This window comes from Thermogemmatispora argillosa (assembly GCF_059696725.1).
This window is the reverse complement of record NZ_AP019377.1, coordinates 5,126,986-5,357,671: the sequence shown is the minus strand read 5'-3', so window position 1 is coordinate 5,357,671 and position 230,686 is coordinate 5,126,986. Positions and strand designations below refer to the sequence as shown.

The 230,686-nt window shown below is 60.3% G+C and carries 173 protein-coding genes, 2 rRNA genes and 1 pseudogene (2 of these 176 running past the window's edge); 106 read left to right on the top strand and 70 right to left on the bottom strand.

The features are described 5' to 3' along the window. Positions 1-1,339, top strand: partial view of a xanthine dehydrogenase family protein molybdopterin-binding subunit gene (locus AC6H1L_RS20880; protein ID WP_497599380.1) — the 3' portion only. Its footprint begins 995 nt before the window's first position; the window shows 1,339 of its 2,334 coding nt (coding positions 996-2,334); the start codon falls outside the window, past its left edge; its stop codon occupies positions 1,337-1,339. Between the two features lie 191 nt (positions 1,340-1,530). Here the strand turns inward: AC6H1L_RS20880 and AC6H1L_RS20875 are convergent, their stop codons facing one another. The 7 genes from AC6H1L_RS20875 to AC6H1L_RS20845 form a co-directional block, all read right to left on the bottom strand. Continuing rightward, the gene (locus tag AC6H1L_RS20875; protein ID WP_497599379.1) at positions 1,531-2,577 is read right to left on the bottom strand and encodes a DUF929 family protein; all 1,047 of its coding nucleotides are present in this window, start codon (positions 2,575-2,577) and stop codon (positions 1,531-1,533) included. A 668-nt stretch (positions 2,578-3,245) separates the two neighbouring features. Further along, positions 3,246-4,367, bottom strand: a complete 1,122-nt coding sequence (locus tag AC6H1L_RS20870) for a tagatose 1,6-diphosphate aldolase (protein WP_497599378.1) — start codon at positions 4,365-4,367, stop codon at positions 3,246-3,248. Positions 4,368-4,406: 39 nt separating this feature from the next. After that, positions 4,407-5,426: an inositol 2-dehydrogenase gene (gene iolG, locus AC6H1L_RS20865; RefSeq protein WP_497599377.1), complete on the bottom strand. Its 1,020-nt coding sequence runs from the start codon at positions 5,424-5,426 to the stop codon at positions 4,407-4,409. 142 nt (positions 5,427-5,568) lie between these two features. Next, positions 5,569-6,513 (bottom strand): TIM barrel protein, encoded by a 945-nt coding sequence (locus tag AC6H1L_RS20860; protein WP_497599376.1) that lies wholly within the window; start codon positions 6,511-6,513, stop codon positions 5,569-5,571. Between the two features lie 335 nt (positions 6,514-6,848). Then, entirely contained in the window at positions 6,849-8,735 is a 1,887-nt protein-coding gene (gene iolD / locus AC6H1L_RS20855; RefSeq protein WP_497599375.1) for a 3D-(3,5/4)-trihydroxycyclohexane-1,2-dione acylhydrolase (decyclizing), read from the bottom strand. A 202-nt stretch (positions 8,736-8,937) separates the two neighbouring features. Continuing rightward, positions 8,938-9,984, bottom strand: coding sequence for a 5-dehydro-2-deoxygluconokinase (iolC, locus tag AC6H1L_RS20850; protein ID WP_497599374.1), 1,047 nt, complete (start codon positions 9,982-9,984; stop codon positions 8,938-8,940). Between the two features lie 496 nt (positions 9,985-10,480). Next, positions 10,481-11,599 (bottom strand): LacI family DNA-binding transcriptional regulator, encoded by a 1,119-nt coding sequence (locus AC6H1L_RS20845; protein ID WP_497599373.1) that lies wholly within the window; start codon positions 11,597-11,599, stop codon positions 10,481-10,483. 223 nt (positions 11,600-11,822) lie between these two features. On the opposite strand from AC6H1L_RS20845, the gene AC6H1L_RS20840 reads away from it, so the two are divergent. From AC6H1L_RS20840 to AC6H1L_RS20825, 4 genes are all read left to right on the top strand, one after another. Then, positions 11,823-12,692, top strand: a complete 870-nt coding sequence (locus AC6H1L_RS20840; protein ID WP_497599372.1) for an SPL family radical SAM protein — start codon at positions 11,823-11,825, stop codon at positions 12,690-12,692. 253 nt (positions 12,693-12,945) lie between these two features. After that, positions 12,946-16,920, top strand: coding sequence for a protein kinase domain-containing protein (locus AC6H1L_RS20835; protein WP_497599371.1), 3,975 nt, complete (start codon positions 12,946-12,948; stop codon positions 16,918-16,920). Positions 16,921-16,941: 21 nt separating this feature from the next. Further along, positions 16,942-18,648: a methylation-associated defense system protein MAD7 gene (gene mads7 / locus AC6H1L_RS20830; protein ID WP_497599370.1), complete on the top strand. Its 1,707-nt coding sequence runs from the start codon at positions 16,942-16,944 to the stop codon at positions 18,646-18,648. Between the two features lie 29 nt (positions 18,649-18,677). Continuing rightward, positions 18,678-23,846 carry an ATP-binding protein gene (locus tag AC6H1L_RS20825; protein WP_497599369.1) on the top strand — a complete coding sequence of 1,723 codons (5,169 nt, stop codon included), beginning with the start codon at positions 18,678-18,680 and terminating at the stop codon, positions 23,844-23,846. 175 nt (positions 23,847-24,021) lie between these two features. Here AC6H1L_RS20825 and AC6H1L_RS20820 read toward each other — a convergent pair whose 3' ends face one another. The 3 genes from AC6H1L_RS20820 to AC6H1L_RS20810 form a co-directional block, all read right to left on the bottom strand. After that, on the bottom strand, positions 24,022-25,161 hold the full coding sequence (locus AC6H1L_RS20820) for a pentapeptide repeat-containing protein (RefSeq protein WP_497599368.1): 1,140 nt from the start codon (positions 25,159-25,161) through the stop codon (positions 24,022-24,024). Between the two features lie 5 nt (positions 25,162-25,166). Beyond that, a complete protein-coding gene (locus AC6H1L_RS20815) occupies positions 25,167-25,796 on the bottom strand; it encodes a DUF4388 domain-containing protein (RefSeq protein ID WP_497599367.1) in 630 nt (209 codons plus the stop codon). A gap of 244 nt (positions 25,797-26,040) precedes the next feature. Next, positions 26,041-27,633, bottom strand: coding sequence for a sodium:solute symporter family protein (locus AC6H1L_RS20810; RefSeq protein ID WP_497601580.1), 1,593 nt, complete (start codon positions 27,631-27,633; stop codon positions 26,041-26,043). Positions 27,634-28,041: 408 nt separating this feature from the next. Here AC6H1L_RS20810 and AC6H1L_RS20805 point away from each other — a divergent pair, with 408 nt between their 5' ends. Continuing rightward, on the top strand, positions 28,042-28,248 hold the full coding sequence (locus AC6H1L_RS20805) for a DUF3311 domain-containing protein (RefSeq protein WP_497599366.1): 207 nt from the start codon (positions 28,042-28,044) through the stop codon (positions 28,246-28,248). A gap of 474 nt (positions 28,249-28,722) precedes the next feature. Then, entirely contained in the window at positions 28,723-30,954 is a 2,232-nt protein-coding gene (locus AC6H1L_RS20800; protein WP_497599365.1) for a S9 family peptidase, read from the top strand. Between the two features lie 219 nt (positions 30,955-31,173). Here the strand turns inward: AC6H1L_RS20800 and AC6H1L_RS20795 are convergent, their stop codons facing one another. The 4 genes from AC6H1L_RS20795 to AC6H1L_RS20780 all read right to left on the bottom strand — a co-directional run bounded on the left by AC6H1L_RS20795 (position 31,174) and on the right by AC6H1L_RS20780 (position 35,217). After that, positions 31,174-31,575, bottom strand: coding sequence for a hypothetical protein (locus tag AC6H1L_RS20795; protein ID WP_497599364.1), 402 nt, complete (start codon positions 31,573-31,575; stop codon positions 31,174-31,176). Between the two features lie 554 nt (positions 31,576-32,129). Next, the gene (locus tag AC6H1L_RS20790) at positions 32,130-33,164 is read right to left on the bottom strand and encodes an NAD(P)-dependent alcohol dehydrogenase (RefSeq protein WP_497599363.1); all 1,035 of its coding nucleotides are present in this window, start codon (positions 33,162-33,164) and stop codon (positions 32,130-32,132) included. Next, on the bottom strand, positions 33,161-33,970 hold the full coding sequence (locus tag AC6H1L_RS20785; protein WP_497599362.1) for an iron-sulfur cluster assembly protein: 810 nt from the start codon (positions 33,968-33,970) through the stop codon (positions 33,161-33,163). The genes AC6H1L_RS20790 and AC6H1L_RS20785 overlap by 4 nt, the downstream gene beginning before the upstream one ends. A gap of 155 nt (positions 33,971-34,125) precedes the next feature. Then, positions 34,126-35,217 (bottom strand): amidohydrolase family protein, encoded by a 1,092-nt coding sequence (locus AC6H1L_RS20780; protein WP_497599361.1) that lies wholly within the window; start codon positions 35,215-35,217, stop codon positions 34,126-34,128. A 518-nt stretch (positions 35,218-35,735) separates the two neighbouring features. Here AC6H1L_RS20780 and AC6H1L_RS20775 point away from each other — a divergent pair. The 4 genes from AC6H1L_RS20775 (at position 35,736) to AC6H1L_RS20760 (ending at position 40,963) form a co-directional block, all read left to right on the top strand. Further along, the gene (locus tag AC6H1L_RS20775; protein ID WP_497599360.1) at positions 35,736-36,638 is read left to right on the top strand and encodes an IclR family transcriptional regulator; all 903 of its coding nucleotides are present in this window, start codon (positions 35,736-35,738) and stop codon (positions 36,636-36,638) included. 319 nt (positions 36,639-36,957) lie between these two features. Next, entirely contained in the window at positions 36,958-38,838 is a 1,881-nt protein-coding gene (locus AC6H1L_RS20770) for a pentapeptide repeat-containing protein (protein ID WP_497599359.1), read from the top strand. Between the two features lie 296 nt (positions 38,839-39,134). Then, positions 39,135-39,902, top strand: coding sequence for a 3-oxoacyl-[acyl-carrier-protein] reductase (gene fabG, locus AC6H1L_RS20765; protein ID WP_497599358.1), 768 nt, complete (start codon positions 39,135-39,137; stop codon positions 39,900-39,902). Between the two features lie 200 nt (positions 39,903-40,102). Further along, positions 40,103-40,963 (top strand): class I SAM-dependent methyltransferase, encoded by an 861-nt coding sequence (locus AC6H1L_RS20760; protein ID WP_497599357.1) that lies wholly within the window; start codon positions 40,103-40,105, stop codon positions 40,961-40,963. 197 nt (positions 40,964-41,160) lie between these two features. Here AC6H1L_RS20760 and AC6H1L_RS20755 read toward each other — a convergent pair whose 3' ends face one another. Then, positions 41,161-41,844: a thiaminase II/PqqC family protein gene (locus tag AC6H1L_RS20755; RefSeq protein ID WP_497599356.1), complete on the bottom strand. Its 684-nt coding sequence runs from the start codon at positions 41,842-41,844 to the stop codon at positions 41,161-41,163. A 140-nt stretch (positions 41,845-41,984) separates the two neighbouring features. On the opposite strand from AC6H1L_RS20755, the gene AC6H1L_RS20750 reads away from it, so the two are divergent. Next, positions 41,985-42,287, top strand: coding sequence for a hypothetical protein (locus AC6H1L_RS20750; protein WP_497599355.1), 303 nt, complete (start codon positions 41,985-41,987; stop codon positions 42,285-42,287). Positions 42,288-42,487: 200 nt separating this feature from the next. Here the strand turns inward: AC6H1L_RS20750 and xylB are convergent, their stop codons facing one another. Next, entirely contained in the window at positions 42,488-44,035 is a 1,548-nt protein-coding gene (xylB, locus tag AC6H1L_RS20745) for a xylulokinase (RefSeq protein WP_497599354.1), read from the bottom strand. A gap of 172 nt (positions 44,036-44,207) precedes the next feature. Next, complete coding sequence (locus AC6H1L_RS20740) at positions 44,208-45,272, bottom strand: sugar phosphate isomerase/epimerase family protein (protein WP_497599353.1); 1,065 nt, start codon at positions 45,270-45,272, stop codon at positions 44,208-44,210. Positions 45,273-45,857: 585 nt separating this feature from the next. Here AC6H1L_RS20740 and AC6H1L_RS20735 point away from each other — a divergent pair. The 6 genes and pseudogenes from AC6H1L_RS20735 (at position 45,858) to AC6H1L_RS20710 (ending at position 52,323) form a co-directional block, all read left to right on the top strand. After that, complete coding sequence (locus AC6H1L_RS20735; RefSeq protein ID WP_497599352.1) at positions 45,858-47,183, top strand: branched-chain amino acid ABC transporter substrate-binding protein; 1,326 nt, start codon at positions 45,858-45,860, stop codon at positions 47,181-47,183. 374 nt (positions 47,184-47,557) lie between these two features. Then, a complete protein-coding gene (locus AC6H1L_RS20730) occupies positions 47,558-48,511 on the top strand; it encodes a branched-chain amino acid ABC transporter permease (RefSeq protein WP_497599351.1) in 954 nt (317 codons plus the stop codon). A gap of 46 nt (positions 48,512-48,557) precedes the next feature. Continuing rightward, the gene (locus AC6H1L_RS20725; protein WP_497599350.1) at positions 48,558-50,555 is read left to right on the top strand and encodes a branched-chain amino acid ABC transporter permease; all 1,998 of its coding nucleotides are present in this window, start codon (positions 48,558-48,560) and stop codon (positions 50,553-50,555) included. An 86-nt stretch (positions 50,556-50,641) separates the two neighbouring features. Then, a pseudogene (locus AC6H1L_RS20720) lies at positions 50,642-51,223 on the top strand (ABC transporter ATP-binding protein); the annotation flags it as partial. Positions 51,224-51,229: 6 nt separating this feature from the next. Beyond that, positions 51,230-51,523 carry an ABC transporter ATP-binding protein C-terminal domain-containing protein gene (locus AC6H1L_RS20715; protein ID WP_497601579.1) on the top strand — a complete coding sequence of 98 codons (294 nt, stop codon included), beginning with the start codon at positions 51,230-51,232 and terminating at the stop codon, positions 51,521-51,523. Between the two features lie 80 nt (positions 51,524-51,603). After that, complete coding sequence (locus tag AC6H1L_RS20710) at positions 51,604-52,323, top strand: ABC transporter ATP-binding protein (protein WP_497599349.1); 720 nt, start codon at positions 51,604-51,606, stop codon at positions 52,321-52,323. A 303-nt stretch (positions 52,324-52,626) separates the two neighbouring features. On the opposite strand, the gene AC6H1L_RS20705 is transcribed toward AC6H1L_RS20710, so the two are convergent. Next, positions 52,627-53,493 carry a class I SAM-dependent methyltransferase gene (locus tag AC6H1L_RS20705; RefSeq protein ID WP_497599348.1) on the bottom strand — a complete coding sequence of 289 codons (867 nt, stop codon included), beginning with the start codon at positions 53,491-53,493 and terminating at the stop codon, positions 52,627-52,629. Positions 53,494-53,784: 291 nt separating this feature from the next. Continuing rightward, positions 53,785-54,192: an Hsp20/alpha crystallin family protein gene (locus tag AC6H1L_RS20700; RefSeq protein WP_497599347.1), complete on the bottom strand. Its 408-nt coding sequence runs from the start codon at positions 54,190-54,192 to the stop codon at positions 53,785-53,787. A 222-nt stretch (positions 54,193-54,414) separates the two neighbouring features. Between AC6H1L_RS20700 and AC6H1L_RS20695 the strand changes: the two genes are divergently transcribed. The 5 genes from AC6H1L_RS20695 to AC6H1L_RS20675 are packed head-to-tail and all read left to right on the top strand — an operon-like array spanning position 54,415 to position 62,067. Then, positions 54,415-55,794: an SWIM zinc finger family protein gene (locus AC6H1L_RS20695; RefSeq protein ID WP_497599346.1), complete on the top strand. Its 1,380-nt coding sequence runs from the start codon at positions 54,415-54,417 to the stop codon at positions 55,792-55,794. A gap of 18 nt (positions 55,795-55,812) precedes the next feature. Then, positions 55,813-57,423: a DUF5691 domain-containing protein gene (locus tag AC6H1L_RS20690; protein ID WP_497599345.1), complete on the top strand. Its 1,611-nt coding sequence runs from the start codon at positions 55,813-55,815 to the stop codon at positions 57,421-57,423. Next, on the top strand, positions 57,420-58,607 hold the full coding sequence (locus AC6H1L_RS20685) for an ATP-binding protein (RefSeq protein WP_497599344.1): 1,188 nt from the start codon (positions 57,420-57,422) through the stop codon (positions 58,605-58,607). The genes AC6H1L_RS20690 and AC6H1L_RS20685 overlap by 4 nt, the downstream gene beginning before the upstream one ends. Before the next feature lie 3 nt (positions 58,608-58,610). Then, positions 58,611-60,884, top strand: a complete 2,274-nt coding sequence (locus AC6H1L_RS20680) for a DUF5682 family protein (RefSeq protein ID WP_497599343.1) — start codon at positions 58,611-58,613, stop codon at positions 60,882-60,884. Beyond that, positions 60,874-62,067, top strand: coding sequence for a VWA domain-containing protein (locus tag AC6H1L_RS20675; protein WP_497599342.1), 1,194 nt, complete (start codon positions 60,874-60,876; stop codon positions 62,065-62,067). Before AC6H1L_RS20680 ends, AC6H1L_RS20675 begins: the two co-directional genes overlap by 11 nt. Before the next feature lie 100 nt (positions 62,068-62,167). Here AC6H1L_RS20675 and AC6H1L_RS20670 read toward each other — a convergent pair whose 3' ends face one another. Continuing rightward, the gene (locus tag AC6H1L_RS20670) at positions 62,168-63,586 is read right to left on the bottom strand and encodes a mercuric reductase (protein WP_497599341.1); all 1,419 of its coding nucleotides are present in this window, start codon (positions 63,584-63,586) and stop codon (positions 62,168-62,170) included. Positions 63,587-63,814: 228 nt separating this feature from the next. Next, positions 63,815-64,630: a class I SAM-dependent methyltransferase gene (locus tag AC6H1L_RS20665; RefSeq protein ID WP_497599340.1), complete on the bottom strand. Its 816-nt coding sequence runs from the start codon at positions 64,628-64,630 to the stop codon at positions 63,815-63,817. A 652-nt stretch (positions 64,631-65,282) separates the two neighbouring features. Between AC6H1L_RS20665 and AC6H1L_RS20660 the strand changes: the two genes are divergently transcribed. From AC6H1L_RS20660 to AC6H1L_RS20595, 14 genes are all read left to right on the top strand, one after another. Continuing rightward, positions 65,283-66,839: an isochorismate synthase gene (locus AC6H1L_RS20660; RefSeq protein WP_497599339.1), complete on the top strand. Its 1,557-nt coding sequence runs from the start codon at positions 65,283-65,285 to the stop codon at positions 66,837-66,839. Further along, positions 66,820-68,667 carry a 2-succinyl-5-enolpyruvyl-6-hydroxy-3-cyclohexene-1-carboxylic-acid synthase gene (gene menD / locus AC6H1L_RS20655; RefSeq protein WP_497599338.1) on the top strand — a complete coding sequence of 616 codons (1,848 nt, stop codon included), beginning with the start codon at positions 66,820-66,822 and terminating at the stop codon, positions 68,665-68,667. The genes AC6H1L_RS20660 and menD overlap by 20 nt, the downstream gene beginning before the upstream one ends. Beyond that, positions 68,667-69,557, top strand: coding sequence for a 2-succinyl-6-hydroxy-2,4-cyclohexadiene-1-carboxylate synthase (gene menH / locus AC6H1L_RS20650; RefSeq protein ID WP_497599337.1), 891 nt, complete (start codon positions 68,667-68,669; stop codon positions 69,555-69,557). The genes menD and menH overlap by 1 nt, the downstream gene beginning before the upstream one ends. Before the next feature lie 45 nt (positions 69,558-69,602). Further along, positions 69,603-70,421, top strand: coding sequence for a 1,4-dihydroxy-2-naphthoyl-CoA synthase (gene menB / locus AC6H1L_RS20645; protein WP_297160881.1), 819 nt, complete (start codon positions 69,603-69,605; stop codon positions 70,419-70,421). A 35-nt stretch (positions 70,422-70,456) separates the two neighbouring features. Continuing rightward, positions 70,457-71,563 carry an o-succinylbenzoate synthase gene (gene menC / locus AC6H1L_RS20640; protein ID WP_497599336.1) on the top strand — a complete coding sequence of 369 codons (1,107 nt, stop codon included), beginning with the start codon at positions 70,457-70,459 and terminating at the stop codon, positions 71,561-71,563. A 47-nt stretch (positions 71,564-71,610) separates the two neighbouring features. Then, positions 71,611-73,173, top strand: coding sequence for an o-succinylbenzoate--CoA ligase (locus AC6H1L_RS20635; RefSeq protein ID WP_497599335.1), 1,563 nt, complete (start codon positions 71,611-71,613; stop codon positions 73,171-73,173). Between the two features lie 112 nt (positions 73,174-73,285). Then, the gene (locus tag AC6H1L_RS20630) at positions 73,286-73,600 is read left to right on the top strand and encodes an L-rhamnose mutarotase (RefSeq protein ID WP_497599334.1); all 315 of its coding nucleotides are present in this window, start codon (positions 73,286-73,288) and stop codon (positions 73,598-73,600) included. 234 nt (positions 73,601-73,834) lie between these two features. Continuing rightward, positions 73,835-74,008, top strand: a complete 174-nt coding sequence (locus tag AC6H1L_RS20625; protein WP_497599333.1) for a hypothetical protein — start codon at positions 73,835-73,837, stop codon at positions 74,006-74,008. A gap of 586 nt (positions 74,009-74,594) precedes the next feature. Continuing rightward, the gene (locus AC6H1L_RS20620) at positions 74,595-76,103 is read left to right on the top strand and encodes a CoA-acylating methylmalonate-semialdehyde dehydrogenase (RefSeq protein ID WP_497599332.1); all 1,509 of its coding nucleotides are present in this window, start codon (positions 74,595-74,597) and stop codon (positions 76,101-76,103) included. Between the two features lie 594 nt (positions 76,104-76,697). Further along, positions 76,698-78,380 (top strand): ABC transporter substrate-binding protein, encoded by a 1,683-nt coding sequence (locus AC6H1L_RS20615; RefSeq protein WP_497599331.1) that lies wholly within the window; start codon positions 76,698-76,700, stop codon positions 78,378-78,380. 342 nt (positions 78,381-78,722) lie between these two features. After that, a complete protein-coding gene (locus AC6H1L_RS20610) occupies positions 78,723-79,724 on the top strand; it encodes an ABC transporter permease (protein ID WP_497599330.1) in 1,002 nt (333 codons plus the stop codon). A 5-nt stretch (positions 79,725-79,729) separates the two neighbouring features. Continuing rightward, entirely contained in the window at positions 79,730-80,728 is a 999-nt protein-coding gene (locus tag AC6H1L_RS20605) for an ABC transporter permease (RefSeq protein WP_497599329.1), read from the top strand. 5 nt (positions 80,729-80,733) lie between these two features. Continuing rightward, positions 80,734-81,951: an ABC transporter ATP-binding protein gene (locus AC6H1L_RS20600; protein ID WP_497599328.1), complete on the top strand. Its 1,218-nt coding sequence runs from the start codon at positions 80,734-80,736 to the stop codon at positions 81,949-81,951. Further along, on the top strand, positions 81,948-83,126 hold the full coding sequence (locus AC6H1L_RS20595) for an oligopeptide/dipeptide ABC transporter ATP-binding protein (protein WP_497599327.1): 1,179 nt from the start codon (positions 81,948-81,950) through the stop codon (positions 83,124-83,126). The genes AC6H1L_RS20600 and AC6H1L_RS20595 overlap by 4 nt, the downstream gene beginning before the upstream one ends. Here AC6H1L_RS20595 and AC6H1L_RS20590 read toward each other — a convergent pair. The 3 genes from AC6H1L_RS20590 to AC6H1L_RS20580 all read right to left on the bottom strand — a co-directional run bounded on the left by AC6H1L_RS20590 (position 83,117) and on the right by AC6H1L_RS20580 (position 86,805). Further along, positions 83,117-84,550 carry an amidohydrolase family protein gene (locus tag AC6H1L_RS20590; RefSeq protein WP_497599326.1) on the bottom strand — a complete coding sequence of 478 codons (1,434 nt, stop codon included), beginning with the start codon at positions 84,548-84,550 and terminating at the stop codon, positions 83,117-83,119. The two genes, AC6H1L_RS20595 and AC6H1L_RS20590, sit on opposite strands and share 10 nt — an antisense overlap. Positions 84,551-84,685: 135 nt before the next feature. After that, complete coding sequence (locus AC6H1L_RS20585; protein WP_497599325.1) at positions 84,686-86,041, bottom strand: dihydroorotase; 1,356 nt, start codon at positions 86,039-86,041, stop codon at positions 84,686-84,688. A gap of 128 nt (positions 86,042-86,169) precedes the next feature. Then, positions 86,170-86,805, bottom strand: a complete 636-nt coding sequence (locus AC6H1L_RS20580) for a cysteine hydrolase family protein (RefSeq protein WP_497599324.1) — start codon at positions 86,803-86,805, stop codon at positions 86,170-86,172. Positions 86,806-87,180: 375 nt separating this feature from the next. Between AC6H1L_RS20580 and AC6H1L_RS20575 the strand changes: the two genes are divergently transcribed. From AC6H1L_RS20575 to AC6H1L_RS20500, 16 genes are all read left to right on the top strand, one after another. Beyond that, on the top strand, positions 87,181-88,026 hold the full coding sequence (locus AC6H1L_RS20575) for a TIM barrel protein (RefSeq protein ID WP_497599323.1): 846 nt from the start codon (positions 87,181-87,183) through the stop codon (positions 88,024-88,026). A 119-nt stretch (positions 88,027-88,145) separates the two neighbouring features. Continuing rightward, complete coding sequence (locus tag AC6H1L_RS20570) at positions 88,146-89,168, top strand: BMP family protein (protein WP_497599322.1); 1,023 nt, start codon at positions 88,146-88,148, stop codon at positions 89,166-89,168. Positions 89,169-89,505: 337 nt separating this feature from the next. Then, a complete protein-coding gene (locus tag AC6H1L_RS20565) occupies positions 89,506-90,693 on the top strand; it encodes an ABC transporter permease (protein WP_497599321.1) in 1,188 nt (395 codons plus the stop codon). Positions 90,694-90,703: 10 nt separating this feature from the next. Then, positions 90,704-93,397 carry an ATP-binding cassette domain-containing protein gene (locus AC6H1L_RS20560; RefSeq protein ID WP_497599320.1) on the top strand — a complete coding sequence of 898 codons (2,694 nt, stop codon included), beginning with the start codon at positions 90,704-90,706 and terminating at the stop codon, positions 93,395-93,397. Between the two features lie 98 nt (positions 93,398-93,495). Then, the gene (locus tag AC6H1L_RS20555) at positions 93,496-94,278 is read left to right on the top strand and encodes an SDR family NAD(P)-dependent oxidoreductase (RefSeq protein ID WP_497599319.1); all 783 of its coding nucleotides are present in this window, start codon (positions 93,496-93,498) and stop codon (positions 94,276-94,278) included. A gap of 139 nt (positions 94,279-94,417) precedes the next feature. Then, positions 94,418-95,404, top strand: coding sequence for a thiamine pyrophosphate-dependent dehydrogenase E1 component subunit alpha (locus AC6H1L_RS20550; protein WP_497601578.1), 987 nt, complete (start codon positions 94,418-94,420; stop codon positions 95,402-95,404). Then, the gene (locus tag AC6H1L_RS20545) at positions 95,401-96,429 is read left to right on the top strand and encodes an alpha-ketoacid dehydrogenase subunit beta (RefSeq protein ID WP_497599318.1); all 1,029 of its coding nucleotides are present in this window, start codon (positions 95,401-95,403) and stop codon (positions 96,427-96,429) included. Before AC6H1L_RS20550 ends, AC6H1L_RS20545 begins: the two co-directional genes overlap by 4 nt. A 132-nt stretch (positions 96,430-96,561) precedes the next feature. Continuing rightward, positions 96,562-96,825 carry a biotin/lipoyl-containing protein gene (locus tag AC6H1L_RS20540; protein ID WP_497599317.1) on the top strand — a complete coding sequence of 88 codons (264 nt, stop codon included), beginning with the start codon at positions 96,562-96,564 and terminating at the stop codon, positions 96,823-96,825. Between the two features lie 145 nt (positions 96,826-96,970). Next, positions 96,971-97,825 (top strand): FadR/GntR family transcriptional regulator, encoded by an 855-nt coding sequence (locus AC6H1L_RS20535; protein WP_497599316.1) that lies wholly within the window; start codon positions 96,971-96,973, stop codon positions 97,823-97,825. After that, entirely contained in the window at positions 97,813-98,073 is a 261-nt protein-coding gene (gene thmT, locus AC6H1L_RS20530; RefSeq protein ID WP_497599315.1) for a 2-hydroxymuconate tautomerase, read from the top strand. The genes AC6H1L_RS20535 and thmT overlap by 13 nt, the downstream gene beginning before the upstream one ends. Beyond that, a complete protein-coding gene (locus AC6H1L_RS20525; RefSeq protein ID WP_497599314.1) occupies positions 98,073-98,441 on the top strand; it encodes a VOC family protein in 369 nt (122 codons plus the stop codon). The genes thmT and AC6H1L_RS20525 overlap by 1 nt, the downstream gene beginning before the upstream one ends. A gap of 299 nt (positions 98,442-98,740) precedes the next feature. Then, positions 98,741-99,856 (top strand): M24 family metallopeptidase, encoded by a 1,116-nt coding sequence (locus tag AC6H1L_RS20520; RefSeq protein ID WP_497599313.1) that lies wholly within the window; start codon positions 98,741-98,743, stop codon positions 99,854-99,856. A gap of 16 nt (positions 99,857-99,872) precedes the next feature. Continuing rightward, positions 99,873-101,033, top strand: a complete 1,161-nt coding sequence (locus AC6H1L_RS20515) for a mandelate racemase/muconate lactonizing enzyme family protein (RefSeq protein ID WP_497599312.1) — start codon at positions 99,873-99,875, stop codon at positions 101,031-101,033. A gap of 159 nt (positions 101,034-101,192) precedes the next feature. Next, on the top strand, positions 101,193-102,287 hold the full coding sequence (locus AC6H1L_RS20510; protein WP_497599311.1) for an NAD/NADP octopine/nopaline dehydrogenase family protein: 1,095 nt from the start codon (positions 101,193-101,195) through the stop codon (positions 102,285-102,287). A 128-nt stretch (positions 102,288-102,415) separates the two neighbouring features. Next, positions 102,416-103,378 carry a dipicolinate synthase subunit DpsA gene (dpsA, locus tag AC6H1L_RS20505; RefSeq protein ID WP_497599310.1) on the top strand — a complete coding sequence of 321 codons (963 nt, stop codon included), beginning with the start codon at positions 102,416-102,418 and terminating at the stop codon, positions 103,376-103,378. Beyond that, a complete protein-coding gene (locus AC6H1L_RS20500; RefSeq protein ID WP_497599309.1) occupies positions 103,371-104,630 on the top strand; it encodes an amidohydrolase family protein in 1,260 nt (419 codons plus the stop codon). Before dpsA ends, AC6H1L_RS20500 begins: the two co-directional genes overlap by 8 nt. Here AC6H1L_RS20500 and AC6H1L_RS20495 read toward each other — a convergent pair. Beyond that, on the bottom strand, positions 104,589-106,724 hold the full coding sequence (locus AC6H1L_RS20495; protein WP_497599308.1) for a heavy metal translocating P-type ATPase: 2,136 nt from the start codon (positions 106,722-106,724) through the stop codon (positions 104,589-104,591). The genes AC6H1L_RS20500 and AC6H1L_RS20495 overlap by 42 nt on opposite strands. Before the next feature lie 184 nt (positions 106,725-106,908). Between AC6H1L_RS20495 and AC6H1L_RS20490 the strand changes: the two genes are divergently transcribed. From AC6H1L_RS20490 to AC6H1L_RS20470, 5 genes are all read left to right on the top strand, one after another. After that, a complete protein-coding gene (locus tag AC6H1L_RS20490) occupies positions 106,909-107,250 on the top strand; it encodes a CU044_2847 family protein (RefSeq protein WP_497599307.1) in 342 nt (113 codons plus the stop codon). A 137-nt stretch (positions 107,251-107,387) separates the two neighbouring features. After that, complete coding sequence (locus AC6H1L_RS20485) at positions 107,388-108,962, top strand: trypsin-like peptidase domain-containing protein (protein WP_497599306.1); 1,575 nt, start codon at positions 107,388-107,390, stop codon at positions 108,960-108,962. 7 nt (positions 108,963-108,969) lie between these two features. Then, positions 108,970-112,029: a DEAD/DEAH box helicase gene (locus AC6H1L_RS20480; protein ID WP_497599305.1), complete on the top strand. Its 3,060-nt coding sequence runs from the start codon at positions 108,970-108,972 to the stop codon at positions 112,027-112,029. A 24-nt stretch (positions 112,030-112,053) separates the two neighbouring features. Continuing rightward, entirely contained in the window at positions 112,054-113,304 is a 1,251-nt protein-coding gene (locus AC6H1L_RS20475) for a hypothetical protein (RefSeq protein WP_497599304.1), read from the top strand. A 434-nt stretch (positions 113,305-113,738) separates the two neighbouring features. After that, the gene (locus tag AC6H1L_RS20470) at positions 113,739-115,856 is read left to right on the top strand and encodes an AfsR/SARP family transcriptional regulator (RefSeq protein WP_497599303.1); all 2,118 of its coding nucleotides are present in this window, start codon (positions 113,739-113,741) and stop codon (positions 115,854-115,856) included. Here AC6H1L_RS20470 and AC6H1L_RS20465 read toward each other — a convergent pair. After that, positions 115,846-116,118 carry a hypothetical protein gene (locus tag AC6H1L_RS20465; protein ID WP_497599302.1) on the bottom strand — a complete coding sequence of 91 codons (273 nt, stop codon included), beginning with the start codon at positions 116,116-116,118 and terminating at the stop codon, positions 115,846-115,848. The genes AC6H1L_RS20470 and AC6H1L_RS20465 overlap by 11 nt on opposite strands. Before the next feature lie 62 nt (positions 116,119-116,180). On the opposite strand from AC6H1L_RS20465, the gene AC6H1L_RS20460 reads away from it, so the two are divergent. From AC6H1L_RS20460 to AC6H1L_RS20445, 4 genes are all read left to right on the top strand, one after another. Continuing rightward, positions 116,181-117,473 carry a hypothetical protein gene (locus tag AC6H1L_RS20460; protein WP_497599301.1) on the top strand — a complete coding sequence of 431 codons (1,293 nt, stop codon included), beginning with the start codon at positions 116,181-116,183 and terminating at the stop codon, positions 117,471-117,473. 184 nt (positions 117,474-117,657) lie between these two features. Next, positions 117,658-117,873 (top strand): hypothetical protein, encoded by a 216-nt coding sequence (locus AC6H1L_RS20455; RefSeq protein WP_497599300.1) that lies wholly within the window; start codon positions 117,658-117,660, stop codon positions 117,871-117,873. Then, positions 117,870-118,733 (top strand): class I SAM-dependent methyltransferase, encoded by an 864-nt coding sequence (locus AC6H1L_RS20450; protein WP_497599299.1) that lies wholly within the window; start codon positions 117,870-117,872, stop codon positions 118,731-118,733. Before AC6H1L_RS20455 ends, AC6H1L_RS20450 begins: the two co-directional genes overlap by 4 nt. Beyond that, entirely contained in the window at positions 118,730-119,263 is a 534-nt protein-coding gene (locus AC6H1L_RS20445; protein WP_497599298.1) for a hypothetical protein, read from the top strand. Before AC6H1L_RS20450 ends, AC6H1L_RS20445 begins: the two co-directional genes overlap by 4 nt. Before the next feature lie 282 nt (positions 119,264-119,545). On the opposite strand, the gene AC6H1L_RS20440 is transcribed toward AC6H1L_RS20445, so the two are convergent. Continuing rightward, positions 119,546-121,642 (bottom strand): alpha-ketoacid dehydrogenase subunit alpha/beta, encoded by a 2,097-nt coding sequence (locus tag AC6H1L_RS20440; protein ID WP_497599297.1) that lies wholly within the window; start codon positions 121,640-121,642, stop codon positions 119,546-119,548. Positions 121,643-122,017: 375 nt separating this feature from the next. Here AC6H1L_RS20440 and AC6H1L_RS20435 point away from each other — a divergent pair, with 375 nt between their 5' ends. Further along, positions 122,018-122,959: a thiamine pyrophosphate-dependent dehydrogenase E1 component subunit alpha gene (locus AC6H1L_RS20435; RefSeq protein WP_497599296.1), complete on the top strand. Its 942-nt coding sequence runs from the start codon at positions 122,018-122,020 to the stop codon at positions 122,957-122,959. A gap of 6 nt (positions 122,960-122,965) precedes the next feature. Beyond that, positions 122,966-125,002 carry a beta-galactosidase gene (locus tag AC6H1L_RS20430; protein ID WP_497599295.1) on the top strand — a complete coding sequence of 679 codons (2,037 nt, stop codon included), beginning with the start codon at positions 122,966-122,968 and terminating at the stop codon, positions 125,000-125,002. 41 nt (positions 125,003-125,043) lie between these two features. On the opposite strand, the gene AC6H1L_RS20425 is transcribed toward AC6H1L_RS20430, so the two are convergent. From AC6H1L_RS20425 to argF, 5 genes are all read right to left on the bottom strand, one after another. Continuing rightward, positions 125,044-125,574, bottom strand: coding sequence for an NUDIX domain-containing protein (locus AC6H1L_RS20425; protein ID WP_497599294.1), 531 nt, complete (start codon positions 125,572-125,574; stop codon positions 125,044-125,046). A gap of 92 nt (positions 125,575-125,666) precedes the next feature. Continuing rightward, positions 125,667-126,806, bottom strand: a complete 1,140-nt coding sequence (locus AC6H1L_RS20420; RefSeq protein ID WP_497599293.1) for an amidohydrolase family protein — start codon at positions 126,804-126,806, stop codon at positions 125,667-125,669. A 225-nt stretch (positions 126,807-127,031) separates the two neighbouring features. Further along, positions 127,032-127,250 (bottom strand): TOBE domain-containing protein, encoded by a 219-nt coding sequence (locus tag AC6H1L_RS20415; protein ID WP_497599292.1) that lies wholly within the window; start codon positions 127,248-127,250, stop codon positions 127,032-127,034. Between the two features lie 179 nt (positions 127,251-127,429). Next, on the bottom strand, positions 127,430-128,926 hold the full coding sequence (locus AC6H1L_RS20410) for an aldehyde dehydrogenase family protein (protein ID WP_497599291.1): 1,497 nt from the start codon (positions 128,924-128,926) through the stop codon (positions 127,430-127,432). A gap of 336 nt (positions 128,927-129,262) precedes the next feature. Then, positions 129,263-130,276, bottom strand: a complete 1,014-nt coding sequence (argF, locus tag AC6H1L_RS20405; RefSeq protein WP_497599290.1) for an ornithine carbamoyltransferase — start codon at positions 130,274-130,276, stop codon at positions 129,263-129,265. Between the two features lie 356 nt (positions 130,277-130,632). On the opposite strand from argF, the gene AC6H1L_RS20400 reads away from it, so the two are divergent. Next, a complete protein-coding gene (locus AC6H1L_RS20400) occupies positions 130,633-131,754 on the top strand; it encodes a competence protein CoiA (protein WP_497599289.1) in 1,122 nt (373 codons plus the stop codon). Positions 131,755-131,912: 158 nt separating this feature from the next. Beyond that, entirely contained in the window at positions 131,913-132,236 is a 324-nt protein-coding gene (locus tag AC6H1L_RS20395; RefSeq protein ID WP_497599288.1) for a YtxH domain-containing protein, read from the top strand. A gap of 155 nt (positions 132,237-132,391) precedes the next feature. Here the strand turns inward: AC6H1L_RS20395 and murA are convergent, their stop codons facing one another. The 3 genes from murA to AC6H1L_RS20380 form a co-directional block, all read right to left on the bottom strand. Continuing rightward, positions 132,392-133,819 (bottom strand): UDP-N-acetylglucosamine 1-carboxyvinyltransferase, encoded by a 1,428-nt coding sequence (murA, locus tag AC6H1L_RS20390; RefSeq protein WP_497599287.1) that lies wholly within the window; start codon positions 133,817-133,819, stop codon positions 132,392-132,394. A 287-nt stretch (positions 133,820-134,106) separates the two neighbouring features. Beyond that, entirely contained in the window at positions 134,107-135,468 is a 1,362-nt protein-coding gene (locus tag AC6H1L_RS20385) for a glutamine synthetase family protein (protein ID WP_497599286.1), read from the bottom strand. A 179-nt stretch (positions 135,469-135,647) separates the two neighbouring features. Next, positions 135,648-136,616 (bottom strand): LLM class F420-dependent oxidoreductase, encoded by a 969-nt coding sequence (locus AC6H1L_RS20380; protein ID WP_497599285.1) that lies wholly within the window; start codon positions 136,614-136,616, stop codon positions 135,648-135,650. Positions 136,617-136,938: 322 nt separating this feature from the next. Between AC6H1L_RS20380 and AC6H1L_RS20375 the strand changes: the two genes are divergently transcribed. The 4 genes from AC6H1L_RS20375 (at position 136,939) to AC6H1L_RS20360 (ending at position 141,186) form a co-directional block, all read left to right on the top strand. Further along, positions 136,939-137,790: a TetR/AcrR family transcriptional regulator gene (locus AC6H1L_RS20375; RefSeq protein WP_497599284.1), complete on the top strand. Its 852-nt coding sequence runs from the start codon at positions 136,939-136,941 to the stop codon at positions 137,788-137,790. 86 nt (positions 137,791-137,876) lie between these two features. Further along, positions 137,877-139,508 (top strand): MDR family MFS transporter, encoded by a 1,632-nt coding sequence (locus tag AC6H1L_RS20370; RefSeq protein ID WP_497599283.1) that lies wholly within the window; start codon positions 137,877-137,879, stop codon positions 139,506-139,508. A 143-nt stretch (positions 139,509-139,651) separates the two neighbouring features. Beyond that, positions 139,652-140,377 (top strand): HlyD family secretion protein, encoded by a 726-nt coding sequence (locus AC6H1L_RS20365; protein WP_497599282.1) that lies wholly within the window; start codon positions 139,652-139,654, stop codon positions 140,375-140,377. A gap of 407 nt (positions 140,378-140,784) precedes the next feature. Next, positions 140,785-141,186, top strand: coding sequence for a hypothetical protein (locus AC6H1L_RS20360; protein ID WP_497599281.1), 402 nt, complete (start codon positions 140,785-140,787; stop codon positions 141,184-141,186). A gap of 128 nt (positions 141,187-141,314) precedes the next feature. Here AC6H1L_RS20360 and AC6H1L_RS20355 read toward each other — a convergent pair whose 3' ends face one another. The 5 genes from AC6H1L_RS20355 to AC6H1L_RS20335 form a co-directional block, all read right to left on the bottom strand. Beyond that, positions 141,315-141,842, bottom strand: coding sequence for an NUDIX domain-containing protein (locus AC6H1L_RS20355; protein ID WP_497599280.1), 528 nt, complete (start codon positions 141,840-141,842; stop codon positions 141,315-141,317). 71 nt (positions 141,843-141,913) lie between these two features. Beyond that, positions 141,914-142,750 carry a M55 family metallopeptidase gene (locus tag AC6H1L_RS20350; RefSeq protein WP_497599279.1) on the bottom strand — a complete coding sequence of 279 codons (837 nt, stop codon included), beginning with the start codon at positions 142,748-142,750 and terminating at the stop codon, positions 141,914-141,916. Positions 142,751-142,784: 34 nt separating this feature from the next. Then, positions 142,785-144,107, bottom strand: a complete 1,323-nt coding sequence (gene galK, locus AC6H1L_RS20345; protein ID WP_497599278.1) for a galactokinase — start codon at positions 144,105-144,107, stop codon at positions 142,785-142,787. Then, positions 144,094-145,014, bottom strand: a complete 921-nt coding sequence (locus AC6H1L_RS20340; RefSeq protein ID WP_497599277.1) for a galactose-1-phosphate uridylyltransferase — start codon at positions 145,012-145,014, stop codon at positions 144,094-144,096. Before AC6H1L_RS20340 ends, galK begins: the two co-directional genes overlap by 14 nt. Positions 145,015-145,042: 28 nt before the next feature. Further along, entirely contained in the window at positions 145,043-145,624 is a 582-nt protein-coding gene (locus AC6H1L_RS20335; protein WP_497599276.1) for a hypothetical protein, read from the bottom strand. 233 nt (positions 145,625-145,857) lie between these two features. Between AC6H1L_RS20335 and AC6H1L_RS20330 the strand changes: the two genes are divergently transcribed. From AC6H1L_RS20330 to AC6H1L_RS20290, 9 genes are all read left to right on the top strand, one after another. Beyond that, complete coding sequence (locus AC6H1L_RS20330) at positions 145,858-146,157, top strand: hypothetical protein (RefSeq protein ID WP_497599275.1); 300 nt, start codon at positions 145,858-145,860, stop codon at positions 146,155-146,157. A gap of 51 nt (positions 146,158-146,208) precedes the next feature. Beyond that, positions 146,209-147,195, top strand: coding sequence for an HhH-GPD family protein (locus AC6H1L_RS20325; protein ID WP_497599274.1), 987 nt, complete (start codon positions 146,209-146,211; stop codon positions 147,193-147,195). A gap of 226 nt (positions 147,196-147,421) precedes the next feature. Then, positions 147,422-148,234, top strand: a complete 813-nt coding sequence (locus tag AC6H1L_RS20320; RefSeq protein ID WP_497599273.1) for a PIG-L deacetylase family protein — start codon at positions 147,422-147,424, stop codon at positions 148,232-148,234. 250 nt (positions 148,235-148,484) lie between these two features. Then, positions 148,485-150,470, top strand: coding sequence for a protein kinase domain-containing protein (locus tag AC6H1L_RS20315; protein WP_497599272.1), 1,986 nt, complete (start codon positions 148,485-148,487; stop codon positions 150,468-150,470). 198 nt (positions 150,471-150,668) lie between these two features. Continuing rightward, positions 150,669-152,180: a GTP cyclohydrolase MptA gene (gene mptA, locus AC6H1L_RS20310; protein ID WP_497599271.1), complete on the top strand. Its 1,512-nt coding sequence runs from the start codon at positions 150,669-150,671 to the stop codon at positions 152,178-152,180. A gap of 345 nt (positions 152,181-152,525) precedes the next feature. Continuing rightward, the gene (rsfS, locus tag AC6H1L_RS20305) at positions 152,526-152,834 is read left to right on the top strand and encodes a ribosome silencing factor (RefSeq protein ID WP_497599270.1); all 309 of its coding nucleotides are present in this window, start codon (positions 152,526-152,528) and stop codon (positions 152,832-152,834) included. 27 nt (positions 152,835-152,861) lie between these two features. Continuing rightward, positions 152,862-153,035, top strand: a complete 174-nt coding sequence (locus AC6H1L_RS20300; protein WP_497599269.1) for a hypothetical protein — start codon at positions 152,862-152,864, stop codon at positions 153,033-153,035. A 229-nt stretch (positions 153,036-153,264) separates the two neighbouring features. Beyond that, positions 153,265-154,227 (top strand): hypothetical protein, encoded by a 963-nt coding sequence (locus AC6H1L_RS20295; RefSeq protein WP_497599268.1) that lies wholly within the window; start codon positions 153,265-153,267, stop codon positions 154,225-154,227. A 316-nt stretch (positions 154,228-154,543) separates the two neighbouring features. Continuing rightward, positions 154,544-156,028: an FAD-linked oxidase C-terminal domain-containing protein gene (locus AC6H1L_RS20290; protein ID WP_497599267.1), complete on the top strand. Its 1,485-nt coding sequence runs from the start codon at positions 154,544-154,546 to the stop codon at positions 156,026-156,028. Between the two features lie 236 nt (positions 156,029-156,264). Here AC6H1L_RS20290 and AC6H1L_RS20285 read toward each other — a convergent pair whose 3' ends face one another. After that, entirely contained in the window at positions 156,265-156,822 is a 558-nt protein-coding gene (locus tag AC6H1L_RS20285; protein WP_497599266.1) for a DinB family protein, read from the bottom strand. Between the two features lie 348 nt (positions 156,823-157,170). Between AC6H1L_RS20285 and AC6H1L_RS20280 the strand changes: the two genes are divergently transcribed. The 3 genes from AC6H1L_RS20280 (at position 157,171) to AC6H1L_RS20270 (ending at position 161,414) form a co-directional block, all read left to right on the top strand. Continuing rightward, complete coding sequence (locus tag AC6H1L_RS20280) at positions 157,171-158,505, top strand: FAD-binding oxidoreductase (protein WP_497599265.1); 1,335 nt, start codon at positions 157,171-157,173, stop codon at positions 158,503-158,505. Positions 158,506-158,511: 6 nt separating this feature from the next. Further along, entirely contained in the window at positions 158,512-159,672 is a 1,161-nt protein-coding gene (locus tag AC6H1L_RS20275; RefSeq protein ID WP_497599264.1) for an SAM-dependent methyltransferase, read from the top strand. A gap of 194 nt (positions 159,673-159,866) precedes the next feature. Then, positions 159,867-161,414, top strand: a complete 1,548-nt coding sequence (locus AC6H1L_RS20270) for a (Fe-S)-binding protein (RefSeq protein ID WP_497599263.1) — start codon at positions 159,867-159,869, stop codon at positions 161,412-161,414. 234 nt (positions 161,415-161,648) lie between these two features. Here AC6H1L_RS20270 and AC6H1L_RS20265 read toward each other — a convergent pair. The 15 genes from AC6H1L_RS20265 to AC6H1L_RS20195 form a co-directional block, all read right to left on the bottom strand. Further along, a 23S ribosomal RNA gene (locus tag AC6H1L_RS20265) occupies positions 161,649-164,794 on the bottom strand. Between the two features lie 406 nt (positions 164,795-165,200). Beyond that, positions 165,201-166,724, bottom strand: a 16S ribosomal RNA gene (locus tag AC6H1L_RS20260). The 16S and 23S rRNA genes sit together here, the layout of an rRNA operon. A 598-nt stretch (positions 166,725-167,322) precedes the next feature. Further along, positions 167,323-168,591 carry an MFS transporter gene (locus AC6H1L_RS20255; RefSeq protein ID WP_497599262.1) on the bottom strand — a complete coding sequence of 423 codons (1,269 nt, stop codon included), beginning with the start codon at positions 168,589-168,591 and terminating at the stop codon, positions 167,323-167,325. 434 nt (positions 168,592-169,025) lie between these two features. Then, positions 169,026-169,922 carry a DUF1932 domain-containing protein gene (locus AC6H1L_RS20250; RefSeq protein ID WP_497599261.1) on the bottom strand — a complete coding sequence of 299 codons (897 nt, stop codon included), beginning with the start codon at positions 169,920-169,922 and terminating at the stop codon, positions 169,026-169,028. A gap of 3 nt (positions 169,923-169,925) precedes the next feature. Then, positions 169,926-170,624 (bottom strand): 4-carboxy-4-hydroxy-2-oxoadipate aldolase/oxaloacetate decarboxylase, encoded by a 699-nt coding sequence (locus tag AC6H1L_RS20245; protein ID WP_497599260.1) that lies wholly within the window; start codon positions 170,622-170,624, stop codon positions 169,926-169,928. Next, a complete protein-coding gene (locus AC6H1L_RS20240; RefSeq protein WP_497601577.1) occupies positions 170,621-171,346 on the bottom strand; it encodes a PIG-L deacetylase family protein in 726 nt (241 codons plus the stop codon). Before AC6H1L_RS20240 ends, AC6H1L_RS20245 begins: the two co-directional genes overlap by 4 nt. Positions 171,347-171,504: 158 nt before the next feature. Further along, positions 171,505-172,422 carry a DUF6282 family protein gene (locus AC6H1L_RS20235; RefSeq protein ID WP_497599259.1) on the bottom strand — a complete coding sequence of 306 codons (918 nt, stop codon included), beginning with the start codon at positions 172,420-172,422 and terminating at the stop codon, positions 171,505-171,507. 159 nt (positions 172,423-172,581) lie between these two features. Further along, positions 172,582-173,229, bottom strand: coding sequence for a GntR family transcriptional regulator (locus AC6H1L_RS20230; protein WP_497599258.1), 648 nt, complete (start codon positions 173,227-173,229; stop codon positions 172,582-172,584). 5 nt (positions 173,230-173,234) lie between these two features. Then, the gene (locus tag AC6H1L_RS20225; protein WP_497599257.1) at positions 173,235-174,182 is read right to left on the bottom strand and encodes a VOC family protein; all 948 of its coding nucleotides are present in this window, start codon (positions 174,180-174,182) and stop codon (positions 173,235-173,237) included. 456 nt (positions 174,183-174,638) lie between these two features. Further along, positions 174,639-175,559 carry a prephenate dehydrogenase gene (locus tag AC6H1L_RS20220; protein ID WP_497599256.1) on the bottom strand — a complete coding sequence of 307 codons (921 nt, stop codon included), beginning with the start codon at positions 175,557-175,559 and terminating at the stop codon, positions 174,639-174,641. 170 nt (positions 175,560-175,729) lie between these two features. Continuing rightward, positions 175,730-176,515 (bottom strand): hypothetical protein, encoded by a 786-nt coding sequence (locus tag AC6H1L_RS20215; RefSeq protein WP_497599255.1) that lies wholly within the window; start codon positions 176,513-176,515, stop codon positions 175,730-175,732. Positions 176,516-176,683: 168 nt separating this feature from the next. Further along, positions 176,684-177,814 (bottom strand): GTPase, encoded by a 1,131-nt coding sequence (locus tag AC6H1L_RS20210; RefSeq protein ID WP_497599254.1) that lies wholly within the window; start codon positions 177,812-177,814, stop codon positions 176,684-176,686. A 533-nt stretch (positions 177,815-178,347) separates the two neighbouring features. Next, positions 178,348-179,250 carry an LLM class F420-dependent oxidoreductase gene (locus tag AC6H1L_RS20205; RefSeq protein WP_497599253.1) on the bottom strand — a complete coding sequence of 301 codons (903 nt, stop codon included), beginning with the start codon at positions 179,248-179,250 and terminating at the stop codon, positions 178,348-178,350. A gap of 56 nt (positions 179,251-179,306) precedes the next feature. Continuing rightward, entirely contained in the window at positions 179,307-181,376 is a 2,070-nt protein-coding gene (locus AC6H1L_RS20200) for an arginine--tRNA ligase (protein WP_497599252.1), read from the bottom strand. A gap of 454 nt (positions 181,377-181,830) precedes the next feature. Beyond that, a complete protein-coding gene (locus AC6H1L_RS20195) occupies positions 181,831-182,418 on the bottom strand; it encodes an acetate uptake transporter (protein ID WP_497599251.1) in 588 nt (195 codons plus the stop codon). 727 nt (positions 182,419-183,145) lie between these two features. Between AC6H1L_RS20195 and AC6H1L_RS20190 the strand changes: the two genes are divergently transcribed. The 4 genes from AC6H1L_RS20190 (at position 183,146) to AC6H1L_RS20175 (ending at position 186,490) form a co-directional block, all read left to right on the top strand. After that, a complete protein-coding gene (locus AC6H1L_RS20190; RefSeq protein WP_497599250.1) occupies positions 183,146-184,333 on the top strand; it encodes an acetyl-CoA C-acetyltransferase in 1,188 nt (395 codons plus the stop codon). A 225-nt stretch (positions 184,334-184,558) separates the two neighbouring features. Next, positions 184,559-184,915, top strand: a complete 357-nt coding sequence (locus AC6H1L_RS20185) for a hypothetical protein (protein ID WP_497599249.1) — start codon at positions 184,559-184,561, stop codon at positions 184,913-184,915. After that, positions 184,912-186,198: an outer membrane protein assembly factor BamB family protein gene (locus tag AC6H1L_RS20180; RefSeq protein ID WP_497599248.1), complete on the top strand. Its 1,287-nt coding sequence runs from the start codon at positions 184,912-184,914 to the stop codon at positions 186,196-186,198. Before AC6H1L_RS20185 ends, AC6H1L_RS20180 begins: the two co-directional genes overlap by 4 nt. A 31-nt stretch (positions 186,199-186,229) precedes the next feature. Beyond that, positions 186,230-186,490: a hypothetical protein gene (locus AC6H1L_RS20175; protein WP_497599247.1), complete on the top strand. Its 261-nt coding sequence runs from the start codon at positions 186,230-186,232 to the stop codon at positions 186,488-186,490. An 81-nt stretch (positions 186,491-186,571) separates the two neighbouring features. On the opposite strand, the gene AC6H1L_RS20170 is transcribed toward AC6H1L_RS20175, so the two are convergent. Further along, complete coding sequence (locus AC6H1L_RS20170; protein ID WP_497599246.1) at positions 186,572-187,495, bottom strand: prenyltransferase; 924 nt, start codon at positions 187,493-187,495, stop codon at positions 186,572-186,574. An 898-nt stretch (positions 187,496-188,393) separates the two neighbouring features. On the opposite strand from AC6H1L_RS20170, the gene AC6H1L_RS20165 reads away from it, so the two are divergent. The 7 genes from AC6H1L_RS20165 (at position 188,394) to AC6H1L_RS20135 (ending at position 196,962) form a co-directional block, all read left to right on the top strand. Continuing rightward, positions 188,394-189,230 carry a heme NO-binding domain-containing protein gene (locus tag AC6H1L_RS20165; RefSeq protein ID WP_497599245.1) on the top strand — a complete coding sequence of 279 codons (837 nt, stop codon included), beginning with the start codon at positions 188,394-188,396 and terminating at the stop codon, positions 189,228-189,230. A gap of 1,032 nt (positions 189,231-190,262) precedes the next feature. Continuing rightward, complete coding sequence (locus AC6H1L_RS20160) at positions 190,263-190,904, top strand: Chromate resistance protein ChrB (RefSeq protein WP_497599244.1); 642 nt, start codon at positions 190,263-190,265, stop codon at positions 190,902-190,904. Between the two features lie 250 nt (positions 190,905-191,154). Beyond that, positions 191,155-191,322, top strand: coding sequence for a hypothetical protein (locus tag AC6H1L_RS20155; RefSeq protein WP_497599243.1), 168 nt, complete (start codon positions 191,155-191,157; stop codon positions 191,320-191,322). A 604-nt stretch (positions 191,323-191,926) separates the two neighbouring features. Continuing rightward, positions 191,927-192,796: a hypothetical protein gene (locus tag AC6H1L_RS20150; protein ID WP_497599242.1), complete on the top strand. Its 870-nt coding sequence runs from the start codon at positions 191,927-191,929 to the stop codon at positions 192,794-192,796. 190 nt (positions 192,797-192,986) lie between these two features. After that, entirely contained in the window at positions 192,987-193,568 is a 582-nt protein-coding gene (locus AC6H1L_RS20145; protein ID WP_497599241.1) for a cob(I)yrinic acid a,c-diamide adenosyltransferase, read from the top strand. Between the two features lie 122 nt (positions 193,569-193,690). Next, on the top strand, positions 193,691-194,281 hold the full coding sequence (locus AC6H1L_RS20140; RefSeq protein WP_497599240.1) for an RNA polymerase sigma factor: 591 nt from the start codon (positions 193,691-193,693) through the stop codon (positions 194,279-194,281). Then, positions 194,278-196,962, top strand: a complete 2,685-nt coding sequence (locus AC6H1L_RS20135; RefSeq protein ID WP_497599239.1) for a TolB family protein — start codon at positions 194,278-194,280, stop codon at positions 196,960-196,962. The genes AC6H1L_RS20140 and AC6H1L_RS20135 overlap by 4 nt, the downstream gene beginning before the upstream one ends. Positions 196,963-197,149: 187 nt before the next feature. Here AC6H1L_RS20135 and AC6H1L_RS20130 read toward each other — a convergent pair whose 3' ends face one another. The 4 genes from AC6H1L_RS20130 to AC6H1L_RS20115 all read right to left on the bottom strand — a co-directional run bounded on the left by AC6H1L_RS20130 (position 197,150) and on the right by AC6H1L_RS20115 (position 204,699). After that, positions 197,150-197,929, bottom strand: coding sequence for a PHP domain-containing protein (locus AC6H1L_RS20130; protein WP_497599238.1), 780 nt, complete (start codon positions 197,927-197,929; stop codon positions 197,150-197,152). Between the two features lie 18 nt (positions 197,930-197,947). Further along, complete coding sequence (locus tag AC6H1L_RS20125) at positions 197,948-199,180, bottom strand: NAD(P)/FAD-dependent oxidoreductase (protein ID WP_497599237.1); 1,233 nt, start codon at positions 199,178-199,180, stop codon at positions 197,948-197,950. Continuing rightward, a complete protein-coding gene (locus tag AC6H1L_RS20120; protein WP_497599236.1) occupies positions 199,177-199,899 on the bottom strand; it encodes an O-methyltransferase in 723 nt (240 codons plus the stop codon). The genes AC6H1L_RS20125 and AC6H1L_RS20120 overlap by 4 nt, the downstream gene beginning before the upstream one ends. 270 nt (positions 199,900-200,169) lie before the next feature. Next, positions 200,170-204,699, bottom strand: coding sequence for a DUF6788 family protein (locus tag AC6H1L_RS20115; protein WP_497599235.1), 4,530 nt, complete (start codon positions 204,697-204,699; stop codon positions 200,170-200,172). Between the two features lie 452 nt (positions 204,700-205,151). Between AC6H1L_RS20115 and recD2 the strand changes: the two genes are divergently transcribed. The 3 genes from recD2 (at position 205,152) to AC6H1L_RS20100 (ending at position 209,552) form a co-directional block, all read left to right on the top strand. Further along, a complete protein-coding gene (recD2, locus tag AC6H1L_RS20110; RefSeq protein WP_497599234.1) occupies positions 205,152-207,518 on the top strand; it encodes an SF1B family DNA helicase RecD2 in 2,367 nt (788 codons plus the stop codon). Positions 207,519-207,858: 340 nt separating this feature from the next. Then, entirely contained in the window at positions 207,859-208,749 is an 891-nt protein-coding gene (locus tag AC6H1L_RS20105; protein ID WP_497599233.1) for a sulfurtransferase, read from the top strand. Positions 208,750-209,135: 386 nt separating this feature from the next. Continuing rightward, the gene (locus tag AC6H1L_RS20100; protein WP_497599232.1) at positions 209,136-209,552 is read left to right on the top strand and encodes an iron-sulfur cluster assembly scaffold protein; all 417 of its coding nucleotides are present in this window, start codon (positions 209,136-209,138) and stop codon (positions 209,550-209,552) included. 266 nt (positions 209,553-209,818) lie between these two features. Here the strand turns inward: AC6H1L_RS20100 and AC6H1L_RS20095 are convergent, their stop codons facing one another. Together AC6H1L_RS20095 and AC6H1L_RS20090 are read right to left on the bottom strand one after the other, a co-directional pair. After that, on the bottom strand, positions 209,819-210,508 hold the full coding sequence (locus AC6H1L_RS20095; RefSeq protein WP_497599231.1) for a uracil-DNA glycosylase family protein: 690 nt from the start codon (positions 210,506-210,508) through the stop codon (positions 209,819-209,821). Further along, the gene (locus tag AC6H1L_RS20090) at positions 210,498-211,130 is read right to left on the bottom strand and encodes a flavin reductase family protein (protein WP_497599230.1); all 633 of its coding nucleotides are present in this window, start codon (positions 211,128-211,130) and stop codon (positions 210,498-210,500) included. Before AC6H1L_RS20090 ends, AC6H1L_RS20095 begins: the two co-directional genes overlap by 11 nt. A 360-nt stretch (positions 211,131-211,490) precedes the next feature. Here AC6H1L_RS20090 and AC6H1L_RS20085 point away from each other — a divergent pair, with 360 nt between their 5' ends. The 4 genes from AC6H1L_RS20085 to AC6H1L_RS20070 all read left to right on the top strand — a co-directional run bounded on the left by AC6H1L_RS20085 (position 211,491) and on the right by AC6H1L_RS20070 (position 216,202). Further along, positions 211,491-212,615 carry a FecCD family ABC transporter permease gene (locus AC6H1L_RS20085; RefSeq protein ID WP_497599229.1) on the top strand — a complete coding sequence of 375 codons (1,125 nt, stop codon included), beginning with the start codon at positions 211,491-211,493 and terminating at the stop codon, positions 212,613-212,615. Then, positions 212,615-214,009 carry an ABC transporter ATP-binding protein gene (locus AC6H1L_RS20080; protein ID WP_497599228.1) on the top strand — a complete coding sequence of 465 codons (1,395 nt, stop codon included), beginning with the start codon at positions 212,615-212,617 and terminating at the stop codon, positions 214,007-214,009. The genes AC6H1L_RS20085 and AC6H1L_RS20080 overlap by 1 nt, the downstream gene beginning before the upstream one ends. A gap of 211 nt (positions 214,010-214,220) precedes the next feature. Next, entirely contained in the window at positions 214,221-214,544 is a 324-nt protein-coding gene (locus AC6H1L_RS20075) for a ubiquitin family protein (protein ID WP_497599227.1), read from the top strand. Between the two features lie 128 nt (positions 214,545-214,672). Next, positions 214,673-216,202, top strand: coding sequence for a YifB family Mg chelatase-like AAA ATPase (locus AC6H1L_RS20070; RefSeq protein ID WP_497599226.1), 1,530 nt, complete (start codon positions 214,673-214,675; stop codon positions 216,200-216,202). A gap of 142 nt (positions 216,203-216,344) precedes the next feature. Here the strand turns inward: AC6H1L_RS20070 and AC6H1L_RS20065 are convergent, their stop codons facing one another. Then, positions 216,345-216,596: a helix-turn-helix domain-containing protein gene (locus AC6H1L_RS20065; protein ID WP_497599225.1), complete on the bottom strand. Its 252-nt coding sequence runs from the start codon at positions 216,594-216,596 to the stop codon at positions 216,345-216,347. 304 nt (positions 216,597-216,900) lie between these two features. On the opposite strand from AC6H1L_RS20065, the gene AC6H1L_RS20060 reads away from it, so the two are divergent. Then, positions 216,901-217,290 (top strand): hypothetical protein, encoded by a 390-nt coding sequence (locus AC6H1L_RS20060; RefSeq protein WP_497599224.1) that lies wholly within the window; start codon positions 216,901-216,903, stop codon positions 217,288-217,290. Between the two features lie 94 nt (positions 217,291-217,384). Further along, positions 217,385-218,332 (top strand): diacylglycerol/lipid kinase family protein, encoded by a 948-nt coding sequence (locus AC6H1L_RS20055; protein WP_497599223.1) that lies wholly within the window; start codon positions 217,385-217,387, stop codon positions 218,330-218,332. Positions 218,333-218,496: 164 nt separating this feature from the next. Here AC6H1L_RS20055 and nth read toward each other — a convergent pair whose 3' ends face one another. Beyond that, positions 218,497-219,234: an endonuclease III gene (nth, locus tag AC6H1L_RS20050; RefSeq protein WP_497599222.1), complete on the bottom strand. Its 738-nt coding sequence runs from the start codon at positions 219,232-219,234 to the stop codon at positions 218,497-218,499. A 152-nt stretch (positions 219,235-219,386) separates the two neighbouring features. Here nth and AC6H1L_RS20045 point away from each other — a divergent pair, with 152 nt between their 5' ends. Together AC6H1L_RS20045 and AC6H1L_RS20040 are read left to right on the top strand one after the other, a co-directional pair. After that, a complete protein-coding gene (locus AC6H1L_RS20045) occupies positions 219,387-220,667 on the top strand; it encodes a cysteine desulfurase-like protein (protein WP_497599221.1) in 1,281 nt (426 codons plus the stop codon). A gap of 365 nt (positions 220,668-221,032) precedes the next feature. Further along, positions 221,033-221,590, top strand: coding sequence for a hypothetical protein (locus AC6H1L_RS20040; RefSeq protein WP_497599220.1), 558 nt, complete (start codon positions 221,033-221,035; stop codon positions 221,588-221,590). Between the two features lie 177 nt (positions 221,591-221,767). Here the strand turns inward: AC6H1L_RS20040 and AC6H1L_RS20035 are convergent, their stop codons facing one another. Then, positions 221,768-222,649, bottom strand: a complete 882-nt coding sequence (locus AC6H1L_RS20035) for a DUF6081 family protein (RefSeq protein ID WP_497599219.1) — start codon at positions 222,647-222,649, stop codon at positions 221,768-221,770. A 412-nt stretch (positions 222,650-223,061) separates the two neighbouring features. Between AC6H1L_RS20035 and AC6H1L_RS20030 the strand changes: the two genes are divergently transcribed. Continuing rightward, positions 223,062-224,288, top strand: coding sequence for an acetate/propionate family kinase (locus AC6H1L_RS20030; RefSeq protein ID WP_497599218.1), 1,227 nt, complete (start codon positions 223,062-223,064; stop codon positions 224,286-224,288). Positions 224,289-224,306: 18 nt separating this feature from the next. Here AC6H1L_RS20030 and AC6H1L_RS20025 read toward each other — a convergent pair whose 3' ends face one another. The 4 genes from AC6H1L_RS20025 to AC6H1L_RS20010 all read right to left on the bottom strand — a co-directional run bounded on the left by AC6H1L_RS20025 (position 224,307) and on the right by AC6H1L_RS20010 (position 227,652). Beyond that, positions 224,307-225,245, bottom strand: coding sequence for a dihydroorotate dehydrogenase (locus tag AC6H1L_RS20025; protein WP_497599217.1), 939 nt, complete (start codon positions 225,243-225,245; stop codon positions 224,307-224,309). Beyond that, the gene (pyrF, locus tag AC6H1L_RS20020) at positions 225,246-226,109 is read right to left on the bottom strand and encodes an orotidine-5'-phosphate decarboxylase (protein ID WP_497601576.1); all 864 of its coding nucleotides are present in this window, start codon (positions 226,107-226,109) and stop codon (positions 225,246-225,248) included. 5 nt (positions 226,110-226,114) lie between these two features. Further along, on the bottom strand, positions 226,115-226,726 hold the full coding sequence (pyrE, locus tag AC6H1L_RS20015; protein WP_497599216.1) for an orotate phosphoribosyltransferase: 612 nt from the start codon (positions 226,724-226,726) through the stop codon (positions 226,115-226,117). 206 nt (positions 226,727-226,932) lie between these two features. Beyond that, positions 226,933-227,652 (bottom strand): FKBP-type peptidyl-prolyl cis-trans isomerase, encoded by a 720-nt coding sequence (locus tag AC6H1L_RS20010; protein ID WP_497599215.1) that lies wholly within the window; start codon positions 227,650-227,652, stop codon positions 226,933-226,935. Positions 227,653-228,117: 465 nt separating this feature from the next. On the opposite strand from AC6H1L_RS20010, the gene AC6H1L_RS20005 reads away from it, so the two are divergent. Then, positions 228,118-230,686, top strand: partial view of a S41 family peptidase gene (locus tag AC6H1L_RS20005; protein WP_497599214.1) — the 5' portion only. It continues 803 nt past the right edge of the window; 2,569 of the gene's 3,372 nt are visible here — the first part of the coding sequence; it begins with the start codon at positions 228,118-228,120; its stop codon lies beyond the right edge, outside the window.

Genomic DNA, 230,686 nt, shown 5'->3' with positions numbered 1-230,686 from the left:
GCGGATGATCCTTGATTCAGGCGCCTATCCTTATCCTCTTGCTGGGCTGAGTGGCTTCCATTTTAGCAACCTCTATCGCTGTCCCCATATCGATGTTCGCTGCTATTTAGTGCAAACCAACAAGCCTGGTAGTGCTGCCTATCGGGCCCCCACCGGCCCACAGGCGTATTTTGCCCTGGAGTCGACTATCGACGAGCTTTGTCGCAACCTTGAGCTTGATCCGCTGGAGTTTCGTCTGCGCCATGCGCTGCGCGAGGGTGACCCGCGTGTTCCGGGAGGGCAATGGCCACGTATTGGCCTGGTGGAGTGCCTGGAGGCGATTGGTCAGCAACGGCTGTGGAGGGAGCGCGAGCGCGCTCGCCACGAGCTGCCGGAAGAGCTACGCGGCTGGCGAGTGGGCATCGGTTTGGCGGCGGGTGGCTGGCCGGGAGCCACGGAGCCGGCGGCGGCGCTGTGTCGCCTGGAGAACGATGGCAGCGTCACGGTGATTGTTGGCAGTGTCGACATGTCAGGTTCCGATAGCTCTTTAGCTTTGATTGCGGCTGAGATTCTGGGCTTGCCGGCGCGGGCCGTCGCGGTGGTCCATGAGGGCACTGATACGATGCCCTACAGCGGCCTGACGGCTGGCAGCAAGACGACTTATGCTGTCGGTTCGGCTGTTCTGGCGGCAGCGCAGGATGCTCGGGAGCAAATTTTGACGATTGCTGCGGAGCTGTTGGAGGCCGCGCGCGAGGATCTCGAACTGCGCGATGGGCGAATCTCTGTCCGTGGTGCTCCCGATAAATATGTGACGCTGCAGCAGGTGGCCGCCAATTCGACTGGTTTTGGCGCTCGCTATGCCCCTGTCTTTGGCCGTGGCCGTTCAGCGAATGTGGCGTCAGGCCCGATGTTCGCTGTGCATCTGGCGAAGGTGGCGGTTGATCCCGAGACGGGCGAGGTACGGGTGTTGGACTACGTCGCAGCCCAGGATGTGGGTCGTGCGCTGAACCGCGCCGAGGTGGAGGGCCAGATCTATGGGGGAGTGGCTCAGGGCATCGGCTGGGCCTTGCTTGAGGGAATGGCCTATGGTGAAGAAGGCCAGTTGCTCACGGGAACGTTGATGGATTATGCCCTCCCGCATAGTCAGGATGTCCCTGCGATTACGCCGCTCATTATCGAGGTGCCCTGCGAGCTGGGGCCTTTCGGAGCCCGGGGAGCTGGCGAGCCGCCAGTGGTTCCAGTGGCTGCCGCTATCGCTAATGCTCTGCGCGATGCCCTTGGATTGCGCTTAACGGAGTTACCAATGACGCCCGAGCGTATCGTACGCGCCTGGCAGCAGGCCCGGGGTCGTGCTTTGTAGTGGTCCTCTGCCTCCCGCTGGCGCTACGGTCGCTTATTCACCCGCAGGCCGATCACGGGGAGAAGCCCAATCAGTCGCCGCAGACCGGGGGTATAGCTCCCCCCCTGCTAGCGCTGGTTGGGCCTTTCCCTGTTCTGCCACTTTCTGGCTCTGCTACTTCCTCATCTATCCCTTTTAGTACTGTCTGCAGGCTATGACTCGCCTCGCCGATGTCGCAGAGAGGCAGGCAGCAGGGCCATCAGCCCAAGCGTCGTTGCTAGTGGGTCAGAAGGCAGACTCGCTGATGGCGTTGGCGTAGGAGCGTAAGGTGAGCGTGGCAGTTGCTTTTCGATAAACTGGATATAAGAAGCTTTGCAGACGCGCGCCGGCTGATCGCCTGTTGCTACGCAAATGGCCGCGGTGAGATAGTTGGCAACGCCCAGAATATTCTTAGCGACAGGTGTACCCGGATCGGTGAGCTGGAGAGCGATATCGCGCTGGGACATCCCTGTGAGAATGCCCGGATCGAAGCTTTGACCACGTACAAGGTAGAGATTGGCGATGTCCAGGAATGGGATGCTGCCGTCAGGGTTGAGTGAAGCGATGATCTGCTGTTGCTCGACGGTCGGCCCTTCCAGGGGATGGCCTTCGCGGTCCTCTAGCTCAACTGGGGCGAAGTCCAGGTAGTCGCTTTGGTAGACACTCCCATGAAAGGTAAAGGTGGCGGTATTTGGATAGGCATCGGTATCGGAGGAGGTTGTCTCTGGCAGCTTGCTAAAGGTGCCAAAGCGATTGAGGGCCACGACAACTGGCCAGCGCTCTGCCGCACAGTAGGGACAGAATTCAGCGCCCCAGTAGAAGAACTCGGGCTTGCCGCTGGGGCCGCGCAGCATTGGGCGATCGGCAATGACGCGCAGAGGACTCGACAGGTTGCCGGTGCCTACCTTAGAGAACTGGCTATCGCCGATCAGGGCCAGATCGCTCATAACCTGGGGATCTGTGGGCACACGGCTGCTGCTCGTAGGACTGGTCGCACTCTGATGGGCGAGGACAACGAAGAGGCCAATTATCGCTCCAATGAGGATCAGTGCGCCGCCAACAAGCCACCAGCGATAAGCTCGCCAGGTTCTCGGTCCACGCCGCTGGTTCATGCGTCGGGTGCGCTTAGCAGGACTAGCGGAGGTGCCGGTTGCGGGCCCGCGTGAGCGCTGGGCCGAGGTCGGAGGGTTTGTCTGCTTCTTTGCCGCGGATGAAGACATAGTTCTCTCTTCCTTGATGCAGATAGTAGACTGTCCTTCCTTGAACAAGAGTGGCTGCCGCCTGCCAGGTCTCTGAGCTATCCTGACTGACGCGGAGCCGGGAACGCCATATTTATAAGGATATCCACATTATAGCATGAAGGCCCGCGCCGGCACTGCCCTGGTCACCTCGATCTGCTGCCTGCAGAGCACAAGATGATCCTCTCTCGCTTTTCCTGCCTGTCGACAATGAGAAGAAGCCTGGCCGCAAATGATGAGGGCGTCAGGGCGAGGTGATGCTGTCGCCCGGGAGAAAACTATCTCCCGTCGTGGAGCTGGCTCGGCTTGTCGCCTTCGACGTACTGAGAAAGGGCAGACAGGGCTGGCATGTTCTACGATAAGCGACCGCGCCATAAGCCAACCAACTCATCAATTTGACAGCTTCCTCACCCTGCAACCCGCTTGACTCTTCTCTCTGGGCCGCAGCCCAGTAGTGAGGTCTGTACAAGGCTTGCTAAGATGGTGCGCTGCCTGCGCTTTTCCATCCTGGCCTCTCCTTGGCGCCGACTCATTACGATGCCAGGCCAAGAGAGCGCCCAGAAACAAGCCCGGTTTCGGCTGTCTCTCTTCGTCCTCCCTACTCACTTGTGCTTGCCCCTTGGTCCCTGATGCTAAGGGTTGCGCCTACCCTACCCAGAGTAATCCGACTCGCGCATTTGCTGGTACAGACTGGAGGTGCTCAGTTGCCACCAGGGAGTAGCGCAGCGACGTAGAACGCGGGCGATTGCCTGGATTGCGGCGACTCCTTCTCTGGCCAGCCAGCGCTCTAGGGCGGCGGCACCCTCTTGGGCGTAGATAGCGATACCCTCCTGCCAGAGGGCCCGCCCGCAGACTACGCCGCAGAAGGGGACCCCGGCTTCGGCTGTCAGTTCCAACAGTTCGCAAACCGTGGCGGAGCTGTAGCCCGCACTCAGATACACGAGAGGCTTCGTGGTAGCCATCCCTACCATGCGAAGCTGCTCAATGGCTTCTTCGCGTGAATAAGCTGGGGTTGGAGCTTCACAGCTATGCAGTCCAGCGATGTAGGTCGGCACCACGGGCCACTCTATTTTCAGGACATCGACACCGTAACGTGGTTGGCCAAACTCTGCTACTGTGCGTGCGACGTAGGTCGGCTTCAGGCGCGCAAAATCCAGCTCAGCGGTCTCGCCAGCCAGTTCCTCGCCGGGGTAGACGAGCGGCTCCAGAAAAAAGGGAACCTCTAGAGCCTGGCACTCAGCTCCTATGCGCTCGACATATGCCTGCTTCACGCTATTGACTTGTGGGTTATCGAAGGGATTATAGTAGAGCAGGACCTTGACGGCCTGGGCGCCGGCCTCCACTAGCCGCCGAACGCTATAGTGTGGGATTACCTCGGGAGGCAGAATACGTCCATTGGCGCTATAGCCCGAGCGCTCGTAAGCGAGAATCACACCTGTGCCAGGGTGGCGTAGCGTCAGTGCCTCCAGGCCATATTCGGGGTCGAGCAGGACAGCGCTGGCATAAGGGGTCAGGACCTGCGTGACCAGGCGCTTGAAAGTACGCAGGTCGGAGGCGCTGGCCACTTCCTGAGAGCCGCGAGCTGCAGCCAGAGCTTGGGCCAGATTCGCTCGGTGATCAACAGCCAGGGCGATAATAATGCCATGCTCATCAGAGCAGGCCTGAAGCCGACTCCGCTTATCCTGCCTGGCGCCAGCGGCGCTGGCGCTTACGCCTTCCCTTTCCCTTCCATACACAGTGATCGCTCCTCCTTCGATAAAAGACCTCTCCATCTCGTTGCTACCTCACCTTGTTTGGCCCATGTTCTTCCGCTAGGCCACTTCGCGTAAGGAGACTGGACGATGCTCAAGCAGAGAGAGCTGAGCCGCCAGGGCAATGGCTACCGGAACACGGCCATCGTATCCGCTGACTGGCACTGGACGATCATCAAGCACGGCTTCGACAAAGGCTTGCAGCTCAGTGGCGAAGCTCTCGGCGTAGCGTTCCATAAAGAAGTGAAGGGGGAGATCGCGCCGCACGCTGCGGTGATCGCTGATCACCGCCGTATTGGGATAGGCATTATCGATGGCGATGCAGCCATCACTGCCAAACAGCTCGACGCGCTGGTCATAGCCATAGCTGGCGCGGCGGCTATTGCTGATGGTCGCGATGGCACCACTGGTAAAACGGAGCATTACAGCAGCGTGGGCAACGTCCCCAGCCAAGGCAATCTCAGGCTCATTCAGGCTATGAGCGAGGGCGAAGACCTCTTCGACTTCGCTGCCAAGCAAAAAGCGGGCCATGTCGAAATCATGGATAGTCATGTCGAGAAAGAGCCCGCCCGAGACCCGGAGATAGGCAGCCGACGGAGGAGCAGGGTCACGGCTTGTAATATGAAGCATCAAGGGTAGGCCAATCTCTCCCTGCTCAACGGCCTGCCTGACGCGGCGGAAATTGGCGTCAAAGCGCCGGTTAAAGCCCGTCTGCAGCTTGACCCCTGCTTGGGCAACGACAGCCAAAGCCCGGTCAATCGTTGCCAGATCAAGCGCTAGAGGCTTTTCGCAGAAGATATGCTTACGGGCTTGGGCAGCCTCTTCAATCAGCTGAGCATGGGTATTGGTTGGCGAACAGATCAGAACTGCCTCAATCCGGGGATCTGCCAGCAGCTCACGATAATCTGAGCAGAAGTGAGGAATACCATATTCGCTGGCACAGGATTCAGCGGCCTCCATAGAGGCATCGGCTACAACGAGCAAATGAGCACGCGGGATACGTGTTGTCAGATGGTGAGCATGGAGGCGCCCGATCCGTCCTGCACCGATCAAGCCGACGGTCAGTTTTTCAGCAGTCATCCCGTCATCCTCTCCTATTTCTTAGCTTGCCCGTCGTGTTGTTGGCTACCGCCAGCAGCACGGCGGGCATTGCATTTCTGAGATCAGCATCTTGCGCCTTCCTTAAGCCAGGCCTTGCTTGAGGGTATAGCCGCTGCTCGGGCTAGAGGCCAAGGTCGCGCAGGTACTGACGGTTACGCAGGGCACTGAGGTAGGGGCTGCCCATGCCCGGAAGTACATCCTGTTCGACGACAATCCATCCCTGATAGCCCCGGTTCAGGAGCCAATCCACTACGGCGGCGAATGGGACCGCCCCCTGTCCAAGCTCACAGAAGACCCCGCGACGCAGAGCAGTGAAGTAGTCCCATCCCTCAGAACGAGCCTGTTGGGCCACTGCCGGCGAACAGTCCTTAAAATGGACGTGCCAGATCCGTGAATCGAAGCGACGGAGGGCCTCCTCAATCAGCCCCGGCTCAGCGGAGCCGCTGCCATACAGATAGTGACCGGTGTCGAAGGTCAGACCGATAATAGTGGGATCGGTGAGATCCAAGAAGCGGGTGATCTCCTCGGGCGTTTCGACATAGCCAGCGCAGTGATGATGGAAGGCCGTACGCAGTCCTGTGCTTTCATAAACAGCGCGAGCAATCGTCTCGCTATTGCGTGTAAAGACCCGCCACTCGTAGGCATCTAGCCCTTGACTTGGGGAGATTCGTCCGGCGCAGGAGGTTCGCAGAGGATCACGGCCATTCTCATCGGCCAGCAGCAGCAGCGGTTTCCAGGTGTCTCCCTTGAGCTGAGCCACTGTAGCGAGTAGGTTAGCAGTGCGCAGAGCCTGATTAAGGCCCGCCTGCAGCGCGCCCGGTTCTTTGAGCATTACAGGAACGAAGGCCGCCACGAGCGTCAGTCCGCGCCTGCGCAGCTCTGCAGCCAGGCGCTCTGCCTCGGTGGGAAGATAGCCCCAATCACCCAGTTCGGTGCCTTCATAGCCACTGGCGCGCAGTTCGTCAAGCATCTGCTCCCAGGGGACTGTCGACCCTGGCGCCTCCTCAAACTCCAGCGTTCCCCACGAGCATGGTGCATTTGCCAGATAAATCCTCTCCATTGCCATGTCCTACCTACCTTGTAGCCACCAAACCAAAGAATCGATCCTAGATCAAGATCGCCTTCGAACCTCAGCGAACGATGCATTAGCTGTCGCGCATTACAGGCATCGCTCGCCTCTTGCCCTTCCAGCTCTGCGCGGCAACGAGCAGCGACTCGCTTCCGCCAACGACCAGAATCGCCCACTAGTTCCCTCTAGAGACGCGATACGAATAAGATCAGCCATGATTCCCGCCTCCTTTGGCCCAGCCCTTCCTCCTCGCCCTGATCCTGAAGGTCCTCATCTTGACCTCCAGGCAGACCCAGGGCGCTGCCCTCCCTTACAACCTCGCGCCTTTATGACTATAGGAAGTATCGTTCCTCAGCGCGCATTCTTTCCCACTCGCGGCGAGCGGCCTGAACCTGGGGATTCGAGCTCACCTCAGCCACAGCCACATCCCACCAACTCTCATAAGAGGGCACACTCTCGTAGCGATCGCACGGCACATAAATCACCGTTGTGCGCTCCAACGAGCGAGCGGTTTCCAAAGCGGCGATCACATCAGCCGTATTGCGACAGCGAATCACATAGGCCCCCAGACTACGAGCATTCTCGGCCAGATCGACAGGTAGCGGTGCCACCTCTGCGCCCGCCTCATCGCCAGGCAGAATACCATTGCGAGGATAGACGTAGCGTGTTCCAAAGCCACCCTGACCGAGCGAGCGGCTGAGCGAGCCAATACTCTTGAAGCCCTGATTATCGAAGAGCACAATCACCAGCTTATAGCCCTCCTGGATCGAGGTCACGATCTCCCCATTCATCATCAGATAGGAGCCATCGCCGACCAGGACATAGACCTCGCGTTCAGGAGCGGCCATCTTTGCCCCCAGGCCACCCGCAATCTCATAGCCCATGCAGCTATAGCCATACTCCAGATGGAACTGCTTGGGATGACGAGCGCGCCAGAGCTTATGCAAATCGCCGGGCAGGCTGCCAGCGGCACAGACCATGATTGCCTCTGGAGAGCCATATTCATTGATGGCTCCGATCAACTCGCCCTGGGAAGGAAGTGGCGCGTGACGCAGGCCGTAGATGCGCGTTACCTCGGCCTCCCACTCGCGATGCAGCCTCTCGGCGCACTCCCGATATTCAGGAGCGACCTGATAGCCCGCCAGCAGTGGCAGCAGCTCCTCCAGCGTTGCCCGGGCATCGCCCACCAGCGAGAGGGCCAGATGCTTTGCGGCATCGAACTCCGAGATATTGATATTGACAAAGCGTACAGCCGGATGACGGAAGGCCGTCTTTGAAGCCGTAGTAAAGTCGCTATAACGCGTACCGATTCCGATAATCAAATCGGCCTCGCGAGCCACACGATTAGCCGCAAACGTTCCCGTAGCGCCGATAGCACCCAGATTAAGCGGGTGGTCAAAGCGCAGGCTACCCTTGCCGGCCATTGTCTCCGCCACAGGAATTCCTGTCTCCGATACCAGGCGCTCTAGCAGAGAGCAGGCCTCAGCATAGATCACACCGCCGCCAGCAATAATCATTGGGCGCTCGCTGGCCCGAATCCATCTGGCGGCCTCCTCCAAGCGTCGTCGATCTGGGCGCGGACGAGGGATATGCCAGATCCGTTTACGGAAAAACGATTCAGGATAGGTATAAGCCTCCGTCTGGACATCCTGGGGCAAGGCCAGGGTCACTGCCCCTGTTTCTGCAGGGCTTGTCAGTACACGCATTGCCTCGGGCAAGCTTGTCAGTAGCTGCTCTGGGCGCGTGATACGATCCCAGTAACGACTGACCGGCTTAAAGCAGTCATTGACCGAGATATCCTGAGTATGCTCTGACTCCAACTGCTGCAGGACCGGGGCCACGTTGCGGCGAGCAAAGAAATCGCCAGGCAGCAGCAGAACCGGAAGCCGGTTAATAGTGGCCGTGGCCGCGCCAGTAACCATATTGGTAGCTCCCGGCCCGATTGAAGAAGTGCAGGCAAAGGTCTGTAAACGGTTCTTTACCTTCGCGTAGGCAATTGCAGTATGGACCATCGCCTGCTCGTTACGGGCCTGATAATAGCGAAAATCAGGCATCTCCTGGAGAGCCTGGCCAATGCCCGCGACATTGCCGTGACCAAAGATCCCGAAGCAGCCAGCAAAAAAGGGCTGCTCCACGCCGTCGCGCTCCACATATTGATTGCGTAGAAACGCAATCAGAGCCTGAGCCATTGTCATGCGTCGGCCAGCGTGCTCGCTCATAGTCTTCCTCCGGGTAATCAGCTCGCTCACAGTCAAGGTGACCATCAACAGCGAAGAGAGTGGGACAGGTAAAGTATGGCGAGAGGCCTGGGGTCCGCGCGGCAGCTTCCACCTATTCACTCAATCATCCCATTCCTGCCCCGCCAGCAGCCCTGTCGCGCCCTGGCTCTATCTGCCAGCCTTCTCCCTCTAGCGCAGGCCACTAGAGGCCACCATGCTCTTCAACAAAGGCCATCACCTCGGCATAAGTAGGCATAAAATCGGCACAGCCATGCCGTGTCACCAGGATCGCGCCGCAAGCGTTGCCGAAGCGCGCGGCGATATACCAATCCCAGCCCATCAACAAGCCATAGAGCAGACCTGCAGCAAAGGCATCGCCGGCGCCTAGAATATTCTGCACGCTCACCGGGAAACCAGGCACTTCCAGACAATCAGGGGAGGCATGCGAGTCAGCCGACCCCGCCAAATGCACCCGCGAACCTCGGGCGCCTCGCTTCTCCACGAGAGTACGCGGGCCTCGACGCAGCATCTCCCGAATCGCCTGCTCCACATCACCACTGACGCGCGCGTCGGAGATCTGAGAGTGGGCTACCTGGACCTGCCCGGGATCGCGCAGCATCGCCGCCTTAATCTCATCCTCGGTGCCGATTACCAGGTCAACCAGCGGCAAAACCGAGCGAATAGCCACCCCGAAGGCACGCTGGTCATGCCACTGATCGGGACGATAATCGACATCCAGCGCCACCATTGCTCCCAGCTCGCGGGCCAGTTCCGCCGCAAAAATCGTCGCGCTGCGGCTTGGCTCTTTGCTCAAGCCGGTACCAGTGATTAACAGCACGCGGCACGCCTCCAGCGGCGTCGCCAGCACATCATCGATCGTCAACTCCACATCGGCACAGTGGTCGCGATAGTAAGTCAGCGGAAAGCGATCTGGCGGCTGAATCCCCAACACCACAGCGCTGCTGCGGTAGCCAGGCTTGCGTACGATATAGCGCGTCTCGACTCCTTCGCGCTGCAAGAAGTGCAGGATAAAATTGCCGACCTGATCATCTCCTACAGCAGTTAAGAGCGCTGAGCGCAGTCCCAGCCGTCGGGCACCGACACAGATGTTTGTGGGGCAGCCGCCAACATAGGCCGCAAAGCTTTTGATTTCCTCGAACGGCGCTCCTATGTCATTCGAGTACAGATCCAGAGAGGAGCGGCCCATCGCGATGAGGTCATATGAGCACTGCTGCTGTTCCGGTCTCATCGGCGGTCCTCCCGTTCTTCAACACTAAACCATCCAGACGTCTGGCTAAGCAGTTGCTGGCTGTCGCAGGCTGGACACCTCCCCTGCTCCTGCTACGGTGTGGCGCGTCCCTGAGCGGAGCCGTTTCGCTCATGCTCCAGCCATTCCTGTGGTGGCGCAAGTAACGTTCAGCAGGGCTGATGGCGCCTTTTTTTGCGGGCGGCAGAATCCAGCCCATTCATAGCTTGCGCAGCCTGGCCCCGCCTTGTCTGCCTTACTACGCGCTGGCCTCGGGCGAAGAAGAGCAGGCTAGCCGTCTCCAAGCGCCTCTCACGTGTATCCCCCAGCTCCCGTCAGGCATACAGCCCTTCGCCCACCTCATCTTTGGCAGCAAGCAGCCTGCTTGATCCGTCCTGCGGACAAGCGTCTGTAAGGCTAAGCGGTCAAGCTTCTAAACCCAGGAACACATCTCGCGCTTGACTTCCGCAAAGGCGCAGCCAGCTCCCTGGGGACTTCTTCAACCTGCCGTTCTAGAGGCGGGCGGCCTATCGGGCGAGGTTGGTGGTGGAGCAGTGCTCTCACGCACCACCAGCGTTGGAGCGAGCACATGGTTATGTCCTTCCTGCTCATGCAGCAGATCAAGCAGCACCTGCATGGCCAGACGACCAAGTTCGATGCGTGGTTGGCGCACCGTCGTTAGCGGTGGAATGATGCAATTGGCCATTTCGATATCGTCGAAGCCGGCCACACTCAGCTCACGCGGCACCGCTATCCCGCGACGGTAGCAGGCCATCAAAAGGCCGATCGCCATCATATCATTCTGACAGAAGGCCGCAGTGACCTTAGCATCAAGCAGGCGCTGGAGCGCCCGGCGCCCACACAATACATCCTCCTGGGGAGAAGCTTCCTCCGCCTTCATAATCGTCACCCACTCGTCCCGCGGAGCCAGGCCGGCATCCGCCAGAGCAGCCCGATAGCCTTCCAGGCGCTGGCGACAGGAGCGTGGGCGGCTGCTTGTACCCACATAGCCAATGGCGCGATGCCCGAGAGCCAGCAAATGCTCAACAGCCAGCCGCGCTCCCAGCACATCATCGACTGCCACCCAATGCAGCAGCTCGTACTGCGATTCGGCCTGACTATTGATCAGCACCGTCGGCACGCGAATCTGGTCCAGGCGCTGCTTGTATGCGCCCGTCATACGCGATGAAGCCACCAAAATGCCATCAACACGCCGGCGGTGAAAGGTTTCGATCACCGCGATCTCCTGCTCAGGATCATTATGAGTGGCGCTCAAGAAGACACTCAGGCCAGCAGAGCGCGCAACCTCTTCGATCCCGCGTACCACCTCACTTAAGAACGGATCAGCGATTGAGGTCACCGCCAGACCGATCGTCTGGGTCCGACGCGTTTGGAGGCTCTGGGCGATGGCGTTAGGAGTGTAGCCCATTTCCAGAGCCAATTGCTGGATACGCTTGCGAGTCTCTTCGCTGATCAGGGGGCTATCGCGTAAGGCCCGCGAGACGGTGGTATGGGAGACGCCAGCCACACGCGCGATATCGGCAATTGAGACCTCACGCGAGCGCTTCGCGCCAGCCGGGCGAGGAGCGGCGGCAAGCGGGCCATGTGGAGTATTCACAGTGCTCCTGTTCCTCCTGAGCATTAGGGTGAGCTGGGCTGCTCTGGCCTGGATGTTTGCACACGTGTGCATTAGCAGTATAGTGGATGGCCTAGGTGGCTGTCAAGGGGGAGTGGCCCTCGTGTGATTGCATAGCTGTTTTTCTTGAGGAAGAGTGTGCTATCCTGAAGAGGTGGGTTTTTTAGGAGTAGGACCAAGCAGAAGAGAAGAAGAGAGAGGAGCTATGCACACTGTTTGCGTGGAGGCCAGAAGTATTCTCACGCCGCAGCGCGGGGGATTTTTAGTCACGCCTCCTTATCCGTTCACGCACGCTCTGTCGGCTTATATCGGCTGTGCTTATGGCCAGACAGCCTGCGGCCAGTACTGTTATGCGCGCTTTTTACCCAACTGGATTGCTGCTGGTCTGGGTGCTCCCTGGGGCCTGGCCGTACAGGTCAAGGTTAACGCGCCCGCGCTGCTCGAACGCGAGTTAGGCCGCATGTCTCCTGAGCGACGCCGCCGCCTGCGCATTTTTATGAGTACGACCACTGATCCATACCAGCCGCTGGAACGGCGCTATCAGGTGACACGTCGCTGCCTGGAGGTCTTCGCTGCCTTTACTGACCTCGACCTGCTGGTAGTGCAGACACGCTCGCCGCTGGCGGAGCGCGATCTTGATTTGCTGCGGCAGCTTCCCTACGCCTGGTTATCGGTCACTATCGAGACGAATGACATGGCCTATCTGCAGCGCTTGCAGGGAGGGCCACCGCTGGAGCGACGCTGGCAACTGGTACGCCAGGCCAGTCGCCTGGGGGTAAGGACACAGATTACAATTAGCCCTTGTCTGCGTTTTACTGATGTCAAGGCTTTCGGGGAGCGGCTCCTTGAGAGCGGGGCTCGCCGCCTGGTAGTGGATACGGTCGAGGGTGATGGAGCCAGTGGTGAGCGCACAGCTCGCACGCCTTTTGCTCGTCAGGAGCCTGCCTGGTCGGATACCCAGCCCGCGCGTGAGCTTTATGCATACCTCTGCGCTCATAGCTCTAGGTGCGGTGTGGCTGTCGGCTGGGGTGCAAGTGGCTTTTGCGGGATTGCTCCCCGTCAGCAGCCAGCCTAGCTTGTGCTCACTGTAGCAGAGCAGGTGAAGAGGTTCTTTCTCTTCCCTTTTTCCGGCGGCAGCGTGTTGCTGCCTGCCTTGTGCAGGTGGGCCAGGGTGCCTGTCGAGCACTTGGAGAAGAGGCTTTTCTCTGGCTCATTTTTACACCGAGATGGTCAAGCATTCGACTACAATGGGGAGCTGGTCCTGAGAGGGCAGGAATGGCATTGCTGTTCTTGGCTCTTCTCCGACCAGCCAGTTAGGAGGCACAGCCGTGGCCGAGCTGATCAGTACGAGTAGCTTCGCCAGCGATGGAGAGCAGCAGGCCGCTCAGGTTCTGCGCGAGGGGCTTCCCTCTTCATGGTTGGTTATTTGCAACAAGATTCTTCCCGCCCCTAATGACAGATCGTTTGAAATTGATTTTCTGGCCATCGGTGAACGCTGGGCCTTTGTCATTGAGGAGAAATCTTGGGGCGGTTTGCTGCGCGGCAATGAGGAGTTCTGGATTCGCGCTGATGGCTCGTCGGAGCCTAGCCCGCTGGCCAAGGTTGATCTGGTGTCCAAGCTCTTGGCTGGTTATCTAAAGCAGCGTTTTCCTTCTCTGAAGAGCGGTGGGCATTGTGTCCGCGGGGCCGTGTTGCTTTCTTCTCCGAGCGCCCAGCCCCAGATTCACGATATCCGGGCAACTACGGCCTTGTTCAGATTAGACGATATCTGCGCGCGTCTGCTGGAGTTGGATAGAGAGCATGGTAATCCTATGCTGGGCCAGTTGCATACGCAGCTCCGCACGGCCCTGACGGGTCTGCCAACGCGTCCCCCTATCCCGCGTCGCATTGGCGAAGTGCTTCAGATCGAAGAGGTGGAGCGGGTACGTCCGAAGCTCTATCGCTGCCGCGCAGTGGAGAAGGTTTCTGGAGCCGACCGGCCTCGCATTGTTATGCTCTATGAGCTGGATCATGATCCCTTGGAGCAGCAGGCGGCGAAGGAATTCTACACACGGACCTATAAGGCGTTAGGGAAACTGCAGTCGACAGGTCTGGTGCCGTGGGCCGAGACCCCCTTCGAGTGGTCCAGCACGTTCATGGTGGTGCCTATCGTGCCCCCCGAGGGTCGGGCACTGAGCACGCTGCCTTTGCCGGAGACGCGCGAGGAGTTTTTACAAGAGCTGCAGATGGCAGGCGCAGCCTTTCGAGGGCTGGCTCAGATCCATGCTCAAGGCGTGCTTCATCGCGCCTTGACCCCCGCCGCGCTGATCGTGCAGTTTCCAAAGGGTCAGGCTCCTCGCGTGCTGTTCAGTGATTTTTATGCGGCCCGTGTGGGTGGCGGGGTATCGATCGCCGCTAAGCTGGATGCTACGGCTGTGGATGATCGCTACGCTGCCGAGGATGTGCTGATTGGCTACGAGTTTGCCTCGGAATATACGGATACTTTTAGTCTGGCTCTGGTTATGCTTGAGCGCCTCGCGGGCGCTCCTATTTCTGTGCTGCGGCCTTCAATTAATGAGCCGCCGCGTCTGCCAGATGCTCCCCGCTGGGAAATGTTCCTTTCGCCTGAGCAGTCGGCTGCTCTCTCGGAGTTGTTCCGCTCGGTACTGCTGCCCTCCAAGCAGGCAGCCCCTCTAAGGGCTGAGGAGGTGGCGCGTCGTCTGGAGGAGCTTCTGCGCCAGGCTCAGCAGGCGGAGGTTAGTGAGCTACCTCAAACGCTGCTCAACGGTGAATTCGTTGTTCATCGTTTACTCGGTCAGGGATCAACGGCCCGTACTTATCTGGTAAGCTATAAGGACTTGCCTGGGCTGGGCCAACTGGTGCTGAAGCAGTTCTTGAATCCAGCTCTCGTCTATGATCAGGCCGTTCAAGAATACAAAGCGCTTAAGGATATCAAGAGCAAATATTTTCCAACGATTAGGAAAATCTACAAGCCGGAGGAAGATGCTCATATTGAAATGGAGTACATCCCCGGCCCGACGCTGCAGCAGCTTGAGGAGGAGTTTCCCTGGCCGCTGGAACGCTGGTGGCCCTTTGCTCAGGACCTGCTCCGCGCATTGGAGGTCTTGGAGGAGCGGAGCATTCTCCACCGCGATATCAAGCCCGCTAATATTATTCTGCATGAGGTTGATCAGCATCCGGTTCTAATCGATTTCGGGTTCGCGATTCGCCAGGGCGAGGAGCGGAGCTTGGCCGGTACGCCGCTCTATCTGCCACCCGAGGCGCTGACCGCCACCAGTCCCCCTGCCGATTGCGATCGTTATGCAGCGGCGGTAGTGCTTTTTAAGGCCCTGATCGGTCAGCTACCCTTTTCTTACGCCAAGGATGGTCAGCGCCTCTTGCGTGCGGTGGAGGAATTGCCCATCACAGATGAGCAGGTGCGGCGCCTGGCAACGGTCCTGCTTGGTGCGCTTGATCCAGATCCAGCGCGGCGACCGTCCAGCGCCCGCCAGCTTCTGAGCGAGCTGGAGCAGGCCAGGTTAGCCGCGGTGGTGGCAGAGGAAACGGCTCCAGTGCTTGAAACCGACCAGGAGCGAGCGGCCCAGATCAATCCCTGGGTGGAGCAGGTGCGGGGTCTCTATCGCAAGAGCGCCAGCGGGAATGCTGATAACCGCGGTCTAGACAGCGACTTCGTGCGCCGGACCTATGTGCCAACGGCTCTTGATAATAAGTTGCTCCCGCTGGTATTGAAGCAGCGTCCGCTTGCGCTTTTCCTTTCGGGCAATCCTGGCGATGGTAAGACAGCATTCTTAGAGCAGGTGCGTCAGAGGCTTGTTGAGCTAGGCGCGAGGCCCGTCGAGGAGCGTTCTGATCAAAGTGGTTGGGAGCTGGTCTATGAGAACCATGTCTTTCGCAGTTGTTATGATGCTTCCGAGGCGCACCGCGGGCTAAGTGCTGATGAGCAGCTTACGCGTCGGCTGCAGGGACTGGAAGGCTCAGAGCGTCCGGCAGTGGCGCTGACGGTGTTGGTGGCTATCAATGATGGTCGCTTAGCCGATTATTTTGAGCGCTATGGGGAGCGCTTCGCCTGGTTGAAAGCGCAGTTGCATCAGACACGCCGTAGCCAGTCGTTGCGGGAGCAGGATGTCTGGCTGGTGGATTTGAAGCGGCGTGCCTTTGTGACTTTGCCAGGCGAGCAGGAGAGTTCGCTTTTTCGCCGTGTGCTGGATAGACTGGTGGCAAAGGAACATTGGAAGATCTGCCAGCATTGCACCGCTGAGGCTATCTGTCCGATTTATCAGAATGCGCGGACATTGCGGCGGAATCGCACTAAGCAGCGTCTAGAGTTCCTTTTGCTCCTACATCATTTGCGTCATCAGCGCCATGTGACGATGCGCGATTTGCGTTCTGCTCTGGCTTACTTGATCACTGGCAATTTAAGCTGCCGCGAGGTCCACGTGGCACGCCAGAGTGAGGATGGCGGGGCCTCTTTGATTGAGCGGGCTTGCTGGCAGAGCGCCTTTGCGCCGGCGGAGGCTGATGATGAGCTGCTGCGTGATCTGCGTGTGCTTGATCCGGCGCGCTTTCCTCAGCCTCACCTGGACCGCTTCTTGCATTTCCATCAGGGGTCAGGGGATAGCTTGCTGCGCACTGAGTTGATGGCCGATGGTAAAGATTTGCCACGCCAGCGCTTCCGCGAGGAGCGTGATTGGTTGGCTGCTTGGAAGCGCCGCCTGTATTTCTACGGTCCGCGCCTGGATGAGGAGGTTTCTCGTCCTGAGCTGCCTGCTGTGCGTTGGCCCGAGCTCCTGCCGTATCGCTATGCTCTGTTGTACTTGCAGTTGCTGAAGGGCGAGCAGGAGCAGTTGGAGGAGGCACGCCGCAAGCTGGCCCTTGGTATCTTGCGTTCGGATGGGATCAATGCCGATCTGCCAGGTGGCTATTTGAGTGTGGTGGTGCGCGCTTCGGAGGAACAGCAGCTGATTATTCTGAAGCAGCTTCCGCTGGAGCAGTTCATTCTGGAGCCGGTTGGAACGAGCGCGAATGAGGTAGTTGAGACGCTGCCTGAGTTTCTGGTGTTGCGACATTGTTCGGGAACGCCTCGCCTGGAGATTTCTCTTGATCTGTTTGAGCTGCTGCTGCGCCTGGCGGATGGCCTGCAGCCGGAGGCCGTCGAGTTGCAGCCTCTGCTAGAGGATCTGCGCCATTTCAAGCACGCAGTGCTGTTGATGGAAACGCGCGACCTGGTTTTGATCGAGAACGGCAAGCGTTTGCATCTCCTGACGCAGCGGGAGGGTAAGGTCGTCAGAACAGCTATTGCTTGACCCGATGGAAGGAGTGGACCTGTGAAAATTAAGCTTCCAAAGGAGTTACGCGGGGTACGTTTTACTCTGGCGCAACCTATCGAGTTGAACGATTTCGATATCGACTTGCTGTTGCCTCTCTTATTTTTCAGCATTCTGGCTGGGGGACGCGGTCGATCGGGGATGAAGAATGACCCTGGTGCTATTAGCCTTTACAGTGACAAGCTGAGCCAACACCCGGCGGTCGAAGGCTTTGCTGATCCCGAGGGACGTCGCTTACTGGAGCGCCTGGTCCGTACAGCTCTGATCACTGTAGGGCGCGTCGGTCGCGGGCATAGGGATGAGCAGATTACTTCGATTGTCCCCTATAGCCTCCTCTGTTATAAGCCAGGCTTCCCAGAGAAATCCAGTCGCCTGCGCAGCGCAGACCTCTTTCTTTACCAGGTGCTGCGCAGCTACATGGGAAGCGATCAGGCATTGCGCCAGTTCTTTAAAGAGGTTTTTGGCCGTGGTGTCAAGCTCGGTAAGGCGGGCGAGTTGGGTGGCGAATACGATGGGATCACAGAGGTGGATACCCTGACCCGTCTTTCGCTGGCCTTTCTTGATGGCTTCGAAAGTGTCAAGCCGGGCTTAAGCCGTGAAAAGGATGCCCATCTCGGTGCTTGCCCCGGCCTTACCCGCGAGCTGGCGGCTGACCTTGTGCAGTACATGTCGGCCTTCCACGCGGCCATGCCGACCCCGGCTTTTATTCACCATCTCCTGATCTTGATCAATCTTGAGTTGTTTATCTATACCTTAAAGGTAGTCTATGCCGTAAATGCTCTCATTGATAATCCAGAGTCACTGCCGCCAGCCATGCGCGAACCGCTGCAATCTTCGCCGCCAGTCATCTATGTGGACTTCACCGGTCAGCCTGGCCCCAGTCAGGAGATGGCCCATGCCTGCGTGCGCCGCGATATTGAAGCCTACCAGAGCTTCCTGTCGGCGAATCTGCTACTGCGCCAACTGCATAGCTATGTCGGACAGCTTCAGCGCAATCTTCGCCGTCAGGCTCTCATAGAGAGCGAGCTTGGAGGCGAGACCTCTGGCCCTCTTTATCTGCAACGCCTGCTACGGCTCAGGAATTTGCCTGCTTTACAAGCCGATCTTGAGGCCCAGGCTCGCCAGGATATCGATCGGATCTTTGAGGAGAACCGCGATCCAGAAGATCCAGAAAGCACGCTGGCGACCAGGCATCTAGAAGAGCTACTCGCCAGCGCCGAAAGCGATTTGGAGGGTCTGGTACGCTTGCTGACAGAGGGCCAGCGCGACGCCACACAGAATTTTGTGCGCTGGTATTGGAGCAGTGGGGGGCTGACACGCGCTGAAGGGCTGCTTCGAGGGCAAGTGAAATATCGCTCATCCTGGCAATATGCCCCGACTAACGATCTCTTAGCGGTTCTGGTGCAACTCGCTGCCGCCCGCCTGAGCAGGAATGAGCCGGGCCAGAATGGAGAGCAGGGTGGCCTTACGCCCATCCGTTTGCAGGATTTCTTGCGCTTTCTTGACGAGCGCTTTGGCCTGCTGGTTGATCGTCCACCTGCTCCTTTCGTAGGCGCCGAGTACACCGCCGCAGCTCAGGAAAACCTGCGTGCCATGCTGCGCCGCTTGCGCCAGATGGGTATCTTCCGCGACCTCTCTGACGATTTTACGGTGCAGCGTCTACATCCACCGTATGCTGCGACATCTGTGCTGACCAGCCACTACTAAATGCGTTGAGCCTGGAAAGGGTTTGACCTATGGTAATCTCTTCTCCACAAAGCGAGCTGAAGATTAGCCTACTTGCTGAAGCGCTGCTAAAAGAAATCAGGGGAACGAGTGCCGGCCACTGTGCCCGTATTGACTTTCTAGAGCTGGATGATGCCCTGCCTCTCTGTCGGCGATTACGCGCCAGCAAGCAGGCCGAGCAGGGGGCACTTTTCCACATCCTGACCACTGAGCGAGCGCATACCCCTGATGACCCGCTCTTTATCACTCCTGATCGCGCTATCGAGCTGCGCAACCGCAAAGTAGGATGTTTCTGCCTCTTTATCCCCGCTGGCAGCGTAGATGCTACGGCCAGCTCGCTGGCCAACGCTTTTGCTCCTATCGATGGGCGCCGTCTCTATGAGGCCGCCCTCCAGGAGCTGCGACAGCGCCTTCAGGACGTCTCGCCCGAGGCTGCCGCTCAGGTCCAGACAGTCTTGAGCCGCCTGCGCAACTGGCCTGGCCTGAGCCACGAGCGGCGTCTAGATTTCGTGGCCGCCGCTTATGAGCATGTGCTGAACGGCACTGCCAACAAGATCGGCCTGGAACTCTGGCGCGTTGGTCTCATCAGCGATGCGCGCCCTAATTTCACCGATTTTCTGGACCGCAATCGGCGACTGACAACCCTGCTGGCACGTCCCAAGAAATTCGATGCCACCCTGGTTGAGCGTGTGCAGGAGCTCAAGGTTGAGAGTAGGACAGCGCGAGAGCTGCTGCGTTTCTTGCAAGGCAAGGCTCTCAGTGATGTGCATGATTGGTCGCGCGCCCTGGTGGAGAAAGGTCTGACGCTCGATCGCTGGGAATTCATCCAGTATGAAGAGAGCGACCTGCGCGATTTCGAGATCGAGCCTTTCGCCAATGCCAAAGGGGAAGTTGATCGCTTCTGCCACCTGGCCCAGCCCGATGGGGCCGGCGGTGCCCTTTACGCCTACTATGGCGGGAAAGGCGATGTGGTGGTGCGCTGGAAGTGTAAGCCAGATAAACCACGTAACCTCGGCGGCTGGCGTGTGGCCATTGTGCCCGAGGAAAGCGAGCCGGGCTTTCGTGATAGTCTCTGGGAACAGGACCTTACGCCTGGACGCCGTAAGGTCACCATCAAGCTGGAGAAGCTGGGACTTGATAGCGAGGAGCCGCCCGACTACCCGGTCTGTGTACGTATCGCTCCACTGGGACCTGATCACAATGAGCTGGTCAAAGCCAGCGATGGCGAGGAACAGATCTTCTATAAGGACAGTTTGCCTTTCTACCTGACCCTTGACCCGGCAAGCCTGCCGCCAGAGACAACAACGCGCGAAAAGCGCCAGACGGTCCCCACGCTCTCCTACGGCAGGCTCAAGATCGGCAGCGAGGTCCGCGAAACGATCCTTGAAGAAAGCCAGCCCCAGTGGCAACAGCGCGAGTGTACCTATTTTAGTGTCCTGGTCAATGGTCGGCAGCGGCTCATGCTGGCCTTGAGCCAGACGCTGCTGCAATTAGAGCGGCGCGTCTTGAAGGAACCTCTTCAGGGAGGCTGCTTTATCCTGGAGCTTGACGATCCACGTCCTGTCGATGAGGAAGCGATTCAGCCATTCCGGCTCACTCCCGGGGAAAGTGAAAAATGGCAGCATTTCTGGCGCCAGCGTGAGCTGTTCTTTCGACGTCTGCGCCAGTCCGAAGCGCGGGACGTCATCGAGGTTGCCGACTGGAGCAGCGGCCCCGAGCTGGCCGATGCCGCCGTCCGCTACGCTCAGGCTTACCATGAGCTACTCCAGCATCTGCGCGAGAGCGGCGCAGATCTCCACGAAATCAAGCAGGCGCTTTCTGTCGATAGCCTGTTGATCCGCTTTCTTGACCAGCAGCAGCAGGTCGAAGAAGCCCTTGTTATTCTTCCTACCCATCCCTTGCGTGCCGCCTGGTTCGCTGGCTACACACGCCTGCTTGCCTCTTGGGAAGAGCAATTGTTAGAGCAGCAAAAGAAGCAGCGTAAGCACAAGATCGATCTGGAAGCGCTACGCCAGCTTGTGCCGGCCAACGTTCCGCCGTTCGGCTATCACGCTGCCACCTCAACCGTTTTCCTTTTCTTCCAGAATTTGCTTTTCTTCTACGGGGTGGCGCTCCCCGCGGACGCTCCCGATCCTCACCGGCGTTACACGGACATCGCCACTGTGCTCAAGGCCAGTCCCGAGCAGGCCGATCCTGGCGATATCCGGCCTGAGCGTCTGAGCGAGCACCTCAAACTTTTCCAGGCCCTTCATCCCTATGCCAATCCGCTGGTCCTGACACTGGTCAACCCGGATCGTGGCGCACTGCTGGGCGAGGCCTTGAAGGGTTTGGCTCCTTCGCAAAACGAAGAGGAAGACGCAGAGCTGCCAGTCGGCACGTTGCCAGTGCTTCAGATCACATCGTACAGCGAAAGCTGGCAGAGCGGGACCTTGCAGGCGCTCACGCAGGCACTGCAGCAGAATGGGAGCCGGTTCTCCCACGGTCCAGATCAGCAGACTGACCATTTCCTGCCGGCGCTGGCAACGACCGCCCGCCCGCTTCGCCTCTTGCAAGAGGAGGAGCAAGAGCCACCCGAGGCTCACCTGGCCATCGTCAGCGATCTGATGCGTCCGCATCTGGTAGCCGTGCCAATCCGCGGTACGCTCTCCTTGAATAGTGAGATGGGGAGCTTCTCACTCTATGGCCTGCTCGCGCGCTTTGTCCCCCAATTCAACCAGGAGAACGCTACCTTGCTCTGGCGCTATCAGATCAACACCTTCGGCGGCAGACCGCTCCCCCATCCGGAGGGGCCCCGCTATAGCGAGACGTTGATCAATCTCCATACAGCGCTGCTAAAGGCCGGCGGCTACCTGCTTAGCGGTAGGGAGGAGACCCAGCCCGCTTTACAGGTCGCTCTAACATCTGAGCGCCGCGCTCTGCTGGAGAAGCTGCACCAGCGCACGAATTGGGTCATTACCCTGGACCGCTTCTTTACACTGGACTACTATGACTCGCCTTACCTGCCCGGCCTGGAGGAGATGGCCCGCAAGTATGTGCTGGACTATTTACCAGAATTCACTGAAGGATTGGGCCATCGCATGATGGTCACTACCTCCTGGCACGAGGAAATTAGCGCGATGCTCACCCAGGCTATGGCAGAGCTGGGCTTCTCCCGCATCGAGGAGAGCGTCAGCCACTTGTTGCGCTACTTGAAAATTATTTCTGGGCGCCTGGCCCTGGAGGCCCTGGAATCACCAACTAGCGCCGCCGCTGCTCTGGGTCTCGGCGTGGTCACCGTCTGGCTTCACCGTCAGAATCGCCTTAAGCAAGCAGTCTTGCTACCGGTTGATCTGTATCCACGCATCTTCTCGCTGAGCGGCACAGGACAGCCGGCACAGGGAGAGCGTCGCTGTGATCTGGCGCTCATAGCCCTGAAGCGCAATATCGTGGAAGCCACCTTTATCGAAGTCAAGTGGCGGCGCGGCACTGTCCCCCTTGAGCGCCTGGCCGCTGATATGGCCTTGCAGATGCAAGCTACCGCGGCAACGATGCGACAGCGCTTCTTCGATCCCCAGCAACTCGACGGAGCGCTGCAGCGCGCTTACCTTGCCAACGTGCTGCGCTTCTCTTTCGAGCGCTCCCGCCGCTATCAACTCTTCGATCCTGACGCGGAGGCTACCTTTCTGGAAAATCTGGCCCGCTTCGAAAAAGAAGAGCTGGACTTTCGTCCCAGCTACGAAGGCTATATCGTCAGCCTCGATAGCGAGCCTCGCAGGCCACTGATCGTCGAGGGCGCGCGCATCCGTGTGCTGACTGCCAGCGACTTCCAACAATTGCCCGAGCTTTTGCAGTTACCTGCTCCCGATACCCAAGGAGAGGGGCCAGGACCTGTCTCCGAGACATGGGCAGAGACATCGATCGACGAGTTCGCCGAGCCCATAGATAGAGAGTCGACGCCCGCTGCTCTTGCTGGCAGTTCACCCTCGGGCCAGGCACCGACTCAGCCCACCTCTCAGACGGCGGGGTTGCAGCCCAAGCTTGAGCAACAGTTAGAGCGCATTGGAAGGGAAGAGGCTGAGGGCACTTTGCTGATCCGAGCGGACCAGGAGCAGGGCCAGGCCAGGCCTTCAGGCTCTGCGCCTATTCGGGTGCTGCTGGGACAGGCAGCCAGCGGCTCAATCTATTGGACCCCCGGCATTGAGAGCAGCCCTCATCTCTTTATTCTGGGCATTCCTGGCCAGGGGAAATCGTGGACGATTGAGCATATTCTGTGCGCTTTGGGCCAGCAGGGCGTACCGGCCCTGGTGTTGGACTTCCACGGCCAGTTTGCTGATTCCCAGGGGCGATACTACCAGAGCATTCACCCCACTGTTCTTGATGCCGCCAGGGGCCTACCCTTCAATCCCTTCGAGTGCTCCGCCTCCGGCCAGGCATGGCGCGCCAATGCGCTGGCGGTCTCTGAAATCTTCGCCCAAGTCGCCGGCCTGAGAGAAATGCAACGCGACACGGTTTTCACTGCCATCCGCGACGCCTATCAGGTCCACGGCTTCGAAGATGAACTGAGCGAAGAGGAACAGAGGGACCTGACTTATCCCTCAATTCAGGAGGTTTTTCGCCGCATCGCCCAGCAGGAGCAGCGGCATCATTCCATCAATGTGACTGCGCGTTGTCGGCCTCTGCTTGAAATGAACCTTTTCCGTCCTGTAGAGCCTCCCGTCAATCTGCGCTCCCTCATCGGGCAAGGACTGGTGATCGACCTCCACCAGCTTTACGCCGAGCTGCTGCAATTGAGCGCTGGAGCCTTTGTCCTGCATAAAATCTACAAAGACATGTTTCAGTGGGGACCTGCTGAGCGGCTGCGTCTGGCCATTGTACTCGACGAAGCTCACCGCCTCGCCAAAGATAAAACGCTCCCCAGATTAATGAAAGAGGGGCGCAAGTTTGGCATCGCAGTAATCGTCGCCAGCCAGAGTCTCAACGACTTCCATCCAGAGGTCCTCAGCAACGCTGGAACGCGCATCATCTTTCGCATGAACTACCCCGAGTCGCGTAAGGTAGTGGGCCTGATTCGGACCGGCCAGAGCAACCAGACCCTCGCAGAGCATGTCGAGCAGCTCTCGGTCGGCACGGCCTATGTCCAGACCCCTGCGATGCGGCAGGCTCTGATTGTCCGCATGGGGACGGGGGCAGGTTCCTCCTAGCAAAGCGAGGGAGGATAGCAAAACAGCAGGCGGACCTGTCGGTAACCTGGCAGCAGTCTACAGCGACTGCCTTTCCAGCGCCTGGCAGCATCCGCCTGCCTGCTATCTGATCCCTCCCCAGTCTTCTTGTCCACGCCGGCAGCGTCCCCGCTCGCCAGCCAACGAGCGCGCTCATTCACAATGGTCGGCGCACCACAGTGGAGCCGATCCCCAAACGCCAGCTTGTATAGGCATCAATTACGATCTCCTCCAGGGCACTACGGTCAAGTCCGCTAAACTGCTCAGGCTCTGCCTGGATCTGCTGCAAATCGGCTCGCCCAAAGAGGCTGTTGGTCAGTATCGCCCCGGTCAGGCGCGCTTGCTGCAGATTGGCCCCACGACAATCGGCGGCATACAAATAGGCGTTAGAGAGATCTGCCCCTTTGAGCAAAGCCTCAACGAGCGAGGCCCGACTGAGATCACAGCCGCTCAGATCGGCTCGGGAGAGATTCGCTCGGGAGCAGTCGACCTTGCTCAGATCGGCATTTCTCAGCACGGCCTGGAAGAGATAGGCGCGGTTCAAACTGGCCCCGCGGAGATTAATCTCATGAAGAGCCGCATCGACCAGATTGGCGCCGTAGAGCGAGGCTCCACAGGCATAGACACCGTTCAGGTTGGCCTTGCTCAGGACAGCCAGATTAAGCCGAGCTCCGCTCAGGTTCGCCCCGCTCAAGTTGGCTTCACGCAGATGAGCCCCAACCAGGTTAGCCCCACTCAGATCGGCGCGACTCAAATCAGCCTCATCCAATACGGCCCCGCTCAGATCAGCCCCGCTCAGATCAGCCCCGGCCAGATTAGCACGGCTCAGATTGGCCATGCTCAGACGAGCCTGGCTCAAATCACAGCGCCGGAGATCGACGGCAATGAGGCCGGCCTCTATCAGCATCGCCCCGTGAAGATCAGCTCCACGGAGATCGACTCCTCCTAGATCGGTTGAGCGCAGATCGGCCTCGCGGAGCGAAGCTCCCAGCAGATTGGCCCCGATCAGGTTGACGCCGATCATGAAGGCCTTGCTTAGATTGGCGCGGCTCAGATTAGCATGGCTGAGATCAGCTTTGCGGAGATAAGCGCCGCAGAGATAGGCGCCGCTTAAATTCGCTTCCGAGAGATTAGCCCCGCGGAGATTGCCTCCACTCAGATCCACCTTCTGCAAATCGAGTCGGCTCAGATCGGCCCCATCAAGCATAGGAACACGCTCCTGCCGATACGCTTCTACAATTTCCACCAGGGCCTCTTCCCGCCCAAGTCCCCCTAACTGCTGCTCAATCTCAAGCATACTGCCTACAATCCTTTCCTCTGAATGATGCCACGCTGCTCCAGATCGCTCAGTAGCTGATTCACCACTTGCGGCTCCTTCCCCATCAGCTGAGCCAGATCAAGCACTCGGCGCCGACCATCAATCAGTAGAAAAAGCTGGCGATGGGCGCGCGAGAGACGCTGCTGCTCAATCAGTGACAGCGCTTGCTGGAAGGGCAGCAATGGACAGGGTACAGCATAGTAGGAAGCATCGGACGTGCGAGCTTGCTGCACACGCCCGCCAGCACTTGCCCCCGGCTGAGAGCCACGAGTAGTAGTGGGCGGCCCTTGGGAGGACGCCGGCGTCGTCGGGCGCGGCGGCTGAGTAACTCCCGCCGCCAGCCAGGCCAGTAACTGCTTTGTTGCTTCGTCGAGTACTGCTGGAGTAAAATTATAGCGACACCGCCCCCAGGTACTCAGCCAATTGAGCGCAGCATGATCCTTGCGACGACCGGCGCTGGCCTGGGTCACCTGACCCTTCACGAAAGTGATCGCTCCTTCTTCGAAGAGTTCGCCCGTTCCGCGCCAAACCGTCAGGGTGCCACTGCCTCGTGCAAGCTGGATCAGCTGAATAATCGTCACCAGGTGATCCGTCACGCCTTCCTGCTCTGACATAAGCTTGCTCCCCAGAGAAACCAGCCATAATCGTCACACCCCAGATCGAGAAGACCTCCCTGTCCCAAAGAGCGTATAAGCTTGGATAGCGCCCCCATAGCGGTCCCAAACCATCCGGATGGAAGAGAAGAAAGGGAAAGCGATACCCATATCTGTCAAGCAATCCCAAGCGGAGCAAGCGGCTCCTGTCCGACTCTCCGACAGTCCGTTGACATCGGCGCCTCAATGAAGATACGGTCAGGTCCTAGCGCTTGGCTATACGCTCGTCCTCTAGAGAGAACGCCTTGGCAGGAGCAGTTTGACGGAGTTGCTGGGCCTGCTGCAAGAGCCGTTCCTCTGAGAAGCCAGTCACTGGACGGATCGCATAGTCAGTCGGACTGGTGCTATCCTGGCCACGTGGCAAGCCAAACAGATCAAAAAGGGGTGTTAGAGCACAACACAGGACCAGATTCAGCACAAGCCCGGCGAGCGCAGCGTAGACATGGAGGGAGAGACCACCCAATTCGAGCGGGTAAACCGTGGAAAAATTCTGCGTCAGCACCATCCAGGTGCCAAGCAGCATGCCTCCTGCCCAGCCGCAGATCAGGGCCAGATGGTGAAACCAGCGTGTATAGAGACCCAGGAGCACCGCCGGCAGGATCTGAATGATCCATACATTGGCGAAGAGCTGGAGATTGATCGCGAAGTCGGTCGGGAAGAAAAGGATAAATAACAGTGCTCCGAACTTAATCACTAAGGAGGCCGTCTTGGCAACTGCCGATTCCTCTCGCTCTGTGCAGTTGGGATGGAAATACTCTCGATAAATGTTGCGCGTAAAGAGATTCGCCGCGGCAATCGACATTACGCCTGCAGGAACCAGGGCCCCAATTGAGATGGCCGCGAAGGCGAAGCCGGCCAGCCACGGGGGCAGCATGCTGGCAAAAAGTGCCGGCAGCGCGCTATTGGCCTTGTAGAGCGGCGATGGCTTGATACCAGCAGCAATGGCCATAAAGCCAAAAAGACCGATCAGCGACTGCAGGAAGGTGTAAGCCAATAGGAAAGGTAGAGTTCTCTTCAATGTGCGGCGACTATTCGCACTCATCATCGCAGTAAAGGCATGGGGATAGAGAAAGAGCGCAATGGCAGAACCGAGAATAAGGGTTGAAAAGGCGCTGTACTGAGCGGGGGACAGCGTCAGTTTGTTGGCCGGTACAGCAGCGAAGACGCGCGACAAGCCTCCCAGACGCAGAGAGATGATGATAAAACTGACAATGGCGACCAGCCAGATAGAGAGGTCTTTAAAGATAGCGATGAGCGCCGGACCACGCAAGCCGCTGATATAGGTGTAGAGGGCCAGAATCAGGAAAGCGATGAAAAGGGCCAGCTCGACGTTGATTCCCATCTGGGCGATACAGACCTGGATGCCGTAGATCTGAATGGCGATATAGGGCATGGTAGCCATGATGCCGGTAACGGCCACCACGAGCGCTAGCGCGCTGCTGCCGAAACGCTCGCGCACAAAGTCTGCTTGTGTGACATAGCCACGATGGCGCGCAATAACCCAGAAGCGCGGCATCATGAGGAGAGCAAAAACGAAGGCCAGCGTCAGATAGGGTGAAGCAAAGAAACCCTGGGCCCCTTGGGCATAGACCAGGGCCGGCACAGCCATGAAGGTGTAGGCAGTGTAAAGGTCGCCCCCAATCAGGAACCAGGAGACTACTGGTCCAAAGCGCCTCCCCGCTAGGGCCCACTCCTGGAGCCTGTTGAGGTCACCAGGCCGCCAGCGCGAGGCCAAGAGGCCCATGATTGTCATGAGGATGAAAACGCCTACGAAGACCGCCAGCATTCCCCATTGAATCATATGTCTCTTCTCCTATGGCACAAGTCTTTCAGGAAACAACTCTCTCACAACGCTGTGTATGCCAAATGAAGCTGACCCGCTCCTTCTATCCTCTTGCTTGAAGAGCTATCCAACTGCGATGCTTCATTTCATGAACTGTAGCTTGTGTACCATGTATCTAGGTAATTCGATCTGTTCCACTGTCTTTCTGACTGGTTCGCTTTTGTTCACTTGTATCCTCTTCGATAAGTGTCAGTATAGCACTACATCAAAATACGATGCGGGGGTCTAGCCTTTTTTTCCTAATCGAGACAAATTAAAGCCGCTTGAGCTTCTCCCATGAGGCTATACTAAGTCCTGGTGGCAGTTGGGTCTTTGCTCCGGCAAGGCCTGGCAAGCAACGACGATTTGAGAGAGTGACCGACAATGCAACCCAGGGAATCAGTTGAAAGGCGCGGGCGTCTCTGGCCCTTCACACTCTTGCTTATCCCTTTCCTCACTGCCGTTTGTCCGGCCCTCTATAACCAGGTGGAACCGACCCTGTTCGGGGTGCCCTTTTTCTACTGGTTTCAGATGCTCTGGATCATGGTCACCGCTACCATCGTGGGTCTGGTGGCGCTGCTGAGCGAGTGATCTCGCGCCAAGCTCTGCCGCGCGTCTTGAGCTGGTCCGGCGCGCTGTCGATGGGCGCCATGTCGATCGTGTGCAATGCTTGCAGGCTCTTCGCTCCCCGCCTGCAAGCGTGTGGTTTTTGTGCCCCCGTCGGCCATCAGCCTCCGGCATCGACCTGGATGGCAGGCTCTTGCCCCGCTGGCCTCTTCTCCTCATCAGGCCAGTCCTGCCATGCTTGCGCGACAGCCAGCGATGTGATATCACATTCCTAGTGATGTGGCTGCATAGGGTGCCTGCCATTCCTTGAGAGGCGAGGTTTGTCGGCTGCCTGTTCGCTCACGAGACATCCTTTTTCTCTTAACGCCTGACTATGTGGCCTCTCCTGCCCCTCTTATACGAGTACGAGATTAGCATTAGTAAAAGCTTGCGATGGCCTTTCCTCCTCGCTGTCCTGAGCTGTCTTCTCACAAGCTAGCTTGAACAAATATGGAGTAGATGATGATAGAAGAACAAGATGAGAATAAAACGCAGCCGCGCCCGGTGCCAGCCTCAACGGCTGCGCCTTCCGAGATTCCCAGTCAGGCAGAGCCAGAGCAAGATGAGAGCGGCGCTGAGGCGACAGCGCTGAGAGACGCAGACACCGCGGCTGGCAGAGTGCTCTCTCAGCTTGAGGAGGGGACCGCTGGTCGGGTGGGGGCCTCCGCTGCTGATATCCCGTCTTCGACCGCAGCTTCAGCGCCGGCGGGACTCGCCTATGTTAGCGTGGAGGAGCTGCTTGAGCTACAGATTGCTTCCGATCCTCAGCTCTCGCCCGATGGCTCTCTTATTGCTTTCACCCTTCAGTGGAATGATCGCGGCAGCCAGAGCAGCAGGAGCGCTATCTGGGTGGTTCCCAGCCGAAAAGAGGCTGCCGGGGGAGCACGTCAGGTGACTGCCGGTGATCAGCAGGACTTCGCTCCCCGCTGGTCACCCCGAGGTGATTTTCTAGCCTTTCTGAGCACTCGCCATGGTGGTCAGCCTCAGCTTTTCTTGCTCCCTCTTGAGGGGGGCGAGGCGCGTCAGTTGACCGATCTGCCTCATGGGGTGAGTGAGTATAGCTGGCGTCCCGATGGCCAGGCGCTACTTGTCCATAGTCCCTGGAAGCCCAGCGATGATCAGTCTGGAGAACCGGCAGATGAGGAGACGGCGCTAATTTATACGCGTCTCGATGAGCACTGGGATGGCATAGGGCACTGGCATGGAAGGCATATCCAGCTCTGGTTAGTGACTCTGGACGGAGAGGTCTTACGCCTGACTGCCGAGCCGGTGCATCTGGTACAATCGTGCTGGTCGCCCGATGGCAGCGCGGTCGCTTTTTGCGCCAATCGTCGTCAGCAACCTGACCTTAGTACGAGCATGGCCCTCTGGGTGCTGACGCTGGCAACGGGGCACCTCCGCCGCTTGACTCCCGAGGAAGGGCTAGCTCAGATGCCCGCCTGGTCACCCGATGGACGCTATCTTGCTTACTACTATGCCCCCGATCAGAGCGAGACCTGCAATATTACGCCGTGGGTTGTGGCCGCCGATGGTCACGAGGCACCGCGGCCCGTCTTTCCGGCGCAGGCCGATTGTACGTGCCAGGTGACGATTATTGATGAGCTACGTCCGACGAATGAGTGGCTTAGCCGCCCACAGTGGTACCCTGATAGCCGCCATCTTCTGGTGACGATCCATGAGCGGGGCCAGGCACACCTCTATCGCGTTGACTGCGAGACGCAGCAGATGACGCCTTTGACCAGCAGTAGCGGGCGCTATCTGAGCCCCCACCTTGCTCGCGATGGCTCGCTCATCGCAGTCGTGCGCGCCGATTGGTTTACGCCGGGTGACATCTGGTCCCTACGCGGGGATGGTTCACAGCTCCAGCGTTTGACAGGCGTCAATGAGCGTTTCCTGCGCAGCCATCAGTTGATTCGGCCCCGCCGCCTGACGTGGCAGGCTCCCGATGGGCTAACGATCGAGGGCTGGCTGTATCTGCCTCCGCTGGCAGCGGATCAACAGGCTCCTCTGATTCTGGCCGTACATGGAGGACCAAGCTGCGCTTGGGGCGATGCCTACGTCCATGAGTTCCAGGTATTGGCCGGTCAGGGCTTTGCGGTGCTGGCCGCCAATCCGCGCGGTAGCGATGGCTACGGCGAGGCTTTTCGTCGTCGTATTCTCAATGATTGGGGCGGTGAGGACCTGCGCGATCTGTTAGCGGGGCTGGATTATGTGATCAAGACTGCTCCCGTTGATGGGAATCGTCTGGGCATTACTGGCCTCAGCTATGGCGGCTATATGACTGTCTGGGCGATCACGCAGACGACGCGCTTTAAGGCCGCCGTCAGCCGCAATCCGGTGACGTATCTGCCGGTCTGCCGCTTGCTATCAGACCAGGCTCTCTGGTTCGATCTGGCTATGAGCGGAGCTGGAGAGGAGCGCTTACATGAGCGCTCACCGCTGGCTTTCGTGGATCGCATCACGACGCCACTCTTGCTGCTGCATGCCGGTGACGATCTGCGTTGTCCCTTTAGCGAGTCGCTCCAGATGTTTACGGCCTTGCGCAAACGCCGCCAGATCGTTGAGCTGGTGCGCTACCCCGGTGCCAGTCATACCATGGATTGGCCGACGGTTGGCACCCCAGCCCAGCGCACCGATCGGCTCCAACGGACTGTAGCGTGGTTTCAACGTTTCCTGCTCCAGGAAGGGTAGCGACCTCCCTCCATCGATGCTGATGCTGCGCTGGCTGTGAGCAGGCCGTTATAGGCCCAAAGCCGTTGAACTGCCAGTCGATAGCGAGAGGGGGGCCAGTCCTCCCCCCTCTGTTTAGCCATGCAGTTGTCCCGCCGAGCCTGCCTGAACAGCTCCAGCCCGCGTTTGCTGACGGACAAGGCCGCGTCCCGAGGAGGAGGCTCCTGCCAGGCAGACAGCTTAGCGACCCGGCAGAAAGATGAGCACCATACAGACGAGGGCCGCAACTATCAGGAGCAGGCAGTAGAGACCTGCCAGCAGGCGAGAAAGCGTCTGGGCGCTTGGACTCCAGCCGAGGCTGCGCCAGGCTGTTCCCCCAGCTACAAGGACTATGCCTAACAGGAGAAGGATGGATAGGGCACGGCCCTCTATGGTTTCTACTGTGCTGCCAGTTAAGAGGACAAGCGGGGTCGCCACTGCTGAGAAGAGAAGAATACCCGCGACGATATCAAGGGCCGCCATACCAAGAAAGCCAGCTTCGTCAATGCGATAGTAGCGCAGCCGCCTGGTAGCTCTGGCAAGAATCACTAAAGCGACGATATATACGAGTAAGCCGAGTAAAATAAACAGAAAAGTAGACATACCTGACACTAAATCACAGAAGGATCTCGCTTTCGGAACGTCCTTCGTTACAAGCGCGTTCTGGTCGTATGAAGCCAAAACCTAATTCACTAGAGTAGACGCGCGAGCAATGGCCAGGGTTTCTGTTAGCCCTCTTTTCCTGACCTGCTTGCTGATGTTCAGTCGCTGCCGTCGCTCCAATCTGCAAGGCTTCTCATAGCGGGTGCAGCAAGTCTCACCCCAAACTAGGCGAGGTCTGGAAGCTGCTGGCCGGCATCCTGGGTTTTTGCATTGTACCTTCTCTATGTATGTCACACTCCCGGATGCAGGAGAGAGATGGTGTTAGGGCATCGAGAAAGAGAGGGAGGGAGGAGGAAGAGAGACGGCGGTCGCATCTACGAGGCCCCGCCAGTACTAAGGCCCGGCTTCTCTATCTGAGAAGGTGACCCAAGTCTGCCTTGTCAAGCAAAAGGAGAGGGGACCGGTCAGAGGCTGGCCTCCCAGCATGATGATAGGCCGCTGACCGATCCCCTCTCTCCTGCTTTGTCGGCGCCTGGTCAGCGGCTGGTCCCCTCTCAGGAGCCTTCTGGCACCAGAATGCCGCGCCCATGCAGGCGCCCACTCTCCAGGTCGTGAATGGCATCAAGGGCTGCTTCTAACGGATAGACCGCCGTGTGTAGGCGGACCTTCCCCTGCGCAGTCAGGGCCATCAGCTCGACCAGATCATTATAGGTGCCGACCAGATTACCGATAAAGTTGATCTCGGTTGAGATAATATCGATCGTCGGCACAACCAGCCGGCCCCCATAGCCGATGACATAGTAGTAGCCGGCACGGCGCAGCATGGCGATCCCGCTCTCCACAGCGCCGCCCTCGCCTACGAAATCCAGGATCACTTCGGCCCCCTGGCCTTCGGTTATCTCGCGTACTCGGCTCACTTCCTGGCCATCGGCCAGCACTGTGTGATCAGCCCCCCAGCCGCGCGCCAGCTCTAGTGCCTCTGCCGACTTGTCAACCACAATCACGTCGGCAGGGGTCAGCGCCTTGAGGCATTGAACCCCGATATGGCCCAGCCCACCAGCGCCGATCACCACCGCCTTGGTGCCAGGGTAGAGCACAGGCACAGCCTTCTTGACGGCATGGTAGGCCGTCAGACCGGCATCGGCCAGAGCGGCAATGTCCTTGGGAGCCAGCGAGGGATCAAGCTTGACCACGGCGCGCGCCGTCGTTTTGAGGAAAGTAGCCATACCACCATCGGTCGAAATCCCTGGGAAAGCTGAGTTAGCACAGTGCATATCGTTCCCAGCTCGACACGCCCGGCAGAAACCGCAGGTGATGAGCGGATGCACGATCACCGTGTCGCCGACGCTGACATTGCTGACCGCTGAGCCGACGGCATGCACCCAGCCAGCGTTTTCGTGGCCGAGCGTGTACGGCAACTTTACCCCTGATTTCTCGGCCCATTGCCCTTCGATAATGTGCAGATCAGTGCGGCAGAGGCCGGCTCCACCAATGCGCACAATGACGTCGAAAGGGCCGCTGATGGTCGGCTCAGCCACTTCCTCAACTACCGGCGCTTGATTGTAGGCATGGAGACGAACGGCTTTCATAGGGAATCCTCTCCTTCCTCGTTATGCGCTGTCTCTGCGCTGGCATGCTGGTAACGGGTGCGGAAAAGGGCACTGCACATGGCGGTATTGAAGAGCAAGCTCAGACGTACAGAGCGCAGGCGACGCAGAAAGCTCTGTAACCCACCGGCAGGTATAGGCTCCCCGTGCTCGTCGACAAAGAGGGGACAGCCCTCCCGTAACAATCCCAGCGCCTGGCCCCGTTCAATATAAGCCCTGGCAGCTTTGCCTAGCGCTGGTAGCTGCAGGGTGGCCCCTGGCAGACTCAGGCGAGCCACATCGTCCCCCTCATCCCAAGAGAGATCTTCCAGGCGTCGAGTCCGTAGGGCCTCCTCGCTCAGACCAGCCCGGAGCAGGCGACGCAGCAGCAGGTCTTGACGCATCAGAAACCCTTTGCGCAAGAAGATGCGACGCAATTCTTGCAGATCGCTGTCCGTGGTGACCTCATCGGGAAAAGCGGCGGCAAAGCTGAGACCACGATTGACCGCCGCCGAGATGGCCTCGCCAGCACAATGGTCAAGTAGCTGTACCTGAACGCTGGTCACGCCCGGCACAGTTCTGGCCCGTTCGACCAGGTCGGAAGCCATCAAGTAGGCGAAGTTGGGCGCACACCAGAACGTTGGTAACTTCAAAAAGATGCGCACCTCCGCGCCGCTGACCTCGATGCGATCGATAAAGCCCAGGCGCACCAGCGGGGTATCTAACTCGGGATCAAGCACATCTGCAATGGCCGCCCAGATCTGTTCTGGCCTGACAGGGGGCGCGCTCACAGCATCCTGGATCGGCATGGTTCTTCTCCTCTCCATTCCGTCAGCGGCAGAGCCTGGCCACTAAACGCGCCGGCTCACTGATGGGCCAGGTCACAGCCTGCCTTTGTCACGGTCGCTCTCGCCGTCATCAGTAACCAGGCTGGAGCCTGGCCGCTTTCGGTCAGGGCCTCAGCTCAGGCGCCCGTCTCAGCTGTGGTAGAGCTGCCGGTTGCATTCGCGTGCGATGGACTCAGGCCCTCTGAACTAGCCGCCTGCTTGGCCAGTTCGTCGTTCCGCAACTTCTTGAGTTGCTCCTCTGGATCTATACCATAGAGTCTTGCAGCATTTAATCCCATAATCTGGCGCTTTACCTCAAGCGTCAAATCAACCTTGAACTCCTCTTTGAGATCCTGCGGTAGCTCGAAGGCCATGAAGCGCTCAACTAACCAGCGAGGTTCCCAGATGGCGTAGTCGCTACCGAAGAGGATCTTGTCGGGTCCGACCCAGAAGAGCAGATTAGCCATGATCTCGGCAAAGTAGCGCGGGCGCGGATAAATAAAGGGCAGGGCTACAGCCAGACCAGCGTAGACGTTTTTCTCCTGAACGGCAATCCAGCAGAAGTCTTCCAGGCGCGGCAGGCCGACATGCTCGACAATAAAATTCAGCTCTGGGAAGTGAGAAGCGGCATCGTCCACGTCGGCCACATCGAAGGCGTCGCGGTTGAGCGGGTAAATGGTCGGGCCTTTATGCACGTGAATATTGGTGATCCCCAGCTTAGCGCATTCCTCTAGATAGCGGTACGCCTCGGGACTGGAGAGCTTGTAGCCTTTGGAAGAGCCGCGCCACTCTGCCGTGTAGAGCTTGACCCCCTTGATGTTCCATTCTTCCTTCTGGCGACGCAGATACTCCAGGCCAGCATCACCATCACGCGCATCCCAGGCGCCGTTGAGGATAAAGCGCTCGGGATAGCGCTGCTTCATGACGCTGTTCTGCTCGATGGTGTTGAAGCCATTGATGAAGAATTCAGTGAGGTAGGTGGGCTGGAGAATAGCCATATCAACATAGCCCTTGACGAATTCATCGTGGGCCATGCGCTCGGGAGTGTAGCGCTCGAAGTCACTCAGTGGCCAGACATACTCAGCCGGGGAAAGGTTCCGATGATAATCATAGAAACAGTCAATCCAGCCACGCCCGTACTGGTTGCGCTGATTGGCGGGACTGGCATCCCAGAGGTGGGTATGGGCGTCAATGATAAAGATTTCTTCGCCCGTCGAGGTGCGGAACATCAGCAGGCCTCCTTTGTCTCCAGTGGGTCAGCGGCGACCCAGCCAGTCAATCAGTGACTTCCTCGCTCGGCTCATACGGCCTCGTTCTAGGGCCAAACTCAGCCGTTTCCTCCGCTGGATGCGTTAAGAACATGAGCTAACGAGAGAGTCAGAACGCACGACGCTGCCTATGTCTTCAAAACAGGTGCCTCTTCTGGCTTGCTGCTGCCTTCTTCTGCCGCGGTCTGCGCTGCGACCGGGCCGACGCAGACTGGCCCGGCCACTCAAGTGGATCTAAGCCAGTCCACGCCAGACATCGAGTAGTTCCAGCCCACTCGCTTACGCTGCCAGCATAGCATAAAACCGTATCAGTGTGTAGATCAGGATTTCATTATTTGAAATCGTGTCTTACTCTGCTTGACACAGAGACGCTGCTCAGTATAATCCCAGGTAAAGGAGTGCCCCGCTTCAGGGGACGCGTTCTAATAACCAGGTCGCCACGACAAACGTCCCCACCTGCGCAAAGGAGCAACAGAGTCATGGCTAACCACTCTCACGCCCACCTTCAGGCCTCGGCCTCGTCACCCTCCGAGCCTAAGCGCGATATTCTGCGCTCCGCACAGCGCGTGCTTGCTATCCTGAACCTGATTGCCAGCACTCCTGGTGGACTGACCGCGCGTGCCGTGAGCAGCCTGCTCCACCTGAATATCAGCACCTGCTATCACTGCCTGAACACGCTGGCAGCGGCTGGTTACGTCGAGCGCCTGCCTAACGGTCACTATGTGCTTGGTCCGCAGATACCGTACTTGAACGATGCCTATTTGCGCACCCTCAGTCAGGACTGGCCAGGCGCAGAGCCAGAGGAGCGCTGGTCAGCCATAGCAGCGCCGGCTCACGGGCCTTCGATCTTGCAACGCTTGCGTCCTATCCTCCACAGTCTGAGCGAACGCTGCCAGGAGCCAGCCTATCTGGCCAGTTGGCGCTACGGCGAGGTGGAGTTACAGGCCATTGTTGAGCCGGCTCACGCTGAGCGCATTCCTGGCATCTATGTCGGCTACCGTGGTCAGGCTCACGCTCATGCCCTCGGGAAAGTTCTCTTAGCCTACAGCCCTCCAACCTTCGTCGAGGACTACCTTGCTCGTCATACGCTAGTCCGTCTGACCCAGCAGACGATCGTTGAACGCTCTCTTCTCTGCGAGGAGCTTCACAGCGTTGCTCGCCAGGGCTACAGTGTTGATCGCGAGGAGCTGCACGCGGGCACGGCCTGTCTGGCAGCCCCAGTTAGAGATGCGCAAGGCCGGGTGACAGCGGCCATCGCTCTCTCGTTTCGCTGCGATCTGCTTTCTCGCCGCGGCGAGTGGCTTACTGCCCAGGTTCTGCGCGCAGCTCACCAGGCCAGCGCCGAGCTGCGCCGGATCAGTCGCTGTGAGTGTGAGCATTGACAGCTCATGCCGCGCTGGCTAGATCGCTGGAGAGGATGGGAACCCGTGGACGAGTGGCGCGACTCTCTTCGTTTCCCTACCTTGCTGACTGGCCTGTCTCTCCGCCAGTTCAGGGAGAGAGGCTTAGTCTACCTATACCTACCCGGCTACTCGCCTTTCCTACGGCGTCCAGCCCTCCGCTTGCTCTTCCCTCGCAAAAGTCCTGGTGAATGGACAAAAATAGACCGGGACGTACGTAGTTGTTTATAATAAGGGACACAGGAGCTGCTACCATCCACAATAGTGCGGAGAAGAGAGATCAAGCCAGGAGTCTAGTGCTATGGTCGAAACGTTGATTATCGGGGGCATTATCGTCTTTGTGCTGGCAGGGGGCCTGGGAGTCTTCCTCGGCTTGCGTGTTCAGCGCCTGTTCATCGAGAGCGTCCGCAAGCAGCAAGCCGCCTGGGAACGCGCAGAGGAGGCACGCCGTCAGGTCTGGGAGCAAAAGCAGCAGCGCGAGATGGCCGCCCAGAAACAGAGCCTGGCCAATCAGGTTGAGCAGCTACGCAAGGCCTATGAGGAGCGCCTTAATCAGGCCATCAATCAGTTCGGCGTGGAGCTGGAGCTTGCGCGTCTACCCCGCGTGGATGAGACGCCCATTCTCTCGAAGGCGGCAGAAGAAGGGGCGGCGATGCCTGCCCATTGGCGGCCCGCCAACCTCTACAAGGCTGATCTTTCGCAGCGCGATCTTTCCCATCGTTACTTAGGGCGCGCTGATCTGCGTGGGGCTCGCCTGGTAGGTGCTAATCTTTCGATGGCCGATCTCTCGCGCGCCTGCCTGGCAGGCGCAGACTTGACCCGGGCAAATTTGACAGGGGCGAATCTCTCCTACGCCGATCTGCGCGATGCCAATCTGAGCGAGGCCACCTTATTGGTCGCTGATTTGCATCAGACAAATCTGACAGGGGCTCGGTTGGATAACGTCTATAGCCTGACAGAGGAGCAACTACGCTCAGCTATTCTTGGTCCGCAGAGCCGCAGCGAGGTTGAGGTGGAGGAGACCTCGCCGCGCATGCCGGCAGTTCGTCCAACGAGAATTATTCCGGAGCGTCCTGCTCCTTCTACAGGGGGTAGCAGTAGCTTACGCCCGCGTGCTCAGGAAAGCTCTGCTTCAGCAGTGGAGGCCGCTCCTACCGCTGGCTCCGTCAGTTCCAGCAGTCAGCGATCCAGCTCCCCCAACCGTGTGGAAGAGGCCGCCTCTTCCTTTGCCAGCGCTGTCACTGCGCCAGGGACGGCCCAGCCCGTTGATCAGGAGACATCGACACCGCCTGCTGTTTCGCCTTCATTCACCGCTCATCCATTGTCTGAGGTGGCCTCGATCGCCGCTTCCCCATCGCCTGAAGAGGAGCAGGCAGAGGATGCGCCGGCGGCGCCAGCAGCCGGTGATGAGGTCGAGCAGGCTACCGAGAACACTGAGGAAGACTATTTTTCGCCCGAGAGTCTGGCCTATATGATGGAGGAGCCTCCGGCTGGGCGGCAACCTGAGATTCCTGCCTGGCTGAAGGCGCTTGAGACTTCAGCCGGTGGCGTCTCCTTGAATTTCACAGCAGGCCCAGAGGCCGAGCCTCAGCACTTTGGCTCCTCACTCGCTGCCGATGAGGAAGCACAGCACACGCCCGCAGAGGGAGGAGAAACCTCGCCCTACACGGCTGAGAGCTTCGACCAGCAAGAGGAGTTTCCCTCTTCTTCAAGTCTGCCGTGGACGGCTTCCACCTGGGAACGCGCCTGGAAAGAGGCCGTTGAGCGCGCGGCCGCCTTCTCTACGCAAGAGGAAGGTTCCGACGAAGACAGCGATAGCGATCAGGCCCTAGAGAAAGGTGCTACAATCAAGCCGACTCCTTTTGCGTTCCGCATCCCAGATACCTCCTACGAGACGCCGACTACCGGCAGTAGTCAGTCTGAGGAGGTGACTCAGGAAGCCACTGTTTCCTCTGCTAGTGAGCTGCCACAGGTCCCAGAGACGCCTTTCTCTGTTCCTACCCTGGATACCTTGCCTTTCATTGAGCAGTTGGTTGATCCGCTGCCTCAGTCGGAGCGCACCAGTGCAGAAAGCCTGCTTGATCCCCAGGTCACTGATCACATCGTTGACACCCAAGAGCTACGCGCGCTGAAGCAGCTGAAGCAGAAGTCACCAGCTCCTGGGGAGCAAACCTCCTCGTGAGAACGGGCCTGCTCGCAAGGAAGAGGTCCTTTCTTCTTGCTCGACTTTGCGGTCCGCCGGGTAGAGCGGAGCGAGACGGGCGAGGTTACTTGCGTCACCCTTCGTTTATGAGTGCGCTCGTTGAGTAGCTCGCTTGTTAGCCGGTCTGGGGTCAGTTTAGCCTGGCTTATTCTCTCTTCTCCCCAGCACCGGCTTGGAGCAAGCTATTCTGGCACTTCACAGGCGGCACAAATATGCTATACTAGAGCGGCAAACGGGCGGGGACGCCAAGGTATTCGACAAGGAGTAGACGTTCTATGGCCAATGAACAGCATCTGCCACTGGAAGGCAAGATCGCACTTGTGACCGGAAGTAGCCAGGGTATTGGGCGAGCAGTGGCTCTGCGTCTGGCCCAGGCGGGAGCTGATGTCGCCGTGAACTATTATCGCCATGCTGAGGCTGCTGAGGAGGTACGCGCCCAGATCGAAGCCCTCGGCAGACGCGCCATCGCTGTCCAGGCGGATGTTAGCCAGGAAGAAGATGTCAGCCGGCTCTTTGAGCGGATCAATAGTGAGCTGGGGCCGGTTACTGTCCTGGTGAATAATGCCGGAACCACACGCGATAAGCTGATTCTGCAGATGTCGCTTGCTGACTTTGAAGATATTTTGAATATCAATCTTCGTTCAGCCTTTCTCTGTACCCGCGCCGCCCTCCGTTCGATGATGAAGGCACGCTGGGGCCGCATTGTCAATGTGACCTCGGTGGCCGGTCTCCTCGGTAACGCCGGCCAGGCTAACTATAGCGCTTCGAAGGCCGCCATCATTGCGCTGACGCTGAGCACCGCGCGCGAGATGGCCAGCCGCAATATCACGGCTAACGCTGTGGCGCCCGGTTTCGTCCCGACAGAGCTGACCGCTAAGCTGACCGAGCAGCAGCGCAAGCAGATGCTCGATCTCACCCCCCTTGGTCGCTTCGGGACTCCGGAGGAGGTCGCCGCCGCTATTTGCTTCCTCTGCTCACCTGAAGCCGGCTACATCACCGGCCAGGTCATCTGCGTCGACGGAGGCATGGCTATGCATATCTAATTAGCCGGCCTCTTGTTCTCTCCGCTGGTTCCTCGGTTTCTATCATCCCCTCTGTTGCTGGCCTCCTTTTCCGTTGCTTTGCCCAGCTCTTCCTGCGCCAGCCAGGAAGATTTTTAGCGCAGGCCCAGTGGCCTGAAACAATTTTGGGGCGAACCTTCTCTAATTCAATAACACCGACACCAGCTCAGGAGGCTCAACTGATGGGCTTGATTGAAACCGAGGAAACCAACCAGTTCACCTTTGAACCGTTCGCCGCACACCATTTTTATACCGAGATTAATCGAGCGCTCGTGCAGCAAGCCCTGGCTCACCTGAAAGAGCTATCGCACGAGCAACCGCTGACCATTGTCGATATGGCTTGCGGGACCGGCGCCGTTACGCGCTTGATCGCTGAGGAGCTATCTCGCCAGGGACGGCAGGCACGCCTGATCGGCGTTGATCCTTCAGCGGAGGCTCTGCGGAGGGCTCGCAAGAGCATGGCAGCCCTGGGCATGCAGGCTGAGTTCGTTCAGGGCGAAAGCGAAGATTTGCCGCGCATCGTGCAAAATGCCGATATGGCCTTCTTCTGCAATGCTATCCATCTGGTCGCCGACAAACTGGCCGCTTTCCGTCAAATCGCCACTATCCTGCGTCCGGGCGGTATCTTCGCCTGCAACAGCGCCTTTTACGAGGGTACCTATGTCCCCGGTACCGAGCGCTTCTATCGCATGTGGACGCGCCGCGCTGTGGGCTGGCTGCGCAAGACGCACCCAGACATTCGCCCTTCACGCGAGACGAAGGCTCAGGCGATGCAGTGGCTGACTCCCGAGGAATATGCTGCTCTTTTCCGCGAGGGAGGCTTCAGCCGTGTGGAGATGACGCAGTCACAGGTGTCGATCTCGCTTGATGCCTGGAAAGATCTGGGTCAGTATTGGCTCTTCATTGAGGGGGCACTGCCAGGTGTGCCGTTGCCCATTGGCGCCCAGGCGCTGGCAGTGGCTGTCTACGAGGCCGGCCAGGAGCTTGGACTGCAGGAGGTCCCGCGTATGTGGCTTCAGATGGTAGCCGTGAAGGACGCTTGAACTGCCTGCCTGCAGGCAAGCAGGCAGCATGCTGCTGCGGTTCGTCTTTCCCAGGCCAGTGCAGCGAGCTGCTTCGGCTATCTTCTTTCGCCTCCCCACCGTTGTCGCGCACCGGACCGAACGGGCCTGCGGCTCTGCTCGTTGCCTCTCCTGGATAGTACCCTCAAGATCTGCGGCTCCACCAGTCTCGCCGCAACTCAGGGTGAGGCAAGCGGCGCCTGCAGCAGCGCATCGTAGAATTGTATTTCATATTCGTAGCTGAGACGCATTACGCGAATGAGGCGCTGTTGCTCTGCAGGCCCAAAGCTTTGTCTACTAAGCCAGCGCTGCAAAGGAGTAATCTGTTGACCGATGGCATCGTGGGCGCTGAAAAAGGCGGCTTGGGAGGCTTCCAGACCATAATGATGGAGAAGCGCCGGATAGACGCGCAGGCAGAGCCGGGCAAAGATCTCCTCACTGGCCCCCACCGCTACGAGCCACTCTCCAGGGCTGCCCGTTTCTAAGACCCAGTAGAAGAAGTTGAGCAGAGCCTGGCAGCCTGCTAGCGGTACGACTCGGGCAAAGGCGGTTCGAGGTACGCCGACCGCCTCCCCGAAACGTATCAGTAACTCAGGTCCGCCTTTTTTAGCAGCCAGTTTATCGATCAGCATTTCCTGCAGTTCTAGATCGGGAGCGGCCTGTGCGATAGCCAACCCATCAAGACGATAGGCATCCTGGACAATGAGCCAGTCCTGCAGGGCAAAGAGGCCCAGCCTCTCCCTGGCAAGCGTGCCTGTTTCTACGCCGCTCCAGAAGGGATGGCGAAGAATACCTTCGCGAAGGGCGCGTAGCGCCGCCCGCTCCGGTAAGTCTGCTGTAAGCAAGTGATCGAACCATTCCATTGACTGTCTCTTTGTCTGTTTCTTCTCTTGTCACCCTGACAGGCTGTTGTCAGAGAGGCCTCTGATCAGCTACACTTACAGTGTAGCAGCCGCAAGATGCTCGCACCTGAGCAGGATCGGGAGGAGGCGGGAATAGAAGCATGCTAGATAAGCTGACGCTTATCCCACTGTTCGCCTTTACCCTGGCCGCGGTCATTTTCATGGGCCTGGCCATTGACAGCTTTGTGGAGCGCGGCCTTTCTTTCTCCAGCCTGGCCCGCTTCTGTCTGGAGCTGGCCTTAAGCTGTCTGCTGCTCTTGCCCGTGGCTTATGTGTTGCTCGACAGCAGCGGCGAATGGTACACTTTCGTTGGAATCACCGTTCTGCTGCTGTTGGCGTCACTCTGCGCCCTGCTCGGACAGCTTGTCCGTCTCAGCGGCCAGAGACGCAGAGTGACGCGCTAGCGAGCGCGCCGGTACAGGGCCAGCCGCCAGAACGGCTCCGCCAGATGCTGGCCGTCGCCTTAGCGTTGACCTTGACCGGCGCAGCGCTTGCTGCAGATCCTGGCGCTTGCCCACTTTCGACCCTTGGCGCAAGCGCCGTCTGTTGGGGTGTCCTGAGCCGCCAGAGGCCTCACAGCCACGCTGAGCAGCAAACTGCCCACCTAGCTGAGACCGGCCAGGGCATGAAAGACGGTCCTCAGCGCCGGATAGAGGCTGCGATACTGCTCATAGAAGCGGGCGTAGAGCGCAACCTGCTCGGGCTGGGGGGCAGTGCTCTCGATGACCCTGACCGTGGCCTCACAAGCTGCCTCCACCGATGGATAGATACCCGCTGCCACACCAGCCAGCAGGGCGGCCCCAAAGGCCGGTCCCTCGCTGGCATTGGTAACGGCCAGTTCCACGCCCAGGATGTCGGCGATGATTTGGCGCCAGAGAGGACTCTTTGCGCCGCCACCCGTGGCCCGTACCTGCTCTAGCTGCAACCCCTGAGCGGTAATGATGGAGAAGCAGTCTTTGAGACTAAAGGCCACTCCTTCCAGTACAGCACGGATCAGGTGACGACGGTCATGGGCAGCCGTCAGGCCAATCCAACCGCCACGAGCATAGGCATCAAGGTGCGGCGTACGTTCTCCTTGCAGATACGGGAGAAATAGCAAGCCCGCGCAACCGGGCGGAGCCCCAGCCGCTTCACGCGTGAGCAACTCATAGGCATCCAGACCTGTCCAGCGCTCTAGAGCACGCTCAGGCAGGCCCAGATAATCGCGTACCCAGCGGAGCGAGAGACCGGCCCCTTGAGTCACTCCCATCAGGTACCAGGCCCGCGGCACAGCGTGATTAAAGGTATGAATACGAGGTGTTGGCCCTGAGCGATCGACATGAGGCGCCTCGGCATGCGCTAGCACGACTCCACTCGTACCAATCGAGACCAGGGCCAGACCTGGCCGTACTACACCGTTGCCTACAGCTCCACAGGCGTTATCTGCTCCGCCACCGGCAACGGGCGTACCGGCCGGCAGGCCTGTGAGCGTAGCCACCTCCTCAGTGATCGTACCAGCGACGGCATCCGCCGGCACCACCTCCGGTAAAAGAGCAGGATCAAGCCCAATGGCCTCCAATACCTCATGCGACCAGCTTCCCTCAGCCACGTTCAGCAGACAGGTTCCAGCGGCATCGGAGATCTCCATTGCCATCGTCCCTGTCAGGCGGTAGCGGATATAGTCCTTGGGCAAGAGCACAGTCCGTACGCGAGCGAACAGGTCCGGCTCATGCTCACGCACCCAGAGGATCTTAGGCGCCGAGAAGCCCGGCAGAGCCGGATTAGAGACCAGCTCGATGAGGCGCGCGGCCCCCACCCGCTCGGTCATCCAGCGACACTGCGGCTCGGTACGCTGGTCCGCCCAGATGATGCAGGGACGTAGCACCTGGGCCGCCTCATCCAAGAGGACGATGCCATGCATTTGACCGGAAAGCCCGACGCCACGTACGTCGCTGGGCTGCACGCCGGCCCTGGCCCCTTGCTCCAGGCAGGTGCGAATCGCCTGCAGCGTTGCCTGCCACCAGTCAGCAGGATTCTGCTCAGCCCAGCCTGGGCGCGGATGATAGAGCGGATAATCGACAAAAGCGGAGGCCAGAGGCCGACCATCCGCCGCATCAAAGATGGCCGCTTTCACGCCAGTAGTGCCCAGATCAATACCAAGTAGTGCATCCATTGGCATGCATCCTGGAAAAGCAGATCAGTCAGCAGAGCAAGGACTCTCGTCCGCAGACCACACCAGGCCCAGCCCCCAGGGCAGCGTAGAATAGCCCCCCTTCTGGATGATGAGCCTGGCGCAGTCAAACGAGACGAGGATCTCTCCGCTGCTGGCACGGAACGATCAGCCGCTAGCGCTTCTTCCGCTGCTGAATGATGCGATCGATGTAGGCCTGATCCAGACCCAGCGTTTCGTAGACGATGCGGTAGCCCTCGACAGCATCAGCCCGCGCCCGCGCCTCAGCAAGCGCCTGGCGATCGATCTTACGGGCCAGATCGTCAATGAAGGCCCATTGTAGCACTGAGCGGCGCACCGCCGCGATCTGATCCTCAGTATAGGGATAGAGATCGTAGCCGATTCGCTCGCCATGCTGACCATAGCCAACATCCTGCAGCGTCATGGCCAGCTCCAGGGTCTGCATAAAGAAAGAAGCGCCAACCATGTTATCGTCGTCAAAAGTCCCCCAGCCAGAGTTCGCATGCTGATGGCCGAGGCGCCCTTCAGCATGCAAGAGGGCGGCGTACTCCGCCAGGTTCTCCCCGTTCATAATCAGATGCTGCCAGTCCATATTGACGAGCAGCCGGGAAGTATCAACGCCCAGACGCCCGATGCGCTCGATCGTATAGAGGCAGGCGGCGATATTGCGCATCAGGATATTCATAGCAGGCTCGCTATTCTTATGCTCCAGAAAGACCTTGACGCCCTTGGAGGCGGCATGAGCGACAACCTCGGCCACGCCCTCAATGAAGAGGTCCCAGGTGCGAGCGTAGTCGCGCTGGAAGTTATAGTTATAGCCCTCAGCTCCGGGCCAGATAATGAAATTAGCGCCCAGAGCAGCGGCCAGGTCGACACCGCGCTTGAGCGTCTCGATGCCACGGCGGCGCAGAGCGGGATCGGGGTTAATGAAGGCACCAAGCTTATAGGTGGGGTCGGTATGGAGGCCGGCGGCAATGCAATAGATGTCCATCGGGCCTAGAGCGGCCTTGATGGCCTCGACGGTGTCCTCATTGATCTCTCCAGGATAATGATATTCAAGGCCATCGACCAGATCGGCCAGTCCATCAACCACGCGCTTCGTGCGCGTTACCATGTCCTCGTTGGCCACCTCGGGGTGATAGCCAGGCGGGACAAAGCGGGTGACGTTGGGGCCAAAGGCCCAGATCCCAACGCTGTTTTTGATGGCTTGATGTTCCACTGCTCCCTCCTTAGAATGAGATTCCGGTGGACTGTCTCCCGGTACGGTTGTGTTTGTCTGGCCCCTCGTTGCCCAGGAAGCAATCGCCGATCCACCTTTAAGTATACACCCGGCGCGCCTGAAAAGGCGATGGGAAGGCAAGCCTAACGAGGTGGATCAGGCAGGAAGAAGCCGGCCTGACTGAGCCGGCGTGTACTGCACGCCGTAGAGCCACGCAGCGAGGCCAGGCGGTCAGAAGGCCCCCTGAAGCGCTGTGGGAAAGTATAGAGCAGAGTGAAACAGAAGTTCCAGAAGGGAAGCATAAAGAAGGTATTGACAGAGAAAACCGGGGTTCTTTATAATCAGCCCATCTACCAGCCTGGTTGATCTTGCAAGCCACATATCCTGCTGGTGGCAAATCCAGGTTACGTCAGCAGAAGGATAGTGGGACGGTGAAAGCAAGGCCGTGTGAGTTTTTACCAGGACCATAGCGTAATGTCTCGTAGGGGGTGAATTTGTGCGCTCCCCAAAAAGTTGCGCTCACCGCCCTGCTGTCACCCGCCTTGCGCGGTGCAGACCTGGTATTTGCGAAGGAGGCTGTCTTCCATGAAGAGAAACTGGCTGCGCTTCATGGCTCTTACGATGGGCATACCCTTGCTGATAGCAATGCTGGTAGCCTGCGGAGCCGGTACGACGACAACAGGCACGGGCACCAGCACGACGCAGGGGTCCACCATCATTAAGGTTGCCACGGATTTTCCGGTCAGCGGCGCAGATGCCGGTATTGGAAAATCGACAGAGAACGGGGCGCATCTGGCCGTTGATGAGGCCAATACCAATCATGTGATCCCCGGCTATACGCTGCAGTTCGATCCCCAGGACGACGTTGGCGCCTCGGGTGTGCATGATCCGACCAAGGGCGCGAACAATATGAAGGCTCTGGTTGGCGATGCTCTGGTGGCGGGCGTGGTCGGACCGCTCAACAGTAACGTGGCTCAGGCCGAAATGCCGATCGCTAATCAGGCCCCGCTGGCAATGATCAGCCCGGCGAACACCAACCCTTGTCTGACGAAGGAAGGGGCCGATGTGGGCTGCACCGGCGCGAATGACCTGGTGCCCAAGCTGCGCCCTACAGGCAAGGTGACCTATTTCCGCGTCGCGGCCACCGATGACCACCAGGGGCCCGCTATGGCGGACTACCTCTATAATACGCTGCATCTGCGCACGGCTTACGTCATCGATGATACAGAGACCTATGGCGCCGGCCTCGCTAAGTACTTTGTCCAGGAGTGGACAAAGCTGGGCGGTACGGTGATCGATGGCAAGAGCCATAGCGTTAAGAGCACTACGTCCTATTTGAATCTGCTGACGGCAGCCGCAGCCTCCAAGCCCGACGTGATCTACTTCGGCGGCAACTACTCGACCGGAGGGCAGTTGATCCAGCAGCAGATGATGACTATCCCCGCGTTGAAGAATGCAGTCTTCGCGGGCGGCGATGGTCTGACCGGTAGTTCAGATTTCTACAAGCAGATCGTTACTTCGGGTGGCAAAGCCTACATGACGGTGGCTGCGCCTGATGTGTCGAAGATCCCCGCCGCGCAGACGTTCATTAAGAACTATACGGCGAAGTACGGCGATGTGGGTCCCTATAGCGCCGCAGCCTACGATGCCATGAATATCCTCATTCAGGCCATTAAGGTGGCGCTGACTAAGACCCATACGCCGAAGGATTCAAGCGACGCAGCTCAGGCTCAGGTCTTCCGTCAGGCGGTCATCGACGCTCTGAAGACGATCACCTATAACGGTATTACTGGCAAGATTTCCTTTGACCAGAATGGCGATACGACGAACAAGATCTTCACTGTCTATCAGGTTGCCAATGTGAACGGCAAGCCAGATCTGGTGGCCAAGGAAGTCGTTACCGTCCAGTAATACGGCCTAAGAGCAGGCAGGCCAGTGAGGCTCGCCCCGTCTGGTTGGTTCAGCCTCTCGCTGGCCTGCCCTTTAGACTCCTACTTGCCGCAGTAGCTGTTGCAGTCCTCGGTTGGCTGAAGACTCTCCCCAGGCTGGTGTCCCTGTGGCTCCTGTTGCTCTTGTAGTAGTGTTCGCTGTTTCTGTAGTCCTCATCGCCCACTTCAGCCGACCATTTTGGATAAGGCAGGAGAGAGCCAGTCAGTCAGGCAGTGTGTCAGCCCATCAGCCAACCAGCTCTACGTAGTGATCCTTGTGCGCTTGCTTTCTCTTGCCTTGCCCCTACTCGTCAGATGCTGGTATCATAAACTGGCAAAAGGTGAGGTGCAGGTTCTATGACCCTGTTTTTACAACTGCTCGTCGAAGGGCTTGTCATCGGGTCGATCTATTCTCTGGTCGCCCTGGGCTATACGATGGTCTACGGGATCATCGAGCTGATCAACTTCGCCCACGGCGATATTTTCATGATGGGCACGCTTGTGAGCCTGTTCATGGTCCTGAATGTCTTTCACCTGTCCGACGTTACTAAGATGCCTCTAGGTAGCATGCTACTGATGCTGGTCATTACCTGCCTGGCATCAATCGTCGTCTGTGCCCTGCTCGGCGTGCTCATCGAGCGGATAGCTTACCGTCCGTTGCGCAATGCCCCTCGCCTGGCACCGCTGATCTCGGCTATTGGCGTTTCGCTGGCACTAGAGGACATCGCAAAGGCCATCATTGGCCCTAATCCCGTGGCGGCTCCTTACATGGTCCCTCTGGTCCACTATAGCCTCGGCTCGGTCGATATTACGAATACTGATATCATCGTGCTGGTCGTGGCCCTGGTGCTCATGGTGGGCTTGCAGTGGCTGGTCACCAGGACTCGCATCGGGCGTGCCATGCGCGCTGTGGCCCAGGATCGTGAGGCGGCGGCCTTGATGGGGGTCAATGTGGATCGCGTGATTGCCATCACCTTTCTGATCGGCGCCGGTATCGCTGGAGCCGGCGGCTTTGTCTACCTGCTCTCGACGAACAACACTTCCTTCTACATTGGCTTCGAGTTGGGGCTGTTCGCCTTTACTGCCGCCGTACTGGGAGGCATTGGCAATCTCGTTGGCGCTATGCTCGGCGGTCTAGCGATCGGTCTGATCCGCGCCCTGGTGACCTATATCCCTGATCGCGATCTTCCCTTCGGTTTACCGCACGGCGGTGTTGCCTGGCAGGATGCCGTGGTCTTCGCTATCCTGATCTTGATCCTGGTCTTCCGTCCCACTGGCCTTCTTGGGCAACAGCTAGCAGAAAAGGTCTAGCCACGAAGCGTGAACACACGCACGTTGCTATAAGAGGTAGAATACGATGGCTATGTTGGTCCCTTCCCAGATCCTGCCACAGACAGGCGAGACCCGCCGGCTGCTCGTGAAATGGGTCGTCGCCTTTTTGGTACCGCTCCTTGTCTTTACGCTCATTTGGAGCGGCGAGGCCATTTTGAATGCTGCCTTGCTGGCGATCTTCGTCCCTGGGAACTTCTCAGGTTCGACGCTGGGCGCCGGCCTCTTTATGCTGCTCTTTTATGGCATCATTCTGGGGCTGGTCGGCTACCTGGTGGCCGCTGATAGCGGGCGACAGGGCATGCTGGATCTGTGGATCTCGATGTTTTTCTTCACGGTGGTACCGATTCTGCTGATCTCAGCTACCGCCAACCTCTTTGTGGGCCTGGCCGCTTCGGTAGTGGTGTGGGCTATCTACTACTATGGGCGCCAGCTTGTGCAGCGCTTCCGCCCGCCTGCTCCCCTCCCCCCTTTGCCAAGCTTGAAAGTGCTCGACGCCGAGATGCGCGCAACCTTGATGACGCGCGCTCGCCTTGGCAGCTTCTGGTTCGCCCTCTCCTTCTCTCTGCTCTGGCTGCTCGCTGACCTGCTCTTCTACTTCGCTGGCCAGTATGGTCAGGCTTCGCTGGTGTTCCTGGTCTGGATCGTGCTGCGCAGCGTGCTGCTGCCAGTGGCTGGCTGGCTACTGGGAGGCGTGGGAGGCCGGATCGCGCTACGCCATGCGGTCCAGGCTAATGGCAACGGTAGTAATGGCGATCGCTCCGGCGCAGCAGTCAGTACACGCCGCTTGCGTCTGCTATCCGCTACCCGCGCCCGTGAGGAGGCTCGTGATCTGGTTCCTAACGATCTGCCTCTGCGCAGCACAGGCGCGCGCAATTTCTACATACTGCTGCTCGTTGCCTTGCTGCTCTTTTATCCGATGATCGATCCCTTCCTCTTCGGCTCGGGCACGGATGCGCGTCTGGATAACTATGGCAATGCCGGCTATTACGTGATCCTGGCTTTGGGACTGAATATCGTGGTTGGTTTCGCTGGCTTGCTGGACCTGGGTTACGTGGCCTTCTTTGTGATCGGGGCCTATGTCTGGGCTATGGTCGGCTCACCTCAGTTGACGGTACTGACAGGGATTCATATCAACCCTGACATCTGGCCCTGGCTCTTCTGGCCGATGCTGATCGTGGCTGCCGTGATCGCCGCTCTTTGGGGCGTCTTGCTAGGTGCCCCAACTCTACGCTTGCGCGGCGACTATCTGGCCATTGTGACCCTCGGCTTTGGCGAGATCATCCCCATCGTGGTCCAAAACCTGGATAAGTATACGAATGGTACCAATGGCCTGACGGGTATTTACTCGCCGGCGTTCTTCGGGGTCCACTGGAGCGTTTCAACCTCGGAGCCGTACTACTATCTGATTCTGGTGCTGATTGCCCTTGTGCTGGTAGCTAATCTACGTCTGCGGGACTCGCGCATTGGACGAGCCTGGATCGCGATGCGCGAGGATGAGATCGCCGCTGCCTCTTCGGGCATCAATTTGACACGGACAAAGCTGCTGGCCTTTGCCGCCGGGGCTTTCTTCTCTGGGATTGCTGGCGCTTACTACGCCGCCAAGCTGAGTACGGTTGCGTCCGGCAACTTCAGTTTTAGTGACTCGGTGATCTATCTGGCTATGGTAGTCCTTGGCGGCCTGGGCAGTATCCCTGGCGTGGTCGTCGGCGCGCTGGCGGTCTATGCCATCAATGTTCTGGTCCTGCCGCAGCTTGATGCTCTGGGGAATGATCCTAGCAGTATCATTCACCCGATCTATGCCCAGATTCTCCAGGTGATCCCTAATTTCTCGTTCAGCAATATTCGTAACCTGATTTTTGGGATCATCCTGGTCTTGCTGATGATTTTCCGGCCAGAGGGCTTGATTCCCAGTACGCGCCGACGTCGTGAGTTGCACCGCGCCGAGTCCGAGGGAGTGGAGATTACCTCGCTGGATACTCCTCCCGGCGCTCCCGGGTTTGAGTCAGAGATGCGTGTCGAGTGAATAGTGATTCCTAGCGGTGAGCAAGTGAGAGAGATGGAGATGCATGCTGTCAAACATCGGTTTCGTCCTTACTGGAGGCTGCGATCATGACTGCTGAGCATGAGGAGGTCCCTCAGTCCACGCGCCAACCCTTGCTAGAGCTGAAGAAGGTGACGAAGCAGTTCGGCGGCCTCGCTGCGGTCCAGGATCTGGACCTGGTCGTCTATCCTCAGGAAATTGTGAGCATCATCGGGCCTAATGGCGCGGGCAAAACAACGGTTTTTAATCTGATTACGGGCATCTACCAGCCCACGTCGGGGGAGATCCTTTTTGATGGCCAGCCTCTCAGGAAGCTGTCCCCCGATAAGGTGGTGGAGCGCGGCATCGCACGCACGTTCCAGAATATTCGTTTGTTCAATAATATGACGGTTCTGGAAAATGTACTGGTGGGCGAGCATCTGAGCTTGAAAGCCTCAATTCTGGATGCGGTTTTCCGTCCCCCCTGGGTGAAACAGGAGGAGGAGGCAGCCCGCCAACGGGCAATTGAGCTGCTCAGTTTCTTCGGTCAGCATTTGGTTGATCGCCAGGATGAGTATGTGATTAATCTTTCCTATGCTGACCGCCGCCGCGTGGAGATCGCCCGCGCGCTGGCCTCACGTCCTAAGTTGCTGCTGCTCGATGAGCCAACCGCCGGCATGAACGAGGCAGAGACCTTGGAGGCCGTGCAGTATATCCGCCGCCTTCGCGATGAGCTGCATTTGACGATCTTGCTGATCGAGCATAAGCTAATGGTGACTATGGGCATCTCTGACCGGATCGCCGTGCTCGACTACGGACGCAAGATCGCTGAGGGGCTGCCCGATGAGGTCCGTCGCGACGAGCGGGTAATTACCGCTTATCTCGGCAATGCGGCGACTTCCGTGCGCCAGACATGGCAGGTGACGCTCCGGCGCCAACCCGAAGGGGAGGCAAGTAACCACCATGAGTAAGAGAGTGATTGGCCATGCGCTCTGCTGCTACTGCTGCTGTTCGCTGCTCTCCAATCTGCTAGCTGGGGGGGGAGATCACGATGAGTGATGTGATGCTGCAGTTGGAGCATGTCGACACGTTCTATGGCCCCATCCAGGTGCTCCACGATATTAATCTGGAGGTGCGCCGCGGCGAAATCGTCTGCTTGCTCGGGGCCAATGCCGCAGGGAAAACTACCACGATGAAGACGATCTTCGGTCTGGTCCGCCCCCGCCGGGGCCGGATTCTGTTCGATGGGCAGCGGATTGATCATCGGGCCCCGAGTGACATCGTGCGCATGGGCCTGGCCCTGGTCCCCGAAGCACGTCGCATTTTTCCGCGCATGACCGTGCTGGAAAATTTGCAGATGGGCGCCTATATACGGAACAATAAGGCCGAGATTGAGCGGGACCTTGACCATGTCTGCCAGATCTTCCCGCGTATTAAGGAGCGCCTGAAGCAGATCGCCGGGACGCTCTCAGGCGGCGAACAGCAGATGCTGGCTATGGCTCGCGCTTTGATGTCGCGCCCACGCATGATGTGCATGGATGAGCCTTCGATGGGTCTTTCTCCTATTCTGGTAGAGACGGTCTTTGAGACGATCGTGCGTATCCGTTCGGAGGGCGTGACGATCTTTCTGGTGGAGCAGAATGCCTCGATGGCGCTGAGTCTGGCTGATCGCGGCTATGTCCTGCAGACCGGTAAGATTGTGCTCAGCGACACCGCGGCTAATCTGTTGCAGAACGACCTGGTGCGGCAGGCTTACCTTGGTGGCGCCTGAAGCATAGCCGCTCTAGCCAGCAGGCCTCTTTAGAGTCTGTTCCCTGGCTTCGCCTCTTCATTATTATGGATGGAAGACAAGGCAACGGTTCGGTCCATACAGCCCCATCAGGAGGACTTTCCTGGGGCTGTATGGGCCGCTTCGTTAAGAAGAAGGCTGGATCGGTGGCCTAGTCCCCCCTATGGATCTTACAGACAGTAAGAAGAGAAGAAAGGGACAGCTTGTCTATGGTGCATAGCTATGATTATAGACGCCGGCGCGGCATACGGTCGCTGTCATGGGAAGAATTCAGCTGCTCGCTTGCTAACCAGGGTTGACGGCCCAGGCCGTCAGCCCAAAACCGACGATGGTGTAGTCTTCAGCCGCCATCTCTTGGAGCATCTGCTGATAGACTTGCTCAAATTCCGTTTCGTCGATGACGCCGCTGGCCAGCAAGAAAGGCTTTGTCAGGCAAAAGAGAGCTTGCATATCTCTATAGCCGCTCTCATGCATCGGCATACCATAGGAGCCGTCATAATAGAAGGCGCGGCGCTGAATATTGATAAAGCCTGCCTCGCGCAGCAGGCGGGCTAGCATGTAGACAATCCCGGTTGAGTTGCCGTCGACGGAAAAGGTCCGCTTCTGGAGGGCCAGCGCCCGGTTAAGGCAGGTATAGAGGCGTTGATAAGCCGGACTATTGCTGACCGGTGTTTCAATCTCGGTGAGACGTATGATGCCGCCAGGGCGGAGAATGCGTCGGCATTCCCGGAGCAGAGCTGGCCAGCTCTGTTGATCCATAAAGGCCATAATCAGCCGCGCATTGACCAGATCAAAAGCCGCATCGTGGAAGGGCAGCCGTTGGCGGGCATCGGCAACCTCAAAGGTCACATTCGGTAGTGCACGCACCCGAGCGGTAGCGAGCGCATAATCAATCATGGTCGGGTTGATATCGATCCCCACGACCTCCAGATGCGGGTAGCGCGCCGCCAGTTCTAAAGCCCACCCCCCGGGGCCACAGGCGATGTCGAGCACGCGCTGTAGTTGGCTAAGATTATCCAGCTCAGGTAAGAGCCCCCCCATTGCTTCGCTGAAGAGCCGCTCTTGCTCAAGCAGCCTGGCTGTTTCCGCCCCCTGCTCAATGTCAATGAAATAGCGATTCTCTCCTGTCGAAGAGGCAGAATCGGCAGACACGATGCCTCGATCCTCCTTTCTCCTTGCATCTCTACAGTTGGCTGCCCGCCCAGCGAGCAATCTTCAGTCGAGAAAGCAGGCTAAGACTGTTTGCGGACGCTAGCTAGACTATGCAAGCGGCGCATGAGCTATCGCGAAGGAGACACCCGCGGACAGACACGCTTCACCTGCCTATATACTACAGCAAGGGAGGTGAGCACCGCCAGAGAAGGGCAGAGGGACGACGAGCCTCGCGGTTACAACATGAGAGCGAGGCGAGCTTTGGGCCTCGCTCTGTCTGCTCCCTACGAACTACGGTGAGGTCCAGGTCGTCGGATGCCCAGCTCCCCCCTGGCGAAGACCACGAGCCTGACCGTGGGCCTTCAGGGTAAGATGAGCCGGGCGCATAGTCGTGCTCACCGGTAGAGCCACAACCAGCACCCCATTGCCGTAGGTAACGTTGGCGTGTTCACCATCGACAGGCTGCTCTAGTTGTAGCTCGCGATGGTAGGCGCCAATGCTCCATTCATCGATCAGCAGCTCTTTGACGTCTTTGAGCAGGGCCCGCAAATCTCCATGCAGAATCAGGCGACCATCTCCCTGCAGCTCGATATGAATGTCATCCGGCTCCATGCCTGGCATGGGAGCGGCAATGACTAGACGGTCTTCGCTCCGGTACATTTTGACCGGGACATGGTGGATCTTCAGTCGTTCCTGCATTGCGATCCTCCTGCAAAGGAACACATCCGATTGCGTTTCTTCATTAACTCCCCTGGTCAGCCCTCTTCTCTAAGGGGCACGGGATGTAGCCACTCAGAGTGTCAGGCCCGGCTTTCAAAGCAGCCTGTTCCATTTTGGCCCAGCGCGAAAAGAATCTTTCTACAGAACAGAGCATGATCCTCATCAGATGCTTCACAGGATGGACGAAGGAGAGAGAAAAAAGTGGAGATCGCCCTCACACTTGAGGCGCTGAAAGCTCTGGCCCCCGATTACCAGGTGCTGAAGGCCGGGCAGGACCTCGCCAGCCAGGGACAGTGGCGTGCCCTCGGTCAGGATGAGCAAGCTCTCTGGGGGGAATGCCAGGGTAGTGCTCTCTACCGTGTCTGCGTGGATAAGCTGTCGCTGAGGACCTTCTGTACCTGCCCGAGCCGTAAGATTCCCTGCAAGCATAGCATCGGACTGCTCTATCTGAAGTTATTAAGCGCCGATCGCCTGCCAGCGTCACCAGCCCCACAGTGGGTCGAGGTGTGGCTTAAACGCCGCACGGCAGCGTCGAGACCGGTGGGCACTCAGCAGTCGGCAGGGGCCGAACAGGCTGGACCCGCTCGGACCGAGGCCAGGCAGCAGGAACGTCAGCAGCGCAGTTACCGACGGCAGCAACGTATGCTACAGGGTTTGGAGCGCTTCGATCTGTGGCTCACTGATGTCCTGCGCACTGGCCTGGCCGATTTGCAGGGCGAGACGCTGCGTCAGTGGGAACGGGAGGCCGCCGCGCTGGACGATGCCCAGATCCCCGGCCTGGCTTCTCGCCTGCGCAGTCTGACTACTGTCCCCTATAGCCGCCCCGACTGGCCAGAGTTCCTGCTGCGTCAGCTCGGTAGGCTGGCCCTCTTGAGCGAGGCTTTCCGCCATCTGGGGCGTTTGGACCCCGGACTGCAAGAGGATGTTCGCCAGGCCCTGGGTCTCTCCCTGCAAGCAGACGAGTTGCTCACTCGCGGGGAGCGCGTCCGCGATCGCTGGCTCTTCCTCGGTCAACGCCTGGAGCAAAGAGATCAGCTGTGGCAGCAGCGCACCTGGCTTCTCGGAGAAAGGACAGGCCGCCAGGCCCTGCTTGTGCAATATTCACCAGCAGGCAGAACGCCGATGTTTGCCGAGCGCTATCCTCTTGGCTGTCAACAGGAGGCAGAGCTGATCTTTTGGCCAAGCGCTTATCCGCAACGCGCCCGGTTGTTAGAGTATGTCAGCCCCGCAACTGCGCTGAGCAGCTCGCCAGGGGCCGCTAGCTTCGCCGCGTTTCTGGAGACGGTAGCCGCCGCCCTGGCACGCCAGCCCTGGCTTGAGCGCTTCCTGTGTGTGCTCAGCGAGGCAACGCCCATTTGTCTCGATGAGGGACAGCTTTGGTATCTACGCGATCAGGACGGGCAGGCTCTGCCCCTAAGCCGAGGCCAACACTGGCAGCTACTGGCTCTCTCGGGCGGCCATCCTCTGACCTTCATCGGCGAGTGGGACGGAGATGAGCTGTTTCCGTTGGCCGTGATTAGCCCAGGCACGGGCTTCCACGCGCTCTTCTCTATCGAGAGGTATTTGCTGCAACTACGCTAGGGAGATCAGGTCAAGTTTATGAGCCGCCTTGAGCCATTGATCCACTATGCCTTGATTGGCACACGTCAGGAGCAACCTCCCCACGAGCTTGCTCCAGCGCCTTTCGATCGGCTGCTTGAGGAGCTGCCGACAGCCCTGCCTTTGGAGCGCAAGCTCCTTTTACTGGCCGGCGCGGAGGCCCTCTATGGGCTTGCGGGGATCAGTCCCTTCCCTTTGGGTGTGATGATCACTGCCGCGCCTCCCGAGAAGCTGCCTCCCTGTTCCCCACAAGCGGCAGCCATGATCCAGCGTGTCCTGGAGCAGCCTGGCTCAGAGCAGCGGCTTCAGGCCCTGGAGCTTCTGGCTCGACACGGTTACCGTCTGCCTTTTGCCCTGTTGCCCAGGATGTTTGAAGTGGAGTCCGGCTCGGCCAGGACAGCAATGCGCTCCGTCTTTGCTCAGGTGATCGGGGAGCGTGGGCGCTGGCTGGCTCGCTTTCAGCCTGCCTGGCGCAGGCTGCTGATCAGTAGCCTGCCTGTGACCGAGCTGAATGAGCAGGAAATGGGCCTGCTCTGGCAGGAAGGAAGCCCTTCCGAACGGTTGGCCCTCCTGCGTCAGCTCCGAGTTCATGATCGCCCCCTGGCTCGCCAATGGCTTGAAGAAGCCTGGCCCAAGGAGGAGCTAGAGCGGCGGCTGGCCCTGCTTGAGACCTTTGAGATCGGGCTTGAGGAGGCCGATGAGGCTTTCCTGGAAAGGCTACGCGATCAGCGTAGTTATCATGTGCGCCGCCGGGCTGCCGGGTTGCTGGCGCGTTTGCCTTCCTCAGCCTGTCGCCGCGAGCTGCTCTCGGCGGCTCAGGGCCTGCTGCGTCGAGAGACCGGCCCCGAGGGCCAGTGTGTACGCGCCGTCCCACCAAGGGCATACTCAGAGGAGTGGCGGCGCTTCGGCATCGAGCAGAAGGAGGCCTCGCAGGAACAGCGCGCCGCGTGGCTGCAAGCTTTGATTAGCCTGGTGCCACCCAGCTATTGGGAGCAGCAGCTACAGCTCTCGCCTGCAAGCATCGTGCATGGACTTGCGAGTGACTGGCGCGCTGCGGTGCTTGTGGGCCTTATGCAAGCGACTCTGCTTCATCGCGCGCCCTCCTGGGCACGCGCGCTGCTCTCCTGGCTTGACCCGGAGACGCAGCAGCCCCTCCCTGGGGCTGAGGATCTCCTCCGTTGCCTGGATCAGCAGGAGGCAGAGGAGTTTTTGCTGCACGTGTTGGCCTCCCCTGAGCAGCGCTGGTTTGAGCGCTGGCCGGAGCTCCTGAGCAGACTGCCTGGACCGTGGAGCGCTACCTTTGGATGCCGCTTGCTTGAGTACCTGCAAAGCCGGCTTGAGCACTTGGCAAGGCTCGCAACCAGAAAGTCGCCGCTGATAGATCCTCCCAATCTCGCGGAGGAATGGCAGCAGTGGGAGAAAGGGCTTAGGATCACAAGCGGGGCTCTGCCTGAAGCTTGCTTCGACCACGCCCTGCAAGTGATCCAGGCGTCGCCTCTGCAAACCATCAGCATTTACTATGTTCAATATACTGTCATCCCATCCATCAATGCTTTTCTTGAAAAGGTAGCTTTTCTTCGAGATCTACAGCAGGAGCTGAGAAACCAATGAAAAAAGATGCGCAGCAACAGCCTCGCCGCCGAGAGCCGGCGGCCCCCACCTCCTCCGTTGAAGGGAAGGCTCAGCCTTCCCTTCAACAAGTAGCAGAGCAGAGTGTCAGTACTATCCTGCGCCAGCATGCAGAACAACAGTTTGCTGAGGAATTGGAGGCGCTGGCGAAGGTAGACAGGCGTCAGCGTCCGCCCAATTGGCTTCTTTCGCCGTGGGCCGTGCGCATCTACCTGCTCGGCGGACGCCTTGCCAACGGCTTTGAGATCTCGCCCAAGTATATCGGCAATGCGCGCCTGATTGAAATTGCCATCAGTACTCTGGCAACAGACCGCGCGCTGCTGCTTTATGGCCTGCCCGGTACAGCTAAGTCCTGGGTCAGCGAGCATCTGGCGGCGGCTATCTCCGGTGACTCAACTCTGCTCATCCAGGGGACCGCAGGTACAGATGAGAGCGCGCTCCGCTATGGCTGGAACTATGCCCGGCTACTCATCGAGGGGCCAACGCCGGCGGCCCTGGTGGCCAGCCCGCTGATGAAAGCCATGCACGAAGGAAAGCTGGCCCGCATCGAGGAGCTGACGCGTATCTCCAGCGAGGTGCAAGATACGCTGATTACCATCCTTTCCGAGAAGACGCTGCCCATTCCCGAGCTGAATACGGAGGTGCAGGCACGCAAGGGCTTCAACGTGATTGCAACCGCCAACAACCGCGATAAGGGCGTCAACGATCTCTCAAGTGCCCTGATGCGTCGCTTCAATACGGTAGTGCTTCCCCTGCCCCAAAACCTGGAGGAAGAGGTAAAGATCGTAGAGCGGCGTGTGGCAGATCTGGGCCGGGCCCTGGAGCTACCCGCTGAGAAGCCGGCTCTAGAGGAGATCCGGCGCGTGGTGACTATCTTTCGTGAGCTGCGCGAAGGGAGAACTCTCGATGGGAGCCTGAAGCTCAAGGTACCCAGCGGCACGCTCTCGACGGCGGAGGCGATTTCAGTGATTAACAGTGGCCTGGCATTGGCTGCCTATTACGGCGATGGAACGCTCAGGGCCGGCGATCTGGCCGCTGGCTTGACAGGAGCCATTGTGAAGGACCCGGTACAGGACCGCGTTGTCTGGCTGGAGTACCTGCAGACGGTGATGAAGGAGCGCAGTGGCTGGCAAGACCTCTATCGCGCCTGCCGGGAGGTGGTTTGAACAGTGAGCTTCTATCTCTTCGGCATTCGTCATCATGGCCCCGGCTGCGCGCGCAGCCTGCGCACTGCTCTCCAGGAGCTGGCTCCTGATGTGGTCCTTGTCGAAGGCCCGGCTGACGCGCAGGAGATTCTGCCGCTGCTCAATCATCCGCGTATGTGGCCACCGGTGGCTCTGCTCATCTACCGGCCCGACCAGCCCCGCCAGGCCAGCTACTACCCGCTGACGATCTTCTCTCCGGAATGGCAGGCCCTGCGCTATGCCCTGGAGCGGGGCATTACGGCCCGCTTCATTGATCTGCCCCTGGCCCTGCGCCTCGGCAGCAAAGCCCAGGAGAGAGAGCATGAAGAAACATCCCCGCAGTCATCTTGCGAAGGCAGAACTGAGGAGGAGAAAGAAGAAGAACCAACAGAGGATATCGCCGACGATCCCCTGAGCCTGCTCTCACTGGCTGCCGGCTACCACGATCATGAACTGTGGTGGGAGCAACAGATAGAGCAACGACGCAATGTACAAGGCCTCTTTGAGGGCATCCGTGAGGCCATGCGGGCGTTACGCGGCGGCAGCCCCCCACGTAGCCGGGAAGATACCTGGCGTGAAGCCCATATGCGTCAGATGTTGCGTCAGGCGCGTGCAGAGGGGTTCCAGCGCATTGCTGTCGTCTGCGGCGCCTGGCACCTGCCCGCCCTTGAGGATCTCGATGCTTTCTCCGAAGCCGACGACGGCGCCCTGCTGCAAAGCTTGCAGCCGGTACCTGTCACGGCGACCTGGATTCCCTGGAGCAACGACCGTCTGACGTATGCCAGCGGCTATGGCGCTGGCATCGCCGCCCCCGGCTGGTATGAGCTTCTCTGGTCGGCACCGGCTCAGGCCGGAACACGCTGGGTGCTCCGCGCCGCCGAGCTGTTGCGCCAGGAGGGATTTGATGTCTCCCCTGCCAGTGCGATCGAGGCTGTGCGCTTGGCCGAGGCCCTGGCAGCACTGCGTGATACGAGCGCCCCAGGTCTGGCAGAGCTGCAAGAGGCCATTCAAAGCGTGCTCTGCCGGGGAGAGACAGCCCCCATGCGCCTGATCGAAGAGCGGCTGATCATTGGCTCGCGTATGGGTAAGGTTCCCCCGGAAACGCCCGTCGTTCCTCTGCAGCGTGATCTAGAGCAACAACAGCGGCGCCTCCGCTTGAAACCTTCTCCCGAGGCCAAAGAGATTGAGCTAGATCTACGCAACGAGACAGACCGCGCCCGCAGCCGTTTGCTGCATCGACTGCGCTTGCTCGGTATTGATTGGGGGAAGCCGCAGGCCATTGGAGCCAACAAGCGCGGCACCTTCCATGAGCGCTGGTGGCTGCAATGGCAGCATGAATTTCTCCTGCTCGTGATCGAAGCCAATGTTTGGGGCAACACCCTGGAAAGTGCCGCCACGAGCTTTGCGGTCAAGACGGCAGAGCGCTGCGAGCAGTTGACGCAGCTCACCGAATTACTGGATCAGGTCCTGCTGGCTGAGCTGCCCTCAGCCGTGGCCCGGCTGCTGGAACGGATTCACGCCTGTGCCGCTCTGGCCAGCGATGTGCGTTCTCTCATGGAGGCCATGCCCGCGCTGGCCCGCGTCGCCCGCTACGGCGACGTGCGCGGGAGCGATAGGCGACAGGTGCGCGCGGTCATTGAGGCTTTCTTTGCTCGCACCGTGATCAGCTTGCCGGGCGCCTGCTTGGCTCTCGATGAGGAGGCGGCACGTACCCTGCTTGCCAGTATTCAGCAGATGGACGCTAGCATCCTCACACTCGCCGACGAACAGATGCTTGAGGAATGGTACGCCTTGCTGGAACGCTTGAGCGAGGAAGAGCATTGCCATTCCCTCCTGCGCGGCTACTTCTGTCGGCTCCTCCTGGATCGGGAGGCAATGGAGGCGGCTGCTTTGTCTAAACTGGCCCGCCGCCAGTTGTCGCCCGCTGTGCCCCTCGAAGAGGCCGCCCTTTGGCTAGAGGGCCTGCTTAGTGGGAGAGGCCAGCGCTTGCTTACACTCGATGAGCTGTGGAACACGCTCGATATCTGGTTACAGTACTTGAGTGATGAGCAGTTTATACTGCTTCTGCCGCTACTAAGGCGAGCCTTTCGAGATTTCACCGCTTCGGAGCGGCGCGCTATGGGCGAGAAGGTGCGCTATCTTTACCGCCCACGCCCAAGCCAGAACAGGAGCGACGCCGCCAGGTTCGATGAGAAGCGCGCCCGTCTGGTTCTGCCTATCTTGAGCCGTTTGCTGGAGGTATCTCTGCATGCCGATTGAAGAAAGGGAACGTCTGCGTCGCTGGAGACTCATTCTTGGCCGCGAGGCCGCCACCGCACTAGGACTGGAGGCCGGCCAGTCAGCAGAGGATCAGCTTTCTCTCAGCCCTGACGATCAGAGGATCGATCGGGCCCTGGAATTTCTCTATGACGCTGAACGCTCCGGCGGTTCGGGCGCATCAGCTCCCTACGTCCCGCACTGGCTGGAAGACATCCGTACCTACTTTCCTACTCCAGCCGTGCGCATCCTTCAGCAAGATGCCATCAAAAAACTCAATTTCCGGCAATTATTGCTAGATCCAGATTTACTGGAATCGGTCGTAGTCGATATGCAGCTCGTTACGACCCTGCTTTCTTTGAAGAGCGCCTTGCCCGAGCGCACGCGCGAGACGGCACGCTGTGTAGTGCGCAAGCTGACAGAGGAGCTGGAGCGCAAACTGGCCTATCGCCTGGAGCAGGCGGTACGCGGCAGCCTTGGCCACAGCAGCCGAACTATACGCCCGCGCTTTCCCGATATCGACTGGGACCGCACGATTCGCGCCAATCTCAAGCACTACCAGCGCGAGCGCCAGACGCTCATTCCAGAGCGCCTCATCGGGCATCAACGGCGACAGCGACGCGCCTCTCTGCGCGATATTGTGCTCTGCGTTGATCAGAGCGGCTCAATGGCGTCCTCGGTTGTCTACGCCTCGATCTTTGGGGCAACTCTGGCCTCGCTGCGAGCTGTTTCGACACGCATGATTGTCTTCGACACCGCCGTAGTTGACCTGAGTGAGCACCTGCAAGACCCGGTCGATCTGCTCTTTGGGGCGCAGCTCGGCGGCGGCACCGATATCAACCGTGCCTTGAGCTATTGTCAGCAGATTATTACGCGCCCGCGCGAAACGATCCTGGTGCTGATTACGGACCTCTACGAGGGTGGAAACGCCCAGCAGATGCTGAAGCGTGCTGCCTCGCTGCTCGACAGCGGCGTCCAGGTCATCTGCTTGCTGGCTCTGAGTGATCAGGGGACACCGGCATACCACACAGAGCTAGCGGGACGCCTGGCGGCCCTGGGCATCCCGACCTTTGCCTGTACGCCGGAGCTGTTTCCTGAGCTGATGGCCGCCGCTCTGCAGCGCCGCGACCTCACTATGTGGGCCGCCCAGCAGAATATCGCCGTCATCCGAGCAACCTCGTCCTGAGACAGCTCAGAAGGCTCCCAGCCACCTGCAGGGCGCGCGCAGCCCTTTCTCCTCTGCACGCCCTGCAGGTGGCTGTGTCCGCCGAGGCAGAGAGGAGCGGTTACTCAGCTTCTCCATCATCAGGTAAGGAGCTAAAGAGATTGTTGAGCGCTTCGGCTAAAGTGGGGTGGGCAAAAATGGCATCGCGTAGAACCGTGTAGGGGAGTTTGCCGAGCATGGCGATCTCCAGCATGGCCATGATCTCACCGCCTTCAAGGCCGAGAACAGCCGCCCCGAGAATTTGCCCGCTGTCGGCCTCAATGATGGCTTTTATGAAGCCACGCGCTTCATTGACCTCCAGAGCGCGCGCAACGGCATTCATGGGCATCTTGGCCACCCGAATGCGCAAGCCTCTAGCCCGGGCCTGAGCTTCGGTCAGTCCAATGCGCCCAAGCTGGGGATCGAGAAAGATGGTATAGGGGACGAGCCGATCACGGGTGCTCGCCTGACCGCCTTTAAGAAGATTGGCGCGCAGAATACGAAAATCATCATAAGAGATGTGAGTGAAGGCCGGGCCCACTCGGGCGTCGCCAATGGCATAGATGCCCGGCACAGTGGTTTCAAGCCGCTCGTTCACCAGGATACGCCCACGCTCGTCGGTTCGCACGCCGCAGGCTTCCAGGTTGAGCGTATCGGTATTGGGCACGCGACCAGCGGCCAGCAGCAGATGAGAAGCCCTGATCTCTCGCTCGCCTTCAGGCGTGGTTACGCTCAGCTCAAGCTGGCTGTCCGCGGCTGGCTTTACCCGCTGGGGGACACTTTCTAGCAGCAGTTCAATGCCATCCTCGCGAAGAATCTGAGCGACCGCCTCCGCTACATCCTCGTCTTCATGGGCAAGCAGGCGCTTCCCACGATGGACAATGGTAACGCGGCTGCCGAAGCGGCGAAACATCTGGCCAAATTCGAGGCCAACATAGCCCCCTCCGATGATCAGCAAGTGGGCAGGAAGATGCTCTAGCTCCATGATAGTGGTTGAATCGAAGGCGGGGACCGTTTCTAATCCTGCGAGCTTTGGCCGGGCCGGCCTGGCCCCGACGTCAATGACAATAATGCCGGCTTGCAGGCGACGGGTCGTCCCGCCGGTCAGGCGCACCTCGATCTCCCTGGGGGCCACAAAGCGGGCCTCGCCGTTGAACAGATCAAGGCCGGAGGCTCCTCGGATTCGCCGCTCGCTTCCTTGACGAAAGCTCTCGACAATGGCCCGCTTGCGCTCGCGCACAGCCCTCATGTCGACCAGCGGTTCCGTCGCGCTAAGCTCTACCCCATAGCTGGCGGCTCGGCGTGCCAGGGCTGCCATGCGAGCACTGGCAATCATGGTCTTGGTCGGTGTGCAACCAGTATTAATACAGGTGCCACCAAGATGCTCGCGCTCGATGAGAGCGGTTCTACGCCCAGCCGCAGCCAGTGCCGTGGCAAGCGGGCCCCCTCCCTGGCCGGACCCGATGATGATGGCATCGTAGGTTGCAGTTAGCTCTGTCATGCTGCCTCCTCTCTCGTCGCTGTGCACTTTCGCCGGCCCCGGCTTCTGCGGGCCGGCCGCCTTGTCTACCTACCATTCCTTGGCTGCTGGATGCATGCTACAGCCAACACGCATGGCAGCTCGCAGCCGTGTCAATGCGCCTGCTCCTCCTTCATGGATATGCAGGACCAGGACCGTGCTCCTGCCCGCGCGCTTCCCGGTGGAGACGGCAGAGAGGAGGCCTTCGGCTCAGACGACCTGAGCCCAAATGGCAATACAGAGCCAGCCTGTGCGATAGCGCTCCCACTCCCCGGGCAGTTCGCTGAGAGCTTGGGCTACCTCCGCTGGGGCAAGCCCGAGATGTCGCGTCAGCAGCGGCTGTAGATGTTGCAAGGCCTGCACTACGTCGCGGCAGAAGAGTTTGCCGGTCTGCGCTCCCCACAGAGGAGCGATGATTTCCCGCACCTGCGGAACCAGGCCAAGTTCGGCGAAGCGCTCGGGGAGTTCCAGGGCGAAGGAGAGCTGAATGCCGTGACCGAGAAAGAGCCGGCGCAGCCAGTGTTGTATCTGCAGGGTGCGAGGGCCTGGGTTGAGACACTGATCGCTCAGCTCCACCAGCTCAATCCAGCCGGCCAGCGCCGTCACGCGCTTTAACTCCGTAAGCGCCTGCCTCCAGGCAGTCAGGGGAATCGCTTCGGCCAGAAAGCGCTGATGGGTATAGTCACTGATGCCATCCTCCAAGGGTAGCCCTTCGAGCAGACTGGCCCGGAGCGCCCGACAATTGCGAGGCAGCTTGCGCAGAAGCGTCAGATTGCTATCGACGGTCACGACGCTGGACTGAGGCCAGCATCGTGCTGCCTCCTTAGCCCAGATCCCTGTACCTGTGCCCACATCTACAATGACGCGCGGATGTTCGACCGGGGCCAGAAAGTGGGTTCCCAAGAGACGATAGAAGGTATAATGCTGAAATTCCAGGCGATCCTGTTCGCCGAGGGTGCGCGGCAACAGGTAGCAATCCTGAACGTCGGGCCGGGCCTGTTCGTCCTGATAATGATTATTCAACATTAGCCTGACCTGCCTCCCTATGTTCATCACTGCCAGGACCAGATGAGAGGTCCAAGCCACAGGAGCCATTAGAATTACTGCACCGCTATTCGCGCACTTCACACGCCCACAGGTATAGCGGTGGCATCTGGCCGGTGACAGGCTGCTCATGCAGTTTCGCGCTAAGGGTAGCCAGGGAAGAGAGGAGGAGTCAAGGGCGTTATTACCGGTACGGTGCGCCGGTCCTTTCTCACTGTGCTGCCTGGTTGGCTGAGGCGGTCAGCACCTGTTTTCACCGGCATCGGCCAAGCCTATGTATGCCCGAGCCGTATGGTGAGGGCAATAGGCTCTCTCTCCTTGCTTTCTTGTTGAGAGCTGGGCTGGACCATGCGCCAGCCTGCCTTTGCCTGGATAGCCACGACGCTCTATAATACTACAAGGCAGTGCTTTCGGACGGAGGGCCGCTCGCTTTAGCGCAGCGGCCCTTAGCTTGCCGCTCCGACGTCGTGCCACAATCAGCCCCCGCGCTCCCAAGCAAGCAACGCATGGGGCGACTGCGCCACTATTTCTGCTGGATAGGAATGATTCTGAATTGATGAGGAACGCCTTTAGCAGCACTCTGGGCACAAGTACAGAGTCCGAGCCTGCGTTTTTTTCCTGGCAAGAGCGCTTATTGCCACTGCTGAGGGAGGCTCGCGAACGCGCCTTACAGAGAGGGCGCGCTGTGCTGGTCAGCGTCAGTGGTCCTCTGGCGCTCACCAGGCGACCTTTCCCTAGCGGTCCGCAGCTCGGGCGGAGCGAGGTCGCCGCTGCTGACCCAGACCGCCCAGGCGGCGCAGAGCAGCTTGCAACCTGGTCCCTCGCTTCGCCTGATCCCCTCCTGTGCTTTGCGCTCGGCCCTTCGCTTGGTTACACAGAGCGCTTCTTCTGGCAAGAGCCAGGGGAAGGACGGATCTTAGTCGGTCTGGGGAGGGCCGCCGCACTGCAGGCCCAGGGGCCAGAGCGCTTCCGACAGCTGGCCAGCGCCTGGCAGCATCTGGCGGCGGAGGCACTTGTTGAGCAGGTTCCCCCAAGCAGCGCCTCTGGCACCTGCAAACAGCCCCTGTTGTTTGGAGGTTTTGCCTTCGATCCAGAGCAGCCACGCTCAGATCTCTGGGAAGGCTTTCCCGACGGCTTGCTTGTGCTTCCCGCCTTCTTATTCATGTTCGTAGCTCCCGCGCCGACTCTTACGATCAATGTGCTGGTCGAGGCCGACAGCGATCCCCTGCAGCTAGAGACGACGATTTCGGCGCAGTTAGAGGCCCTCGCTCACACCTTGACGGCTGACGCCAGTAACACCTTTTCTCTATCCATAGCTACCGCAGCACTCCCCCCCTCTTCTCTGCATTGTGAGCCACTACTGCCGCCGGATGTCTGGATGGAGCTGGTGGCCCAGGCCGTGTCTCAAATCCGGCGCGGCGCCTATGAGAAGGTGGTCCTTGCGCGAGCCATGCGCCTACTTCGTCAGCAGGGGAGCTTCGAACCAGAGCTAGCTTTGCGGCGCCTGCGTGAGAGCTACCAGGAAGCCTATCTTTTTGCATTCAGCCACGCCGGTCGCTGCTTTCTCGGCGCCACCCCCGAACGCCTCGTACAGGCTCAAGACGGTGGCCTTGAGACGATGGCCCTGGCTGGTTCCGCTCCTCGCGGTCGCTCTCCCGAGGAGGACGAGCGCTTCGCTCGCGAGCTGCTGCAGAGTCGCAAGAATCAGAGCGAACATCGGATTGTGGTGCAGATGCTCAAGCAGGCGCTTCAGCATCTGTGTACAGAGATCAATACAGATTCAAAACCACATCTGCGCCGTCTGCAGAATATTCAGCATCTGGAGACACGTATCACTGGCAAGCTGCTGCCAGGCCGTTCCGTGCTGGAGGCCCTGGAGGAGCTGCATCCTACGCCGGCAGTCGGTGGCTTCCCGCGTGCGGCGGCTATGGCGGCGATCCGCGCCGGAGAGCGGCTCGACCGCGGCTGGTACGCTGCGCCGATCGGCTGGGTGGATGCGGCTGGTAACGGGACGTTTGCAGTGGCGCTACGCTCGGCCCTCATTCGGGATCAGGAGGCGACGCTCTTCGCCGGCGGCGGCATTGTAGCTGATTCTGATCCGGCCAGCGAGTATGCTGAGACCTGCTGGAAATTCCGCGCCATGTTAGGGGCGCTGGGAGTGAATGAAGACGATGACGAGAGCAGTTTCTAAGAGGTCGACGCCGGCCAACCCGCTCTATGCCTATGTCGGAGCCTTTGTCTCTGAGCTGCGGCGGGCAGGTATCGCCCATGTGGTGATCTGCCCCGGTTCGCGCTCAACGCCGCTCGCGCTGGCTTTCGCAGAGGAGCAGGGCATACGCGTCTGGATGCACATCGATGAGCGCGCCGCGGCTTTCTTCGCCCTCGGTATGGCCAAACGACTGGCTTCGCCTGTGGCCTTGCTCTGTACTTCGGGCACAGCGGCGGCGAACTTTTTCCCTGCCATCATCGAGGCCAAATTGACACGTGTGCCGCTAGTGGTGCTGACCGCCGATCGCCCACACGAGCTGCGCGATTGCGGAGCTCCCCAAGCGATCGATCAGAATCGCCTCTATGGTGTCTATGTGAAATGGTTTGTGGATGTGGCGCTGCCCGAGGCCACAACGCCCGCTTTGCGCTATATTCGTACGCTTGCTAATCGCGCAGTGGCCCTGGCTCGGGCCACGCCCGCCGGCCCCGTTCATCTCAATCTGCCTTTCCGCGAGCCGCTGACGCCCGAACCACAGCCCCAGCTACTTCCACCCATCAGCGAGCGCGATCCTCTGGCCTGGGAGGGACGCAACGAGCAGATCCCCTATGTGCGCGTGACCACAGCTCAGCAGGGCGGCCTGCCGCCAACCGAGATAGACCGTCTGGCCAGGCTGCTGCGCCAGCATCAGCGCGGTCTGATTGTCGCCGGACCGCAGAGCGACCTTCGTCTTGCCCCAGCGCTGCGACGCCTGGCCGAGCGCTGCGGCTATCCTCTGTTGGCCGATCCCCTCTCTCAGGTACGCAACACTGGCCAGCCTGCCGGCCCCGTTATCAGTAGCTATGACGCGTTTCTGCGCAGTGAGCGTTTCGTAGCTGAGGCCGCTCCCGATCTGGTGCTGCGTTTCGGCGCTATGCCGACCTCTAAGCCACTGCTGCTCTATCTGCAGCGCTATGCGGCGCGCCCTCTCCTGGTCATCGACGGCTCAGGTAGCTGGGAGGAGCCAACTCAGCTCGCCTGCGAAATGCTCTATGCCGATCCCGTGGCCGTCTGCGAACAGCTTGCCGAGGCGCTGGCCAATGGTGGTGAGGAGGCTGCGGGCGAGGAGCGTCAGAGCTGGCTGGCGCTCTGGCAACAGAGTGATCGCTTGACGCAGCAGGCGCTCTGTCAGACGATGGAGACCTTCACAGAGCTGTTTGAGGGCCGGGTCTTCAGCGAGCTGGCAAGCTTGTTGCCAGACGGCAGCACGCTCTATGTTGGCAATAGTATGCCTGTACGCGATCTAGATACCTTCTTTTGGAGTGAACGGCGCATCCGTTGCCTGGGCAATCGGGGCGCTAATGGCATCGATGGCGTGCTTTCGAGCGCGCTGGGTGTCAGCGCCGCTCATCAGGTGCTGGCTGATAGTGGGCCTGTCGTGTTGGTGATCGGTGATCTGGCTTTTCTCCACGATCTCAATGGCCTGATCGCCGCCCATTTGCACAAGCTGCCGCTGTTGGTCATCTTGATCAATAACGATGGGGGCGGCATCTTCTCATTCTTACCCCAGGCAGCTTACCCAGAGCACTTCGAGCAGCTGTTTGGCACCCCTACCGGCCTGGATTTCGCCCCCGCGGTGGGCATGTACGGGGGACATTTCCGCCGCGTTGCCTCGTGGGAAGAGTTCCGCAGCGCCTGCCAGGAAGGGCTGAGCCATCCCGGTCTGCAGGTGATTGAGTTACCAAGCGAGCGCACGCGCAATGTGCAACTCCATCGCCAGCTCTGGCGAGCGGTGGACCAGGCCTTGTATCCTGCGGTCAGCGAGGGAGTATAATGAAGGTACAGGTTGAGCGCCTTTTTCTCTCAGTCAATGGACTGCAGCTGAGTCTGCTCCAGGCCCACCCGGCAAAACAGGAGCGCTATCCCGTGTTAGTGCTCCTGCACGGTTTCACAGGGAGTGCTCTCGGCTGGGGTTCCTTGCTGGAGGAGCTGGCCGCTGCAGGCCTGAGAATACTGGCTTTTGACTTACACGGCCACGGCCTCTCAGATGCTCCTGCTGATCCCCAGCGCTACAGCATGGAGCATTGTCGCGCCGACCTGCTGGAGGCCTTGCGCCAGCTCGGGATTGCTCCCAATGAGGCAATCCTGTTGGGCTACTCGTTAGGCGGACGCATTGCTCTCTATTGCGCCTTCTCCGGTTTCTTCCGCGCACTCATTCTGGAAAGCGCCTCACCAGGCATCGCCGCCCCCCAGGAGCGCGAGCAACGCCGCCGTCGCGATGAGGAGCTGGCTGCCAGTATCGAGCGCGAGGGAGTGGCGGCCTTCGTAGCCCAGTGGGAGCGGCAGCCGCTCTTTGCCAGTCAACAGCGGCTGCCGGAGGCGCAGCGCGCCGCTCTGCGTGCCCAGCGCCTCGCCAACCGGGCTGAGGGGCTGGCCGGCAGCCTGCGCGGGGTGGGAACCGGCGTGCAGCCTCCTCTGCATGCCCGGCTATCAGAGCTTCGGCTCCCGGTACTCCTCATTTGTGGGTCCCTGGATGAGAAGTTCTGCGCCATCGGCAGAGAGATGGCAGCTCACCTGCCATCTGCCACGCTGGCAATTGTTCCCGAGGCCGGTCACACGGTCCATTTGGAACAGCCAGATCGCTTCCTTGAGCTGGTTCTCTCCTTCTGTTCGGCGCTACCAAGCACCTGCGAGCCGCAGTCTAAGACAGCCGCGGCCTCGTAGCACTGAGCAATCATTAATTGCAACGAAAGGGGAACAGTCAAAGCTATGCCTGTCAACTGGCAAAAGGTCTGCGATTATCAGGACATTATTTTCGAGAAAGCTGAGGGTATCGGCAAGATCACCATCAATCGCCCAGAGGTCCATAACGCCTTTCGACCAGAGACCTTGAGCGAGATGATCGACGCCTTCAACCGCTGTCGCGAGGACCCCGAGATCGGCGTGGTGATTCTGACCGGAGCCGGAACAAAAGCGTTCTGCTCGGGCGGCGATCAGCGCGTGCGCGGTGAGGGCGGCTATGTCGATCAGAGCGGTGTGCCACGCCTGAATGCCCTTGATCTGCAAAAAGTCATCAAGTATCTTCCCAAGCCTGTGATCGCCATGGTCGCCGGCTACGCCATCGGCGGCGGGCATGTTCTGCATGTGCTCTGCGACCTGACGATTGCCGCCGATAACGCGCGTTTTGGTCAGGCCGGGCCACGCGTGGGCAGTTTCGATGCTGGCTGGGGCGCAACTATGCTGGCCCGCATCGTGGGACATAAGAAGGCTCGCGAGATCTGGTATCTCTGCCGCCAGTATACCGCCCAGGAAGCTTATGAGATGGGCCTCGTTAATAAGGTCGTGCCTCTGGAGCAACTGGAGGAGGAGACGATTAAGTGGGCAAAGGAGCTGCTGGAGAAGAGTCCCACAGCCCTGCGCTTCCTGAAGGCGGCCTTCAACGCTGATACCGATGGCCTGGCCGGCCTGCAGGATCTGGCCGGCAATGCAACTATGCTGTTCTACATGACCGACGAGGGCAAGGAAGGGCGCAACGCCTTCCTCGAGAAGCGTAAGCCGGACTTCTCCAAGTTCCCGCGTTTGCCCTAGCTCGCCCGCCTTGATCAAAGGCAGGTTGTGCGCCAATGATCGCCGATCTCACGCTTGAGCGCATTGACTGGCAGGTCTACCGGTTACCGCTGCGCGCCCCTTTTCGTACCGCTCACGCTCTATTGACCGAGCGCCAGGGAGCGATCGTCAGGGTGACCAGCAGGCATGGCAGCCTGAATGGCTATGGGGAGCTGGCGCCGCTACCACCCTTTAGTCCACCGCTGAGCCACACCTTAGCTGCCCTGCCAGAGCTGGTCAGGCGCCTGGAGGGTCTCCCTCTGGCTGCCGCCCTGGCACTGCTTGACGAAGCTCAGCAGCAGGCGGAGCAGCCTTGGCCAGCGCCGGTGATGTTCGCGCTGGAGGTGGCCTTGCTTGATCTGCAGGCGCGCGCCCGGGGAGAGAGCTTGCTCTCTCCCTATGCACGGCAAGCCGTGCCTGTTAACGCTGTCATTGGGGCCGCTGCTCCCGAAGAGACGGCCCACGCCGCTCGTCAGGCAGTGGCTGCCGGCTTCCGCTGTTTGAAGCTGAAGCTGAGCGGCGACGAGCAGCAGGATAGTGCACGCCTGGCAGCGGTGCGCTCTAGCGTAGGTGACGCCATTGCCCTGCGCCTGGATGCGAACGCGAGCTGGAACTTTGCTCAGGCCGAGCGCTTGCTACGCGCCTGGGCCTCCTACGCGATCGAGTACGTCGAGCAGCCGCTTGCTGCCACTGACCTGGAGGGACTGCGCCAGCTACGCCGTCGCTCACCTATACCTATCGCAGCGGATGAGAGCCTGAGCAGCCTGGAAAGCGCCCGTCAGATCATGGACCTGGAGGCTGCCGATGTGCTGATCCTCAAGCCGCAGTTTCTGGGCGGCCTCCGAACCGCTCTGCGGCTCGTCGAGGAGGCCTCGGCCCGCGGGGTGGGCTGCGTCATCACCAGCGCCCTGGAGGCCGGCATCGGCGTCTGCGCCGCTCTGCACCTGGCCGCCGCTCACCCCGCCCTGACTCAGGCCGCCGGCCTGGGGACGCTCACCTTGCTGACAAGCGATCTACTCAGTAAACCGCTGACGCTTGAGGCCGGCCTGCTGCAGGTGCCAGTAGGGCCAGGCCTGGGCGTCAGCCCCGATCAGGCCGCCCTGGCACACTATTCTGTACTATAAGAAGCACGATCTGAAGAGCAGAGGAAAGGAGGGGCAAAGCAAGCAGCATGTCCGTCGACCTGCTCCCGAGCACAGCGAGTACTCAGCTTATGCCCGACTGGCTGCAGCGCTGTGCAGAAAATCGCCCCCAGCATCTGGCCGTACAGAGCGGAGCCGTGCGCTGGAGCTTCGCCGAACTAGCCCAGCAGGCCACGCGTCTGGCAGAACAACTAGCCGCCCTTGGGGTCACCACTGGCAGCCGTGTTGCCCTGCTTGCGGCGAACAGCCCCGCCTTTGTCGCCTGTGTTCATGCCCTGACGCGTCTGCGCGCCATCCTTGTACCGCTGAACATCCGCCTGAGCGAGGCAGAGCTACGCTGGCAGCTTCAGGACGCCCAGGTCAGCCTTTTACTGAGCGATGCCACCCAAGCCTCCCGTGCCCAGCGTCTGGCCACAAGCCTGCCGCACCTTGCCCATGCCAGCCTGCGGCTCCAGCCCAATGGCTCCGTCGAGCTTGATCCCCCTCCCGAAGGGGCAGCGTCAACAGGGTTCACCCCCTCACTGCTGATCGACCTCAACGCCGTCCAGGCTATCATGTATACCTCGGGCACCACGGGAGAGCCGAAAGGCGTCCTCATCACCTACGGGATGCAATGGTGGAACGCTGTTGGCTCAGCCCTCAATCTAGGGCACCATCTCGACGATTGTTGGCTGGCCTGCCTCCCCTTCTTCCATATTGGCGGCCTGACGATCATCATGCGCAGCGTCATCTATGGCATCAGCATCAATGTTCACGAGAAATTCGATCCTCTGGCCGTCAACCGCTCTATTTTCAGCGAGGGCGTCACCATTATCTCAGTAGTGGCCGTGATGCTGCAGCGCATGCTAGACGCCCTGGAGCACGAGCGACCCGGGGAGCGCTACCCGGAGCACTTGCGCTGCGTGCTGCTTGGGGGCGGACCGGCGCCGCGCCCTTTGCTGGAAGCCTGTGCCGCGCGCGGCATTCCCGTCGTTCAGACCTACGGTCTCACCGAAGCCTGCTCACAGGCGGCGACGCTCTCGCCCGCTGATGCCCTGCGTAAACTCGGTTCCGCCGGGCGCCCACTACCGCCAGTTCAGCTAGAGATCCGCCAGGACGGTCGGCGAGCCGCCCCCGGCGAGGCAGGCATGATCTATCTCAAGGGACCAACCATTACGCCGGGCTATGCTAACCGCCCAGAGGCCACCCACGAGGCCCTCCAGGATGGCTGGCTGGCAACAGGCGATATCGGCTACCTGGATGAAGAGGGCTATCTGTACGTCCTTGACCGCCGCTCCGACCTGATCATTTCTGGCGGCGAGAATATCTATCCGGCAGAAATCGAGGCGGCCCTACTCAGCCATCCCGCCGTTGCAGAGGCCGGCGTTTGCGCTCAGCCCGATCCCCAATGGGGTCAGGTCCCGATCGCCTTCGTACGCCTGCGGCCCAACCAGACAGCCAGCCCCGAAGCGCTGCTCGCCTATCTGCAGACACGCCTGGCGCGCTATAAGCTGCCGCGCGCTATCCATTTTGTGGCCGAGCTACCCCGCAACTCCTCCGGCAAACTGCTGCGCCGCCAGCTTCCCTCTCTGCTCAGTCATGCGGTAGACTGATAGCAGAGAGGCCGCCTGAGTACAGTGGCTCTCGCGGCATGGCAGCCGTCTCCATATCCCGCGCCACACAGCAAAGGAGACACAGGCAGCAAAGACGAAAGGAGCTTGAGCGATGCAGCGTATTGCCTTCTTGATGAGCGTAAAGCCCGGCTACGAGGAGGAATATAAGCGCCGCCACGATGAGATCTGGCCAGAAATGCTGGAGGCATTGCGCCGCGCCGGCGCCCGCAACTACAGCATCTTCCGTCACGGTACTCAGCTCTTCGCCTACCTGGAGACCGACGATTTTGAACGCATGGCCAAAACGCTGGCCGAGGACCCGGTCAATCAACGCTGGCAGCAGTGGATGGCTGAGATCATGACCCAAGAAATCGATCCGCACACGCATTGGCCTCCGCTATTACCCGAAATGTTTCACATGGATTAGCTCACCCAATCGCGATAGCCACCTGGTGTAGGGCCGTTTGAACCCCGGAGCGTTCTACGGCCCTCCTTGCCCTCATCTCTTCCTCGCTCTGCAAGGCCCTTGAGCCTTGCCTGCCATCCTCTGCAGCTACTGTATCCCCCGGCCAGAGTTCATCGTGTCTCAAAGAGACGGGGCTCTACCCGCAGAAACGTAAGTGGGATCACCTTGTCAGCATCCCAGTGAATGACGGAGGCTATGATGCCAGACAAGCAGCCCCTCAAAGGGGTCAGCGAAAAAGAAGAGCGACAGTACGAACACATCAAAGAAGAAGCGGAGAAGAGCGGGCGCTACGGTAAGCGCGCCCGCGAGGTAGCCGCACGTACGGTAATGAAGCAACATCGCGAGAAGGGGCATAAAAAAGGCGAATAACCTTCTGCCCACCATTCGCCAGCCACAGGCCGCTCGTTGGCGGAGAGAGGGAAGCCATCTGCCTGTTCCCAGGCAGAGGAGAGCTTTCCTCTCAGCCAGGGCCAGCCCTGCTCAGAGACAGCGGAGGAAGTTGCCCAAACAGATTAACACCGGGTCCCCGACAAATCCTGCTCCGCTCCCGTCCCCTCCTCAGCAAGACGGCTTCTGAAGCCATCTCCTCTTGACACCCCAGCCGTTATCACCTATAACTAAACCAACAACAACCTGTAAGGTTTCAGTCCCCTCCTGGGCGGACGGGACCGGCGAGGCACGTTCTTCCTTGCAACTACCATCCTTACTGGTCTGCAGGGCAAGCAGGCGTCAACCAGACCAAGTGAAAGCCTGTCCCTCTGTCCCCACCAGGAAGGCCACCAGAGCAGAGCAACCAGGGCAGGCAGTGCGGCCAGAGCAGGCAATGCCGACAAGCCAAGAGCCAGCGCAGGCGGAGGCCTATCCCCCAGCGCCCTTCAACTTCAGAGAGAGCAGCAACACAAAGCACAAGCCAAGCAATGCCAGATAGCTAGCAAAGCGACAGGAGTAGAAAGCGATGGTCCCATCAGCAACACCGGTACCAGTCCTGCGCAACTACATTGGCGGCACCTGGCGCCAGGCCGACGCCAGCGAGACCCTCGAAGTGCGCAATCCTGCTACAGATGAAGTGCTGGCCTATGTTCCCCTCAGCAATGCCCACGACGTTGATGCTGCCGTTGCCAGCGCCACCGCCGCCTTTCCCGACTGGCGCGCCACGCCACCCCAGGAGCGCGCCCGCTATCTCTTCAAGCTGCGCGCGTTGCTTGACGAGCAGCGCGAAGAACTGGCGCGCCTCATCACCACCGAAATGGGCAAAACCCTCGACGATGCCCGCGGCGAGGTCCAGCGCGGCATCGAGAACGTCGAAACCGCCTGCGGCATTCCCTCACTCATGATGGGCTATGGACTGGAGGACGGAGCCGCGCGCGGCATCGATGAGGAAGTCATCTACCAGCCCCTAGGCGTCTGCGCCGCCATCACCCCCTTCAACTTTCCCTTCATGATCGCCTTCTGGTTCTGGCCTTACGCCGTTGCCTGCGGCAATACCTTTATTGTCAAGCCCTCCGAACAAGATCCTCTTGTCCAACAACGAGTCTTTGAACTCATTGACCAGGTCGGTTTTCCACCAGGCGTCATCAACCTTGTCAACGGCGGCAAAGAGACCGTCAACGCCCTGCTCGACCATCCCCAGATCAAGGCCATCTCCTTTGTCGGCTCAACCAAAACCGCCGAGTATGTTTACGCCCGCGCAGCCGCCCAGGGCAAACGCGTGCAGGCCTCTGGAGGAGCCAAAAACGCCATCGTCGTCATGCCCGATGCCGACCTCGATAGTCACCTGGGCACGATCATGAACTCCTGTTTTGGCGCCGCCGGTCAGCGCTGCCTGGCGAACTCGCTCATCATGCCCGTTGGCGAGGCCCACGCCGGCACGCGCCAGCGCCTGACAGAAGCAGCCTCCCGCCTGCGCCTCGGCAACGGCCTTGAGCCTGGTGTCGATATGGGGCCTGTCGTCTCGGCCCAGGCCCGCGATCGCATCGTAGCCATGATCAGCCAGGGAATCGCCGAAGGCGCTCAGCCAGCCCTCGACGGGCGCCACATCCGTGTCCCCGCCTATCCCCGCGGCTACTTTGTCGGTCCAACTATCCTGGATGAGGTGCGCCCCAGCATGCGCGTTTACCGCGAGGAGATCTTTGGCCCCGTCGTCAGCATCACGCCAGTCTCAAGCCTCGACGAGGCCATCGCCCTCATTAACGCCGGCGACTACGGCAACGCCGCCTCAATCTTTACCCGCAGCGGGGCCGCAGCTCGCGAATTTCGCTATCGCGTCGAGGTTGGCAACGTCGGCATCAATATCGGTGTAGCGGCACCAATGGCCTACTTTCCCTTCAGCGGAGCCAAGCGCTCCTTCTTCGGCGCCCTTCACCCCCAGGGACGCGACGCCGTACGCTTCTTCACCGAGAGCAAGGTGGTGATCTCGCGTTGGGTCAGCGGCGATGGCAGCCGCGTCAGCGGCATCGGACGCTAGCCGAAGACCCATAGCATGGCCAGCTTGCGACCGGCCGTTCAGCCGCCAGCCGCTCCCCCCAGCGGGAGGCGGGCGCCAGGAGTAAAGGCGTCCGCCAATTTTTGGTCTAGTGGTCTAGATGTCTTGACAGATCGCGGCGGAGTGAGTATAGTTTCTAGAGAACTGGTCTAGACGATTGATCATATTTCTCAAGAGAGGGGTCGGAGGCAGAGCAGAGCTGCACCGACCGGGAAAGGAGTGAGCAGAGGCGGGCACGGCGCGAGCAGCGAGCGCGAGAAAAGAGGAGAGGACGAAGAGCAAGCGCCCGTGAAACCGATCCGCAGAGACACGAGAAGGGCACAGATCACCCCCAAGCGATCGACAACCCAGAGCGGCTCAGCTTGGCCGCCCGGGGCGAGGCGAAGCCAGCAACGTTCCCGGAGGTGGCAAAAGCGAGAGAGCACAGACACCCTTCTTCCCAGAGGGAGAGCAAGCGAGGGCAGGTTAACGCCCAATGACGGGGCGCGACCATTTCAGTGTCGAGCAGGCCCACGCGGAGCATTACCAAGCGGTAGAAACTCACCGTATTTCAAGAGCCGTTACAGGAGGTTCTTTGTGTTTGGCAACCCAGCACGCACAACTGGCATGAAGCTCAAGGCCGGCACGCTGTGTCTCAGCCTCCTGGCCGTTCTCGTGCTGCTGCTCACAGCCTGCGGCGGGAGCAGCACACAGAGCAGCCAGTCCGGCAAAAAGGTCCTCACCCTGGCTGCTCAAGCCAGCGCCTTTACCGACCAGGGTTTCAACCCCTATGCCTCCACGCCCAACATCGGCATCAATGGCTTTGTCTACGAGCCACTCGAATTCTGCAACGTCAACGACAACACCTATCATCCCTTGCTGGCACTCAGCCACCAATTCAACAGCGACTACACCCAGGTCACCTTCCACCTGCGGCAGGGAGTGAAATGGAACGACGGCCAGCCCTTTAGCGCCGACGACGTCGTCTTCACCTTCAACGCCCTGAAGCAATACCCCGCCGCAGACCTGAACGGCGACTGGGGCTATCTCAAGAGCGTCACTGCTCCCGATGCCAACACAGTCGTCATGACCTTCCAGAAGCCCTTCCCTGGCGCCCTCTACTACATCGCCGGCCTCACGGTCATCATTCCCAAGCATATCTTCGAATCGGTTGGCGACGTCACCAAGTACTACAACAGCAAGCCTGTCGGCACCGGACCTTTCGTCGTCGCCAAATACACACCAGATCTTCTGGTGCTTGACAAGAACCCCAACTACTATCAGGCCAACCTCGTCAAGGTTGACGAAATCAAGGAGCCGCGCTACAAAGACAACGACGCCTTCAAGCTGGTCATGCCCACGGGCCAGGTCGACTGGTCGGGCTACTATGCAGATAACCTGCAGCAGAACTTTGTCGCCAAGGACCCGCAGCACTTCCACTACTTCATGGCGCCGGTGGACGAGTTTGGCATTTTCATCGACGTGCATGATCCGCTGCTAAGCGATGTGGCAGTGCGCAAGGCGATCAGCGTGGCCATTGACCGGCAAGCGGCGGCTCAGCAAGGCGAGTCAGGTCTCGTGCCCCCTGTTCCCCAGAGCGGGCTGCTGCCCACGCCAGGCAACCAGCAATATGTTCTGCCAGAGTACGCCAACCTGCCTACTACACCAAACCCCAGCCAGGCCCAGCAGATTCTCAAGAGCGCCGGCTACACCCAGGGGAGCGATGGCATCTTCACCAAGAATGGTCAGCGTCTCTCCTTCGAGCTGATCTCGGTCGCTGAATACTCTGACTGGAACAAGTGGGCCCAGGTAGTGCAGAGCAACCTGAAAGCTGCCGGCATTGACATCCACATCAAACTCATGCCGGAAGCGCAGTATCTAACCTTCCGCGCGGGAGCCAAGCCCTACCAGTTGATGATCAGCGGAGTGGGCGGCGGCCCAACCCCCTACTTCATCTACAACGGGACCCTGAGCAGCCAGAGCATTCCGCCCAACGGGCGCAACAGCAGCTACTGGAAGGACGCCCAGACCGATAAGCTCCTCCAGCAGTTCGCCTCGACGATGGACCCGACGGCCCAGAAACAGGCTATTCAGGGTCTGGAGCGCATCATGGTCGAGCAGGTGCCCTGGATTCCGGTAGTGGCCGGCGCCCGCTGGTTCGAGTACAATACCATGCGCTTCACTGGCTGGCCTGATCAACAGAACCAATACGCCGTCGGCTCACCCTACTCTTATCCCGATAACGAGATTATCGTCATGCATCTACAGCCCGTTTCGTAGGCTCTCTTCCCTACTTCCGGGACCTGTCGAGCAGCGGAATGGCCTCTCACCCCTACCCCAGAGAGGCCATTCCCTTGTCTGAGGGAAATCAGACCAGATGGAGGGCAGGGAGCTGCGATTGATCACTATCTTGACTGTTGTTCTGCTTCGATCTTGATGGTATACTCCCCCCAGATGGGGAGAATCCCAAAGAGCGCACCGCGCTTTCGGCGCCGCCCGACACGGCAGGGAGAGGCCTAGCCGTCGCTCTTCGTTAGGGGCAGGCTGCAAGAGACTGCCGCCGGCGACAACCCTGCCTGGCTGGCCTGGCGCCGCTAGTGACGGGTACGAAGGAGTCCCTGAATGCGTCACTTGCTTCGTCGCATTCTGTTTTACCTGTTTGCTGCCTGGGCAGCAATTACGCTCAATTTTATCATTCCGCGCCTGGCCCCAGGTGACCCGGCAGCCGTGCTGCTGGGCAATCTGCAAAGTCGCGGGATTCACGTGGGTGCCGCTTACCTGAAGGCCATCCAGGCCGAGCTGGGCTACAATACCGGCGATCCGCTCCCCATCCAGTATCTTGACTATCTGAATAGTCTGTTGCATGGCAATCTGGGCGTGGCCGTGACCTCCTCCTTCGAACCGGTGACGAACGTCATCGGGCGCGATATCCTGTGGTCGCTGGGCCTGGGCCTGGTTTCGGTGGTGCTGAGTTTCTCTCTCGGCTGTTTGCTGGGCATCATCATGGCCTGGAAACGCGGTTCGCTGCTCGACACCATCCTCTCGCCGCTGCTGAACTTTTTGTCGGCAATCCCCTACTTCTGGATGGCCCTGCTGATCCTCTACATCTTTGGCTTCGAGTTGCGCTGGTTCCCTCTGACCGGCGGCTACGATGAGCTGAACGTCGATCCAGGATGGACGCTTGATTTCATTGCAAGCGTAATATATCATGGGATCTTGCCAGCCCTGACGATTGTCATCGCTTCCGTCGCCGGCTGGATGCTCACCATGCGCAATTCGATGATTACTACGCTCTCAGAGGACTACGTGCTGATGGCGAAAGCTAAGGGCTTACGGACGAGTCGCATTATGTTCGCCTACGCGGCCCGCAATGCGATTCTGCCCAATATTGCCGGCTTCGCTATCTCGCTGGGCTTCATCGTCGGCGGCCAGTTGCTGACGGAGATGGTCTTCTCCTACCCCGGCATCGGCTACTCCCTGCTGCAGGCGGTCCAAAACCAGGACTATTCCCTGATGCAGGGCATTTTCCTGGTCGTCGCCCTCGGCGTGCTCGGCGCCAATTTCCTCGCCGAGTTGAGTTACGCTTTCCTCGATCCCCGCGTCCGCCTCGAAAGGAGTGCCTGACCACTATGAGCCTGGGCAAGGATCTCAAGCACGTAGCTACTCTAGAGCCGGAAACGATCCCGTCAACGTTTCCAAAAAAGTTTCCACGCAGGGATTCGCGGCTTGCTCGCCTGGGCGAGAGCCTCCGGCTCGTCTGGCGAGTCCTGACGAGCAATCGCAAGGTAGCGATTGGCAGCAGCATTGTCGCCTTCTTCTTCCTGGTGGCCATTTTTGGGCCACTGCTGGCCCCCTATGATCCCACCGCGACCTCCAAGCTTTCAGAAACGCCGCCCTCGGCGGCCCACTGGCTAGGCACGACGGCAACGGGTCAGGACATCTTCTCGCAACTGCTCTACGGCACGCGCAGCAGCGTCTTTTGGGGTTTCCTGACCGGCCTCCTGGTGACCCTGGTCTCGGTGGTAGTTGGCCTGGTAAGCGGCTACTTCGGCGGGATCATCGATGAGATACTCTCGCTGGTGACCAATGTCTTTCTGGTGATCCCTGCGCTCCCGCTGGCCATTGTGGCAGTTGGCTACTTCCCCAAGGGGCCGCTGACGATTGCTCTGGTGATCACGCTCACCAACTGGTCATTCAATGCCCGCCTGCTGAGAGCACAGACGCTCTCGATGCGCAGCCGAGAGTTTGTGACGGCGGCACGTGCCAGCGGGGAAAGCGTGTGGCGTATCATCTTCTTCGAGATTTTCCCCAACGAGATTGGCATTGTGGCGGCGGCTTTTGTAAGCACCGTGATCTTTGTGCTGTTGGCCTGGACGGCACTGGAGTTTCTGGGTCTGGGCGATATCAACACCGTAAGCTGGGGAAGCATGCTCTATTGGGCGCAGCAGTCCGACTCGATCTTCTCTGGCCTCTGGTGGTGGTTCGCGCCCCCAGGCTGCTGCATTGCCTTGCTTGGTGCCGCCCTGGCACTGATTAACTTCGGTATTGATGAGATTGCCGATCCGCGTCTGCGCAGCGAGATCAGCGAGCATGTGCCGAAGGAACTCAAAGAGAAGGCGGTAACGTAATGCCTATGACGGACAATCAGTCTCACCATACCCCCAACACGCACAGCAACGGCAATGATGTCCTCCTGGAGGTCCGCGATCTGAGCGTTGACTACTATGCGGTCAACGGCATCGTACACGCGGTCAAAGAGGTGAGCTTCGAGCTGCGGCGGGGTGAGATCCTGGGGCTTGCGGGCGAGAGTGGCTGCGGCAAGTCGACGCTCGCTTACGCGATCTCACGCCTCCTGCGCCCGCCCGCCTACATTACTGGCGGCCAGGTGCTCTATCATCCGCGCAAGCGTGAGAAGCTTGAAAAAGCCACCCAAATCGTTGCGGTTAGCGATCTGGAGGCCAGGCAGCCGGCTTCCAACGGCGCTGCGGCGGCTGCCTCCGCGCTCTCGCCGGAGACTATCGATGTGCTGCGCCTGTCTCCGGCTCAGCTGCGGGCTTTTCGCTGGAATGAGATGGCCATTGTCTTCCAGAGCGCGATGAACGCGCTTAATCCGGTGATGACCATCGGCACACAGATCATGGATGTGCTGAAGACGCACTGTCCTGAGATGAGTGCCGCGCAGCGCAAGGAGCGCGCTGCTGAGCTTTTGAGGATGGTCGGTATCGCTCCCGATCGCCTCCGCAGCTATCCTCACGAGCTGAGTGGCGGTATGCGTCAGCGTGCGGTGATCGCCATCGCTTTGGCGCTGACTCCTGAACTGATCATTATGGATGAGCCAACGACGGCCCTCGATGTGGTGGTGCAGCGTGAGATCCTCGATCTGATCAGCTCGCTCTGCCGCGAGTTTTCAACGGCGCTGATCTTTATCACGCACGACCTGTCGCTGCTGCTGGAACTGGCCGATACGATTGCGGTGATGTACGCCGGCAAGATGGTGGAGAAGGCCAGCAGTAAGGAGTTTTACGCTCACCCGCGCCATCCCTATAGCTATGGTCTGCTGAATTCTTTCCCCAAGTTGCACGGTCCGATTCGCCGTATGGCTGGGATTCCTGGCTCCCCTCCTGATTTGCGCGCTGTCCCCTCAGGTTGCGCTTTCCACCCACGCTGTCCCTTTGCCTGGGACGCTTGTCAGCGCCTTGAACCCCAGTTGCTGCCTTCGACGGCGGAGACGCCGCGCCAACTGGTGGCTTGCCATCTCTATGATGCTCATCTACGACCAGAAGGGCCGCCGAGCAGCGCCGAGTTCGCGGCTCGCTATGAGGCTCTGGCTGAAGGGAGTGCAATCGCATGAGCGTTTCTGAGCAGCTGACTGTGCAACAGATTCCAGAGAAGGTATTACAACCGGTGTTGGAGGCGGAGCATCTGCGCAAGGATTTCCCGCTGCGTTCTATCCGCCTCTTCGGTCCACCGCGTGCTGTGCATGCGGTGGAAGATGCCTCGCTGGCCCTGTATCCAGGGCGCGCAACGGCTGTGGTGGGCGAAAGCGGCAGCGGCAAGACGACGATCGCCCGCATGCTGGCCCGTCTCTATGACCCAACTTCGGGGGTCATTCGCTTTCATGGTCAGCCAATCGATCTGAAGGCGCGCGGTCAGGCTCTGCGCGCTTATCGCCGTCATGTGCAGTTGATCTTTCAGGACCCCTTCGCTTCTTTGAACCCGATCCATAGTGTCCGCTACCATCTCAGCCGCCCGCTGCGCGTGCACGGCCATGTTCATAATCGCCAGGAGGAGACCGAGCAGATTCTCGCTCTGTTGCGCCGGGTGAGTCTGACGCCCGCTGAGCAGTTTATTGAGAAGTATCCGTATCAGCTGAGCGGTGGCCAGCGTCAGCGCATCGCGATCGCTCGCGCGCTGGCTGTGCGTCCAGAGGTCTTGCTGGCCGATGAGCCGGTTTCGATGCTGGATGTGTCGATCCGCCTGGATATTCTGAACCTCCTGCTGCGCCTTAAGGACGAAGAGCAGCTCGCTTTACTGTATATTACACATGATATTGCTAGCGCCCGCTACTTCGCTGAGGAGACACTGGTAATGTACGCGGGACAGATGGTAGAGGGTGGTCCTAGCGAGGAGGTGACGCAGCGTCCGAAGCACCCTTATACTCAGTTGCTGTTGTCGGCTGCTCCCGATCCCGATCGCATGATGGCCGGCCAGAAGGTGCAGCTACCAGCGCGCGGCGAAATTCCCAGCCTGATCAATCCTCCCAGTGGCTGCCGCTTCCATCCGCGTTGTCCTCATGCGATGGAGATCTGCCGCCAGCGCTTCCCGCGCCGCACTCATCTGGGAAACGGCCACTGGACCCATTGTTTTCTCTATGGCGACGGCGATGGCGAGCCGGTGGTCAGTCCTCGTTTGAAGGCTGCCAGCAGCCAAGGTGTAGCGGCCTCGCCCGCTATGGGCAGTACTGACCCCGGCTCTTCTTCCTCTTCTGTGCCAACCTCCCCCAGCGGGGCCGGCCCTCAATCGTAGAGACTGGTCGTGATGGGAATCTGACCGCGTTTGAGGCCAGAACGCGCGACGACTCGCTCTGTGAGTCGTCGCGCTTGCTCGATGACTTCAGCTTCGTTCAGGGTAAGGACGCGGCGATTCTCCATGACCAGGGTGCCGTTGATGATGCTATGCTTGACGCTGCTACCGGTGGCGGCATAGACCAGCGTTTGGACAGGATCATTGCAAGGGACCCATTCGACCTGGTTGAGGTCAAAGAGGATGAGGTCGGCTCGTTTGCCAACTTCGACGGAGCCGATTTCGTCGTCCCAGAGAAGGGCACGCGCTCCTTCGATAGTGGCCATGCGAATGGCTTGCCGCGCCGGGATCATGGCGGCGTCCATGCGCGCGTCTTTGAAGAGGCCCGCCGCCAGGTAGAGTTGACGTGTCATGTCGAGGGCCCCGGAGGCAGAGACGCCGTCGCAGCCAAGGGCAACGGTAACGCCGGCGGCGAGCATTTCGGGATATTTGCCGATACGTGTCGCTCCCTTGGCGATCTTGAGTGAGGTCCCGGGACAAAAGGCGACTTTGGTCCCTCGCTGGGCCAGCAGGGCAATTTCGTGCTCTTTGATGGCGACTACATGCGCCAGGACAAGATTCGGTCCGAGGGCCCCGATGCGCTCCAGGCGTTCGACTGGCCAAAGGCCATATTTCTGCTCGCTGAGGCGGGCTTCTTCGATGGAGGAGGCAATGTGGTAGGTGGTGCCTACTCCGAGCCGCTCGGCCAGTTCACGAGCGCCGCGATGCAGTTCGGGGCTGCATGGCTCTTTGCCTTCGATGTTGACCCAGCAGCGGATGCGTCCGTCGGCGTAGCCGTTCCAGCGTTTCACGCAGGTTTCAAGGGCGGCCAGGGCTTCGTCGGCGTCGCGGAAGAAGTGATGGGCGACCATCTCCGGGGTCCAGTAGGGGGGGATGACTTCCGGTTTGACGTCGGCGGCATGGCGGCCCGTGATGCCACGCATGCCAGCCTGGGCCGCCGCTTGAACGGTGATGCCGGCGTCGTTCTGAGACCCCATGTCCAGAAAACAGGTGGTGCCTGTTTTGATCATTTCAAGACAGGCTAAGAGAACGCTCCAGTGTTCGGCCTCTTCGTCGACGGCAGCGTAGAAGGGTTTGGCCCAGTTGAACACCCAGGGCCGCGTGGTGAGACTGTCGGGGAACAGGCCACGGCTGAGCTGCTCAGAAAGGTGAACATGGGCTTCAATCAGACCAGGCATGAGCAGGGTGCGCCGCCCGTCGATGACGCGATCGAAGTGGCTCCCCTGGTAACGGGCAGCGATTGCGTCGGCGCGATCGACGGCAGCGATGCGTGTGTCTTCAATGACGACAGAGGCATGCTCCAGGATGTTATCATGTTGGTCGACGGTCAGTAGATAGTCGACGTTATCGATGAGGATGCGTGTCATCGCTTCTCTTCCCTCGCTGTTCTCTCTTCTACTCTCTTCCTCATTGATCGCCAGGCGGGCTATTCGCTGGTTTCGGCGCCGAGAGCTGAATGGCGAGACTGGTCACCAGCGTTGGTCAGCGCGCCCGGGCCATGCTCAGGGGTAGGAGCGTAGAACACGTCCAATGCCTGGCTTGACAAGGAGTTGTCCGTCGCGATAGACAACCTGGCCTCCTTTGATGGTGAGGATCGGCCAGCCTTTCACGGTCATGCCGTTGGCTGGCGTCTTGAGCTTGGAGAAGGTGGTCTCGGGACTAACTACGCGCTCGGCCTCCATGTCGACAAGCACAAGGTCGGCGTCTTTGCCAATGGCGATGGAGCCTTTGCGGTCGTCAATATGGTAGAGGCGGGCCGGGTTAAGGGCCGCTACGTGGACCAGTTGCTGCAGGCTGATGCGCCCTTTGTGAACGCCTTCGGAGAGTAGGAGCGGGAGGGCAACTTCAATGCCAGGCATGCCCGCAGTGACGCTCCAGAGATCGTCGGTCTCGTGCTTTTCGCAGGCGATGTGGTCGGTGCCGACGGTGGCTATGGCCCCACGGCGAATGGCTTCCCAGAGGCGTTCTCCGTTGGCGCGGTCGCGCAAGGGTGGATTCATTTTGCCGATGGCGCCGATGCGCTTCCCGGCCTCCTCGGGGAAGACTGTCAGAAATTGGACGAGGGTTTCGAGGATGGGCGGGACCTTCGTCCAGCGGGCGGCAGCGTCGACGCCGTCGGCGGTGCTGAGATGCAGGACGACAATGCGGCAGCCGGTTAGTTCGCTGAGGTAGGCCATGGTGTGGATGTCGGCAACTTCGCAGAAGGCTGGCCGCCCGTCGCTCCAGGCTTGCAGGTCTTTGCGCCCTGTGGCCTGGATGGCCGGCAGGGTGTAGCGCACAATTTCGACGTCCTCGCAGTGGAGCGCCACCAGCCCATTGAAGGGTGCACATTGCTTCATGGTGAGATAGGCATCGCCATCGTCCAGTGGTTCGATGTCTAGCTCGGCTACTTCGCGGGCGCGGTAGTCAAGATGGAGCTTGTAGCAGAGGACGCCAAAGCGCTCGTGATAGAGAGGGATTTCGTCGATATGCTGCCGATTCTGGATCTGCAGGTGAATGACGACGTCGCAGTAGGAGTGCTCGGCTATGCTGCGCTCCCAGCGCGGGTAGACCTCTAAATAGGAGGCTTTGGCGCGGTTGTGTGGCATCATAACGGTGGTGCCCCCAGCGATCGCCGCAGCGCTGGTCTGCTCGACATCCTGGTCAAAGGGATAGTGCACGCCGAGGTGAATGTGTGGCTCGACACGCCCGGGCAGTAAATAGTGACCGCGCCCATCGATGGTTTCGTGGGCCGCCGGAGGACTGTCATCGTCGCCCAGGGCGCTGATTTTGCCTTCGCGCACAGCGAGCCAGCCAGTAAAGGTGGTCGTGGGGGTGACGATCTGGCAGTTCTTGATGACCAGGTCCGCTTTTGCCATGATGCTTCTCTCCTCTCTCTGATGAACTTGCTGCTATTACTCGATAGCAGAGAGTTTTCTCACCGATAAGATGCTTGTATGCCAGGGGCGGCTTTCTTCTCTCCCACGCCCCATATAGCCTGTGTATGTTATTGCCCCTTGAAGGCCAGGGGCTGGAGAGCAGGCAGGAGTTCCTCCAGTGAGACGACAGCGCCGATATAGCGCTCCCAGACAGCAAGGGCCATAGCGTGCCAGGCCGGGTCGATGCCGCCAACGCATTCGCGGACCACAACGACATCGTAGTCGCGCATGTAGGCCTCGCGGACGGTGGTGTCGATACAGGCGTTGGTGGTCGTGCCGGTGATGAGAAGGAGGCGTCGCCCAAGAATGCGCAGCAGGACCTCTAGCCGTGTGCCGTAGAAGGCGCTGAATTTGTGCTTCTCGATGAGATGGCTGCGCTCATCGATGAGCGGCTTCAGCTCGGCAACGATCTCGGCGTCCCAGGTGCCGGGCTGACAGGCAATGCGGGCCCGCTTCTGCGTGTGGGGAGTGATACGGTGAAGCTCGCGGGTGTGATCTTCGACAAAGTGATGCTGGATGGTCCAGATGTCTGGGATGCCGCAGGCTTTGCAGGCCTCTACTAAACGGCGAATGTGGGGAATGATGGCCGCCAGCGGTCCGGTGTCGACACCACTCAGCCCAAGTGTCCCCTGGGGATGACAGAAGGCGTTCTGCACGTCGATGACGAGTAGGGCGGTCTCGCGAGGATCGATCTGAAAGTTCATCCCGCTTCCTCTCCTTTCTTGCTTGCAGCACGGCTGGGCCTGGCTCGCTGGTCAGCAGCGCCTTCCGCCAGCCGATCGCTGGATAGCGCCGAACCAGCCTTATGCCCCTGGAGTGGAGCCGGCTGGCCCAGCCCTAACTTTCTCGTGTTGATCCGCCTTGCTCCGCTCTTTGCTGGCTCGTCAGCCCAGGGAGGCTTGACGGGTCTGGCAAAAAGTGGTATAGTGATTATACCACATTGGCAGCGGAGAAGAGAGCGCCCACCCCGGTCCTCCTGCTTGGGACCGGGTCAATCGCTGCCAGAAGTGGTATAATCACTATACCACAAGCATGGAAGGCCCGGCGCAAGTAAGGAACGCCAGCGAGAGGATGGCACTATGCAGTACATAGCCATGATCGAAGCGATCGCGGATGCGCCGCAGTACCAGTTTCTCTGGCGGGAGTTGCCGGTTGAGGAGCGTATACAAGAGGCGGCGCGTGCGGGTTTTGCCGGAGTTGATTTCTGGGACTGGATCGATAAGGATATTGATCATCTGGCGCGTGTCGCTGCTGACCAGGGTATCTTTATCAACTCAGTTTTCGGCTCGCGGCATGGCTCACTGAGCAATGTCGCTGATCATGCCCGGGTCCTCGACCAGTTTCGTGAATCGCTGGAAATGGCGGCGCGTTGTGGCATTCGGGCCCTCTTTGTCCAGAGCGATGAGGTTGGACCAGGGGGGCAAGTGGTGCCGTCGGCCCGTTCTCTGAGCGAAGCGGAGCGCTGGCAGGCGCTAGAGGAAGGTCTTTGGCGCCTGGTGGAGCTGGTCGACAGCTCCGGGCTAGAGGTGACGCTCCTGATCGAACCGCTCAGCAAGCTGCACGTTCACGGCTATTTGTTGCGCAGTGTGCTTGATGCTGCCCGCCTGGTTCGCCGCCTCAATTCTCCCCGGCTCAGGCTCGTCTTTGATCTTTTTCACCAGCAGATTAACGAGGGGAACCTGATCAATAATTTGCGAGCGACGATTGATCTGGTTGGGGCAATCCACATTGCCGATGTCCCCGAGCGTGGTGCTCCAGGTACGGGGGAGATCAATATTGCTCGGATCTACCGCGAGATGCTTGCTCTTGGCTATGACGGCCAGGTTGGTTTCGAGTGCGTGCCGGGCGATAGCTCAACGGCGGAGGTATTGGCGGCCATTCGCGCAATTTTCCCCTTCCCTGATCCTGACACTGAGGGGCGTTAGCTGGCACGGTCAGCGCGCCTTCATCTGCTGTCGTTGTCCGTGCCTTCCGCTCCGTTCGGTTCGGTTCGTCCTGTCAGAAGTCGCTGGCTCCAGCTCATGGAGCGAAAGGTTGGCTGGCTATGCTGAAAGGTTCTCGGCTTCCCCGACTTCGGCTCTTCGGGATACCGCTATTTCTCCTCCTCATGCTTCTCCTCAGCGCCTGTGGCAACCAGGGGTCTTCTTCTTCGGGAACCTCTGGCGGCTCGCAGCCAATTCGCGTGGCTATGGTTACCAGTGGCCCAGTCAATGACCACAGTTGGAATGAGGACGCCCTCAAAGGGGTGCAACTGATTAAGGAGCAGTTAGGCTGGTCGTTCGCCTACTCGGAGAATGTTTCGCAGGCGGAACAGGCGAACGTTCTGCGCCAGTATGCGCGCCAGGGGTATAATCTGATTTTCGCCCACGGCTTCGAGTATGCTGACTCGGTGAAAGCTGTGGCGCCGGAGTTCCCCAATACGCATTTTGTGATCATTAATGGCAAAGGGTCGCTGGCCAATCTGAGTGGAACGGAATTCCGCTATGGTGAGTTGGGCTATTTTACTGGCATGGCCGCCGGGCTGGTGACGAAGAACAATAAGATTGGTATTGTGGCGGCAGTGGATGCGCCCCAGGTAACTGCCGATATTGATACCTTTAAGAAGGGAGTGGCGGCAGTTAACCCGCAAGCCAGCGTTAGTGTAGCTTTCGTCGGCTCGTATGACGACGTGGTCAAGGGTCAGCAGGTGACGCAGGCTCAGCTTGATCGCGGTGTGGATGTGATCACGATTATGGGCAACGCCTTCGACGGACCGGCCATTAAGCTGGCCCAGCAGAAGGGGGTGAAGGTGATCGCTGGTTGGTCCACGGATGCTTATTCGCTGGCACCCAACACGATTGTGACGAGTGGTGTACAGGAGGTGCCCGGTCTCTATCTGCAGATCGCCAGGCTCTTTAAGGAGGGCCAGCTCAAGGGCAATACGACCTATCAATTCGGATTTAAGGAGCAGGTGCAGCATCTGGGAAAGTGGGGCGATTGGGTGCCCCAGGATGTGCGTAGCCGTGTAGAGGCTGCTGTTCAGCAGTACCTGGCTGGTAAGCTGAATATCGGTCTGCCCGCGTCCTAGGGCCGTGGCTATCTTGTCTGTCGTGTCGTGATGGCTCTTGACTTGAGACGTTGGTGGCTCCTCCTTCCGGCCTGTCTGCCTGCGGCTTGAGCGGACAGTTGGCAGGCACTGATCCATCCAGGGGGCTGTGATTGGCAAGAGGATCAGGGCCAGAGCAGGTCAAGGCGGGGACGCAGGCAAGGCTAGCTGGGGGAGGTGTCAATTCCCTGCTTCGCCTTTGGATGCTCCTCCAGTCTGAGCAGTGGGGCGAGGGGACAGGAGGGGTAGGCGCTGCAGCTTGCGCGGGCAGCGGTATGTTCCCTTACTTGTCTCCCTCGCTCCTTGGGAGCAGTTCGCTATGGCTATGATGCGCGTTGTGACAGGTGCTCGCTTCGGTCTTGGGCGGCTAAAGCGCTCGTGGCTCTCGCTGGCGCTGCCTGTGGTGGCCATTGGGCTGGCGCTGCTACTCGGGGCCGTGGTCATGCTCATCAGCGGCTTTAGTCCGCTTGATGCCTACTCGGGCCTCTTCCAGGGTGCCTTCGGGACCTTACCCCAGTTCGCTGAGACGCTCAATGAGGCGACACCGCTGCTGCTGATTGGGCTGGGCATCGCGGTGGCTTTCCGCGCTGGGGCCTTCAATATCGGTGGTGTAGGTCAGGAGTATCTGGGGGCGCTGGCGGCGGTGGTGGTGGGTGGTAAGTTTGCTGGCCTACCTGGCGGTCTTCATCTGGCCCTGGCCACGCTGGCTGGCTTTATAGCTGGGGGCCTGTGGGCGGCCCCGGCGGCTTTGCTGAAGGTCCGCTTCGGCATCAATGAGGTCATCACAAGCATCCTGCTCAACTACATTGCCATCTATTTTATAGACTATATGATCTCTGGCCCGATCCATGCCCCAGGCTTCACAGCGGCCCCGACCTCGTTCCCTGTCCAGCCGGATGCCACTTTTCCCATTTTGGTGCGGGGCAGCGACCTCAACGCCGGTTTCTTTCTGGCCCTGCTGGCCCTGCTGGTGATTTTTATCCTGCTGCGCTACACAACCTGGGGGTATCGCATTCGCCTGGTGGGCTTGAATCGCGAGGCGGCTCGTCATGCCGGGGTGCATGTTGATCGCGTCTACCTGCTCTCCTTCTTCATCAGCGGGGCGCTAGCCGGCCTGGCCGGGGCGATCGAGATCCTGGGCTATCGCTACCAGTTGATCACCGGTTTTGCTCCGAATACGGGCTACGATGCCATTGCGGTCGCGCTGCTTGGCGGCTTGAACCCCGGCGGCGTGGGGCTGGCGGCTCTCTTCTTCGGGGCTTTGGCCAATGGCGCTTCGGCTATGGAGGCTATCGCCCAGCTGCCATCACAGCTGGCGGATATTGTGCGAACGCTGGCCATTCTGGCGGTGCTGGCCGTGTCGTCGCCGCTGATTCTCGATGTGGTGCGCCGACACCAGGGAGAGAGCGAGGCGGCGAGCGGGGATAGCTCGTCGCTGACTACCGTTGGTTCAGAGAGGCAGCCGCCGACGAGTAGCCTTGAGCCTGATACTCCTGTTGCAGAGTGAGGAAGTGCGTATGCGCAAGCGACAGTCGCGACGCTGGCTCTGGATGAGCCTGGCCCTCTTGCTGCTGCTGGCCTGTCTGATGGTGCTTAATCTGGTGACGGGCCGTCGATCCGCTGCTGGTCAGGGCAGCGGTGGCCTGATTGCGCTCCTCACTTCGCCTGATTTTGTGGTGGCCTCGCTGGTGGCCATGACGCCGCTGTTACTGGCTGCTCTGGGCGGGCTGTTCAACGAACTGGCGGGAGTGCTGAATCTGGCCCTGGAGGCCATTATGCTTTGCGGGGCCTTGGCGGCTTATATGGGGGCCCTGGCCGGCCATAGTCCCTGGGTGGGTCTGCTGTTGGCGATCGCTGTGGGCATGCTGATCGCTCTGGTCCATGCCTGGTTCTCGGTCACCTTGCGGGTCGACCAGATTGTGAGCGCGGTCGGTCTCAACCTCTTTGCGCTGGCGGCCACAGCCTATGTTTTTCGTCTGCGCTTCGGCAACGTCTCGCAGTTTCCTTCAGCCCCCGGTTTCGGTCCGCTCTCTTTTCCCTTGCTCAGCTCGCTGCCCTACATCGGTCCGGCTTTCTTTCAGCTCAATGCGCTGGTCTACATTGCGCTGGCTCTGGTACCGGTGACCTGGTTTGTGCTGTACCGCACGACTTGGGGTCTGGCTCTGCGGGCGGTTGGTGAGAAGCCACTAGCGGCGACGACTGTCGGGATCGACGTGCAGCGTGTGCGCTATCTGGCTTTGCTGGTCTGCGGGGCCCTGGCCGGGGCTGGTGGTGCGGCTTTGGTGAGCGCCAGCGGCGTGAATGCCTTCCAGGAAAATATGTCTGCCGGGCGCGGCTATGTGGCCTTTGCGGCGATCGTCTTCGGACGCTGGCATCCGCTCGGCATCCTGTTGGGAGTCTTGCTCTTCGGCTTCGGCGACGCCTTGCAGATCCGTCTACAGGCCTATGGTGTCAATGTGCCTTACCAGTTGCTGGAGACGTTGCCTTATGTGATCACGCTCCTGGCGCTGATGCTGTTGATGCGCAACGCGCGTGGTCCGGCAGCCAGCGGTCAGCCCTACAGTAACGAGGGAGCGCGCGCGTTGCTCAAAGGGGCTTCCCCGCCCGAGGAGGATGAGGAGAAGGTAGCACCAGCCTCAGCGGGGGCTATATTGGAGCTGCGTCGAATTGTGAAGCGCTTTCCAGGAGTGGTAGCTAACGACCATGTGACGCTCACCATCCGCGCGGGTGAGATCCACGCTTTGCTGGGTGAGAACGGGGCCGGCAAGACGACGCTGATGAATATTGTCTATGGCCTCTATCGTCCCGATGAGGGCCACATTCTGGTAGAGGGGAGGCGCGTGCAGATCAGAACACCCCGCGAGGCCATGCAGCTTGGCATTGGCATGGTGCATCAGCATTTCATGCTCATTCCCGCGCTCTCGATCCTGGAAAATATTGTGCTGGGGACGAGGCCGGAGCGGGCCCCGCTGCTTGATCTGCGGCAGGCTGAGGAGCGCATCGCCCAGCTCTCGCGCAGTCTGGGGCTAGAGATCTCGCCCTATGAGCGTGTCCAGAATCTGACGCTCGGGCAGCAGCAGAAAGTCGAGATCATGAAGGCGCTCTATCGTGGGGCCCGCCTGTTGATCCTCGATGAGCCGACGGCAGTGCTGACACCCCAGGAGAGCGAGGAGCTGTTTACCCTGTTGCGTCGGCTGCGCGCCGAGGGCGTGACCATCATCTTCATTAGCCACAAGCTCAAAGAGGTGATGGCGATCAGCGACCGTGTGACGGTGATGCGCCTGGGGCGCGTGGTACGTACGTTGGAGACGCGGCAGGCGACCCCGCCTGAGCTAGCGCGTTTGATGGTGGGGCGTGCTATAGCGCTGACGGTAGTCAAGGAGGCGGCCAGAGCGGGCGAGGTACGCTTGCGCCTGGAGCAGGTGCAGGCGCGCGGGAGCAATGGGCAGGAGGCTTTGCGTGGCATTTCGCTGGAGCTGCGCGCCGGCGAGATTCACGGCCTGGCAGGAGTAGACGGGAATGGGCAGAGCGAGCTGTTGGAGGTCCTGATGGGACTGCGCCGCGTCGAGACGGGCCGCATTCTGTTCGAGGGACGCGATATTACGGCCCTTGATACGGCGGCGCGCCTCGATCTGGCGCTGGCGCATATTCCCGAAGATCGTCATCAGCAGGGCCTGATTCTGGAGCTGACTGTAGCCGAGAATATGGTGTTAGACGTCTTTGACCATCCGCCCTATGCGCGCTATGGCTGGCGGCGTTTCGGGCCGGTAGTGGCTCGGGCGCAGCAACTGATGGCCGCTTTCGATGTACGGGCGCCGAGTCCGTTGACGCCGATGCGGCATTTATCGGGCGGCAATCAACAGAAGGCGGTCCTGGCCCGTGCCCTGGGCCGCGAGCCACGCTTACTGATCGCCATGCAGCCAACGCGTGGTCTGGACGTAGGGGCCATCGCCTATGTCCATCGGCGGATTGTCGAGGCGCGCGACCGCGGCTGCGCGGTCTTGTTGATCTCCTCCGACCTCGATGAGATCCTGGCCTTGAGCGATCGCATCAGTGTGATCTACGAGGGGCGCATTCTGGAGACCCTGCCCGCGGCGGCGGTCGACTTGACCTATCTGGGTCTGCTGATGGCGGGAACCCGTCCAGAGCAGGTGCTGCAGCCGCAGCCGCAACCGCAGTGGCTGGTCAGCGGCGATTGGCCGGTGACCTAGTCGAGGCGCAGCGGCCGGCGGGCCGCTCAGTATTGACTGATTGCTAGAGCGAGACTGCGCGTGTTGCGTGCGGGATCTCTTTGCAAAGGGGGAAAACGATGACGTTGACGCTGGAAGGACATACGGCTTTAGTGACCGGCGCCGGGCGCGGGATGGGTCGCGCGATTGCTCTGCGTCTGGCGCGAGAGGGCGCCCGGGTCGCGGTGGCCGATATCGATGAGCAGGGGATCGCCACGGTGGCCGAGGAGATCCGTTCCGCTGGCGGCGAGGCGCTCCCGGTGCGCCTGGACGTCAGTCGTGAGGAGAGTGTCAATGCAGGAGTTCAGCAGGCCCGCGCGCGGCTGGGCCCGATTACGATCCTGATCAATAACGCCGGCATTTTTCGCGATACGCCTTTGCTGGAATCGCCCCTTGAGGACTGGTATCTGAGCCTGGCCATCAATTTGACCGGTCAGTTGCTCTGCGCGCGCGCTGTCGTGCCCGATATGATCGCTCAGCGCTGGGGACGCATCGTTAATCAGGCCTCGATGATGAGCAAGGTGGCCTTTGGTCGTGACTATGCATACTGCGCCTCAAAGACCGGCGTATTGGGTCTGACGCGCTCGCTGGCGGCAGAGCTGGCGCGCTACAACATCTGCGTCAATGCTCTCTGCCCGGGCAATATCATGACCGCTATGTTGGAGGAGGTCGATCGCGCGGTGGCGCTGCGCGAAGGTAAGCAGCCTGGCCAATTTCTGAGCGAGCGCCCGCGTGATATTCCTCTCGGGCGCCTGGGCCGACCGGAGGATATCGCCGGCGTGGTGGCCTTTCTGTGTGGGCCTGACGGCAGCTACATCACTGGCCAGGCGATCCATGTCGATGGCGGCCTCTATATGGCCTGATGTTCGCCTGGCTTGAGCCGTCTGGCCTGCGACCGTCTACGCTACGCTACGATCAAGCAAGCCAGGCAAGGAAGGAGCAGAGAGCGTGCAATCGTTGGCTGGCTATTCGCCTGCTTTTCTGAAAGAGCTGTACCGCAAGATGGTGCTGATTCGCCGCTTCGAGGAGCGGGCGGCGGAGCTGCGTAGCCTGGGCTATATTCCCGGCTTCCTGCATCCCTACATTGGTCAGGAGGCGGTGGCCGTGGGCGCCTGCGCGGCCCTTGGCCCCCACGACTACATCACCAGCACGCATCGTGGACACGGCCATATTTTGGCGCGCGGGGGCGATCCGCGCTACATGTATGCCGAACTCTTCGCCCGCCGCGATGGCTACAACCGCGCGAAAGGCGGCTCGCTGCATATTGCCAATATTGAGCTAGGGATCATCGGCGCCAATGGTATCGTGGGCGGCGGTATTCCGATCGCTGTCGGCGCGGGCCTGGCCCTTAAGCAGGCGCGCCTGATCGGCGCCCATCACCCCGACGACCCCCGGGCGCGACGTGCCGATGGGGTGGCAGTGACCTTCTTTGGCGACGGCGCTTCCAATCAAGGCGCTTTCCACGAGTCGCTTAATCTGGCCGCACTCTGGCGCCTGCCGGTGATCTTCATCTGTGAGAACAACCTCTATGGCGAGTTCACGCCGCAGCATAAGCACCAGACTATTCGCGATATTGCCACGCGGGCCAGCTCCTATGCCATTCCCGGGCTGATTGCCGATGGTAATGATGTGCTCGACGTCTATCGTGTGGTCAGCAAGGCCGTCGAGGATGCGCGCAAAGGACGCGGTCCCACTCTGGTGGAGTGCAAGACCTACCGCCAACGCGGCCATTACGAGGGAGACATGGGCCAGTATCGCCCCGCCGAGGAAGTGGCCTTCTGGCTGGAGGCCGACCCGATCAAAAACTATCGGCGCCTGCTGCTGAGTGGCAAGATCTGCTCTGAGGATGAGCTGCAGGCCCTTGATCAGGCAGTTGAGCGGGAGCTAGAAGAGGCGATCGCTTTTGCGAAAGCCTCGCCGCACCCGGCGCCCGAGGAGGCGCTTGAAGATGTCTTTGTTGAAAGCTACGGGGGGAGGGCCTTACTATGACTGCTACGCCCAAGGTAGAGAAGGAACGGCGTCTGACCTACGCGCAGGCGATCCGTGAGGCGTTGGCCGAAGAGATGGAGCGCGATCCCTCGCTGTTGCTCCTCGGCGAGGACATTGGCGAGCCTGGCGGTGTCTTCGGGGTGACCCAGGGGCTCCAGCAGCGCTTTGGGGCTGAGCGTGTGCTTGATACGCCAATCTCTGAGGAGGCCGTTATCGGGACAGCGCTCGGGGCGGCGCTCCTCGGTGTGCCTACAGTAGCGGAAATCATGTTTAGCGATTTCGCGACGCTGGCGATGGATCAAATCGTGAACCAGGCGGCCAAGTTTCGCTATATGACCGGTGGGCGTACCAGCGCGCCGTTGGTGATTCGTATGGTAACGGGCACGGCAGGCGCAACAGCCGCCCAGCATTCTCAGAGTCTGGAGGCCTGGTTTACGGCAACGCCCGGGCTGAAGGTGGTGACAGCTTCCACTCCTGCCGACGCCAAGGGATTGCTGAAGAGTGCTATCCGCGATCCTGACCCCGTGCTCTTTTTCGAGCATAAACTACTCTACAATAGCCGTGGCACGGTACCGGCAGGGGACTACCTTGTCGCCTTGGGGGAGGGGCGCGTTATGCGTGAGGGGAACGATGTGACGCTGGTCGCCTATCTGTATATGGTGCCGCGCGCGCTCAAGGTCGCCGAGGAGCTGGCTCATGAGGGCATCTCAGTCGAGGTATGGGACCCGCGCACCCTGGTGCCGTTTGATCGGGATGGTTTGCGCCGCTCGCTAGAGAAGACGGGGCGCCTGGTAATCGTTCAGGAGGCACCGCGCCGCAATGGCTTCGGCGCGGAAATCGCCGCCATTGCCGCTGAGGAATTTTTCCCTCTCTTGAAAGGGCCAATCAAGCGCGTCTGTGGCACGAATACGCCCATGCCTTACGCTCCCGAGTTGGAGCAGTTTGTTATTCCCGACGAGGCTCGTATTGCTGCTGGGGTGCGTGAGGTGCTGCGTAGCGCGGTACGCAGCGCGTCGGGTGGCTGATGATCAAGCAGCCGCGGTGCTGCCAGGCCAGCCAGTGACGGCCAGGGAGCGGCGGCGGTAGAGGATGGTGAGGCACCGCGCCGGATGGGTGAGGAAGCAAGGGAAGCAAGGAAGGAAGGAAGGAGCAGCCTAATGGCAGAAACCATTGCCATGCCCAAGTGGGGGTTGACGATGGAGGAAGGCACGATCGTCGAGTGGATGGTAGGCGAGGGCGATCCGGTGCAGAAAGGGGATGTGCTGGCGATCGTGGAGACAGAGAAGACCTCTGTTGAGCTAACGTCGCCTTTCAGCGGCGTGGTAGCCCGCGTTCTGGTGGCCGATGGGGAGACGGTCCCAGTGGGCACGCCGCTACTGATCCTGGCAAGTAGCCCGGAGGAAGCCGCTCAGCTTCGCTGAGCAGAAAGCGAACGAGGCCAATTCAAGGCGTGCCTCATGGCGATGAGTCGCGGGAGTCTGTACGTTTCGCGGGGAGACATATTAAGATATATCCGCTAAGGAGTATAACCGAACATGAGACTACACAGATAGAGGAATCTCAGAGATGAGCAAAACTGAAGCGGAAGCGGCTATCAGGCCACTTCATTTGTCCACTGCGCGCAGCAGCGCAGCCGAGCAGTTACGGCAACTGATCGAGAGCGGCCACTTTGCTCCCGGCGACCGCCTGCCAAGTGAGCGTAAGCTAGCGGAGCTCCTGGGGGTCAGTCGCACGATGGTGCGAGAAGCCATCAGCACCCTGGAGGCCATCGGCCTCATAGAAGTGCGCCACGGCAGTGGCAGTTATGTGACCGCGGAAGTCCCTCAACAGAGTGTTTCCGCCATGTGGAGCGCCTGGTATATTGCCCATCGTCAGGATTTGATCCATCTGCTCCAGGTACGCGAGGCGCTGGAAAGCAAGGCCGCCGCCCTGGCCGCGCAGCGGGCTCGTCCGGCGCTGGCGACGCGACTGCGCAAAATCCTGGAGAAGATGCGCAGCGCCGGTGAGCGCGGCCAGATGGACGAGGTGTCGGCCCTCGATAGCGAGTTTCACAGCGCGATCGTCAAGGCAAGCGAGAATCCGATTCTGATCCAACTATTACTATCGCTCAATGCCGTGCTCGATAACGATCGGCTGGCCGTCTTTAGCCTGCCCGACCGTCTCCAGCGCTCATTACACGATCACGAGTGTATCATTCGCGCTATCGAGGAGCGCGATCCCTTGGCGGCGCAGGCTGCGCTCCACGAGCACTTTGAGAGTGTGCTGAAAGATGTTGAGTCGCCGCGACGGCAGGGACAGGCCGGCCTGGCCCACCCTGGGCCTCAACATCAGGAGCAGCCGCAGGCCTGTTCGCAACCAACGGCCCCAACGGCGCCTGAGCCTGTCCCAGCAACAGGAGGGCGAGAGCCATGCCAGTCGTGATTATCGAGATGTATCCGGGGCGCACGCCCGAGCAGAAGCGGGCTTTAGTGAAGGCCGTGACAGAGGCGATGGTCGAGCACGCGGGCGCCCGACCCGATCATCTGCATGTCATCCTCCACGAGGTGGCGCCCGAAAACTGGGCCCTGGCCGGGCGTCTGGGTACTGAGCGCGAGGCCGAGACCCCTGCCGCGAGCCGTCCCGCCAGCGATGGCGAGGCGACCTCTTCGGCGGAGAAAGGAGGAAGCTAATGGCGACGATTCGCGGGGTTTCCCACCTCCTGTTACAGACCCGCGATCTGGTGCGCGCCGAGCGCTTCTATGTGGAGGTGCTTGGTTTCCACGTGCGCGAACGGACAACCTTTCGCGATGGGCGCCCCTTGGTGGTCATGCATGAGGGCTTGGGCCTGACCGAGCTAACCGAGGAGGGGAAGCGCCTCCGCCAGGAGGCGGGTCAAAGTCTGGAGCATGTGGCCTTTCGCGTCGAGAATATCGCCCAGCTTGAGCAGGAGCTGCGCGCCGCCGGCGTGACGATCGTCGATGGTCCCAAGCCAACCGCGTACGGGACATCGCTCTACTTTCTCGACCCGGATGGCGTGCGCATCGAGTGTCACGATTAGGCCGCTGCCTGCCAATCAGACCGAACGCGCGTAAGGTGGCAGCCAGGGTTAGCTGTCCATAGGTGGTCACAGTATACATATGGTCAACCCGGACTATTGGCTAGCCTGATGGGCAGACAATCGGCCTTGTGGTCCGGGCCAGCAATGGCCTCAGGGGCCTCACCAGCTCAGGACAATAGACAGGCAAACAGCAGCAGCATCATACATAGACAATACCACGCACATCGCCTCTCCTGTGGGGCGCTGGCGCCCTAGCACGAGGACAAAGGCGAGGTGCAGTCTTATTGAGGAACAGCTCTATGTCCAGCGAGATTATTGCCAGGCAGCGCGTCGCCATGCAGGAGCGCGGGCTAGACGCACTGGTCATCGCCTCACCCGAGAATATTGCCTACACCGCCGATGTGGTGGTACCTTCGCAGACCATCGTACGCCATCGCCTGGTCTACTGCCTGGTACCGCTGCAGGGCGAGCCCGAAATGATCGTTGTTGACATCGAGGAGAGTTTCGTCAGAGGGACAGCCTCCATCGCCTCGGTTTTTGCTTACAACGAATTTACCGAAGACCCCACGCGCCTGCTCGCCGAGCGCTTACGCGCTGCTGGCCTGGCTCAGGGACGCATCGGCCTTGAGTTGACTGCCATTTCGCAGAAGAGCTATGCAACTCTATGTGAGGCCCTGCCACGGGCGACATTTGTGGCCAGCGATGCTCTCTTGAGCGAGCTGCGGATGATCAAGACGCCGGGCGAGCTGGCGAAGTTGCGCGCCGTTGGCAAGGCGGCGGAGCGTGCAGCTCGTCAGGCTTTCGAGCAGGCCCGCGCCGGGATGACGGAGATAGAACTAGGCCAGTTGATTACCGATGCCTATCTGGCCAATGGGGGAGATCGCTTGACAATGCTGGTGGTGGGAGCCGGTGAGCGCAGCGGCCTGGCCAATGCGGCGCCGACGCGTCGTCCTCTGCGCTACGGCGATCTCGTACGGATCGACGTCATCGGCACCGGCCAGCTCTACTACTCGGATGTGGCGCGGACGGCTGTTGTCGGGAAGGCCAGCGAGGAACAGTTACGGACCTGGGCGCATATGGTCGAGGCGCGCAAGGCCGCTCTTGACGGGATTCGCCCAGGCCAGAGTACGCGCGCCCTCTATCAGCACTATGCGGCCCAGATGGAGCGCTGGGGACTGCCTCCGATCAAGTTCCTCGGGCATGGCCTGGGTTTGACCCTCCATGAGGAGCCATATCTTGGTCCCTATACCGATATCACGCTGCAGCCGGGTATGGTGCTTTGCATCGAGCCGCTTTGCTGGTATCCCGACCGCTGGGGCGTACAGTACGAGGATGAGCTGATCGTGACTGAGGATGGCTACGAACTGATTACGGATCAGTACGATGCCTCACAGCTCTTCGTGATCCCCGCTTGAAAGGACGAGCTGATCGGTGAAGATTACAGGTTATCGCTGCTATTTGGTAACTCTGCCGCCGCGCCGGGTCCATAACTGGGCGAGTAAGATGGAGACTCCGATCGGGAGCCATCTCTTGCTGCGCCTGGAGACCGATGAGGGCCTGATCGGCTGGGGAGAGGCGCCGGCTATCGCGACCTGGGGCGGTGCCCACATGGCTTACTTCGGCGAGACGCCGCGTACGGTCCACCACATGATCGCCGACTACCTGTTCCCGGTCATCGTCGGTCACTCGCCGCTGGAGATCGGCCCACTGCATGCGGCAATGGACCGCGTGGTCAAGGGGCACCCCTATGCGAAAGCGGCGGTCGATATGGCGCTCTACGATCTGGCGGGTCAGGCCCTGGGAGTGCCGGTCTATCAATTGCTGGGCGGGGCCTACCGCGATCGTCTGCCGATCGCTCACAGCCTGGGCATTATGGACAACCGTCAGGCGGTCGCCGAGGCCGAGCGCGCTGTGGCTGAGGGCATACGCACCATTAAGGCTAAGACGGGTCTTGACCCTGCGCGCGATATCGAGTTGGTGCGTCTGCTGCGCGAAGCTCTGGGGCCAGAGGTGCAGATTCGGGTCGACGCCAACGAGGGCTACCGTTCGGTGAGCGAGGCGGTGCGGGTGACGCGCGCTATGCAGCCTTTTGATCTGGCCTTCACGGAGCAGCCGGTTGCAGATGTAGAGGCGCTGGCCCTGATCGCCCGTCAGGTGGCGGTGCCGGTAATGGCCGATGAGAGCGCCTGGACGCCGCAGGATATCCTGCGCATTCATGCTTTGCAGGCCGCAGAGCTGATCTCGCTCTATGTGACTAAGCCGGGCGGCCTCTTCCGTGCGCGCGAGGTGGCGACGGTGGCTGAGGCCGTTGGCCTGCGCTGCGATATCGGTGGCTCGATTGAGATGGGGGTGGGCAATGCGGCGAATCTGCATCTGGGAGCGGCGACGCGCATCGCTGAGCTAGCCAGTGTCTGCCCGGTCAGTCGCCCGGCGGAGGCTCTGGAGGGGCAGATTGCCGGCGTCTACTATCTCGACGATATTATCAGTGAGCCGTTGGTTTACGAGGATGGGGCGGTACTGGTGCCCCAGAGACCGGGCCTGGGCGTGCAAGTTGATGAGCGTAAGCTGATGAAATACGCTGTGGCGCTCTGACCTTCTGACGCGCTGTTTAGTCGGCCCGGCCTTTGCCGCTGGCGGTCCGGTTCCCCCAAGGCCGGGCCGGCTGTGGCGAGCAGGGGTTGGCCTGGCTCGCTGGCAAGGCCGAGAAAGTGTGAGAGAGTGCGTGAGCAGTCTGAAAGGAGCGCGTTCAGGATGGCAACGATTGCAGTGCTTGGCGGGGGCAATGGGGGCTTTGCCGCCGCTGCCCATCTTACCGTCCTCGGCGAGCGGGTCCATTTGTACAGTCGTTCAGCGGAGACATTGCACATGGCGCGTGAGCGCGGTGGCATCGCCTACAGTGGCGTTGCCGGCGAGGGTCTGGCTCCGGTAGCCTGTCTGACCAACGACCTGGCTGAGGCCGTGGCTGGGGCCGATCTGGTGATGCTTTGCGTGCCAGCCACGGCTTTCGCCGACCTGGCGCGGGACCTTGCGCCCTTGCTGGCTCAGGCTGGTGGGCCGCCTGTGCTGCTCAATCCCGGCAATACTGGCGGCAGCCTGGTCTTTCGCCGGTTGCTGAGGGAAGCCGGCTGCGCTGCTCCGCCGCCCATCGCTGAGACCAATACGCTGACCTATATCTGCCGCAAGCAGGGTGAGGGACAGGTCTACATCTCTTCTCTGGTGCAGCACGTGCGCCTTGCCACGCTGCCGGCCGCGGCAATCGAGCAGCTCTGGCCCCTGCTGAGCCGCCTCTACCCGTCGCTGCGACCTGTGGAGCATGTGCTCGTGACGGCCCTGAGCAATGTCAATGCGGTGCTGCACCCGCCGGGTATGGTGCTGAGCGCGGCCTGGATTGAGCACAGCGGCGGCGATTTTCGCTACTACTACGATGCCGGGACGCCGGCGGTGGCCCAGGTGATGGCTGATCTCGATGGTGAGCGCCTGGCAGTGGCGGCAGCCTGGGGCCTGACGCTGGAGCCATTCCCTCAGCTTTTCGCCGACCTTGGCTCGACTTCGCCGGAGGCAGGAGCCAGTGGCTCGTTTCTCCGCATGCTGCGCGAGAGCGTCCCGAACCAGTTCATTAGGGCGCCGGCCAGTTTGGACAGCCGCTATCTGCATGAGGATATTCCTTTTGGCCTGGTCCCGATGAGCGAGCTGGGGCGAGCCGTGGGAGTGGCGACGCCAGTGATGGACGCCTTGATTACGTTGGCCTCTTCCATCAGCCGACGCGATTACCGGGCCGAGGGCTGGACGTTGGCGCGTTTAGGTGTGCCTCCTGTGCGTGAAGCCGCCCTGGCTTTGTTGCGTTGAGGTGAGGGAAGCGGCAGGCTGGGAGCCGGAAAGCCAGGGGGCCGACGATGGTAGGGTTGGGTCGAGCGGGTCCCTGTCACAGGTTCGAGCAGAGTGCAATGCGTTGAATAAGGGATTGTCTGATAACTATGGAGCATCTGACGATGGGAGCCGCAGCAGGAGAGGAGCGACGTGATGAACAGCCGGCCCTGAGTGGGCTGCAGGTTGCTGTAATCGGGGGAGATGGGCGAGAGTTGGAGGTCCTGAAAGGGCTGTTGGCCGATGGGGCTACGGTGCGCGCCTGTGGCTGCCCTCCGGGGGCAGCGGAGATCATGGGACGCCCTCAGTGCCGGACACTGGCGGAGGCGATCGCCGGTAGCGATGTGATCATTGCGCCGGTGCCGGTAATTGCCCCGGATGGTAGCCTGTACGCGCCTGAGTGGCCGGAGCCGCTCTTTTTGGACGAGACGGCCCTGGCTTCGTCTCGGCCAGGGGCGCTTTTGCTGATTGGTACCAGTACGCCGCAGTTGAAGGTACTGGCGCAAGAGCGCGGTTTGCGCATTCAGGAGTATGGCGACGATGATGAGCTGATGATCCTGCGAGCGCCGACGATCGCCGAGGGGGCGATCGGTCTGACCATCGCCAATACAGAGGTGTCCATTCATGATGCACAGGTGCTGGTAGTCGGCTTCGGGCGCATTGGTTTTACGTTGACGCGCCTTTTGCTCAACATGGGCGCTCATGTGCGTGTGGCGGCGCGCAATCCAGTGCAACGGGCGCGGGCCTGGGAGTTGGGAGCGCGTCCGTTGCCGCTGGAGGAGCTGGCGACGGCGGTGGCCGACTGCGATATGGTCTTCAACACGGTGCCCGCTCTGGTGCTGACGCGCACAGTTCTGGAGCGGATGCGGCGCGATGTCTTTGTGCTGGATATTGCTTCGGCCCCAGGCGGCACGGATTTCGCCGCTGCTCACGAGCTGGGCATTAAGGCTTTGCTGGGGCGTGGTCTCGGTAGCCGGGCCCCACGGACCGCCGGGCGCAGTCAGTGGCAGGGGTTGCGCAAGTTGATATTGGCGGCGTTACCCAGCCTGCGACGAGGTGAGGGGCATGGCTGATTTGCTGCTGCGTCGGGCCCGCCTGGCCCTGGACCCGGCAAGCTGGTCTGCGCCTGTCGACTTGCTGATCCGCTCCGGTCAGATCGCCGCTCTGGCGCCTCATCTGACCGTCGCCGAGGCGGACATACCGACGCTTGATCTGGCCGGGCGCCTGGTGTTGCCGGGCCTGGTTGAGGGTCACATTCACCTCGATAAGGCGCTGACGCGCGATCGCGTTCTCAATCGCTCGGGCACCCTGGCTGAGGCGATCCGCTGCAATCTGGCGCTGTCGGCAAGCGTCAGCGAAGAGGATATTGTAGAGCGGGCGACGGCGACGGCTTTGTGGGCGCTACGCTGCGGCACAACGACTTTGCGTACACATGTCAATGTTGATCCGCAGATTGAGCTGCGTGGTCTGCATGCTCTGCTGCGGGTGCGCGAGCAGTTACGCTCGTTGCTGGATATCGAAATTGTTGCCTTGCCGAATCGCTTGCTGGGAGAGCCGGGACGGCGCGGGCGCGAGCTGTTGGCGGTGGCGCTGGAGGAGGGGGCTGATGCGCTTGGGGGAACGCCGCTGGTGGAAGAGGATCAGCGGGGCCTGATCGATGAGGTCTTTCGTTTGGCCCTGCGTTACGGTCGCCCGCTGGATTTGCATATTGATGAGTCGGAGTCGCCCGCCGATTTTGTGCTGCCCTATCTGGCGGAGCGCACGCTCCAGGAAGGGTACGAGGGGAGGGTGATCGCTGGTCATTGTTGCTCGCTGGCGGCCGTTGACGATGCCACGGCGATGCGCACTATCGAGCTGGTAGCGCGGGCGCGTATTGCGGTCGCCACTTTGCCAGCGACGAATCTCTATTTGCAAGGTCGCTGCGACCGTCAGCCGATTCGTCGAGGGATTACGCGTGTTAAGGAGCTGCTGGCGGCGGGGGTGACGGTCTTCTGCGGCTCGGATAATATCAAGGATATGTTTAACCCCTTTGGCAGCCCCGATTTGCTCCACATGGCGCAGTTGCTCGGTTACGTGGCGCAGATGGGGAGCCCCGAGGAACAGCGCTGGCTGCTGGAGAGCGTTACGACGCAGGCGGCGATAGCGCTGGGTCGGCATGCCGGGCTAGGGGTGGGCGAGCCTGCCGATCTGGTGGTGCTCGATTGTGAGCGCGGCGAGGATATTCTGTCGGATCTGCCGCCGCGTCTCTTTGTGATCAAGCGCGGGCGCATCGTCTGGTCGGCGTCAGGGATGGGCGTCGATCCGCTGGCGCAGGAGGCGCGTTGAGTTGGCCAGAATGCCCAGGTCGGGCAGCGACTGAGCCGCTGCGGCGACGATAGGCGGGAGCAGGCCCCAGACGGCCAGGCTCAGCCCGAGCAGGTTGTAGAGGAGGGTAAACGCCAGGTTGAGCCGGACAACGCGCATGGTACGTCGGGCGATCCGCACCAGTGCCGGTAGCAGGCGCCAGTCCTCACGCAGCAGCGCTACATGGGCTGCTTCTAGTGCGACATCTGTGCCTATTACGCCGAGTGCAATGCCGATGTCGGCCTGAGCCAGGGCCGGGGCGTCGTTGATGCCGTCTCCCACCATGATGACCGTCTGGCCCTGGGCCTGGTAGGTTTTGACGATTTGCAGCTTGTCCTCGGGTAGCAGGCGGGCGCGATAGCTGATTCCAAGCGGCTCGGCCAGGCTGGCAGCCGCCTTCTCATGGTCGCCAGTGAGCAATTCGATGCGCTTGAGACCAAGGGCCTGCAATTGGGCAAGGGCTTCTCTGACCTCGGGGCGCGGCGTATCGCTGGCGGCCAGAAGGCCGATCAGTTGCTCCTGACAGGTGACAAAGAGCAGGGTTCGACCGGCCGCGGTCAACTCCTGAGCCACTGGCGGCGGCTGGAGATCGGGCGGGAGCAGGCCGGCATTGCCAACGGCGACGCTCTGGCCATCGATGGTGGCCCGTACGCCCAGCCCGGGCAGTGCCTCAAAGGTCGTGGGGTCGCTTAAGGTCAGGCCTTCGTTGCGCGCCGCCTGTCGCACTGCTTCGGCAAGGGGGTGCTCCGAGTAGCGCTCGGCGCTGGCCGCCAGATAAAGCAGGTGCTGGCGCGCTATTCCCGCCAGTGGTATGACCTCGCAGATGGTTGGTTTGCCCGTGGTGACCGTGCCGGTTTTGTCGATGAGCAGGACGTCGGCCTGGGCCAGCAGTTCCAGATAGGCGCCGCCTTTGATCAGCAGGCCGTGCGCCGCGGCGGCGGTGATCGAGGCCAGCATGGCGATCGGTGTCGCCAGTGCCAGCGAGCAGGAGCAGGCAACGGCAAGCACTGCCGCCGCCGCCAGTGGGTCACGTCTCAGCAGGAGAGCCAGTAAGGCGACGGCCAGAACGATCGGTAGGAACCAGGCGGAGAAGCGATCGGCCAGGCGCTGGACGGGGGCGCGCTGAGCTTCGGCTCCTTCGACCAGCTCTACAATGCGGGCGAAGGTGGTGTCGCGGCCAGCGCGGGTGGCCCGAATGCGCAGGCTGCCGGCTTGCACGAGGCTGGCGGCAAACACCTGGCTGCCGGGCGCCGCTTCCAGGGGGAGGGCCTCGCCCGTGATGGCCGCCTGGTTGACCGTGGCCCGGCCAGCTATGACCTCGCCGTCGACGGGGATGGCCTCACCTGGACGCACGACGACGATGTCGCCTGGTGCCACGTCTTCGACAGCGATCATCTCTTCGGCCTCCGCTCCGCTCCCCTCCCGGACGACGCGCGCCTGCGGGGGTGCCAGGCTGGCCAGGCGTTTGAGGGCCTGGCGTGAGCGTTCGCTGGTCAGGCGCTCGCTATATTTGCCGACGTGCATGAAGAAGACTACAACGGCAGCCGTAGGCCACTGGCCGATGAGCAGGGCCGCCAGGACGCCGAGCGACATCAGTGTATGCGAGATCACGCGCCCGCGCCGGGCCGCCTGCAGTACATCCCAGAAGATGGGGGCTCCAGCTAGCAGGGTCAGGCCGACCCCAAGGGGCCAGTGCAGGCGTGCGGTGAGATGTTCGAGCAGGCCCAGCCATTCGCCAGCGATGATCAGCAACAGGGCAGCCCCGAAGAGGAGCGCGTAGAGCGTGAAGAGGGTACGCGTCAGGCGCTGCGGCTGCCGGGACCGCCCGGCTGAGCTTCTCTCTGGCTGGAGCAGGGGGCGAGCCTGGTAGCCAGCCTGTTCTACTGCCCGGCAGAGTGCTGGCAGGTCAATGCACTTGGGGTCGATCGTGAGCAGGGCTTTTTCGGCGGTCAGGAGGACGGTCACTTCGTGCACGCCCGGCAGAGCCTCTAGCGCTGCGCGCACATGGCCAGCGCACTCGGGGCAATCCATTCCTGTCACCAGCAGTTCGAGTCGGCGCCCTCTTGCTGGTTCCATCTGCTGTCTCCTTCGGTCCTTTGAAAGCAGTGCTCTCATCCGTCTCTTCTATAGATAGAAGCACAGCCCGGGCCGGTCAGGCAAGGCTTACTTGCAGCCCGGGATATCCCTGCCGCGATTCGCAGGCCGTCGCATTCGTCGCCGTTAGAACGCTTGGAAAGATGTTTGAGGAGAGAGAAAGCGTATGAAGAAGCTGATCGCCTTCCCCCTTGAGGATGGTGGGCAGGTTGTGATCGAGGTTGAGGAGCCGGAGCCGGAAGGGGGTGAGCGGGTACCGGTTGCGCGCCGCCTGGCGAGGCCAGAGCAGGCGTCGGAAACGCTTGAGAAGGCGCTGCAGAGGGTCTTGCCGGCCATTAAGGCTATTGCCCTGAAGCTGCACAGTCTGGATCTCAAGCCTGATGAGGTTGAAGTGGCCTTTGGTATCAAGCTCAGCGCCTCACTGGGTGCCATTCTGGCTGCTGCTGGCAGTGAGGCCAATTTTGATATTACTCTTCACTGGTACGGTAAAGATCGCCCGCTACGCTAGCAACGCTTTGAGGGCCGCAGGCACGGTGTAGCAGTTCCTGCGGCCCATTGACAGATTTACTGGCAGGCTGTATATTTGAAACCGAAACGCGTTTATCGATAGCGGCACTGAGCTGCCTGGAATGCCGAGCGGTCTTGATGCCAGTTTTTGAAGAAGCCTTTCGGCGCGCCATTGTCCGCATCCTCGTTTCGCTCGAGCATAAACATGTCTGCGGCGCCGGTTTTCTGATCGCTCCGCGCCTGGTTCTGACCTGCGCTCATGTGGTGAGCACAGCGCTGAATTCCAGGGAGCCAGCAAGGCTCAAGGACCATTTGGTGGCGCTTGATTTTCCTTTCCCTCGTGCCTCGCAGACGCTGCATGCGTCCATCCTCCACATCGATCTTGCTACAGAGCATGATCTGGCCATCCTTGAGTTGTGCGATCGGGCACCGGGGGAGATCCACCCTATGCCGCTGAAGCTGCTTGGTAGCTTCTGGGATCACCCTTACCGCGTGCTGGGTTTCAGCGATCGGTCAGGAGCAGGCGTTTGGGCTACTGGCCGTTTGCTGGCAGAGGATCAGACGGGCATGATCCATATGGCCAGCGCTTCCGGCTCCGAGGAGATCATTCAGGAAGGTTTCAGTGGTGCTCCTGTCTGGGACGAGCAAGAGGAGGCTGTGGTCGGGATGGTGAGCAGGGTCATTGCGTGGACCTCGCCGCCCTCTAGCCGTCCTCTGATGATGCCGCTGCGGCGCCTGTGCGAGAGCTGGCCACCTCTTGACAACTACATTGCTCGTCCGCCGGCCGCGCCTGTCATAGTGACGCAGGCCCCTGCAGAGCCTTTCATCGAGCAAGAGTGGCAGGCTGGTCAGCTTGTCACCATCGCCGGCGGCCAGTACTTGCTGACAGAGCGCCTGCGAGAAGAGAGAAGGGCCGATCCTCCAGCCCTGGAGCGCTGGTATTTGGCCCGCCCTTTTCCGCCGAAGCAGCGAGGAGGGGGCCGCGGGGTTCAGCGTGTGCTCATCAAACAGATTGTTCTTCGCCTCCCAGTGGCAGAGGGAAGGCGCTTAGTGCAACAATTGCGGGATGAGAGTAAGCTACTGAAGCGGCTTCCAGCGCATGCGATTTTCCCCGCTCTCCTGGTGGCCGAGAGCGGCTCTCAGAGCTTTACGCTCGTACAGCGCTATCCCCCGGGCCAGCCGTTAAGCCGCTGTTTCCCGGAGCAGGATCAGCCGGCAGACCTCTTTCGGGCGCGGGCGCTGTTGCGCGCATTGCCGCCTTTCTGCCGCCAACTGGCCGCTCTTCATCGGCTCGGAGTTGCCCATCGCTATCTCTGCGGCGAGAGCCTGATTGTGGAGCTACGCCAGCATGCCAGGCCTGTTCTGCGTCTGCGCGATCTTGGGCTGGTCACGCGCCCCGCCTGCCCCGGTGAGGGACCTGTAGGATACGCTGCTCCCGAGCAGCGCTCTGGCAGGTATAGGGTACCGGGAAGCGATCTCTACCAGCTTGGGGCCTTACTCTACCATCTGTTGACCGGCAAGAGGCCCAGTGCTTTCATGTACGAGCTTCCACCTCCCTCTAGCCTCCAGTCGCAGCTTCCCCAGGCGCTTGACCCCGTCTTGCTGCGCGCGCTTGAACAGGAGCCAGAACGGCGCTGGCCTGATCTGGAGGCTTTTGCCGCTGCGCTCGATGCTGTCTTGCAAGACTGGCATTTGCTAGCGGGGAGGTGCTAGCAAGGGCATGCAGGACAACAGCCTCTCACTCCGCATCATGGTGCTGGCGGTTGGCCGGCTCTCCCTGACCTTGCCCGAGCAGCGACGGCGCTATCCCGCCTGGCCCGCCAGTGTGGGACATCTTCAGCAGGAGCTGCAAGGCTCCTACCACACGATCCCCGTCCTGGTGCGCCATGACCAGACGCGCGGGCAGCCGTATCTTTTGCTCTGTACCAGGGCTTATGCCTTGAAGGTGGTTCCCTCGCCCAAAGGTGATGCGTATATAGTGCTGGGCATCCAGCCACTCGGTCATCGTGATCACGATGCCCTGGCTCGCGGTGAGGCACTGCTGCTGCAGATTGAACGGTGGCTGCTTGTCAATGAGCTGGCGGACATCCCGCGCGCGTGGCAGATCTGGCTGCGCAATGGCTATGAGCAGATCATCGCGGCTAGCCAGCAGCAGCGGGCAAGTGTCCGAGCTCAGCAGGCCGCGCTGGCCTCTCAGCAAGGCGAGCCTGCGACGATTACTCCGGCTCAGGAGGCGCTCCTGACAACTCTGGAGCGCACAATTCAGCTGATGCGCAAGGCAGAGAAGGCCAGCGAGCAGAGTAAACAGCCTGTCTTCTATAGTGCGGTCGAGCCTGCTGGTCAGGTTCGCTACAGCGGTCGCGATATCTATCGCTTCCGTTTGGCTGACCAAGCTCAGGCGGCTCAGTTAGAGCATGGTCTTTTTCTGGCGCTGGAAGAGCACCGGGAGCTACGCGGTCATGTGCAGGATGTCGAGGGCGATCACTTCATCGTGCATTTCGAGCGTGCCGTTGATCTCGATGATCTGCGTGCTCCCCAGGCTTTTGTCCCTCTCGGGAGCGAGGCGGCCTTTCGTGTCCAGCAAGAGGCCATCGAGTTGCTGCGTGCTGGCCAGGCAGAGAATCCGTTTCTGCTGGCGGTCCTGGCGGAAGATCGCTATCAGCCCTACCCGGAACCTGCGCCCAGGCCTTATCCGGGCCTCAATGCGGACCAGGCGCGCGCCTTTCGGCGGGCCTTTGCCGTGCGAGATTTGCTGCTGGTTCAGGGGCCGCCGGGGACAGGGAAGACGCATACGATCAGCGAGATTGTGCGCGAGTGCGCCCGCCGCGGCGAGCGTGTACTCGTGACGGCACGTACGCATAAGGCGGTCGATAATGTGCTTCAGGGCCTTCCCCGTGAGCTGGATATGCTGCGCGTCGGTCAGGAGCTGCTGGTTTCGCCGGAGGTGCGACCGCTGTTGATCGATGAACGCGCTCGCTCGCTGCAGGGCAGTTTGCTCAAGGCAACGGCGGAACTGCGCAAGGCTCTGGAAAGGCTGGTTGCCCACGCAGGAGAGATCGATCGCTTCGCGGCGCTGTGCCCTCAGCTTCAGGGGCAGCTCGCAGAGCTGAATGCCGCCTGTAGAACGGCCTGGTTGCGCTATAGCCAGGAGCGGCAGCGTCTACAGGCAGCGTTCAGCCAGGAGCGCGAGTCTCTCCAGCAGCGCTACGCCGCAAGCCGGGAGCAACAGAAGCAGATCCGTCGGCGCGGTGAGCGTCTGACTCGCAGGGCCGCCAGGGCCCGCAGCCGTCAGCATTGGCCGCTGCTGGGCGCTTTCTGGCGCTGGCGCCTGTCGCACTTGCAGCAGCGCTTTATAAAGCTGCAGCGAGCCTTTCAGGCAGCGACGGCACAGGAGCAGCAGCTCGCCTTTGATCTGGCTGTCCTTGAGAGGCGCTTTGATCGGCTTGAGCAGGATGAGCCGCTCTGCTCTTTGCGGCACCAGTATGAGCAGGCGGTGACCGCTTTGCAACGCGAGCAAAAGCGTGTCTCGGAATCGCTCAAGCGCTTCCAGAAGGAATTACAGGCGGTACTTCCGGCTCAGGAACTGCCCGCGCCGGCCAGTGATTATGCCTCGCTGCTGCAGTCGCTGCAAGACTTTGCGAGTCGCTGGCCCACTCGTCTGCGTCCACTCCTTACCCTCCGCCTGCGCCTGTTGCAGGATTGGCATGCTACGCTAGAGGTTCGCTATCAGGACCTCTATCCGTTGTTGCTGCGCATGGCCAATGTGATCGGGGCCACCTGTATCGGGTCGGCGACGGCGCGTATTCTCTCTGATGTGACCTTCGATCTGGTGCTTATCGATGAGGCGGGCCAGATCAGTCTTGCTGACCTGCTGGTCCCGCTGGTGCGTGGCAAGCGCGCGGTGCTGGTCGGGGATCATCAGCAATTGCCGCCGATGGTCGATCAGACGCTGCGTCAGCATCTGGCAGCCTTGAGCCAGCAGGCAGAGCCAGGCGAGGAGGAGAACGCTGGGGAAGCGCTGAGTGATATTGAAATGCTGCTCTCGAAGAGCATGTTTGAGCTGCTGGTTGAGCGCGTCGATGAGCAGCATTTTGTCTTGCTGACTGAGCAGTATCGCATGCCTGAGCGCATTGCTTGCTTTGTCTCGAAGCAGTTCTATGGCGGCAAGCTGCGGACCGCCGATCTCACGCGTTTGCGACGCGCTCGCTGCGAGAGCAATCCGCTTTTTCCTGCTCCTTTTACGCTGATCGATACAGCGGAGATGAAAAGTTCCGCTCGTAAGGAGAGCGGCCACTATTATAATGAGGCCGAGGCCCGCATCATCATTAAGCTGGTACAGCGGGCACAGCAGCGGGGCCGGGATTGGCGCATTATTGTGCCATACCAGGAGCAGGCCGCCTTTATTCGTCGATTATTGGAGCAGGTGGCAGGCGCATATGGTCTTGAGTTGCCGCAGATGCAGGCGCTGATCGCGACGGTCGATTCATTTCAGGGAGGTGAAAGCGATCTGGTGCTCTACAGCTTTACACGCAGTAATCCCCGCCACGCTGTTGGTTTTTTGCAAGAGCATCGGCGCCTGAATGTGGCGCTGACGCGGGCTCGTGAGCAGTTGATCCTCATTGGGGATTGCACGACGCTGCTGAATGCGACGAGTGGAGGCCGGCCCGCCGAGGATTTTCGCCGGTTGATGCGGGATCTACTGGAGCATGCTCGCAGCCAGGGAGAGTATCTGAGTTTCCAGGCCTATCGGGACCGGCTGGCACGTGGAGACGTGGTCTAGCGCCTCACGGTGGGAGGCCGTGCTATGGAGACGAAAGGGGAGCGTCTCAGGAGTCTTTTTATTTCTCCGAACCGTGTTGTTGAGACGGTGCAGGCTGTCAGGGGCCTGGTACCGCTGCGTCAGTTTCGCCTCTTGTTTCCGCTCTGGCGGGTGAGTATCAGTGGTCGCCAGTATGAGCGGCGCCCTTATGAGTTGCTGGAGCGTTTTTTTGAGCGGGCCATCGGCGAGGCGGAGCTGCGGACGGCGACGGAGCTGGAGCGCTTTTTTGGGCTGCCGCCAGCGGCAGTGACGAAGATGCTGACATTTCTACGGACGATGGGTCATGTCAGCGGCGATGATGAGCATCTGAGTCTGAGCGAGCTGGGACGGGCTTCGCTCCAGAGCGGGCAGTTTCTGCGTCCGTTGGAGAGTCAGCGCCTGCTCTATTTTGAAGCCTTCAATTCGCAGCCATTGCCACGGAGTTACTATGAGCATGAGTCATTGATCCTCTCTGAGGTGGAGGCGGCACGGTTGAGTGACCGCACGATTACGCGCCTCTATAGCGGTCCGCAGGGCTTGTACTTTGATCCTGACCGGCTGCGAGAACTGGCCCACCGTGCTGATCGGGAAGAATATAATTTGCCGTCTGAGCTGGAGCTAGGGACTCATCCGATCAGGCAGGTGGCGCGGGCGTATTTTCCGCTGACGGTGGTCGAGGCTCATGCTTATGATGAGGGGTATCGGCATGTTATGGAGAGGCGTTTTCTGGCGCTCTCTCCTGTTGCTGGTTATCGTGATCTCTTTTTCGAGCGCTTGATTGAGAGCCAGCCGGCGATCGCCTATGCGTTCCCTGAGCTGGATGAGAGGAAAGTCTGCGAGGCGATTGAGCGTTACGCTTCGCGCCAGGGGCTGCAGCTTCCACAGGAGGCGCAGATTATGCGCAGCGCCGCTGGTTTGTGGCAGCTTGTGCTCTCCCCCGACCTTTTCAAGGCGGCGAATGCAGAGCGGCAGGGACTGCGTGTGAGTGATGTGGGCAATGTGCGCCAGGAGGAGGGGTATTTTTTTCAGCTCTGGTGCGAGGAGAGGGAGCTGCGGTATCGCAGTGTTCTGGAACAGACGCTGCTCTTTGTCGAGCGCCAGCAGCGCAGGAGACAGGCGCTTTTCCGTGGGTCTATTCTTCAGGTTATGAGGCATGTCTGTCAGCGTCTGGCGGTGCCGGTGCCGGCGTGGTCGGAGCTGGAGGCGTTTGCGCGGGCGCAGGGGCGCGCGGATCTCCTAGAGGAGCTGGAAGCCTAAACTGTGTCTCTGGCACGTGCCGAGGGTGCTGGGGGATTGGTGGGGCGCTGGCCAGGCGGCGAGAAATTTCTTCCTGCTTTCTTTCTTTTAGTATCCTCGTTCGGGTCATCCCCTCTGTAACCGCAGCTAAGCGAGGCGCAATAGCCTCGCCCTCTGTTCCCTGCCTCATCCCCCGACCAGCACCAGGGCCCGCCTCCGCCAGGCCGGCGCCGCACTTGCCTCCTCCTCTAGCGCTCCCTCCTCTTCCACACCCCTTGCTTGCTTTCCTCTCTCTCTCCTCTTCTCCCTCCAGATCTTGACAACCCCTCTCCTCCTCCCTTATCTTATGGCCAGACTGCTCTTCGTCTATCTATCTATCTCTATCATCATCTTTCCCGGGAGCGCCCCCTCTCTTCCGGCTCTCCCGGGCCTGCCATCTTGCGAGGAGGTTCACTATGGTCTCGGGTCAGCCTCTCTCTCCTCCCCCCTGGGAGCCGGCCTCTTCCTGCCGGCTCCGCGTCTTCCTCTACGGCCCCTTGCTCGTCTACCAGCGCTCCTCTGACCTCTCCTGGCTCCCCCTCCCTAAGCACGCCTGGGGCAAAGGGCGCCCCGCCCGCTCCGTCTTCAAACGCCTCTTGCTCGCCCCTTCCCGCCGCCTTTCTCGCTGCACCCTCCAAGACGACCTCTGGCCTTCCCCCGATGATGCCCTCTCTCTCGACAAAACCCTCTATAACGCTATCAACCAGCTCCGCCGCGCCATCGGCAAAGAGCTGGTGCTCACCATCGAGTCCTCCTATGCCCTGGCCGACCAGTCCCTCATCTGGACCGATCATGACGCCGCTCAGGCCCTCCTGACCGCCGCCGAACATCGGGGCCGCACCACCGATGCGGCTCTCCCCCTCCTGGAGCAGGCCCTCCTTTACCTCACCCGCGGCGAGCTGGTGGAAGGGGAAAGCGGTCTCTGGGTCCACGGCGCTCGTCTCCACGGCGAGGCGATGCGCCGCCAGTGCCGCCGGTGGCTGGCTCAGATCTACGCGCGTCAGGGTCGCCTCTGGCTCGCTGGCGAGCAGTATCGGGCCCTGCTGCAGGTCGATCCCACTGATGAAGCGTCTCTGCGCGCCTGGATCAGCCTGCTGCTCCTGCACGGCCAGGAGCACGATGCCCGCCGCTGCTACCAGGAAGTGCACGCGCTCGCTGCCCAGCAAGGCGAGTCCGTCCCTCTCTGGGAACACCTCCGGCTGGCCAAGCCACCCGCCGATATGGTATGCTTGTCTCAGACAGAAGATGCAGTAGAGGAAGTTCGGCCCGACCTGCTCAGCCCTACCGCGTCCGTGCACCAGCCTGGCCGTCTCTGGCTCGCCGCCTCTCCTGAGCCGGCGCTGCCGCCCTTACCTCTGCCTGTGGGCAGCCCGCTGTGGTTCGTCTGGCAGCAACGCCGCATCGAAACCCTGCTCGCCTGCTTTCAAGCGCGTAGCCGGGATGGCCTGGACCCCAGGACCTGGGCGGAGCTGCGTCGCCGTCTGCATGAGGAGCTTGCCACCGTGCCACCACACGAGCATGATCGCGATTATACTCTCTCGCGCCGACAGATGCTGAGCGCGTTCGCCGTTTTGCCGCTGACTACCCTGACAGGCACGCGCCACGGCCTGCCACCCGCTGAAGAGCTGCTGCCTCTATGTGCGGCGGCCAACACCGCCTGCTGGCAATTAATCAACAGCCAAGGCCTCGGCATTGTTCAAGAGATTCTTCCCCGCTATCTGCCGTTGCTAGAACGCCTGTCCCAGCCCGGTGCCCCACAGTGCACCCGGGCTGCTCGTTTAGCTGCCGAAGCAAATCGTATTGCAGGCATTGCTACCAGCCATCATCAGGGAGATCTACGGGCTAAACAGTTCTTCTCACGGAAAGCGGTGCATCTGGCGGCCCTTAGCGGCCATGCTCCGGCTCAGGTAGCAGCCTTGCGCGATTTGAGCTTAGCTTTCTACTATGATGGCCTCCAGGTCCCTTCAATGCTGGCCCATCTAGAGCAAGCCTTACCGCTGCTACCCGCTTGCCCCTCAGCTATGCAAAGCAGTGTTCTCTGTCTCCAGGCAGCAGCCTGGGCCTATCTAGGCCGTGAAGAGACCGCGCTGCACTTGCTTGGAGAGGCCCATGAGCGATTTGAGTCGCGAGCCGAGAGTGAGATTCTCCCCGACTTCCGTTTTCGCGAGGATAACCTCATGCTATGGACAGGTCGGGTATATCTCTATCTCACCATGCGTTTTCCTGAAAAGGGCTATAGTCGGCAGGCGTGGGAAACTTATAGCCAGCTCAAGACCATGCCCGCGATGGTAATGACTCCTAGCCGCCTACGAGTGGAGATCCTCCTAGATGAGGCCAAAACAGCACTCAGCCAGCAGGAGCAAGAGATATTTACCTACTTGCTGATAGAGTGCCAGCAGAAGGCGACCGAGTTAGGGAGCCTTGGCTTGCAAAGAGAGGTCCTGGCCCTATATCGCCAGGTATCTGCAGAAGATCATCCCTGGCATAATGAACGCTCCCTGAAAGAACTGGCTGATTTGTTCGTCAACCGCTAAGGGAGAGCGTTCGCTCTCGACTATGGAGGCCCTGGCGCGCAGGGAGCTGCACACCTGGACCCAGCGTTCTGCGCCGGCGGATCAGCACCGGCGCTAGGACAACTGGGAAGCCTGTCGGCAGGTCCTGCCTGGGACCCTGCTGCAGGTCGATCCCACTGACGAAGCGTCTCTGCGCGCCTGGATCAGCCGGCTGCTCCCGCTCGGCCAGGAGCACGATGCCCGCCGCTGCTACCAGGAAGTGCACGCGCTCGCTGCCCAGCAAGGCGAGTCCGTCCCTCCCTGGGAACACCTCCGGCTGGCAAGCCCCCCACCGATATGGTATGCTTGTCTCAGACAGAAGATGCAGTAGAGGAAGCTCGGCCCGACCTGCTCAGCCCTGCCGGGTCCGCGCACCAGCCTGGCCATCTCTGGCTCGCCGCCTCTCCTGAGCCGGCGCTGCCGCCCTTACCTCTGCCTGTGGGCAGCCCGCTGTGGTTCGTCTGGCAGCAACGCCGCATCGAAACCCTGCTCGCCCGCTTTCAAGCGCGTAGCCGGAATGGCCTGGACCCCAGGACCTGGGCGGAGCTGCGTCGCCGTCTGCATGAGGAGCTTGCCACCGTGCCACCACACGAGCATGACCGCGATTATACTCTCTCGCGCCGACAGATGCTGCTGGCACTTGCCACTATCCCGCTCAGTAGCGTCGGCCCCATTCTTCGGGGGGAACAGACACAGCACCTTGAGCAGTTCCTCTCGTCGGCAACAGTAGGCATTACTGCTTGCCGGTCACTGATGCATGGACCTGACTGGCACCTTGCAGAGGCCCCTTTGCTACATCTTGTCCCTGCACTGGAAACCCTCGTCGCTCGCCAGTCTCCTTCCACTATAGCAGATATTGGCAGCCGCTTGCTCATCCAGGCCCATTGGATGCTTGCTTACCTGGCCTGGAATCACCTTGACAGCTCAGGACGCTTCCTACACCTGCGCGCAGCTCTTCAGATCAGTCGGAGGCTAGGCGATGCCAGTCTCCTTCTTGCTCTTCTGAGCTATCAGATGAATACCTTCACCCACGCCAGACAACCTGACCGAGCGCTGCTGCTCCTTCAAGAAGCCACCCGCGTCGAGAAGAATGCTTCTCCTCTCGCCAGAACCTTGCTGCTGAGCAGTGCAGCATTGGCATACGCCCAGCAAGGGAGGACACGCGAGACCCAAACGGCGCTGGAACATCTGCAGGAGCAGCAAGCTCAGACCAGCGAGGAGGACCCGCTCCTCACCGTGATAGAAGGACGCCCCTTTCTTCCCGAAGCCAAAGCTTATCTTGAGCTCGCGCAAGGGTTGCACGCACAGGGTCGCCCCGATCCCCGTCTGCTCGAACGCGCCTGGAACGTGCTGACCGCTCTCCCTTGGGAAACGCTCAGTTTACGGGTACAGGTGGAAACCTTAAACTGGCAGGCTCGCCTAGCTTTGACAGAAGAGGATCTAGAGCGCTGTGCTTTATGCTTGCTTCAGGCTGCTCAGCAGGCACGGGTACTACAGAGTGGTCGCCGTCTTCAGGAACTGCGAGCAACTTGGCAAGCAGCTAAGGAGCTATGGCCCTATGAGCGGCGATTGCTAGAACTGGCTGACGTGCTCCTCTAGCAGGCCACCCAGCCTCGATCGACGGAGAGCCGGCTCAGACTCACCGGCTCTCTTCCTGTCTGGAAAAAGTTCGAACTCCTTCTGAAAGGCCTCCTTTCCCCTCCTGGCTATCCTGTTCCAGGAGCTTGCAGTGAGCCTGTCTTGAGCCTGCAAGCAACTCAGCCCGAAAGGAGGCATACCACCTATGGCCACGGCACCCCAGCCTTTGAGAGGCGCGCGCGAACAGTCTTCCCGTTCCTGTCCGCGCTGTCGCCGGCGCCCAGGCCCGAACCACACCACCTATCACCTTATGCCGCCATCCCTGATCATCCCGCCGCATCCCCCCTCTTCACCTTGGTCCCAGCAGCTACGCCGCCTGCTCTTCTATCCAGAGCAAGCCCAGAAGGAGGCCCGCGCATGATCCGGCACTGGCTCAGCCACCTGCGAAACGCCATCTCCACCCCCATCGTCACAGCCGCCGGCGCCCTCACCCCGACCGGTCCCGGAGAAACCTACGTTCTGCCGCGCACCCACCAGGAACAAGACCGCCTCGACCTGCAACACTTCGCCCTGCGCCAGTTCCTCGGCAGCCACTTCCTGGCCCCCGTCCACGAGCCGCGTGCCATCCTCGACGTCGGCGCCGGTACCGGTATCTGGCTGCGCGAGGCCGCCCGTCGCTGGCCCCAGGCTCGCCTTGTTGCCCTCGACAAAGACCTCTCCCTCTTGCGCACGCCTCTGCCGCCCAACTGCCAGGCGATGCAAGCCGACCTGCTTAGCGGCCTCCCTTTTCCCGACGCCTCCTTCGACTACCTCCATCAGCGTCTGCTCGTTGCCGCCATCCCGCTCACCGCCTGGCCTGGCGTTCTCAGCGACCTCCTGCGCGTCACGGCCCCGGGCGGCTGGCTCGAATTCGTCGAGGCCACCGGTCAGGTCTTCCATGAGGGACCTCTCCAGGCCAGAGTACGCGCCTGGTTCGAAACTCTGGCCGCCCGCCGCGGTCTCCATCTGACCGCTCCCCTCCAGATCCCTGACTGGCTGCGCGCCCTTGGCCTCCATCCCACCGTGCGCACCTATGAGACCCCGCTCTTTGGCAAAGCCCAGGGCGCCCCCCTCTTCCGCCGCGACCTGCTCGCCTCCCTGCAGAGCGTCGCCCCCATCCTGGCCAGCGTCAACCAGGTCCCCCTGAGTCTGGTCGAGGAGACCCTGACCGCCCTGCCCACCGAATGGGAGCGCCACCGCACCTGCTGTGGCCTCCTGACTGTCTGGGGGTGCAAGCCATGAGCCGCCGCCATCGCCGCCGACAGTCGCCCAGGCGCCGCCGCTCCACCAATGCCCTGCTGGTCGGCCTCTCGCCCATGCTCATCCCCGGACCGCTGGAGTGGGCCCTTGCCGGGCGCACCATCGAAGATCTCCAATTCCTCACCGTCGTCCTACTCTCGCCACGGGCTCGGCAACTCTGGCAACGCTGGCAAGAGGAACGCGCCCCCCACTTTCCCGAATCCATTCCTTCAGACCTTTGCTCACGCGACCGGCACCTGCTCAAGCTCCTGGTCGAACTGCAACAAGGCATCGACCTGCTCCAGGTCCACTGCCAGCAAACCCTTGCTCACGACCCCGAGCAGCCCATCTATTTCCACACCAGCGAGATCCCCCGACTGCGCCGCCTGCTCAGCCTGACAGAGCGCATGCTGCAACAGGTGCGCAGCGTGAGACCCGAACTGGCCACCCTGCAGCTACGGCTTGGCCAGCGACTCATTCGCTACCTTGCCCGCAACCTGAGCGACCACCCCCGCCGAGAGCTTCTGAACTGAAGCGCCGACAAGAGGAAGCCGAGAGAGATGAGAGCAAAGCCCTTGAGATGGCTTAGTGCCGCACCGGCCATGTGGGAAGCGCTTCCCCAGCCGGCCCCACCGCCAGCGCCGAACAGGCACCAAGTCACCTCAACAAACAAACAACAAAGGAGCTACCTGCCCACAGGCCATCTGAACCACAGATCGCCGTGAGCAGATAGCTCCCCTTTCTGACCCTTCTTGCCTTGTAGCGAAAGCGAGCCACCTGATCACCACCAGCCAGAGCGCGCGCCTTCCTCCCCCCTATTCGGCCAGTAGCTCTTCTAGACAGCGCTCAATCGTCCTGGCCGAAGGATAGTAAGCCGTCTCCTCCGGCTCATTATAGGGGGCCGCCGGCGCAGGCAAGGCCGAGATCAGACGCGGCGTCGCATCCAGATCATAGAAACAATGCTCAACAATCCATGAATGTACATGGCGAGCAAAGCTTGTCAGATCCGGCTCCTCCGTCACGACCACCACCCGATTCGCCTCGCGCACCGCCGCCCGCAAGGCCTCCTCATCAAAGGGCATCAGCGTCCGCAGATCCACAATCTCGATCGCCCCACCATGCTGCTCAACCACCTGAGCAGCAGCGATACAGGCCTCCAGCACCATCGTCCCCCAGCTCACGATCGCCACCCGCGGCGCTCCCTCGCCCAGGCGCATGCGGCGAGCCTTGCCGATCGGCAGCGTATAATAGCCCTCGGGCACCTGCCAATACTGGGCAATCACCTCAATCGGGCGCCCGTGGCGATCCTTCGGCGGCTCCGAGCGGTAGAGGCGTCCGCGCTCCAGAAAGACCACCGGCGACTGCGAGCGCGCCGCCTCCAGCAGCAGCCCCTTGGCATCGAACGGCGTCGCCGGGCAGAGCGTGATCATCCCCGGCACATTCGTAAACCACTGCTCGCCCGCATTCGAATGCCCAAAGGCCCCGCCGCCAGCGGCACTATTCGAGATGGGGCCGCCGCCCCCACTGCCCGACTTCGTCCGAATCAGCAACGGTACCCGCCAGTCGCCAAAGTTCTGATACGAGATGCGCGCCGCCAGCCGAATCGTCTGCGCCGCCGACTGATGATAATCCACAAACTGAATCTCGGCACAGCGCGCGCGCCCATCGACCATTGCCGCGCCGGCAGCGATCCCGACAATCAACTGCTCATTGAGGGGGCTACTAATGGCTCTCCCAGGAAAATGCGTAACCAGCGAGGCAGTGGCGCCGAAAACGCCCCCCTTTGGACTGCCCACATCCTGACCATAGACGAAGAACCCGGGATCGCGCTGCGCCAGCTCGGCCAGCGCCTCATTAATCGCGCCCAACATCGTCGTCGGACGCTTCGCCCCACGCGGCGTATTCTCCTGCCACTGCGGGACATAGATCACATGCTGCAGAACGCGCTCAGGCGTCGGCTCTGGCTCCTGCAGCACACGCTCCTCAGCCTGCTGCAGCTCGGCCCGCACCTCACGGCGCAGGCGCTCAAGATCCTCCTCCTGCAGATAGCCGTGTTCAATCAGCCAGCGACCATAGTTTGTAATCGGGTCCTTGGTCGCCTTGGTAAACTCGATCTCCTCCTTCTTGCGATAGGAATAGATGTCTGTACTGCTGGAGTGGGGATCAAGCAGGCCAAGTTTCAGATGCATCAAGGCGGGACCCTGCCCCGAGCGCACATACGCAGCCAGGCGAGAGGTAGCCTCAAAGACCGGGATGGCATTGGTCCCATCGACCTCCTCGGCATAGATCCCAGCGGCGCGCGCCCACTCAACCAGGGAACCGGCCCACTGAATCGAAGATTCGGTCGTGATGGCCCACCCGTTATCTTCGATCACCATCAGCACCGGCAGGCGATGGACAGAGGCCTGACGGAACAGCACATTGAAATCGTTGGTCGCCACGCCGCCATCGCCGGTCGTGAAGACCACAATCTCTTTGCTCCCGCTCCGCTTGAGCGAGAAGGCCACCCCGCCGGCAAAAGGCGCCAGGGCCGCCACCTCACTGAAGGTCGGCAGAATCCGATGGCGTCGGCTACTGTAGTGCGAAGGCATATTGCGACCGGCACACATCGGCCCCGTCGTGCGCGAATACGCCTCACGCAGCGGGCCATAGATGTCACCCGTTCGCTGTAGCCACGCCGCCAGATCACGATAGTAGAGGGAGAGCCAATCCTGTGGATCAACGGCAGCTACTACCGCGGCCATACTCTCATGCCCGCCGCAGCCAATGTAAAAGGGGAATTTGCCTTGCGTCTTGCGCACCTTGAGCAGCTCGTTGATGCTGCGCGCCATCAGCATGGTGCGATAAAGCGCGACGGGATCATCAGGCCGCGCACCCGTTCTGGATTCCGCTGCCTGCACTTCCAGAGTCATTGCTACTGCCTCCAATCGTCTACGCTGACATCTCAACCCGGCTCCATCGTCCAGGGTTTTTTTCACTGGCATTATAGAATCGCCTTCCGCGAAAAGCAACCACTGGAGCCACAAGCCTCACAAGAAGATCAGGTTCTGCAGGCAGAACGGGCAAGAGGTCAACCCCTCGCCAGAGCGATAGGCAGCGGCGCGAGCGCGCTCGGGAAGCCGAAGCGACGGCGTACGCATCCCCCTTCTCTGGTCGCGCTATTGCTAGCCCGCGGCCCAAGGGCGTATAATGAGCAGTGCATCTGGCGATGCACCGGCTTCCTTCTACAACCCTGCAAGAGCAGATCAAGGCGTGAATCGTATGAAAACGCACCCGGTGGTGTCGACGTGGAGCTAGCGACAACTCAGCCCTCACTTTCGACGACGCTGCTGCGCGACCTCTATCAGCGTATGTTGCTCACACGGCTGGTCGACGGCTACTGTTGGCAACTCCACCAGAGTGGGCGCATCGGCTTTGTGGCCAGTTGTCGTGGTCACGAAGCGGCCCAGGTTGGCAGCGCCGCCTGTATTCGTCCAGGCTTTGACTTCACTCTGCCCTACTACCGCGACCTGGGAGTGGTGCTGACCCTCGGCATGACTCCCTACGAGATCTTCCGCACCTATTTGCAGGGCTGGCCAGGCCACCTGGTCGACCAACGTCCGCATCGCCCTATCCAGCACTGGGGCTATCACAAGCATAATATGATTAGCGGCCCCGTCCCCGTAGCGACTCAGATCCTGCACGCTGCCGGCATCGCCTTCGCCTGCAAGCTGCGCAAAAGCTCCGCCGTCGCCATCGCCTACTGCGGTGATGGCGCCACTGCTGAGCCGGATTTTCTGGAAGGGCTGACCTTCGCCGCTCAGCAACGCCTGCCAGTCCTCTTTATCTGCGAACAGGATTGCTCGCTTGACGCCCAGGTCTTCCGCCTCTCCCCCGCTCGTCTCCCCACCGGCCTCACCTATCGCTGCGTCGACGGCAGCGATATCCGCGAGGTCTATGCCTTTACGAGCGAGGCGCTGGAGCTGGCTCGGGCCGGTCAGGGGCCAATCCTGCTGGAGATGCTGGTGACGCGCGGCTCTCCCGAGCAGGATGAGGCGGAGTGCGATCCGCTTGCTCATTGCCGACGGCTGCTTGAGAACGGGGGGACCTGGGACGAGGGCTGGCACGCTCAGCTGATAGCTCGTCTGCGCGCCGAGGTCGAGCAGGCGCTAGAGGATGCTCTGCGCGATAGCGATAGCAGTCAGACCGCGCTGGCTGATCCCGCGCCCCAGTGCTGCGAAGGAGGATGATACGCCTTGCCACGCCAGAATAGCCGTTCCAGTGCGCTCTTTGCTACCTTGCTCTATGGTGCTGACTATAACCCGGAACAGTGGCCCGCCTCAGTCTGGCTTGAGGATATGCGCTTGATGAAGCTGGCGGGCCTTAATATGGTCTCGATCAATATTTTCTCCTGGGCTCTGCTCGAACCAGCCCTTGATCAGTACGATTTTTCGCTGCTCGACCGCGTGATGGATCTGCTGGCTGAGCATGGGATCGCCGCCGATCTGGGCACAGCCACCGCCGCTCCCCCTCCCTGGATGAGTCGCCAGTACCCTGATATTTTGCCGGTGACGCGCGAGGGCCTGCGCCTCTCCCACGGCTCACGCCAGCACTTCTGCCCCAATAGTAAAAACTACCGCCGCGAGGCCGCCGAGCTGGTGCGTCAGCTCGCCCTGCGCTACCGCAAGCATCCGGCCCTGCGTCTGTGGCACGTCAATAATGAATACGGCTGCCATGTCCCGGCCTGCTATTGCGACAATTGCGCCGTGGCTTTCCGGGCCTGGCTCCAGCAGCGCTACGGCTCGCTGGAAGCCCTGAATGAGGCCTGGGGGACTACCTTTTGGGGCCAGCGCTACGGCCATTGGGAGGAAATTCTCCCTCCTCGCCTGACGCCGGCTCAGCCTTCTCCCAGTCTCTGTCTGGACTACCAGCGCTTTATGTCCGATTCACTGCTGGAGTGCTTTTTGAATGAAGCCCGCATTCTGCGTGAAATAACGCCGCAGATACCGGTAACGACCAACCTGATGGCGGGCTTTAAGCCGCTGGACTATTTCGCCTGGGCGCCGCATCTGGACGTGATCGCCTTCGATAACTATCCGGCGCCCACGACGCCGCCCAGCGAGGTAGCTTTTGCCCATGATCTGATGCGCTCGCTCAGGAACGGTCAGCCGCACCTGGTGATGGAACAGGCCCCCGGCCCTGTCAACTGGCGCCCGCAGAATCCCCAGCGCCGGCCCGGCGAGCTACGCCTGCAGAGCCTTCAGGCCGTGGCGCGCGGGGCCGATGGCGTCCTCTATTTCCAGTGGCGGCAGTCGCGCGCCGGCGCCGAGAAGTTCCACAGCGCTATCGTCTCCCATGATGGCAGCGAACGGGCGCGCATCTTCCGCGAGGTCGAGGAGATTGGCGCTGAACTCAAGCAGCTCGCCCCCTTCGTCGCTGGCAGCCGTGTGCCGGCGCAAGCGGCCCTCCTGATGGACTGGGAAAACTGGTGGGCTGTGGAGTACCAGCCGGGTCCCAGCGATCGCCTGCGCTATTGGGATCTGCTTCTGAGCTATCATCAGCCGCTCTACGCCCTGAATATCCCCGTGGCTGTGGTTTCGCCGGGCAGCGACTGGCAGGGCTACCGCCTGCTGATCGCTCCCCTGCTCTATCTGCTGCGTCCGGGCCTGGCCCAGAAGCTGGAGACCTTTGTGGCCGGGGGCGGAATCTTGCTGACGACCTTCTTTAGCGGCATCGTCGATGCCAACGACCGCGTGATGACCGGTGGCTACCCGGCTGAGCTACGCCGGCTGCTGGGTCTGCGCGTGGCAGAGTTCGACCCCTGGACCGCGGAGATGAGCAATACGCTGGTTATCGAAGAGGGTCCACTGCAGGGCCGCTACGCCTGCCATCTGTGGGGCGAGGTCCTGGAGCTGGAAGGGGCCCAGGCTCTTGGTCGCTTCGCCAGCGATTACTATGCTGGCGGCCCCGCCCTGACCGTACACCACTTCGGCCAGGGCCGCGCTTACTACCTGGCCACCCAGCCGGAGCAGGCTTTTCTCCAGCGGCTGCTGGGCCAACTCTCCCAGGAAGCCGGCCTGACCCCCCTGCTGGAGACTCCCACCGGCGTGGAGGTCTCGCGCCGTATTACCCAAGATGAGCGCACCATCTACTTTCTCTTGAACCATAACCGGCACGAAGTCAGGCTGTCCCTCCCCAGCGGCCATTTTCGCCGGCTGCCCCAGGGCGAGAGCATCAGCGGCGAAGTGCCTCTGGCCCCGCGCAGCGTATTGGTACTGCTGGAAGAGAGCTAGCTAGCCAGTACGGCAGGTGCGCGCGGCACCGGCGTCGGGCGTCACGCTCGCCCGTCTCCCGGCTTTTCCTCCTCCCCAGCGCCCCGGCTTACCTCCAGCGTCAGCCCTTGGTCCTCGGCGGTACTGCTGCGCTGGGCCCGTAGCACAGCCTCGGCCCGGTTGAGCAGTGCATCCTCAATACGTTGGCGATGCTTGGGCAGCGTATTGGCTGGCAAAGCCTCGGGAGGGAAATAGCGACAGTCGCGGGCCTCTTCGGTGGGCGTGAGCGCCCCGCCGACGACCCGGCAGCGGAAAGTCAGCACCACCTCCTGTTTCTGCGGCTTGGAGTAGACTCCTACCAGGCGCTCGACGGCCACCTCAAGCCCCGTCTCCTCGTGCACCTCGCGCCTGACCGCCTCGTCGACGGTCTCACCGATCTCCATCCCTCCCCCGGGGAGATTCCACCAGTCAATATCGTTGCGATGGATAAGCAAGACACGGCCCGCCTCATCAAAGATGAGAGCAAAGACCCCCACCCGAAAGCGGGCCGAGCTGCCCGCCAGCGCCGCCGCATCGGATTGCTCTCTCTTCATGGCTTTTCCTTTCTCTTCTCTCGTAGGGACTCACAGCGGTCCCACGCCCCCGACCGTCTTCACCAGGGGCCACCAGCGCTGACTACCCCGGCTCAGTCGCTGAGACCATAGAGCCGCCAGGCATTATCGTGCAGGATAAGCTGAGCCATGTGACGCGCCTGCTCATAGTCCAACTCATCGGCATCAATCATCTCCTGCAGCACTTGAGCGAGGATCGAGCGACCACGTAAGGCCGCCGCCCAATGCATTTCAGGCAGATGGACCCCATCAGAGCTATAGACAAGCTTGCTGGCAGGCGCTACTCCCAGGGCCTGGCGCGTAAAGGCCAGCATCTCAAGCCGATCGACGAAGGGGATGCAATAGGACAGATCGAAATAGACATGAGGATAAATAGCCGCCAAATAGGAACCTAACTGCACATAAGGGTAGCTTTCATGGAGCAAGACAATGGCCATCCCACGATAATCAGCGCGCTCCATAATGTTGCGCAGATGCAGAGGATTGCCTAGCAGTAGATTTGTATCGCTATCGCCATAGCCCGTATGGAACTGTACCGGCAGACCTTGCTGCGAGGCATAGCGAAAGGCGATATGCAGCAGATAATCGAGCAAGGGCTTATGGTTGATACGTAAGGCGCCCTGGCGCAGCCCTTCGGCGCGCGCCTGAGCGAAGGCCGCTACTGCCTCATCTTTCGTCCATTCCAGAATATTCAGGCCCGTGCGATAGGCTACAATACTCTTAAATCCGCAGTAGCCGCGTTCGCGAATGGTGCTCACCTCTTGCTCATAGTGAGCCACCATCTCATCGAAGTCGCTATAGGCCATCACGAGGCGCTGCATCAGCGGCTCCAGGCGGAAGAGTCTGGCAGCGCGACAGTGACCTAGCTCGCCCATCCGCTCCGGAGAATAAATGTGGGGGCCTTCGGGGAAGCCAGTGTCGATGACCAGCGCTGCCAGGTTAGCCGCCTGCAAGAGGCGCGCCAGAATCGTATCGCATTCCAGAGCGTTGCGAGCCGCGATCAGCGCCTCCTCCGTCGCCGGGCAGCCATAGAAGGCCGTCGCCTGACGCACCAGCCAGAGGTAGTAGACCGACTCGGCGACATGACGCTGGGCAAAGCTGGGGTCAGTGGCTTCAGTGAAATAGCTGCGGAAGCGTACCAGATCCATATGTTGATCTAGCACGACCGGGTGACAGTGATTATCAACGAGCGGGATATCGCTGAGATCGAGCATGGGAACCCTCGCGCGCTATCGATGAACTGGGGTTGTCTCGCTCATGATAGCAGCCCCGTGGGTCAACAATCAAGCCCCGCCAGGCCCCTGCTTGCCTACGAGCGGCGCCCCCCCGCGGCCTGCCAGGCGCAGCCGCCTCGTCGGATTGCGCCACCAGCGGGGGCTGTGCCAGCCTACGCCGTCCCTGGTCGTCAGCCCGACGAGCATCGGTCCCGCTAGCCCCGCCTAGACTTCCTTGCCAACCATGACCTCGGTCGATTTAATGATAGCGACCACCTGATCGCCCGGCTGGAGCTGCAAAGCCTCCGCCGAGGTGCGCGTGATAGCGGCGACCAGCTCTTGCCCGTCCGGCAAGGTGACTGTCACCTCAGCCATCACATCGCCCAACTTGACCGCCTTCACCGTCGCCTGCAAACGATTGCGGGCACTAAACTGCAGAGTCATCGCGCTTCGTCCTCCTTTCGCTTCACTCGTCTGAGCGTGGCGCGCGCCTGAGTGCAGGCCCCTCGCTCAGAAAAAGCGCGAGCATGGCAGCGCCTCCCTGCGTGTGAGAAGCCCCACCATGCTCGCTAAGCATCGCCTTCTGCTCACACTAGCGACACGACGCCAGTGCGCCCGAGGTTTCAGAGGCCAATACAGACCGATTTCAGCTCAGTATAGTTCTCTAGCACCTCGTGGCCCATCTCGCGCCCCCAACCGGATTGCTTGTAACCACCGAAGGGTAACGCGGCATCAAAGACATTATAGCAGTTGATATAAACCGTGCCGGCGCGCAACTGCTGGGCCAGACGATGCGCCTTACTGATATCGCGCGTCCAGATACCCGCTGCCAGCCCGTAGATTGTATCGTTGGCTACCGGAGGAATCTCGTCCAGCTCCTTGATCGGCATCGCTGTAACCACTGGACCGAAGATCTCCTCCTGCACCACCTTCATATCCTGGCGCACATTGACCAAGACGGTTGGCTCGACAAAGTAGCCTCGCTCGCCATAGCGTTTGGCCCCACACAGTGGCCTGGCACCATCGGCAAGGCCGGCCTCGATGTAGCCGGAAACGCGCTGCAATTGCTCCTCCGAGACCAGCGGCCCCATCTGGGTCGCCGGATCAAAGCCCGGCCCAAGGCGGATCTTCTTGGCCTCTTCGGCCACCCCTTCGACGACGCGATCAAAGACCTCTTGCTCTACATAGAGCCGTGACCCGGCGCAGCAGCACTGGCCGTGGTTGAAAAAGATGGCGAAGGCAGCCCCCTTGATGGCGCTGTCCAGGTCGCTATCTTTAAGCACGATATTCGGCGATTTCCCGCCCAGCTCCAGGGTCACTTTCTTGAGATTACCGGCGGCGGCGTGGACGATGAGCTTGCCCACCTCAGTGGAGCCGGTGAAGGCAATCTTATCGACATCGGGATGAGCCGCCAGGGCAGCGCCAGCCGTTTCCCCAAAACCGGGCACGATATTGACGACGCCATCGGGGAAGCCAGCTTCTTGGATCAGCTCACCCAAGCGCAGCGCCGACAGCGGTGTCTGCTCCGCCGGCTTGAGAACAATGGTGCAGCCCGCTGCCAGGGCCGGCGCCAGCTTCCAGGCCGCCATCAGCAGGGGGAAATTCCAGGGGATAATTTGACCAACAACGCCAATTGGTTCGCGCAGGGTGTAGGCGAAATAGTCGCCCGGCGTCGAAATCGGAATGGTATGGCCTTCGATCTTGGTCGCCCAGCCCGCCATGTAGCGGAACATGTCGACCGTCAGAGGGACGTCGCCGATGCGCGCGACGCGCAGCGGTTTGCCATTGTCAAGCGATTCAAGCTGGGCAAATTCCTCGCTGTGCTGCTCGATCAGGTCGGCCAGCTTCCAGATCAGGCGCCCGCGCTCCGAGGGCTTCATCTTGCGCCAGGGGCCGCTCTCAAAGCTGCGCCGCGCCGCCTGCACCGCCCGATCGATGTCTTCCTTGTCTCCCTCAGCCACCTGGGTTAAGACCTCGCCAGTAGCCGGATTGTAGACAGGGAAGGTCTTGCCCGAAGCTGCCTCCTCCCATTTTCCCCCAATGAAGAGCTTCTTCGGCCCGCTACTGATAAAAGCCTGGACTTCCGGTAAGACAGCAACATTGCTTTCGGCCAGCGTCATGATGATCGTTCTCCTTCTTCGTCGTTGCTGCTGGTTGACCGCGCCGTCCGTAACGCCTTACACTCGGCCTGTCCTTTAGGGCCGCCCCAAAAAAACGCCACACAAAAGAAGAGTCCCAATGCGATGAGCGTTAACCACGCTGAAACTCGCTCTGCTGGTGAAGACTGCCGTGACGACGAAGCGCGAAGTGGGCGGCAGTAACTTGCTCATCGATTGAGTACTCAATAATTGAGTATAAGCAAAATGTGGAGAAAGTCAAGGGTGGCCGACAACACACATTCAGGAGAGCAAGCACAAGGGCTGGCAAGCGCTCACGTGCGAGCGCCCGCCAGCTAATTAATCCAGCGGGAGTGCTGCCAGTGTCGCGACCATGAGGGCCTTGATCGTATGCATGCGATTTTCGGATTGCTCGAAGACGATGGAGGCTGGCGATTCGAAGACCGCGTCGGTGACCTCCAGAGCCTCTAGCCCATAGCGTGCCGCAATGGAGCGGCCAAGGCCCGTCTCGGTGTTGTGGAGCGCTGGCAGACAATGCATAAAGAGAACACGCGGGTTCTGGCTGAGGGCCAGGAGCTGGGGCGTGACCTGATAGGGCGCCAGGAGCTGGATGCGCTCGCCCCACAGCGCTGGGTCCTCACCCATCGAGACCCAGACATCAGTATAGATCACGTCGCAGCCACGCACGGCCTCCGCCACATCCTCGGTCAGGGTGAGACGGGCGCCACTGCTCGCCGCCAGCGCCTGCACCTCCTGCAGACGTTCCTGGCTGGGCCAGAGCTGACGCGGACCCGCTAGCCGCACATCCATTCCCATCAAGGCCCCACCCACGAGCAGCGTATCGGCCATGTTATAGCTCACATTCCCTACAAAGCAGAAGCTCACCGCCTCTAGAGGCTTCGCTACATGCTCCTGCATAGTGAGCAGATCGGCCAGCACCTGCGTCGGATGGGAACGAGCAGTCATGGCATTCCATACAGGCACACCGGCGAAGCGCGCCAGCTCCTCCACCGTCTCCTGAGCCTGGCCGCGGTAAGCAATGCCATCGTAGAGCCGACCTAGCACCCGCGCTGTATCCTTGATGCTTTCTTTCTGCCCCACATGCGAACCACTGGGGCCAATATAGGTGACGTGGGCCCCCTGGTCAAAGGCCGCCACTTCAAAGCTCGTGCGCGTACGCGTCGAGTCCTGTTCGAACAGCAGGACAATATTCTTGCCGCGCAAATACTGCTCTTCTTTTCCGGCATACTTGGCCGCCTTCAGGCGGCTGGCCAGCGCCAACAGGGCGCGAATCTCCTCAGCGCTGAGGTCCTCCAATTTTAGCAAGTGCCGCTTGCTCAAATTGCAGGCCACGATTGAGCTACTCCTCCTCAAATAACCTAGCAGCGATCTACTGTCTTCAGCCCAGTCCCCCGTTAGCAAGAGCGCCCCGCCCAGCCAGCACGACCGGGGCTGTGCTCATAGGCTACCACGTTCCTGCCCCCGGCGCAAGCCATCAGCAGAGCTATTCGCTGCGAGCCGCGCCGCTGGTACCTGCCCAGCCGGAAGGGAGAACCGATCACCTCTCCAGCCTCTCAGTCGTGGAATAGAATCAGCAGGAGAGAGGACACCTCTCCAGGCCGGAGCGTGCTGCCTGCGCAGCGCAGCCGAAACTGTAGCACCTCTCTTCTACAATGAGGCTCCGTCTCACTCAGGGGAGGATGCGGATCATGCTCGTCGCCTATGGACCGGAAGGGCAGCTTGTGGTAGCCGATGAACGGGCCTTGAGCCAGCTTCAGGAATGGTCGCAGCAGCGCCAGCTTTTCTGTCCTAACTGCCGCGCCGTGCTCCACTTGCGCGGCGGTCCGGCGCGCCGTACTCAGCTCCATTTCGCCCATCGCAAAGGGGAATGTCCCTGGAGCACCGAAGAGGAATCGGAGCGCCACATGCGTGGCAAAGCTGTACTGGCTGCCTGGCTGCGCCAGCAATTTCCCACCGCCAGGGTCACCCTGGAGGAACGGCTCCCCGAGCCCAATCGCATCGCCGACGTCTTTGTGAGCCATACGGATGGCCGGCGGCTGGCCGTCGAGTTCCAGTGTGCCCCACTCGAACTTGACGAGTGGCGGCGCCGCCACCAGGCTTATCAGGCGGCCGGAATCGCCGATCTCTGGATCATCGGCAGCAACCGCCGCGACAAGCAAGAAGCTTTTCAGGAGGCCATCCTTGAAAGCAGCGGCCTCCTGGTCTTTCTTGAGCCTTTGCTCACTCCTGCCCGCGCCTGGCTGCGCTGGCCACTCAGCGCCCAGGCCTTGCAGGCGTGGCAAGAGGAAGGAGCCGGCTCGGCGCAGGCGCTTCAGCTGAGCGCTGGCGGCTGGGTCGGACGCCTGGGCTACGGGATAACCTTGAGCACTACTCTTGCTGAGTTGCAGCTCAGCGAGCAGGGTAACGTCTATCATCCACGGCGCGCTGAATATGAGCGCCGCCTGCGCCTTCGCCACTTGATGACGTTTGCCAACTGCGTCGATGAGGACCTTCTTGCTGCTTATCTCTATAATACAGTTAGTGCCGACATGATAGAGCGCGTGCTGCGTCCCCTGCTGCGGGCTTATCGCAGTGATCCCGAGCTGCTGCGCCGCTATAACTACGGACGGGGGACTCCCGAGCAGCCGGTACGAGAAGCGGACCGCCAGCGCGTCGCCCGCGCCTGTGCCTGGTTGAGACACCTCGCCAGGCAGGGCTTCCCACCGGCCCGCCTGCGCGAGATCGCGCAGGAGATCCCGTTTGTCGGTCCCTATGCCGCCTTTGTTCGCTATATCGAAATGTTGGTGACGCTCGCCCAAAGTCACCGTTGAAACCGCCGGCCTCGTTGAGGCGTGTTGACAGAGAAGAGAAGAAAGACAGCAACCAGAAGAGGCACTGCTGACCGAGGTGAGCATGCTCCCACTATCACGGCCTGATCCTGGTTGGCTCGATCCTATCTGACAGGCAGGAAGGAAAGAAGGAGGGCAGGATGAATAACTTTTTTCGAGGTGTTCTGGTCGGTATTGGCATCGGCCTGCTGATTGCTCCCATGCGGGGCGAGGAAATGCGTCGGTTGCTTGGCGAGCGGTTGCAGCAGTTGCGCGACTCTCTCCCAGACAACGAGCAACTGAATGAATACGTGCAGCAGGTTTCCAGCCGCGTTTCACAGACAGCCAGCAACGTCAAGGAATACGCGCGCCAGGCTGCCACGCGTGTGCGTGACACTGCCGAGGAGCTGGGCGGCCTGGCCCAGAAATCGGCGCAGGATGTCAGCGAGACCGCGCGTTCCCTCAAGCCATCCAACCCAAGTTAGCCCAACCGCAGCGGACCACCTCACCCAAGGCGGTCCGGCCCCTCAACTCATGCAGTCGCGCCTGCCTCTCGAAGGAGGCAGGCCGCTCTTTTCTGATCCCGCGCCCCAGCAGGCAGAGACAGAGACACTTGCCCATCGCCCTCACCCCCTACGCTTCAGGCCTCTGCCGCCGCCGGGGTACGCTTATGATAAGGAATCCGCTCAATCTTGAGGTTCATCGCTGCCAGGCGAGGCACAATATTGCCATAGCCGCGCTCCAAGAAATGAATGCCGGTGATGACGGAGGTGCCGCGAGCGATGGCCGCCGCGATCACATAGGCCAGGCCGGCCCGTAGATCAGGGATCACGATCTCCTCGTCTACCGCCGTAAAGGGAGTCGGCCCAATAATAATGGCGCTATGCTCATAATTCATATCGCGATAGCGACAGGGCACGCTCCCCAAACAGTGCGTCGTCAGTTGGGTTCGCGCCCCCAGGCGATTGAGCGCCTTGAGATAGCCAAAGCGCTTCTCATAGACTGTCTCATGAATAATCGAAATGCCATCGGCCTGCGTCAGCAGCACAGCAAAGGGCTGCTGCCAGTCCGTTGAGAAGCCCGGGTAGACATCGGTTTCGATGATCGCCGGACTTAGCTTGCGCCGGCGGAAAAAGCGGATGCTATTGGCATCGACAAATTCAAAACCGCCACCCACCTGCTGATAATACGAGAGAAAATTACCGAGGCTATCGGGCCGAATACCGTGCACCGTTACATCGCCATCGGAGGCACAGGCCAGCGACGCCCAGGAAGCCGCCTCAATGCGATCGCCCAGGACCGTCATGCGGGTTCCCGTCAGACGCTTGACCCCCTCGACGCGAATATCACGGCCCGGCGACGTGAAGATAATTGCCCCCATCGAACGCAGCATCGTAATCAGCTCAAAGATCTCCGGCTCGATAGCCGCGTTCGAAATCAGGGTACGCCCCTCAGCCAGCACGCTCAGGAAGAGACAGGTTTCAGTCGCCCCCACACTGGGATATGGCAGATGGATATGCGTCCCGCGCAAGGGCTGCACTCGCTGCGCTGTATAGCCCTCGGGCGTCTCTTGCACTACTCCCCCGAAGCGCTGAATGGCATCAAGGTGAAAATCTACCTTGCGCGCCCCAATCTGGCAGCCGCCCACTACGGGCACTGAGACCCGCTCGAAGCGGTGTAACAAGGCTCCCAGCAGCAAAATGGGCGCCCGGTTACTACCAGACTGAGCTAAAGGGACCGTTGAAGAATTGACCGTCGTTGGGTCGATCAGCAGCGTTGTCTCATCGAGCTGCTCCACCCGTGCCCCGATGCCCATCAACATCTCCGCCGTAATCTGGACATCTCCAATGGGCGGGACGTTGGTGAGGACCGTCGGCGTCTCTCCAAGCAGAGCCGCTACCATCGCCTTGGTGGCAAAATTTTTGGCCCCCAGACAGGTAATCTCTCCTACCACGGGATAGCCGCCCTCAATGCGATAGGCATAGGTCGTCTGCTGCGATGTTCCTGAAGTATTGGGCATAGACATCATCATCGTAGTAGTAGTAGTAGTAGTAGTAGTAGTAGACACTCCCGACAAGAGCTGATGGTGATCAGCTCTGCCTTCCTTCGCGACTTCGACTTCTTTCCTGACCAGGCATCAACAGCGAAGAGTTTCCAGAGATAGCTTAGCAGAGGCAGAAAAATGCGACAGCCTGCCCATTATTGTATCACCTTGGCGCAGGCCATCGCCTTCTTTAGATGCCAGGAATCCTGGCGATGGCGCTCCTTCCGCAACCAGCCCCAGCGGGGAGGCCGTTACCCCGGCCTCCCTCTCCGATTGCATCAGTCCCTTTGGCTTTTGAGCGGCATAGACCTTTAGTACTTGTAGAAATGCTGGCTGGCCACCTCCTCTGGCGTCTTTTCGCGGAAGAACTCCGCTTCAGCTCGTTTGACAGCCAGGTAGGAGCGGCCCAGCAGTGGCCCCAGAGCTTCCATCAATACCGCATCGCGCTCTAATTCGTCCAGAGCCTCATCAAGGGTCGTCGGCAGCCGCCGAATACCGCGGCGCTCGCGCTCCTCGTCGCTGAGGTTGCCCGGGTCAACTTCAACCGGCTCGCCGGGATCAATCTGCCGCTGGATTCCATCCAGCCCCGCTGCGATCAAGGCCCCCAGGGCGAGATAGGGGTTGCCACTGTGATCTGAGGGCTTCAGTTCCAGATTCAGCGATTCCGCCTCACGGCCCCAGAAGGGCGATGGCACCCGAATCGCCCCCTCGCGATTATCGTAGCCCCAGGCCGTGTAGGCCGAACTCCAGAAGTGCGGCAGCAAGCGGCTATAGGAGTTGGGACTACCGCAGGTGAGCGCGACCAGCGCCGGCAGATGCCGCAGGACCCCACCGATGAAATATTTGCCGATTTGACTTAAGCCAGCCCGCTGCTGCGGATCATAGAAGAGATTCTTACCCGCCTGGGGACTGCCTTCGGCCCCCCACAGGCTGAAATGAATGTGGGCCCCACTGCCGGCCTGATCCAAAAATGGCTTGGGAGCAAAGGTCGCATAGAGGCCGTAGTGACGCGCAGTGCCGCGCACAACCTCTCGCACCAAACAGACATGATCGGCAGCCGTCAAGGCATCGGCGTGTCGAATCGACAGCTCCTGCTGAGCCGGCCCTAGCTCCGTGTGGAATAGCTCCACCGAGAGACCAACGGCCTCCAGAGCCGAGAGAATAGCATCAATGACCTCACCCTGCTCATCCAGCCCAATACTGCTATAGCAGAGGCTCTGGTCCGCCGGCACGAAGCGCCCCCCAACCTCGCGCGCCAGATAAAACTCATGCTCTATGGCTGCTTCGGCCCGCATGCCCTGCTCAGCCAGGCGCGCCACCATACGCTTCAGAAATGTCCGTGGACAGGCCTCCCAGGGCTGCCCATCCAGACGTACCATGTCGCACATCATGCTGGCGCTCGCCGGTACATAGGGCAAGACAACAAACGTTTGTGGATCGGGGATCAGGCGAAACTCACCCACTGGTCCCATCCCCTCAACCGTGGCCAGCGTCTCAACCGCCGTGAAGGCCTGCATCGCGAGCGTCTGCCCGATCCCTTCACGCATGCGCGTTGCCAGTTTATCAACGTGCGTCGCTTTACCGCGAATGATCCCGCCATTATCACAGTAGAGGAAACGCACCAGACGCACATTGGCCGCCCGAGCCTGACGCACAACATCATTGATATCCATTGGGACCCTCCTTGCAGGTTCTGAACACAGCCCACCGCTGACCGGAACGCACCAGGTGCCTGCCAGATGCCAGGTCCAATCTCACGTTCCGCCAGCGTGTGCCTGCGCTGCTGCTGCTAGTATACAGCAGATGCGCCGCCAGTGTCGGCCTCTCCCCTTCGCGAGGCCCAGACCCTGACTTAGCGCAGTTTGGCCATACACTCGCGAGCAAAGAGGCGCACCGCTTCAAGTTGGGCCGCATCGGGCAGATAGACGATAACCTCTTGAGCTCCAACCTCCTCATAGGCAGCCAGACGCTGGCGGATCGTCTCGGGACTGCCCACTAGCTCATGCTCCCGCAGCTGCTCCGGCGGAACATTGCGTCCCATATACGATTGCTGGGCTTTGCGTATGGCCTCCTCATCGCTCTCAGCAATGGCACAGTTAAAGAGCACCGTCCGTCGGATGCTTTCATAATCGCGCCCGATAGCCTCACAGTGCTGTCTGAGAACCGCAAACTTATGAGCGATGCCCGCAGGATCGAGATGCCCAACATTGCAGGCATCAGCATAGTGCGCTACCAGCTTTAAGGTGACCTGCTCTCCTCCGCCGCCGATTAAGAGCGGAATGTGCGGCTGCTGTACCCCCTTCGGCTGGTTAATGGCCCCATGTACCTGATAATAGCGCCCCTCAAAATATGCCTCTTCCTCGGTCCACATCTTCAAAATGATCTGCACAGCTTCACGCAGCATACGCAGGCGCTCCGCCGTCTCTGGGAAGCCATAGCCATAGGCACGCCACTCATGTTCATACCAGCCCGCCCCAATTCCAAAATCCAGCCGCCCGTGGCTGAGCACGTCCACTGTGCTCGCCATCTTCGCCAAAAGCGCCGGATTGCGATAGGCACTACAGGTCACCATCTGCCCAATGCGAACGCGCTGGGTATCGCGCGCCAGAGCCGCCGTAGCCGTCCAGCACTCAAAGGTCACTTCCTGCAGCGGCTGCGGCACCGTATGAAAATGATCGAACAGCCAGATCGAATCAAACCCCAGAGCTTCAGCCTCGCGGGCCACGCGCGTCATCGTCTCATAGGCCTCAACCGGGTCGGCAATGCCTACCAGATCAAGACGCCAGCCCTGGGGGACCAGGAGGCCAAATTTTAACGCCATCGCTGCTCTCTCCTCAGCTTCGCTTGATTCGTTTGTTCATCCAACCATCTGCCCAGGCCAGCCCTGCCCCTCTTGCCACAAGGACGCCGGCTTGCGCAGCCGGGTCTCTCTGGCTGGCCTGCTTTGCTCTCTTCGTGCCCATTATATACCACTTCCCAGCCCCACAGGCCTGGCCCATTCTTCCCCTCTGAGCGAAGAATCAGAGCCTGCCTCTTGACAGAACCAGCCATCTTGTCTATATTAGACAAACGTCTAGACTAAACAGTACAGTCACAGTTATTGGACAGTACAGTCTGCTTGCTTCCGGGGAGTCGATGTCATCATGGCTGAGCGTGATCCTGGCGACGCCAGAGCCAGAGGCAAAGAGCGCCTGATTCAGGCGACGGAGAGCTTGCTGCGCAGCCGTCCGTTTGAGGAAGTGACCGTTGAGGAGATCACCAGGGAGGCCAAGCTGTCACGTCCGGCTTTCTACTACCACTTCGCCGGCGGCAAGGAGCAGCTGCGGGCGACGCTGGTAGAGCGTGGTCTCTTACGGGAGCGACCGGCCCAGGATACGCGGGAGCAGATTCTTGCGGCGGCGCTGCGAGCCTTTGCGCGCTCAGGCATTTCAGCCACCACGCTGGATGAGATTGCTGCTGAGGCCGGGGTATCGCGCGGTACTCTCTGCTGGCACTTCCACAGCAAGGAGGAGCTGCTTGCAGCCCTGATCAGGCACTATAGTCCTCATGGGACACTGCAGTCCGCTATTTCCGAGGCCGTGCGCCTGGCCGAGGAGGGCCAGATCGATGATCGCACGGCGGTCTACCGCATTGTGGCGGCTTTCCACGATACGCTAATGGCTACCCCCCAGGGCGATTTGCTGCGTCTGGCCATGTTGCTGATCCATAGTCATCCCGACGCAGCTCAGATTCTGGCAAGAGTGCTGACGGAGAATCGCAAGATCCTGATCAACTATGTGCGCACGCGGCAGGAGCAGGGTCGCTTTCGCCGCACCTTTGCGCCGGAGCTGATTGTGCAGATCCTGGCCTCGATTTTTGTCATGCGCGCTGTCGCCCGGGGTCTGCTCAGCTTGCTCTCCGTGACGCAGTTCTCTCGCGAGGAGTTGATCGAGCAGGTGGTCGATCTGCTCTTTTACGGCATGCTACCCTGCGATCAGTCCGAGCGAGTCTCTTAGCTGAAAGGGAATCCTGCTCAGCCGAGACTGGTTCCCGCTTTGCCTGAGTGAGTACGTCTTGAGATAGAGAAGAGGAGCTTTGCTTTATGCAAGCAAGCGAGCAAACAAGGAGGCGTGGGGGTGGTCTGGCCTATAAGTGGATCGTGGCGATTGTGGTGATCATCGGTGTCTTTATGTCGATCCTGGACCAGACCATCGTGAATATCGCGATTCCCCACCTGCAAGCTGCCTTCGGGGCTGATCTCCATACGGTCCAGTGGGTCTTGACTGCCTACATCTTGACCCAGGGCGTGGTGACGCCAACGGCGGCTTTCTTCGCCGATACGCTCGGGATTAAGCGTTTCTATATCATCTCGCTGGCCGCCTTTACGCTTGGCTCGGCCCTGTGTGGCCTCTCCTGGAGCCTGCCGGCGCTGATCTTCTTCCGCATCATTCAGGGAGTGGGTGGCGCTTCGCTTTTCCCGCTCTCGATGGCCCTGGCCTTCAAGGAGTTTCCGCCGGAGGAGCGCGGGATGAGCATGGGCCTGTTCGGGGTTCCTGCTCTCTTGGCCCCGGCTATCGGCCCTACCCTGGGCGGTTACCTGGTGACGTACGCAGGCTGGCAGCTGATCTTTTATATCAATGTGCCAGTCGGTATCGTCGCTGTGCTGCTGGCGATAATCCTGTTGCGTGAGCAGCCGGTGGAGCGCAGGCCGCGCTTTGATGCGGCGGGCTTCGTCTTCGCTGCCGGCGGTCTGGCGTCGCTCCTCTACGCCCTCTCAGAGGCCAGTACCTACGGCTGGGGATCGACGCTGGTGCGTGGCTTCTTGATCGCTGGAGTGTTGGCCCTGGCCATCTTTACGGCGATTGAGCTGACGCTGGCGGCCCGTGGGGGCGAGCCGCTGCTTGACCTGCGGCTCTTTGCCAATGGTCCTTTTACGACCAGCACTATCGCGCAGATCTTTATCATCTTCGGCATGTTCGGGGGGCTGTTCCTTTTCCCGATCTATCTGCAGGATCTGCGCGGACTGAGCGCCTTCCAGGCCGGTCTGATCCTTTTGCCCCAGGCTCTGGCATCGATGGTTAGCTCGGTGCTGGGCGGCGTGTTAGTCGACCGCCTCGGCGTGCGTCCGGTGATGATTCCGGGCCTGTTGGCGTTGGCCCTGGCTAACTGGGAGTTGACAACGCTTTCGGTCCATTCGTCTTTCGCCTGGTTTCAGTGGATTCTGGTCTTGCGCGGGGTGGCGCTCGGCCTCTCGGTGCAGCCACTGGCGGTGGCCAGTCTCTCGACCATTCGCCCGGAGAAGCTGGCCCAGGCCTCTTCGATCAGTACTGTGACGCGCTCGGTCTCAAGTTCCCTTGGCATCGCTGTGCTGGCTACCCTGGTCCAGACGCAAAATCAGATCCACTTTGGTCATTTGGCTGAAATGGTGACGGCCAGTTCGCCGCTGGGTCAGCTGATTCCTCGCATTCAGGCGCTCTTTATGCTGCACGGCGCCGATGCGCGCTCGGCCTATAACGCGGCTCTGCAGGTCATTGCGGAACTGCTCCAGCAGCGCAGCTATGTGCTGGCCATGCAGGATGCCTTCCGCCTGACTCTGGTGGCAACGCTGCTGGCCATGCTGGCAACGCTCTTTGTGCGCTCTGGGGTCCGCCCCCGCTGGGCACGCCGCCGTGGCGTCCAGGAGGAGAGCCAGGAGCGCACAGCCGCCGCTATGGAAACGATGTTCGCAGGCTAGCCCAGCTTGTTAGCTGGCCTGTTATGAGATGCTTCTCTGAACGCCCAACGAGACCCGCACGGGGTGTGTGAACGGCTTTCTAGCGCCTTCTTGCTCGAAGCAAGAAGGGAAGGCTATCCGAGTACCTGAGGAGTGTGATTGAGATGAGACGCTTGATTCTGGTCCCTGTCCTGACGGTGATCGCTTTATTCGCGATTGTCGGCGGGATTGCGTATTGGATCTACTATAACTACATGTACTACAGCACCGATGATGCTCAGGTAACCGCTCCGATTGTGACGATCAGTGCGCCCACCAGCGGCACGCTGACAACGCTGAGCGCGAATCTGGGGGACCATGTGAACGCTGGTCAGACCCTGGCCCAGGTGACGCCTGTGGTGGCCGCTACCACGGGGACGAGTGCTACCGCCGCCACGTCGGCACAGCCGGCAGCTTCTACAACGGCGGCTTCCCGTACGAGCGCTGCGCGCGCACTTCCTCTGACAAGCCCTATTAGTGGAACGGTGATTCAGGTGGCGGTCGTCCCCGGCCAGCAGGTGACCGCTGGCTCACCCTTGCTGGAGATCTACGATCCTAGCCACTTGACGGTGACTGCCTACGTCGACGAGAATGCCATCAATAATATCCAAACAGGCCAAAGCGTTGATATCACTATCGATGCATATAAGGATACGAAGTTCACAGGGCATGTGAAACAGATTGTCCAGGCGGCAGCCTCGGAGTTCTCTCTCTTGCCCGTACAGGATAACGCCAGCGGGAATTTCACCAAGGTTGGTCAGCGTATCCCGGTGATTATCACTCTGGATGGCTCCGCTGGCAAGACACTGATGCCCGGCATGAGCGCTGAAGTGACGATTCATCTGCACTAAGCTCCAGAGCGCCTGGCAAGGAGGTGCTGCGCTCTGTCACTACCTGGCTTGCCAGCGGGTGCCGGCAAGCCAGGCGTGCCGGGTGCAGCCTCTTACGACTTGGCGCAGGCTGGCCGAGCCTTTTGCTCGGCCAGCTCGTTCCTCTACCCAGGCTCACCGGGTCAAGACCAGGCAGGCCAGAGGGGAGCCGCTCCCTATGAGCCTCGCGGCGCTGGTCAGGACTGACCAGCTTCCCGCGATCTCTATCCCGGTTGCCACGAGGTCAGCTTGACTGAGACCGTCGCCCTATGCCTCAGAGCAGCCTGGGCTTGTCTAGAAGCGCCAAGCTGTAAGGCAAGAGAGAGGGGAATACATCATCTGGAGTTCGTGAGTTTGAAGCCCGCAAGAACAAGAAAAGGAGCAAAGCAGTGGTCTTGCTCATCTCAGGAGGCTTACTCGTCCTTGGTCTCTTGGCCATTGTGGCCCTGATCTGGGTGATCAGAAGCACTCCGGCCGAGGGTCTCCCGTCGCGGGGTTTGGCCTCGGCCCCGCCGCGCGTTGAGGTGGCTCCCGCTTTCGAGTCTGGCGAGCGGGAGGCGCTGCCGGCCGGCGAGGACCACAGGGGCCATGAGCTGGCCTTGTTGAATCCGGAGTTGCATGCCCTGGCTACTCAGCTCCGCACACTCCATCAGCAGTCAGCAGAGCTGGAGCAGCGCTTGGATATTTTGATCCAGGTTGTGGAGCGTATTGAGCGCTCACTTCCAGCCCGTACTGAGGCGGGAGCCAGCGCCGGCCCCGAGTCTCAGGAGCCAGGATCGAGCCCGTCCTGATGTGCTCAGCCAGTAAGACCACCAGGGTCAGGGGGCATGAACTGGCGGAGGCCAATTCGACTCTGGCAGCTTTCCCTGACCCTGGGGCTTGCCGCGGCTCTGGCGGCTTGCTGCCTTAAGTCCTGCTGTCATGCTCGCTTTGCGCCCGCCTGGCCGACCAGCGCCTGCCAATCGCGCAGAATAAGGTAGTCAAATGGGAAGGCCAGCTCAGGGATGGCCTCGGGACGGAAAAAAGCTAGCTCGCTGACTTCACCTGGCTGCGGCGCTAGCTCCTCTAGCGAGCCTTCTAGAGGGCGCGCCCGATAGGCTACCAGCAGGTGAGGGCTGCCTTTCCGACTGTAGAGGCCCAGGAAGTCCAGTAGCTCAACCCGTAGATTCGTCTCCTCTTTCACCTCGCGCAATGCCGCCTCTTCTAGCTCTTCACCGCGATCAACGTAGCCGCTGCAGAAGCTCCATTTTCCTCGTCCAGGCTCGATCTCGCGTCGCCCTAGCAAGAGCTGCCCTTCGTATTCGATGACCACGACGGTCACCACCTTGGGCCCAAGATAGAGCACAAAGCCACAAGCCGGGCAGCTCGGGCGTGGAACCCCTCCAACGAGCTGCTCGCAGAGAGGGGTAGCACAGAGGGGACAGTAGCGATAGACAGGCTCAGCCATCGGTCACCTCGCGTTTCCAGGGAAGGGGAGAACGGGCCGGCGATCCGCTCTTCCTGGCGGCAATCTTTCCCCTAGCGCTCGGCCAGGGCCCGTGCCAGAATCACGACAACGACAAACTGGCGGTAGATGTCTAGCAGGTTCTCCCCACTCAGACAGACGGTACGCGCTGCTATGCGCTCCACGCCTCGCACGTTGCAGACCATGTCTGCCATCTCCGCTACTAAAAAGGTGACTTCCAGCCGCACCGGGAGCGTGAAGCTGGGAGGGGCCAGCGGCTCGCCGCGCGCCAGGCGCTCCACGGCCCGGCGGGCCCCGGCGCGCAACAGTTCGCAGGCTTTTCTTGGATGGAGATGAGCGGCAGCAAAGCGACCCAGGGAGTGTTTGACGACGATCTTTTCGGCGGCAGGCGCTACTATTTCCGCCTCCTGGACCGTGACATCATCGCCGCTGACGAGTATGATCGGTACGCCGTAATGGGCTGCTACCAGGGCGTTGATGCCCGCCTCGCCTACGACCTGCCCGTTGAGGCGCACTTCCCAAATGGCATTCGGGCTATAGGTATGGCAGAGGACTGCCCGCTCCGCTCCAATTGAGCCATGATAGCTGACAAAGCAGACACCAGCGAAGCTGCCATCGAGTCCCTCCATCATGTAGAAGGGTTTATAGCGGCCACTGATCAGCGTTGCCTCCCCAGCCAGGTCCTGTGGATGAAGATTGCGCATCACGTGATGGGCATCGTTGACAACGAATTCGCTGGCACCAGCTTCCTGAGCTCCAGTAATGATGGCATTGACCTCGTGTGTCAACAGCAGACGCCCTTGCTCATATTCGGGCTGCCCCTCGATGATCTGCTCCCAGGCCACAATACCGCTGGTGCCTTCAAAATCGGTCGAGAGAAAGAGCTTCATCGCAGACTGACTCTCCAATGCTCGTCTTTCCAAGTCAAGCCGGCAGGAAAACAGCTCCCGGGCCACCAGCAGCCCGACAGACCTCCACACTCGCCTGCCGTCCAGTCCGGCGCGGATACTCTGAGAGGATTGCCTCGGTCAACGGCTCCACTGCCGCGGTCCGCACCAGATTGATTGTGCAGCCGCCGAAGCCCCCACCCATCATACGCGCCCCAAGTACCCCGTCGACCTGGCGCGCAATCTCTACCAGCGTGTCCAGCTCCAGACAACTGACCTCATACTGATCGCGCAGTCCCTCATGCGTCTGCCAGAGATAGGGGCCAACCGCTTCTATGTCGCCGCTTTCCAACAGGCGTGCTACCGTTAACACCCGCTCATTTTCGGCCACAACATAGGCAGCCCGCCGTCGTAGTACCTCTGGCAAACGCGACGCGTAGCGCGCAAACAGCTCCGGTGTCACATCCCGAAGCGAGCGAATGCGCGGTTCCGAGGCCCTGCTCTCCGACGCCTGCCCGGCCTCAGCCTGCACCAGCTCTGCAAGCAAGCGCGCAGCCTCTTCGCACTGCTGCCGCCGCTCATTATATGCTGAAGCAGCCAATTCGCGACGCACATGAGTATCAGCCACGAGCAGAGCCACCCGCTCGCTGGCAAAGGGAAGATAGCGGAACTCCAGCGAGCGGCAGTCAAGCAGCAGGGCCTGACCAGGGCGCCCGAGGCACGAGGCCGCCTGATCAAGAATACCGCAACGTACTCCTGAAGCCAGATGCTCGGCTTGCTGGCAAAGCCGAGCCACCTCCAACGGCTGCAACCACGCCGACGTCGAGGCCTCAGCCGCTTCTCCAATGGTCCCCCCCCCATTGGAAAAGAGCGCTGCCGCCCAGGCGGTCGCCACTTCCAGGGCCGCGGAAGAACTCATTCCCCCTCCGAGCGGGACATCGCCATGCAAGACCGCACTGAAGCCCCGCAGCTTCAAGCCAGCGGCCTTTAACTCACTGAGGACCGCTAGCACGTAGCGCGCCCACGGCGGCAACTGCGCCGCCTGAGCCGTAAAGGTGGTCGGTAAGTTCTCCAGCTCGATTTCAGCCATCTCCTGAAACTGGCGCGACCAGAGGCGTACTCGCCCATCGCTCCGCCCTCGCCCGGCAAAGGCCACGGCCCGATCAACAGCCAGGGGCAGGACAAAGCCTTCGTTGTAGTCCGTATGCTCACCTATCAGATTGACCCGCCCAGGGGCCCAGGCCACACCCAACACAGGCCTTTCTTCCAGCAGCCCTGTGTCTGTCCCAAAGACTGCCGGAAAGTGCTCCACCGCTACCCGCGCGGCTGGGGGCAGTTCTCTTGGATCATGCGCTGCCATGAGCAACCCTCGCGATCGCTTCTCTCAATTCCTGTGCTTTTTGGATAGGAGACGAATCGTTGGTCCAGAGCGACCAGAGCATCTCGGACGAGGCTGCATACTTCAGCTTGCCCGGCGCCCGCCCCACTGCCAGGATCTCAATATGGAGATGGAACCGCTCATCAGCTAACTGATGGACCCCAAGCATATAGGGCATAGGGGCCATCCGACCTTGATCAAGCGCGTTATAAGCCCGTATTACCTGTAGCAGCACGGCCGCCAGATCGGCCAACTCGTCATCGGTGGCCGCCGCTAGATCGGCAATATGACGCCGTGGATAGACATGCGTTTCGTAGGGATAGCGCACATAGGGGGGGAGAAAGACCTGCCAGTCTCGCGTAGCCAGCACCTCATAAGGACCATGTTCCAGCTCGGCCCGCACGCGGCAGAACGGGCAGCCGCGCCCCGCCTCCAGCTCCAGCCTCACGGTCTCTAGCTCTCTTTCGAGCAACGGCGGCAGCACCGAGACTCCATACGCTTGACCATGAGGATGTAGTTGCGTTTGACCAATGCTCATGCCGCTGTTCTCGAAGATCATCACCGCCGCATAGCGTTGACTGAGGTCGCGATACAGCTCGCGCCAGAGCTGCATTACGACGCCTACTTCCGGCACACTGAGACGGGTAAATGTGCGCTCGTGATCACGATGGTAAATCACTACGTAGGCCTCGCCGACCGGCGGACGAAAAGGGGGAAAATCGTTCGGATGAAGCCAGGCCTGGGTTTCAGGCCCAACTCGCCCTTCGAGCACATCTGCACAGAAAGGACAGCGGTCTGTCCCTTCTCGCCGATGCATCCGCTGCGGTGCATTCACCACATAGTGGCGCAAAATCGGATTCCATACCAGAGCATTCGGATCTTCTTGCATATCATCCCTGTCTTCAAGAAGACATCTTTCACAAATAGCGATGGGCTGTCTGGGTGCCTAGCAGCACACAGCGCCCAGCCTGGACTAGAGCAGTCAGGAGCGCTCCCTTGTCGACCGCCCTCTCTGACGACTGCTCCTCTGCAGAGCCAAGCAGCCATTCATTCCACGTTTGCCAGTCAGTAAATAAGGCCCAGGCCACAGGAGCAACGAGGGTATGGGCAGCTCGCAAAATGGCAAGACCATCCTCATAGCCTGGCTCTAGCTCATCTACCGCTTTCAGGCCTGCAGTCCGCAGAGAATCGAATGTCCTAATTGATCTAATTTCACCTCCAACTACCTCACAGACCAGGCCCAGCAGAAGGCGTTCGGCAGTCGCCTCCCGCGTCTGCGTCGCGGCCTGCTCTGGCATAGCCGCCTGCCAGACGGCGACCACCAGGCTGCAGGGTGAGGGAAGCCCCTGCAGAAAGGCCTCAATCTGGCTTCGTGTCCAGCCATGCCAGACATAGCTCTCATCATGCTCTTCCAGCAACAGAGCCGCGTTCAAGAGCGCCCTGGCTCGCTCCCAGAGGGGCGAATCACCATCAAAGACAGCTACCTCTTGCGCTAACACAGAGCACACCTCTCCAGGAAGAATAGACCCCGCCTCGCTTACGCCTTTATGATATCACCTTCCAGACCAGGAGGCCACGCAGCGGGCCCATCCAGCGCCAGCAACCGGGCGAGGGTCCTTTCCTCTAGATTCAGAGGCAGCAGATAGGGTATAATGCAAACGGTCTGGGCGCCGCCTAGCCGCTCAGCCACCTTTTCAGCTCATCACATGCGCAACAAGGAAGGTATCCTACTGTGCCCTGGTGTAAATTTTTTGTGCCCAAGATCGCCACTGCCGGGATCAGGCCCGATGATCCCGCGCTAAACGAGCATATTGAGTACGCAAAGTGCATCAAAGGTCATGTCCTGAGAGACGCCAACGACTGGATTCTTTGCGAAAATCTGCCGGCTCCCGATGCCCGCTGCTGGCAAGAAGGTGGCGAAACTCTTTTCTCGCTCGCAGGCCGCCGCGGGCGTGGGGCAGGCTCCAGCTCCTCGACGGGTTCTGACGGGCGGGGAAGCCCTGACGACGCCATTGCGCGGCGTAGCTCGTAGCCTGGTCGGCGTTTGATATCGGCCCGTCAGGGAGGGAGCAGGCAGGAGTCTATGCGTAAAAGCTCACCGTCATCCTCGACCGTCGCGCAACCCGCGCCCGAACAGCTCGCGCGGGTTCATCATCTTCTGCTGGAGTGGTACGCCCGCGAGCAGCGTCCGCTGCCCTGGCGCGCAACCAGCGATCCGTACGCCATCCTGGTCTCCGAAATGATGCTCCAGCAAACGCAGGTAGAGCGCGTCATTCCCAAATATCACGAGTTTCTCAGTCGCTTTCCCACCGTGGCGGACCTGGCCGCCGCGCCTACGGCAGCGGTCATTTCGACCTGGGTGCCTCTGGGCTATAACCAGCGCGCCGTGCGTCTACAGGCCATCGCCCGCCAGGTTGTCGCCCAGTACCAGGGACGTATTCCCGACAGCTTAGAGGAGCTACTCAAGCTCAAAGGGATTGGGCGCTACACCGCTGGAGCCATTGCCTGCTTCGCCTATCGTCAGCAAGTAGCCACGGTTGACACCAACATCCGCCGTGTGCTTCATCGGCTCTTTATCGGCCTAGAGTATCCCGCATCACGCCTCAACGATGGCGAGATCCTGGCCTTGGCCGAACAGGTCCTGCCTTCCGGTCAGGCCTATGAATGGAATCAGGCCCTGATGGATCTGGGGGCAACGATTTGCACGAGCGCTAACCCTCAGTGCGAGCGTTGCCCAGTCCGCGAGACCTGCGCGGCCTACCGCGAGTTGAGCACTCAGAGTCTCTTCCCCTCGGGAGCGGTCTTTCGTACCTTACGCAAGGTTGCCGAGAAGAAGAGCGGCTATCAGGCCCAGCCTTTCACCCAAACCGACCGCTATTTCCGGGGCCGCATCGTCGCTCTGCTGCGCACCTTGCCGCCAGAGCAGCGCCTTCCCCTCAACGAGCTAGGGCCACGTATCAAGCCATCCTATACCGAGGCCGACCTCCCCTGGCTCCGGCAGCTTGTCAGCCGCCTGGCACGTGACGGGCTGGTTGACTATCACGAGGAGGAAGGGGTACGGCTGCCTTAGATAAGGCAGCCCCCGATTGCGAAGCGGCCATACGGCACACGCCGCAGTGCCCTCACGCTCACGCGGTTAGCCTTCGGTCGGCCCTCCCACGAAGGCAATCGCCGTCTCCCTTGCATTGCAACATAGTGTATGATATGTTGCGTGGAGACTGCGGCCCCCTCAGCATCCCGCGGGGCCACCTTGCATCCAGTGGTCTTCATCGAACTACTCACGGGAGGGCTTACCCTTGCAGCTACAAAGTATTGCCGATATCGCCAGAAAGCATCGACATATATTTCTCTCTCCTCATTTCGATGACGTTGTTTTCTCTTGCGGAGGGACCATTGCTCTGCAGGCTAGCTGCGGTCTGCATCCCCTGGTCATCACTGTCTTTGGCGGTCTACCACCGGCCAACCAGCCGCTGAGCGCGCTGGCCACCGCTGTCCATCAGAGCATGGGCTTTGGCCACGATGCCCGCGAGGCGGTGGAGATCCGGCGACGTGAGGATGCACGGGCCCTCGACTATCTCGGGGCCGACTATCTCTGGCTGGACTACCTCGATGCCATCTATCGCGGCGATCCTCCTTACTATACGCGCGAGGAAGAGCTATTCGGTAGCATTCATCCCGCCGATCTGAGTATCGACCAGCAGCTTGGCCAATTGCTGGTGAGCCTGAGCGAACGGCTCCCTGATACCGTCTGGTATGCACCCCTTGGCGTGGGTCACCACGTCGATCATCAGTTGGTCTGCTCGGCAGCCGATCGCCTGGTGCAGCGCCGTGCTAATGTCAAGTTCTATGAGGATTTCCCCTACGTTACCCGCCTCGGCGAGCTGGAACGACGCCTACACGAGTTCGGCGATACGCTGGAGCCAGCCTACGTCGAGATGTCTGAGTTGCTGCCCCTGCGCCAGGAAGCCTCCCAGATGTATGCCTCGCAGATCGCCGCGATCTTCGGCGATAAAGAATCTATGTATAAATTGATGGACGAGTATACCCACAATATTCGCCCGGTTGAGACCGTCCATCTCGAACGCTACTGGACCCCTCGCTATCGCTAGCTAGACCAGCAGAACGGTACTTTCCTGCAGGCAGGTGGTGCGAACCACCTGCCAGGGGCCTTCCATATGGTATGATGGTCATAAAATGATCCATACTTGTTCCGAAAAATAGATATAATAAGGCCCGGTCATCAACAGGTGCGTTATACGCCAGAGAGGCTTTCTAACCAGAAAAGAGAAAGAGCAGAACGGCCAGCTTGGAGGTAGCTATCATTTTACCGGAGCGAGGCAACGGATCAGGAGTCATAGGATGAAGGGGATCGAAGGACTCACGCTTGGGCGCTATGAACTACGCCGCCGCATCGCCCAAGGAGGCATGGCCGAAGTTTATGTGGCCTACGACCGCCGCGTCAAGCGGCAGGTCGCTATTAAGGTGCTCTACGGACGAGACGAGTCATTTATCCGACGTTTCGAGAGGGAGGCGCTGGCAGTCGGCGCCCTGTCCCATGATCACATTTTACCGCTCTACGACTTTGGAGAGCAAAGTCCCTGGTATTATCTTGTTATGCCCTACGTCGAGGGAGGAACGCTGCGCGACTATCTGCATCGGCGCAAGCGCCTGACTCTGGAAGAAGCAGCGAGCTTTCTGGACCAGATCGCCTCGGCGCTGCAGTACGCGCATGATCATGGCGTGCTCCATCGCGACGTCAAGCCGTCGAATATTCTGCTGCGACCTGACGGTTATGCCTATCTTGCTGACTTTGGCCTGGCCAAAGCTATTATGGGGGCTGAATCGCTTACTAGCGACGGTACGATCGTTGGCACGCCGGAGTACATGGCCCCGGAGCAGTCAAACGGCATTAGCGATTATCGCAGTGACATCTACTCGCTCGGGGTTGTGCTCTTCCAGATGCTTACTGGACGTGTGCCATTTACGGCTGAGTCACCGGTGGCCATTTTCTTGCGCCATATTCAAACGCCACCGCCCTCGCCCCGCGAATTTAATAGCGAGATTCCGCCCGCTGTTGAAGAGGTGATTTTCAAAGCTCTGGCCAAGGACCCCAATGAGCGCTTTCAGGAGGCACAGGAGCTAGCTAACGCTTATTGGCGAGCTTTGCAACAGGAGCGCGGTCGCGGCGCACGTACCCGCTTTGGTCCACTAGCCCTTAAAGATCAGAGTACAGCCATATCAGCAGGCAACGATGATTCTACCCTGATCGCCCAAGACAGTCAGGCGGAGGCTACGCCCAGTCCATCCCGCCTGGCAGAGCAAGAGACCTTTATCGTCCCTGACGAGGAGCGGGAAATGGTGCGCCCCCCAGCGACACCGCAGCTCTTTCCGTTGACCGATTTGCCAGAGCAGCCCGATACAGATAGCCAGGCAGAAGAAGACGCCAGTGGGAGCGCCTCTTTAGTCGCGCCTCCACCTCAAGAGGTCGTCGCCAGCGAAAGCACCCTTCTGGCAGCGAGTGCTACCATCAAGCGCTTGCCCAGTCGCCGCTTTCGCTTGCTCTCACTCATTGCGGCCTGCCTGCTGCTGGTTTTGCTGCTCGTTCCCCTCATCAGCCTCTGGCGGGGTTCACCATCTGCCGGTAAAGGGAGCGGGAGTGGCAGCGTGACGCTGAGCCCTCAGCAACTCCACGCCACGCAGACCGCGATCGCCCAGGCCAATGTTATGGCGACTCAGCTTGCGCGCTCGCGTGCGCAAGCTACCGCTGGTATCTCTTCCTCGGTTGGAGCAGGAAACCTGCTCTATCAGTACGATCTGCGCAGCCCCGGTGGCGGTTGGGCCAGCTCTGGTAGTCAGTGTTTCTTCTCGGCCCAGGGCTACCATGTACAAACCTTGGGGCCACACGAGGCCGCCTGGTGCTTTTCGAGTCAGGAGCATATGACAGATGCCGTGATCAAGGTACAGGCGCGCCTGCTGCGTGGTGACTTCTGTGGCCTGGTCTTCCGTCTCGATCCGGCTACACCGAGTTTTTATGTCTTCGAAATCAATAGCCAGGGCCAGTATCGTTTCGTGCGCGCCACAGGCACTAATCCCCAGGCCTGGCTGACCCTGATTGACTGGACCCATTCCAACGCCATCCAGACCGGCTACAACGCTCCCAACATGCTTATGGTCCTGGCTCACGGCTCCGCGTTCCGCTTCTACATCAACAATCAGCTTGTCATCAACAGCTTTTCCGACTCAGCCTACAGCGAGGGCCTGATTGGGCTGCTAGTGGGAGGCGACAGCAATAACGGTAGCGAGGCTGTCTTTAGCGACATCTGGGTCTTCGAATACCAGGGTTAGCAGCGAGTTAGCCCGGCCTGCCCCCTTCGATTCCCACGCCCGCTCTGCAGCTATCGGCCTAGTGCAGTCCTGCTCCCAACGCTCCCGCAAGTTACCAGCCTGCCCGGGTGGAAGGAAAACCTTCCGCCCGGTGTTACAATACGATGAGGATGCTATCCGTCAACAATGGAAGGGGCTTCCAGGAGGATCACTTTTTTTATGAGCTTGGACCTGACTGCCTCAGCCGGGTATTCGTCGAATGGCAAATCTCCAGCTAAAACGCATACTGTCTATCTGGCGCTCGGCTCAAATATGGGAGACCGGCGCGCGAATCTGGCCGCAGCGCTGCAACGCCTGCGGGAGGTTGTTGAAATCAGCAGGGTCTCCTCGGTTTACGAGACAGAACCGGTGGGGTACACTGAGCAGCCCCGCTTTTTTAATATGGTCTGTTCCGGGCGCACAACCCTCTCCGCTGAGCAGCTACTGGCCTGTGCCAAAGCCATTGAAACCGCCCTGGGACGCCGCCCAACCATCCGCAACGGGCCGCGACCAATAGATATTGATATCCTTCTCTATGATGATTTGCAGATACAAGAAGAGCACTTAACTATCCCTCATCCACGAATGACGGAGCGCGCCTTTGTGCTGGTACCGCTAGCTGAGATCGCTCCACACTTGACTGATCCGACCAGTGGACGCAGCATCAGCGAATTGCGGGATGCAGTGCCACAGGACGGCGTCAAGAAGCTGGCAGACAACTTGCGTGTTCCTCTGGAACACGATATTCAGAACAGCAGGCCAGCGGTGCATGTGCGCCTGGGCCGGGTAGGCGTTGCGGGCTTGCAGAAGGTCATCTTGATTGGTAGCGATGAGCGAGCCCAGTGGCTGCAGATCGCCTTTGATCTCTATGCTGACCTTGATCCTGTCAGGGCGGGCGTTCATATGTCACGCTTCAGCGAGGCCCTGGAGGAGGTGCTAGACGAGACGAGCTTGACAGCCTGGCCGCGCGTCGAGCTTTTGGCCGAGCACCTGGCTTGCCGCATCGTTGAGCGTCAGCAGGTGCTACGGGCTGAGGCCTATCTGCGTACAGCTTATCCACTGCAGAAATGGACCCCCATTTCGGGGCGCCCAACTCAGGAGGTCTACGGGCTGCTGGCTCAGGCCGTGGCAACGCGCAAAGGAGTGCGCCGTTTGGTCGGGGTTGAGGTCGAGGGTATGGTCGCCTGCCCCTGCGCTCAGGATATGGTGCATTCCTTCGCTCGCGTTCGCTTGCGCGAAGAGGGGTTCCCGGATGAGGCCATTGAGAAAATGCTTGATGTCACACCGCTCGCGACCCATAACCAGCGTGGACGCGCGGTCCTGATGATTGGCACGCAGGAACTGGTCGATGCTCAAGAGCTTATTAGCATCGCCGAGAATGCTATGAGCTCGGAGAACTATGCGCTACTGAAACGGCCAGATGAGCTGTACGTGGTCAACAAAGCTCACGCTAATCCGCGCTTCGTCGAGGATGTCGTGCGCGAGATGCTGCGCGCAGTCATCGAGCGTTATGAGCACCTGCCTCCCGATACTTTCGTCTGGGCCAGCCAGCGCAATGAGGAGACGATTCACAAGTATGATGTGGTAGCGGAGGGCTGGGGCACCTTGGCAGAACTGCGCGCCGAGATTCGCGAGCAAACTCCCCTGGCACACCACACGACGCGGGAGGAGTGGCTTAGGAGCATCGAGTAGCCAATTCATCCAGCAGCAAGCAATTCCGCTGTTTACGGGATTCGGCCAGCCCGGCTGGCTCCGGGCTGGCCCCCCGCCTCCTTCGCTGAAGCCCTCAGCCTTGGACTAGCTCCTCTGGCGCTCGCCTTGCCCCAATTGGTTGAGGTTTCTTTTCCCCCCGGCAGGCCTCTTAACAACTTCTCTCCAACGTGTTATAATGCCGTTACAATAGAGCGCACAATGAATTCCGCATCAGTCTGAGAGAGTCTGTCTCTCCTTGGCTGCAGACAAGACGGAGGTCCTGCAAGAGTCACCGTGGAACGCGTGCTTTTGAACCCAGGTAAACTAGCAAGGACGGCGGTTGACGTGGCATCTGATAAGAAAGCGTCAGATGTCGTCCTGCTCGACCTTCAGGGCCTGAGCAGTATCGCCGACTACTTTGTCATTTGTAGCGGGAGCAATGAGCGCCAGATCCAGGCCATCGCCGATGCTCTTGAGGAGGAGCTGGAGAAACAGGGCGCTAGCCTGCTACACCAGGAAGGCAATGCCTCTACCGGCTGGGTCCTTCTGGATTTCGGTGCGGTGATTGTCCATATCTTCGGGCCAAGAGAGCGAGAGTACTACCGGCTCGAACGCCTGTGGAGCGAGGCAAAAACGGTAGTTTACCTGCAATAGCAGACTCTACTCTAGAAAAGGTGGTCAATGATGACGTTTCTGCGCAACCGGATGTTCCTCGAAGGGGTGGCTTTCGGGGGCATCTGTGGTTTCATTATCGGCTCGGTGATTGCTTTCACACTTGGAGAAAGCAGTGTTGAGGCTTTGCGCAAGCTGCTGAATCGGCGACGCACTATCCCGTTTGAGTATCTGTATCAGTGATTTTAAGAGCGTGGCGCTGGTTCTACTCTACGATGGCTGACGGCGCGGACTGCTGCCGTCCTTCATCCAGGAAAAGCCGGTAGTGCCAGCCAGGAGCCTCCGCGCAGATAGGCCCGGAGGGTTGTCCTCGCTCGTCATCCTGCTGTCTTGCCTGCGTTCGCCTACATACACGCATCTTTATAAGTAAAAGCAAGATATTAAAGAAAAGAAGGTTAGTAGGGAGGCACATGTGCGGTATACGGTAGTCTTACTTGCCCTTGCTTTTTTTCTTTTTTTGTCTGCTTTAACTGCGAAAGGAGGTGAGGCTGCCGCCGCGCATGGCTGCGCCTCCCCTGTTCCCCCCGCAGTACCGGATGCTCTCCCCCCTCCGTCTCATCCCTATGCCATCCTGCTGAACGAGGTTCTTACTCGACCGGCCAGCCCGTGGAATTGTGCTTCGGTTGGCACGGCTCTCTTGAACCATGACGCTTGGGTCGAGCTATATAACCCTCTTGATCAACCTGTTGATCTGTTCGCAGTCCACGCGGCACTTGATACCGGCCCTCAATCTGCCCCTTTCTTGCTGCCGCTCGCTTCGGCCTTACCTCCACACGGCTTTCTCGTGGTCTTTCCAGCTTCCCAGTCCTTTTTCCCCTCTGGCTCTTTTATGCTCCGGTTACTCATCGATGGTTCCACTGTCATTGATGAGGTCAATGTTCCACAACTGAACAGCGACGAGTCATTTGCCCGTGTGAGCGATGGCTCTCAGACCTGGCATACGACAACTGCTCCGACGCCGGGGAGCAGTAATGCTCCCTTAGCTCAGCCCTCGGCGCAGCCGACCCCAAAAGCAACTCAGTCAACGGCTTCCCCCGCCAGTACAGGAAGACTATCCAATAGCGGCCAGACGGTCCCATCTGCGCGATTTGCCACCCCGACCCCGGCAATTGCCGGCACTCAGCCGGCCTGGACCACTTTGCGCCTGCCGTCACCCTCGCCAGCCGTCACAACAACGGCGGCCCAGCCCAGGGAGGCTGATCATTCGCCGTCTTCTTCCCCACCCGCTTCGCTGAGCGAGCCTTCCTCAGCGGAAGAATCTCTCGGTGGGCCCGGCTGGCTGCGTCCGGTGGCCCTCTCTGGCCTGATTCTTGCTCTGGGCGGTAGCCTTCTTTGGTGCTGGCGTCTCTTCCGTTCTCCTCCCAGGGCTGGCTAGTTCTCTCGCCTCTCTTTCAGTCGCACTGTCGTTTCCTCGATGACGGCGGACAGGGAAAGGAGGCTGCTTGTCTCAGGCCACAAGCAGGCTAACCGCCCCAGCTTTGTGGAGAGCTTAGTGCACGCTCAGCCTCCTTTCCAGATTACCGACCAAGGTGATATCATTCTCTTGGAAGGATGCGCCCTTTGTGGTAGGTTGCTCTTTCCTTCCCTTGGTCTCGCTATGGACCAGAGCAAGCAGGAAGTTGGAGCGATAGAGACAGAAGTAAGCACAGGCGCGGCAATGTGGCAGCGCCTCTGGAAGAAGGGCCAGGCTTATGAGCATTACAGAGTTGTCAGTGACCAGCGCCGGGGGATCAGCAGCAGCAGCTCCTCCTTTCGAGCGCCTTTCCGAGGAGCGTAAGGCTCAGGTGGTGCGCGAGCTGAGCGCTTTACTGGGTGAGCGCTATGTACTCCACGATCCATACGATTTGATGTTGTATGAGTACGATGCCTCGATCGATCGAAGCCGGCCAGATATTGTGGTTCTTCCGTCATCAACTGATGAGGTCGCGGGCATAGTCAAGATTGCGGCTCGCCATCGCGTTCCGGTGGTACCTCGCGGCGCCGGTACAGGGTTGAGCGGCGGCGCAATTCCCATCTATGGGGGCATTGTGATTGCTTTTGCCCGCATGAATCGCATTCTGGAGATTGACTATGAAAATATGCGCGCTGTGGTCCAGCCGGGCCTGGTCAACCTTCATCTGAGTAATGCGCTCAATCCGCGCGGCTTCTACTATGTGCCCGATCCGAGCAGCCAGCGTTCCTGTACGATCGGCGGCAATGTGGGGGAGAACGCTGGTGGCCCTCATACGCTGCTCTATGGGGTGACTACGAATCATGTGCTGGGCCTTGAAATTGTGACCGCCGATGGCGAGATCGTAGAGGTGGGTGGCTGGACGCCAGATCGACCAGGCTACGACTTAACAGGCTTGATTACTGGTTCTGAGGGCACGCTCTGCGTGGTGACCAAGATCGTTACACGCATTGTCCACCTGCCAGAGCAAGTGAAGACAATGCTAGCGGTCTTCAACAGCATGGATGATGCCTCTAATACGGTTTCTGAGATCATTGCTAGCGGTATGATCCCCGCTGCGATTGAGATGATGGATCAGATGATCCTGCAGGCCGTGGAGGCGGATATGCATGCTGGCTACCCGCTAGATGCCGCTGCGGTCTTGCTATTGGAGGCCGAGGGCCTGCGCGAAGAAGTGGAAGACCAGACAGCGCGTATCGTGGCTATCTGCCAGCGCAATCATGCCCGCTCGGTGCGCATTGCTGCTAATGAGACAGAACGTCAGCTGCTGTGGGCGGGCCGCAAGAATGCTTTTGGGGCGGTGGGCCGCATTAGCCCTGAGTTTTATGTGCAGGATGGGGTCGTTCCGCGCACAAAGTTGCCTTATGTACTACGCCGTGTGAGCGAGATCTGCGCCCACTATGGCCTACGCGTGGGCAATGTGTTCCATGCAGGCGATGGGAATCTTCATCCGCTGATCCTCTTTGATTCGCAGGTGCCTGGCGAGGTCGAGCGAGTACGACAGGCGGGGCATGAGATTCTGGCGGTCTGTGCTGAGGTCGGCGGCTCTATCACCGGAGAACATGGCGTAGGGATAGAGAAGCAAGAGGAGATGGCTCTCATCTTTAGCGCAGCAGATCTGCACGTGATGCAGAAGGTTCGTGAAGCCTGGAATCCAGAGCAGCTTTTTAATCCCGGCAAACTCTTCCCACGCCCAGGCCGCTGTGTCGAAGTGAAGCAGCTCTGACCACTAGTGTTTGTCCATAAAGCGAGAGAGATAGGAGGGCCGTCAGAGCCGAAGGGTTGCTTCAGGGACACTGATCAGTTGACGGTTGGCTGTAGAGCCATGCTCGTCTGGTTGCTTTCAGAGTGGGGTTACATTGCTCGTCCCTAGCAAGCAGGCGGTGTTAGAGCATAGGAAGGAGGCACAAACTGGTCGGCTGCTTGGCTAGCAAGCCTGACGGGCAGGCGCGCCATCCAGGCTCAGCTTTGTCCGTCCTGATCCTGTCGCTCCTCAGGTGTCGCTGGTGCTCCCGAGACATTGGCTGGTAGTTGCCCCTCAGCGCTGCTGAGAAGGGAGCTGGCAAGCGAGCGCATATGCTCCAGGATCAGTTCGCAGTGGCGTACCGCTTGCTGCAAACAGGCTCGCACTGTCATCGAGGCGATCTGTGCCAGTCCCCCCGGTGCGAGCGCAAAAGGCAGCGGTTCATCAAGTGTTTCGTCAGGAAGCCTGTCGAGAATGTCGTGAACTTCTTTGAGCCAGCGCTGATAGCGGGCAATCAAGGCTGGCAGGGTTCCCGCAGCGCAAAATTCAGCCAGGCTTGGGGAAGGATACGGCTTTTTGCCGATTTGACCGACAATCCAGAACTCCCCGACTTCAACTAAGTAGGTGGCTAGCATGAAGAGGGAATAACTCTCAGGTGTCGGGAAGGGATGGTCAAGGAGCGCCGCTGGAACCTGCTGCAGCAGTTGAAGCGCTTCCTGTGCAATGCGATCAAACTCGCTGGAAAATTGCCGGGCCTTGTTCGTCATAGCTCTCATTATAAACGCTCCTGGCTTCAGAGGCTAGCAAACCGGGCAAGGTAATGGACGGGAAGGATGGCCATCAGGAGGCTCGCTCTGGTTCCTCCTTCCTTTGTGCCAGCCAGGCCGGCCTTGCCGGGCTTGTTTCCTTGCAGATTGAGCGTAGTCGCTGAGAATAAGAGATATGAACAGTAATTATGCTATAATATCGGCGACGGCGCCACGAGGAGCCAGCCTGCCTGCTACTCTCTGTCTGCCGCCACTTGGCCACATGGCCTGGCCTTGCTGCGGGCCAGGCGGCTGGCAATCCTGCAGTGAGAGGCCTGATCTCTTTTTTAACTTCTATTTCTGGAGGAGCAGAACCTGATGGGTGACTTCGCCAGCTTTATTGCCGCCCTTCATGAGCAGGTGCCAGCAAGCACGGTTCTTCTGGATTCCAGCGCATTGCAGCGCTATGCGGTTGACGAATTACAACCCAGCGCTGTCATTATTCCATCGAGCACAGAGGAGGCGGCGCGCGTGGTGGCCCTGGCCCACCGCTATCAGGTGAGTCTTTTGCCACGCGGCGGCGGGGCCCATCTTGGCCTTGGTGGCATCCCCACGGGCCTGGATGCGGTGATTGAGCTTACTCGCTTGTCGCGATTGCTGGAACATGAGGCGGCAGACCTGACGTGTCAGACTGAAGCCGGTATAACGCTGGCAGCCCTTCAGAGCCAATTAGCTACTCGTGGTCAACGTCTGGCTCTGGACCCTCCGCATGCGGAGCAGGCCACCATTGGCGGGATTCTGGCCACTAATGCAAGCGGTCCTCGCCGCTTTCGTTACGGAACGGCTCGCGATCTCGTGATTGGATTGCGCACGATTCAGCCTGATGGTGAAATCACTCGGAGCGGGGGCCGTGTGGTGAAAAACGTGGCTGGTTATGACCTGAATAAGCTCTATATCGGTTCGCTGGGCACACTGGCGATCATCGTTGAGGCTAATTTTAAGCTTCACCCTCTCCCCGCTGCTGAGCGTACGCTGTTGCTGACCTTCCCCGCCGTGACCGATGCGATGCGTCTGGTGAGCGCGGTCTTGGGCTCTGTCTTGACCCCTACGGCGATCGAGCTGCTGAACGGGGATGCCGCCAGGGCAATTGCGGCCCGATCGGGTCTCTCGCTGCCCGCTAACGGCTATACTCTGGCTTTTGACTTTGAGGGGAGTCTTAGCGCTATTCACCGCCAGATCGACGAGACGCGTTTACTGGCCCGTCAGTATGGGGCTTTCATGGTGGAAGATCTGCAGGGGGCTGAGCAGGACACGTTTTGGGAGGCCGTGCGTTTGCAGACCAGCGGCGAGCTGACTTGTAAGGCAACGATGTTGGTTACAGCAATCGCTGCCTATCTGCAGTTTGCTGAGCAGCTCTGTCGGCGCCTCAACCTGGAGGTAGCCGCCGTGGCCCACGCCGGTAACGGTATCGTTTATCTTGAACTGCGTCCTATTGAGGTGAGTAGTGAACTGCTAGAGGCGCTCAGGCTCTTACGGCAGCAGGCTCAGGAGGGAAAGGGTAGCCTGGTTATTGAACGTGGTCCAACTGCGCTCAAACGCCAGATCGATGTCTGGGGGCCAGTTGGGTCTGATTTTCCTCTAATGCAGCGACTTAAGCAGCAGCTTGATCCTAGTGGGGTCTTTGTCAAGGGTCGTTTTGTGGGAGGTCTCTAGTCGTCGGTGAAGGCACGGCCTTACAGCATTTTTGATATTGAAGAATATGTGATCGTTACCGCTCAGCCAGAGTTTCTGCGGCCTGCTGTGACGGAACTGCAGTCGCTCTGCCACGAGCTAAAGGTGGCAGAGGAGCTGGCGCCGGGAATTGCTCTGTGCGCTGTTCCCAAACTCAGGGAGCTATTGCGCCGGGCAATGGAGCAGACACCCATTTTTGTCCGCCATCTGGCCCCTGCACAGGCGACAGTTCAGCTAAGTGGAGCAATCGAGGCGGATTGCGCCCGCTGCGCCCTCGCTCTGGCTGCATTGCCCGAGTTTGCCTGGCTTGGACCAGGACAGTATTTTGCAGTTCAGGCGCGCCTGTTGTCTCCAGGCCCACAGCTGCCGGCTCGCTCATTGTCCTATACAAGCGGCCAGATCAATCAGAAGCTAGCCGAGGTGATCAGTGCAGAAACGGGGGCGACTGAATCGATTCGGAAGCCACGTATTATTCTGTCGTTAGCGCTGAGCGCAGGGCGGGGTTTTGTGGGGATCTCACTGGCAGAGGAGAATCTGAGTGCCTGGCCGGGTGGTGAGCGACACTTTGCACGTTTGCCTGAGCAGATCAGTCGCTCGGAAATGAAGCTCTTGGAGGCGCTGGAAGTCTTTAACTTGACGCTGCCAGCCAACGGCGAGGCCCTTGATCTGGGGGCAGCACCTGGCGGGTGGACACGCCTTCTATTGCAGGCTGGTCTACGCGTCGTGGCTGTTGACCCAGCCGCGCTAGCCCCGGTTCTGCGCAGGATACCTCAGTCGCGCCTTGAGCACCGACGCTGCTCTGCCGAGGTCTACCTTGCTGAGGCTCGGCGTCGGGGCCGACGTTTCGCCGTGATTACCAATGACATGCGCATGGACGCACGCGATGCGGCTCGCTTATTGACACGCGCAGCTGAACTGCTCAGAGACGAAGGCTTCGTTCTGAGTGTGCTCAAGCTGCCACATGCCACGAAGCGTATCCAGCCGTTACCTGTCCTGCGTGAGGCGCTAGAAATCCTAGAGGGGACCTATGCGATCGTGAAGGCTCGCCAGCTCTTTCACAATCGTCAGGAGGTCACTGTGGTGGCTGCTTCTCCTCTGCACCAGGGCAGGCCTTGCTCTGGTCGTTGCACGCCCACAGTGAGGGCCTAGAAAGAAGGCCACTTCGTCTTTTTGCTGCCTCTTACTCTGCCGGCCCGACCAGCCTTGTCTTAGGGAACGGGACAGGAGAGGAGGCAACAAGACGGGCCACGGCACCAGAAGGGAAGCTGGCACCGCCAGAGAGGGGATGTCTCTGGTTAGTGTCAGTCGGTCCTCTGCAAAGCAAGATTAGTCTGGAGGAAGTTATGTCCAATCACTCCACGGCGCTGGAAACAACGCTACCTGTCACTCCACCTGCAGAAGGCCCTCTTCGCCGTCACACGCATACTTATCAATTAATGCGCCAGTGCATCCACTGCGGTTTTTGTTTGCCTACCTGCCCCACCTACGCGCTGCTTGGGGTTGAAATGGACTCACCACGTGGGCGCATCTACCAAATGCAGGCGGTGGCAGAGGGCCGAATCGCTATCAGCCCAGAGTTCGTAGAGCACATGTATTGCTGCCTGGGTTGCCGAGCCTGTGAGACGGCCTGTCCTTCGGGTGTGCAGTTCGGGAAGCTAATCGAAGCCGCTCGCGAGCAGATTCAACTAGAGATCGAGCGCGCAGAGCAGGCCTCAGCCCGTGCGTCAGCCAACGGCACTGCTTCCGCGTCCCTAGAGTCACCTACTACGCGCCTGCTGCGCCGGGCCTTTTTCGATCTGTTGTTGCCTTCGCGCTCGATGACGACGCTTCTCTTCGCGGCGCTCAAGCTTTATCAGCGCAGTGGTCTTCAGGCCTTGGTCCATGCTACTGGCCTGCTTGACCTGGTAAATGCTCTGCCAACGCCGTTCCGCGGTCAGCTTAAGACACCGGAGGCCTTAATGGCCACGGCTCGGGGACCTCTTTTCGCTCGTCCTCTGCCGGAGATTACGCCAGCTTTGGGGCAACGCCGCTATCGTGTTGGCTTTATCAGCGGCTGTATCATGGACCAGGTATTTCGCGATGTCAATGAGGCTACCATCCGAGTGCTGGCCGCTAATGGCTGCGAAGTCATTACGCCACCACAGCAGTGCTGTTGCGGCGCTTTGCATGTCCACGCCGGCGAAGCGCGGCGTGGGCGAGAGTTGGCACGCCACAATATCGATGTCTTTGAGGCCTACCACTGTGATGCGATCATCATTAATTCGGCGGGCTGTGGCTCCAACTTGAAGGAATATGGCCATCTTTTGGCCGATGATCCTCTGTACGCTGAGCGCGCTGCTGCCTTCAGTGCTAAGGTGAAGGACATCAGTGAGTTTCTGACCTCAATCGAGCTCAATCAGGACATGGGGGAGATACCGCTCACTGTCACTTATCATGATGCCTGCCATCTGATCCACGGCCAAAAAATTAAGCAGCAACCACGTCGTTTGTTGCAAAGCATTCCTGGCCTACGGCTGGTAGAGCTGAAAGAGGCTGACTGGTGCTGCGGCAGTGCAGGCATTTACAATATCACAAATCAGGATCTGGCCAGTAAGCTCTTAGAAAGAAAAATGAACAATATCGCCGCAACTGGAGCAGAGGCAGTTGTTACTGGCAATCCAGGCTGCATGATGCAGATCGCCCTGGGTATCCGCGAGCGCGGCTTAAGGATGCGCGTCTTGCACCCTGTTGAACTGCTTGACCAGGCTTACCGGGCTGCTGGCCTTTATCGTCAGCTGACAGCAGCTGCAGCGGCGCGCCGCCGGCGACGGCGCCAGCGTGCTATGCTGGCTGGCGTGGGAGCCAGCGCCGGTGCACTGATCGGCTTTTGGCTGGCCCGCCGTTCACGCTAAGTCGCGGTCTCATCCTACGCTCAGGCCCAGGCACCGGGCCAAGGAGAGACATACAAAAAAGGAGGAGCTTGCCAGCATTATGGCTAGCAGGCTCCTCCTTCCCTTGATGATAAAGCGACCATCAAATAATAAAAGCTTAAGTCTTAAGATTGCTTACAACTGCAGCGATTCTTGCCTCAATTTTGCCGAGAGGAGTCGTAGATAGCATAGCCTGGCAGAGCTGAGGTGAAAAGAGAGCACAAGCCGTTCGGTCATTAGGGCCGGTCAGCTGCACCTGTTACCAGGTGTCCACCTCCGGTCTATCGACCAGGTCGTCTGCCTGGGACCTTATCTCCGGCGGCGACTACCGCCTGGAGCGGGAAGCGCCTCTTGGGGTCGGCTTCGCGCTTAGATGCTTTCAGCGCTTCTCCTCGCCTGACGTAGCTACCCGGCTCTGGCCTGGGCAGGCCAACCGGCTCACCAGCGGTCAAGCCCTCTCGGTCCTCTCGTACTAGAGCGGACTCCCCTCACGCTTCCTCTCGCCCACGACGGATAGAGACCGAACTGTCTCACGACGTTCTGAACCCAGCTCACGTGGCGCTTTCATGGGCGAACAGCCCAACCCTTGGGACCTACTCCAGCCCCAGGATGCGCCGAGCCGACATCGAGGTGCCAAACCCTGCCGTCGATGGGAACTCTTGGGCAGGATCAGCCTGTTATCCCCGGGGTAGCTTTTGTCCGTTGCGCCACACGCCTTCCACTCGGACATGTGGGATCACTCAGCCCGACTTTCGTCCCTGCTCGGCTCGTTAGCCTCGCAGTCAAGCTCCCTTCTGCCTGTACACTCTTCAGGTGATGTCCATCCACCTTGAGGGAACCTTTGGGCGCCTCCGTTACCCTTTAGGAGGCGACCGCCCCAGTCAAACTCCCCACCTAGCCCTGTCTGCGGCCGGGCTCCACCGGCTCCGCATGAGTCCCGACAACACACCAGAGTGGTATTTCACCGGCGCCTCCACCGCCCCCGCAAGGGCGGCTTCTTCGGCTCCCACCTATCCTCCGCAGGTGTGCCCTCGGCACCAGGCCAGGCTAGAGTCAAGCTCCACGGGGTCTTTTTGTCCTGTCGTGGGCAACCCGCATCTTCACGGGTACTGCAATTTCGCCGAGCCCTCTGTCGAGACAGCGCCCAGGTCGTTCCTCCTTTCGTGCGGGTCGGAACTTACCCGACAAGGAATTTCGCTACCTTAGGACCGTTAGAGTTACGGCCGCCGTTCACCGGGGCTTCCCTGGCGAGCTGCGCTCACCCGCCAGCTTCACCTTCCGGCACTGGGCAGGAGTCAGCCCCTATATCTCCGCTTCCGCGTTCGCAGGGACCTGTGTTTTTGGTAAACAGTCGCCTGGGCCTATTCCTGCGGCCTCCTCACCAGCCCTGACCTGCTCTACGCGCCCCTCTCGGAGCGCCCCTCCGGTCAGCGCCAGCTACGAAGGCGCCCCTTCTTCCGAAGGTACGGGGCCAAGTTGCCGAGTTCCTTGACAGAGGCTCACTCGTTCACCTCGGGAGTTTACCTCCCTGCCTACCTGTGTCGGTTTGCGGTACGGGCAGAGGGCCGTCTGGCTAGAGGCTTTTCTTGGCGGCCTGGGGGCCGGTGACTTGTCGCCTCCTCTCGGAGGCTCGTGCCTGCGGTCACGCCTCCTGGCGCCGGGCTTTCCCTCGGCGCCTCGCTTCCGGCAGGCAGCCCATCCTGTCCACTCGATGGGTTCACCTTCCCTACCGCGTCCCCCCTTCGCTCTTCTCGACGCCCTCTGGGGCAGGATTCTCCACCTGCTCTCCATCGCCTACGACCTACCGTCCTCGGCTTAGGGCCCGCCTCACCCTGGGTCGATCAACGGTGCCCAGGAACCCTTAGGCTTTCGGTGGGGGGGATTCTCACCCCCCTTGGCGCTACTCATTCCGGCATTCGCACTTCCGCTCGCTCCACCGGTCCTTGCGGTCCGGCTTCCCCGCTCGCGGAACGCTCCCCTACCAGCCTCGCGGCGCGTGGTCCGCCCACGTCACCCACAAGGCTCCACGGCTTCGGTCGGCTGCTTCAGCCTCCTGGTGTTGTCGGCGCCAGCTCGCTCGACCAGTGAGCTATTACGCACTCTTTCAATGATGGCTGCTTCTAAGCCAACATCCTGGCTGTCTGGGCCAGCTGACCTCCTTTCCCACTCAGCAGCCCCTTGGAGACCTTAGCCGGTGGTCTGGGTTGTTCCCCTCTCGTCTGGCAAGGTTATCCCCGCCAGACTCACTCCGCCGCCCCTCTTGACGGCCTGTCGGCCTGCCGCGCTGGGCATTCGCAGTTTGCGTGAGCTTGGTAACCAGCTCCTGGCCCCGCACCCACACAGCGCTCTACCTCCCAGCGCTGCCGCGGCGGGCTGCACCTCCATGCATTTCGGGGAGAACCAGCTATCTCCGTGTTCGCTTGGCATTTCACCCCTACCCACAGCTCCTCCCCTGGTTTTGCAACACCAGTGGGTGCGAGCCTCGACGGATTGTCACATCCGCTTCACTCTGGCCATGGGTAGCTCACACGGTTTCGGGTCCCATCGCCGCTACCTGCTCCCAGTTCCCTGGAAGCGGCGCCCTCTTCAGACTCGGTTTCCCTCCGGCTCCCCTCCTCTCACGGGAGGTTAACCTGCGGCAACGGCGATGCACTCGCCGGATCATTCTGCAAAAGGCACGCCATCAGCCCGCTCGTGGTCCGCCTGCCTGGGCTCCCCAGTCGCCTGGCTCACCCAGCGGCCTGCCGCCCACGGCATGGGCCTCTGACTGCTTGTCGCGTACGCGGTTTCAGGTCCTCTTTCATCCCCCTCTCGGGGTGCTTTTCACCTTTCCCTCACGGTACTGCGTCCGCTATCGGTCGCTGAAGGTAGTTAGCCTTGGAGGGTGGTCCCCCCTGCTTCCCACCGGGTTCCTCGTGCCCTGTGGTACTCAGGCACCAGCGCCAACCCCGCTTGAGCTGTTTCCCCTACAGGACTCTCACCTTCTCTGGTGTGGCGTTCCAGCCACTTCGGGTACAGCCTCGGCTGAGCCGGGCGTTGCCCCGCGCTGGCCCTCCAACCCCGCTCGGGGAGCCGTTGCCGGTCCCAGAACGGTTTGGGCTGAGCCCCGTTCGCTCGCCACTACTGAGGGCCTCTCGGTTGATTTCGCTTCGTCGGGCTACTAAGATGTTTCAGTTCACCCACTGCCCCTCGGTCGGCCCAGTGGCCGCCGATCTCCGGCCATCACGCCGGAGGGGTTACCCCATTCGGAGACTCAGGGATCATCGCTTGCCAGCAGCTCCCCCTGAACGTTTCGCCGCTCGCCGCGTCCTTCTTCGGCCTTCAGCGCCTAGGCATCCCCCGCGTACGCTTCTCGCTTGTGCATCCTCTGTCCACCTCTACTCGGCCTTGACTACTGCTGTCTACGACCTGTTTACTCTCGGCAAAATTGAAACAAGAATCGCTCTCAGTTGTTAAGGTGCTGGTGCCAGGCTACGAGAAGCGCCGCTACTGACTTCAGGCTCTCAGCCTCGCCGTCCGCCGCTCGCGCCCTCCCCGACACCTGAAAAGTGGAAAACCCGCAGAGGCTGTGCCGCATTCGCTCACGGCCTCGATATCGCGCAGTGCCCTCTCTCAAGAGCACGCCTCGCCGACCTGTGTTCAGGTACTCCCCCGAACCAGCCATCAGGCGAAACGGATCGACCTGGAAGGGAGGGGGAACACAGCAGGTTCACGGTGCCGCTCCGCGCGGAGCAGCCTTGTCCTGCTTCCCAGCCTCCGACTCCCTAGAAAGGAGGTGATCCAGCCGCACCTTCCGGTACGGCTACCTTGTTACGACTTCACCCCAATCACCGACCCCACCTTCGACGCCTGCCTCCCCATGCCTTAGCACAGGGTTAGCCCGACGGCTTCAGGTGTTGCCGGCTTTCGTGGTGTGACGGGCGGTGTGTACAAGACCCGAGAACGTATTCACCGCCGTGTGCTGACCGGCGGTTACTAGCAACTCCTCCTTCATGCAGGCGGGTTGCAGCCTGCAATCTGCACTGAGATCGGGTTTTAGGGATTCGCTTCCCGTCGCCGGGTCGCTGCCCGCTGTCCCGACCATTGTAGCGTGTGTGTCGCCCAGGATGTCAGGGCCATGCTGACTTGACGTCATCCCCACCTTCCTCCGCGTTGTGCGCGGCAGTCCCCTCGGAAACCTCCAACCGAGAGCGAGGGTTGCGCTCGTTGCGGGACTTAACCCAACACCTCACGGCACGAGCTGACGACAGCCATGCAGCACCTGAGCACGCCTCCCTTGCGGGCCGGCCCATCTCTGGACCCTCAGCGTGCTTGTCCAACCCTGGTAAGGTTCTTCGCGTTGCATCGAATTAAACCACACGCTCCGCTGCTTGTGCGGGTCCCCGTCAATTCCTTTGAGTTTTAGCCTTGCGGCCGTACTCCCCAGGCGGACCACTTACTGCGTTCGCTTCGGCGCGCAGGGGGTCGATCTCCCCACACACCTAGTGGTCATCGTTTACGGCTAGGACTACCGGGGTATCTAATCCCGTTCGCTCCCCTAGCTTTCGCCTCTCAGCGTCAGGTACCACCCAGGACACTGCCTTCGCCTTCGGTGTTCTTCCCGATCTCTACGCATTTCACCGCTCCACCGGGAATTCCATGTCCCTCTGTGGCCCTCTAGTCCGACCGTCTTCCCGCCTCTCTCGCAGTGAAGCCGCGAGCTGTCAGCGGGAACCTGCCAGACCGCCTACAGGCCCTTTACGCCCAGTAACTCCGGACAACGCTCGCCCCCTACGTCTTACCGCGGCTGCTGGCACGTAGTTTGCCGGGGCTTCTTCCTGGGGTACCGTCCTCTTCTCTTCCCCCAGAAAAGCAGTTTACAACCCGAAGGCCTTCTTCCTGCACGCGGCGTCGCTCGGTCAGGCTTGCGCCCATTGCCGAAGATCCCTCACTGCTGCCCCCCGTAGGAGTCTGGGCCGTCTCTCAATCCCAGTGTGGCTGGCCGTCCTCTCAGACCAGCTACCGATCGTCGCCTTGGTAGGCCTTTACCCTACCAACAAGCTAATCGGGCGCAGGCCCCTCCTGCAGCGCCCCGCGCCCTCCGGCACGGAGCTTTCCTGACGCCTCTCGCAAGGCGCCACCGTATGCGGGATTGTCGGCGCTTTCGCACCGGTATCCCCCACTGCAGGGCAGGTTACCCACGTGTTCCTCACCCGTCCGCCACTCCCTCCCCTCGCGGGGAGAGCGTTCGACTTGCATGTGTTAGGCACGCCGCCAGCGTTCGTCCTGAGCCAGGATCAAACTCGCCATCCAGTTCAAAGCAATGAACGTGATGTCGAGCTTCTATCTCCAGCGGATGACTCCCCAGCCTCCGCTGAGCCAGCCATCCGCCATATCGTTTCTGGACGTCAGGGCCATCTGCGCTGCCTTCCCCGACGGATCATCCGGCGAGAGAGCCTCCCCAACAAGAGGTCGACTCCACTGTAGCGATCCGTCAGCGGCGAACACAGCACATCCGCCTCTGCTGTTTTCCACTCTTCAATTGTCAAGGTACACTACCTGACTCACCCGCAAGCCATAACCCTGCCAGAAGCTGCCTCCCTTTTCCCGCAGATGAGGGCAAACTCCCCCACCACCTGGGGTATCTGGGAACAGAAGGTGACTGGCACTGGCTACCACGATTAGACTGAGGCAGCCCACCAGCGATGAGCAGGATCACAAGCTTTCGCTGAGTGGCCTCGCTGTCTTTGTTATCTCTTTCCCGCGAGGCGAGTGAGATTATCTCACAGCCGGGGCCGGCTGTCAAGAGGGTAGGGATCACTTTTTCAAAAATTCCCCCAAAAAGGGAAGCGAGTCCCAGAAAAGGACTCGCTTTTGACAAAGAGGGAGGCAAAGGAAGCCAGCAACGGGATCAGGCTGTGGTCACGATTTCCTGAGTCTCCACTGTTCCACGTCCTACCTTGGCCGGTGCCGTTTCCTTGAGACCGAAGGCCAGTAACGCGCTAATGAGCATCCCCACGGCAGCTATCCACATGGGCGCTACCAGGCCCCAATGATCTGCCGCCACACCACCGAGCCAGGGGGCAAAAGTACCACCTACCAGCTCGCCAATGAATTGGGTCAGTCCGACGGCACTGGCCACCAGCCGATACGGCAAAGACTCACCTGGGATAATGACCAGGAAGAGCGGGAAGACGGCCTGACCAACGGTTGTCAGGAAGGCAACGACCATCATGGCGCCTACTGGGGCCCGCAATAGGGCCAGACAGATGGGAGACAGGCAGGCCACGAAGGCAAAGAGGATCAGGGTTGGCTTGCGACCGAGACGATCGGAGATGGCCGGGCCGACGAAGCCCCAGACAAAGGTACCCAAACCTACCGCGGACATGATCAGACCCATCTCATCGGGTGAGTAGTGACTGACCTCCGTCAGAAAGGTCGGGGCAAAGGTAGTAAAGGCAAAGAGCCAAGTCATAGAGGAAATGGCAATCAACACACAAAACCACATGTTGCGATGGCGGAAAACAGCCCCGATGTCTGCCAGGCGTACCTTTGTATGCGCGACTGCCTCAGCCTCCTGAGAGGTCCCGCGACCTGGCTCGCGCATCCACTTGAGGAGCACGAAGAACATGATCAGGCCGGGCACACCTACCAGATAGAAGGCCTCATGCCACGAATAGTGGACGGCAATCTGAGTGACAATGATCGGTGTCAGAAACGAGCCAATCAGCCCTAACGAGCTTTGGACAAAGCCGAGGTTGAAACCACGGCGTTCTGGAGAGGAAGCAGCAATCACGCTGGCCTGCGCCAGCGGCAATACCGGCCCCTCCGAGACCCCCATGAGGCCACGCACAAGGATCATTTGCCAAAAGTTGCGAGCTAGACCCGAGAGGAACGAGAAAAGCGAGAAGGCGAGCGTAATGGGCAACAGCACTTTCTTCCGCGAGCCTACCAGGTCGGAGATCGAGCCAAAGATAAAGCCCGAGATCGCCCAGCAAACAGCAAGCACGGAGGCGATCAGGCCAATCTCAGCATTGTTTAGCTTCAGGTCGGGAGCGATGAAGGGGAAAAGGTAGACAATGCTGAGCCGCTCCATAAAGACAAAGCCGAAGGTGAAGAACATCATGAGAACGACCCCGTTCTCATAGCGGAAAAAGGATCTCTTCTCCGGCGAAGCCATACCTGCAAACTCCTTTTTCTTGTCTGCTCGTTCGCTTGTTCGCTTGACGCTACGCACAAACTCCTGATACACCGCGCGATACGGCTCCGAGCATACCCCTATCGATCAAGCAGAGCTGGTAACAGCCAGTCACTCTGGTTGATCTGTCATCGGTCGTTCGGACACCCAACGAGGCACGCTTTGCCTCTACCGGATCGGACGGTGCACCGCTTCCGTTGCTTGGCCCGATCTGCCGCACCACTCTCAGCATTGAGGCAGGTGATCAGCCCAGCGATCACAGAAAAGCTTGCCCTCTGCCCACAGGCTGGAGGCTGTGCAGCGACAGCGACGTCGCCGGCTCCCTTGGTCACGCCTCTCAGTCGCAGGCCTCGTTAGCAGGTTGCCTTCTCTACTACGGCCAGGCTCTGATTGCTCTTACATGACACCTCCTCTGCTCAGGTCGTGTTGAGTTGACGTAAAAGGAGACGGTACCCTTGATGACTCTCTCTTTCCTCTCCAGCTACAATCTCGCTCTCCCCTTGAGCGGCTAACCTGGTTAAGCGCTCAGCAGACCAGCGCAAGCGCCGGGCCGCCCCCGCGGCAACCAGAGGCTCAATGGCCCAATCAGCCAGAGTCGCTGCCGCTTCCTCTAGTTCATCTGCTCGCCGCTGAGCATGGCGCCGATGACGCTCAAGTAGATAGAGGCCGAGGTCACCCAGGGGCCTATCGGAGAAAGAGGCATTGAGCGAGGCTAGTAGCTGCTCGGTGACCCCCGCCTTTTCAGCGGCCAGTAGCGCTTCGAGAAAGAGGGCTTCCATGCCTTTGAGCACAACGCTGCGACACATCTTCAGCGTAGCCGCTGCTCCTGGCGGCCCCTCGACAATCTCAATGTTCATGCCATAGGGCGCCAGAGCTTCGCGCAGACGTGTGGCCCCGGGGCCATCGGCGACAAGCGGAACGCGGTGCCGCAATGGCGGTACCGCGGACATGATAGCGACACTGGCGTAGATGGCGGCGGGCGCGAGTTGGGCCATCACCTGCCCGATTTCTGCCTTGACGCGCGGCCCACAGGAATTGAGATCAGCATAGAGAGTCCCGGCACGCAGGTAGGGCGCGATCTCACGCGCTACCGGCAGGGCAACACGCGCTGTGACCAGCGAGAGAATCAGATCAGCACAGGCGGCCAGTTCGGCCAGGCTTCCTACGAGAGATACCCCACAGCGGGCCGCTCGCTCAGAGAGCGCCTGACCGCTGGCGATATCATAGGCAAATAGCTCCCCCATGCCTTCCTCGGCCAGTCCCGCCGCAATTGCAGATGCAGCTTCTCCAAAGCCAAGAAACCCAAGGCGCATAGCCTAGCCCTCCCACTCGTCATAGCGCACATAGGTGACGCCAAGAGCCTTGAGCTTGCTGCGCAAACCGTAGAGGTCTAATCCCAGCTCGCCAGCGGCAAGACGCTCCCGCGTGGCATTTTCTCTGGCAGTGCGGGCCGCAGCTTGAGCAATGGTCTGAGCCAGCATCTGCCGAGGGATACAGACGACTCCATCGGCATCACCCAGAATGACATCGCCTGGCTTGATGAGCGCCCCTCCACAGACGACCGGTATATTCACAGCCCCGGGCGTTTCTTTGACGGTCCCACGGGCAGAGATCGCGCGCGACCAGACGGGAAAGCGCATGGCGCTCAGCGTTGCTACATCGCGTACGCCGGCATCGATCACCAGGCCGACTACTCCATGCGCTCGCGCCGAAGTGGCCAGCAGCTCGCCGAACATGCCATCTGTCGAAGGAGCCTCTGTGGCTACAACCAGTACATCCCCAGGCTGACAGACTTCAATGGCGGCATGTACCATGAGGTTGTCACCAGGAGGACAAAGGACGGTGACGGCTACCCCTGCTACACGCGCTTCGGGATAGATGGGACGCAGATAGGGCTGTAACAGCCCCTCTTTGCCGAGGGCTTCATGGACAGTGGCGACACCATAGGCGGCCAGTTGCTCGACAAGCGCCGCCTCTGGACGCGGCACGTCTGTGACGACGACAGGCTGCCTCATACGAATTCACCTCCCACTGTGGGGTAGACCCGCTGATAGGCCTCTGCATAGACGACGCGCTGACCGGAGTTGCGTCCTGCTTGGACGCCACGCCGCTTGGCGACGTCGGTGTAGTAGGCCCAAAGGTGCTCTTGTGCCGCCATGCATTCCATCGCCTGGCGCTTTTTCTCGAAAACTGGCGTGATGTCTAGTAACAGATCGATGCGAAAGCCGCATTGCTCGGGCTGGTGCGGCTCATAGAGAAAAACTTGTGGGGCCCCGATGACGGGATAGGGCGAGGGGTAGCCATGCGCCTGAGCAAGAATGCGGCTTTCTAGTACGAGCTGAGTCGCACGCGGGTGATCGGTGTTGTAAGGGTCTTGCAGAGAATGGGTCAAGATGATGTCAGGTCGATATTGGCGAAACTCTTGAACGAGGGCGTCACGTAGCTCGGGCGTTACGTCAAGAGGATAATCACCCGCGTCAAAGAAGCGTATCTCAGCCCCAAGAACCGCCGCGGCACGCTCGGCTTCAGTACGGCGGATCGCCTTGATCTCGTCTAGGGTCTTGCCTTCCTGCCATAAGCGGGCTGACTCTCCTCGCTCCCCAAAGGAGAGACAGAGCACCCGCACACGCCAGCTACGCTCGGCATAGAGGGCAATGGCTCCCCCAGCACGCCAGACAAAATCGGCAGCATGGGCACTCACCACCAGCAAGGTTCCAGGATCTGCAGCCTTAGTCATCATCGACACGCTCTCCTCGCTCAATTCAAGAATTCGTTCGACTACTCATTATTCACTGCATCTACGCTTAAATTCTGATTTGCCCAACGTTCTCCTAGTTCTGTCCCCGGCAAGAGCAGGGGATAGGCCAGCCAGTCAGCCAGCGACGGTGATCACCGTCATGCCTCACCTGCAACCAGCCGGGCCGGGTTCTCTACGAGCATGCGCTGTACTTCACGGCGCGTGAAGCCAGCCGCAAGCAGGCGAGCGGCAAAGTCGAGAAGGCCGGCGGTAACTGGCGGGTTAGAGCGCTGGCCAAGATCGGATGAGAGGACGGTCCTCTCTGGACCAACAGCGCGAATGGCAGCGAAGAGCGTTTCCCACGGGCATTTGTTGGTGTAGAAGGTGGTATAGCAGCCTTCAATATAGGCGCCCATGTCGGCTAGACGCCGCTGATCCTCAATAGATAGGGCCTGCGAAGGGAAAAGAGCGTGAGTGATCACTATGCGCTTGATGCCGCTCTCGCGTGCAGCCGCCACCACGGCGAAGATTTCATCTCGCGCCAAATGCCCTGTAGCTAACACCATGTCATACTCGGCTACACGGGCGAGGCAGGCCCACACCTCTGGTCGGAGATGCCCCTCTTCGTCAAAGACGCTGAGCGGCTCGGGAGCCCAGCCTTTGGCCCGAATTTCTGCTTGGATACGGGTCCAAAATGGCAAGAGTCGCTCACCACGGGCCATCTGCTTCTCCGGGGCCTCGTTGGCCGCGTCGACGGTGGGCAGCCAGACAATACGTGTACCGGCTCGCCCGGCGATATCAACCGCCACCGGATTGAAGCCACCAACAGCGTGATTCAGAGCCACAGCGCCAAAGACCTGGGCCCCCGGAACGGCTGTAGATACGACCTTGGCCCGTTCTACAGTCGGAAAGTAATGCGATTTCAAGACAAAGCCGCGCCAGCCCAGGGCGACAAATTCGCGAGCCAGTGACAGATCATCGGTGCTGCGCTCAATCAGATCCGGTTCAATATGCAGGTGGATATCAATGGCGCCAGCCAACAAGCGAATGAGATCCTCACGCTCTTCGGTAATCAATCGCTTCACTCTCCTCTGTGGCTTGCTTGGACTAGTAGTGATAACAGAACTTCTCTTGATAGCCCTGTCTGTCGGTAGGCCCTGCCCAAGCGCCAGGTTACCTGGCTACGTGTTTGCTCCTTGCCTGCCAGCGCAGCCTGGCGCTCTCTGGGCAGGCCATCAGGGACCAGGCTTCAAGCGCCGTAGGGTCTCGCATACTCCTGAAAGGTGGGCGCGCATGGCCTGCTCCGCAGCGTCAGGATCATGAGCGGCAATGGCATCGACCACTGCTGCGTGTTCAGCTAACGAGGTTGCTGGTCGACCGGGCGCCAGAATCGTGCGATACTGATAGCGCACGCTCTGTGAGCCAAGCGTCTCTAGCAACCTGGCCGCTGTACGGTGACGGGCGGCCTCGGCAATCGCCCGATGCAAAGCGGTATTGAGAGCTGAGTAGGAGACGAGGTCGCCCTGTTCAATACAGGCTCGCATCTGCGCCAGGAGATCACGCATTTGGGCCACGTCTTCAGGTTGGGCCCGCATCGCGGCGAAACGGGCCAGCAGCGATTCTATTGCGGTACGCGCCTCCAGGATTTCCAGGGCCTCCTCATGAGAGACAAAGCGGACGCGCGCCCCGCGGTTCGGCTCGCGCACTACCAGGCCTTCTTGTTCCAGACGGGCTAACACTGTACGAATGGTAGCGCGTCCCGTTCCCAGGCGCGCCGCTAAGTCCAGTTCAATCAGGCGCTCATTGGGTTGGAGCGTGCCGTCAATGATCCAGTCGCGCAGACGCTCATAGCAGGCCTGTTCATTCAAGAGCTGAGTTCCCATCTTCCTCAAACCACCGGTGTACCATAGGTATGGAAGGTCTCTACCGTCTTGTTCCCCCAGGCTTGACCACGTGCACGCTCTTCCTCTGTCCAGGTGATGGGCTGCCAGTCGGGAGCCAGTACCAGGTAGCCACCTGAGCAGACTTCGATGCGGTTTTGGCCAGGCTCATAGACGTAGACAAAGTAAGTCTGGTTGATAGCGTGCTTGCTGGGGGCAAATTCAATGAAGACGCCGTGGTCAACAAAGAGATTGGCCGCTCGCCAGATCAGTTCGTTGGATTCCACATGAAAGGCAATGTGATGCAGGCGCCCCTTGGCCCCGGTCGCATCTTGCGTGTAGACCAGGTCGTAGGATTTGTTGGTGGCACGGTACCACAATCCTGGGCGCCGACCATTGTTGAGGCGGATCTGCTCCGTCAGGCGCAGGCCAAGATAGCGCTCGACGAATTCGCCATCAGCCTCGGCATCGGATGAAAGGAAGTTCACATGATCAAGGGTCTTGACCCCAACTCCTCGCCCGGTCAGTTTCTGAGGCTGGTTCTTGAGGGCAGGACGTAGATGGGTGGGGGGTTGATAGTATTCGGTTTCATAGTAGAGTTCCAGAAGATGACCATCGGGGCCCCGAAACTGATAGGCCCGGCCATGACCGAGGTCTCCTTCAATCCATGTTCCGCGAAAGCCCCCTTGCTCGAGTGCAGCTACGCGCCGCTCTAGCGCCTCCGGACTCATCGCCCGCAGCGCTGTGTGACCAACCCCGGCATGCTCATGCGCGGTTAGTTTGAGTGAGTACTGTTCGTAGTCGCCCCAACAGCGTAAATAGGCTGAGCGTCCAAGCCGGGCGACTTCTTCCATGCCCAGTACTTCGACAAAAAACCAGAGGCTTTCGTCAAAGCTAGGAGTCAATAGCTCAACATGCCCCAGGTGAGCAATGTCAAAGCAGAGCGCTTCAGACATGGCTCAGGCACCTCCTTTGTTGCGGGTCACGCCTCCCGATCACTGCGCTGTAGAGCGTGCACGCCAGGCTACCTTGCCCAGCACAAAGCTGTCAACTATCTTGTCAACAAAATTGTTGACAATCATGAGCCGGACATAAACTTATCTCGCGCTCTGAGCAGAAGCCCGCTCCCACGGCTCGCTGGGGACCCATCGCGAGCCACTCCGCCACCTCTTCGCCGTCACCAGTTTGCAGACCATGCTCTCTGTCCGTCAATTATGACAACAAAATTGTTAACAATTTTCGCACAAAAAAGAAAGAATGTTGTACGGCATAAGCCATCGCCGAGGAGCGCGCCTTTTTTCCGGCGCTGCTCCTCGCTTGTAGTAACAGTATACCATATTTGGTGCTGTTATGTCAAGTCGGGGTGCACTGTCCCCCGCTTGAAGGGCGAGTTTGAGGCGGTCAGCGAGGGGCTAGCTGCCCGACGCTGAATTGTGGCCAGGCCCGTTATGCTGCGAGCCGGGCGCATTGGTCGTGGCAAAGGCAGTTTGCCACTGCAGGCGCAACTCCTGAGCACGAGCGAAGATCTCATTCAGGTGGGGATCACGGGCCGCGATCCGATCGCGCAAGCGCGTGAGCGTCAGCAGATACTCATTGAGGCTGCGCACCAGAGCTTCGCTATTCGTCAAGCAAATATCGCGATACATCTCGGGGCTGCCAGCAGCCAGGCGTGTCATATCACGAAAGCCGCTGGAAGCCAGCAAGGCGGCATCGCCCCACGACGGGGCCTCGGCGGCAGTGGTCATCAGCGCGATCGCTGCCACAAAGGGCAGGTGGCTGACATAAGCGACCTGACCATCATGCTCTGCCGGTTCGAGGAAGCGAAGGCGAGCCCCCAAGGCCTCCACAAAGCTGGCCACCTTATTGACGGCGCTTGGGCGTGTACGCGCTGTCGGCGTCAGGCAATAGATGCGCCCCTGGAAGAGGCTGGCATCGGCAGCCTCGACCCCGCTGACCTCTTTCCCGGTCATTGGATGCCCGCCGACAAACGAGACTGTCTCGGGCAGAAACTCCTCCGCCCAACTAATGACCTGGGCCTTGGTGCTGGCTACATCGGTGATGACTGTTCCGGGGGTCACGCAGCCGGCCAACTGCTGTAAGAGGGCGCGCATCGCCCCCACAGGGGTCGCCAGGACCACCAGCTCGGCACCGCGCACGGCATCAGCCAGCGAGTCATATGCCTGGTCTATGGCCCCTACCCGGCGAGCGCGCTCGCAGACACCGCGTCCCAGGTCATAGCCGGTCACCTCTTGAGCCGCCCGCGCTCGGTGGAGGGCCAGGCCGATGGAGCCGCCTATTAATCCTAATCCAACGATCGCTATGCGCTGAAACATAGACCATCCTCACGTTAGTGCAGCAAAAATGACAGTACTCTCCAATAATGTATATATGAATTATGAAGCCGAAACTACGGGAGCGACTGCGATGTTGACAGCGTCGGGAGGAGGCGGCGCTTGCTCGCGGGTGGGCAGGCTAGCCAGCGAGTCAGCTGTGGATGGGCTAGCTAAAAGTACGGCAAGCTTTCCAGCCACGCCACCCCATCGGGGCCAATGGCAGCCCCCAGCATGGCGGTGACTTCATCGCTGAGCAAGGCTCGCTGCTCCTTGCGATACTCGCGCAAAAAGCGCGGCAGGACCTCGGGGCCAGCGCGCTTCAGGAGGTCAAGAGCAAAGCGCTCTAACAGCAGATCGAAGCACAGGTAGTCCTCCGCCGAGGTCTCCTCATCCCAGCTGAAGCTGCGAATGGTGACCGGCGTCTTACCATCATCCTCCGCAAGGAAAATTTCTGCGTACAGCTCATGCAGGTCGCGATTGACCACGTCCTGCTGCCCATCGAGGCGATGGGAGAGCCAGAGTGCGGCAAATTGTAGCTGCCATTCATCGGCCCAGAGCGGATAGTCCTCCGGCCAGGGACGCGGGTCTTGCTCCAAAAACGCATAGGCCAGCTCATGGTAGAGGAGAAAGGCCAACTTCTCGGCTGTCGGTTCGCCAATGATGGGGTCAAGCTGCGTCGGCACGACTAGCGAGGGCGGCTCAGTCGCATTGGTAAAATAGGGCAGCCGGGTCTGTGCCTTCCCCAGATCCTCATCATGAGGCACTTTCTCCCAGTCAGTCGGCGCGACCAGGATGATCTCCAGCTCCGGCAGCGGCAGATTGAGCAGGCGCCCTAGCTCTTCTGCCGCCCGATTGAGTTTTAGCAGGAGGTGCTGCGCTTGCTGCTCATACCCCCGCGGATAGTAGAGCAGAAAGCTATCCAGCAGTGTCCGATAACGCTCATAGGGGAATGACATGATCTTCTTTCTTCTCGTTGTAGTCTTCTACCAGGCCAGGGACCCTGAGACTTCAGGCTCCTGGTTCGCTCAGTCGGCAGGATGCCACCAATTGCTGCCCCGTTGCGGTGAGATGAGTACGGGTCGACCGAGAGCGCGCCAGCGCTTTCCTTCTGCCTCCCTCTCGCTTTACTCGGTCTGACCCGGCTCTGCTCTTGCGCTGGAGGACGCTGCCGGCTCCTTCCCTTCCGGCAAAAGTCGTTCGTCTTTTGCCTCACTGACGTAGCGCTGTAGCTCCTCAGCGGTCTTCTCTCGGCGGAAACGCCGATAGAATTCCTGATAGAGCTGACGGAGACGCCGGGGGGTCAGGCGTTTACCGCTATCATAGTATTCCAACGCCACCTGACCGATAGCCCATGTTCCAGCCGCCGCGATTGCCCCGGCGACCAGGTCGCCACCAATGGGTACCGCTTTGGCAGCCTGCTCCGCCAGGTAGCGGAGGCCAGCCCCTCCCGCCATCGTCAGCACTAGCTCCCGAGCATGGCGCATTGCTTCGCTTGAGGAGATCGGTTCGCCATAGAGCGCCGCCAGTCGCAGCACGAGGCGCACCTGTGTTCCTAAGATGATGGGGATATCAATAAAGGGCACCGGCTCAAGCCCAGCGGCCAGGCTGAGAAGCGTGGCATTGCGAATAATGCGCTGGGCCGCACTGCGCCGAAAGGCCGGTAGCTCTCGCCCAATGACAAGGGCCGCTTCGGGGCTGGCTTCAATGATGGCAGGCAGCAGCTCCTCGGCAATATTCTGGCCGCTTTGGGCCGAGATCGGTATCACGCCGGCTACTCCCAGACGGACAGCAATCTCGGTCGCCAGGCGATCACCATCCAGTCCGCTTGGCAGGGCGTCGATTTTGTTCACCGCGATGACGATGGGCTTGTTCAAGGCCTTGATGTCATTGTACAGCTCGCGGTCCTCTACCTGGAGACCGCGGACGCCGTCCAGCAAGAGGACAATGACACTCGCTTGCTCTAGCGCTCCCCGCGTAATTTCGGGCAGATGGCCCGGCGTATCGATAAGGGTGAATGGACCAAATTCGGCAGGTACGAGCGTGCGAGTGGTTCCGGCTTCGGGCGACACCAGGGAGATATTCTTTCCCATGATCTTGTTAAAGAGGGTGCTCTTGCCGGCATTGGGCCGCCCGACGATGACCACCGTGTTGCTGAGCCCGGCCATCACTTCCTCATGGGCCTGCTTCCAATTGACTGCTCGCATGAAAGCCTGCATGAGAGCCAGATTGGCCGGTAAATTCTTGAGAACGTTCACGCCCAGCTCGCGTATGTTTTTCGGGCGGTTGCTCTTTTGAAAAGCTCGCGGGAGCAGTTGCTCCACAATATTCTTTTTCGTCGTTTCCTCGCTCGCTGAGGAAATTGATTTTTTCTGGGCCACGCGCGTCGTCCTTCCCTGTGCTATTCGTGCCTCAATGAAAGAAAAGCTGCGACCTCAGCAATGCCGCTTTTCGTAACCATTATAGCTCTTGCGCCCAGGTGAGGCAACCGCCAGGCCCCATATCAGTCGGCTGCACGGCCAGTTGACCCCTGTGTCGCATGATGTCAGCTGATCTGTGAGCCAGGTGGGGATCAGCTCACGCTCACCTTGGTCGCAGCTCTTTGCCCTCCCACGTCGTTCCCTCTTCACTTGCTACCACGCAGATGGCACAGGTAAAGAGACGCACTCTGGCCAGCTTTGCCAGCAGCAGCGGAGGCGAGCAGCAGACAAGCAGAGGGAGGCAGCACCTCAGCAGCCAGCCAAGCAAGGCCAGCCCAAGCCTTCAGGTCTCAGACCCGCGCCGCTATCCCTCAGTTATCCCTCAGTGGCTTGGCTCCTTCCTCCTCTTGCAGGGGCAGGACAACCTCCTCGGCCAGGCGCGCGATGAGATCCGGCGCATAGGGAGGGCGCAGGTTCAGAATCAAGTGGGTAGCCCCAGCCTCGATAAAGGTTTGCACTGTTGCACGGAGCGCCGCCAGCGGGCGTGTGAGATCAACAGGGATCTGAATCGAGCGCTCGATCTCGCGAGGGTTGCGCCCGAGAGCGGCACAGTGCGCATCTAGCACAGCCTGCTTACGGCGAAATTCCTCGACATCGCTGCCATTATAGTTCCAGACCGAGGCATAGCGCGCAACGACGCGCAGGGTCAAGCGCTCGCCGCTACCACCAATAATAAAGGGCGGATGGGGTCGCTGCTGCGGCTTTGGCTCACACGGTGCCTCGTATAGGCGATAGTAGGTTCCCTCAAAGGTAACGCGCGGCTCCGTCCAGAGCCGTTTGATGACTTCGCAGGCTTCTCCCAGGCGCCGGATGCGCTCGCCGGTTGAGTAGAACGGCAGGCCATAGGCCCGGTGCTCGCGCTCAAACCAGGCAGCCCCTAGCCCGAAGTCAAGCCGTCCACCCGAGATCAGGTCTAGCGTTGCGCCCATCTTCGCCAACAGCGCGGGGTGACGGTAGGTATTGCCAGCCACCATTAACCCCAAACGCAGCCGTTGCGTCTGCGCCGCCAGGGCCGTTAGTAGGGTCCAGCCCTCCAGAATCGGGCCTTGACTCTGCTCCTCCGGCCCTAGCGGGATAAACTGATCGAAGAGCCAGGCATGTTCGAAGGCTGGCTGGGCATCAGCTTCCTGCCAGACTCGCAAGATCTCCGCATAGCTCACAAACTGCTGCGCTGTTTTGATACCGAAGCGCAGCCTGCCCCTTCTCTCAGTCATTGTCTCGGCTCTTCTGGCTTCATACTTACTTGTTCGGCTCGTGCTCGCTCTTCGGGTCAGACGCGCTCTAGCGGAATGAAGCCCAGCGTGCGCAGAACATTATTCATGACCTGGGCTGTGGTCCGCACAATCCAGGCGCGGAAGGCCTTGACGCGCTGATCCTCTTCTTTGACAATGGGCGGCGTATGCTCGTAGAAATCGCTGAAGTGGGCGGCCAGGTCGTAGGCGTAGGCGGCCAACAGATTTGGAGCCAGATGGCGCGTGGCCTCCGCCAGGCGACGTGGATAGGCATCAATGTGACGTAGCAGCTCCCACTCACTTTGCTCCAGGGCGGGCGGCAGCTCCTCCAGCCTTTCGGGAACCTCATAGCCGCTCTCCTGCAGGCGGCGCAGGATACTGTTAGCGCGCGCGTAGGCATACTGGAGGTAGACGCCTGTGTCCCCAGTTGGCCGGAGCACTTCCTCCATATCGAGGGCAATCACCTGCTGCAGGCTATAGCGGATCATAAAGTAGCGAATCGCCGAGGCTCCCAGAATGGCCGCTGTTTCATCGGGCAGGTCGGGTTTGACCTCCTTCATGCGGGCGATGGCGGCATTGATCAGGTCATCGGCCTTGATCTCGATACCCTTACGCCCCGACATAGGATAGAACTCGCGCCCATCAGAGGTATCGACGCCCAGACTGGCGGCTGTCGCAGCGGAGAGCGTTACAATCTCGTACGCCAGATGGGTCGAGTTTTTGGCCTGCTCCTCGTAGCCCAGGCGGCGCAGGCTCTCATAGACTACCTGCTGAGCATAGGACTGGCGCACATCAATGACATTGATGACGCGCTGAGCATGGCCAAAGCGCAGAGGATCACCCTCGCTGTTTGTCTCCTGCTGGTGCGTCGGCGTGCGCATCGTCCAGAGCAGGCGCCCGTCATGCTGGCGGCCCCAGGGAACAAAGGTAAAATGCACATCGAAGGCCGGATCATCGGTCAGGCCAAACTTCCAGAGCTGGTAGGCGATATCTTTGGCGGTATAGGTCGCCGTCCCGTCGCTCTTGACAAGCACTTTGTCTAGCGTATGCTCGCTCTCTTCGTCCTGGGCTTCACTGTCGCCAAAGGGCAGAATCCAGCATCCGGCCAGCTTGCCACTCTCGGGACGCCGCAGCAGGCCGCGATTCTTCAGGACCTCAAAAGTCTTCTTCCAGAGGCCACTGTGGAGAATAGCCGACTCCCAGGTGAGCAGGTCGTAGGAGATGTTAAGTCGGGACATGGTTTTGAGGTGGGCCTGAACAATGCGCTGGGAGATATCGGCTGCCAGGGCGGCGTAATCGGTTTCTCCTTCCGCCTGACTCCCTCCTGCCTCACTGCCGCGTTCAATAGCCTGCAGCACAGCACGGCGTCTCTCCAGCAGCTCCGGCTGTTCATCGTAAGCCTTGCCTACGGCGACATAGACGCGCGAGCAGTAGTAGTCGAATGGCTCACCCGGCAGCGGTTCATCGCCTTCGGGAAGGTGCAGCCGCCCTTCTTTGAGGAGCGAGAAGCCGACCACAACATCAGCCACCTGGACTCCTGTGTCGTCGATGTAGTTTTGCGCCTCAACCTGGTAGCCCTGGGTCCGCAGCATACGCACCAGAGTATCACCCAGGCACGAGTTGCGCAGATGGCCAACATGAGCCGCTTTATTGCTGTTGATATTCGTATGCTCGACAACGATCTTGGTGCCCACTCCTATCTCGCTCTGCCCAAAATCAGGGCCGGCTTCCAGGACGCGCACCATGATGTCACGGCTCACGAGCGGACGATTGAGGCGGAAATTCAGATAACCCGGACGCGTGGCCGTGACTTCCTGGAGGGTTGGCAGGTTTAGCGAACGCAGATAGTCGGCCAGGGCTTCGGCGATAGCCAACGGTGGTCGTCCCAGGCGATTTTTCGCGGCCCACGACATAAGCGGGACGGAGTAGTCCCCGAAGCTGGCCTGGGCAGAGAAGCCCAGGTCGATGGGGAGTTCCTCAACAGGATAATTGATTTGTTCCCGGGCCAGGTAGTTCCTCGCCGCTTCTCTAACCAGTGTGCTGAGATACTCATGGAGATCTCTCGGTGCCGCTTCGGCGGTTTCCTGTGCCTCTGTGCTTGTTGTCATACGGCCTCACTAAACAATCCGCAACACGGATGAGTAGAATAAAGTTGGGGTTTCCCGTAAGTGCAACGTTTGCGTTACACTATAGCGTAGCTCTCTCGCCCGGTCAAGGCCCGGGGGAGCGGTTCGCCTGCCGCTGATCTGCCCTCTCTTCAGGGAGAGAGACAGCCTGCAAACGACGTCCTCTAGTTCAGAGGGGGGGAAAAGTGCAGGGAATGAAGGTGCGACAGGTCAGCATGAAGGCGGCGCGACGGCCTGGGCCAGATTAGCTACCAGCGAGGCCGGGAGTAGTATGAATCTCCAAGCAAGGGAGTATGACCGTGAGTTTGGAGACAAAGGGGCGTGACAGGAGAGTGACCTGCCACGCCGACACCATTCTGCCTCTGTTGCGAGCCTTCAATGAGTCTCACCTTGGAGAGCTGGCGTGTGGAGGTGAGCCAGCCAGCCAGCCCGTTCGCTAGGACATTGGCCCAACCGGCAGGCGGAATGGCCCCTGACCGCTCTCCAGGATACCTGCCCAGGACCGATACCAGGCCAGCAGGGCGGTTACGATGCCGAGCCAGCCACCCACGTTGGTGATCAATGAGTTGCCGCTGAACTCAGCGATGCCCAATACGACAAAGGTGAGGAAGAGGAAGAAGAGCACGGCCATCAGGGCCAGATCGGTGCGCAGGGCGCTCAGGAAGAAGAGCAGCGTGATCAGCCCCCAGGCCAGCATGAACCAGCCCAGAATAGGCCCTTCCACTATCAGCTTCTGCCAGACGGTAAAGCCAAACGCCAGCCAGAAGGCACCATAGGTCGAGAAGGCTGTTGCTCCAAGGGTGTTGCGGTTGCGAAATTCCCACATGCCGGCCAAGAACTGCGCCAGGCCGCCATAGAAGAGCGCCAGACCAATAACATCATTGAGACCATTTTTGGCGACAAGACCAGTATTGACGATGCTGAGAACGAATGTGGTCAGGGCGAATGCGGCCAGGCCGAGTGGAGCAGGATTAGCAACTGCGGCGGCAGCGGGTTCGCTGCGCTCTGCTGCAATCTGGGCCATTGACGTTCCCACCTTTCTGTTGAGATTTTTTGATAGTGAGGCACAGCGTGCCTTGTTCGCCGGTTCCGGGCATTCAGCTTAGTGGTATCGCCTTGCCCGGGCCCGCACTTTCCACAGGCGACTCTGCCTGTTACCCGCCAGGTAGGAGGTCGCCACCACCCGATGTTGCAAAACCTTCGATCTGCCTCGCGCTCGTTGATCAGCGCCCTCTCTCGCGAGCTTGTCCGCTCGCCTCCATAAGTAAGCAGGCATATACCTATTTATGGATGAGATCGGCGCTCAGCATCCCCCTTTCTGCAGTTGGTACTGCTCAGTAATTATGGCCGCATCAGAGGAGTGGTGTACGTGATTATTATAACACATTTCGCGGCCTGACGGAACATGGTTCTATAGCCTTCTAAGAGCTAGACTGGCTCTAGCTGTCTGCTCAGCAAGTGCCTCGCCTCGCTCAAGGCCGGAAGCAGGCTATACATACCAGGAAAGATGGCGAGAGGTGAGAACTTTGCTGACAGGCTTGCTTGGCCCGTCGCCGCGGAGCGGCGGGCTTTTGCACTGCCCTGGACGCCTTGACGGTCTGGGCACGAGCCTGCCAATATGGTACACTGGCAAGCGTGAGCGCGCTTGCTTGCAGGCTCTCTTTTTGGCTCTGGCCTGCGTCCTTGTTGCGATGGCGCGCTAGTGAGTATAGGAGCTGGCTTTCCTTCACCATCAAAGAAGAGGTGTTTCGATGCCGCAAGATATCTTTATTATCGCAGGAGCCCGTACCCCGGTCGGTGTCTTGCAAGGTTCGCTTTCAGAGATTAGTGCGATCGATCTGGGGGTGATTGCCGCCAGGGAGGCGCTGCGACGGAGTAAAGTGGAGCCGGCGCTGGTTGATCAGGTCGTGATGGGAAACGTGCTGCAGACGAGCAAGGACGCCATCTATTTTGCGCGCCATATTGCCTTAAAGGCTGGTCTTCCGATCGAGGTGCCTGCTTTGACGGTCAATCGCTTGTGTGGTTCGGGCCTGCAGGCGATTGTGAGCGCGGCTCAGCTCTTGCTCCTTGGCGAGGGTGAGATCGCGCTAGCCGGTGGGGCGGAGAATATGACTCAGGCTCCTCATGTGATTCGCGGTGCCCGCTTCGGGTTTAAGCTGGGTCAGGCCCCGCAGCTTGAAGATAGCCTCTGGGAGGCTTTGATCGATACGTATATCGGCTGCGGTATGGCCATTACGGCAGAGAATCTGGCTGAGCGCTACGGGCTGACGCGCGAGGAGGTCGATGCTTATGCGCTGCGCAGTCAGGTGGCGGCGCGGCGCGCTCAGCAGGCCGGCTGGTTGGCAGAGGAGATTGTGCCGGTCCCGGTACGGGATCGCAAGGGCAATCTGGTGGAGTTTAGCCAGGATGAAGGCATTCGCGATACGTCGATGGAGGCTCTGGCTAAGCTGCCTGCCCGCTTCCGAGAGGGGGGTGTGGTCACTGCCGGTAACGCGAGCGGGATCAACGATGCCGGGGCGTGCGTGGTGCTGGCGACCGAGGAGGCTGTGAAGCGCCATCATCTGCAGCCGATGGCTCGCCTGGTCTCGTGGAGTGTGGTCGGTGTGCCCCCCGAGATTATGGGCATTGGTCCGGCTCCGGCTATTCGTCAGGCGCTGAAGCGGGCTGATCTGCGTCTGGAGGATATGGACCGTATAGAGGTGAATGAGGCCTTTGCGGCCCAGTATCTGGCCGTGGAGAAGGAGCTAGGTCTGCCTCGCGAGAAGACCAATGTGAACGGTGGGGGCATTTCTATTGGCCACCCGTTGGCCGCCAGCGGCGCTCGTTTGACTATCACTTTGCTTCACGAGTTGCGCCGTCATCATCTGAAGTATGGCGTGGCCTCGCTTTGTATTGGCGGCGGCCAGGGTATTGCCGCTGTTTTCGAGAATGTTTCCTAACTCCTCCCGTGGCACAGACGTATGGGCGTAGATCGTCCTGCTGTCTCGTTCTCGATCCTTAGCTGAAACAAGCCAGAATCGCGGGTTCAGGCTCTCTAGCCCCGTGGCTTTCACGAGTAGCTAGAGAGCCTGAGACAAAGCGCTTAGTGGGCGCTTTTTGTAATAGTGGAGGATGTTCGACAGACTTCACTCTAGCCAGTAAAGAGCAGAGGAGACAGCAGGACTATGTACGAGTTATATCATCGTTTCTTTTCCGCAGATTCGTCCTCTTCTGGTTCTTCGGGAGATTCGCGGGCTTCTTCTTCGGCCAATGAGTCGGAGGCCGGAGCTGCAGAGCCGGAGTCGTCTACTACAGCCGATCAGCCGCGACTTATTCCTCTGCCAGGTGCCTCGCGCGGGCCGCTCTTCTGGTTACGCTGGTGGGAGGAGGCTCGCACTCGTCGACGGTTGTTAGGCAGCGCTCTGGGACTGGCGGTGTTGATACTGCTTGTGACTGTTGTGTTCCCCCTTTTGAGAAATGTAGTCTCGTTGGGATCAGGCTCCCTGTCTGGGACTGTTAGCTCCGAGTCGGTGCCCTCTTGACAAGCCAGCAAAGCCTTCTGCTGACAGCCAGCGGCGATAGGCTCTACGCTTTTTCCAGCAATGGCGTACTCTCTGCCATCCAGGCTCACGATGGACGTCTCCTTTGGCGTTACATCTTGCCGGTGGCGGCTTCCCAGTTCTCACCTTCTGCGCCTTTTGTTGCCAATGGAGTGGTCTATATCAGCAGCTCTTGCTTCGCCGCTTCTCCTGGAGTAACGTCGAATCTCAGCCTTCCTTGTATTCCTGGCTCCAGGGTTGGGACAATTGTAGCAGCTGTGCGCGCCAGCGACGGGCATCTCCTCTGGCAGCGGATAGAGGAAGGCCTCTTCTTTGCGAATACGCTTGTTGGTGGGAAGCTCTACCTTGTCCGCTTGCTGAAATCAATATCGCTGGTAGAGGCCTTGGAGGCCAGAACCGGCCAGGTTCTGTGGCGGCAGACTCTTCCCCTCTCACTGAGTGGGGTACTAGTGGGTGATCAGGTGGTGGCGGTCCTCCCTCTGGGGGGAGAGATGCAGCCAGGAACTCAGTTGCTTGCGTTGAGACCAGCCGATGGCCAGCTTCTCTGGAGCCAGATGCTCCCGGGTTTTTTGAGACCTATCATGGAGGAGCAAGGTCGACTCTACCTGGCCACGGATGCTCAGAGGACCAGCGCGTCTCTGCCGGAAACGCAGCTCTGGGCAGTGGATAGCCGGAGCGGCGCACAGCTCTGGCAGTCTATCATGCCGGGCCAGTTGATCAACTTGTTTCTCAGCCGCGACGGTAGCAGGTTGTATGCGCTGACAGATCTGTCTCAGGCGGTGCCCGGCAATTCCTATGGCAGCGATGTGACTCTGCTCTTGGCCCTCGACAATAACAACAAGGGTCAGTTGCTCTGGCAGCGCTCCGTTAACCAGGGGCTCTCTCTGGCTATCTTTGCTCAGGAGCACAATGGCAAGTTCTATCTGGCTCTGGAGCGTCAGGATCGGCCGCAGGCACAGCTCATGGCCCTCTCAGCCAGCGATGGTCAACCGCTCTGGCAGCAGCGCTATCCTGGCGAGGGGGTGATCAGTGCGCAGCCGCATGGCACAATGCTGTACGTTATTGTGAGCGGTAGCACGGTGCTGGCTCTTGATGGCACTAGCGGGCAGCTTCGTTGGCGGACAGGCTTCAGTGACAATATCACAGATCTGGCCCTGATGCAGACCAATCCACCGCAGCTCTATGTCAGCACCTCTAGCGGAAAGCTGGCCGCTCTCGATGGCCGCAGCGGGCAGTTGCGCTGGTCGCTCTTGTTGGCTGAGTAGCTTCTGCTCGATAGGGAGAGCTGTATGGACTGTGACCACTCCGCCAGCTCACGCAGGCGGCTGCTGGTCACACAAGGCCTCTGCCCGGCATGCCGCAGGCTGGGATGGCCTTTGTCCTGCCAGGTTGGCGACCAATGGTGCCTTTGAGCCGTTCACACCTGCCAGGGTTGCCGCCAGCCGACACTTTCTGCTGGTCGAGCGCGCCAGCCTGGAGGGCTTTGATCTTGTGGTCGGTGGCCTCGGCCCTAACGACTGCACCCAGGCCCTGTCTCTTTCTTTCTTTCTGCTCTAACTGGTCCACGCTAGTCGCGCTAGGCTGGCTAGAGGGGGAGGAAGCAGGCCGCCACTGCCGCGCTGCGCTAGCTCTCTTGTTTCAAAGATGCGTCAAGCCGCGTACGAGTAGTGCCAGCATTAACAAGAGCGCGGCGAGCAGGTTGCTGTTCATGTTCTGGGCCATTAGAGCCAGGTACTGCTTGAGTTCACCTTGCGCCCGGCGCAGGACCAGGTAGACAGGAATGACGGTCAGGGCCGCCAGGATAGCATACCAGGGGAAGACGCCCAGAAGGATATCAAGGACGATCAGCAGGGCCGTGAGGCCGAGCAGGATAGCTCCTAGTTGGCGCGCCCTGACTTCGCCAAGTAGTACCACCGGGGTCTTTTTGGCCACCTTACGATCGGCCCGCCAGTGTAGGAAGTGATGGAAGTAGAGGACGAGCATGGTGTAGAGTCCTACGGGTAGCGCGGCCAGAATAGCAGAGAGGCTGATGCTGCCTGTCTGAACGTAGTAGGCCCCTACCAGGGGAAGCAGGCCGAATGAGAGGAAGATATCAAGTTCGCCAAGGCCGTGCCCAATATAGGCCAGACGCAAGGGCGGTGCGACGTAAAAGAAGGCCAGTAAGAAGCCAGCAATGGCCAGCAGCACTACCCAGGGGCGCCAGAAACTGAGGATCAGACCGCAGAGCAAGGCCACGGCAAAGAGTATTATCCAGAGCCGGCGATATTCGGCCAGGGAGGCGGTACCGCTGAGGAGCGCCTGTGAGCCGGTGGCCAAAGCCTGGCCTTCGTTCTGGAGCTGGCGGGCCTGTGTATCGCTGCCTGCAGCGAAGTCAAAGACATCGTTGACAACGTTGGCACCCAGATGGGCCGCCAGCGCTCCCACCAGGGTTAGCAGGAAGAAACCCCACTGGAAGCTGTAGCCTTCTTGCCAGGCCAGGACAGCCCCCAGAACTACCGGCGCCGCCATGACGGGCAGGGTGCGCGCCCGCGTCAGTGTTAACCACGTCTGGAGCTTTTGCATAAATGGAGAATTGCACCTCCTTGAGATAGGTTCTCTTACTGCTCGCTACTTGTGTCTCTCTCTTACTTTGGGGTCCTCTCTCGCTCAGGTCCTTTCGGCTTTTCGTCAGCTCGTTTTGCTGAGAGGGCTAACAGCTTAAGCCCGCTCTCCAGATACCCTGCCAATGGCAGGCCTCGGACCTCATAGAACACTCTACCACGCTGCGAACCCGGTGGCCAGGTTTATTCTCCCTCTTCTGGCCTTTCAGTGCCAGGCCGTTTCCTCATTTTTCTTCCTGTGCTACACAAGATTAGCAATGAGTCGAGATAAAAATATTGTTAAATATTCTTGTATAATGTTCTTTTCTATATTGCTAATAAAAACAAAGGAATATATAATGACATTGTGTCAAGAAATCACCGTGAGCTAGGAACGTTGCACGGGGGCAGATCACGCTCTGACCTCCTAGAAAAGGAGTAGCAAGAACGGCAAAGCGCAAAGTGGCATATTCGCTAAGAGCCATGCTAATTGGTAAATACCTAAATTATCAATTGACAACCTACTCTCAAAAAAATTGGAAGATGCTGGTGTTTCGCGATAGTCGTTTACGAGGCGGATTCATTGAGAAGCAAGCAGAGGAGCATGCAGGCAGTAAAGCCCGAGGAAGGGTGAGCAGAGTGTCCTGCGGCTCTGTCCCAGAGGCTCACCGGAGGCCTGGCGCGAGAGCAGAGCGAGCAGACGGGGGGACGCAGCCAGTGCCGGATAGGCTGGGAGCGGCTCCTGTTTCCTGAGTTAACGGCAGCGACGTGCTCCGGCACAAGCTATCTGGGGAGAGCGTGCATGCGGTAAGTGAGCCGAGGCAAAGTGAGCTGAGCTGCATGCGCCAAAGGGTTTTTATCCGTCCGGAGGAAGGTGCAATATGCAAGGGTTAATCGTTGTGACGTGGGAGCGGTATCTCTCTGAGCGCTTCGGCAAAGGATTCTTAGAGGTCTACCGCAGAGCGATCCAGAGCCACAGTGTTGCCCTGGCGAGTCGCGTCTACCAGGATGAGCAGTGGCTTGTCGGCGTCGAGGCCGCTAGTAAACTGACAAAGCTGAGTCCAGACACGCTTCTCCGTGAGTACGGGCGCTACTTCTTGCTCAATGGTCTCACCGGGCACTTCTGTGCCTATCTGCTGAGCCAGGTCCGCAGTGGGCGCGCGCTCCTTCTGGCCATGCGTGATGCTCATGCTCAGATGCGACGGGCCTCGCCGCAGATCATTCCTCCGATCTTCCGCTATGAGAGCATTTCTAGCAATCCGCATGAGCTGCTCCTCATCTACGATAGCCCCCGCCACCTCTGTTCCTTGCTTTGGGGCGCTATTGAGGGGGCCGCTGAACGCTATGGTGAAACTGTTCGTATTGTAGAGGTGGCCTGTATGAAGCATGGCGCCCCCGAATGCCGACTGGAAGTGCAGTTCTTCCCCGGCAAGGGGCAGCCCGTAGAAACACCTGCCCAGGCTAACCAGCGGCTTGCTCGTCTACGCCTGGCCCATTTGGTGCTGCTTGCACTTCCCGAACAAGAAGGGATCACCCTGGCTGAGCTTGCTGAGCGGCTGCGTCAGCGCCAGGTCGAGGCTGAGCAATTACGTCCTCGCCTTTTGCTGGAGGCGCTGGAGCATCTGCAGTTCGCCGGGCTGGTGAGGAGCAACGCCAGTCAAGAAAGGGGTGAGCTCTTCCACCGCCGCTACTGGAGGGCCCCTACTTCGGGAAAGTGAGTCAGTCTCGCCGGGGCCTCTCGCTTCTACCTCTAACGGCTGGCTGGCTGCTCGGTCAGTTCATCTCCAATCCTGGCCCCAGGCCAGCCACCGTCTTTAGCTGCAGCCCGCCCGCGTTTGCCCCACCCAGCAGAGAAGGTCACTCTTGCTGATCAGATCTCCTCTCTTAGTTGTAATCTGTTGTAATCTCTTCCCACTTTTCTCAAGTGGCCTGTCAATAAGAATAGTAACATATGTTACTCTCATCAGAGTCCCTGTCTTCCCAGATTACTCCTGGCGGCCTTTCCCGGGCTACAGCCAGGAGAAAGGGCCGAGTAAGCTGGCATCCCAGGGGAAGTCATGGCTATGGCCGGCTGAGGCCTGGAAAGGCGACAAGGCCTTGTCGCCTTGTTTCACTCTGTCCTCGCCAGCTTTTCCATTGGTTTGGCCTGCCCTGTGCAATCGCAGGCCTTGCCTCCATTGCTCTGGCGCAGTCCCTTCCCATGCTCAGCGCGAAAGAGGAAGCTGGCCCCAGCCCGGCCGAAGGAGGCTGAACTTGACTGACGCTGCCAGCTAACTCGCTTCTTGCTCGCCAGGCCCTGACAGAAAGACGGCCAGGGTCCTACTATCAGGTCCCTGGTCGCCTGGTCGGTCGACAAACAGGTGGACAGGCAGACAGGCTGGCATTTTTCACAGCCTTCGGGGTTGCTCTACCTCATACCTCAGCCCAGGGATCTCATCCGACCATAGCCCGCGTTATAGGCTTTCCTGGCGCTGCTATTGAAACCTTTTGCCTGGGAAAGTATTGAGGCTTTCCACGTTAGCACGGTCAGCCCGGGCTGGTCACTCGCTCCGTCGCTTCCAGGCAGCGTATAGAATGTCCCTCAGCGAGCGGTCATTTCAGGTTTCGGCGCTAACAAGCCGGGCCTTGGGCGCTTCGTTGTCTGGTATGCTCTCCTTCTCTTATTGTGCTTGACTTCCTCCCCTCTCTTCGAGTAAGATACCTGGTGCCAGTAACATATGTTACTGGCATTTCCTCCGGGGGGATAGCCTATGTCTGAGCGCAATGGTATGCGCTGGTTGCAACTGACGTATAAAGTTCCAAGCGAGCCGTCACAAAAACGGGTTTGGGTTTGGCGCCGCCTGCAACATCTCGGAGCCTACCCTCTTCAGCACTCGGTCTATGTTCTGCCTTTCACTGAGGAGGTCGAAAGGCATTTTCGCCAGCTTGCGCAGGAAATACGCGAGATGGGGGGAGAAGCCTGCCTTTTTGCTCTCACCGCCCTGGACCCTGCCGATGAGCAGCGGATGCTGCAGACATTGTTAGAGGCACGTCATCGCGAGTATGATCAGGTCATCCAACTGGGCGAGCGCTTCTTGGCCCTTGCGGCCTCTCTGGTTGAGGCCGAGGACCACAGTGAAGAGGCACAGGCCAAACTGGGAGACTGCCTTGAAAAGCTGCACGGGCTTTTTCGCGCTGCGCGGCGTCATGATCTGCTCGGTTCATTGACCGCCGCCAAGCGGGCCACAGCAGCGGAACTGCTGGCTAGCTGCGAACAGATCTTCCGCGTCTTGGTCGAACGGGATTATGCTCGCGCCCGCCGTCTGTTAGTTCTCTATGGAGAGTTCTCGCCAGGGACGGCGGAGACCGATCAGCCACTGGCTGATCCCTCGACGGTTGCCGGTCAGTTGTAGGCAGGAGGCAGGACGCTGGTTCGTTAGCCAGCCGGCCAGCCAGACTTTTGCGCGTAGATGGCAGTAAAGGCCTGTTCAGTAGGGTTGGTCTTTCCTTGCGGCCCAACCCTTTCAGCCCAAAGGTTTAGTGCTTCTAACTCTGGCTTGCCCTTATCCGTATCTACAGTAGAGCGAGGAGAGCGAGAGCAACCAACTGGCTCCGATGCTCCTCTGATTATCGCACTCGCCGCTTGCGGCGGGAGGAGAGGTTATGCAGCACCAATCTCTACGGCGCACACGGACAACAGGTGACGCAAGGGCTGAAGCTCTGGCGCTGCGCGAGACTTTGCACCGCTATCGCCTGCTGCTGGGCTTGCTTGCTAGCGCGGCATCGGCGCTGGGCACTTATCAGCTGCTGCGGCTCCTGTTGCTGAAGTGAAGTAAGCAAGCAAGGGGTTCAGGATATCAGCAGCGCTTCGCCTCTGGCAGAGCAGGCCACGTAGGACCGGCTTCCGGTCCCGAGCCTGCTCGCTTAACCAGGCCGCTTCTTCCACCGTTCAGCCAGATGCCGCCCCCCTCGCGAAGACAAGGGAGCGGAAGCGCCTCCGTTCACAATCAATGTGCCTGCGGCAGAAAGCATTCTTCGAGCGTGCAAAAGGCGAGCTGGTGGAAGTTGCCCTACGCATCTTGAACGGGATTACTCTATTCAGACGTTCACCCTGGCCTTTCCTCCCTTCCTTATCACTTCTCCACGTCAGGCAGAGGTCACCAGATAGTGGGTATTTCCTTGCCCACACGAAGCACGAGGACGCAACCCCTGGCTACCTCTCGCTTCAGCGTTCCGGCATCCTCCCGGCGAGGGCCAGAGACCACGAGACAAGCTAACAGCCGTTGGATTCAAAGGCGGCATCCAAGAGCACAGGCCGGAAGAGAGCACGGCAGCCGGGCCAGCGCAGGCTTGCGTCCGTCGACAAGAGCGGGTAGAATCAGCTACATATGGCCGGGTCAAAGCTTGCCACGGACAGGGGGACACAAGAAGAAGCGTGAATACACCGCTCTCAGGGTCAAATTCCTCGATCCCTGCGCGGCCCGTACGCGACAATAGCCCCCGCCGTTTAATGGTCACTGCTGGTGTGGTGATCTTTGCTATTCGCGATTGGACGCTTTGGGTGCTGCTGCGTGAAGGGCCGTGGGGGCCGCCTATGCGCCTTGTTCTCAGCAATGAGACTGTGACTGAGGCGGTGCTCCGCACGCTACAGGCCGTGCTGCTCTGGCCCGATGATGCCTCCCTATTGCAGCTAAAAGCAGGCTGGGTAGAGCAGCAGGTCTATGTATGGGGGAGCGCCGAGCAGGGGGCCGCTGTCTCGTTGATCCACAGCGTGCTCCTGCGAGCCAACCGTGATGAGCTGCGCCCTAATTTGCACCGGCACCCGGTTCCCAGCCTGCGCGTTCAGTGGACCCCAGTGGCCGAGGTCGAGTCTGGTCAACGCCAGCTTGATCCCGAGGCCCGCCCCGTCTTAGAGATGGCGCTGAATACCCTGCGCTCCGAGATTCAACGGAACCCCGAACTGGTGTTGCGCTATCTGGCCGATATGGCTACCCCTCGTCGTGATAGCATCGAGTGGTGGCGCCAGGAGACCCATACCACCCTGAGTAAGGAGACACGTCCCCTGCGCGCTCTCCGTGAGCCACCGAGCGGGGACGGCACCCTGACCCTGGCTGAGGCCACGCTGCTCTACCGCGCTTTTTTCCCCCCCGATGAACAAATCGATCTCTCTAATCTGCGCCGCCGCTTTCTGGCTACCAATACGCTGGAGCCGTTGGACGAGGAACGTCCCGTACGCGGGCGTGAGCTGGATTGGCGCCGCGTGAGCCGTGCCTATCGCTACCGTGGTCGTACCGAGGAACAGTGATCTGTGCTATAGTTAGTGAGGAGCAGAAGGCAGTCCAGGCCTGCTCAGGCCACGAAGAGCGCGATACTGAGCCTCAGCTCCCGTTACGGTACAGACAGAGCACGCTCGCCGTGCTGGCTGGTCGCCCTGCGGCGCTGCGCCGCCAGCGAGAGCACGCGAGCAGACAAGCAAGAGAGGAGAGTGGCAAGCAATGGCCAAAGTGACAACCCACGGTGGCGATACCGGCTATACCGGCTTGCTCGGGGAACAGCGTGTTCCAAAGTATGATCCGCGCCCCGAGACCTTCGGTACGGTTGATGAAGCAACGTCGGCGCTAGGCCTGGCGCGCGCTGTGGCCCGTGATCAACGGGTCAAGGATCTTATCTATCGCCTTCAGCAGGATCTCTATCTGTTAATGGGTGAGCTGGCCACGCCCCCTGAAAACTATGAGAAAATTGGGCTGCGCATCACTGCCGAGCACGTGCAGCGCCTGGAGGCCGAGGCCGAGCAACTGAAGCGCGAGGTGGAGATTCCTAACCGGTTTATTATCCCCGGCGATACCCCCGATGGGGCTGCGCTCGATTTTGCTCGCACGGTGATCCGCCGCGCTGAGCGCCTGGCGGTGAAATTGCTCCACGATGGTGTGATCCACAACGGCGAAGTGATCCGCTATTTGAATCGCCTGTCCGATGTGGTTTTTATCCTCGCGCGCTATGTTGAGGTGCGTTCCTCGCTGGCAACCTTGCCCGGAACAGAACCGCGCCAGGCTCCTGACTCGCCCTCAGCCGAGTAGGCCGCTCTCGCCCGTCGACGCTCTTTTTTCTGGCCAGGTTTACTCGGCTGCAACAAAACGACCGGCCCGTGCATTATCCCCTGTGAGGGACCCAATTTTCCTTTCACCTGGTGATGGGGCGTATGAAGACTCTGGAAGACGAGTCTCGGCTGACGATCGAGGCGTGCCACGGCTCAACAGCAGCCTTCGAGGCTCTCGTGCTCTATTATGAGCCGCGCATCAGGCGCATGCTCTATAGTCTCACACACGATGTGCAATTAACCCAGGATCTCTGCCAGGAAACTTTCCTGGCAGCTTTTCGCGCTTTGCCACGGATGAAGGGGGAGGAGCTGCAGTTTGCTCCCTGGATCTATCGCATTGCCTTGAACCAGCTGCGTAGTGAGTGGCGCCGTCGCCGTCGCATCACCTGGGTTCCCTTCACCAGCTCAACCAACCAGGGTGACGATCTCTCAGAGACCCCTCCCGAGGAGGCTCTTGTCAGCGACGAGCGGTTCGAAGAGCAGGTCATGGAGCGGGACCTTGTGGCCCGTGTGCTGGCTCAGCTCCCTCCAGCTTCCGCAGCCTGCCTGCTTTTAGATGCTGAGGGTTTCTCCTATCGAGAGATCGCTGAGATCATGCAGGATTCGCTGTCAGCCGTGCGCAGCCGCCTGGCCCGCTCACGTCAGGCATTTCAACAGGTCTACAAGCGGCTTGATCGAGGAGGCCAGTCATGAAGCGAAAAGAGCGACCTGATTCACCATCATGTCCTCTCAGCATCCACTGTCTGCGTCTACTCGATGAGCTTGATGCGCCAATGACACCGACCAGCGGTGAGGACGGGCCACGGCCGTCCTCTGCTTCGCGCGATGAGTTTGAGCTGCTTGGCCGTCTGCGGCGCCACCTGTCTGAATGCCAGGTCTGTGCTACCTTGGTAGACCAGGCCCGCCATGAGCGTGACCAGCAGCGCCGACTGCTGCGCCAGTTCTTGGAGGAGGCCGAGCGTCGTACGCCTTCTACTCAGGAGCTGATCTTGCAGATCATTCGTTCCGGTCAGGCTCAGGCTACCAACGAAGCTCTGGCAGCGGCTGATCAGGCTGACCATGCCGGAGGGAATCATCACCGCCGGCTGCCTTTCGCAGTGCTTAGTCGGCTTCCCGAGCTGCCTTCTCAACATCCCCCTTTTGCCCAGCCCTCGCGGCGCTCTTCGCTGTTGGAAACCCTGGCCCTGGTAGCGGTCATCCTCGTGGTGCTCTTGGCGACGGGTAGCTTTGGGTATCTTCTGCTGCGCCACTCTGCCTCTCAAACGCCCGCTTCCTCTTCTCCGACGGCTGTCTCTCTCAGGGCCACCTATCAAGGCCTGGCCTGGAAGGCCTTCATGATGGTCGATCCCGTTCCCGACAGCGCCGGTCGCTACCCGCTTTATAATTATGATCCCTTCAGTGGGCAAAAGCGTCTCCTGACTACTGCTTGCTGCGATGCGACTTCTGCTGTCGACGGGATCGCCCATAGCGGGCGCGATCTCCTGTATCACCAGACAGCAGGGAAAGCCCTCCTCTTCCGTACGCTCTCGCAATCTGAGCCGATCTTTAGCTGCAATTGCAGCCGCCCAAGCGCGGTCTGGACAACCGATGACCGTCATCTGCTCATCGATGCTGGCAGCCAGCTTTTCCTGGTGAATCTCTCCGGTACCAGTGAGCCGATCTACTCATCGCCTCTCTTGCAGGGGAGTACGCTCACATTCTACTACAATGATTTCTTGTTCTTCACCCGCCAGGAAGGCAGCCAGGAGGTGCTTTATCGGCTGGATCTGGCGAATGAGGATCTTCGTTCTATTGCCTCCCGCCCGCTCGTGGGGAACCAGAGCCAGTCTTCTCCTACTACAGCCAGTAGCCGCAATGCCTGGCTGCTCAGCCCAACCGGCTCGGTGATCTACTACAGCGTGGGCCGCGGTCTGGAGGCTACGCTCTATATGGTCGATAGCGATGGCAGCAACCGGCGCGCGCTCAACCGGCACGGGATTCCGCTCGGTTTCGCTGATGATAATCGTTTGCTGTTCCTGCAGAAAGCCCACGGAGCCTTTGAGGTCAGGAAGCTGGGGGATACGCCCCAACAAGATCAGCTTGTGGTGGTTAATGCTGCCCCCGGTGCTAGCAGTGTTCTGCCTGATGGCTTAGCCCTTGCTCCCTATGGCTGGGCCCTGCTGACCGAGGCTCTCTATCCTGACCATTCGCTGCGCTTGTGGGCCACTAACCTGACAACGCATGCGCAGAAGCTGCTGCTGTCAGTGCCAGCCAGCCAGATGACGCGCGCTGGCGCTCCTCAATTGATTGGCTGGGACCAGTTGCCGGTGAGTGGCGAGGCAACGCCTACGCCTGCGGAGGCGCAGATCCCAGGAGATTTCACGTCCTCCAATGATTGGAATGGCTTGCTGGTGGTCTCTAGTGATCAGAACGGGCGCATCGTCGTCAGCAACTACAACTATGCCACTGGTCATTTGCAGTCGCTGCTTTCAGCGATGCCCCCGCAGACGGAGATCGATGGCATCTCCCCTGATGGCAGCTCGCTGGCCTATCATGTCCCGAGCACGGCCCAGACGGACTACTATGTCGTGGATCTGCGGGCGACCCCGCCGCTCACGCGCTTTCAATACCATATCGCTGGCAGCGGCGGGAATGCCATCTGGCTCGACTCTCAGACGCTGCTGCTCAATACGCCCACAGCTCTGCTGCGCGTCAATGTGAAGCAGGCACAATCCAAAGTGGTTATGGCTTCGCTGCCCGATGCGCGCCTGGCCTTCTACAGTTCACCGTACGTGTACTTCGTGCAGCGCCTCAATAGCAATCAGGAAGCGCTTTTCCGGTTGCCATTGGGGAGCGGCGTTGAAGATCGAGAGGCGATTACGCCGCCGGTGCCCAGGGCCAGTACTGATTTCTGGCTCAGCCCCGACGGACGGACCATCTACTATGTCAATTATCATTCGGAGGCCCCGGGCATCTATGCCGTTGACAGCGATGGAGGGAACCGCCATCGCTTGCGCCCCTGGGGCATCCCTATTGGCTACGCGGCAGATAACTCACTCATGATTATGCGCTATAGTCAGGGGAGCTTTGAGGTAGTGAAACTGGGTCTGACTCCTGCACAAGATCAAGTACTGCTGCAGGACGCGGCCCCCGGTGCCCGGGCCCTCTGCTCCGAGAGGAGCACGCAGGCTCAAGCGGCCGCGGTCGACCCTGAGCTGATCTGTGAGAGCAATGTGGCCCTCGCCCCCTATGGCCATCATCTAGTCGTGCAGGCTCACTACGCCGATGGCCATGCCTCGCTGCTGGCCTATAACCTGGATAATGGTCAGCAGCTCTCAGCTCAAACGATCACCACCAATCGGCTGGTCGGCTATAATCGCTATCCGCCAGCCTGAAAGCGCTATCATTCCTTTTCCCTGCAACCTCCCACGCGGATGAGCTGATCTAGTTGCCGCCGATCATGTAGATCAGCTCATCCGCGGCTCCCGTAGGTGGCTGCCGTGTTCGCAGGCGAGTGGGAAGAAGGTTAGCTTCTTATGACAGTATGGCCTTGTTCTTCAGTTCACTCAGGCGTAGCTTTAGTTAGATGCGATACTCCTCAGCCACCATGCTGCGCCAGATGCGTACCCGATGGATGCCTGCTTCCCGCAGCAGGCGCTCACTGGCCTCATGACTATTGGCCAGGCTCGATGGATAGTGAGCATCGGAGCCAACGCTAACCGGCGCGCCCTGTAGAGCGCAGGCCCGTACGAGACGGCGCACAACGTGGGGATAGGTGGCCACGTCGAAGCCATTGACCTCGAGGGCTACATCGCAGCGAGCGGCTTCAGCGGCAAGCTGCTCTAGCTCCTCATCGATCGTAGCCGGCAGATGGGGATTCTCCACAAACAATCTCACAGGATGGCTGACCACGCTGAAGAAGCCCGAGCGCACAGCCTGGCGTAACAGCTCCATATAGCGATGCCAGGCCTGCTCTGCCTCCGCCGCTTCGCCCCAGCCTTCTTCGTTCTCAAGCAGCTTGCCATCAATCTCATGCACCGAGCCAATGAGAAAATCCCAGGGATAGCCCTGCAGCAATTCACGCACCGCTTCAACTTTGCCCGGAATAAAATCGACCTCCAAACCCAGACGGACATCGAACTGCAGGGCCTGCCCCGCCTCGTGCACTGCCTCAATATAGTCCACAAGGGCCATCTCCGGCCCTTCTAGCGGCATATGAGCAAGCAGCGGACGCACCTCGCGCATCTGAAACACATGCTCAGAGAGACCTAACACGCGCAAGCCTTGTTCCTTTGCCTCACTCACCATCGCTCTGGCCGAACTACGGGACACATGGCTATGAAAGTCGGTATCGATCGTCATCGCCTCTCCTTTATCTATCTAGAGCAGCCGCGTTGCAGATAGCAGGCGGCCCTCTCGAAAGCGCCGCAGACTGAACAGAGCAATATCTAGCGCGCTGCTCTTGCCAGTGGTTAGGTAGTCGATCAGAAGCTGCGCCGCTAGCGGAGCGTGCATGAAGCCATGCCCGGAGAAGCCGCAGGCACAGAGGAAACCCTCCACCTCGGTAGGACCCAATACGGGATGCTCGTCCGGCGTCATTTCATAGAGACCAGCCCAGGCGCGTCGCAGGCGCAGGCCGGCAAGCACGGGCACGCGGCGTTCAATGACGCGCTCGATCTGGGACCAGACGGCTGGGTCAAGCCTCAGATCAAAGGCCTCCGGCGCCAGTGCCTGGCTGGCCGCCTCCTCTTCGGGAGAGGGGCGGTGCGGCAGGCCCAGCAGAAGCCCATCATCGCGCCAGCGAAAATGAAAGCCTGTCGCCTGGTCTACTACCATCGGTAGTGCCTGCGGGAGTCCAGCAACCGCCTCGCAAAGGTAGAGCTGACGTCGCAGCGGATAGACCGGGAGATCGTTGATCCCTACCAGGCGCGCCGTCAGGGCCGCGTAGGCTCCGGTGGCGTTGACTACCAGCGGTGTGACCAATCTTCCCTGCGGGGTCTGTACGGCCTGTACCCGTCTCTGGACCACTTCAATGGCCACAACAGGACTCTGTTCGTAGACGCTGACGCCCAGTCGACGCGCCGCCCCCAGGAGGGCGCGTGTCATTGCCGCTGGATCAGTGTAGCCATCGGTGGGGCAGAAACTGGCCCCGTAGAGATCCGCTGTAACCAGCCGCAGCTCCGGCCAGCGCGCAGCCACCTCTTGCGGCGTCAGCAGTTCAGTGGGGACGCCGAGCCGCCGCTGTAGTGCGACGTAGCCCTGCATGGCCCGCCAACGCTCATCATCGCTCACCAGGAACAGGTAGCCATGCTGATAGAAAGGGGGAGGCGGTGGAGCAGCGCGCGCTGTCTCGGCTTGCATCTCCGCAATAAACTGCTGATAGAAGCGCAGGCCCTCGCGCGCAAAGAGAATATCTAGCTCGTCGGCGAACTGCTGACGCAGTCCCCCTGTAGCGCGTCCAATCGAGCCAGAGGCTATCGTCTCGCGCTCCAGCACGACTACCTCGCGTATGCCGCGTCGGGCGAGCTGATAGGCCAGGGTGGCAGCCATGATGCCGCCACCGATAATGGTAATGGCCGCTGTGCCCTGGTGGCTGCTTGCTCCTGCGCTCATACCTCGCGCACCAATGTCACCGTCAGCCCATCGCGATAGCCAGAGTCAATATTGAGAGCCAGCGAGAAGAGGCGTGGATCAGTCGTTATGCGCTGGCAATATTCAAAGATGCCCGCGCTGACCTCATCCAGCGGCTCGCGAAAGAAACGCCCATCGCGCAGGCAGTTGTCGGCGACAATGATGCTCCCGGGACGGCTGAGCTGCAAGGCCCAGTCGAGGTAGCGTGGATAGGGGGCCTTGTCGGCATCGATAAAGATCAGGTCAAATGGTCCTGCACCTTCGCTGACAAGCGCGGGCAATAGCTCTAAGGCCCGCCCAAGGCGAATCTCGACGCGATCGCTCACTCCAGCATGCTCAAAAACGCGGCGGGCGACGCTGGCATGGTGAGGGTTCAGCTCCAGCGTGATCAGGCGCCCATCCGCCGGCAGGGCCCGCGCTAGCCAGAGGCCACTATAACCTCCCAGGGTGCCAATCTCAAGGATGGTACGCGCCCGGCAGGCCAGAGCCAGAAACTGCAGGAGCTTGCCCTCAATAGGAGAAATATTGATGTGCGGTAGACCGGCCTCCGCGCTGGCCTGCAGGGCATAGCGCAGCGCCTCGTCCTCCGGGGCAAAGACCCGATTGATTTGCTCCTCAAGCTCACGCTGGACCTGCACCAGTTGTCGTAAGGTCAGCAGCTCTTCCTCAGCGGTTGGCCTTTGCTCACGAACGTCGCTCAAGTCGATCGGCTCCTTTACCTGGGGCATGGTCTGCCGCCGACGGCCGAGTCAGCGCGCTGACCACGCCCACTACGATAGCGCCTGACTCTTGAAAGGCAGTATCGGGCCGCAGGCGGCTAGCCACAGAGTACAGGGGAAACCTCCTCCCCCTGTCGACGCCTTCACTTCTGATCTGCACTCTCATTGTATGGCCGCTCGTCAGGCAGTGTCAACCTGGCGCGCTGGCCCCAGAGTAGAGGCCCGCCACAGAGACAAGCTACAACGGCGCGCTCACGGCATGGCTTTTAGGGCGGCCGAGAGCAATGGCCGCGCAGGCCAGGAGGCAAGGAGGGTTTCGACCCACTGGAGGTCAATGGCAGCCTGGGCGCGTTCAAAGAGGACCTGCGCCTCTCTCAGGTAGGAAAAGGCCCGTGCAAGCTGCTCACCCCTGTTTCGCTCTGCGCCGAGGAGAGCCAGATAGGCGCCATAGCTATGGAGAGTACGCGCATAATCAAGGGTTAGCTCGCTCGCTTCAAAGATCCGCGCTGCCTGCTCAAAGTGCGCGGCCGCCGCCGCTGCCTCTCCTTGCACCGCCAGGATGCGCGCCAGCAGCCGATGCGCATGGCCCAGTGTCAGACGATTCTCCTGACGATCGGCAATAGCGAGCAGATCCAAGGTCACCTGTCTGGCGGCCTCTAAGCGATTGAGTAAAAAAGCAACGCTGGCTTGCAGATAGCGCCCCTCTAGCGCGACCTCAGCATCTAGCCCCTCATAGCGTAGCGCCCGCTCTAAAGCTCGTTGTCCTCGTAGGAGCAAGCGCCGATAAGGACAACTCTCGCGACAGTTGTTCTGAAGAAGCCGGTGATCGTCACCATCAACAGAAGGAAGCGGTTGTTGTCGCAAGTAAGACAGGCAGGTGGCGCTAGCCTGGGCTAGGCGTATCTCGGCCAGCACAATGCGGGCGTGAGCCACCGTGCGAGCGTGACCGATGGCCCGTCCAGTCAGTAAGGAGCGCTGGAGGCACCGCAAGGCCTCATCGAGCTTGCCAGCGCTTTGCAGCGTCTCAGCTAGCGCAATATTACACCAGGCCATGTGCTCGCGCTCCTGCGTCCGCTCGGCGAGGGCCAGACTGCGCCGAAAGCAGGCTTCAGCTTCGCGCAGATCTCCACAGCGCCGCGCCAACTCGCCCAGATTGCCCGTGACAAAGGCCATATTAGGGAGATCACCGGTGCGCTCTGTCAACTCCAAGGCCCGGCGCATGTAGGCCCGCGCCGCCTGATGGTCGGCCACCAGCGCATGAGCTGCGCCCAGGTTGCCGCAGATCTGCGCCATAGCCATCAGGCACTCATGTTGCTCATAGATAGTGAGGGCTGTATGTAAGTGCTGCAAAGCCTCGCCAGGATGACCCAGCCGCGCGGCAATCACTCCGAGGGTCTCGTGGGCATGGCCCAGCTCCAGCGGATCACCAGCAATCGCACGTTCGCTCAGCGTCGGTAGCTCCTGCCTGGTGGCCAGCGGTGTCGGCTCACTGCCTATCGCCTTCTCCAGCATGGTCAGCATTTGCTCAACCTGGCGCCGCGCCTCATCATAGTTCCCCTCCAGCGCCGATAGATTGCCTTCCTGTAAGAGCAAGCAGGCGCTGGCAGGACTCTCCAGAGCATCGGCCTCGCGCAAAGCCCGCTTCCCCTCTTCGAGGCAGAGGCGGGCCTGAGCAAAATCGCCGGTTCTGAGCCAGGCCAGGCTCATTTCGCGCCAGATGATCGCCTGGATCTGGGCCTCACGTTGCCGCCGCTTCTGCAGTTGGTCGCTGTCCGGCATTGCCTGCTGCTGACGCTCCCAGACCTGCAAGGAGCGCTGGCGCAGGGCGAGAACGCGCGCATAGAGGCGACGCGCCTCGCTGTAGTTCCCCTGCATCATGCAGCACTCGCAGACATGCTCCAGAAGGCGCGCAAAGTGCAGGAGCTCCTCCTCACCGGCGCTTGGCAGAAGCTGGTCAAGCGAGGGAGCCGGCTCGGCATCGGCCTCGGGCGGCAAATAGTCGGCGCTCACCACGGCCTGGCGCTCCAGGGGAGGCGGAGGCGGAGCCCCGGCCAGGGCCAGCAGAGCCAGGCGATAATAGTATTGGGCCTCGCCATAGGCGGCAAGCCGGTACGCGCGATTCGCGGCCCGCTCCGCGTAGCGAGCAATGCGCTGGCCATCGCTGGCCCCCCGAATCAAATGATAGGTGACAGCCGCCGCTACCTCTTCCTCGCGCTGGGGATTGAGCGTCAGCAGGGCATCAGCCGCCCGACGATGGAGCTGGATGCGGCGCGCCACCGAGAGACTCTGATAGAGGTGGCTTTCAATGAGCGGGTGCCAGAAGTGGTAACTGACCTGCCTGCCGTTCTCTTCTTCAATGAGCAGGCCTGCGCGCAGGGCCTCCTCCAGCAGATCAAGGACTTGCTCTTCTCTCGGGTGAGGAAGCTGGCCACTGTCCATAAAGAGCAGATGGTTGAATTCGAAGGGAGCCCCAAAGACCGCCGCCTTGCTCAGGAGCATCTGGCAGGCCACGCTGAGTTTGCTGAGGCGCCGGTCAAGTACAGCGGCAATCGTGGCGGGCAACGCAAGCCGGCCCTCTCCTGCTACCGTCGGTCCAGTCGAAGCCGGGCCCCCCTCGCTGGCTTCGCGCTCCAGGTAGCGCGCCAGCTCTTCGGCAAAGAAGGGATTACCATCGGCCTGCGTCTGAATACTGTGTACAAGACGGGCAGGCAAATGGGACACAAGCTGCGCGATCTGAGCCGCTGACAGCGGCTGGATCGCCAGCGTCAAGAGGACCTGCTCACGCTGGAGATCGTTGATGAGCGTGCGCAGCGCATGGCTAGGGAGCAGCTCCATATCGCGGCAGGTTCCCAAGAGCAGAATCGGCTGCTCGCGCAGGTGGCGTGCCAGATAGCTGAGCAGCTCAAGACTGCTTTCATCGGCCCAGTGGAGGTCATCAAGCACCAGCAAGAGTGGAGCCCGCCGACTGAGGGCCGTGAGCAGACTCAGCGTGGCTTCCCAGAGATGGAGCCGCTCCTGCTCGACCGGCATGGCCAGGGGAGCCACCGACGGCTGCAGCAGCTCATAGAGTTCTGGCAACAAGGTACAGAGACGCTGCAAATGAGAACTAGAAAGGCCCAGTTCTGTCAGCACCTGAGCCGTTGAGAGCGTGCGGTCAGCGAGCCGACTCTGCAAGAGGGTGCGCAGCAGCTCGACCCAGGGGCAATAAGGAATAGCCCCTTCCTGCTCATAGGAACGGCTCCAGACAACCTGCCAACCCTGGTGCCCGGCTTCATCGCTCAACTCCTCGGCGAGTCGCGTTTTACCGATGCCCGCCTCTCCAGTCAAGAGCACGAAGTGAGATGGCGAGAGCGACAACGGTGATGGCGACAGCGGCTGAGCCGTTGCCGCCGCTGCAACGGCACTTGCCTGCTCATCAGCCTTCTCTGTGGATTTGGCAGGGTGCCAATGAGAGAGCAGTTGTCGCATCACCGCTAACTCACGCTCGCGCCCGATCAAGGGCGTCCGCTTGCGGCGCCCCGAAGGGAAGTGTGGATTCGCCACGGCTCGTGTTGCCAGGCCCTCCCCAGCCGGGCGAGTGGTCGCCGGCGACGAGCCTTTATCAGCGTCGGTGCTGGTCTGAAGAGCGACAGAGGGAGCCGAACGCGCCGAGGCAGGAGCCGCCCCGGGTGCGGCGAGCGTTGTCAGGAAGGCCGCAGAGGTAGCCGGCATCAGCTCGCCGTTGCGCAGTGCCTCGTACAGGCGCCGGGTCTCTGGCAGCGGTTCGCTGCCATACTCGCGCTCCAGCACCTCAGTCAGACGCTGATAGGCCTGCAAGGCCTCTACACGGCGATCCAGACCCATCAGGACCATCATCAATTGACGTACGGCCGTCTCGTGAGTTGGATCGCTCATCAGCAGCCGATCGAGCGGCTCAATCGCGCTGGACAATGCCCCGCGTTTGGCACGTAACTCAGCCAGTTGGAGCAAAGCCCCCATCCAGCGACGGCGCAGCGCCTCACGGCGAGGCTGAGCCCATTCCGAATACAGCTCCTCGACCAGGAAATCGCCACGATAGAGGGCCGTCGCTTCCTCTAGCAGGCGCTCAACCTGCAGCGGATCAGTGGACTGCTCAGCCAGTTTGATTTTGTGCTCAAATTCGTCGGCGTCGACCCAGATGACGCTACTATCGGCTAGTTCCAGTACTTCATGCTGGAGGCGCAGCAGCGTCGAAGAGGCCGGGCGCCGGATCTCCGGCTCCAGGAGAAGACGCAGCTCATGGACAGCCCCATTGAGGCGATTGGCCGCCGTTTCGCTGTCGAGATCGGGATCTGGCCAGAGTGCTTCCATGACCTGCTCTCGTCCCATCCGCCGCAGAGGATGGCACAACAGGCACCCCAGCAGAGCGCGGGCCCGTCGCCGCTGCCAGCGCCGCCCATCGTCTTCAACCCAGCCGCTGCCGCTGCGCCGCTCTACGCGAAATTGACCCAGGACGTAAATGCGCAGCAGTGGCCTGCTGGTCTCGCTCCGTCCACTGCGCCGCTCGCGCTCGCCGGTAGGGACAGCACGACCGCCCGCCGAAGCTGGCGCGCGTCGCGCAGAGACCGAGACCGCCGACAGCCGTTGACCTGCCTGCTCTACCTCCGCTGGTAACTGTGCCCCAATGTACTTGCTAACGGTCCGCCCGTTCTCGCTCCAGTAGGCGTACCAGTAAGGGCCATGTCCAGCGCCCTCACGGCATTTCCGGCAGCGCTGCTTGCCGCAGCGCGTGTACTGCTGGCGATAGGTCACCTTACTCTCCATTGAGTCCTTTCCCTCTGGCCCGGGCCATTGGTCGAGGTTAGTTGCATCGACTCTCTATCCTTGCCGCACTACAAGAAGCGCTAGCAGAAGCGTGGTAGTAGTGACCACCAACTTGAAGAGCGTGAAGATCCATGCCTATGGCCAGTTCTACTAATGCCTCGGACATCGCAGCGTGAGCTATCCCGTCATTAGGAAATATATACGAGTTCATTATAAGACGCCGACTGCCCTCATCAGTATTGGTTCCTTCACCAATAGCCCGATTGGTCAGCCGCCGCGGAGGAGAGGCCTGCCTCTCCCGACTGCAGCCCGCGCGGTTGACAGGGCCACGGCGTCAGGCTAAGATAGAGAGGACATGTGGCGGCCTTTACCTCGTCTGTCTGCTTGCTTGCACCGCTGCCCCAGTGGCAGGCTGACGACTACGACTTCAACCTGACCTGGAAGCGCCAGGCATGCCTATCCTTGAAGGCTCTGTTGAGAGCATCGTTTTTCATAACGAGGAAACACACTACACCGTTGCACGTTTTCGCCCCAGCACGAGTACTGGTCGCGGCCTGTCCCGTTCGTCTCGCGATGGCCTGTTGACTATCGTCGGCATCCTGCCGGGCGTGCGCGCCGGCGAGGTGCTTACCGTAGAAGGTATCTGGGAATATGACCCGCGCTATGGCCACCAGTTGCATGTGACGAGCTTTAGCCAGCGCCTGCCAACGAGTACCGAGGGGATTATTCGCTACCTGAGCTCCGGCCTGATTAAAGGTATTGGCCCCAAAAAAGCACGCACGCTTGTCGAGCACTTTGGCGAGCAGACGCTCGCGATTATCGAGCAGCAGCCAGAGCGTCTGGCTGAGGTGCGCGGCCTGAGCGAGAAGGACCGCGAGCGCATTATCGCCGCCTGGACGCAGCAGCAGGAAATGAAAGAGGTGCAGCTCTTTCTGCAGACTCATGACATTGCGCTGCATCTGGCTAATCGCATCTACCGTCAGTATGGAGCAGAGAGCGTTAAGGTGGTGCGCGAGAATCCCTATCGGCTGGTCCAGGATGTGTATGGCATCGGCTTCCGAACGGCTGATGAGATCGCGAGCCGGTTGGGCCTGCCGCGCGACAGTCTGCCGCGCCTGGTGACGGGCCTGACCTACGTGCTGGCGCAGGCAGCTAACGAGGCCGGCCACTGCTATTTGCCAGAGGAGGAGCTGCTGAGCGAGGCGGCACGTATGCTGCAGGTGCCCCGCGCGGCCCTGGAACAGGCCCTGGAACAGGGTCAGCAGGAAGGCGAGATTTTTATTGAGCCAGCCCTGTCCAGCGAGGAGAGGAGCAGGCAAGATGAAGGCTCCCCCTCGTTGACCTTCGTCTGCTCACTCCCCAACGGCTCAGTACCCGCCGCGTCGCTTAAGAGAGAAGCGGATGGGGATCCAGATCAGACAGCGACGGCTTCGCCTGCCTCTCTTGGAGCCGCCCAGCGACGGATCTACTATGGCCCTTTCTGGCATGCCGAGCGCGGCTCTGCTCGCTTGCTCAAGCGGCTCCTGCGGACGCCCAGCCGCCTGCCAGCCGTCTCGCCAGCTCTCTGGGGGCAGGTCTTTCATCACTTGGAAGTCAAGCGCCAGCTCCAGCTCACGCCGCGGCAGCGCGAGGCCGTGCAAACGGCCTTTACGTGCAAGGTCAGTATTTTGACTGGTGGCCCCGGCACAGGGAAAACAACATCGCTGCGGGCGCTGCTGCTGCTCTTGCGCCGCTTGCGCGTGGAGGTGGCACTCACAGCTCCCACCGGGCGCGCTGCCAAGCGCCTTAGCGAGGCGACGGGCCTGCCCGCCCAGACGCTGCATCGTCTGCTCGAGTATACGCCTCATGATGGAGCCTACCAGCGCCACGAGGAGCGCCCCCTGAGCTGCCAGTTTGTGATTGTCGATGAGTGCTCAATGGTCGATATCCTCCTCTTCTATCACCTGCTCAAGGCTCTGCCTCCAGAAGCACATCTGTTGCTCGTTGGAGACGCTGATCAGCTCCCATCGGTTGGTCCAGGCAACGTACTGCGTGATCTCCTGCGCAGCGGCGTCATCCCTACCACACACCTGACCGAGCTGTTTCGCCAGGCTCGCCAGAGCCGCATCGTGGTCAGCGCCCACCGCGTTAACGCTGGTCTCTTGCCCGTGGTGAAGAATGAGGAAGGTAGCGACTTCCTCTTTCTGCGCGAGAACGATCCGCTGCGGGCTCGTACCCTGATCCTTGATCTGGTAGAGCAGCGTCTGGCGGCCCGCTACCATCTCAATCCACGTGCAGATATCCAGGTACTCTCCCCGATCTATCGCGGGCCACTCGGCGTGATCAGCCTCAATGAGCTACTGCAGCAGCGGCTGAACCCGCATTCAGAGGGCGAATTGCTGCTAGGGAAACACCACCTGCGCATCGGTGATAAGGTGATGCAGGTGCGCAACGACTACGACAAGGGGGTCTTCAATGGTGATGTGGGCTGGATACGCCGCATTGATCATCAGACCGCTACTGTGACGGTGGAGTTTCAGGAGGAGGCCGGCCCCCTGCTGGTCCAGTATGAGTTTGCCGAATTAGATGCGCTGACGCTGGCTTACGCTATCACGATTCACAAGAGTCAGGGAAGCGAGTACCCGGCGGTGATCATCCCGCTCTTCTTGCAGCATGGCCCACTTCTGCAGAGAAATCTCCTCTATACAGCGATCACGCGCGCCAGACGGCTCTGTGTTCTGGTGGGCCAGCCCCAGGCCCTGGAGCAGGCCATTCGCAATGACCGCGTAGCGCAGCGGAATACAGCCCTGGCTGAGCGGCTGAGGGCCTTGCTAGAGTGAGGGCTTGTCCCTCCCTCGTCTCGCTGCTCACGCAAAAGCACGCTTCTGCCTCAAAAGCCTGAGTCTGGCTTGCCTTGGGTCCCGGGCTGCGGTAGAATAGAAACTGGATTGACATAGTCAACTACCGCCTGAGCGCGCGGACGGCTGTGCTGGCAGCGACAGCCTCGCCTGCCAGCGGGCTACGCGTGCCGAGGTGCTTGCTGCGAGCAGCGGTCTCCTCCTTGCCGTTGAGCGGCAGGGAGGTAAGGGCCGCGGCGCGCCAGGCAGGCAGGTAGATAGATGCCTGTACTTGGTATGCTGTTGGAATTCGTATCCGTAATGGAGGAGGGAGGACGATCCTATGCCAGAGACAGAGGCTACAACGGCGGGCCAGGGCCAGAGTTCGCCCGCTGGCTATGCTCACCCCGAAGTCTTGGTAGAAACAGACTGGGTGGCGGAGCATCTCAACGATCCCAATGTGCGCATCATCGAGGCCGATGAGGATGTGCTCCTCTACGAGACCGGCCATATTCCGGGCGCGGTGAAGTTGGACTGGCACGTCGATGTTCAGAACCCAATAACGCGCGACTTTGTTGATCGCGAGGGCTTTGAGCGCCTGATGCGTCGTTGGGGCATTCGGAACGATACGACGGTGGTGCTCTACGGCGATCGCAATAACTGGTATGCCTGCTATAGCTTCTGGCTGTTTACCATGTATGGCCATAAGAATCTGAAGATTATGAATGGTGGCCGCCAGAAGTGGGAGGCCGAGGGGCGACCGCTGACCAAGGAGGTGCCCCATTATGAGCCGAGCGATTATCAGGCGCCGGAGCCAGATGAGTCGATCCGGGCCTTCCGTGAAGATGTGCTGGCGACGTTGCACAAGCCTGGCTATGGCCTGGTCGATGTGCGCTCCCCCCAGGAGTATACCGGCGAGCTCATTCATATGGTAAACTATCCGCAGGAAGGGGCTCAGCGTGGCGGACATATTCCCGGGGCGAAAAATATTCCCTGGTCGATGGCTGCCAACCCCGATGGGACCTTTAAGTCCGCGGAAGAGTTGCGGAAGCTCTATAGCGAGCAGGGGATCACACCCGACAAGGATGTGATTACTTACTGCCGCATCGGTGAGCGCTCCGCCCATACGTGGTTTGTGCTGACGCAACTGCTCGGTTACCCACGCGTGCGCAACTACGATGGCTCCTGGACCGAATGGGGGAATATGGTGCGCGCGCCCATCGAGAAGCCTTGACTCGCACAGACCGACTGCCGAACCTGGTTCCAGTCGGTCTGCTCTGCGCCCGGCCTCTCTGGTCGCGGAGATAGGCCCTGGCGCAGGGCTGCCCCCAAAGGTGGACTGGAGGATATAACGGAACGGGGCAGCCCCCGGGTAGAGGTAGGCAGCACGCCCAGGTACGGATGTTGGCCCTCTATCGTATTATGCCGCAAATTTAGCGGTTGCAGAGGCGTCGATCTGCTTGCGGATACCGAAAGTTGCGGATACTGAAAGATCAAGCAGGTTGGTTTGTCAGCACCTGGTTGTCTGCCTCTGCTGCAGTGGTGGCGGCTTCGTTCCGTTGCTTTTGCTGGAAAGTTTTGTGATGCCCTATGGATAGACAAGAAGCAATTGAGTTCCTTTTGGATCATTACGAGAATCCACGCAACTATGGCCCACTTGAGAACGCCGACGTGAGCTTGAAGGGCGGCAACCCAGGCTGTGCCGATGTGATCACCATGTACGGGCGCTTCGACGAGCAGGGCCGCCTGGCACAAGTACAGTGGGAGGGCGAGGGCTGCACCATTAGCCGCGCCGCCGCCTCGTACGTGACCGAGTTGACGCGTGGTATGACGGCTGAGGAGATCGAAAACCTGAGCTTCGAGGATCTGATCGAGGATCTGGGACGCGAGGTAGTCATGACGCGCCCCACGTGTGCGACGTTAGCTCTGGGGACGCTGAAACGCGGGGTACATGAGTATCGCATGCGCAAACTTTCCCAGCAAGGTGGCTCTTCCGAGCAGGCTCAGGAGCAGCCCCCGTCATCAGAGCAGGCTTAGCGCTCAGCGCTGAGCATCGGCTTGCGCTCGCTGGGCTTCCTGCCCGGTCCGCTTCTGCTGTCTCTCCAGGACGCCAGCCAGTGAGCTGAAGACGCCGGGGGGGCAGCGGCAGGATGGAATAGCGGCAGGGCAGGCAAGAGCTGGCCTGAGCGCGCACCCTTTTTTCTCCAGACCAGCCAGGATCTGGAAGGTTGTCGTTTGCTCTCCACGTAAGGAGTGCAAGGCTCGGCCCCCCTCAAGGGACAGGCAGCGTGGAAGGAGAGAAGTTACAGCCCCAACTCGCGACGCCAGTCAGCCAGAAGTGCCAGCGCACGCTGGAGCTGCTCCCGATGCTGTGGTGTATTGAGCCAGCGGCTGACTCCCGAGGGATGCGGCAAAGGGAGCCAGCGTCGCTCGTCTTCTACGCGCGCGGTGCCAATGACTTCCTCTAGTCTGGCTTTCCCCCAGAAGGCTGCTATGGCCATGCCCCCAACCAGCAGGACCACCCGAGGACGTAACAGGCGTAGCTCGGCCTCCAGAAATGGACGGCACAGGGCCAGCTCCTGGGGCGAAGGACGGCGATCGCCCTGCCCGCGGGGAGCCGGTCCGGGATAGCAACGCGTGAGCGAACTGAGATAGACCTGCTGATGGAGATAGCCCGGCGGAAAGCCGGCTCGCTCTAGCCACGCCTGCAGCACGCGCCCCCCAGGGCCGCCAAAGGGGATGCCGCGCTGGTGCGAACGCAGTCCAGGCGCCTGCCCAATGACCATCATTCCCCCTATGAGGCCCTCGTGGAGCACCGGATTCACCACTGGCAGCGCTTGCGCTAGATAGCCGCGCTCCTGGCAGCGACGACAGGCGCGTAAGGCCGTCTGGAGCCGCCTCAGCTCTTCAAGCTGCTGGAGGTGCGCTTGCTGTTGCTCTCGCCGCTCTTGCAGCTCTTCCTGCAACGGGAAGGCATGGGATTCAGAGCACATCGCCTGGTGTTGACACAGGTGAGAGGCTTGGCTGCTCGTAGTCGGTGGCCAGATGACGGTAACGCCCCCGGTAGTAGGCTAATGGCCGTTTAGACTGAGCCGGCTGCCCATTGCCATCCTGCAGAGCCATCGAGGCAATGGCGTGCCCGGAGGTCGCCTGTGCGCTGCGAGACTGGCCTTGATTGCTGCGCTCATCGGTCCCGAGGGCCACCACCTCACCGACGAGAATCGCATGGTCGCCGCCGGGATAGTCGGCCACCAACCTTGCTTCAACGAAACCCAGGGTCCCTTCCAGCAATGGGGCCCCAGTCACGCCCTGGTGATAGGGGGCGTGGCAGAAGTAGCGATAGCGCTCCTCCGAGGGCAAAGCGAAGCAGCGGGCTAGCTCCTCTTGTTCCTCGCTCAAGATATTGACAGCGAAAACCTGGCTCTCGCGAATAGCCTGCAGCGTACGGCTCTTGAGATCAATGCAGACAAGGACCAGTGGCGGATCAAGTGAGACAGAACAGAAGGCATTGACTGTCAGCCCCACCAGACCGGCGCTGCCCCTTGTAGTCACGACCGTCACACCCGTAGCGAACTGCCCCAGGACGTAGCGAAACAGCTCTTTATCGATAGACATTAACGGCTCGATCCCTCTTCTTCCTTCACCATGAAAACGAGCGAGGGGTTATGAGGCTGCTTGCGTCGCCGCGCCGCCACGCCGTTGTGTTGCCGCAAGCTCACAAGTACCTTTCCCTCGCCTGCTCATTGTAGTATCCGGGGCCTGCCGGCGCCTGACACTGGCCTTTCGGACAGAACTCCGTAGCAGAATCGTAGCATATGCGCCGCTTCTCTGCCAGCAGCCGCGAGGAGGGCGATCCAGCTCTGCCCAGCCCGGGCGGCTGAGCTAGCTGTCGCATTGCCATTGACAGCCGGGGCCTTAGCGCGTATAGTTACAGCGAAAGCGCACAATGCAGCCTATTGGCAGCCCTGTGAGGGATTGACGATCGAAACCCAGACGACGCGCGAATCGCCAGCGCCTGTGACATCCACTACCTCAGCGAAAGCGCTACCTGTGAGACGTCGCTTGACCCCTTTTATTCTCGTGGGACTCTCCGCCCTGCTGCCGCTGACGCTGCTGGCGGCGGTAAGCGCTGGCTCGACGGCTATTCCGTTTGTCACCGTCCTGCAGATTCTGCTGAATGGGAGCCACCTCTTTCATTTTCGGCAGAGTTGGGACCCGGCTCTCACGATTATTATCTGGGATCTGCGTTTACCGGAAGCGCTGGGCGCGGCCCTGGTCGGGGCTGGTCTGGCCGTGGCTGGCGTGCTCTTTCAGGGGATGCTGCGCAATCCGTTGGCTGATCCGTTTCTCATGGGCACCTCTTCGGGGGCGGCCCTGGGCGCCGTCATCGCTTTTATTCTTCCTCTTGATACCGCCTATGGTCTCTTTTTCTCGTTGACACCTCTGTTGGCTTTTAGTGGGGCCTTGCTTACCGTGCTGCTGGTCTACGCCATTGCCCGTGTCGGGGGGCGGACGCCCGTGGTGACCCTCTTGCTGGCCGGCGTGGTGATGAATGCCTTGCTGGTAGCGGTTCAGACGTTGATTTTGACGCTCAGTCCCCAGGCGCAGTTTAATCTGCAGGCCCTCTTTAATTGGCTCTCGGGGGGCATCAGCGTTAATAGCTGGTGGCCGGTGCTGATCGTGGGCGCTATCATTGTGGTCGGTGTGGGAGGAGCGCTTGTCTTGGGGCAGGTACTGGACGCCTTCGCCCTGGGCGAGGAGGGAGCGGCGCATCTGGGTTTACGTGTCGAGTGGTATAAGTTCCTGCTGATCATGCTCGGCTCACTCTTGACAGCGGCGGCGGTCTCGATTAGCGGCTTAATCGGCTTTGTGGGACTGGTGACTCCCCACATGCTGCGCTTGCTGATCGGTCCGCGTCACCGTCCCTTGATCGTGGCCTCGGCTCTTGGCGGCGCCTCCTTTTTGACGCTGGCCGATTTACTGGCGCGCACGGTGATCGCTCCGGCGGTGCTCCCCGTGGGAGTGTTCACTGCCCTGATCGGGGCGCCGTTCTTCCTCTATCTGCTGCGTCAGAGTAAGAAGGAGTATCGTTGGTCGTGATGCATCTCATACCTGAGAGTAGGGATCTGCCTGCAGAGGAAAGCGCTCCCTTGCTAGAGGTGCGCCATGTGAGCTTTGGCTATGGCTTGCAGCCGATCTTTTTTGATGTCTGCCTGCAGATAGCGACAGGTGAGATGGTGGGGTTACTGGGGCCTAATGGTTCGGGGAAGACGACGCTTCTGCGTCTGCTGAGCGGGGTGCTGCGTCCCGCGCAGGGTGAGATCCGGCTGCAGGGACGAGAGCTTGGCCGCTGGCGCCGCCGCGAGCTTGCGCGTGTCGTGGCGGTCGTGCCCCAGGAGTTGCATATACCTTTCGAATTTACAGTCGAGCAACTGGTAGCCCTGGGACGCCTCCCTTTTGTCGGCCTGCTGGGAAGCTATGGATCGCAGGATCGCGCGCGGATCGCGGAGGCGATGCGGGTGACGGGTGTCGCCGCCCTGGCAGAGCGGCCTTTCAACGAGCTGAGCGGCGGCGAGCGACAGCGGGTGCTGGTGGCGATGGCGCTGGCCCAGCAGCCGCGTCTCTTGCTGCTCGATGAGCCGACCGCTCATCTGGATATCCGCTATCAGATCGAGGTGCTGGAGCTGGTGCGGCGTCTGAACCGTGAGCAAGGCCTGACGGTGCTGGCGGCCATGCATGATTTGAATCTGGCAGCCCGTTATTTCCCCCGTCTGGTCCTCTTCCAGCGCGGCATCGTGGCGGATGGAACCCCGGCGTCGGTCTTGGAGCCGCGTTTACTGAGCCGTGTTTATGGGATCGCGGTGAGGGTGGGTATTGTGCGCGGGACGGCTCATTTCAGCGTGGTACCTCCCGGCAGCCGCGAGGCACAGGAGGCCGAGGAGGAGGCGCTGGAGCCGCCGCCGCGGGTGCTCGTGATGGCCGGTGGCGGTTCTGGCGAACGTGTGATGCGCGCTCTGGCAGATTGGCATGTTCCTTTTCTGGCTGGGGTGCTCAATATTGGTGACAGCGATCATACGCTGGCTCTGCGCCTGGCGAGTCGTGTGCTCACCGAGCAGCCCTATGCTCCGATCTCACCAGCAGCGCTGGAGGAGCTACGGGCGGCTCTGGCGACCGTGGACTTGCTGATTATCTGCCCGATGTACGTTGGGCCTGGCAATGTGGCTTTGTTGCGTGAGGCGCTGGCCGCCGCTCGCCAGGGTCGACGGGTGCTGCTGGTGACTCCCGAGGCGCACGAGGTCGAAGCGGCGGAGTCGCCCGCCGAGGCTGAGGCCGAGGCCGAGCCGCAGGAGCTGCCCGCTCTGCTGGCACGCACAGGGATTGCAGTACGGGACTATACTGGCGGCGAGGCGACACACCTGGTTGAGCAGTTACTGCAGGCTGGGGCCCGCGTGGTCAGTCGACCGACAGAGGTCCTGACGCTCTGCCTTGCCTGAGTCTGGGGTCTGTCAGCCTGGCTGGTCTTTTCTCTGGCAGTAGGGCGTCGTTGCTTCAACGGCGGTCGCCCGGCCTGTTCTGCAGATGGGGAGGCTGGAGGAACGGGATTCCGTAGGCCCACGCTTGCAAACGGGGTTTTGTATGTAGTATATTGCTTTGTACAGCATGATAGAGTCTCGGAATGCGAGCCTTGTTCTCGATGAAAAATCGATGCCATCTTCAAAAGGCAGGGTAGACGGCATGGGTGGCACTGAGCAGGCAACTGTGACGCTGCGCTTACCTTCAACGCTGAGCGCCTGCAACGGCGGCAAGAGCCAGATCGTTGTGCGGGCCAGCACGGTAGGCGAACTGTTCGAGGCGCTGGAGGCCCACTATCCGCAGGTCTGGCGCTGCCTGTGCGATGAGCATGGCTGCGTACGCGCTCAGATCCAGCTCTTCGTGAGTAATAAGCTGATTACCGGCCCGCGTGACCTGCAGATGGCTTTGAAGCCCGGCGAGGAGATTATTGTGCTGCCTTCTGCTCGGACCCCCTAGGCCAGAGCCTGTCGTGGTCCGCCGACCTCTAGCCATTTTATCGGTAAGCTTGCAAATGTAGAGCTACTGCGCCATAATAAAGGACATCTTCTGTTACGTGGAGGAGAGGAGGTTTCTAAGCAGACAGGATGTTGGCGCAGGTTCGAAGTTGTGCAATCGTGGGTCTGGAAGGCGCCCTGGTTGAGGTGGAGGTGGACCTGACGAACGGTCTGGCGGGCTTTACGATCGTGGGCCTGGCCGATACGGCTATTCAGGAGGCGCGCGAACGGGTGCGCGCCGCTATTAAGAATAGTGGGGCTGTTTTTCCTTATAAGCGGATTACGGTGAATCTGGCCCCCGCCGATCTCCGTAAAGAGGGGCCTGTCTACGATCTCCCCATCGCGATCGGTATTCTGCTGGCTTCGGGCCAGCTTGTCCCCGCTGAGCCAATCACTGATTGCCTGTTCCTCGGTGAGCTGTCCCTCGATGGGAGTGTACGCCATACCAATGGCATTCTGCCAATGGTGGCGTTGGCGCGCGAACAGGGTATGCGCGCGGTGTTTGTGCCGGCGGTGGATGCCCGCGAGGCGGCTTTAGTGGGCGATGTGCCCGTTTATGCGGTGGAGACACTCGCTCAGTTGATCGCTCATTTGAGCGGTGAGTCGCGCCTGGCCCCGTTCCCGCTCGATCGGGAATTGTTGCAGTCGGTCGGGCGGCAATCGCCTTCTCATGATCTGTCGGCGGTGCGCGGTCAGGACCATGTCAAGCGGGCGTTGGTGGTGGCGGTCAGTGGCGGTCATAATCTGTTGATGTGTGGCCCGCCCGGCACAGGGAAAACGTTGCTGGCGCGGGCCACGCCGTCGATTATGCCTCCCCTGTCGATTGAGGAGGCCCTGGATGTGACGCGCATCTATAGCGTCAGTGGTCTGCTCCCTTCAGAGAGGCCGCTGATTCTGGAACGCCCTTTTCGGGCCCCCCATCATACGATCAGTCACGCCGGGCTGGTGGGCGGTGGGCGTCAGCCGCGTCCGGGTGAGATTAGCCTGGCTCATCGCGGGGTGCTCTTTTTGGATGAGTTGCCGGAGTTCAGTCAGTATGTGCTGGAGGCGCTGCGCCAGCCGCTAGAGGATAAGGTGGTGACGATTTCGCGTGCGCAGGGCTCGGTGACGTTTCCGGCGAATTTTATGCTGATTGCGGCCATGAACCCCTGTCCGTGCGGCTATCTGCACGATGTGATGCGTGAGTGTACGTGTTCTCCGGCGGCGGTGCGCCGCTATCAGAAGCGCGTCAGTGGTCCGCTACTGGACCGCATTGATATTCAGGTGGAGGTGCCGCGGGTGGCCTATGAGAAGCTGGCTGGCGCCCCAGCGCCCGAGAGCACGGAGTCTATTCGGGCCCGCATCCAGGCGGCCCGCGAGCGGCAGCGCCGGCGTTTTGCGGGTACACGCCTGACGTGCAATGCGGAAATGGGGGCTGCCGAGGTGCAGGCGTTTTGTCGGGTGGATGAGGCCGGGCAGCGCCTGCTGCGGTCGGCGGTGCAGCAGTTGGCGCTCTCGGCGCGCGCCTTTCATCGTATGCTCAAGGTGGCGCGTACGATCGCCGATCTGGAGGGCGCGGAGAGAATCGGCCCGGTGCATGTGGCGGAGGCGGTGCAGTATCGCCCGCGTATCGCTCCTTGACGGGCGGGAGGCCCCCCGCATCGCTCGGGGTTCGCCTCGCCCGTTTGTTCGATCGCCTCGCAGGCCAGGAACGGTCTGACCTGCGCTGGGATGGCCCTTGTCCTCTGGCCCCTTTCGCCCCCGCCGATTTTCCGCCAGGCACTCAGGATGGCTCTTGCTCTGCCTTCGGCCTGTCGTTGCTGCGCGACTCAGGCGGGCGCCCCGGGCCGTAGCGATGCGCCTCAAGATAGGCCTCGATCTCACGGCGCTTGAAGCGCCATCTGGAAGCTACACGATATCCTGTTAATTCTCCCCTCTCAACCATCCGCACTACCGTTTTCGGGCCAATCCCTATGAGCTTACTCGCCTCGTTAGTGGTCAGCCACTCATCTCCGTGGTTATTGTGCTCTGTCATCTATGCCTGGCACCTCACGCGCTGTCTTCTTCTTTGAAATTGTAATAGTTTTGCTTAATTACGTCAAATAGTATTTATTGAACTAATATTACCTAAAGAATGTTAATTACCTTTAGACTATAGAGACTATAGAGACTTGATCTTACCATTAGACCATGCTCTACTTAGAGGGAGGCAAGGGGCCGGGCAGGTTATTCCTGACCCTGGTCGCCGGCTCTGCCAGGTCATAGCGCTCACTTGCCCGAGCTTTCACTATCAGGACTGCTGTTGTTGGAGGCCAAGTCGATCGAGAGGAGTTTTCTGCATGGCAGAAGAACTGCGGTGGGGACAGGCCAGGCTTGTACTGAACCTGGAGGCTTTTGCTCGTGGCTATCACCAGGGGCGACAATACTACTTTGAGGAGCAAGAACTCTCGGAGCGCACCTGCAAGTGTCTGGCAGACACCGACCTGCTCTGGCTGATCGCCGTGCCCGACGAGAGCGGCCACTATCAGTTCGTGGAAGAGAGCCGTTTGCTCACCGAGCTGCCCGAGGGCATCGCTCCGATGCTGGGTCTGATTGTAGGCTACCTGAGCGGACCGCTGCAGCCTGAGAGCCCCGAGGAGCGTCAGCAGCGCCGCGCCGGGCTACAGGCCTCTCTGCAGTGCGCCTGCTCTCCCGCTGAGAGCCATCAGGCTGGTGCTCCCGCCTCCTAGCGAGGCCTGGCTTTGCCGCCTCCCTTCTTTACGGCAGAGTATCAAACGTGCTACAATCCGGGCGCACGAGATTTCTGCCGCCTGGAGGCCCTCAATGGAGATCGCTTCTGCCGCTTCACCCTCATCTTCCCCTGCCAGCCGCCCTCCTCTTGTTATCCTTAATCCCGCCGCCAATCAAGGCCGCATGCAGCGTCACCGCGCACTGGTGCGCCAGCGCGTTGCTGACACAGGAGCCGACTACTGCGAGACCTCACGGGCCGGTGAGGCAGAGCAGCTTGCGGGCGAAGCAGCACGCCAGGGACGACCAGTCATCGTCGTTGGGGGCGATGGCTCCGTTCACGAGGTTGTGAATGGTATTCTCAGCAGTGGCCAGCGCGTCCCCCTGGGCATCATCGCCGCCGGCTCCGGCAACGACTTCGCCTGCAACACCCTGCGGCTCCCCCGTCAGCCCGAGGCCGCCATCGAGCGCGCCTTTAGCGGCCAGCCCGTGCCTATCGATGCCGGCCGGGCCAACGAGCGCTACTTTGCCAACTCCTTCAGCGTCGGTCTCGACGCCGACATTGCCGCCAGTGCTCGCCAGCTCAAAAAGATTCCGTTTATGACCGGCATGCGCCTCTACTACAGCTCTACGCTACGCCAGCTCCTCCTTGGCTACCGGCGCTGTCCCTGGCTGCGCTTCAATCTGGAGCCAGCCGCTCCCGATGCGCCGCCCGCCGAGGCCTTTCAGCGCTACGTTCTGCTGGCCGTCACCAATGGCCCTACCTACGGCTCAGGTTTCCGCATCAATCCCGAAGCCGACGCGAGCGATGGCCTGCTCGACCTCTGCACCATCCGCTATGCCCCCCTGGGGCGGGCCCTCAGACTCTTTCCAGTCGTCAAGCGTGGTCAGCATGCTTCCCTGCCCGAAGTCCATTTCTACCGCATGCAACGCCTTATCATCGAAAGCCGTTTTCCGCTCAACGCCCAAATGGACGGCGAGGTCTTCCGAGGCCAGCGTTTCGAGGTCGTGGTCCTGCCGCAAGCTCTGCTAGTCAGATGCTAGCCTGAGCCAGGGCCACGCTCGCAGCCCTCGCCCAGACAAACGCGGCGCTCTTTTGACTATAAGAAATAGTCAATCTCCCAAAAGGCCAGCCTGCCAGGCCCTGGCTGCGAAGCAATCGAGCAGCACAGGCGAGCTGGCGCCCTTCCCCTGGCTAGCACGGCCTCTCACGAGGGCTGACGAGCGGCGGTGCGGCGCGAGCGCTTCTTAGCGGCTGTTGTCTCACCATTAGCCTGGAAGGCCGAAGGACAGAGCGGCACCAAGGGACACTCTTCGCAGCGCGGATCACGAGCGCGGCAGAGCGCCCGCCCGTGGAAGATCAAGAGATGCGACAGATCCAGCCAATCCTCACGCGGCACAATGCGCATCAAATCGCGCTCAATCTGCTCGGGGTCCTCGCTCTGCGTCCAGCCCAGGCGGCGCGCCAGGCGCTTCACGTGCGTATCGACTACGAAGCCCTCGACGATGCCAAAGGCATTCCCCAGAACGACATTCGCCGTCTTGCGCGCCACGCCCGGCAGCGTCAGCAGTGCCTCCATACTACGCGGCACCTCGCCCCCGTAGTCAGTGATCAGCCGTTGGCAGGTCAGCCGCAGATTGCGCGCCTTATTGCGGTAGAAGCCCGTCGGCTTAATATCCTGCTCCAGCTCCTCGGGATCGGCATTTGCGAAATCCTCAACCGTCCGATACTTGCGGAAGAGCTGGGCCGTCACTTCATTGACACGCTCATCAGTACACTGAGCCGAGAGCTGGACCGCAATCAGCAACTGGAGCGGATTCTCAAAATTCAAAGTGCACTTTGCATCGGGATAGAGACGCCGCAACTCAGCGATGACGGCGCGCACATGCTCAGGCGAGCCGGGCGCCGGCCCCTGGTAGGTCGGTGGCAGACTGACAGTACTCACGAATCTTCCCCTACCTCTCTCTGGTCTTCCCCCTGAATGGTAGGCTCATTATAGCATAGTTCGCACCCGGCGGCGGAGCCAGCCAGCCGAGGCCCCCAAATGGTATCATGAAAGCACGGGAAAACGGGGACATTACCAAGGAGGATCACCACATGACAGCGCCTCTCGACCTGAGCGCCTACCGTCGCTATTTCCCAGCCTTGCAGCGAGAGCAGAACGGGCAGCCCGTTATCTACTGGGATAATCCCGGTGGCACCCAAGTCGCCCAGCAGGTCATCGAGGCCATGACGCGCTACCTGCGCGAAGCCAACGCTAACGCCCACGGGGCCTTTCTCACGAGCCGGCTCACCGACGAAATCATCGCCGCCGCGCGCCAGGCGATGGCCGACTTCCTTAACGCCGCCAGTCCGGCAGAGATCGTCTTCGGTCCCAACATGACCACGCTGACCTTTGCTTTCAGCCGCGCCATCGGCAAGACACTGCAGCCCGGCGATGAAATCATTGTGACTGTTCTTGACCACGATGCCAACGTCGCCCCCTGGCTGGCCCTGCAGGAGCGCGGCGTGGTCGTGCGCACCGTCGATATTCATCCAGAGAATGTCACGCTCAATATGGAGGATCTGCAGGCCAAGCTCAACGGGCGCACGCGCCTGGTAGCCGTGGGCTATGCCTCCAACGCCGTTGGCACCATCAACGATGTGCGGCGCATTACGGAGCTGGCCCATGCCGTCGGCGCCCTGGTGTGGATCGACGCCGTGCAATATGCACCGCACGGGCCGATCGATGTCCAGGCTCTCGATGTCGATTTTCTGGTCTGCTCAGCCTATAAATTCTTCGGTCCGCACCTGGGCATTCTCTACGGCAAGCGCGAACATCTAGAGCGCTTCCCAGCCTACAAGGTACGCCCGGCCAGCAACGCCGTTCCCGACCGCTGGGAGACCGGTACCCAGAATCATGAGGGCTTGGCCGGTTTGCTGGGGGCCATCGACTATCTGACGCTGCTCGGAGAAGAGCAGGCCGCCCGCTATGCCGATGATCCCGCCCTGCAGCCCTACACCGGACGGCGGCGCACACTGAAGGTAGCGATGCACGCGATCAGCGACTACGAGCGCCAGCTTTCGGCCCAGTTGCTGCGGGGCCTGCGCGAAATTCGGGGCCTGCATCTCTACGGTCTCGGCGGGACCACCCCCGGGGAGCTGGCGCAGCGCGTCCCGACCGTGGCCTGCACTATCGACGGACACCACCCGCGCGAGCTGGCTGCCGCCCTGGGCGAGCGGGGTATCTTCGCCTGGGACGGCAACTACTACGCCCTCGGCCTGATGGAGCGTCTCGGCCTTGAAGGACGTGGCGGCGCCCTGCGCCTCGGCCTCTGCCACTACAATACGCCCGGCGAGATCGAGCGCGTTCTAGGTGTCCTGGACGAGCTGGTCTGAGCTAGCCCCAATCAGGATCTTCTACGCTCTCTGCATCGGAAGGAGAAGGCCGACCGACATGACTTCCCTGCCAGGTGAGCAGCAACGTTGTGCAGCGCGCAGAGCAGCTCAGCGGCAACCTGACTGAGCTAAGGGCCTGGCGGCGAAGAGAGATCCGGCACTGCCGCGCTTTGCCGCCCAGGTCCCCTATGCAGCGAGCATGAGATCTTTCCAGCCGAGTGAGCGCTTGTATTTTTGTCTGCGCTGATCTATACTAAGGTATGTCGAGAATGTCAGGCATGCGATTCACCTGGCTTTTCCCACAGAGGCTTAAGTTTTTTATTGAGCGCGTACAGAGGCCAGGCACGTAAGGAGTTTACTGTCTGATGGATCAGCAGAAATGGATCTACGGTCCAGACGATCTGTACGGTATCTCAGCCTACCTGCAGCTCATCCAGCAGTGGGTTGCCACGGCCTTCCCCCTGCCACGCAACCCGGAGATCGCTGCCAGGCTAGGCGGCCTGTGGGCTTCTCTTGGCTGGGCCCTACAAGGCCGTGCCGTGGCTGAAGAGGCTAGACGTCTGGCGGCCAAAAAGAGGACAAGGGAATTTTCTCAGGAGGACGCAGAGCAGCTCCGCCAACAGCTTCGTGACGTGACTTTTGATGAGGAGCTACAGAGCCTGGCCACAGCAGGACGGGCCGGTGATCCTCCTGTCCAGGGTCTTGAGCGGCGGCTACGTGCTCTGACAGCCGTTGGTGTGCGTGAGGGCTTTCTAGCAGTGGCGCTGCGCGAGGCCACAGAATTCCGCATCGCCAGAAGTCTGCCGGAGGCCCTGGATCAGTGGCGACAACTCGCCGATCAGCTCGTCCCGCGCTCTATGTGGTTCGCCAGCTCCTATCTGGAGATGCCCCCGAACACGACCGTTTATGGGCCGGACAGCTAAAGGGTCCTGTCTGTCCCCTAGAGGGAGCTGCCCCCTGGGGCCTGGATGGAGCAGGCCCCACGTTGATGTTATCCCCAGCCTGGCCCTGGACGGAAGCTGAGATCTTTCCTCAGCTCGTGGCCAGGCAGTGCAGCCCTGCACCCGGGTCCGGCGCCCTTGCGTAGCAGGCGCGGTCCGCTACGAACCGGCATGCTCTAGGTCCTCTCCGTTGCGTCGCACTGTGATCGTAAAGGGTCCCCACTCACCGATCAGGCCCTGCCCATGCAGCGAAACGCTGCGCCCATCCTCAATGCTCTTCTCCGTCATCAGGCCCAGCGCCAGAATGCAGCCGTCCACCTTGCACGGTACCTCGCTGTAGCGGCCTACCTCCTGCCCATCCAGGAAAAAGCGCACCTCATCGCGCGCCTTGCAGTAGCTGATGCCATAGCGATGCCACTGCCAGGGCGCCGTCTCTACCGGCAGCTCATTGAAGTCGCAGAAGTACTTTGGCTTGACGGCACGCTCTGGCTCAGGATCGGGCGGCGCTGGTACCCCTGGGAACGGCAGGAGCGCATAGACTGTGGCGATCGTATCGTTAGAGACAAAGAAATCAAAGGCCATACCGGTGGCGAAATCGAGCAAGTGGGCTGACACAAAGCCATCGTAGAGATCATGCGGGCGCGTATTGATCCCACGGGCCCGCATCTCCCATTCGAAGAGAATGGTCCCATCCTCGGGCATCGTGAAGCGCCGTGTCGAGAAAAACATGTTTTTGGCGTTATCGAGAATCTGCACCTCGTTATGGAAGCGCGTCAATGGAACCGCCGCCACGCGCAGGCGATTGCCCTCAACTACGACCACCGCATTCGGCTCACGGTAGCGCCAGAAACTGCCATCGGGCAGCGGGAAGCCCCCATATTCCCAGTGCCGATCAGTGCCGCTAATAATGCTATGATAGCCCGCATAGACAAAGCGCTCTTCCTGCTGGCCGGATGCCCGAGCGCTCTCCTTAGCCCCCTGCTGAGGCTGCCAGGCGGGTCGAACCGGCTCTTGATTGACCTTTTCCTGAAGATCTGCCATCGCGGCCTCCCTCCTTCCTTCCCTTCTTGCTTGCGACTTGCCAGCGCAGTGCCAAACTGGTATGGATACGCGTAGTATATGTATATCACGTGTATGCGTAGACGTATGCTGCTGTCGACAGCTCCTCTTCCGGCAGCGCCTGACAGCTCCCACGACGCCAAGCGCTCTGCTCCCTGGTCACCTTCAGCAGAGCGGCTGCTTGCTTCATGCTATCACCAGCGCCCCATCCAGGCAAGGCCCACCAACCAGGCTAGCGCTCACTGCCGGCTCTGCTGGAGCGCAGTCTCAGTTTTGTGATGCGTCAGTGTCTGTGCACGGTCAGCCTCCGTAACAGATAATAGAAGAAAAAGAAACAATGAGCCAGGCGAGCAATCCGCCATTCGAGAGAGCCGCAGAAAGGACAGCGCAAAGCATGAAAATTCTCGTTTTCAACGCCGGTTCCAGCAGCCAAAAGACCAGACTATACGAATTACAAGCTCCATTACCATCAGAGGCGCCGCCCCCGTTATGGGAAGCAAACGCCGACTGGTCTCACGAGCCAGGCAAGACAGAGCTAGTCACACGCAGCGCTGAGGGACAAGAGCAACGTGAGACCCTGCAGACCAGCGAGCGACCAGCCATTCTCAAGCACATCCTGCAGAATCTCAGCCAGGGAGCAACACGCATCATTGAGAGAGCGGAAGAGATTGGAGTAGTGGGGCACCGCGTCGTTCACGGTGGCGCTCACTATAGCGAGCCAGCGCTGATCACACCCGAGCTAAAAGCCACCATTGAACGCCTGCAAGTACTGGCGCCCGCGCACAACCGCGCCAGCCTTGAAGCCATTGCCGCCGCCGAGGAAGCCTTCCCCCAGGCGAGGCAGATCGCCGTTTTCGACACCGCCTTTCACAGTCACATGCCCCTTCCCGCCCAGATCTATCCAGGCCCATACGAATGGTTCGCCCAAGGACTACGGCGCTACGGCTTTCACGGTCTCAGCCATCAGTACTGCGCGCGTCGCGCAGCCCAACTGCTGGGGCGCGACCTCACCAGCCTGCGCCTCATCACCTGCCATCTGGGCAATGGCTGCTCCCTGGCGGCCATCCTCGGGGGCGAAAGCATCGAAACGACAATGGGTTTCACCCCGATGGAAGGGCTGATGATGGGCACGCGCTCCGGCTCCATCGATCCCGGCCTGCTCCTCTACCTGCTGCGCCACGCTGGCTACAGCGCAGACGACCTTGACCGCATTCTCAACCGCGAATCCGGCTTGCTGGGCATCTCGGGCCTCTCCGGCGACATGCGGATCATCCTTCAAGCCCGTGCCGAGGGCAACCGGCGGGCCCGCCTGGCCTTCAATACTTTCATTCACCGTCTGCGCCTCCAGATCGGCGCCATGCTGGCAGTTCTGGGCGGAGTCGACGCCCTGGTTTTTACCGGCGGCATCGGCGAACACGCCCCCGAGGTACGCGCCGCCGCCTGCGAAACGCTTGGTTTCCTCGGGCTGGCCATCGACCCCGCTCGTAATGCTGATCCCGGAGGGGACGCCGATATCGCCAGCCCCAATTCAGCCGTGCGTGTACTGGTCGTGCAGGCGCAAGAGGACTGGATGATCGCCGAGGCTTGCTGGCGCTTACTCCAGCAACGCCTACAGCTGTAAGCGGCCGCCAGGCCTGGCTCAAGGGAGGGCAGCCCCAACCAGCTCGGCAATATTCTGGACGCCATGCGCCTGCATAAAAGCCTCGATGCCCTCTAGCACCAGGACCCCCGTGCGTGGATTGATAAAGTTGGCCGTACCAATCTGCACGGCCCTGGCCCCAGCCATGATGAAGGCCAGGGCATCCGAGGCCGAAGTGATGCCGCCAATGCCAATCACTGCCACCGCCGGCTGTTGCCCGCGTAGCTCACGCGCCACCTCATAAACCATGCGCAGAGCCAGCGGCCTGATGGCCGGCCCCGACAGGCCGCCGGTTCCGTGGGCCGGCAGGGGACGCCGCATCTCTATATCAATGTCCAGGCCGGTCAGGGTATTGATCAAGGAGACAGCATCGGCCCCAGCTTCAGCCGCCGCCAGGGCGGTCGGACGCGCATCACCACTGTTCGGTGAGAGCTTTACAATCAGCGGGAGGGTTGTGCTCTGGCGCACCGCCGCCGTTACTTCGGCCACAGCCTGGGGACTGTCTCCGAAGACGCGGCCACCGGCGCGGATGTTGGGACAGGAGACGTTGACCTCAATGCCTGCCACTCCAGGCACATCCTCCAGGCGTTGCGCCAACTCGGCAAACTCCTCCACTGTCTCTCCGGCGATGTTGACAATCACCGGCGTCTGCCAGGTGGCCCAGATTGGGGCATACTTGCGAATCACTGTTTCGATGCCAGGGTTCTGGAGGCCAATAGCGTTGAGCAGGCCAGCCGGCACCTCACGAGTGCGCGGCTGCGCATTGCCCCGTCGCGGGCGCAGGGTGGTCCCCTTGCTGACAATGGCCCCCAGGCGCTCGATCTCGGCAATCCTGGCATATTCGAAACCGTAGCCGCACGTTCCAGCGGCCAGCATCACCGGATTGCGCAGTAAGAGACTGCTCTTGCGTCCCGCCGCCAGTTCGACCGTGAGCTGCATTCAGTTCCCTCGCGCTTGATTAATGGCATCGCGCAGACGTCTTGCAGCTTCGCCCGCCGCCGTTGCGTAATCGCGCCCCGCGTCAGCATAGAGGATAGTTCGCGAGACAGCAATCAATATGCCCCCACCGTGCGCATCCAGTCCGGCCCGGACCGCCGCCTCTAGCTCACCCCCTTGAGCCCCGACACCAGGAACCAACAGCGGCAGCGTTGGACAGCGCTCCCTGACAGCTGCCAGTTCACGCGGATAGGTCGCCCCGGCCACCAGCCCGCAATTGCCATGACGCTCCTGCCAGTGACGGACACGCTCGGCCACCACCAGATAGAGCGGCATCTCCCGGGAGCCATCCGCTCCTTGCCCCTCAGTCCCAGACTCAGGGAGGCGCACCCGGAGATCCTGAAAATCGCCAGCCCCCGGATTGGAAGTACGGCAGAGCACGAAGGCCACTTTCTCGCGATAGGCGAGAAAGGGCTGAACGCCATCGTACCCGAGATAGGGCTGTACTGTCACGGCGTCGCAGCCAAGCTGCTCAAAGATGGCCCTGGCATAGGCGCGGGCAGTATGTCCTATATCGCCGCGCTTAGCATCGGCGATCACTGGCACCTCGGGGGGAATAGCAGCCAGCACCTCGCGCAGGAGCGCCCACCCCTGGGGTCCGAGCGCCTCAAAAAAAGCCAGGTTCGGCTTATAGGCACAGGCATAAGGCAAGGTCGCCGCCACAATGTCGCGACAAAAGCGCTTCAGCGCCTCCAGGCCGCCACCCTGTAGCGGTTCCGGGAGGCGCTCTAGCTCAGGATCAAGTCCAATGCAGAGCAGGCTCCGACGTTCGTGACTGGCCCGCTGCCACTTCTCCAGGAAGCTCAGCCCCATCACGATGGCCTCCCTTCAGGAGTGCTCAGGCCACGGCTGCCAGGCTTGGTGAGCGGCACCCCCTGGGCACAGAGCGGACAGGCGCCAGGCTCATAGGTTTGGGCTGTCACTGTCAGCAAGGCCTGGCAAGGGACAGGCAACTGTCTGACCGCCAGGCCGCCACTGCGGTCCAGCAGCACCGCTATGCCCACGATTGTTGGCCCATAGGCCAGCAGCGCTCGTAGCGTCTCCTGCAGCGATAGCCCCGTCGTCAAAACATCGTCGACCACAAGGACGCGCTCACCTTGCCGCAGCGTAAAGCCGCGACGGAGCTCACGCCCCCCAGCGGCAGCCGGTTCCACCACCAGGCAGCGCGTCCCAAGCTGGCGCGCCACTTCCTGCGCCAGCAGCGCCCCGCCGGTCGTGGGACCAGCAACCGCCTCAACTCCCTCTGACCGATAACGCGCCGCGATCTCTTCGCAGAGTCGCTCTGTTACCCGCGGCCATTCCAGCAGACGGAACTTTTCCCAGTATTCATCACTGTGCCGCCCCGAGGTCAGGAGAAAATGCCCTTTCGAGACAACCCCTAGACGCTCAAAGAGCGCTAGCAGCTCTGTTTCTTCCATCATCATCAAACCACACCATTATGGTACGGATCATCACAAACAATTGCGCTGAGTAGCCCCGCGCAGATCAAGATCAACAGATTACAGAAGGAGCAAGCAGCGTCCTTACGCCCACTGCGGCCCGGCTGCGATCTGTCGCAGAGAGCCGCTAGCGTCCGACTTGACCGCTCAAACGAGACGAGCAGGCTGGTTCACGTGGGGAACCAGCCTGCTTACTTGACGCTCAGCACAATGACATCAAAGATGAGATCGGAATTCGCTGGGATCGAGCCTTGCGCCTGGTTGCCATAGCCAAGCTTAGCCGGAATGTAAAGACGGCGAATTGTCCCCGGCTTCACACCTAGCAGGCCCTCATCCCACCCTTTGATGACCTGCCCTTTGCCCAGGGTGAACGAGAATGGCTGGCCATTGCGATCATAAGAGCTATCGAACTTCTTGCAGGTGTTGGCCAACCAGCCTACGTACTCCACCTCTACGGTGCTGCCGTTCTTAGCTGCTGTACCGCTGCCCGTGCGGATGTCAAAATACTTGAGTCCATCGCTCTTGACCACAGGCGTCGCATTGACTGCCGGCGCTGTGGCCGGCCCTGCCGTTGGCGTAGCTGTGGCGCTGTAGATAGAGGGCACCTGGTTGGAGGCACTGCTATCGATAAAGCAATTGCGTGCCAGCGCCGTCGCAGTGGCATTGGCATGGGCCTTACTGACGGCGGTCGCCGTGGCCTCCCGCGAGGCGGCTTGCTGAGCATTGACACGCTGATACTGCCAGAAACCTAGCACGGCCAGGATAATGATCAGGAGAGTAACTGTGCTGGCCATGATCAGTTGTCGACGCCTCCGACGCCGTATCTGCCTTCTGATACGCTCTTGCTGGCGCTGCCCCGGACGGCGCTGTCGCTGCGAACCTCCTTTTTTCCCCTGTGCAGTCTGCGTCATACACTCTCCTCTGTGGATATGTGCTATGATGGTGCCTGTGATGGTGCCTGCCCCGGTGGTGATGGTGGTGCATTGTTACGCTGAGATTAGCATGTTTCTTGCGCTCTGACAAGAGTAAGCCAACGTAAGCCAGCTCAGCTTTTCTGCCTGCCGCTCTCGCGCGCCGGCCCAGGCCGTGATCGCTTGCTTACCAGCCACCGCCATCCGCTCCAGAGCAGTTCCCGCCTTCCAGCCCCAGCGCACCGCCACCTTTATCTTTCTGGTCGCTTGCTTTGCCTCTCAGCTAAAACTCGACAATTGAAACAATCTATGCTAGAATGCTCCTAGCAGCTTCACTAGAGTCACTCTACTACTACACAGCAGCATAGTTCATCTCATATAATATGGCCAAGGAGCTAGACGTCATTTTCCTGCTATCCGGGGATTCAGCAGCTTTCGATTCCTGATCCGATTAAAGGAGATATTATGCCTTCCCAGGGATATGTACGCTTTCCTACGATCTACCGTGATCAGATTGTCTTTGTGGCTGAAGATGATCTATGGCTCGTTTCTAGCGAGGGAGGACGGGCCGAGCGTTTGACGGCGGGAGTGGGCGCCATCAGTCATCCCCATTTTTCTCCCGATGGCGCGCAGCTTGCTTTTGTTGGGCATGAGGAAGGGCCAAGCGAGGTTTTTCTAATGCCCGCAGCCGGCGGCCCTGCGCGTCGTCTGACTTATCAAGCCTCTTCCTGCAAGGTTCTGGGGTGGACTCCGACGGGCGACGCCATTCTCTATGCGAGCAGCGCCGGCCAGATGAGCCCGCACTACGAGGTGATCTACGCGGTCAGTCCCTCTGGCGGCCTTCCCCGTCAGCTTCCCTACGGCGCCGCTAACGAGATTTCCTTCGGCCCTCACGGTGGCATCGTTCTCGGTCGCAACATCCGTGAAGCTGCCTACTGGAAGCGCTATCGCGGCGGCACCGTCGGCCATTTGTGGTGCGACCGTGATGGCAGCGGCCATTTCGAACGCCTCCTGCGCATCGACGGCAATATCAGCTCTCCCTGTTGGGTCGGATCACGCATTTATTTTCTATCCGATCACGAAGGTATTGGAAATGTTTATTCATGCACGCCAGAGGGAGAGGACTTGCGCCGTCACACCCACCATGAGGATTTTTACGCGCGCAATCTTTCTAGTGACGGTGAGCGCCTGGTATATCATGCTGGGGCTGATCTCTATCTATTCGATCCTGTCAGCAACCGGACGCGACGCCTGGAGGTCCTGCTCCCCAGCCAGCGCACGCAGCGCAATCGCAAGTTTGTGTCGGCCGCTCACTATCTCGATACCTACGCCCTTCATCCTCAAGGGCATATGGTGGCCCTGACGACGCGAGGGAAAGCGTTCTCTTTTGGCAACTGGGAAGGGCCTGTAATTCAGTACGGTGAGCCTGATGGCGTGCGCTACCGTTTCCTGGAATGGCTCAATGATGGGCGCCGCCTGGTAGCTGTCTGCGATGCCATTGGACGCGAGACTCTGGCGGTCTTTGAGCCGGAGAGCACCGCTGAGCCGCGCCTCTTTCCCGAAATTGAGTTTGGGCGCGCACTGACCCTGGAGGTTTCGCCAGTAGCCGATGTGGTGGCGATCTCCAACCATCGCAATGAGTTGCTGGTGATCGATTTAGAGGAGAGCCGTGTCCGCCTGATAGACCGCAGTGCCTTTGGTCAGATTGAGCATGTGGCCTGGTCGCCCGATGGGCGCTGGCTGGCCTACAGTTTTCCTTCCAGTGCCCAACAGACGGCGATCAAGCTCTGTAACCTGGAGAGTGGCGAGCTGGCTTTCGCTACCCGTCCGGTCCTGCGCGATGTGGCTCCCTCATTTGATCCTGAAGGGAAGTTTCTTTATTTCTTAGGGTACCGTGTTTTTAATCCGGTCTATGATGCTCTCCAGTTCGATTTAAATTTTCCACGCGGTGTGAAACCTTATGCGATTATGCTGCGCCGTGATCAGCGCTCGCCGTTTGTAGCGGAGCCCCGGGCTCCCCTGCCCAACGGACGCGAGAAGGAGGAGAAGCAGCCCAGTCCTGTCGGAGCCGAGGCCTCGTCGAAGGGAGAGCGCAAGGAGGAAGGCGAAGAGGAGAGCGGCGAGGAGAGCCAGCGCCGGCCCGCTCCTATGACCATTGATCTGGAAGGCATCACGGAGCGCGTGCTGCCGTTTCCTGTTCCGGAAGGACGCTATCGCAAGGTGCGAGGGATCAAAGGCAAAGCGCTATTTTTATGCTTTCCCGTGGAGGGGGCTTTGCATAGTCAAATCGAGAGTCAGGCGCCGCCGGTGCGCGGTCACATCGAGTGCTACGACCTGGAGAATCATAAGTACGAGTGGCTGGTGGATGGAGTCGATGATTTTGAGGTGGCTCGCGATGGACGCATGTTGATCTATCGTTCCGGCCATCGCTTGCGTGTGATTAAGGCTGGTGAGAAGGCCCCCAAAGGGGAGAATGGCGAGCGGGCAAGCCGTGAGACGGGCTGGCTGGACCTGAGCCGTGTGAAAGTGTCGGTGCAGCCGGCTGCTGAGTGGCGCCAGATGTTCGACGAGGCCTGGCGTTTGCAGCGTGAACAGTTCTGGGATGAGGATATGTCCGGCATCGATTGGGAGGCGGTCCATGCGCAGTATGCGCCGCTGCTAGAGCGCGTTGCTTCGCGCTCGGAGCTGTCCGATTTGTTGTGGGAGCTGCAGGGTGAGCTGGGAACGTCTCACGCCTATGAGATGGGCGGCGAGTATCGCCACGGCCCTCAGTACCGTCAGGGCTTTCTGGGGGTCGACTGGCTCTATGATGCTGAGCACGAGCGTTATCGCATTGCTCGCATTGTGCGTGGCGATCCGTCCGACAGCCGCGCTACGTCGCCGCTGACAGCTCCCGGGCTGAATGTGGCTGAGGGTGATGCTGTGCTGGCAATTAACGGCCAGCGTGTGGGTCCCCAGCGGAGTCCTGAAGAGTTGCTGGTCAACCAGGCCAATAATGAGGTGCAGCTTTTGATCGAGAGCGCGGCCAGCGGTG

Coding starts and splice junctions, on each gene's coding strand:
- AC6H1L_RS20035 (WP_497599219.1), bottom strand. CDS start 222,649: ATGGCAGATCTTCAGGAAAAGGTCAATCAAGAGCCGGTTCGACCCGCC.
- AC6H1L_RS20350 (WP_497599279.1), bottom strand. CDS start 142,750: ATGAAGCTCTTTCTCTCGACCGATTTTGAAGGCACCAGCGGTATTGTG.
- AC6H1L_RS20025 (WP_497599217.1), bottom strand. CDS start 225,245: ATGCAGCTCACGGTCGAACTGGCGGCGGGACGCAAGAGCAGTCTCTTA.
- iolD (WP_497599375.1), bottom strand. CDS start 8,735: ATGAGCGAGCACGCTGGCCGACGCATGACAATGGCTCAGGCTCTGATT.
- AC6H1L_RS20415 (WP_497599292.1), bottom strand. CDS start 127,250: ATGACTCTGCAGTTTAGTGCCCGCAATCGTTTGCAGGCGACGGTGAAG.
- AC6H1L_RS20625 (WP_497599333.1), top strand. CDS start 73,835: ATGATGCCAGACAAGCAGCCCCTCAAAGGGGTCAGCGAAAAAGAAGAG.
- AC6H1L_RS20780 (WP_497599361.1), bottom strand. CDS start 35,217: ATGTTCCGCACCTCGACGGGCGAAGAAATCTTTATCATTGACGCCCAT.
- AC6H1L_RS20080 (WP_497599228.1), top strand. CDS start 212,615: ATGCATCTCATACCTGAGAGTAGGGATCTGCCTGCAGAGGAAAGCGCT.
- recD2 (WP_497599234.1), top strand. CDS start 205,152: ATGCCTATCCTTGAAGGCTCTGTTGAGAGCATCGTTTTTCATAACGAG.
- AC6H1L_RS20200 (WP_497599252.1), bottom strand. CDS start 181,376: ATGACAACAAGCACAGAGGCACAGGAAACCGCCGAAGCGGCACCGAGA.
- AC6H1L_RS20160 (WP_497599244.1), top strand. CDS start 190,263: ATGTCTGAGCGCAATGGTATGCGCTGGTTGCAACTGACGTATAAAGTT.
- AC6H1L_RS20475 (WP_497599304.1), top strand. CDS start 112,054: ATGGAGACGAAAGGGGAGCGTCTCAGGAGTCTTTTTATTTCTCCGAAC.
- AC6H1L_RS20485 (WP_497599306.1), top strand. CDS start 107,388: ATGCCAGTTTTTGAAGAAGCCTTTCGGCGCGCCATTGTCCGCATCCTC.
- AC6H1L_RS20075 (WP_497599227.1), top strand. CDS start 214,221: ATGCCATCTTCAAAAGGCAGGGTAGACGGCATGGGTGGCACTGAGCAG.
- AC6H1L_RS20065 (WP_497599225.1), bottom strand. CDS start 216,596: ATGACAGAGCACAATAACCACGGAGATGAGTGGCTGACCACTAACGAG.
- AC6H1L_RS20580 (WP_497599324.1), bottom strand. CDS start 86,805: ATGAACTTTCAGATCGATCCTCGCGAGACCGCCCTACTCGTCATCGAC.
- AC6H1L_RS20670 (WP_497599341.1), bottom strand. CDS start 63,586: ATGACAGAGCTAACTGCAACCTACGATGCCATCATCATCGGGTCCGGC.
- AC6H1L_RS20750 (WP_497599355.1), top strand. CDS start 41,985: ATGCTAGATAAGCTGACGCTTATCCCACTGTTCGCCTTTACCCTGGCC.
- AC6H1L_RS20340 (WP_497599277.1), bottom strand. CDS start 145,014: ATGCAAGAAGATCCGAATGCTCTGGTATGGAATCCGATTTTGCGCCAC.
- AC6H1L_RS20365 (WP_497599282.1), top strand. CDS start 139,652: ATGAGACGCTTGATTCTGGTCCCTGTCCTGACGGTGATCGCTTTATTC.
- menD (WP_497599338.1), top strand. CDS start 66,820: ATGACGAGAGCAGTTTCTAAGAGGTCGACGCCGGCCAACCCGCTCTAT.
- AC6H1L_RS20250 (WP_497599261.1), bottom strand. CDS start 169,922: ATGCGCCTTGGGTTTCTTGGCTTTGGAGAAGCTGCATCTGCAATTGCG.
- AC6H1L_RS20595 (WP_497599327.1), top strand. CDS start 81,948: ATGAGCGTTTCTGAGCAGCTGACTGTGCAACAGATTCCAGAGAAGGTA.
- AC6H1L_RS20685 (WP_497599344.1), top strand. CDS start 57,420: ATGAAAAAAGATGCGCAGCAACAGCCTCGCCGCCGAGAGCCGGCGGCC.
- AC6H1L_RS20735 (WP_497599352.1), top strand. CDS start 45,858: ATGAAGAGAAACTGGCTGCGCTTCATGGCTCTTACGATGGGCATACCC.
- menC (WP_497599336.1), top strand. CDS start 70,457: ATGATCGCCGATCTCACGCTTGAGCGCATTGACTGGCAGGTCTACCGG.
- AC6H1L_RS20045 (WP_497599221.1), top strand. CDS start 219,387: ATGACAGCGCCTCTCGACCTGAGCGCCTACCGTCGCTATTTCCCAGCC.
- AC6H1L_RS20410 (WP_497599291.1), bottom strand. CDS start 128,926: ATGACGCTGGCCGAAAGCAATGTTGCTGTCTTACCGGAAGTCCAGGCT.
- AC6H1L_RS20255 (WP_497599262.1), bottom strand. CDS start 168,591: ATGGCTTCGCCGGAGAAGAGATCCTTTTTCCGCTATGAGAACGGGGTC.
- AC6H1L_RS20400 (WP_497599289.1), top strand. CDS start 130,633: ATGCTCGTCGCCTATGGACCGGAAGGGCAGCTTGTGGTAGCCGATGAA.
- AC6H1L_RS20130 (WP_497599238.1), bottom strand. CDS start 197,929: ATGACGATCGATACCGACTTTCATAGCCATGTGTCCCGTAGTTCGGCC.
- AC6H1L_RS20840 (WP_497599372.1), top strand. CDS start 11,823: ATGCACACTGTTTGCGTGGAGGCCAGAAGTATTCTCACGCCGCAGCGC.
- AC6H1L_RS20070 (WP_497599226.1), top strand. CDS start 214,673: ATGTTGGCGCAGGTTCGAAGTTGTGCAATCGTGGGTCTGGAAGGCGCC.
- AC6H1L_RS20135 (WP_497599239.1), top strand. CDS start 194,278: ATGAAGCGAAAAGAGCGACCTGATTCACCATCATGTCCTCTCAGCATC.
- AC6H1L_RS20215 (WP_497599255.1), bottom strand. CDS start 176,515: ATGTCATTCCCCTATGAGCGTTATCGGACACTGCTGGATAGCTTTCTG.
- AC6H1L_RS20795 (WP_497599364.1), bottom strand. CDS start 31,575: ATGTCTACTTTTCTGTTTATTTTACTCGGCTTACTCGTATATATCGTC.
- AC6H1L_RS20500 (WP_497599309.1), top strand. CDS start 103,371: ATGGCTGATTTGCTGCTGCGTCGGGCCCGCCTGGCCCTGGACCCGGCA.
- AC6H1L_RS20535 (WP_497599316.1), top strand. CDS start 96,971: ATGAGCAAAACTGAAGCGGAAGCGGCTATCAGGCCACTTCATTTGTCC.
- AC6H1L_RS20220 (WP_497599256.1), bottom strand. CDS start 175,559: ATGTTTCAGCGCATAGCGATCGTTGGATTAGGATTAATAGGCGGCTCC.
- AC6H1L_RS20425 (WP_497599294.1), bottom strand. CDS start 125,574: ATGAAGAGAGAGCAATCCGATGCGGCGGCGCTGGCGGGCAGCTCGGCC.
- AC6H1L_RS20285 (WP_497599266.1), bottom strand. CDS start 156,822: ATGAGAGCTATGACGAACAAGGCCCGGCAATTTTCCAGCGAGTTTGAT.
- AC6H1L_RS20315 (WP_497599272.1), top strand. CDS start 148,485: ATGAAGGGGATCGAAGGACTCACGCTTGGGCGCTATGAACTACGCCGC.
- AC6H1L_RS20860 (WP_497599376.1), bottom strand. CDS start 6,513: ATGGCAATGGAGAGGATTTATCTGGCAAATGCACCATGCTCGTGGGGA.
- xylB (WP_497599354.1), bottom strand. CDS start 44,035: ATGGATGCACTACTTGGTATTGATCTGGGCACTACTGGCGTGAAAGCG.
- AC6H1L_RS20040 (WP_497599220.1), top strand. CDS start 221,033: ATGGATCAGCAGAAATGGATCTACGGTCCAGACGATCTGTACGGTATC.
- AC6H1L_RS20185 (WP_497599249.1), top strand. CDS start 184,559: ATGTACGAGTTATATCATCGTTTCTTTTCCGCAGATTCGTCCTCTTCT.
- AC6H1L_RS20105 (WP_497599233.1), top strand. CDS start 207,859: ATGCCAGAGACAGAGGCTACAACGGCGGGCCAGGGCCAGAGTTCGCCC.
- AC6H1L_RS20170 (WP_497599246.1), bottom strand. CDS start 187,495: ATGCAAAAGCTCCAGACGTGGTTAACACTGACGCGGGCGCGCACCCTG.
- AC6H1L_RS20370 (WP_497599283.1), top strand. CDS start 137,877: ATGCAAGCAAGCGAGCAAACAAGGAGGCGTGGGGGTGGTCTGGCCTAT.
- AC6H1L_RS20755 (WP_497599356.1), bottom strand. CDS start 41,844: ATGGAATGGTTCGATCACTTGCTTACAGCAGACTTACCGGAGCGGGCG.
- AC6H1L_RS20600 (WP_497599328.1), top strand. CDS start 80,734: ATGACGGACAATCAGTCTCACCATACCCCCAACACGCACAGCAACGGC.
- AC6H1L_RS20290 (WP_497599267.1), top strand. CDS start 154,544: ATGAGCATTACAGAGTTGTCAGTGACCAGCGCCGGGGGATCAGCAGCA.
- AC6H1L_RS20760 (WP_497599357.1), top strand. CDS start 40,103: ATGGGCTTGATTGAAACCGAGGAAACCAACCAGTTCACCTTTGAACCG.
- AC6H1L_RS20380 (WP_497599285.1), bottom strand. CDS start 136,616: ATGGCGTTAAAATTTGGCCTCCTGGTCCCCCAGGGCTGGCGTCTTGAT.
- mptA (WP_497599271.1), top strand. CDS start 150,669: ATGAGCTTGGACCTGACTGCCTCAGCCGGGTATTCGTCGAATGGCAAA.
- AC6H1L_RS20300 (WP_497599269.1), top strand. CDS start 152,862: ATGATGACGTTTCTGCGCAACCGGATGTTCCTCGAAGGGGTGGCTTTC.
- pyrE (WP_497599216.1), bottom strand. CDS start 226,726: ATGATGATGGAAGAAACAGAGCTGCTAGCGCTCTTTGAGCGTCTAGGG.
- AC6H1L_RS20470 (WP_497599303.1), top strand. CDS start 113,739: ATGGTCTCGGGTCAGCCTCTCTCTCCTCCCCCCTGGGAGCCGGCCTCT.
- AC6H1L_RS20455 (WP_497599300.1), top strand. CDS start 117,658: ATGGCCACGGCACCCCAGCCTTTGAGAGGCGCGCGCGAACAGTCTTCC.
- AC6H1L_RS20060 (WP_497599224.1), top strand. CDS start 216,901: ATGGCAGAAGAACTGCGGTGGGGACAGGCCAGGCTTGTACTGAACCTG.
- AC6H1L_RS20710 (WP_497599349.1), top strand. CDS start 51,604: ATGAGTGATGTGATGCTGCAGTTGGAGCATGTCGACACGTTCTATGGC.
- AC6H1L_RS20450 (WP_497599299.1), top strand. CDS start 117,870: ATGATCCGGCACTGGCTCAGCCACCTGCGAAACGCCATCTCCACCCCC.
- AC6H1L_RS20635 (WP_497599335.1), top strand. CDS start 71,611: ATGTCCGTCGACCTGCTCCCGAGCACAGCGAGTACTCAGCTTATGCCC.
- AC6H1L_RS20825 (WP_497599369.1), top strand. CDS start 18,678: ATGGTAATCTCTTCTCCACAAAGCGAGCTGAAGATTAGCCTACTTGCT.
- AC6H1L_RS20605 (WP_497599329.1), top strand. CDS start 79,730: ATGAGCCTGGGCAAGGATCTCAAGCACGTAGCTACTCTAGAGCCGGAA.
- AC6H1L_RS20550 (WP_497601578.1), top strand. CDS start 94,418: ATGGTGCTGATTCGCCGCTTCGAGGAGCGGGCGGCGGAGCTGCGTAGC.
- AC6H1L_RS20270 (WP_497599263.1), top strand. CDS start 159,867: ATGTCCAATCACTCCACGGCGCTGGAAACAACGCTACCTGTCACTCCA.
- AC6H1L_RS20205 (WP_497599253.1), bottom strand. CDS start 179,250: ATGACTGAGAGAAGGGGCAGGCTGCGCTTCGGTATCAAAACAGCGCAG.
- AC6H1L_RS20355 (WP_497599280.1), bottom strand. CDS start 141,842: ATGGCTGAGCCTGTCTATCGCTACTGTCCCCTCTGTGCTACCCCTCTC.
- AC6H1L_RS20785 (WP_497599362.1), bottom strand. CDS start 33,970: ATGCCGATCCAGGATGCTGTGAGCGCGCCCCCTGTCAGGCCAGAACAG.
- AC6H1L_RS20675 (WP_497599342.1), top strand. CDS start 60,874: ATGCCGATTGAAGAAAGGGAACGTCTGCGTCGCTGGAGACTCATTCTT.
- AC6H1L_RS20555 (WP_497599319.1), top strand. CDS start 93,496: ATGACGTTGACGCTGGAAGGACATACGGCTTTAGTGACCGGCGCCGGG.
- AC6H1L_RS20665 (WP_497599340.1), bottom strand. CDS start 64,630: ATGTTGAATAATCATTATCAGGACGAACAGGCCCGGCCCGACGTTCAG.
- AC6H1L_RS20540 (WP_497599317.1), top strand. CDS start 96,562: ATGGCAGAAACCATTGCCATGCCCAAGTGGGGGTTGACGATGGAGGAA.
- AC6H1L_RS20240 (WP_497601577.1), bottom strand. CDS start 171,346: ATGACTAAGGCTGCAGATCCTGGAACCTTGCTGGTGGTGAGTGCCCAT.
- AC6H1L_RS20730 (WP_497599351.1), top strand. CDS start 47,558: ATGACCCTGTTTTTACAACTGCTCGTCGAAGGGCTTGTCATCGGGTCG.
- AC6H1L_RS20585 (WP_497599325.1), bottom strand. CDS start 86,041: ATGGCAAAAGCGGACCTGGTCATCAAGAACTGCCAGATCGTCACCCCC.
- AC6H1L_RS20195 (WP_497599251.1), bottom strand. CDS start 182,418: ATGGCCCAGATTGCAGCAGAGCGCAGCGAACCCGCTGCCGCCGCAGTT.
- AC6H1L_RS20630 (WP_497599334.1), top strand. CDS start 73,286: ATGCAGCGTATTGCCTTCTTGATGAGCGTAAAGCCCGGCTACGAGGAG.
- AC6H1L_RS20510 (WP_497599311.1), top strand. CDS start 101,193: ATGGCAACGATTGCAGTGCTTGGCGGGGGCAATGGGGGCTTTGCCGCC.
- AC6H1L_RS20690 (WP_497599345.1), top strand. CDS start 55,813: ATGAGCCGCCTTGAGCCATTGATCCACTATGCCTTGATTGGCACACGT.
- iolG (WP_497599377.1), bottom strand. CDS start 5,426: ATGACTGCTGAAAAACTGACCGTCGGCTTGATCGGTGCAGGACGGATC.
- AC6H1L_RS20870 (WP_497599378.1), bottom strand. CDS start 4,367: ATGGAGAGGTCTTTTATCGAAGGAGGAGCGATCACTGTGTATGGAAGG.
- thmT (WP_497599315.1), top strand. CDS start 97,813: ATGCCAGTCGTGATTATCGAGATGTATCCGGGGCGCACGCCCGAGCAG.
- AC6H1L_RS20560 (WP_497599320.1), top strand. CDS start 90,704: ATGCGCAAGCGACAGTCGCGACGCTGGCTCTGGATGAGCCTGGCCCTC.
- AC6H1L_RS20395 (WP_497599288.1), top strand. CDS start 131,913: ATGAATAACTTTTTTCGAGGTGTTCTGGTCGGTATTGGCATCGGCCTG.
- AC6H1L_RS20140 (WP_497599240.1), top strand. CDS start 193,691: ATGAAGACTCTGGAAGACGAGTCTCGGCTGACGATCGAGGCGTGCCAC.
- AC6H1L_RS20145 (WP_497599241.1), top strand. CDS start 192,987: ATGGCCAAAGTGACAACCCACGGTGGCGATACCGGCTATACCGGCTTG.
- AC6H1L_RS20010 (WP_497599215.1), bottom strand. CDS start 227,652: ATGACGCAGACTGCACAGGGGAAAAAAGGAGGTTCGCAGCGACAGCGC.
- AC6H1L_RS20095 (WP_497599231.1), bottom strand. CDS start 210,508: ATGTGCTCTGAATCCCATGCCTTCCCGTTGCAGGAAGAGCTGCAAGAG.
- AC6H1L_RS20590 (WP_497599326.1), bottom strand. CDS start 84,550: ATGACACGCATCCTCATCGATAACGTCGACTATCTACTGACCGTCGAC.
- AC6H1L_RS20165 (WP_497599245.1), top strand. CDS start 188,394: ATGCAAGGGTTAATCGTTGTGACGTGGGAGCGGTATCTCTCTGAGCGC.
- fabG (WP_497599358.1), top strand. CDS start 39,135: ATGGCCAATGAACAGCATCTGCCACTGGAAGGCAAGATCGCACTTGTG.
- AC6H1L_RS20115 (WP_497599235.1), bottom strand. CDS start 204,699: ATGGAGAGTAAGGTGACCTATCGCCAGCAGTACACGCGCTGCGGCAAG.
- AC6H1L_RS20815 (WP_497599367.1), bottom strand. CDS start 25,796: ATGTCAGAGCAGGAAGGCGTGACGGATCACCTGGTGACGATTATTCAG.
- AC6H1L_RS20545 (WP_497599318.1), top strand. CDS start 95,401: ATGACTGCTACGCCCAAGGTAGAGAAGGAACGGCGTCTGACCTACGCG.
- AC6H1L_RS20490 (WP_497599307.1), top strand. CDS start 106,909: ATGAAGAAGCTGATCGCCTTCCCCCTTGAGGATGGTGGGCAGGTTGTG.
- AC6H1L_RS20620 (WP_497599332.1), top strand. CDS start 74,595: ATGGTCCCATCAGCAACACCGGTACCAGTCCTGCGCAACTACATTGGC.
- AC6H1L_RS20420 (WP_497599293.1), bottom strand. CDS start 126,806: ATGCTCGATCTCAGCGATATCCCGCTCGTTGATAATCACTGTCACCCG.
- menB (WP_297160881.1), top strand. CDS start 69,603: ATGCCTGTCAACTGGCAAAAGGTCTGCGATTATCAGGACATTATTTTC.
- AC6H1L_RS20055 (WP_497599223.1), top strand. CDS start 217,385: ATGGAGATCGCTTCTGCCGCTTCACCCTCATCTTCCCCTGCCAGCCGC.
- AC6H1L_RS20715 (WP_497601579.1), top strand. CDS start 51,230: ATGAACGAGGCAGAGACCTTGGAGGCCGTGCAGTATATCCGCCGCCTT.
- AC6H1L_RS20525 (WP_497599314.1), top strand. CDS start 98,073: ATGGCGACGATTCGCGGGGTTTCCCACCTCCTGTTACAGACCCGCGAT.
- AC6H1L_RS20385 (WP_497599286.1), bottom strand. CDS start 135,468: ATGGATATCAATGATGTTGTGCGTCAGGCTCGGGCGGCCAATGTGCGT.
- AC6H1L_RS20775 (WP_497599360.1), top strand. CDS start 35,736: ATGGCTAACCACTCTCACGCCCACCTTCAGGCCTCGGCCTCGTCACCC.
- AC6H1L_RS20800 (WP_497599365.1), top strand. CDS start 28,723: ATGATGATAGAAGAACAAGATGAGAATAAAACGCAGCCGCGCCCGGTG.
- AC6H1L_RS20570 (WP_497599322.1), top strand. CDS start 88,146: ATGCTGAAAGGTTCTCGGCTTCCCCGACTTCGGCTCTTCGGGATACCG.
- galK (WP_497599278.1), bottom strand. CDS start 144,107: ATGGCAGCGCATGATCCAAGAGAACTGCCCCCAGCCGCGCGGGTAGCG.
- AC6H1L_RS20375 (WP_497599284.1), top strand. CDS start 136,939: ATGGCTGAGCGTGATCCTGGCGACGCCAGAGCCAGAGGCAAAGAGCGC.
- menH (WP_497599337.1), top strand. CDS start 68,667: ATGAAGGTACAGGTTGAGCGCCTTTTTCTCTCAGTCAATGGACTGCAG.
- AC6H1L_RS20610 (WP_497599330.1), top strand. CDS start 78,723: ATGCGTCACTTGCTTCGTCGCATTCTGTTTTACCTGTTTGCTGCCTGG.
- AC6H1L_RS20440 (WP_497599297.1), bottom strand. CDS start 121,642: ATGACTCTGGAAGTGCAGGCAGCGGAATCCAGAACGGGTGCGCGGCCT.
- AC6H1L_RS20820 (WP_497599368.1), bottom strand. CDS start 25,161: ATGCTTGAGATTGAGCAGCAGTTAGGGGGACTTGGGCGGGAAGAGGCC.
- AC6H1L_RS20565 (WP_497599321.1), top strand. CDS start 89,506: ATGGCTATGATGCGCGTTGTGACAGGTGCTCGCTTCGGTCTTGGGCGG.
- AC6H1L_RS20225 (WP_497599257.1), bottom strand. CDS start 174,182: ATGTCTGAAGCGCTCTGCTTTGACATTGCTCACCTGGGGCATGTTGAG.
- AC6H1L_RS20575 (WP_497599323.1), top strand. CDS start 87,181: ATGCAGTACATAGCCATGATCGAAGCGATCGCGGATGCGCCGCAGTAC.
- dpsA (WP_497599310.1), top strand. CDS start 102,416: ATGGAGCATCTGACGATGGGAGCCGCAGCAGGAGAGGAGCGACGTGAT.
- AC6H1L_RS20245 (WP_497599260.1), bottom strand. CDS start 170,624: ATGAGGCAGCCTGTCGTCGTCACAGACGTGCCGCGTCCAGAGGCGGCG.
- AC6H1L_RS20325 (WP_497599274.1), top strand. CDS start 146,209: ATGCGTAAAAGCTCACCGTCATCCTCGACCGTCGCGCAACCCGCGCCC.
- AC6H1L_RS20030 (WP_497599218.1), top strand. CDS start 223,062: ATGAAAATTCTCGTTTTCAACGCCGGTTCCAGCAGCCAAAAGACCAGA.
- AC6H1L_RS20230 (WP_497599258.1), bottom strand. CDS start 173,229: ATGGGAACTCAGCTCTTGAATGAACAGGCCTGCTATGAGCGTCTGCGC.
- AC6H1L_RS20090 (WP_497599230.1), bottom strand. CDS start 211,130: ATGTCTATCGATAAAGAGCTGTTTCGCTACGTCCTGGGGCAGTTCGCT.
- iolC (WP_497599374.1), bottom strand. CDS start 9,984: ATGAGACCGGAACAGCAGCAGTGCTCATATGACCTCATCGCGATGGGC.
- AC6H1L_RS20700 (WP_497599347.1), bottom strand. CDS start 54,192: ATGCAGGAACGACTGAAGATCCACCATGTCCCGGTCAAAATGTACCGG.
- AC6H1L_RS20790 (WP_497599363.1), bottom strand. CDS start 33,164: ATGAAAGCCGTTCGTCTCCATGCCTACAATCAAGCGCCGGTAGTTGAG.
- AC6H1L_RS20725 (WP_497599350.1), top strand. CDS start 48,558: ATGGCTATGTTGGTCCCTTCCCAGATCCTGCCACAGACAGGCGAGACC.
- AC6H1L_RS20875 (WP_497599379.1), bottom strand. CDS start 2,577: ATGTCTTCATCCGCGGCAAAGAAGCAGACAAACCCTCCGACCTCGGCC.
- AC6H1L_RS20280 (WP_497599265.1), top strand. CDS start 157,171: ATGGGTGACTTCGCCAGCTTTATTGCCGCCCTTCATGAGCAGGTGCCA.
- AC6H1L_RS20770 (WP_497599359.1), top strand. CDS start 36,958: ATGGTCGAAACGTTGATTATCGGGGGCATTATCGTCTTTGTGCTGGCA.
- AC6H1L_RS20155 (WP_497599243.1), top strand. CDS start 191,155: ATGCAGCACCAATCTCTACGGCGCACACGGACAACAGGTGACGCAAGG.
- AC6H1L_RS20520 (WP_497599313.1), top strand. CDS start 98,741: ATGTCCAGCGAGATTATTGCCAGGCAGCGCGTCGCCATGCAGGAGCGC.
- AC6H1L_RS20125 (WP_497599237.1), bottom strand. CDS start 199,180: ATGAGCGCAGGAGCAAGCAGCCACCAGGGCACAGCGGCCATTACCATT.
- AC6H1L_RS20495 (WP_497599308.1), bottom strand. CDS start 106,724: ATGGAACCAGCAAGAGGGCGCCGACTCGAACTGCTGGTGACAGGAATG.
- AC6H1L_RS20480 (WP_497599305.1), top strand. CDS start 108,970: ATGCAGGACAACAGCCTCTCACTCCGCATCATGGTGCTGGCGGTTGGC.
- AC6H1L_RS20190 (WP_497599250.1), top strand. CDS start 183,146: ATGCCGCAAGATATCTTTATTATCGCAGGAGCCCGTACCCCGGTCGGT.
- AC6H1L_RS20805 (WP_497599366.1), top strand. CDS start 28,042: ATGCAACCCAGGGAATCAGTTGAAAGGCGCGGGCGTCTCTGGCCCTTC.
- AC6H1L_RS20445 (WP_497599298.1), top strand. CDS start 118,730: ATGAGCCGCCGCCATCGCCGCCGACAGTCGCCCAGGCGCCGCCGCTCC.